The organism is Enterobacter sp. WCHEn045836, assembly GCF_003965585.1.
GTDB lineage: Bacteria > Pseudomonadota > Gammaproteobacteria > Enterobacterales > Enterobacteriaceae > Enterobacter > Enterobacter dissolvens.
This window is the reverse complement of record NZ_RXPT01000008.1, coordinates 1-226,052: the sequence shown is the minus strand read 5'-3', so window position 1 is coordinate 226,052 and position 226,052 is coordinate 1. Positions and strand designations below refer to the sequence as shown.

General features: G+C 54.8%; 239 protein-coding genes, 3 tRNA genes and 4 pseudogenes (1 of these 246 running past the window's edge). 98 read left to right on the top strand and 148 right to left on the bottom strand.

Translation table 11 applies throughout. The features are described 5' to 3' along the window. The 17 genes from EKN38_RS12980 to EKN38_RS12910 form a co-directional block, all read right to left on the bottom strand. Positions 1-761: the 5' portion of a ParB/Srx family N-terminal domain-containing protein gene (locus EKN38_RS12980; protein WP_126522165.1), read on the bottom strand. 25 nt of this gene lie to the left of the window's left edge; only the first 761 of its 786 coding nucleotides appear in the window; the start codon lies at positions 759-761; the stop codon falls past the left edge of the window. A 123-nt stretch (positions 762-884) separates the two neighbouring features. Further along, entirely contained in the window at positions 885-1,103 is a 219-nt protein-coding gene (locus EKN38_RS12975) for a hypothetical protein (protein WP_126522163.1), read from the bottom strand. Then, positions 1,090-1,278 carry a hypothetical protein gene (locus tag EKN38_RS26230; protein WP_126522161.1) on the bottom strand — a complete coding sequence of 63 codons (189 nt, stop codon included), beginning with the start codon at positions 1,276-1,278 and terminating at the stop codon, positions 1,090-1,092. Before EKN38_RS26230 ends, EKN38_RS12975 begins: the two co-directional genes overlap by 14 nt. Before the next feature lie 3 nt (positions 1,279-1,281). Continuing rightward, entirely contained in the window at positions 1,282-1,770 is a 489-nt protein-coding gene (locus tag EKN38_RS12965) for a TIGR02594 family protein (protein ID WP_126522222.1), read from the bottom strand. Further along, positions 1,757-2,101, bottom strand: coding sequence for a phage holin family protein (locus EKN38_RS12960; RefSeq protein WP_126522159.1), 345 nt, complete (start codon positions 2,099-2,101; stop codon positions 1,757-1,759). Before EKN38_RS12960 ends, EKN38_RS12965 begins: the two co-directional genes overlap by 14 nt. Before the next feature lie 867 nt (positions 2,102-2,968). Further along, positions 2,969-3,106 (bottom strand): hypothetical protein, encoded by a 138-nt coding sequence (locus EKN38_RS25785; protein WP_185812846.1) that lies wholly within the window; start codon positions 3,104-3,106, stop codon positions 2,969-2,971. Positions 3,107-3,390: 284 nt separating this feature from the next. Further along, the gene (locus EKN38_RS12955) at positions 3,391-3,597 is read right to left on the bottom strand and encodes a DUF2767 family protein (protein ID WP_126522157.1); all 207 of its coding nucleotides are present in this window, start codon (positions 3,595-3,597) and stop codon (positions 3,391-3,393) included. 67 nt (positions 3,598-3,664) lie between these two features. Continuing rightward, a complete protein-coding gene (locus EKN38_RS12950; RefSeq protein WP_185812845.1) occupies positions 3,665-3,961 on the bottom strand; it encodes a hypothetical protein in 297 nt (98 codons plus the stop codon). 115 nt (positions 3,962-4,076) lie between these two features. Beyond that, positions 4,077-4,625 (bottom strand): Rha family transcriptional regulator, encoded by a 549-nt coding sequence (locus tag EKN38_RS12945; RefSeq protein ID WP_126522155.1) that lies wholly within the window; start codon positions 4,623-4,625, stop codon positions 4,077-4,079. Positions 4,626-4,893: 268 nt separating this feature from the next. Beyond that, positions 4,894-5,580 (bottom strand): bacteriophage antitermination protein Q, encoded by a 687-nt coding sequence (locus EKN38_RS12940; RefSeq protein ID WP_126522153.1) that lies wholly within the window; start codon positions 5,578-5,580, stop codon positions 4,894-4,896. Then, complete coding sequence (locus tag EKN38_RS12935) at positions 5,577-5,876, bottom strand: DUF1364 domain-containing protein (RefSeq protein ID WP_126522151.1); 300 nt, start codon at positions 5,874-5,876, stop codon at positions 5,577-5,579. The genes EKN38_RS12940 and EKN38_RS12935 overlap by 4 nt, the downstream gene beginning before the upstream one ends. Next, positions 5,873-6,469 (bottom strand): DUF1367 family protein, encoded by a 597-nt coding sequence (locus EKN38_RS12930; RefSeq protein ID WP_126522149.1) that lies wholly within the window; start codon positions 6,467-6,469, stop codon positions 5,873-5,875. The genes EKN38_RS12935 and EKN38_RS12930 overlap by 4 nt, the downstream gene beginning before the upstream one ends. A 50-nt stretch (positions 6,470-6,519) precedes the next feature. After that, a complete protein-coding gene (locus EKN38_RS25780) occupies positions 6,520-6,693 on the bottom strand; it encodes a hypothetical protein (RefSeq protein WP_185812844.1) in 174 nt (57 codons plus the stop codon). An 878-nt stretch (positions 6,694-7,571) separates the two neighbouring features. Continuing rightward, complete coding sequence (locus EKN38_RS12925) at positions 7,572-8,297, bottom strand: ATP-binding protein (RefSeq protein ID WP_126522147.1); 726 nt, start codon at positions 8,295-8,297, stop codon at positions 7,572-7,574. A gap of 2 nt (positions 8,298-8,299) precedes the next feature. After that, a complete protein-coding gene (locus EKN38_RS12920; RefSeq protein WP_126522145.1) occupies positions 8,300-9,109 on the bottom strand; it encodes a helix-turn-helix domain-containing protein in 810 nt (269 codons plus the stop codon). A gap of 40 nt (positions 9,110-9,149) precedes the next feature. Further along, positions 9,150-9,593 (bottom strand): hypothetical protein, encoded by a 444-nt coding sequence (locus tag EKN38_RS12915; protein WP_126522143.1) that lies wholly within the window; start codon positions 9,591-9,593, stop codon positions 9,150-9,152. After that, entirely contained in the window at positions 9,571-9,852 is a 282-nt protein-coding gene (locus tag EKN38_RS12910) for a helix-turn-helix domain-containing protein (RefSeq protein ID WP_126522141.1), read from the bottom strand. The genes EKN38_RS12915 and EKN38_RS12910 overlap by 23 nt, the downstream gene beginning before the upstream one ends. 128 nt (positions 9,853-9,980) lie before the next feature. Here EKN38_RS12910 and EKN38_RS12905 point away from each other — a divergent pair, with 128 nt between their 5' ends. Beyond that, positions 9,981-10,406 carry a helix-turn-helix domain-containing protein gene (locus tag EKN38_RS12905; RefSeq protein WP_126522139.1) on the top strand — a complete coding sequence of 142 codons (426 nt, stop codon included), beginning with the start codon at positions 9,981-9,983 and terminating at the stop codon, positions 10,404-10,406. Between the two features lie 205 nt (positions 10,407-10,611). Next, positions 10,612-10,839 carry a hypothetical protein gene (locus tag EKN38_RS12900; protein ID WP_126522137.1) on the top strand — a complete coding sequence of 76 codons (228 nt, stop codon included), beginning with the start codon at positions 10,612-10,614 and terminating at the stop codon, positions 10,837-10,839. Here the strand turns inward: EKN38_RS12900 and EKN38_RS25775 are convergent. Beyond that, the gene (locus EKN38_RS25775; protein WP_185812843.1) at positions 10,836-10,982 is read right to left on the bottom strand and encodes a hypothetical protein; all 147 of its coding nucleotides are present in this window, start codon (positions 10,980-10,982) and stop codon (positions 10,836-10,838) included. The two genes, EKN38_RS12900 and EKN38_RS25775, sit on opposite strands and share 4 nt — an antisense overlap. 104 nt (positions 10,983-11,086) lie before the next feature. On the opposite strand from EKN38_RS25775, the gene EKN38_RS12895 reads away from it, so the two are divergent. From EKN38_RS12895 to EKN38_RS12815, 18 genes and pseudogenes are all read left to right on the top strand, one after another. Next, positions 11,087-11,233: a hypothetical protein gene (locus EKN38_RS12895; protein ID WP_126522135.1), complete on the top strand. Its 147-nt coding sequence runs from the start codon at positions 11,087-11,089 to the stop codon at positions 11,231-11,233. Next, positions 11,234-11,317 (top strand): annotated as a pseudogene (kil, locus tag EKN38_RS26165) (host cell division inhibitory peptide Kil); the annotation flags it as partial. Positions 11,318-11,357: 40 nt separating this feature from the next. After that, complete coding sequence (locus EKN38_RS12885) at positions 11,358-11,549, top strand: DUF1482 family protein (protein WP_126522131.1); 192 nt, start codon at positions 11,358-11,360, stop codon at positions 11,547-11,549. A gap of 186 nt (positions 11,550-11,735) precedes the next feature. Beyond that, positions 11,736-12,077, top strand: a complete 342-nt coding sequence (locus EKN38_RS12880; RefSeq protein WP_126522129.1) for a hypothetical protein — start codon at positions 11,736-11,738, stop codon at positions 12,075-12,077. A 79-nt stretch (positions 12,078-12,156) separates the two neighbouring features. Next, entirely contained in the window at positions 12,157-12,420 is a 264-nt protein-coding gene (locus EKN38_RS12875) for a hypothetical protein (RefSeq protein ID WP_126522127.1), read from the top strand. Further along, a complete protein-coding gene (locus tag EKN38_RS12870) occupies positions 12,413-14,833 on the top strand; it encodes a hypothetical protein (protein WP_126522126.1) in 2,421 nt (806 codons plus the stop codon). The genes EKN38_RS12875 and EKN38_RS12870 overlap by 8 nt, the downstream gene beginning before the upstream one ends. Then, positions 14,830-15,393: a siphovirus Gp157 family protein gene (locus EKN38_RS12865; protein WP_126522124.1), complete on the top strand. Its 564-nt coding sequence runs from the start codon at positions 14,830-14,832 to the stop codon at positions 15,391-15,393. The genes EKN38_RS12870 and EKN38_RS12865 overlap by 4 nt, the downstream gene beginning before the upstream one ends. Before the next feature lie 125 nt (positions 15,394-15,518). Further along, positions 15,519-15,920 carry a DUF977 family protein gene (locus tag EKN38_RS12860; RefSeq protein ID WP_185812842.1) on the top strand — a complete coding sequence of 134 codons (402 nt, stop codon included), beginning with the start codon at positions 15,519-15,521 and terminating at the stop codon, positions 15,918-15,920. After that, complete coding sequence (locus EKN38_RS12855) at positions 15,913-16,740, top strand: chromosome partitioning protein ParB (RefSeq protein ID WP_126522120.1); 828 nt, start codon at positions 15,913-15,915, stop codon at positions 16,738-16,740. Before EKN38_RS12860 ends, EKN38_RS12855 begins: the two co-directional genes overlap by 8 nt. Continuing rightward, positions 16,737-16,994 (top strand): hypothetical protein, encoded by a 258-nt coding sequence (locus tag EKN38_RS12850; RefSeq protein ID WP_126522118.1) that lies wholly within the window; start codon positions 16,737-16,739, stop codon positions 16,992-16,994. Before EKN38_RS12855 ends, EKN38_RS12850 begins: the two co-directional genes overlap by 4 nt. Further along, positions 16,984-17,805, top strand: a complete 822-nt coding sequence (locus tag EKN38_RS12845) for a hypothetical protein (RefSeq protein WP_126522116.1) — start codon at positions 16,984-16,986, stop codon at positions 17,803-17,805. Before EKN38_RS12850 ends, EKN38_RS12845 begins: the two co-directional genes overlap by 11 nt. Before the next feature lie 53 nt (positions 17,806-17,858). After that, positions 17,859-18,293 (top strand): hypothetical protein, encoded by a 435-nt coding sequence (locus EKN38_RS12840; protein WP_126522114.1) that lies wholly within the window; start codon positions 17,859-17,861, stop codon positions 18,291-18,293. Next, the gene (locus EKN38_RS12835) at positions 18,290-18,538 is read left to right on the top strand and encodes a hypothetical protein (protein WP_126522112.1); all 249 of its coding nucleotides are present in this window, start codon (positions 18,290-18,292) and stop codon (positions 18,536-18,538) included. The genes EKN38_RS12840 and EKN38_RS12835 overlap by 4 nt, the downstream gene beginning before the upstream one ends. Further along, a complete protein-coding gene (locus EKN38_RS12830; protein ID WP_185812841.1) occupies positions 18,535-19,161 on the top strand; it encodes a hypothetical protein in 627 nt (208 codons plus the stop codon). The genes EKN38_RS12835 and EKN38_RS12830 overlap by 4 nt, the downstream gene beginning before the upstream one ends. Before the next feature lie 113 nt (positions 19,162-19,274). Then, positions 19,275-19,478 (top strand): annotated as a pseudogene (locus tag EKN38_RS25990) (hypothetical protein); the annotation flags it as partial. A gap of 1 nt (position 19,479) precedes the next feature. Next, positions 19,480-19,656 (top strand): hypothetical protein, encoded by a 177-nt coding sequence (locus EKN38_RS25770; RefSeq protein ID WP_185812840.1) that lies wholly within the window; start codon positions 19,480-19,482, stop codon positions 19,654-19,656. Between the two features lie 63 nt (positions 19,657-19,719). Further along, positions 19,720-20,007 (top strand): excisionase, encoded by a 288-nt coding sequence (locus EKN38_RS12820; protein WP_126522108.1) that lies wholly within the window; start codon positions 19,720-19,722, stop codon positions 20,005-20,007. Next, entirely contained in the window at positions 19,961-21,028 is a 1,068-nt protein-coding gene (locus EKN38_RS12815) for a tyrosine-type recombinase/integrase (RefSeq protein ID WP_126522106.1), read from the top strand. Before EKN38_RS12820 ends, EKN38_RS12815 begins: the two co-directional genes overlap by 47 nt. Before the next feature lie 331 nt (positions 21,029-21,359). Here the strand turns inward: EKN38_RS12815 and EKN38_RS12810 are convergent, their stop codons facing one another. From EKN38_RS12810 to yobA, 3 genes are read right to left on the bottom strand one after another with little or no spacing between them, the layout of a single operon-like run. Further along, positions 21,360-21,698: a YebY family protein gene (locus EKN38_RS12810; RefSeq protein ID WP_014832387.1), complete on the bottom strand. Its 339-nt coding sequence runs from the start codon at positions 21,696-21,698 to the stop codon at positions 21,360-21,362. Positions 21,699-21,714: 16 nt separating this feature from the next. Further along, on the bottom strand, positions 21,715-22,584 hold the full coding sequence (gene copD / locus EKN38_RS12805) for a copper homeostasis membrane protein CopD (protein ID WP_014832388.1): 870 nt from the start codon (positions 22,582-22,584) through the stop codon (positions 21,715-21,717). Position 22,585: 1 nt separating this feature from the next. After that, positions 22,586-22,957: a CopC domain-containing protein YobA gene (yobA, locus tag EKN38_RS12800; protein ID WP_047360909.1), complete on the bottom strand. Its 372-nt coding sequence runs from the start codon at positions 22,955-22,957 to the stop codon at positions 22,586-22,588. Positions 22,958-23,094: 137 nt separating this feature from the next. Here yobA and EKN38_RS12795 point away from each other — a divergent pair, with 137 nt between their 5' ends. The 3 genes from EKN38_RS12795 to exoX all read left to right on the top strand — a co-directional run bounded on the left by EKN38_RS12795 (position 23,095) and on the right by exoX (position 24,771). Further along, the gene (locus EKN38_RS12795; RefSeq protein WP_013096102.1) at positions 23,095-23,325 is read left to right on the top strand and encodes a DNA polymerase III subunit theta; all 231 of its coding nucleotides are present in this window, start codon (positions 23,095-23,097) and stop codon (positions 23,323-23,325) included. Positions 23,326-23,434: 109 nt separating this feature from the next. Then, positions 23,435-24,085: a carbon-nitrogen hydrolase family protein gene (locus tag EKN38_RS12790; RefSeq protein ID WP_014832390.1), complete on the top strand. Its 651-nt coding sequence runs from the start codon at positions 23,435-23,437 to the stop codon at positions 24,083-24,085. A 23-nt stretch (positions 24,086-24,108) separates the two neighbouring features. Next, positions 24,109-24,771 carry an exodeoxyribonuclease X gene (gene exoX, locus EKN38_RS12785; RefSeq protein WP_013096100.1) on the top strand — a complete coding sequence of 221 codons (663 nt, stop codon included), beginning with the start codon at positions 24,109-24,111 and terminating at the stop codon, positions 24,769-24,771. On the opposite strand, the gene ptrB is transcribed toward exoX, so the two are convergent. After that, the gene (ptrB, locus tag EKN38_RS12780; protein WP_014832391.1) at positions 24,768-26,828 is read right to left on the bottom strand and encodes an oligopeptidase B; all 2,061 of its coding nucleotides are present in this window, start codon (positions 26,826-26,828) and stop codon (positions 24,768-24,770) included. The two genes, exoX and ptrB, sit on opposite strands and share 4 nt — an antisense overlap. A gap of 85 nt (positions 26,829-26,913) precedes the next feature. Then, the gene (locus EKN38_RS12775; protein WP_014832392.1) at positions 26,914-27,564 is read right to left on the bottom strand and encodes a tellurite resistance TerB family protein; all 651 of its coding nucleotides are present in this window, start codon (positions 27,562-27,564) and stop codon (positions 26,914-26,916) included. 170 nt (positions 27,565-27,734) lie between these two features. Between EKN38_RS12775 and purT the strand changes: the two genes are divergently transcribed. After that, the gene (purT, locus tag EKN38_RS12770) at positions 27,735-28,913 is read left to right on the top strand and encodes a formate-dependent phosphoribosylglycinamide formyltransferase (RefSeq protein ID WP_014832393.1); all 1,179 of its coding nucleotides are present in this window, start codon (positions 27,735-27,737) and stop codon (positions 28,911-28,913) included. A 41-nt stretch (positions 28,914-28,954) separates the two neighbouring features. On the opposite strand, the gene EKN38_RS12765 is transcribed toward purT, so the two are convergent. The 3 genes from EKN38_RS12765 to zwf all read right to left on the bottom strand — a co-directional run bounded on the left by EKN38_RS12765 (position 28,955) and on the right by zwf (position 33,157). Next, a complete protein-coding gene (locus tag EKN38_RS12765) occupies positions 28,955-29,596 on the bottom strand; it encodes a bifunctional 4-hydroxy-2-oxoglutarate aldolase/2-dehydro-3-deoxy-phosphogluconate aldolase (RefSeq protein ID WP_014832394.1) in 642 nt (213 codons plus the stop codon). A 39-nt stretch (positions 29,597-29,635) separates the two neighbouring features. Next, positions 29,636-31,447, bottom strand: coding sequence for a phosphogluconate dehydratase (edd, locus tag EKN38_RS12760; RefSeq protein ID WP_014832395.1), 1,812 nt, complete (start codon positions 31,445-31,447; stop codon positions 29,636-29,638). Between the two features lie 234 nt (positions 31,448-31,681). Next, entirely contained in the window at positions 31,682-33,157 is a 1,476-nt protein-coding gene (zwf, locus tag EKN38_RS12755; protein WP_014832396.1) for a glucose-6-phosphate dehydrogenase, read from the bottom strand. 357 nt (positions 33,158-33,514) lie between these two features. Here zwf and EKN38_RS12750 point away from each other — a divergent pair, with 357 nt between their 5' ends. Further along, positions 33,515-34,384: a MurR/RpiR family transcriptional regulator gene (locus EKN38_RS12750; RefSeq protein WP_014832397.1), complete on the top strand. Its 870-nt coding sequence runs from the start codon at positions 33,515-33,517 to the stop codon at positions 34,382-34,384. A 140-nt stretch (positions 34,385-34,524) separates the two neighbouring features. After that, positions 34,525-35,967: a pyruvate kinase gene (gene pyk, locus EKN38_RS12745; protein ID WP_013096092.1), complete on the top strand. Its 1,443-nt coding sequence runs from the start codon at positions 34,525-34,527 to the stop codon at positions 35,965-35,967. Between the two features lie 40 nt (positions 35,968-36,007). Here pyk and lpxM read toward each other — a convergent pair whose 3' ends face one another. The 3 genes from lpxM to znuA all read right to left on the bottom strand — a co-directional run bounded on the left by lpxM (position 36,008) and on the right by znuA (position 39,379). Continuing rightward, positions 36,008-36,979 carry a lauroyl-Kdo(2)-lipid IV(A) myristoyltransferase gene (gene lpxM, locus EKN38_RS12740; RefSeq protein WP_014832398.1) on the bottom strand — a complete coding sequence of 324 codons (972 nt, stop codon included), beginning with the start codon at positions 36,977-36,979 and terminating at the stop codon, positions 36,008-36,010. Positions 36,980-37,099: 120 nt separating this feature from the next. After that, a complete protein-coding gene (mepM, locus tag EKN38_RS12735; protein WP_014832399.1) occupies positions 37,100-38,419 on the bottom strand; it encodes a murein DD-endopeptidase MepM in 1,320 nt (439 codons plus the stop codon). A gap of 15 nt (positions 38,420-38,434) precedes the next feature. Beyond that, complete coding sequence (gene znuA / locus EKN38_RS12730; RefSeq protein WP_014832400.1) at positions 38,435-39,379, bottom strand: zinc ABC transporter substrate-binding protein ZnuA; 945 nt, start codon at positions 39,377-39,379, stop codon at positions 38,435-38,437. Positions 39,380-39,456: 77 nt separating this feature from the next. On the opposite strand from znuA, the gene znuC reads away from it, so the two are divergent. Together znuC and znuB are read left to right on the top strand one after the other, a co-directional pair. Then, positions 39,457-40,212: a zinc ABC transporter ATP-binding protein ZnuC gene (gene znuC / locus EKN38_RS12725; RefSeq protein ID WP_014832401.1), complete on the top strand. Its 756-nt coding sequence runs from the start codon at positions 39,457-39,459 to the stop codon at positions 40,210-40,212. Further along, complete coding sequence (gene znuB / locus EKN38_RS12720; RefSeq protein WP_014832402.1) at positions 40,209-40,994, top strand: zinc ABC transporter permease subunit ZnuB; 786 nt, start codon at positions 40,209-40,211, stop codon at positions 40,992-40,994. Before znuC ends, znuB begins: the two co-directional genes overlap by 4 nt. Positions 40,995-41,053: 59 nt before the next feature. Here znuB and ruvB read toward each other — a convergent pair whose 3' ends face one another. From ruvB to aspS, 6 genes are all read right to left on the bottom strand, one after another. Beyond that, on the bottom strand, positions 41,054-42,064 hold the full coding sequence (gene ruvB / locus EKN38_RS12715) for a Holliday junction branch migration DNA helicase RuvB (RefSeq protein WP_013096086.1): 1,011 nt from the start codon (positions 42,062-42,064) through the stop codon (positions 41,054-41,056). Between the two features lie 8 nt (positions 42,065-42,072). After that, the gene (gene ruvA, locus EKN38_RS12710) at positions 42,073-42,687 is read right to left on the bottom strand and encodes a Holliday junction branch migration protein RuvA (RefSeq protein WP_014832403.1); all 615 of its coding nucleotides are present in this window, start codon (positions 42,685-42,687) and stop codon (positions 42,073-42,075) included. An 81-nt stretch (positions 42,688-42,768) separates the two neighbouring features. Further along, positions 42,769-43,290: a crossover junction endodeoxyribonuclease RuvC gene (gene ruvC, locus EKN38_RS12705; protein WP_014832404.1), complete on the bottom strand. Its 522-nt coding sequence runs from the start codon at positions 43,288-43,290 to the stop codon at positions 42,769-42,771. Positions 43,291-43,324: 34 nt separating this feature from the next. Further along, positions 43,325-44,065 carry a YebC/PmpR family DNA-binding transcriptional regulator gene (locus EKN38_RS12700; RefSeq protein ID WP_008500447.1) on the bottom strand — a complete coding sequence of 247 codons (741 nt, stop codon included), beginning with the start codon at positions 44,063-44,065 and terminating at the stop codon, positions 43,325-43,327. 27 nt (positions 44,066-44,092) lie between these two features. Beyond that, a complete protein-coding gene (gene nudB, locus EKN38_RS12695; RefSeq protein WP_014832405.1) occupies positions 44,093-44,536 on the bottom strand; it encodes a dihydroneopterin triphosphate diphosphatase in 444 nt (147 codons plus the stop codon). A gap of 1 nt (position 44,537) precedes the next feature. Continuing rightward, positions 44,538-46,310, bottom strand: a complete 1,773-nt coding sequence (gene aspS, locus EKN38_RS12690; RefSeq protein ID WP_014832406.1) for an aspartate--tRNA ligase — start codon at positions 46,308-46,310, stop codon at positions 44,538-44,540. Positions 46,311-46,573: 263 nt separating this feature from the next. Between aspS and EKN38_RS12685 the strand changes: the two genes are divergently transcribed. Genes EKN38_RS12685 through cmoB form a run of 5 tightly spaced genes read left to right on the top strand, consistent with a single transcriptional unit; the run spans position 46,574 to position 50,153 of the window. Further along, positions 46,574-47,140: a hydrolase gene (locus EKN38_RS12685; protein ID WP_014832407.1), complete on the top strand. Its 567-nt coding sequence runs from the start codon at positions 46,574-46,576 to the stop codon at positions 47,138-47,140. Continuing rightward, positions 47,137-47,955 carry a DUF72 domain-containing protein gene (locus tag EKN38_RS12680; RefSeq protein WP_014832408.1) on the top strand — a complete coding sequence of 273 codons (819 nt, stop codon included), beginning with the start codon at positions 47,137-47,139 and terminating at the stop codon, positions 47,953-47,955. The genes EKN38_RS12685 and EKN38_RS12680 overlap by 4 nt, the downstream gene beginning before the upstream one ends. Positions 47,956-48,005: 50 nt before the next feature. Beyond that, the gene (locus EKN38_RS12675) at positions 48,006-48,401 is read left to right on the top strand and encodes an MAPEG family protein (protein ID WP_013096077.1); all 396 of its coding nucleotides are present in this window, start codon (positions 48,006-48,008) and stop codon (positions 48,399-48,401) included. A gap of 40 nt (positions 48,402-48,441) precedes the next feature. Beyond that, positions 48,442-49,185, top strand: a complete 744-nt coding sequence (cmoA, locus tag EKN38_RS12670; protein WP_013096076.1) for a carboxy-S-adenosyl-L-methionine synthase CmoA — start codon at positions 48,442-48,444, stop codon at positions 49,183-49,185. Then, a complete protein-coding gene (gene cmoB / locus EKN38_RS12665) occupies positions 49,182-50,153 on the top strand; it encodes a tRNA 5-methoxyuridine(34)/uridine 5-oxyacetic acid(34) synthase CmoB (protein WP_014832409.1) in 972 nt (323 codons plus the stop codon). The genes cmoA and cmoB overlap by 4 nt, the downstream gene beginning before the upstream one ends. A gap of 204 nt (positions 50,154-50,357) precedes the next feature. On the opposite strand, the gene cutC is transcribed toward cmoB, so the two are convergent. Then, the gene (gene cutC / locus EKN38_RS12660; protein WP_014832410.1) at positions 50,358-51,101 is read right to left on the bottom strand and encodes a copper homeostasis protein CutC; all 744 of its coding nucleotides are present in this window, start codon (positions 51,099-51,101) and stop codon (positions 50,358-50,360) included. A 78-nt stretch (positions 51,102-51,179) separates the two neighbouring features. Beyond that, the gene (locus EKN38_RS12655) at positions 51,180-51,740 is read right to left on the bottom strand and encodes a VOC family protein (RefSeq protein WP_014832411.1); all 561 of its coding nucleotides are present in this window, start codon (positions 51,738-51,740) and stop codon (positions 51,180-51,182) included. 239 nt (positions 51,741-51,979) lie between these two features. On the opposite strand from EKN38_RS12655, the gene argS reads away from it, so the two are divergent. After that, on the top strand, positions 51,980-53,713 hold the full coding sequence (gene argS, locus EKN38_RS12650) for an arginine--tRNA ligase (RefSeq protein ID WP_063412858.1): 1,734 nt from the start codon (positions 51,980-51,982) through the stop codon (positions 53,711-53,713). A gap of 39 nt (positions 53,714-53,752) precedes the next feature. On the opposite strand, the gene EKN38_RS12645 is transcribed toward argS, so the two are convergent. From EKN38_RS12645 to EKN38_RS12570, 16 genes are all read right to left on the bottom strand, one after another. Then, positions 53,753-54,892 carry a glycoside hydrolase family 105 protein gene (locus tag EKN38_RS12645; protein WP_050860163.1) on the bottom strand — a complete coding sequence of 380 codons (1,140 nt, stop codon included), beginning with the start codon at positions 54,890-54,892 and terminating at the stop codon, positions 53,753-53,755. A gap of 4 nt (positions 54,893-54,896) precedes the next feature. Continuing rightward, on the bottom strand, positions 54,897-56,480 hold the full coding sequence (locus EKN38_RS12640; RefSeq protein ID WP_014832414.1) for an MFS transporter: 1,584 nt from the start codon (positions 56,478-56,480) through the stop codon (positions 54,897-54,899). Between the two features lie 259 nt (positions 56,481-56,739). Then, a complete protein-coding gene (locus EKN38_RS12635) occupies positions 56,740-57,132 on the bottom strand; it encodes a flagellar protein FlhE (protein WP_014832416.1) in 393 nt (130 codons plus the stop codon). After that, positions 57,132-59,210 carry a flagellar biosynthesis protein FlhA gene (gene flhA, locus EKN38_RS12630; protein WP_014832417.1) on the bottom strand — a complete coding sequence of 693 codons (2,079 nt, stop codon included), beginning with the start codon at positions 59,208-59,210 and terminating at the stop codon, positions 57,132-57,134. The genes EKN38_RS12635 and flhA (EKN38_RS12630) overlap by 1 nt, the downstream gene beginning before the upstream one ends. Next, a complete protein-coding gene (gene flhB, locus EKN38_RS12625; protein ID WP_013096066.1) occupies positions 59,203-60,351 on the bottom strand; it encodes a flagellar biosynthesis protein FlhB in 1,149 nt (382 codons plus the stop codon). The genes flhA (EKN38_RS12630) and flhB (EKN38_RS12625) overlap by 8 nt, the downstream gene beginning before the upstream one ends. A 145-nt stretch (positions 60,352-60,496) precedes the next feature. Continuing rightward, positions 60,497-61,141: a protein phosphatase CheZ gene (cheZ, locus tag EKN38_RS12620; protein WP_013096065.1), complete on the bottom strand. Its 645-nt coding sequence runs from the start codon at positions 61,139-61,141 to the stop codon at positions 60,497-60,499. 10 nt (positions 61,142-61,151) lie between these two features. After that, positions 61,152-61,541 carry a chemotaxis response regulator CheY gene (cheY, locus tag EKN38_RS12615; protein ID WP_008500431.1) on the bottom strand — a complete coding sequence of 130 codons (390 nt, stop codon included), beginning with the start codon at positions 61,539-61,541 and terminating at the stop codon, positions 61,152-61,154. A 17-nt stretch (positions 61,542-61,558) separates the two neighbouring features. After that, complete coding sequence (locus tag EKN38_RS12610; RefSeq protein WP_014832418.1) at positions 61,559-62,608, bottom strand: chemotaxis response regulator protein-glutamate methylesterase; 1,050 nt, start codon at positions 62,606-62,608, stop codon at positions 61,559-61,561. After that, positions 62,605-63,471, bottom strand: a complete 867-nt coding sequence (cheR, locus tag EKN38_RS12605; RefSeq protein ID WP_014170664.1) for a protein-glutamate O-methyltransferase CheR — start codon at positions 63,469-63,471, stop codon at positions 62,605-62,607. Before cheR ends, EKN38_RS12610 begins: the two co-directional genes overlap by 4 nt. A gap of 19 nt (positions 63,472-63,490) precedes the next feature. Next, positions 63,491-65,092: a methyl-accepting chemotaxis protein IV gene (tap, locus tag EKN38_RS12600; protein WP_014832419.1), complete on the bottom strand. Its 1,602-nt coding sequence runs from the start codon at positions 65,090-65,092 to the stop codon at positions 63,491-63,493. 44 nt (positions 65,093-65,136) lie between these two features. Beyond that, positions 65,137-66,804, bottom strand: coding sequence for a methyl-accepting chemotaxis protein II (gene tar, locus EKN38_RS12595; protein WP_014832420.1), 1,668 nt, complete (start codon positions 66,802-66,804; stop codon positions 65,137-65,139). Between the two features lie 85 nt (positions 66,805-66,889). Then, entirely contained in the window at positions 66,890-67,852 is a 963-nt protein-coding gene (locus tag EKN38_RS12590; RefSeq protein ID WP_014832421.1) for a spore coat protein U domain-containing protein, read from the bottom strand. Then, a complete protein-coding gene (locus tag EKN38_RS12585; RefSeq protein ID WP_126522105.1) occupies positions 67,849-70,233 on the bottom strand; it encodes a fimbria/pilus outer membrane usher protein in 2,385 nt (794 codons plus the stop codon). The genes EKN38_RS12590 and EKN38_RS12585 overlap by 4 nt, the downstream gene beginning before the upstream one ends. Continuing rightward, positions 70,209-70,970 (bottom strand): molecular chaperone, encoded by a 762-nt coding sequence (locus tag EKN38_RS12580; RefSeq protein WP_014832423.1) that lies wholly within the window; start codon positions 70,968-70,970, stop codon positions 70,209-70,211. Before EKN38_RS12580 ends, EKN38_RS12585 begins: the two co-directional genes overlap by 25 nt. Positions 70,971-70,986: 16 nt before the next feature. After that, on the bottom strand, positions 70,987-71,535 hold the full coding sequence (locus EKN38_RS12575) for a spore coat U domain-containing protein (RefSeq protein ID WP_043951661.1): 549 nt from the start codon (positions 71,533-71,535) through the stop codon (positions 70,987-70,989). A 12-nt stretch (positions 71,536-71,547) separates the two neighbouring features. Continuing rightward, positions 71,548-72,120, bottom strand: a complete 573-nt coding sequence (locus tag EKN38_RS12570) for a spore coat protein U domain-containing protein (protein ID WP_014832425.1) — start codon at positions 72,118-72,120, stop codon at positions 71,548-71,550. 429 nt (positions 72,121-72,549) lie between these two features. Between EKN38_RS12570 and EKN38_RS12565 the strand changes: the two genes are divergently transcribed. Continuing rightward, positions 72,550-73,809 (top strand): dicarboxylate/amino acid:cation symporter, encoded by a 1,260-nt coding sequence (locus tag EKN38_RS12565; protein WP_014832426.1) that lies wholly within the window; start codon positions 72,550-72,552, stop codon positions 73,807-73,809. 104 nt (positions 73,810-73,913) lie between these two features. On the opposite strand, the gene cheW is transcribed toward EKN38_RS12565, so the two are convergent. The 6 genes from cheW to flhD (EKN38_RS12535) all read right to left on the bottom strand — a co-directional run bounded on the left by cheW (position 73,914) and on the right by flhD (EKN38_RS12535) (position 79,346). Next, positions 73,914-74,417: a chemotaxis protein CheW gene (gene cheW / locus EKN38_RS12560; protein WP_013096054.1), complete on the bottom strand. Its 504-nt coding sequence runs from the start codon at positions 74,415-74,417 to the stop codon at positions 73,914-73,916. A 19-nt stretch (positions 74,418-74,436) separates the two neighbouring features. Next, positions 74,437-76,473, bottom strand: coding sequence for a chemotaxis protein CheA (cheA, locus tag EKN38_RS12555; RefSeq protein WP_014832427.1), 2,037 nt, complete (start codon positions 76,471-76,473; stop codon positions 74,437-74,439). 4 nt (positions 76,474-76,477) lie between these two features. Beyond that, complete coding sequence (gene motB, locus EKN38_RS12550; protein WP_014832428.1) at positions 76,478-77,407, bottom strand: flagellar motor protein MotB; 930 nt, start codon at positions 77,405-77,407, stop codon at positions 76,478-76,480. Then, complete coding sequence (gene motA, locus EKN38_RS12545) at positions 77,404-78,291, bottom strand: flagellar motor stator protein MotA (RefSeq protein WP_008500417.1); 888 nt, start codon at positions 78,289-78,291, stop codon at positions 77,404-77,406. Before motA (EKN38_RS12545) ends, motB (EKN38_RS12550) begins: the two co-directional genes overlap by 4 nt. A 123-nt stretch (positions 78,292-78,414) precedes the next feature. Further along, positions 78,415-78,993: a flagellar transcriptional regulator FlhC gene (flhC, locus tag EKN38_RS12540; protein WP_013096051.1), complete on the bottom strand. Its 579-nt coding sequence runs from the start codon at positions 78,991-78,993 to the stop codon at positions 78,415-78,417. Between the two features lie 2 nt (positions 78,994-78,995). Then, a complete protein-coding gene (gene flhD, locus EKN38_RS12535) occupies positions 78,996-79,346 on the bottom strand; it encodes a flagellar transcriptional regulator FlhD (RefSeq protein WP_013096050.1) in 351 nt (116 codons plus the stop codon). Positions 79,347-80,141: 795 nt separating this feature from the next. Between flhD (EKN38_RS12535) and uspC the strand changes: the two genes are divergently transcribed. Next, on the top strand, positions 80,142-80,570 hold the full coding sequence (gene uspC, locus EKN38_RS12530; protein WP_014832429.1) for a universal stress protein UspC: 429 nt from the start codon (positions 80,142-80,144) through the stop codon (positions 80,568-80,570). Positions 80,571-80,585: 15 nt separating this feature from the next. On the opposite strand, the gene otsA is transcribed toward uspC, so the two are convergent. The 5 genes from otsA to araF all read right to left on the bottom strand — a co-directional run bounded on the left by otsA (position 80,586) and on the right by araF (position 86,535). Beyond that, complete coding sequence (otsA, locus tag EKN38_RS12525; protein WP_014832430.1) at positions 80,586-82,010, bottom strand: alpha,alpha-trehalose-phosphate synthase; 1,425 nt, start codon at positions 82,008-82,010, stop codon at positions 80,586-80,588. After that, positions 81,985-82,788 carry a trehalose-phosphatase gene (gene otsB / locus EKN38_RS12520; RefSeq protein WP_014832431.1) on the bottom strand — a complete coding sequence of 268 codons (804 nt, stop codon included), beginning with the start codon at positions 82,786-82,788 and terminating at the stop codon, positions 81,985-81,987. The genes otsA and otsB overlap by 26 nt, the downstream gene beginning before the upstream one ends. 176 nt (positions 82,789-82,964) lie before the next feature. Continuing rightward, entirely contained in the window at positions 82,965-83,945 is a 981-nt protein-coding gene (gene araH, locus EKN38_RS12515; protein ID WP_014832432.1) for an arabinose ABC transporter permease AraH, read from the bottom strand. Positions 83,946-83,959: 14 nt separating this feature from the next. Continuing rightward, positions 83,960-85,474, bottom strand: coding sequence for an L-arabinose ABC transporter ATP-binding protein AraG (gene araG, locus EKN38_RS12510; protein WP_013096045.1), 1,515 nt, complete (start codon positions 85,472-85,474; stop codon positions 83,960-83,962). Positions 85,475-85,545: 71 nt separating this feature from the next. Then, positions 85,546-86,535: an arabinose ABC transporter substrate-binding protein AraF gene (gene araF / locus EKN38_RS12505; protein ID WP_014832433.1), complete on the bottom strand. Its 990-nt coding sequence runs from the start codon at positions 86,533-86,535 to the stop codon at positions 85,546-85,548. An 800-nt stretch (positions 86,536-87,335) separates the two neighbouring features. Between araF and EKN38_RS12500 the strand changes: the two genes are divergently transcribed. Together EKN38_RS12500 and EKN38_RS12495 are read left to right on the top strand one after the other, a co-directional pair. Beyond that, entirely contained in the window at positions 87,336-87,839 is a 504-nt protein-coding gene (locus EKN38_RS12500; protein ID WP_014832434.1) for a non-heme ferritin-like protein, read from the top strand. Between the two features lie 156 nt (positions 87,840-87,995). After that, positions 87,996-89,339, top strand: a complete 1,344-nt coding sequence (locus tag EKN38_RS12495; RefSeq protein WP_014832435.1) for an anaerobic C4-dicarboxylate transporter — start codon at positions 87,996-87,998, stop codon at positions 89,337-89,339. A 48-nt stretch (positions 89,340-89,387) separates the two neighbouring features. Here EKN38_RS12495 and EKN38_RS12490 read toward each other — a convergent pair whose 3' ends face one another. The 3 genes from EKN38_RS12490 to EKN38_RS12480 form a co-directional block, all read right to left on the bottom strand. Next, positions 89,388-89,639 carry a DUF2766 family protein gene (locus tag EKN38_RS12490; protein ID WP_014832436.1) on the bottom strand — a complete coding sequence of 84 codons (252 nt, stop codon included), beginning with the start codon at positions 89,637-89,639 and terminating at the stop codon, positions 89,388-89,390. Positions 89,640-89,746: 107 nt separating this feature from the next. Beyond that, positions 89,747-89,830: a stress response protein AzuC gene (azuC, locus tag EKN38_RS12485; protein WP_014832437.1), complete on the bottom strand. Its 84-nt coding sequence runs from the start codon at positions 89,828-89,830 to the stop codon at positions 89,747-89,749. 123 nt (positions 89,831-89,953) lie between these two features. After that, entirely contained in the window at positions 89,954-90,592 is a 639-nt protein-coding gene (locus EKN38_RS12480) for an RpiB/LacA/LacB family sugar-phosphate isomerase (RefSeq protein WP_014832438.1), read from the bottom strand. Positions 90,593-90,847: 255 nt separating this feature from the next. Here EKN38_RS12480 and yecR point away from each other — a divergent pair, with 255 nt between their 5' ends. Together yecR and ftnA are read left to right on the top strand one after the other, a co-directional pair. Beyond that, entirely contained in the window at positions 90,848-91,186 is a 339-nt protein-coding gene (yecR, locus tag EKN38_RS12475) for a YecR family lipoprotein (RefSeq protein ID WP_014832439.1), read from the top strand. A 195-nt stretch (positions 91,187-91,381) separates the two neighbouring features. Continuing rightward, the gene (ftnA, locus tag EKN38_RS12470) at positions 91,382-91,879 is read left to right on the top strand and encodes a non-heme ferritin (RefSeq protein ID WP_014832440.1); all 498 of its coding nucleotides are present in this window, start codon (positions 91,382-91,384) and stop codon (positions 91,877-91,879) included. A gap of 36 nt (positions 91,880-91,915) precedes the next feature. On the opposite strand, the gene EKN38_RS12465 is transcribed toward ftnA, so the two are convergent. Beyond that, complete coding sequence (locus EKN38_RS12465) at positions 91,916-92,257, bottom strand: hypothetical protein (protein WP_014832441.1); 342 nt, start codon at positions 92,255-92,257, stop codon at positions 91,916-91,918. A gap of 248 nt (positions 92,258-92,505) precedes the next feature. On the opposite strand from EKN38_RS12465, the gene tyrP reads away from it, so the two are divergent. After that, positions 92,506-93,717, top strand: a complete 1,212-nt coding sequence (tyrP, locus tag EKN38_RS12460) for a tyrosine transporter TyrP (RefSeq protein ID WP_014832442.1) — start codon at positions 92,506-92,508, stop codon at positions 93,715-93,717. 33 nt (positions 93,718-93,750) lie between these two features. On the opposite strand, the gene EKN38_RS12455 is transcribed toward tyrP, so the two are convergent. Beyond that, a complete protein-coding gene (locus EKN38_RS12455) occupies positions 93,751-94,419 on the bottom strand; it encodes a YecA family protein (protein WP_014832443.1) in 669 nt (222 codons plus the stop codon). Positions 94,420-94,841: 422 nt separating this feature from the next. Between EKN38_RS12455 and EKN38_RS12450 the strand changes: the two genes are divergently transcribed. From EKN38_RS12450 to EKN38_RS12430, 5 genes are all read left to right on the top strand, one after another. Beyond that, positions 94,842-95,963, top strand: a complete 1,122-nt coding sequence (locus tag EKN38_RS12450) for a branched-chain amino acid ABC transporter substrate-binding protein (RefSeq protein ID WP_014832444.1) — start codon at positions 94,842-94,844, stop codon at positions 95,961-95,963. A 99-nt stretch (positions 95,964-96,062) separates the two neighbouring features. Next, the gene (locus EKN38_RS12445) at positions 96,063-96,977 is read left to right on the top strand and encodes an ABC transporter permease subunit (protein WP_014832445.1); all 915 of its coding nucleotides are present in this window, start codon (positions 96,063-96,065) and stop codon (positions 96,975-96,977) included. 11 nt (positions 96,978-96,988) lie between these two features. Next, positions 96,989-98,263, top strand: a complete 1,275-nt coding sequence (gene livM, locus EKN38_RS12440; protein WP_014832446.1) for a high-affinity branched-chain amino acid ABC transporter permease LivM — start codon at positions 96,989-96,991, stop codon at positions 98,261-98,263. Beyond that, the gene (locus EKN38_RS12435; RefSeq protein ID WP_014832447.1) at positions 98,260-99,135 is read left to right on the top strand and encodes an ATP-binding cassette domain-containing protein; all 876 of its coding nucleotides are present in this window, start codon (positions 98,260-98,262) and stop codon (positions 99,133-99,135) included. The genes livM and EKN38_RS12435 overlap by 4 nt, the downstream gene beginning before the upstream one ends. After that, entirely contained in the window at positions 99,132-99,848 is a 717-nt protein-coding gene (locus EKN38_RS12430) for an ABC transporter ATP-binding protein (protein WP_014832448.1), read from the top strand. Before EKN38_RS12435 ends, EKN38_RS12430 begins: the two co-directional genes overlap by 4 nt. Before the next feature lie 51 nt (positions 99,849-99,899). Here EKN38_RS12430 and EKN38_RS12425 read toward each other — a convergent pair whose 3' ends face one another. Beyond that, on the bottom strand, positions 99,900-100,364 hold the full coding sequence (locus EKN38_RS12425; protein WP_014832449.1) for a hypothetical protein: 465 nt from the start codon (positions 100,362-100,364) through the stop codon (positions 99,900-99,902). Beyond that, positions 100,342-100,644 (bottom strand): polymorphic toxin type 44 domain-containing protein, encoded by a 303-nt coding sequence (locus tag EKN38_RS12420; RefSeq protein WP_238540742.1) that lies wholly within the window; start codon positions 100,642-100,644, stop codon positions 100,342-100,344. Before EKN38_RS12420 ends, EKN38_RS12425 begins: the two co-directional genes overlap by 23 nt. Positions 100,645-100,937: 293 nt before the next feature. Between EKN38_RS12420 and EKN38_RS12415 the strand changes: the two genes are divergently transcribed. Continuing rightward, entirely contained in the window at positions 100,938-101,429 is a 492-nt protein-coding gene (locus tag EKN38_RS12415) for an Hcp family type VI secretion system effector (RefSeq protein WP_014832451.1), read from the top strand. Positions 101,430-101,567: 138 nt separating this feature from the next. Here EKN38_RS12415 and EKN38_RS12410 read toward each other — a convergent pair. The 6 genes from EKN38_RS12410 to uvrY form a co-directional block, all read right to left on the bottom strand. Further along, positions 101,568-101,654, bottom strand: a tRNA-Leu gene (locus EKN38_RS12410). 11 nt (positions 101,655-101,665) lie between these two features. Then, positions 101,666-101,739, bottom strand: a tRNA-Cys gene (locus EKN38_RS12405). 46 nt (positions 101,740-101,785) lie between these two features. Continuing rightward, positions 101,786-101,861: transfer RNA gene (locus EKN38_RS12400), tRNA-Gly, on the bottom strand. Between the two features lie 152 nt (positions 101,862-102,013). Further along, positions 102,014-102,562: a CDP-diacylglycerol--glycerol-3-phosphate 3-phosphatidyltransferase gene (gene pgsA / locus EKN38_RS12395; protein WP_014832452.1), complete on the bottom strand. Its 549-nt coding sequence runs from the start codon at positions 102,560-102,562 to the stop codon at positions 102,014-102,016. A gap of 56 nt (positions 102,563-102,618) precedes the next feature. Further along, positions 102,619-104,451 (bottom strand): excinuclease ABC subunit UvrC, encoded by a 1,833-nt coding sequence (gene uvrC, locus EKN38_RS12390; RefSeq protein ID WP_013096027.1) that lies wholly within the window; start codon positions 104,449-104,451, stop codon positions 102,619-102,621. After that, complete coding sequence (gene uvrY / locus EKN38_RS12385) at positions 104,448-105,104, bottom strand: UvrY/SirA/GacA family response regulator transcription factor (RefSeq protein WP_013096026.1); 657 nt, start codon at positions 105,102-105,104, stop codon at positions 104,448-104,450. The genes uvrC and uvrY overlap by 4 nt, the downstream gene beginning before the upstream one ends. A gap of 467 nt (positions 105,105-105,571) precedes the next feature. Between uvrY and EKN38_RS12380 the strand changes: the two genes are divergently transcribed. Continuing rightward, positions 105,572-105,796: a DUF2594 family protein gene (locus EKN38_RS12380; protein ID WP_014832453.1), complete on the top strand. Its 225-nt coding sequence runs from the start codon at positions 105,572-105,574 to the stop codon at positions 105,794-105,796. Between the two features lie 65 nt (positions 105,797-105,861). Here the strand turns inward: EKN38_RS12380 and sdiA are convergent, their stop codons facing one another. The 16 genes from sdiA to EKN38_RS12300 form a co-directional block, all read right to left on the bottom strand. Next, complete coding sequence (sdiA, locus tag EKN38_RS12375) at positions 105,862-106,584, bottom strand: transcriptional regulator SdiA (RefSeq protein ID WP_014832454.1); 723 nt, start codon at positions 106,582-106,584, stop codon at positions 105,862-105,864. Positions 106,585-106,805: 221 nt separating this feature from the next. Then, positions 106,806-107,558 carry an L-cystine ABC transporter ATP-binding protein TcyN gene (gene tcyN, locus EKN38_RS12370; RefSeq protein WP_014832455.1) on the bottom strand — a complete coding sequence of 251 codons (753 nt, stop codon included), beginning with the start codon at positions 107,556-107,558 and terminating at the stop codon, positions 106,806-106,808. Further along, complete coding sequence (tcyL, locus tag EKN38_RS12365; protein WP_013096022.1) at positions 107,555-108,223, bottom strand: cystine ABC transporter permease; 669 nt, start codon at positions 108,221-108,223, stop codon at positions 107,555-107,557. The genes tcyN and tcyL overlap by 4 nt, the downstream gene beginning before the upstream one ends. A 21-nt stretch (positions 108,224-108,244) precedes the next feature. Then, on the bottom strand, positions 108,245-109,231 hold the full coding sequence (gene dcyD, locus EKN38_RS12360) for a D-cysteine desulfhydrase (protein ID WP_014832456.1): 987 nt from the start codon (positions 109,229-109,231) through the stop codon (positions 108,245-108,247). Between the two features lie 107 nt (positions 109,232-109,338). After that, a complete protein-coding gene (gene tcyJ, locus EKN38_RS12355; RefSeq protein WP_014832457.1) occupies positions 109,339-110,139 on the bottom strand; it encodes a cystine ABC transporter substrate-binding protein in 801 nt (266 codons plus the stop codon). A gap of 86 nt (positions 110,140-110,225) precedes the next feature. After that, positions 110,226-110,777, bottom strand: a complete 552-nt coding sequence (fliZ, locus tag EKN38_RS12350) for a flagella biosynthesis regulatory protein FliZ (protein WP_014832458.1) — start codon at positions 110,775-110,777, stop codon at positions 110,226-110,228. Between the two features lie 54 nt (positions 110,778-110,831). After that, the gene (locus EKN38_RS12345) at positions 110,832-111,551 is read right to left on the bottom strand and encodes an RNA polymerase sigma factor FliA (protein WP_013096018.1); all 720 of its coding nucleotides are present in this window, start codon (positions 111,549-111,551) and stop codon (positions 110,832-110,834) included. A gap of 149 nt (positions 111,552-111,700) precedes the next feature. Next, positions 111,701-112,438, bottom strand: coding sequence for a class I SAM-dependent methyltransferase (locus EKN38_RS12340; RefSeq protein ID WP_046887999.1), 738 nt, complete (start codon positions 112,436-112,438; stop codon positions 111,701-111,703). Beyond that, positions 112,435-112,887, bottom strand: a complete 453-nt coding sequence (locus EKN38_RS12335; RefSeq protein WP_014832461.1) for a GNAT family N-acetyltransferase — start codon at positions 112,885-112,887, stop codon at positions 112,435-112,437. The genes EKN38_RS12340 and EKN38_RS12335 overlap by 4 nt, the downstream gene beginning before the upstream one ends. Continuing rightward, on the bottom strand, positions 112,884-113,849 hold the full coding sequence (locus EKN38_RS12330) for a hypothetical protein (protein ID WP_014832462.1): 966 nt from the start codon (positions 113,847-113,849) through the stop codon (positions 112,884-112,886). The genes EKN38_RS12335 and EKN38_RS12330 overlap by 4 nt, the downstream gene beginning before the upstream one ends. Beyond that, positions 113,843-114,805, bottom strand: a complete 963-nt coding sequence (locus tag EKN38_RS12325; RefSeq protein WP_014832463.1) for a glycosylase — start codon at positions 114,803-114,805, stop codon at positions 113,843-113,845. The genes EKN38_RS12330 and EKN38_RS12325 overlap by 7 nt, the downstream gene beginning before the upstream one ends. A gap of 1 nt (position 114,806) precedes the next feature. Next, positions 114,807-115,505: a WbqC family protein gene (locus EKN38_RS12320; RefSeq protein ID WP_014832464.1), complete on the bottom strand. Its 699-nt coding sequence runs from the start codon at positions 115,503-115,505 to the stop codon at positions 114,807-114,809. A 12-nt stretch (positions 115,506-115,517) separates the two neighbouring features. Further along, on the bottom strand, positions 115,518-116,672 hold the full coding sequence (locus EKN38_RS12315; protein ID WP_014832465.1) for a DegT/DnrJ/EryC1/StrS family aminotransferase: 1,155 nt from the start codon (positions 116,670-116,672) through the stop codon (positions 115,518-115,520). 3 nt (positions 116,673-116,675) lie between these two features. Then, positions 116,676-120,011, bottom strand: a complete 3,336-nt coding sequence (locus tag EKN38_RS12310) for a bifunctional class I SAM-dependent methyltransferase/glycosyltransferase (protein ID WP_014832466.1) — start codon at positions 120,009-120,011, stop codon at positions 116,676-116,678. Positions 120,012-120,038: 27 nt separating this feature from the next. After that, the gene (locus EKN38_RS12305) at positions 120,039-121,457 is read right to left on the bottom strand and encodes a hypothetical protein (protein ID WP_014832467.1); all 1,419 of its coding nucleotides are present in this window, start codon (positions 121,455-121,457) and stop codon (positions 120,039-120,041) included. A gap of 164 nt (positions 121,458-121,621) precedes the next feature. Further along, positions 121,622-122,458, bottom strand: coding sequence for a flagellin (locus EKN38_RS12300; RefSeq protein ID WP_014832468.1), 837 nt, complete (start codon positions 122,456-122,458; stop codon positions 121,622-121,624). Between the two features lie 380 nt (positions 122,459-122,838). On the opposite strand from EKN38_RS12300, the gene fliD (EKN38_RS12295) reads away from it, so the two are divergent. Genes fliD (EKN38_RS12295) through amyA form a run of 4 tightly spaced genes read left to right on the top strand, consistent with a single transcriptional unit; the run spans position 122,839 to position 126,630 of the window. Beyond that, positions 122,839-124,290 (top strand): flagellar filament capping protein FliD, encoded by a 1,452-nt coding sequence (gene fliD, locus EKN38_RS12295; protein ID WP_014832469.1) that lies wholly within the window; start codon positions 122,839-122,841, stop codon positions 124,288-124,290. A gap of 15 nt (positions 124,291-124,305) precedes the next feature. Beyond that, entirely contained in the window at positions 124,306-124,716 is a 411-nt protein-coding gene (fliS, locus tag EKN38_RS12290) for a flagellar export chaperone FliS (protein ID WP_014832470.1), read from the top strand. Continuing rightward, on the top strand, positions 124,716-125,090 hold the full coding sequence (gene fliT / locus EKN38_RS12285; protein ID WP_014832471.1) for a flagella biosynthesis regulatory protein FliT: 375 nt from the start codon (positions 124,716-124,718) through the stop codon (positions 125,088-125,090). Before fliS (EKN38_RS12290) ends, fliT (EKN38_RS12285) begins: the two co-directional genes overlap by 1 nt. Positions 125,091-125,142: 52 nt before the next feature. Beyond that, a complete protein-coding gene (gene amyA / locus EKN38_RS12280) occupies positions 125,143-126,630 on the top strand; it encodes an alpha-amylase (protein WP_126522103.1) in 1,488 nt (495 codons plus the stop codon). A 509-nt stretch (positions 126,631-127,139) separates the two neighbouring features. Here amyA and yedD read toward each other — a convergent pair. Both yedD and fliE (EKN38_RS12270) read right to left on the bottom strand, forming a co-directional pair. Further along, complete coding sequence (gene yedD / locus EKN38_RS12275) at positions 127,140-127,553, bottom strand: lipoprotein YedD (RefSeq protein ID WP_014832473.1); 414 nt, start codon at positions 127,551-127,553, stop codon at positions 127,140-127,142. 75 nt (positions 127,554-127,628) lie between these two features. Then, positions 127,629-127,943 carry a flagellar hook-basal body complex protein FliE gene (gene fliE / locus EKN38_RS12270; RefSeq protein ID WP_014832474.1) on the bottom strand — a complete coding sequence of 105 codons (315 nt, stop codon included), beginning with the start codon at positions 127,941-127,943 and terminating at the stop codon, positions 127,629-127,631. Between the two features lie 228 nt (positions 127,944-128,171). Here fliE (EKN38_RS12270) and fliF (EKN38_RS12265) point away from each other — a divergent pair, with 228 nt between their 5' ends. The 14 genes and pseudogenes from fliF (EKN38_RS12265) to rcsA all read left to right on the top strand — a co-directional run bounded on the left by fliF (EKN38_RS12265) (position 128,172) and on the right by rcsA (position 139,715). Continuing rightward, complete coding sequence (gene fliF, locus EKN38_RS12265; RefSeq protein WP_014832475.1) at positions 128,172-129,851, top strand: flagellar basal-body MS-ring/collar protein FliF; 1,680 nt, start codon at positions 128,172-128,174, stop codon at positions 129,849-129,851. After that, positions 129,844-130,842, top strand: coding sequence for a flagellar motor switch protein FliG (fliG, locus tag EKN38_RS12260; protein ID WP_014832476.1), 999 nt, complete (start codon positions 129,844-129,846; stop codon positions 130,840-130,842). Before fliF (EKN38_RS12265) ends, fliG (EKN38_RS12260) begins: the two co-directional genes overlap by 8 nt. Next, complete coding sequence (gene fliH, locus EKN38_RS12255) at positions 130,835-131,545, top strand: flagellar assembly protein FliH (protein WP_014832477.1); 711 nt, start codon at positions 130,835-130,837, stop codon at positions 131,543-131,545. The genes fliG (EKN38_RS12260) and fliH overlap by 8 nt, the downstream gene beginning before the upstream one ends. After that, positions 131,545-132,915 (top strand): flagellar protein export ATPase FliI, encoded by a 1,371-nt coding sequence (gene fliI, locus EKN38_RS12250; RefSeq protein WP_014832478.1) that lies wholly within the window; start codon positions 131,545-131,547, stop codon positions 132,913-132,915. The genes fliH and fliI (EKN38_RS12250) overlap by 1 nt, the downstream gene beginning before the upstream one ends. Before the next feature lie 21 nt (positions 132,916-132,936). Further along, positions 132,937-133,380, top strand: a complete 444-nt coding sequence (fliJ, locus tag EKN38_RS12245; RefSeq protein ID WP_013097733.1) for a flagellar export protein FliJ — start codon at positions 132,937-132,939, stop codon at positions 133,378-133,380. After that, entirely contained in the window at positions 133,377-134,612 is a 1,236-nt protein-coding gene (gene fliK, locus EKN38_RS12240; protein ID WP_014832479.1) for a flagellar hook length control protein FliK, read from the top strand. The genes fliJ (EKN38_RS12245) and fliK overlap by 4 nt, the downstream gene beginning before the upstream one ends. Before the next feature lie 106 nt (positions 134,613-134,718). After that, positions 134,719-135,189: a flagellar basal body-associated protein FliL gene (gene fliL / locus EKN38_RS12235; RefSeq protein WP_014832480.1), complete on the top strand. Its 471-nt coding sequence runs from the start codon at positions 134,719-134,721 to the stop codon at positions 135,187-135,189. A 4-nt stretch (positions 135,190-135,193) separates the two neighbouring features. Then, positions 135,194-136,198 (top strand): flagellar motor switch protein FliM, encoded by a 1,005-nt coding sequence (gene fliM / locus EKN38_RS12230; protein WP_126522101.1) that lies wholly within the window; start codon positions 135,194-135,196, stop codon positions 136,196-136,198. Then, positions 136,195-136,608: a flagellar motor switch protein FliN gene (gene fliN / locus EKN38_RS12225; RefSeq protein WP_008500318.1), complete on the top strand. Its 414-nt coding sequence runs from the start codon at positions 136,195-136,197 to the stop codon at positions 136,606-136,608. The genes fliM (EKN38_RS12230) and fliN (EKN38_RS12225) overlap by 4 nt, the downstream gene beginning before the upstream one ends. A gap of 2 nt (positions 136,609-136,610) precedes the next feature. Continuing rightward, positions 136,611-136,985: a flagellar biosynthetic protein FliO gene (gene fliO, locus EKN38_RS12220; protein WP_013097737.1), complete on the top strand. Its 375-nt coding sequence runs from the start codon at positions 136,611-136,613 to the stop codon at positions 136,983-136,985. Continuing rightward, complete coding sequence (gene fliP, locus EKN38_RS12215) at positions 136,985-137,722, top strand: flagellar type III secretion system pore protein FliP (protein ID WP_013097738.1); 738 nt, start codon at positions 136,985-136,987, stop codon at positions 137,720-137,722. Before fliO (EKN38_RS12220) ends, fliP (EKN38_RS12215) begins: the two co-directional genes overlap by 1 nt. A 10-nt stretch (positions 137,723-137,732) precedes the next feature. Further along, positions 137,733-138,002 carry a flagellar biosynthesis protein FliQ gene (fliQ, locus tag EKN38_RS12210; RefSeq protein ID WP_008500315.1) on the top strand — a complete coding sequence of 90 codons (270 nt, stop codon included), beginning with the start codon at positions 137,733-137,735 and terminating at the stop codon, positions 138,000-138,002. Positions 138,003-138,009: 7 nt separating this feature from the next. Then, positions 138,010-138,811 (top strand): annotated as a pseudogene (gene fliR, locus EKN38_RS12205) (flagellar biosynthetic protein FliR). 280 nt (positions 138,812-139,091) lie between these two features. After that, on the top strand, positions 139,092-139,715 hold the full coding sequence (gene rcsA / locus EKN38_RS12200) for a transcriptional regulator RcsA (protein ID WP_126522099.1): 624 nt from the start codon (positions 139,092-139,094) through the stop codon (positions 139,713-139,715). Between the two features lie 100 nt (positions 139,716-139,815). On the opposite strand, the gene dsrB is transcribed toward rcsA, so the two are convergent. Then, positions 139,816-140,004, bottom strand: coding sequence for a protein DsrB (gene dsrB, locus EKN38_RS12195; protein ID WP_013097741.1), 189 nt, complete (start codon positions 140,002-140,004; stop codon positions 139,816-139,818). 251 nt (positions 140,005-140,255) lie between these two features. Between dsrB and yodD the strand changes: the two genes are divergently transcribed. Continuing rightward, positions 140,256-140,483, top strand: a complete 228-nt coding sequence (yodD, locus tag EKN38_RS12190) for a YodD family peroxide/acid resistance protein (protein WP_013097742.1) — start codon at positions 140,256-140,258, stop codon at positions 140,481-140,483. A gap of 300 nt (positions 140,484-140,783) precedes the next feature. Then, entirely contained in the window at positions 140,784-141,584 is an 801-nt protein-coding gene (locus EKN38_RS12185) for a mannosyl-3-phosphoglycerate phosphatase-related protein (RefSeq protein WP_014832484.1), read from the top strand. Here the strand turns inward: EKN38_RS12185 and dgcQ are convergent. The 3 genes from dgcQ to EKN38_RS12170 form a co-directional block, all read right to left on the bottom strand. Further along, complete coding sequence (dgcQ, locus tag EKN38_RS12180) at positions 141,569-143,269, bottom strand: cellulose biosynthesis regulator diguanylate cyclase DgcQ (protein ID WP_050861360.1); 1,701 nt, start codon at positions 143,267-143,269, stop codon at positions 141,569-141,571. The genes EKN38_RS12185 and dgcQ overlap by 16 nt on opposite strands. 73 nt (positions 143,270-143,342) lie before the next feature. Continuing rightward, positions 143,343-143,525, bottom strand: a complete 183-nt coding sequence (locus EKN38_RS12175; protein ID WP_014832486.1) for a YodC family protein — start codon at positions 143,523-143,525, stop codon at positions 143,343-143,345. A 78-nt stretch (positions 143,526-143,603) separates the two neighbouring features. Continuing rightward, on the bottom strand, positions 143,604-144,521 hold the full coding sequence (locus EKN38_RS12170) for a DUF808 domain-containing protein (protein WP_185812839.1): 918 nt from the start codon (positions 144,519-144,521) through the stop codon (positions 143,604-143,606). Positions 144,522-144,693: 172 nt separating this feature from the next. Between EKN38_RS12170 and yedA the strand changes: the two genes are divergently transcribed. Continuing rightward, on the top strand, positions 144,694-145,608 hold the full coding sequence (yedA, locus tag EKN38_RS12165; RefSeq protein ID WP_014832488.1) for a drug/metabolite exporter YedA: 915 nt from the start codon (positions 144,694-144,696) through the stop codon (positions 145,606-145,608). Here the strand turns inward: yedA and EKN38_RS12160 are convergent. The 4 genes from EKN38_RS12160 to drpB all read right to left on the bottom strand — a co-directional run bounded on the left by EKN38_RS12160 (position 145,568) and on the right by drpB (position 148,551). Next, positions 145,568-146,071, bottom strand: coding sequence for a very short patch repair endonuclease (locus EKN38_RS12160; protein ID WP_014832489.1), 504 nt, complete (start codon positions 146,069-146,071; stop codon positions 145,568-145,570). The genes yedA and EKN38_RS12160 overlap by 41 nt on opposite strands. Beyond that, the gene (locus EKN38_RS12155) at positions 146,052-147,467 is read right to left on the bottom strand and encodes a DNA cytosine methyltransferase (protein WP_047360964.1); all 1,416 of its coding nucleotides are present in this window, start codon (positions 147,465-147,467) and stop codon (positions 146,052-146,054) included. The genes EKN38_RS12160 and EKN38_RS12155 overlap by 20 nt, the downstream gene beginning before the upstream one ends. 61 nt (positions 147,468-147,528) lie before the next feature. Then, positions 147,529-148,230 carry a phosphohydrolase gene (locus tag EKN38_RS12150; RefSeq protein WP_014832491.1) on the bottom strand — a complete coding sequence of 234 codons (702 nt, stop codon included), beginning with the start codon at positions 148,228-148,230 and terminating at the stop codon, positions 147,529-147,531. Positions 148,231-148,281: 51 nt separating this feature from the next. Continuing rightward, on the bottom strand, positions 148,282-148,551 hold the full coding sequence (drpB, locus tag EKN38_RS12145; RefSeq protein WP_014832492.1) for a cell division protein DrpB: 270 nt from the start codon (positions 148,549-148,551) through the stop codon (positions 148,282-148,284). A 432-nt stretch (positions 148,552-148,983) separates the two neighbouring features. On the opposite strand from drpB, the gene EKN38_RS12140 reads away from it, so the two are divergent. Beyond that, positions 148,984-150,060, top strand: a complete 1,077-nt coding sequence (locus EKN38_RS12140) for a porin (protein WP_014832493.1) — start codon at positions 148,984-148,986, stop codon at positions 150,058-150,060. A gap of 56 nt (positions 150,061-150,116) precedes the next feature. Here EKN38_RS12140 and EKN38_RS12135 read toward each other — a convergent pair whose 3' ends face one another. After that, on the bottom strand, positions 150,117-150,980 hold the full coding sequence (locus tag EKN38_RS12135; protein ID WP_014832494.1) for an N-acetylmuramic acid 6-phosphate etherase: 864 nt from the start codon (positions 150,978-150,980) through the stop codon (positions 150,117-150,119). Positions 150,981-151,143: 163 nt separating this feature from the next. On the opposite strand from EKN38_RS12135, the gene EKN38_RS12130 reads away from it, so the two are divergent. Together EKN38_RS12130 and dcuR are read left to right on the top strand one after the other, a co-directional pair. Further along, on the top strand, positions 151,144-152,760 hold the full coding sequence (locus tag EKN38_RS12130) for a sensor histidine kinase (protein ID WP_014832495.1): 1,617 nt from the start codon (positions 151,144-151,146) through the stop codon (positions 152,758-152,760). Next, on the top strand, positions 152,757-153,476 hold the full coding sequence (dcuR, locus tag EKN38_RS12125) for a two-component system response regulator DcuR (protein WP_126522095.1): 720 nt from the start codon (positions 152,757-152,759) through the stop codon (positions 153,474-153,476). The genes EKN38_RS12130 and dcuR overlap by 4 nt, the downstream gene beginning before the upstream one ends. Here the strand turns inward: dcuR and EKN38_RS12120 are convergent. Both EKN38_RS12120 and EKN38_RS12115 read right to left on the bottom strand, forming a co-directional pair. After that, positions 153,457-154,419: an FAD:protein FMN transferase gene (locus tag EKN38_RS12120; protein ID WP_014832497.1), complete on the bottom strand. Its 963-nt coding sequence runs from the start codon at positions 154,417-154,419 to the stop codon at positions 153,457-153,459. The two genes, dcuR and EKN38_RS12120, sit on opposite strands and share 20 nt — an antisense overlap. 94 nt (positions 154,420-154,513) lie before the next feature. Beyond that, a complete protein-coding gene (locus EKN38_RS12115) occupies positions 154,514-157,294 on the bottom strand; it encodes a flavocytochrome c (RefSeq protein WP_014832498.1) in 2,781 nt (926 codons plus the stop codon). A 609-nt stretch (positions 157,295-157,903) separates the two neighbouring features. Between EKN38_RS12115 and EKN38_RS12110 the strand changes: the two genes are divergently transcribed. Continuing rightward, on the top strand, positions 157,904-159,328 hold the full coding sequence (locus EKN38_RS12110) for a DASS family sodium-coupled anion symporter (protein ID WP_126522093.1): 1,425 nt from the start codon (positions 157,904-157,906) through the stop codon (positions 159,326-159,328). Between the two features lie 55 nt (positions 159,329-159,383). Continuing rightward, positions 159,384-161,033 carry a class I fumarate hydratase FumA gene (gene fumA / locus EKN38_RS12105; protein ID WP_126522092.1) on the top strand — a complete coding sequence of 550 codons (1,650 nt, stop codon included), beginning with the start codon at positions 159,384-159,386 and terminating at the stop codon, positions 161,031-161,033. On the opposite strand, the gene EKN38_RS12100 is transcribed toward fumA, so the two are convergent. Continuing rightward, positions 161,022-161,930 (bottom strand): LysR family transcriptional regulator, encoded by a 909-nt coding sequence (locus tag EKN38_RS12100; RefSeq protein ID WP_043951783.1) that lies wholly within the window; start codon positions 161,928-161,930, stop codon positions 161,022-161,024. The two genes, fumA and EKN38_RS12100, sit on opposite strands and share 12 nt — an antisense overlap. Before the next feature lie 88 nt (positions 161,931-162,018). Here EKN38_RS12100 and EKN38_RS12095 point away from each other — a divergent pair, with 88 nt between their 5' ends. From EKN38_RS12095 to EKN38_RS12085, 3 genes are all read left to right on the top strand, one after another. Continuing rightward, positions 162,019-163,317: a serine hydrolase domain-containing protein gene (locus EKN38_RS12095; protein WP_014832502.1), complete on the top strand. Its 1,299-nt coding sequence runs from the start codon at positions 162,019-162,021 to the stop codon at positions 163,315-163,317. A 339-nt stretch (positions 163,318-163,656) separates the two neighbouring features. Then, positions 163,657-164,955 carry an MFS transporter gene (locus EKN38_RS12090; protein ID WP_014832503.1) on the top strand — a complete coding sequence of 433 codons (1,299 nt, stop codon included), beginning with the start codon at positions 163,657-163,659 and terminating at the stop codon, positions 164,953-164,955. 1 nt (position 164,956) lies between these two features. Next, entirely contained in the window at positions 164,957-165,748 is a 792-nt protein-coding gene (locus tag EKN38_RS12085) for a substrate-binding domain-containing protein (RefSeq protein WP_014832504.1), read from the top strand. Here EKN38_RS12085 and EKN38_RS12080 read toward each other — a convergent pair. The 20 genes from EKN38_RS12080 to flgB form a co-directional block, all read right to left on the bottom strand. After that, complete coding sequence (locus EKN38_RS12080; protein ID WP_014832505.1) at positions 165,720-166,622, bottom strand: LysR family transcriptional regulator; 903 nt, start codon at positions 166,620-166,622, stop codon at positions 165,720-165,722. The genes EKN38_RS12085 and EKN38_RS12080 overlap by 29 nt on opposite strands. 101 nt (positions 166,623-166,723) lie before the next feature. Next, a complete protein-coding gene (locus EKN38_RS12075; protein ID WP_014832506.1) occupies positions 166,724-167,245 on the bottom strand; it encodes a chemotaxis protein CheW in 522 nt (173 codons plus the stop codon). Then, entirely contained in the window at positions 167,242-169,170 is a 1,929-nt protein-coding gene (gene cheA, locus EKN38_RS12070) for a chemotaxis protein CheA (RefSeq protein ID WP_014832507.1), read from the bottom strand. Before cheA (EKN38_RS12070) ends, EKN38_RS12075 begins: the two co-directional genes overlap by 4 nt. Further along, the gene (gene motB / locus EKN38_RS12065) at positions 169,157-170,062 is read right to left on the bottom strand and encodes a flagellar motor protein MotB (RefSeq protein WP_014832508.1); all 906 of its coding nucleotides are present in this window, start codon (positions 170,060-170,062) and stop codon (positions 169,157-169,159) included. Before motB (EKN38_RS12065) ends, cheA (EKN38_RS12070) begins: the two co-directional genes overlap by 14 nt. Beyond that, positions 170,059-170,955: a flagellar motor stator protein MotA gene (gene motA / locus EKN38_RS12060; RefSeq protein ID WP_014832509.1), complete on the bottom strand. Its 897-nt coding sequence runs from the start codon at positions 170,953-170,955 to the stop codon at positions 170,059-170,061. The genes motB (EKN38_RS12065) and motA (EKN38_RS12060) overlap by 4 nt, the downstream gene beginning before the upstream one ends. Positions 170,956-171,036: 81 nt before the next feature. Continuing rightward, positions 171,037-171,612 (bottom strand): flagellar transcriptional regulator FlhC, encoded by a 576-nt coding sequence (gene flhC, locus EKN38_RS12055; RefSeq protein WP_014832510.1) that lies wholly within the window; start codon positions 171,610-171,612, stop codon positions 171,037-171,039. Between the two features lie 2 nt (positions 171,613-171,614). Further along, a complete protein-coding gene (gene flhD / locus EKN38_RS12050; protein WP_013097770.1) occupies positions 171,615-171,965 on the bottom strand; it encodes a flagellar transcriptional regulator FlhD in 351 nt (116 codons plus the stop codon). 349 nt (positions 171,966-172,314) lie between these two features. Continuing rightward, entirely contained in the window at positions 172,315-173,040 is a 726-nt protein-coding gene (gene fliA, locus EKN38_RS12045; protein ID WP_014832511.1) for an RNA polymerase sigma factor FliA, read from the bottom strand. 158 nt (positions 173,041-173,198) lie between these two features. After that, positions 173,199-174,824 (bottom strand): methyl-accepting chemotaxis protein, encoded by a 1,626-nt coding sequence (locus EKN38_RS12040; protein WP_014832512.1) that lies wholly within the window; start codon positions 174,822-174,824, stop codon positions 173,199-173,201. A 51-nt stretch (positions 174,825-174,875) separates the two neighbouring features. Continuing rightward, a complete protein-coding gene (flgL, locus tag EKN38_RS12035) occupies positions 174,876-175,787 on the bottom strand; it encodes a flagellar hook-associated protein FlgL (protein WP_014832513.1) in 912 nt (303 codons plus the stop codon). Positions 175,788-175,797: 10 nt separating this feature from the next. Further along, positions 175,798-177,435 carry a flagellar hook-associated protein FlgK gene (flgK, locus tag EKN38_RS12030; protein WP_014832514.1) on the bottom strand — a complete coding sequence of 546 codons (1,638 nt, stop codon included), beginning with the start codon at positions 177,433-177,435 and terminating at the stop codon, positions 175,798-175,800. 93 nt (positions 177,436-177,528) lie between these two features. Next, a complete protein-coding gene (gene flgJ / locus EKN38_RS12025) occupies positions 177,529-178,455 on the bottom strand; it encodes a flagellar assembly peptidoglycan hydrolase FlgJ (RefSeq protein WP_014832515.1) in 927 nt (308 codons plus the stop codon). Next, a complete protein-coding gene (locus EKN38_RS12020) occupies positions 178,455-179,582 on the bottom strand; it encodes a flagellar basal body P-ring protein FlgI (protein WP_043951663.1) in 1,128 nt (375 codons plus the stop codon). Before EKN38_RS12020 ends, flgJ begins: the two co-directional genes overlap by 1 nt. A gap of 1 nt (position 179,583) precedes the next feature. Further along, complete coding sequence (locus tag EKN38_RS12015) at positions 179,584-180,270, bottom strand: flagellar basal body L-ring protein FlgH (RefSeq protein ID WP_014832517.1); 687 nt, start codon at positions 180,268-180,270, stop codon at positions 179,584-179,586. Between the two features lie 62 nt (positions 180,271-180,332). Further along, positions 180,333-181,115, bottom strand: a complete 783-nt coding sequence (gene flgG, locus EKN38_RS12010; RefSeq protein ID WP_014832518.1) for a flagellar basal-body rod protein FlgG — start codon at positions 181,113-181,115, stop codon at positions 180,333-180,335. Between the two features lie 19 nt (positions 181,116-181,134). Further along, positions 181,135-181,872: a flagellar basal body rod protein FlgF gene (locus EKN38_RS12005; protein WP_014832519.1), complete on the bottom strand. Its 738-nt coding sequence runs from the start codon at positions 181,870-181,872 to the stop codon at positions 181,135-181,137. A 9-nt stretch (positions 181,873-181,881) separates the two neighbouring features. Continuing rightward, entirely contained in the window at positions 181,882-183,069 is a 1,188-nt protein-coding gene (flgE, locus tag EKN38_RS12000; RefSeq protein WP_014832520.1) for a flagellar hook protein FlgE, read from the bottom strand. A 26-nt stretch (positions 183,070-183,095) separates the two neighbouring features. Continuing rightward, the gene (locus tag EKN38_RS11995) at positions 183,096-183,803 is read right to left on the bottom strand and encodes a flagellar hook assembly protein FlgD (protein WP_014832521.1); all 708 of its coding nucleotides are present in this window, start codon (positions 183,801-183,803) and stop codon (positions 183,096-183,098) included. Positions 183,804-183,811: 8 nt separating this feature from the next. After that, positions 183,812-184,216 carry a flagellar basal body rod protein FlgC gene (flgC, locus tag EKN38_RS11990; RefSeq protein ID WP_014832522.1) on the bottom strand — a complete coding sequence of 135 codons (405 nt, stop codon included), beginning with the start codon at positions 184,214-184,216 and terminating at the stop codon, positions 183,812-183,814. Between the two features lie 6 nt (positions 184,217-184,222). After that, entirely contained in the window at positions 184,223-184,633 is a 411-nt protein-coding gene (gene flgB, locus EKN38_RS11985; RefSeq protein ID WP_014832523.1) for a flagellar basal body rod protein FlgB, read from the bottom strand. Between the two features lie 248 nt (positions 184,634-184,881). Between flgB and flgA the strand changes: the two genes are divergently transcribed. The 3 genes from flgA to EKN38_RS11970 all read left to right on the top strand — a co-directional run bounded on the left by flgA (position 184,882) and on the right by EKN38_RS11970 (position 186,404). After that, positions 184,882-185,580: a flagellar basal body P-ring formation chaperone FlgA gene (flgA, locus tag EKN38_RS11980; RefSeq protein WP_014832524.1), complete on the top strand. Its 699-nt coding sequence runs from the start codon at positions 184,882-184,884 to the stop codon at positions 185,578-185,580. Between the two features lie 69 nt (positions 185,581-185,649). Beyond that, positions 185,650-185,943, top strand: coding sequence for a flagellar biosynthesis anti-sigma factor FlgM (flgM, locus tag EKN38_RS11975; protein WP_014832525.1), 294 nt, complete (start codon positions 185,650-185,652; stop codon positions 185,941-185,943). 17 nt (positions 185,944-185,960) lie between these two features. Next, positions 185,961-186,404, top strand: coding sequence for a flagella synthesis protein FlgN (locus EKN38_RS11970; protein ID WP_014832526.1), 444 nt, complete (start codon positions 185,961-185,963; stop codon positions 186,402-186,404). Positions 186,405-186,617: 213 nt separating this feature from the next. Here EKN38_RS11970 and fliT (EKN38_RS11965) read toward each other — a convergent pair whose 3' ends face one another. From fliT (EKN38_RS11965) to fliD (EKN38_RS11955), 3 genes are read right to left on the bottom strand one after another with little or no spacing between them, the layout of a single operon-like run. Next, entirely contained in the window at positions 186,618-186,938 is a 321-nt protein-coding gene (gene fliT, locus EKN38_RS11965; RefSeq protein ID WP_014832527.1) for a flagellar protein FliT, read from the bottom strand. Continuing rightward, complete coding sequence (fliS, locus tag EKN38_RS11960; protein WP_014832528.1) at positions 186,931-187,338, bottom strand: flagellar export chaperone FliS; 408 nt, start codon at positions 187,336-187,338, stop codon at positions 186,931-186,933. Before fliS (EKN38_RS11960) ends, fliT (EKN38_RS11965) begins: the two co-directional genes overlap by 8 nt. Before the next feature lie 45 nt (positions 187,339-187,383). Continuing rightward, complete coding sequence (gene fliD, locus EKN38_RS11955; protein WP_014832529.1) at positions 187,384-188,859, bottom strand: flagellar filament capping protein FliD; 1,476 nt, start codon at positions 188,857-188,859, stop codon at positions 187,384-187,386. Between the two features lie 300 nt (positions 188,860-189,159). Between fliD (EKN38_RS11955) and EKN38_RS11950 the strand changes: the two genes are divergently transcribed. Then, complete coding sequence (locus EKN38_RS11950) at positions 189,160-190,998, top strand: flagellin (protein WP_014832530.1); 1,839 nt, start codon at positions 189,160-189,162, stop codon at positions 190,996-190,998. 629 nt (positions 190,999-191,627) lie between these two features. On the opposite strand, the gene EKN38_RS11945 is transcribed toward EKN38_RS11950, so the two are convergent. Further along, a complete protein-coding gene (locus EKN38_RS11945) occupies positions 191,628-192,791 on the bottom strand; it encodes a methyl-accepting chemotaxis protein (RefSeq protein WP_014832531.1) in 1,164 nt (387 codons plus the stop codon). Between the two features lie 112 nt (positions 192,792-192,903). Next, complete coding sequence (locus EKN38_RS11940) at positions 192,904-193,395, bottom strand: DoxX family protein (protein ID WP_014832532.1); 492 nt, start codon at positions 193,393-193,395, stop codon at positions 192,904-192,906. 456 nt (positions 193,396-193,851) lie between these two features. Here EKN38_RS11940 and EKN38_RS11935 point away from each other — a divergent pair, with 456 nt between their 5' ends. Together EKN38_RS11935 and EKN38_RS11930 are read left to right on the top strand one after the other, a co-directional pair. After that, a complete protein-coding gene (locus EKN38_RS11935; RefSeq protein ID WP_043951665.1) occupies positions 193,852-194,664 on the top strand; it encodes a transcriptional regulator in 813 nt (270 codons plus the stop codon). After that, a complete protein-coding gene (locus tag EKN38_RS11930; protein ID WP_014832534.1) occupies positions 194,630-195,154 on the top strand; it encodes a hypothetical protein in 525 nt (174 codons plus the stop codon). The genes EKN38_RS11935 and EKN38_RS11930 overlap by 35 nt, the downstream gene beginning before the upstream one ends. Before the next feature lie 3 nt (positions 195,155-195,157). On the opposite strand, the gene fliR (EKN38_RS11925) is transcribed toward EKN38_RS11930, so the two are convergent. The 13 genes from fliR (EKN38_RS11925) to fliF (EKN38_RS11865) form a co-directional block, all read right to left on the bottom strand. After that, positions 195,158-195,937: a flagellar biosynthetic protein FliR gene (gene fliR / locus EKN38_RS11925; protein ID WP_014832535.1), complete on the bottom strand. Its 780-nt coding sequence runs from the start codon at positions 195,935-195,937 to the stop codon at positions 195,158-195,160. Continuing rightward, a complete protein-coding gene (fliQ, locus tag EKN38_RS11920) occupies positions 195,937-196,206 on the bottom strand; it encodes a flagellar biosynthesis protein FliQ (protein ID WP_014832536.1) in 270 nt (89 codons plus the stop codon). The genes fliR (EKN38_RS11925) and fliQ (EKN38_RS11920) overlap by 1 nt, the downstream gene beginning before the upstream one ends. A 9-nt stretch (positions 196,207-196,215) precedes the next feature. Continuing rightward, positions 196,216-196,914, bottom strand: coding sequence for a flagellar type III secretion system pore protein FliP (fliP, locus tag EKN38_RS11915; RefSeq protein WP_043951784.1), 699 nt, complete (start codon positions 196,912-196,914; stop codon positions 196,216-196,218). Positions 196,915-196,943: 29 nt separating this feature from the next. Further along, the gene (fliO, locus tag EKN38_RS11910) at positions 196,944-197,315 is read right to left on the bottom strand and encodes a flagellar biosynthetic protein FliO (RefSeq protein ID WP_014832538.1); all 372 of its coding nucleotides are present in this window, start codon (positions 197,313-197,315) and stop codon (positions 196,944-196,946) included. Beyond that, entirely contained in the window at positions 197,315-197,698 is a 384-nt protein-coding gene (gene fliN / locus EKN38_RS11905) for a flagellar motor switch protein FliN (RefSeq protein WP_014832539.1), read from the bottom strand. Before fliN (EKN38_RS11905) ends, fliO (EKN38_RS11910) begins: the two co-directional genes overlap by 1 nt. Before the next feature lie 7 nt (positions 197,699-197,705). Next, positions 197,706-198,698 carry a flagellar motor switch protein FliM gene (fliM, locus tag EKN38_RS11900; RefSeq protein WP_014832540.1) on the bottom strand — a complete coding sequence of 331 codons (993 nt, stop codon included), beginning with the start codon at positions 198,696-198,698 and terminating at the stop codon, positions 197,706-197,708. Between the two features lie 5 nt (positions 198,699-198,703). Then, positions 198,704-199,210: a flagellar basal body-associated FliL family protein gene (locus EKN38_RS11895; protein ID WP_014832541.1), complete on the bottom strand. Its 507-nt coding sequence runs from the start codon at positions 199,208-199,210 to the stop codon at positions 198,704-198,706. Between the two features lie 129 nt (positions 199,211-199,339). Next, a complete protein-coding gene (locus EKN38_RS11890) occupies positions 199,340-200,401 on the bottom strand; it encodes a flagellar hook-length control protein FliK (RefSeq protein ID WP_014832542.1) in 1,062 nt (353 codons plus the stop codon). Next, entirely contained in the window at positions 200,398-200,847 is a 450-nt protein-coding gene (gene fliJ / locus EKN38_RS11885) for a flagellar export protein FliJ (protein WP_014832543.1), read from the bottom strand. Before fliJ (EKN38_RS11885) ends, EKN38_RS11890 begins: the two co-directional genes overlap by 4 nt. A gap of 12 nt (positions 200,848-200,859) precedes the next feature. Beyond that, positions 200,860-202,224 carry a flagellar protein export ATPase FliI gene (gene fliI / locus EKN38_RS11880; RefSeq protein WP_014832544.1) on the bottom strand — a complete coding sequence of 455 codons (1,365 nt, stop codon included), beginning with the start codon at positions 202,222-202,224 and terminating at the stop codon, positions 200,860-200,862. Next, on the bottom strand, positions 202,221-202,925 hold the full coding sequence (locus tag EKN38_RS11875) for a flagellar assembly protein FliH (RefSeq protein WP_014832545.1): 705 nt from the start codon (positions 202,923-202,925) through the stop codon (positions 202,221-202,223). Before EKN38_RS11875 ends, fliI (EKN38_RS11880) begins: the two co-directional genes overlap by 4 nt. Further along, the gene (gene fliG, locus EKN38_RS11870) at positions 202,912-203,898 is read right to left on the bottom strand and encodes a flagellar motor switch protein FliG (RefSeq protein WP_014832546.1); all 987 of its coding nucleotides are present in this window, start codon (positions 203,896-203,898) and stop codon (positions 202,912-202,914) included. Before fliG (EKN38_RS11870) ends, EKN38_RS11875 begins: the two co-directional genes overlap by 14 nt. After that, a complete protein-coding gene (fliF, locus tag EKN38_RS11865) occupies positions 203,898-205,577 on the bottom strand; it encodes a flagellar basal-body MS-ring/collar protein FliF (protein WP_014832547.1) in 1,680 nt (559 codons plus the stop codon). Before fliF (EKN38_RS11865) ends, fliG (EKN38_RS11870) begins: the two co-directional genes overlap by 1 nt. 265 nt (positions 205,578-205,842) lie before the next feature. On the opposite strand from fliF (EKN38_RS11865), the gene fliE (EKN38_RS11860) reads away from it, so the two are divergent. Genes fliE (EKN38_RS11860) through EKN38_RS11825 form a run of 8 tightly spaced genes read left to right on the top strand, consistent with a single transcriptional unit; the run spans position 205,843 to position 212,794 of the window. Next, positions 205,843-206,166, top strand: coding sequence for a flagellar hook-basal body complex protein FliE (gene fliE, locus EKN38_RS11860; RefSeq protein ID WP_014832548.1), 324 nt, complete (start codon positions 205,843-205,845; stop codon positions 206,164-206,166). Between the two features lie 16 nt (positions 206,167-206,182). After that, positions 206,183-207,037 (top strand): CheR family methyltransferase, encoded by an 855-nt coding sequence (locus EKN38_RS11855; protein ID WP_014832549.1) that lies wholly within the window; start codon positions 206,183-206,185, stop codon positions 207,035-207,037. Beyond that, positions 207,034-208,110 carry a chemotaxis response regulator protein-glutamate methylesterase gene (locus EKN38_RS11850; RefSeq protein ID WP_014832550.1) on the top strand — a complete coding sequence of 359 codons (1,077 nt, stop codon included), beginning with the start codon at positions 207,034-207,036 and terminating at the stop codon, positions 208,108-208,110. The genes EKN38_RS11855 and EKN38_RS11850 overlap by 4 nt, the downstream gene beginning before the upstream one ends. Then, the gene (gene cheY, locus EKN38_RS11845) at positions 208,100-208,486 is read left to right on the top strand and encodes a chemotaxis response regulator CheY (protein ID WP_014832551.1); all 387 of its coding nucleotides are present in this window, start codon (positions 208,100-208,102) and stop codon (positions 208,484-208,486) included. The genes EKN38_RS11850 and cheY (EKN38_RS11845) overlap by 11 nt, the downstream gene beginning before the upstream one ends. 5 nt (positions 208,487-208,491) lie before the next feature. Next, positions 208,492-209,130 (top strand): protein phosphatase CheZ, encoded by a 639-nt coding sequence (cheZ, locus tag EKN38_RS11840; RefSeq protein WP_014832552.1) that lies wholly within the window; start codon positions 208,492-208,494, stop codon positions 209,128-209,130. An 18-nt stretch (positions 209,131-209,148) separates the two neighbouring features. Next, the gene (flhB, locus tag EKN38_RS11835) at positions 209,149-210,294 is read left to right on the top strand and encodes a flagellar biosynthesis protein FlhB (RefSeq protein ID WP_014832553.1); all 1,146 of its coding nucleotides are present in this window, start codon (positions 209,149-209,151) and stop codon (positions 210,292-210,294) included. After that, positions 210,294-212,390, top strand: coding sequence for a flagellar biosynthesis protein FlhA (flhA, locus tag EKN38_RS11830; RefSeq protein ID WP_014832554.1), 2,097 nt, complete (start codon positions 210,294-210,296; stop codon positions 212,388-212,390). Before flhB (EKN38_RS11835) ends, flhA (EKN38_RS11830) begins: the two co-directional genes overlap by 1 nt. Beyond that, entirely contained in the window at positions 212,387-212,794 is a 408-nt protein-coding gene (locus EKN38_RS11825; RefSeq protein WP_014832555.1) for a flagellar protein FlhE, read from the top strand. The genes flhA (EKN38_RS11830) and EKN38_RS11825 overlap by 4 nt, the downstream gene beginning before the upstream one ends. A 25-nt stretch (positions 212,795-212,819) precedes the next feature. Here EKN38_RS11825 and EKN38_RS11820 read toward each other — a convergent pair whose 3' ends face one another. Continuing rightward, the gene (locus tag EKN38_RS11820) at positions 212,820-213,476 is read right to left on the bottom strand and encodes a class I SAM-dependent methyltransferase (RefSeq protein WP_126522090.1); all 657 of its coding nucleotides are present in this window, start codon (positions 213,474-213,476) and stop codon (positions 212,820-212,822) included. A gap of 54 nt (positions 213,477-213,530) precedes the next feature. Continuing rightward, on the bottom strand, positions 213,531-214,736 hold the full coding sequence (gene traF / locus EKN38_RS11815; RefSeq protein ID WP_014832557.1) for a conjugal transfer protein TraF: 1,206 nt from the start codon (positions 214,734-214,736) through the stop codon (positions 213,531-213,533). A gap of 278 nt (positions 214,737-215,014) precedes the next feature. Between traF and EKN38_RS11810 the strand changes: the two genes are divergently transcribed. Beyond that, complete coding sequence (locus tag EKN38_RS11810) at positions 215,015-215,557, top strand: chorismate mutase (RefSeq protein ID WP_014832558.1); 543 nt, start codon at positions 215,015-215,017, stop codon at positions 215,555-215,557. Positions 215,558-215,785: 228 nt separating this feature from the next. After that, positions 215,786-216,583: pseudogene (gene mtfA / locus EKN38_RS11805) on the top strand (DgsA anti-repressor MtfA). Here mtfA and EKN38_RS11800 read toward each other — a convergent pair. Continuing rightward, the gene (locus tag EKN38_RS11800; protein WP_014832560.1) at positions 216,580-217,791 is read right to left on the bottom strand and encodes an MFS transporter; all 1,212 of its coding nucleotides are present in this window, start codon (positions 217,789-217,791) and stop codon (positions 216,580-216,582) included. The pseudogene mtfA and the gene EKN38_RS11800 overlap by 4 nt on opposite strands. 138 nt (positions 217,792-217,929) lie before the next feature. Here EKN38_RS11800 and EKN38_RS11795 point away from each other — a divergent pair, with 138 nt between their 5' ends. The 5 genes from EKN38_RS11795 to EKN38_RS11775 are packed head-to-tail and all read left to right on the top strand — an operon-like array spanning position 217,930 to position 225,896. Then, on the top strand, positions 217,930-219,672 hold the full coding sequence (locus EKN38_RS11795) for an IucA/IucC family protein (RefSeq protein ID WP_014832561.1): 1,743 nt from the start codon (positions 217,930-217,932) through the stop codon (positions 219,670-219,672). Next, positions 219,672-220,619: a GNAT family N-acetyltransferase gene (locus EKN38_RS11790; RefSeq protein ID WP_014832562.1), complete on the top strand. Its 948-nt coding sequence runs from the start codon at positions 219,672-219,674 to the stop codon at positions 220,617-220,619. The genes EKN38_RS11795 and EKN38_RS11790 overlap by 1 nt, the downstream gene beginning before the upstream one ends. Beyond that, positions 220,616-222,358, top strand: a complete 1,743-nt coding sequence (iucC, locus tag EKN38_RS11785) for an IucA/IucC family protein (RefSeq protein ID WP_014832563.1) — start codon at positions 220,616-220,618, stop codon at positions 222,356-222,358. Before EKN38_RS11790 ends, iucC begins: the two co-directional genes overlap by 4 nt. Next, entirely contained in the window at positions 222,355-223,680 is a 1,326-nt protein-coding gene (locus EKN38_RS11780; protein WP_126522088.1) for a lysine N(6)-hydroxylase/L-ornithine N(5)-oxygenase family protein, read from the top strand. The genes iucC and EKN38_RS11780 overlap by 4 nt, the downstream gene beginning before the upstream one ends. Positions 223,681-223,706: 26 nt before the next feature. Continuing rightward, the gene (locus EKN38_RS11775; protein ID WP_126522086.1) at positions 223,707-225,896 is read left to right on the top strand and encodes a TonB-dependent siderophore receptor; all 2,190 of its coding nucleotides are present in this window, start codon (positions 223,707-223,709) and stop codon (positions 225,894-225,896) included. The last annotated feature ends 156 nt before the right edge of the window (positions 225,897-226,052 follow it).

Genomic DNA, 226,052 nt, shown 5'->3' with positions numbered 1-226,052 from the left:
TACACGATATCGACCATTTTTTTAGTCAGGTGAACAAAACCGTTCGCTATTGCCTTCTCATAGTCGATGATCACCAACGCAGATTCTTCAAACAAAGCCTGAACCTCTGCGCCTGCACTGGCGTAGTAATCTGCTATTTTGTTGAAGTTAAAGACCGTGTGACGCTCCGCTGCGCTCAACAGGAATTTCTCCACATCAGCAGGTAAGCCAGCCTTTTTAATCCGTGACTGTAACTCCGTTGTTTTCTCCTCGTCGTACAGCTCCCCGACCTCAGGAACAATGTCTGACGGCTCGTAAACAGGTGAGTCAATTTTGGTGGTGTACGGGTCGTCATCGCCCCCTGGCGGCTCGATGACCACCAGCAGATCGTCAATCTCCTGTTGAGTGAAACCCGTCAGGGAAAGATTAAAATCCGCATCCAGCAAATCAGTTACTTCAAGCTTCAGCAGATCACTATCCCAGCCAGCGTTTAGCGGCAGTCTGTTATCGGCTAGCCGGTACGCACGTTTCTGCTCGTCCGTCAGGCCCGTCAGCTTTATCGTCGGCACCGAGACAATGCCGATGACCTCAGCGGCCAGAACGCGACCGTGACCAGCGATGATCTCGCCGTTCTCGTCAATCAATACGGGATTCGTCCAGCCAAATTCCTCTATGCTGGCAACCAGCTGCGCGACCTGCTCACCGCTATGGGTTCGGGCGTTTCGCGCATATGGCGTTAGTTCCTTTAACGGGCGATATATGATCTTCAGCTTATCGTTCATATAGCTCCGTTCTCATAAGATGAAAGCCGCTGGCGGTCGTGCGCAGTGTGCGCGGCAGGAAACCACCAGCAGCTTTTTAGGACAAACATTATCAAAGCCCCTCACGAGGAGCTTCTGTAATGCTTATTCCAGCTGAAGCACACCATGCTCCGGCGATTCGGAATAGGCAATCAGCCCTGTATATTCAGGAATGAATGAATCATCATCCGCGACAAATTCAGGGATAGTGGTATGGGTGATGCAGTACTTCGGCTGACCATCTTCTCGGGCAAATCTTGCCAGTTCCTGAATTTGTTCAGCGGTCAGCATCAGCCCAGTTAAACCGTTTTTATTTTCGGTCATCACAATGTTCCTTAATTTTATGAATGATGTCGCAGACTTCAGCAGCAACACCGAGCCAGTCACGCGCCTTTTCAAGCGTGACGCACCCCACCAGTAAAAAAGGCACCAGTATTGCTACCAGTGCCCACTCAGAACCCCATCGCGGCCGTTTGTGTGTCCATTGCTCCCGTCGCATTATTCAGGCCTCGTTCGTGGACATGTCGGCATTACCTGACGGCAACGGAATATTTGGCTTTTGATATCCCTCAGGCCAGCGATACCCCGTCACACGGTCAGTGCTGAATGCCCTGATATTCACCGCATCACTCTGGTTTCCACCAAGCACCAGCAAATTACCGGAATCGGTTTTCCCAACGACAAAGCCAACATGCCCGCCACCGGAACGGGAAAAAACGACGACACAGCCATAAATCGGCTTATCGAGCTTTTCACCCCATTCAAGGTAAGAGCGAGCGCCCTCAAAACGTGTGGACCTTATTCCGGTACGCTCCAGCATGGAACCCGCGAAAGCGGCACACCACGGGGTTTCATCGTCTTTGATGCCGCTGCGTCGGATATCACGCCACATCTGCAGAATTTCAGGCGCATGCTCTGGACCAGGAATTTCGCGGAGACCTATAAATTTCCGGGCCTCTGCAATCCAGGGAAGTTCTTCATTCTTTTCCATCATTGATACCTTTTTTGGAGGCAAAGAGAGTGACAGCGGCGTTAATCAGGGAGCGGCAACGGTCAACACCCGCACCACCCACAGCCGTGCCAATAACAAATGACCAGTCCGTGTCTGCAACACCCAGCTGGTCAAACAGGCTCACTACTGCCAGGGCCACGAAGGCGCAAATAAGCCCGGCATTTAACGAACGTTTCCAGCCCTCTCCGTCCCACAGCGACATAAGTAACGCGATGAAGAAAGCAGAGATAGCCCCCTGAATAACCAGCCTGTTCTCGTGGATAAAATGAAGTACGACGCCCCAGCCGCCAGGCGGGGTAAAATTTTGCATAGTGTTTTCCCCCGAATGACGGGCATAAAAAAACCGCCATAAAAAGGCGGTTTGGTAGTCCTGAAAAATACAGGATATGTAAATTACATTCGGCTGAGCACTGACGGAGGTCCAGTAGGGAAGGATTCAGGATATTAATATTCCGCCAGTGCTCATGCGAATGCGCTTTCCGGTCACTCCGGGCTATCCCTTCATCGCAGACCGGAAAGCTTAAATTCGGAAAAAAAGAAACCCCGCCCAAGGGAGGGGCCCGCAATGGAATGGTGTATTACTATCGTTATGTCTAGAAGATAACAGCGAGAGCTCGCTTTCCCTCGCTGGTAACAGGCATTCTATGGATTTGAAGCCTGTTGTAAATAAAACCCAACGATTTTTAAGATTATTAAACAGATTATATTCGACTGGATACTACCCGTTCTCTAAGCATGCCCCTTGAGGAACACTACGGGCAGCATCCATGCGAATACACTCTCTGGGCATTCTGGGGTATGAAGCTAAGAGGATGGGTCAGTGTTTAAGATTACCATCATAAAAAAGAAGCCCTGGAAAACAGGGCAGATAAACAGGTATCTGGAAAAAATATATACAATAAAGCAAACATCAGCACCTTCATACAGGCAGGACGGATTGTAACCAACTGCGTTACCAGATGAAGCAAAAGCAGCTATTTTTCAGAACATTAACGCAGAACCATTGTGCCGAGTCGGCGTTGGGAACATAAAAGATTACATTCGGCTGAGTGCTGGCGGGGCGTTTATCTGAAAGAAAAAAGCCCAAGCAGTTAAAGTTTGGGCTTCGCATCAGCGGTACTCTGTGAATCAAAAAGTAATGTCTACATATCAAAACTGTCTGCAGAACTTATAATTCTTAAGGGTGAACCCCTGGATCACCAACGTTGATGCATTGCCCATCAGGGAAACAAACAATACTGTCCCGTGCAATGCTCATGTTAGAGAAGACACTCGCAGAGAAAACAACACCAACAATAAAAATAATTTTCTTCATAACTCTTCCTCTTATTTCCAAGAACGCCACATTATAATTTAGCCTACTCGTAAAATATTAGAGCCCCCCTTCTCCCTTTTACAGGCGTGTCTGTATTGGCCTGGGAGAGAGGTGCGTAGATAGTACTAAACTAATGTCATTTCAAAATACAGCCGAAGAGAATATTTTTCAGAATAATAACTCAGAATTATTATGCCGCGCTGATTCAGGGCGCATAACAGGAGAGCACACTACCCACCAAACCACCCCTGGTTAAACGGAAGGGGTAATGTGCTTTCCTGAGATTAAAAGCGAGTCAGAACGTTGATAGCGGCCTGCATCGCTTTTCGCATTTGTTCTGTGTGTTCGGGGTTCTTCGACAACAGCGCCGTTTCCAGAACGTTGGCGATGTTGTGTTTCTTGGTCTCTATATCAGTATCGCAGAGATTCATAACCGCATCACCAACCAGGCGGCACATTTCATCGTATAGCGCATCAGCTTCTTTGGACATTCCTTTTCCCTCCATGATTGTTTGCTTTCGCAATAATGCAGCACCAATGGAGGGAAATGCAAAAGGTTTACTGTGACAATGAAATACCAGCAGCATTCTTTTCCGAAATAAAATGCTCGCGAAGTGGTTCCCAGTCAGGAAGCAACGCCCAAAAGATATAGAAATCATGGGGGGTGAATTCCTCACCCATGAACGGGTATATGCCGATGTGATAAACACCTTCTTCATCACGGTAAACCCGAATTGATGCTTCATGCCAGCCATCACAGGGATTGAACACCAGAACGTCTTGCCCTTCCATTTCTTCAGTTGGCGTTTCGCTGGCTGGCCTGAAAATAAGTTGCTCAATGATCGATGTAGTCACATAACCTCCAGATACGAAAAAACCCGCTCAGTGGCGGGTTTATGTAACTTTGGCAAGATATCAAAATAGGTGTTAATTGTGGTCCGTTTTCACAACTTTTGCAAGTGGAACCGTTTCACAATGTCATCAATTTTCCGACTAATTCTTCTCGTGGCATGATTAACCACCCTTTCATTTTCAGTACGGCCATTACTTCTTCAGGGGTTGTCATTTTTTCAGGGTGGAAGCTACGGACAAATGCAACATTACCATCCCTAATACACAAGTGGAGATCGATATTAAGCATATCAACCGCTGGGGTGACCTCCCCGCTTTGCTGCTTCCTCAACTCAACCTCCATTGTGTTAAATTTCGCAATGTACGCCTCTTTGAGTCTGGCGGCCTTTTTACCTGTAAATCCCATAACCAGAAACATGAATCCGTCTTTGGTTACTTCGTATCCTTCAGCATCTTTTTCCATGAAGCCTGCCTGAACTTTTATTGCGACGGTCGAAAAGTTGGCTGTCGCGAATTCTGGCGAGCAATCAAGGGATCTTATCTTTTCTAAAACGTGCTTATGCTGTTTGTCGAAGTAATCGGCGATAGCCTGAGAAGTGGTAACTAAGCGGGAATTTCTGAAAAAGACTTTTGGGGATTCAGTGGAAATGGTTATTGCTGTATTCATGGGATATTCCTTGTGCGCTGGGATTATCACCACTCTGAGACCAATCAGGGGTGGTGAGCTGACGGAGTTGGTCTACCGGTCACAAAGGAAACCCGGCGCGGATTGCTCCGCCACCGCCAGCCCACCATAATGCGAAGGTGTGGCTATGCACGCGACAATAAAAAAGACGCTGAGGCGTCTGTTGTCGCCTTTGTGTTATCCGGGAGACCAATCCCGACGCCAGATTTTGCTGGCGTGCGGCAAATATAGCCCCAGATATCATTTTTTGTCAAATCACAGCCTCTTCACGGGCGGCGCTGAAATTAACGACGACAGCGTATATCGAGTACTCATCAAGTAACTGAAACGCGTGTTTCAGTCCTTCCCAATGCGGTGCATAAGTCTTCGACCATGCTTGCTGGGTAGCGCCAACCAAGCGACCTAGCGCAGACCCAGCATACTCTTTGTAAGTGTCATTGCTGTTTTTTGCTGCCGCATCCTGGGCCGCCAGCCATACAAGGGATATGATCCTTTTTTTAACTCTGGCCTGTAGCTTTATCCCTTTCAGGGATTTGCTGTACTTCTCCCATACGTACTGACAAATCGCGGTCTGGTGTTTAAAGTCCAGATCAAATCCATAACAATATCGAACCCATGACTGAGGGCCATCATCGAGTTTTAGAACTGCTCTACGCCATGCACACGAAGAAAACGCTTTGTCTCTTATCGGAGGCATCGGGCGGCGTCGACTTCGCGTCTCCAGGACGTAGAGAGCGCTATTTTCAGCTTTAACACAACGAACACCGCCGCGCCCGTTATCGAGTTCAACCACATGAAGCTGTTTTCTCGGATTCAGGTCTTTATCCGCTGGCGGATGTTCCGCGAATGCCTCCAGTTGACCTTTGGTGCCGCCTGAGTCATCGACCAGCGCAGCGCGTAGTTGAATGCGTACATATTCCAGTTGCTGCGCGTTCATCGTAACCCCTCATCTCGCCAGATTTTTTGTGTGCGAAGAATCCCTTCAGCGTGCATAAGCCGAAGTTCTTCGTAGCTGTATTCTTTGGTTTTTACGCGACCGTCGATTACGTCATGACAGGCATTGCAGGAAATGGCGCCCTGTTCGTCGTCAGGCTTACAGCCAGTACCGCACGTTCCCGCCAGCCGGTAATGAGCAAGGCACGAGGTTTCAGGGTTATGGTTGCAAATGCCAGGGATACGGATTGTGCATTCACGCCCACGGGCTGCTTTGCGAAGGTCTGGTTTTCTCTTCACGCCGCGAACTCCAGCATCTGCATGGCTACGTTGTCGGCTTCCTGATAGTTGCGGAATTTTCTAAAAAGAATGGTGTTCCACAGGACGTTAAAAACTGCCTTGTAGACCTGGAAAAACTCGGCCTCTTTCATGTTGGCGAAAGATATAGATTTTGCTTCGCGGCGGCGGGTGCCATCAGGAAGGATGAATTCGTCGTAGAAACCAGCCTCAACAACGGCCCATTTTCTGAAGGCCTCGAACGATTTGGTGATTGCCGCCTCTTTCGTTCGCCACTGCCCGTGGGTTTCGTTGTAGACCTTCTCTGTTTCTAATAGCAGGTCGTCATTGCCGGCCATCGAGATCAGGTAACGAACGTACCCGTGTAAATACTCTTTTTCCGCTGGGGTGATCGCCCCGCCTGTGGGCGTCCAGTATTCGAATCCAAGATTCAGGAGCGCGAAGAAACGCTTATGGAAGAGGTAGTTTCGGGCTTGCTTAACGTCGCAGTTAAGCCACACGCCGATTTTGATACGTTGCAAAAAATCGCTGGCCTCGGGCGTTGCCGTGGTCAGGGTGGTGGGTGAAGATTTAAAGAGTTGTATTATCTGTGCCATCGTTCTCTCCGGTGGCACAGTGATTGAAAGGGTGTTCAGCCCTCGGAGAATTATATGTTGCTACGCTTTCGGGATGCAAGGTAAGTCGTGACAAACTCCCTTAAATCACCACTTGGGTAAGCGGTCAGAAACGTCTCAAGTATACCGCTCGTTGAGCCATATACTTCATCGCTCCTGCCCATCAACGTATGTTGTATATTGCCGTTTTCATCGAGATACATCATGACTCTTCCTCCACTCCGGAGATACCTGTTTACTGTCTCAGCATCAATCATGCGAAAACCCTACTTCAAACTGAAGATATCCTGTGTTCCTTGTGCGCGTTCGATGATCTAAGACAGCAAAGCGGCAGGTTCCCACCACATGATATATGCGTCATTCCTTCGACTTTGTACGCGACCGGAAATCACTGTATATAAAAACAGTACCACTTATTGAGGATAGGTCAAGATCCTTAAGTTACTGAATGGTTAAAGTTGATGAAAATCAATGCGATAATAAGTTTTAAAAGCTCACTTCAAAACTTTTTTTCAGAATATTAAACATTGAGAATATGGACAGTAAAAGAATGATCTGGTGCAGAGCACGTTAAAGGCGCGAAGGTGGTGCCTCCGCGCCTTAGCTACGTTTCAACAGTTACCAGAACTGATTGATCAACTGCACTACGGCAGCAATGATTTCGATGACCAATTTAATGATGGTCAGGATCTCAATCATCCGCTTTCCCTTTCGAAAGGAAAGTAGCCTATCTGATTAGCCCTAACTTTCCTCCGAACCAGATAACGCCTGCGAAGGTTCACACTACTTTCAGGGCCAGGGCTTTGACGGCACCACCCGTTTCAACGAAGAAAATCCAGTAATTTCCCTTAAGTGAACCAACCCCTTTATCCTATCGGACTGATTTAGCGAAAGAAAGAAAAAAAACCACAAAACAAGCCTATGACCAGGTTTGTGTTTTGCATTCAATTCTGGACTAATTTGCAATCAATTCTGGACTGTGTAAAATTAGTAACGCGAAGGTTCACACTACAGGTATGGATTTTGGATACCAGCCACTAACCTTACCTTCAAAAACCCCAGTCACCAGCTGGGGTTTTTTGTTTCACCGTCTTTGTGCCGCACGATAACTACCCCAATCAAAATTCACCCACAATCCCCCGCCCATCTTAAGGCGATCCAGTGCTCTCTCTCCTATCGCCTGAGTTAACTCTGACTCCTTCAGATTTGTCAGCACTCCAAGCGGTTTTAACATTGCCGTCCTACGATCAATGACCTGATGCAAAATGACCTTTTCGTATTGTGAATACATCTGAACGCCAACTTCATCGAGGATCAGCAGATCGACGCGTGATATCTGCTCCATCAATTCAGCCTCAGATTTCCCACCACTGAAGCCCGCTTTGAACTCGGTCATTAGGTCAGCCACGGTAATAATCAGCACACTTTTTTGTTGAGCCAGGAGAGCATTTCCTATCGCTGCAGCAAGATGGTTTTTACCCGTCCCAGGGTTGCCACTGAAAACGAAACAAGCGCAGCCGGATCCGAAATTGTTCAGCCAGGACTTAGCATAAGACAACGCTTTGCGCTGGCCATCATCCTCTACCGAATAATTTTTGAACGTGCAGTTGTGATAACGCTCGCGGATACCCGAGCGCCCGAATGTCTTTTCTAACCTAGTACGGCTGTTCTCCTGGTTAAGCTTTTCTGAGTGCTTACGCGCCTCCTCCTGTTGCCATGCCATAAGCTCCTCAGCGCTGGAGAATTTGGGCTTTACTCCGGCAGGAACTATTTTTTGAAGCCGCTTTAACACATCAGCCATATCGCGCATGTTCACCCCGTAAAGCCGTCAGGAATCTTGCTGTCTGGTTTGGAAACGGTGGTAATGTCTGGACGGCCAGAGTGAGCCAGGTTGAAACTATTCGGGGCGTATAAACCCTGGTATTCCCTCGCGATGCTGTGACCAATGACCACCTCAGGAGTTATGCCCTGACTCCGGTATTTCTCCAGCTCCCTGATCGAGCCTTTAGCGCCCTGAGGCGTTTTTATCGGTTTCCGCAGTGCCTTGCGATACTCCACCCACTCAACCCACAGCGAGTTAGAGAGCCAATCAGGTAGTTCAACCGTGAGAGGATCGAATTTAGTTTTCGCCGAATTTCCCCTGGGGGGATTAAGGGGGGTTTTAGGTTCTTTGACTGGTTCTAATAACTGACTGATTCTGGGTGCATCTCCTGCACCCTCCCCCCCTGCACCATTTGCACCAGGGGGTGCAGTTCCTTCACCCTCCCTCCCTGCACCATTTGCACCATAGGGTGCAGCTCCTTCACCCTGCTTTTGAGCGTGATTCTGATAGGGTGCAGGATTTTCACCCTCATTGTTAAAGGTAAGGTGATAGATGTTGGACCTGTTAACGCCGCTTGAATCTCTACGCTCTTCTACACGAACAAATCCATCCTTAACGAGTTGCCGGATATGTGTCTGAACTGAGCGAGAAGATATCTCGCATTCATACGCTATCGTTGCCACTGCCGGCCAACATTCTCCCGAGTCACTGGCATTATCTGCCAGCTTAATCAGCACCAGCTTACGCAGAGGATTTCCCACCCTCGCTTTCATGGCCTGAACCATCAAGGACATACTCATACTGCTACTCCTGCGAAATCGGTACGGGTGATCCCGCCACTCATGACACCAACAATTCAGCTATCGGGATCAGCGCCTGAAGCTCGTCAATAAGCCGATTAAGCTTCGAAGTTGCTGAAGGGCATCTGACCGCAACGGCCGACATTGCCGAACCAAACGACTCCATCACTTTCGCTTTAGCCAGTTCAGGAGAGTCCGGTTCTTCAAGTTCTATTCGCTGGCGTGCTGGCATAGCTCGCAAAGCGACGTCTGACAGCTCGGAGGCCATCTTGACGTAACGAGGCCCACCCAATCCGAAGATACGCTTAACGCGCTGTTTGGCGTTGCGTATGCCTTGTTCATCGGTTGCAGGAGGAATAAGTTTCCCGCCCCCCCTGCGCTGGTATTCGTCAGCGAAGCAAACGCCTACAGTCTTCCAGCCAGCTTCATGAGCCCAAGACTCAACGCCAGCGGCTAATTGCTCAATCGTTGGGGTGATTTTCATGGTTCAGTTGCTCGCCATTCAAAATGGTAAATTGAATTTCAGGCGGTAAGCCGTCAGTCGGGTTTGGGTAGTCTTCTGGACATAGCTCGTGAGGAGTTACTTGCCAATTAGTAATTTCAGCCCACTTACGCGCAATACGACCCCGCACAGGTTGAATACCCGCCACGGCACGGCTTACCCTTGCTTGAGACACACCAGCCAAGACAGCGAAGTCTGCTTGGCGCATATTTGATTTTTTTAAAAACTCATTCAGTTTCATACATAGCCCTTAGAACAAAGTCATATGAATATACTTTTGAAGCATATTTAGATCAAGCTCTGGAAGATTGGATAGATATAACTTGAAGGCATAAAATTGAGAAAATGGAACTACAGAAAGCACCTTAAATGAATAGAAATCAGAAGCTTAAAGATGTTTGGAAGAGAAAAAAAACATCGCTGCGCCTTACGCAAGAGAAGGCTGCGGAAGTTCTTGGCTATGAACACCAAGCGACAGTAAGCCAGATCCTTAACGGAAAACTGGCGTTAAGCTTTGAAAATACAATTAAAATGGCAGAACTTTTACAGGTTGCTCCTGAGGAGATAAGTTCGGAGCATCTCGACATGATTCAGTACATCAGGAACACCGGCACGCCTGATTTCAACTCAGAAAACAGCGCCTGGGTGAAGGTTGAAGCTGATGAAAAAGAACTCCTCAATCTTTATAAGCGACTTCCATCTGACGAAAAAGAGCTTACAGTCAAAGACTTAAGACATGTCACTGCCAAGTATGATAAATTATTTGAAGAATTAAGCGCTCTCAGAAAAAAATAAACCTCCTCCATTGAAACCGGGTTATCCCGGTTTTTTTTCGTCTAAATTTCAGCAAGTTACAAATTTATGCTTCAAAAGCATTGTTTTTGCCTTGACCGTTTTTATGCTTCAGAAGTATATTCTAGCCATTCCACTGACGTATGCACAGTGATTGAAAAAACGTTCAGCCAGCCTGGCTAAAGGGCAAAACAAACGGAGAATGGGAATGAATCGTGAAGAACTAAACGCAGCAAGAACGGCGCGCATGAAGAAGGCCGAAGAAGAAAACGTCTGGACTCTGTTCCATACCAATGAATGCGCGGAAATCACCATTTGTGAAGCAGTCCACTATATGACAGCAAATTTCAAAGAAGCTTCGATTGATGATCCTGTAGTGAAGGAGCGCACAGCCGAAGTACTGCGCGCAGCCTTAGTTATGGTTGAAAGCTTTTAACGCTGCGGTTCTTTAGGCTTTACCGCACTCTCCTTCTCTGACGAATCATCAGCTTTACGATCTTCAGTGTTTTCAGGAGTGGCTGGTTTCTTGCCTGGATTGTAGAAGTTGGAATTTCCGAAATTTTTGTTTTTTCCGAACATGATATTTCCTCTTAGGTTGTTGGAATCAAAGAGGATACCACTGCCGCCTGAGGTGGAGATGTTCCCAGGCACACTTTAAGATTTATATATTCACTGGTGAATGTATGACAGATAAAGAGATGGTTGATTTATTCGTGACCCGAACGGGTGAAACCAGGGAGATAGCGAAAAAATATCTCGAAGACAATTACTGGAGTTTCTCAACTGCCCTCACCTTCTACCGGGCAGATAAGAACGAAGGGAAAAATTAGATGGATTTAAAACTTTTACTCGCAGCACGAAACAAATTCGTTATTGCAACCTTCATCGGTGATGAAAAAATGTTTGAACAGGCAAAGCAGCAGCACGCCATAGCTACAGGGATAAAGGTAAAAAATGACAACTCTTTATGCACTCGTACTGACCGTATTTCTCACGAGCGGAGAGGTTCAGGAACAAGTAGTTGATATTTACGACTCTCAAGCTGAATGCCTGGATGCATCTAAGGAGCAACGTATTGCAGGTGAATGTTATCCGGTGGAAGCTATTATTCCTGTGAACCAACACGAAATACCAGCGGGGTATTAATGGACTGGCAAACAACAAAGGTTATTCTCAAGGCTTTTGCGTCACTTGCGGTCATCTTTTATTTAATAGTGGTATTTGTCTTCAGAATTTTCGCTGAAGATAAAGACGAAGATATTTAGTTAAGCAAAAACGTTTTATATGCCTGAAACATGGCAGGGAAATCCACACACTTTTTTGGAGTCAAATATGAACCACGAATTTACCGTTGCATTTAATACTGAGCTTTTAATCACAACCGATGGTTGCAAGGTTCTGTCTTTAACCTGTGGCGAAGAGCAATTAGGGTACATCGCTTTCAATACCCTTGAGGGCGAATCTGGCAAGCGTACATACATCACCCCTTTCACAAGTGAAGGTGAGATGAAAGAAGCCTGCTGTGCTGGTTGTGCGGCAAAGGCTCTCTTTCACCATCGTACCGGCTTCAGGCTCAAATACATATCTATCGCTGAGACTGCGCCGTCTTCATTGCGCGGACTTCTTCCTCTTCTGCTGCTTGAGGATATCGCCAGAAGAGCCAAAGCACACTGATTTATTCAGCCCCGTTCGGCGGGGCATTTATCAGAGTGACCATTTGTAAGTGGTCAGTCTGATAAAAAGAGGAATGCAGATGGATATTACTCTGGCGTTTAAGAAATTAGAACTCGTGAGCGGCGAGGAAGCAGTGATCAGCATTGCCCCGAGTGCAATGAAAAAGATGGTCATGGATTTAGTGGCGAATGGTTATCTATCTACTGAGGATTTAATCATTTTCGCTATCGGGCAGGTGAAATTATGTGACCGAAAAAACCTTGACCATGTGTTATCTGACAACGTTTTGAAGAAATTAACCGAAGCTTTTGAATCCGTTAAAAATGGAGAAAATAATGACTGACCAGAAAATTTTCATTGCGGGATATTACCCCGATGAAGAATCAGAAAAAGCGGGTATTAAGCGAGTCGCTACCACTTTCGATGCAAAAGATATTGAGCGAGCCAAAGCTAAGGCAAATTTTATCTTCCTTGAAGAGTACGAACACGCTCAGGATGCTGCTTATAAAATTCTGGTATGCGAAGATTTTCCTGCAATCGTTTCACGCCCTGCCCGTGGTGCCTGGGATACGACATTTCTGTATGAAAATGACTGGCCTGAAGATTTAGGTTATCCGGTTCCGTGCAAGCCTGAAAAGGTCGATTTCGAAAAACTGTCAAAAGAATTACAGATAGCAGCGTTGATCAAATATGGCTCTACAACGTTAACGAAACGCGACCTACCTGGTGCGCTGGAGATTACCCAGGACGTTGACAGCTTTGAAGGCCATATGTATACCGCCATTATTAAAACACCTTCTGTCGCTAACATGTTCCATGAGCGTATTGAAAACGCGATCGGGTGGTTAGGAGCTAAGTGCGATCACTCTGCTAAATGGCCTGAGATCCAGAAAGAGCTGGCTGCATGGGAAAACCGCCAGAACGCTGAACGCAAACAAACTGGTTCATCAAAGTCCGTTGTCGATATCGCCCGCGAGAAAGCCGCGGCTGAAAAAATCCGTCAGCTAAATCCGGCTCCTGTTCATCTTCAGGATGAAGAATCTTTGAAGCGAAATATTGCCCTTGGCCTGGTTGCTAAGGCGATGGATTTCGACATCCTCAACCCTCCGGCGAGCATCGTTAATCGTGCCCGCGACATCATCAAGCTGAAAGAGAAACCATTCCCTGCATGGTTTGCGGCAATGAGCGCGACGATTGGCATTTACGAATACTCCCCCGTCCAGATTATCTACAGCGTGAAAATTTCGCCTGAAGATATCGACAAAACTGCCGGATCTATTCAGGCACACATTAACCGCACCTTTACCGAAACCGACCACGCCAACCCGTCCGCTGAAATGCTGGCCATCGCCTGTGGCACATCAAAAACTGACGAGGGGAATATCCATGAGACCGAACAGAAGAACACGAGCACAACTGGTGCACTGGACACTTCAGCGGCAACGTCTGGCGCAGTGGAACCGGAACTCAATGGCGATGACTCTGCAACGCGGACGGTGGAAAATGCGCCAGCCGTAGAGCGTACCGGACCGTTTTACTTCCTGTTTGCTGACGGTGAAAAAGTTGGACGCGCTAACAAGTTGCCTGGTCTGGAAAAAGCGCTGGCTGATGGTGGCAAGGAAATCAGCCAGGAAGAATATTCAGCGCGTAAGAACGGCACATACGAAGCCCCTGCCGCCCCTGTTGATAACTCAAGCACTGGTAATGAGCCTGAAGTTACCAATCATGGCGCGGGTCGCTTTTCCATTGATGGTTTGCTGGCAGAAAAGCCGAAAGAAAACGTGACGAAAGGTGAAAATAGTCATGTTGAACAGAAATCAGAGAATGATAACACTGGCGCAGAAAGCGTACAGGCGGCTATCAATGCCCGCGCAGAAATTTCCGAAGCTGAATACAAAGGTTATACGGATAATTCAGTCAAAGAAAATATGTCCATCTGGATGCGGGTACATAAAACAGATCCAAGTAGAACCAAAACCAAAATTCAGTATGGCAAAGATAAGTTGCCAGATGGTTCTAAACAAATTCTGCGGGTTACTACAAGTATTAACCCAACCTATCAGACGGAACGTGCGACAAGATTATTCGGACCATTTGGTATTGGCTGGGGCGTAAATATTGAAATGGAAAGGTTTGATAATGGCATGCCATTTACTGAACCGACCTACGATGCAAATGGCCGTTTTACAGGTAAAAAAGTTATTAGAGATAATGATGGGACTATTATCTTTACGCTTAACCATACAATGCTGATTTCGCTTTGGTACATCCACAATGGTGTAAAGGGTGTAATTAGTAGTTACGGTCACACAAAGTATTTATATCAAACGCAGAACGGTATTACTTGCGATGATGAATATGCTAAAAAAAGTTTAACGGACGCCACAACTAAAGCACTTTCACAACTTGGTTTTAGTGCTGATGTTTATGGGGGATTGTTCGAAGATAGCGAATATAGCGAACAAAACAAACTTGAACACGACCTGATTAATGCGACAAATAGAGCTGATGAAGTGGTTCGTATACGCGAAGAACTTGATCAACGTTTCAAAGCAAATGTTGAAACGATGAAATCAGCCAAAACTCCTAATGAGGTTTCAAAGATTGCCAGCAGCCTCACCCGTAAAATTGGAGAGCACTTAAAGGCCGCAAATGCAACGGGTGATCATGATTACGTCAAATACCTTGACGGACGACTGAACCGCCTTGAATCAATTAAAGTTGAATGTCTTAAAGCTCTGGAGGAAAAAGCATGAGTAACCGCACCATTGATTTAGCTAACGAAATTTCGAAAGTATTAGCACTAGGCGAAAGTGGTGAAATCGACGAACAGACCATTAAAGATACGCTGGAAGGTATTGAGGGTATGTTGGAAGATAAGTTTGATGCTGCCATGGCGGTGATTCGTGACTTTGAAGCCAATAAGAAAAAATGCAAAGAAGAAGCTGCACGTTTAAATGAGCGCTCCAAACATTGGGATCGCCAGGCTGGGCAGATCAAAACATACCTTCTGGATTGTTTAAAGCTCGCAGGTCGCGATTCATTGAAAACGACCTTGAACACCTTCACTGCACGAAAAGGCGGAATATCATTAACCATTGTTAACGAAGATGATATTCCAGATGAGTATTTAATTTCATCCAAATCTTTAGTGGTAAACGAGTTCGATAAAGAACGAATTAAAAAAATTCTAACTGAGAACTTAAAGGCAGTTGAAGATTTGCGCCAGAAAGGACTGGAGCCAACACCAGAACAACTCAACATGATTCCTGGTGCAAAGGTCGAGCGTGGGGAAACGACTCTAAGCGTTCGTTAACAGTATGGGCCGCTAGTGCGGCCTGTTTATCCAGCTCATTTTATCCGACAGTTTTAAATGAGCCACTATTCAGCTGAATGATTTACAGAATGGTAATAATTACTCACGCGGAGCAGGAGCAAAAAATGGCATGTAAACTCAAGCACGATCTGCCTGCAAAAATCGTGGCAATGGTTCATAACAATGGGAGAATAACTCAGGCTGAAGTGGCTCAATATGCAGGCATTACAGCGCGAACAGCCCGCAGATATTTGAACATGGCTATAGCAGCGGGTAACCTCTATCGCTCCCCCAAACATGGAACTTTCCTTAGCAGACAAAATTATGAGGAATGGTTAATCGTCCAGGGCAAAAAACGTCAGGATGCATTAGAAAAGAGCGAGCAGCCGAAATTCATGATGCCTTATAACCCTGAAAAAAATATCAGATGCCGTGAATGTTATCAGAGTCCTGCCATGCAACGTGTATTGATGTTTTTTAACCATTCACGAATGGCAGCAATTAAGACGGAAAAAAACAATGGCTAATTCATTTCGACAAATGACACGCGGCGGCGTTATCTCCCGCACTGATAATGGCATGTTCATCCATCTGGATGATATTCACGTCAAACCAGGCTTTAACAAGCGCCTCGATGATGAACGTACACGCCAGGCTGATGACGACCTTTTCCAGTTCCTTATGAATGGCGGCAGCGTTCCACCGCTTGAAGTGATTTCCCGTGATGAAGGCGGCGTGTGGATTGTTGAGGGCCACCGCCGACACCGTTGCTATGAGCGCTGCCGTAAAGCAGGAAAGCCGGCAAACAAAATCCACATCGTCCAGTTCGTTGGTGATGACAAAGAACGCCTTGCGCGAATCCTGACCTCCAACAACCAGTTAAGCCTTTCAGAGCTGGAACAGGCCGCGGTGGTAAAAGAGCTGGCATCGGCATTCAATCAGTCGGTCGCAGAAATAGCCGCGCTGGTGAACAAGTCAGAACCGACCGTTCGAAACCTGCTTACCCTGGCTGGCGCGAACCATGACGTGAAGCAGAAAGTTCAGGCTGGTGAAGTAACGGCTGGTGCAGCTATTGAGCGTGTAAAAGAGTTCGGTGAAAAAGCGGGCGAAGTGCTTGAGCAGGATAAAGCCGTAGCCGCTGCCGCTGGAAAGAAGAAAGTCACACGCAGCGTAATAGCCCCAGAAATCAGCGTGAAGAAAGCCCGCCGTCTGGTTGAGCTGATCACCCTTGCCGGAATCAACGAGAGCGGCGTTATTACCCTTTCTGGTGAGCTTTTAAATGAGGTCGTGGAAATCATCAACGAACAGCGTGATATCGAAGCACAGCGCAGCAGGGTCGCAGGATGAATAAAGCAGAGAAAGAACGCTTAGTTAATTATCGCCGCTGGCTCTATAAGGCAGAACTGAACGAGACAAAGCTGACAGCCTACAACTGCCCTCAATGCCTTGAGAAGTTACGAACAACTGAAGCGCCTGAAGGTGAATTCTGGGACACGTTTTCCAACTGCCCTTTTTGTGGTTCGTTACTTTTTAAGGTCACTAATGGTGGTTCAGTCAAAGTTGAGCTAATCACAACAATAGGAAGCCAAAATGAAAAATAAACACATATTGACCAGGAAGGCCTTTTCGCTTTTGCTATTAATGGCCGCGCATTCTGACTATGCCAACAGTACCATTTTCGATTACACAGAATGGAGCTCAACGCCTGCTATTTTCGTTACAGCAAAAGATCCGACAGATGATATGAAAAGCCTGAACGACTCATACAATTGCGATACAAATAATTGTAAATATGGCCTTTCGGCCTATGTCATTATGAAAAATGGTGAACGCATAGAAGGAAGCGGCGGATTCACGTTTAATGAGTCATGGGGTGCTACTGGCAGGGAACAAATAATCGCTTATCTGCAGAGATATTATTACTCGAATATAGATCAGGTAAACCTTCCCAGAGGTATCAATATAAAAGATATCAAGGAGACCTGTTTTACCGCTTCGATTGTTAGCCGGAACCAGCCTACCGCGATCTTCGCTGATACCTGTATCAGCGGTGGCGGCAAGCCGCCCCCTATACCGGGTCAGCCGTTCTGTGATGTGCAGAATAATCTCGTGCTTGAGCATGGAACACTGACAACCGATGAGATAAACGGTCACCGGGTGGAGAAGCAAATCGCCTATCAGTGTAACGAAGACATAACGGGAGAACTGCTTATCAAAACACCTGACATCAAAATGGGAGGTGCTAACGGTGATATCAGGAGCAATGTATTAATTAACGGGAAAAGTTCTCTCCAGGCAAATATGTTAACCGGAAGTAATGTTTTTTCTGTCAGCTCAACATTAGCCATGACAGGTAAACCAGATGCAGGGGAATATTTTGGAAGTACAGTATTGGTCTGGACACCGAATTAGAACCGTGATTAATACATAAATTTTAACATCACAAAAATGAAAGGAGTGTTCTCATGGCAACAAATAAAAAAACAAAAATAAGCGTACTAATGCAGTGCATTGAATGGTGCGCACAGAACGGTGGTGAGCTGATTATTAATTCTGATGAGGCGAAAGCAATTCTGGAGGAGCGGAACACCATCGAGGCAAGATACGCGTCGCTGGCTGCGGAGAATGTGGAGCTGAATAACTTTATTGCGACTAGTTGTTATGTTCAGGCTGGTGAAGAATTGGCATGGCACCCAGCCATTGACCATTTACCAGAGACTCCAGCAACTAACCAATTAAGCATAAAAGAGTCTCAGTTTTTAACTGACGTGCTTACTGCTGCGGGGCTTTTGTCATTCGGGAAACAAGATAAAGGATTGGCCCGAAGAATTACTGATTTCTGTGTAGCAAAGATAGGCGATTCTAATCCCGCCCAACTTCGCCAGGAGTCCGCCCTATGAGCAATACAGCAAAACTTCAACTCGGATTTTCTCCGCTAACAAAGACCATCATGCTGGCAAAGATGCGTGATTTGGAAGGTGGCGGACGCCTGCGCGTAGGTAACGATAAAGGCCGTGACGTGACCAATGAGGCCGTGCAGCTAGTCTGGCAACTTGTAATGGCTGAGGGTGGCGAAATTGGCTGGGAGCTTGATGACGGTACACGCATGGTGTTGAAGGCTGAAAAAATGGAGTCAGCCTTATGAGCGACATCGACAAACAAGCATCAAAACTATCGGCGGCAGATTTTATAACCGCCATTGCGGAAGCAACTGAATTGCGTCCGCGCGACGGGCGTGATGGCGTAGCCCGCTGTGTGTATGAGCAGATATTCAAACCACTGCAAGATGAACTCGCAACCAACGAAGCCCGATGCGCGGCGCTGGCTGCGGAGAATACGGGGCTGAAGGCGGCGATTAACGCAACTATCGGATGGCAGCAATCAACCGATCCGGAGAATGTCGAAAGCGTTCGAATGCTAGTCGACGTTAAAACCCCGGTCACCGACGCTTTACTGGCTGAAGTGCGGGTGCAGGGTGTGGAATCGCTCTCCGATGCAGTTCAGTCAGTGATTTCAGAGCGTCAACGCCAGCAATCTGTTGAGGGCTGGGCGTCTGAGCATGACGACCAGTACAGCAAATCGCAGTTACTGTGGGCATCCTCATGCTACTTGCTGAATACCATCCAGCCCTTTAACCGCATTCCATTGGACTGGCCGTGGGCACCAGAATGGTGGAAGCCGACAAATCCACGCCGCGACCTGGTGAAAGCGGGCGCACTTATTCTGGCTGAAATTGAACGCATAGACCGCCAAGAGGCCGCCCAATGAGCAACATCGACAAACGCGCTAAGTCCGTTATTCGGGAATTGATAGAAGACGCACGAAGCAGGCGCTTTGGGAAGTTGATTATCACGGCTGACGAAATGGAAGCGCTGCTGGATGAGCTGGAAGCCAAAGACAAGCAGAGCGCAGACCTGTTTGTTGAAAATGTGCGGTTAAAAGCCGGTATTGCTGGGTTGGTTTCTCTAGGACTCAGACATAGAGATATTGAAGTAATGAGGCTTGCTGGGGATGCACAACATTCCACACCCTGCACTGATAGCATCATAGAAAAAATTGCCGCTGGCACCGCTAATGGAGAGTGATATGGCTGAGCGATTGAAGATTAACCTCATCATCATCTTTATAGCCTTAACGGCTATTCGGATGGTTAAACAAACCAATGTCGGAGCATCTTTCTTTGATGGTGAAACAATATCAGCAATGAACTATGTCCCGATACAGGCTAAGCAAGCGCTCGAACTAGCCAAAACATACAAGTGATTTTCGTAATTCAGTTTTGATAGCCGACCAGCGTTAACTTGCTGGTCGGTCATGGGGTAGCACATGCTTTTGACACTCAAAGAGTGGGCGAGCGATGTCTATCAAGATCCGCCGCCTATTGGAACTTTGCAACGCTGGGCGAGGAACGGGAATATTTACCCACCTCCGGAAAAACACGGGCGCGAATATAAAGTTCAACATGATGCTTTTTATATCAAGCCAAATAAAGCGTGTATCAAAATCCAACATCAAAACCCAAATGGCCGAACTGGTAAAAAAAGCAGCTTACTGGAGAGGATTGAACATGAGCAGGAAATACAATCGCGATCTACCGCGAAATCTAACTTATAGGGAAAAATATAAAAAGTATTATTGGCGCAATCCTGTTAGTGGAAAAGAATTTCCTCTCGATGGACTATCAAAAAGCCAGGCGATAGCTCAGGCTATCGAAGCTAATAATTATATTACCAATAACTTTACGCCAAGTGGTTTACTGCAACGAATCACGGACGAGAAACAGTTAACTATGAGTGATTGGCTTGAGCGATATAGCGTCATACTGCAGCGCAGAGAACTGGCGGCCAATACCTATAAAGTGCGTGCGGGGCAGATTGCCACCATCAATGAAAAGATGGGTGAGCTGATACTGAACAAGATAAACACTCGCCATATAGCTGACTTTCTCGATACATGGATCGCAGAAGGAAAAAAGACCATGGCCGCAACTATGCGCTCTGTGCTGATCGATATTTTTCGGGAGGCGATTGCCGAAGGCGCATTGACGCTAAATCCTGTTGAACCTACGAGAACGCCAAAGATCGTTGTCTTCCGTCAACGTCTAAGCCTGGAAATGTACACACCGATCAGAGCCGCAGCTGATACTTTATCGCCCTGGTTACCACTCGCGATGGATCTTGCGTTGGTAACCGCGCAGCGCCGCGAGGATATAGCGAACATGCGGTTCACTGATATTTATGATGACCGTCTACACGTAACCCAGATAAAAACGGGGGCAATGATTGCCATACCGTTATCCCTGTCACTGAACGGAATACGTCTGAGCGCAATCATTGATCGTTGTCGTTTGCTGAGTACAACCGATTTTCTGATAAGTGCCGGCAAGCGTAAAAACAGTCCTGACGGAGCTATTCATCTGGACAGTTTGACGAAAGGTTTTGTGAAGGCGAGGAAATTGTCGGGGCTGGAGTTTTCGGAACATCCCCCCTCTTTCCATGAGATCAGAAGCTTGTCTGGTCGCACGTATGAAGCGAGTCGGGGAAAGGATTTTGTCCAGAAACTATTCGGTCATACATCCAAAAAAATGACTGAAAAATACTTGGATGTGAGGGAGAAAGTGTTTACATTGTTGTAACAGGCACAAAAGACCGGATATGTGATTTCGTGCATTTTTCGTGTATTTTCGTGTCGCGCCTTGTAACCCCCTGATTTATAAGGCATATAAAAAGAGACCGAATACGATTCCTGTATTCGGTCCAGGGAAATGGCTCTTGGGAGAGAGCCGTGCGCTAAAAGTTGGCATTAATGCAGGCTAAGTCGCCTTGCCTTATAAGAATAGATGACGACGCCAGGTTTTCCAGTCCACAGTAAAAGCGGTCGGAAAAAAAGCGTCAAAACATCAATAAAAATGAAAAACCGCAGTGCTTTCGCAAGCAGCTGCGGTTTTTTTTACTGGGAACCGGAAACTAGCAGAGCTTGTCGGCGCGTTCGATAAACGGAGCAAGGCTCATCTTCTGCCCGGGGCTGGACGGATCGTCAATCTGGATAACGCTGATGGGCTGCCCGCTGCTCTTACCGCTGGCGACCTGCTGCTCGGCCACGTCGTTTAACGGGTACTGTACCAGCGTGCTTGGGTTGATGGCATACAGCGCATGACCCGGACGACAGGTCAGCATCACCTCTTCGCGATTGAACGCCCATTTATCCTTACCCACTTCAAAACGGCTGACGGTGATAACCTGTGGTGCCGCCAGAGCGCTCCCCGTACAGGCCATCAATAAGAGAGAGAGTACTGTCTTTTTCATATGCTATTTAACCTTGTCAAAAGGGTTCCCAGGTCGCGAACAGGCTGACCGTTGCCAGCACCAACGCTCCCAGCACCACCTCTGCCTGTGTCATCCTGATAAAAATCTGTTGCTCGCGCCCGATGTGGGCACTAAACCGTGGCACCAGAAAATACCGATTCACCAGCGCAATTACCACCATCAATGCCACCAACGCACATTTGAACAACAAAAGTTGTACGTACCCCGTCTGCCAGGGCACCGTGATGCCCAGAATAAAGAGCCCATTGATCGCGCCGGTAAGCACTACCCCCGCTACGGCATAATGCCCCACGCGAGAGAAGCGCATCATGGTATAGATTGCCGCAGTCTGCCAGCGTCCTTTCGCCAGATGCATGCAAAACAGCAACGGCAGGAGGCCGCCAACCCAGGTGGCGGCACACAGCAGATGCAGTGCGTGATTAATGCGCTGCATCGCCCCCACGGCGCCGTCGTTCATCGCCGCATGCCCCACGCCTGCCAGCAGGACAAATTGCCCCATTGCGAGCAGCAATAATCGCGATCCTTTTTGTGGCGCAAGCCACGCGGCACAGGCGGTGATTACGGCCAGGATAATTTGCCACAGCCAGACGCCACCAAACTGCGTTGCCAGCACGCTCTGCCAGACGTCCGGATTAAACACATCCCCCCAGCCGTTGCCCATTAGCCCCGCCTGGATCATGAACATCAGGAACGCCGACAACAGACTGACCAGAGACGCAATCTGCTGCTGCGCCTGAAAACGCCGGGTCATCAGACGGTGCAGGGAAGAAGGGGCAAACCAGACGCTATAGAGCGCATTACCAAAAATCAGCATCAGCGCGCCGAAATGGATAAAGCGCAACCCCACGTAGATGAAGGCCAGCATGTTATTTCACGCTGAAGTGATAGCTGCCTTTGGTTTTGTGGCCATCAACCGAGACCACATGCCAGTCAACCTGGTACGTGCCGGTCACCAGCGTCTGCGCCAGCGGAACATTGAGCTGGGCCTTATTCTGCGCGTCACGCTGAATATGGCCGGTTTTAACCACGTTTCCTTGTGCATCCTTCACCACCACACCGCTGAATGCCGGTTCAATGCCTTCGGAAAATGTCAGGGTAAGCGTCTGAGGGGCTACCACCTGACTATCGGCTGCCGGGATTTGCTGTTGAAGGTGCGCGTGCGCCAGCGCCGGGGTCGCGGTGACGGAAGAGAAGAGAAAAGCCAGCGCGCATACCGCGCGGGAAGCGGATAAACCCATCGCAATCATTCCTTTTTGTTATGTCTGTATGATAAAGAATAACGCTGTATAATAATCGAGTCGAGGATCATCCCACCTCCGCTTGTCATCCTCGCGCAATCGCGGTAACGTTGCCGCCGCATAAAAAGGAGAAGGTAATGAAGATCAATCTGGCTGCCCTTCCTCAGGACGAGATGGATAAAGTGAATGTCGATCTCGCTGCCGCAGGTGTCGCGTTTAAAGAGCGTTACAACATGCCAATCGTGGCAGAAGTGGTGGAACGCGAACAACCCGCCCATCTGCGCGACTGGTTTCGCGAACGCTTGATTGCCCACCGACTCGCGTCGGTTAATCTCTCTCGTTTACCGTACGAACCAAAAGTGAAATAAGCTTAACGACTCGTTACACTTCCTTACGCGGAATATGCCAGGATAAGAAAACCCTGATTAAATTAGGTGTACTCTTAAATCCTGCGACTCTGTGTATAAGGAAGTCACGATGTCACAATGGAATATTGCCGCCGCCCAGTATGCCGGGCAGCATCACAGTGTAGATGACCACGTAGCACACCATCTCCGTTTCATTGCAGAAGCGGTACAACAGCAGTGCGATCTCCTGGTCTTTCCTGAACTCTCATTAACAGGACCGGGAACGATGGACTTACCTCCCCCACCCAATGACGGACAGCTTGCCCCCTTGCTGACCGCCGCATCGCTTTACCGGATTACCATCATTGCCGGTCTGCCCCTGGATCTGAATGGTCAGCGCGTAAAAGGCCTCGCCCTGTTTTCACCGTCCCGGCATGGCATCCTGCGCTACCCTCAGGGGAGCGGTGCCAGCCTGGTTCCGGGTGATAAACAGCTGACGATTATTGATACACATGCCGATTCCCCCAATCTGGATCCGCAGGCGACGCTGTTTACCAGCTGTCAGTCGGTGGGGGATAACCGCTGGCGTCAGTCCATCAGCACGTTACAGCGCTTCGCACATAAGTATGCCATTGCGGTGTTAATGGCGAACGCCCGTGGGGGTAGCGCGTTGTGGGATGAAAAAGGCCAGCTGATCGTCCGTGCGGATAAGGGCGAGCTATTATTGACCGGATCTCTGGGCCGACAGGGTTGGCAAGGCGATATCATTCCTTTAGGCTAAGCGTTTTAGCTCAGGAGCGTTCAATGCTGCGCGTCATCGATACCGAAACTTGCGATCTTCAGGGCGGAATAGTGGAGGTGGCGTCTGTTGACGTCATTGACGGAAAAATCGTCAACCCAATGAGCCATCTGGTGCGTCCCGACCGCCCGATTAGCCCGCAGGCGATGGCCATTCATCGCATTACCGAATCGATGGTGGCGGATAAACCCTGGATTGAAGAGGTCATTCCGCACTATTACGGTAGCCCGTGGTATGTCGCGCACAACGCCAGCTTTGACCGCCGGGTACTGCCCGAGATGCCCGGCGAATGGATTTGCACCATGAAGCTGGCGCGTCGTCTGTGGCCGGGGATCAAATACAGCAATATGGCGCTGTATAAGTCCCGTAAGCTCAGTGTCAGAACGCCCGAGGGGCTGCACCATCACCGCGCCCTGTACGACTGCTATATTACCGCGGCGTTACTCATCGATATTATGAATACCTCTGGCTGGACGCCGGATGATATGGCGACCATCACCGGTCGACCCGCGTTGCTTACAACTTTCACCTTTGGCAAATACCGCGGCAAGGCGGTGTCCGATATTGCCGATAAAGATCCGGGCTATCTGCGCTGGTTGTATAACAACCTCGACAAAATGAGCCCGGAGCTGCGCTTAACGCTCAAGCACTATCTGGGTGAAGCTTAATTCCCGGCGCGGCCTGGTAGCGTTTCCTGCGCCAGGCCAATCAAAAAGGCATACTCCAGCGCGACCCCTTCATACGATTTAAATCGCCCCGATTTCCCGCCGTGTCCGGAATCCATGTCAGTACAGAGAAGCAACAGGTTGTTATCGGTTTTCAGCTCACGCAGTTTTGCCACCCATTTCGCGGGCTCCCAGTATTGCACCTGCGAATCGTGCAGGCCGGTAGTCACCAGCATGTGCGGATAGGCTTTAGCTTCCACATTATCGTACGGACTGTACTCTTTCATGTAGCGGTAATAGATCTCGTCCTGTGGATTCCCCCACTCTTCAAACTCACCGGTGGTCAGCGGAATGGACTCGTCCAGCATCGTGGTGACCACGTCGACAAACGGAACCTGTGCGACAATTCCCTTAAAGCGATCGGGACGCTGATTGATGACGGCTCCCATCAACATGCCACCCGCACTGCCGCCCATGCCAAAGCAGAGCTGCGGATCGCCATAGCCCTGCTCTATTAGCGCATCGCAGACGTCGAGGTAGTCATTGAAGGTGTTTTTCTTTTTCAGGAATTTCCCGTCTTCATACCAGTGTTGCCCCAGTTCACCGCCGCCGCGCACATGGGCGATAGCGAAAACAAAGCCGCGATCGAGCAGGCTCAATCGGCTACTGCTGAAATCGGCATCCATGCTTGAGCCGTAGGATCCATACCCGTAGACCAGGATCGGGTTTTTCCCTTTCTGGAAATGCGCCTTGTGATAGACGAGTGAGACGGGCACCTCAACACCATCCCGGGCAGTGACCCACAGGTGTTCGCTTCGGTAGTTATCAGAATCAAACCCCTTAACCTCAGACTGCTTAAGGACCTGACGTTGTCCGGTGTCCATATCCAGTTCAAACAGCGTATCCGGCGTGGTCATTGACGAGTAGCCATAGCGCAGCCGGGACGATTCCGGCTCGGGATTAAACCCAATCCACGTGACATAGGCCGGATCGTCGAACGCGATCCCGATGACTTCCCGCGTTTTGCGGTTAATTTGCCGCAGGCTGGTCAGCCCCCGCTGGCGCTCTTCTACCACCAGCCAGTCGGTGAAGAGAGTAAACCCTTCGAGCATTACCTGATCCCGTGCAGGAATGAGCACTTCCCACTTCCGTTCATCACGCACTTTGGTTTTATAAAGGCCAAAGTTTTTGCCCTCACGGTTAGAGCGCAGGTAAAAGCTGTGCTGGAAGTGATCCAGGCTGTACTCATGATCTTTACGACGGGGCAGAAAACAGAGCGGCTGTGCATCAGGCAGTTCGGCATCCAGGAGCAGAACTTCAGAAGTGGTCGCGCTGGCGAGGAAGATGATCACATAGTGGCGTGACGACGTTTTATGCAGACTGACATAGAACGTTTCATCTTTCTCTTCGTAGACCAGCTCGTCATCATCCGCACTGGTGCCGACGGTATGACGCCATACCTGATAAGGCAGCAGCGTGGAGGCATGTTTCTTCACGTAGTAGACGGTTTCGGAATCATTCGCCCAGACAAAATCCGGCGAAACGTTCGCAATCATCTCCGGGTACCAGTTCCCGGTTTCCAGATTGCGAAAACGAAGGCCGTATTGACGACGGGAGAGGTAATCTTCCGCCAGCGCCATAATGGCGTTGTCGGGTGAAACCGACATGCCCCCCAGCGTATAAAACTCGCTGTGGGCAGCACGCTGGTTGGCATCCAGCAAAATATCCCATTCATCCCACTCGGCGCTTAACACCGACTGACGCTGATAGATGGGATATTCATTACCTGGCTCGTAGATATGGCGATAACGATAGCCGTTTTTGGTCCAGGGTGCGGAGACATCGCGCTGGGGAATGCGCTGCACCATTTCATTCAGCAACTGATCCTGCAGCGCCTGCTGGCTGGCCATGACCTTGCGGCCATAGTCATTTTCCGCGTGCAAATAGTCGAGCACCTCTGGCCGGGAACGCGAATCGTCCCGCAGCCAGTAATAGTTATCTATACGCGTATCGCCATGCGTGGTGATCGCATAAGGAGTACGTCGGGCTTTTGGTGGCATGTCATGTTTCTTTTGAGTTTTACACCCTATAAGGTTGGCAAAACACGCGCATGATGCAAGCGAAACATGACCGCGACGGTGACAGTTAACCCGCTAACGCCTGTTTTTGCTCCCTGATATCCTTCTCAATGCCCTCGCGCACGTCCTGAGGGATCTTCAACGCGTCGCCGAGGGCGTTGAGGTAGCTGCGCTCCATAAAGTGGTCAATATCAATGGCGGCACAGCTTAAGAAATAGAGTTCAAGCGCCTCCTCCTCATTCTTTACGCTTTGCGCAAGGCGCTGCGGATCCAGCGGCTGTTCGATGGCCTGAGACACCAGCGCTCTGCCCTGCTCTTCCACACCGGCCTCCCGCAGCTGCTGCTCAATCGCCGACCGTTCTTTCTCGTCGATATGCCCGTCACTTTTCGCCGCAAAAACCAGTGCAAGGATCAGCCGTTCAGTGCGCAGGTCCAACGGTGACGTGTGTTGACCATAATCGGGTTCATCGCTATGTGCGGTTCGTACTCTGTCCTTGTATTTGTTCCACAGAACAGTGCCCGCGATGGCTCCGCCACCGGCCAGTAACGCGCCGGTGCCATATTTTGCCAGCAATTTGCGCGAGGATTTATTCGCCACCAGCAGGCCCGCCAGCCCGCCGAGCGCCCCGGGGACCAGCAGTTTGCTCAGCCCCTGATCGCCGGATGGCGAAGTTTTCTGCCCTAACAGTGATTGCAATTGATTTAACCAGCCTGACATGGTGTCCCTCACTTAACGGTGTACATATTCCACAGCCTAAGCGAGCAGGCGTCAGGAAATGTCTGGAGGGACTAAAGAAGCGCAAATTTCTTGCCTGTGCACTGGCCCCGATCAAGACAGACGCAAACGTTTTCGTTTATACTGCGCGCAACTTTTTCAGGGGGATTGTTATGACTCGTTTAGGAACCGCGCTGCGACCTGCGGCGACGCGTGTGATGCTATTGGGATCGGGTGAACTGGGCAAAGAGGTCGCCATTGAGTGCCAGCGTTTAGGCGTGGAAGTCGTTGCGGTAGACCGCTACGCGGATGCACCCGCCATGCACGTCGCCCACCGTTCTTATGTGATTAACATGCTGGATGGCGCTGCCCTGCGCGAGCTGATTACGCGTGAGAAACCGGATTTTGTCGTACCGGAAATTGAAGCCATCGCCACCGACACGCTAATTACCCTTGAGCAGGAGGGCCAGCGTGTCGTGCCCAGCGCGAAGGCCGCAAAGCTGACCATGAACCGCGAAGGCATTCGTCGCCTGGCGGCGGAAGAGCTGGGATTGCCCACCTCACCCTATCGTTTTGCTGGCGATAAAGCCGAGTTCCTGCAATCCGTCGACGAGATCGGTTTCCCGTGCATCATTAAACCCGTCATGAGCTCCTCCGGTAAAGGTCAAAGCTTTATCCGTAACAGCGGCACGCTGGACAAGGCCTGGGATTATGCCCAACAGGGTGGCCGTGCCGGGGCCGGTCGCGTGATTGTTGAAGGCGTGGTGAAGTTTGATTTTGAAATTACCCTCCTGACCGTCAGCGCCGTTGATGGCGTCCATTTCTGCGATCCGATTGGGCACCGTCAGGAGGATGGCGATTACCGTGAATCCTGGCAGCCGCAGCAGATGAGCGCCCTGGCCCTGGCGCGCGCGCAGGAGATCGCCCGTAAAACGGTGCTGGCGCTGGGCGGTTACGGCCTGTTCGGCGTGGAGCTGTTTGTCTGCGGTGATGAGGTGATTTTCAGCGAAGTCTCTCCTCGCCCGCACGATACCGGAATGGTGACCCTGATTTCCCAGGATCTCTCCGAGTTCGCCCTTCACGTGCGCGCGTTCCTCGGCCTGCCGGTTGGCGGTATCCGCCAGTACGGCCCGGCCGCCTCAGCGGTGATCCTCCCGCAACTGACCAGCCAGAACGTCACCTTTGATAACGTTGAAGGCGCGGTGGGAGCGGGTCTGCAGGTACGTCTGTTCGGGAAACCGGACATTGACGGTACGCGTCGTCTTGGCGTGGCATTAGCCACCGGCGATAACGTGGATGATGCCGTGGCAAGCGCGAAAGCCGCCGCTGCCGCGATTCGCGTTAATGGATAAAAAAACGGGCCAGATGGCCCGTTTTTCATGATGGGAGATTCTTACTGCTTCGCGCCTTCAACCGCTTCGCGAGCCAGTCTGGTGATGCGATCCCAGTCGCCCGCTTCCAGCGCATCCGCCGGCACCAGCCAGGAGCCGCCGATGCACAGCACGCTTTTCAGCGCCAGGTAATCACGGTAGTTGGCCGGAGAGATGCCGCCCGTCGGGCAGAAGCGCACCTGAGAGAAGGGACCCGCAATCGCCTGCAGCGCTTTGGTGCCGCCGTTGGCTTCAGCCGGGAAGAATTTGAACTCTTTCAGGCCGTAGTCCATGCCCAGCATCAGTTCAGAGACAGTGCTGATGCCCGGGATCAGCGGGATGGTGCCCTCGGTTGCCGCTTTCAGTAGCGAATCGGTCAGACCCGGGCTGATGGCAAACTGCGCGCCCGCTTCAGTCACTTCAGCCAGCTGTTTTGCGTTCGTAACGGTACCCGCACCAATGATGGCATCCGGCACGTCTTTAGCGATGGCGCGAATCGCGTCCATCGCGCAGGCGGTACGCAGGGTCACTTCCAGAACGCGAACGCCACCCGCAACCAGCGCTTTCGCCATCGGTACCGCGTGCTCCAGTTTGTTCACCACGATAACCGGCACAACGGGGCCAGTGGTCAGGATTGCTTCTGCACTTGTTTTCCAGTTTTTCATCAGAGTTTTCTCTCGCCAGATCGATAAAATCAAGTCGTCTTAAAACGTAATACAGGTTGCGCCCTGCTCCGCCCCGGAGAGTTTCTCACGCAGCGCGCCAAACATTTCGCGTCCGGTTCCCACGCGCGATGCGCTCAGGTCGGGAATATGGGGCTGACGGGCCGCCAGCTCGGCTTCGTCCACCAGCAGGGTTAACTCACCTGACTGGCCATTGACGCGGATGATGTCGCCGTCACGCACCTTAGCCAGCAAACCACCGTCATACGCTTCAGGCGTTACGTGGATGGCTGAAGGCACTTTACCTGAGGCGCCCGAGAGGCGTCCATCGGTGACCAGTGCAATTTTGAAGCGGCGGTCCAATAATACACCAAGTGGTGGCATAAGTTTATGTAATTCTGGCATCCCGTTCGCTTTGGGTCCCTGATGACGTACGACCACCACGCAATCCTTGTCGAGAAGGCCCGCATCAAAGGCAGGTAAAACATCATGCTGGCTCTCAAAGACCACTGCCGGGGCTTCAATCACCTGGTTCTCTTCCGGTACGGCAGAGGTTTTCATCACCGCGCGTCCCAGGTTGCCGCTCAGCACTTTGGTGCCGCCGTGGCGTGAGAACGGTTGTTCGAAGGTAGCAATAACCTGCGGATCGAGAGAGGCGCTCGCCCCGTCACGCCAGTCCAGCTCACCGTTGTTCAGCCATGGCTCCAGGGTATAACGCTGCAGACCAAAGCCCGCCACGGTGTTCACATCTTCATGCAGCAGACCGCCCTTCAGCAGCTCACGCATCAACACCGGTACGCCACCGGCGGCCTGGAAGTGGTTAATGTCTGCCGGACCATTCGGATACAGGCGCGCCATCAGCGGCACCACGGAAGAGATGTCGGAGAAATCATCCCAGTTAATCAGGATACCCGCCGCACGGGCCATCGCCACCAGGTGCATGGTGTGGTTGGTTGAGCCACCCGTTGCCAGCAGGGCCACGATGCCATTGACGATCACTTTCTCATCGACCATTTTACCCAGCGGCATCCACTCATTGCCGTTCCCGGTCAGACGCGTCACCTGACGAGCGGCGGCTTCGGTCAGGGCCTTGCGCAGCGGGGCATCGGGTTGAATGAAGGAGGAGCCCGGAAGCTGCATCCCCATAAATTCCACCACCATCTGGTTGGTGTTGGCCGTGCCATAGAAGGTACAGGTGCCAGGCGCATGGTAAGAGGCAGCTTCCGCTTCCAGCAGCGCCTGACGGTCTGCTTTACCTTCGGCATAGAGCTGACGGATACGCACTTTTTCTTTGTTTGGCAAACCGCTGGCCATCGGACCTGACGGCACAAAAATCGCCGGAAGATGACCAAACGACAGCGCCGCCATGGCGAGCCCCGGGACAATCTTGTCGCACACGCCAAGGTACAGTGCGCCATCGAACATGTTATGCGACAGGCCTACCGCTGCAGACATGGCGATCACTTCGCGACTCAACAGCGACAGTTCCATCCCATCCTGGCCCTGGGTCACACCGTCACACATGGCCGGCACGCCTCCTGCCACCTGGCCCACCGCATTCACGCTGTGCAGCGCTTTACGGATGATGTCCGGGTACACTTCGTACGGCTGATGCGCGGAGAGCATGTCGTTATAGGAGGTAATGATAGCGATATTGTTACGCAGCATGCTTTTCAGCGATGCTTTATCGGCAGGCTGGCAGGCGGCGAAACCGTGTGCCAGGTTACCGCAGGCCAGTTGCGAGCGGTGGACGGTGTCACTCTTTGCTTGTTCAATGCGGGCGAGGTAGGCAGAACGCGTCTCTTTCGAGCGCTCGATAATGCGTTGTGTTACGCGTAACAATGTCGGATTCATAAAAGCTCCTCTAATTTATCTGTCCGGGCTCGGGAGTTTACAAAGTCGCTGGCAGTTGTTAACAACGCTGAAACGCTTGCTGTCCGGAGCTCAGGGGCAAAATCGCTTCCGGCAGTGTAATAAAAAAAGCCCCGCGGGTGAATCCACGCGGGGCTTAAAAGTATAAAAATTGTGCCACTAGCTGTGTTAGATCATGTTACCGGTAAAATAACACCTTCGGGCTAGAGGATTATCTTACTCAAACTCGTTCCAGGAGCGGCCATCACGGGTGATCATCGCCACGGAGGCGACAGGTCCCCAGGTGCCCGCCTGATACGGTTTTGGCGGATCCTGATCGGCAGCCCAGGCTTCGGTGATGGAGTCGACCCATTTCCACGCCTCTTCCACTTCGTCGCGACGTACAAACAGCGCCTGGATACCGCGCATGGTTTCCAGCAGCAGGCGCTCGTAAGCATCCGCCAGGTGCGTTTGATTGAAGGTCTCGGAGTAGCTCAGATCCAGTTTGGTGGTCTGCAGGTTGTGCTTGTGATCCAGCCCCGGTACTTTGTTCAGGATCTGGATATCCACACCTTCATCCGGCTGCAGACGGATAGTCAGTTTGTTCTGAGGCAGCTCCTGCCAGGACTCTTTAAACAGATTCAGCTCAGGGTTTTTGAAGTAGACGACGACTTCAGAGCATTTGGCTGGCAAACGCTTACCGGTGCGGAGGTAGAAAGGCACACCCGCCCAACGCCAGTCATCGATATCCACGCGGATCGCCACAAACGTCTCGGTGTTGCTGGACTTGTTCGCGCCCTCTTCTTCGAGATAGCCAGGGACTTTTTTGCCCTGCGCAAACCCGGAGGTGTACTGGCCACGCACCGTCTTCTCACGCACGTTAGAACGGTCGATACGGCGCAGTGATTTCAGGACTTTCACTTTCGCGTCGCGGATGCTGTCTGCGGTCAGGTCTGATGGCGGAGACATAGCGATCATGCAGAGTACCTGCAGCAGGTGGTTCTGGATCATGTCACGCATTTGGCCGGCCTGGTCAAAGTAACCCCAGCGACCTTCGATACCCACCTCTTCGGCCACGGTGATTTCCACGTGGTCGATGGTACGGTTGTCCCAGTTGTTAACAAACAGGGAGTTGGCAAAACGCAACGCCAGCAGGTTCAGTACCGTCTCTTTGCCCAGATAGTGGTCGATGCGGTAGACCTGGCACTCTTCGAAGTATTCGCCCACCTGGTCGTTGATTTCGCGGGAGGTAGACAGCGAGGTACCCAGCGGTTTTTCCATTACCACACGCGCCGGTTTGGCGTTCAGATTCGCTTCGCCCAGACCTTTACAGATGGCGCCAAAGGTGCTTGGTGGCATGGCGAAATAGTTAATGGTGACCCGGTTTTTCTGATCCAGCATCTCACCCAGACGGGTAAACGCGCTCACGTCGTTCACATCCAGATTGCAGAAATCGAGACGTCCGCTCAGGGTATCCCACAAACTTTCATCAATTTTCTCTTTCATGAACGTTTCGAGCGCTTCACGCACGACTTTGGTATATGCGTCCTTGTCCCAGTCGGCGCGCCCTACACCCAGGATACGGGTATCCGGATGAAGTTGGCCCGCTTTCTCCAGTTGATACAGGGAAGGCAGCAATTTTCGGCGTGCAAGATCGCCTTTCGCGCCGAAAATGACCAGGTCACATGCCTGGGCTGTTTGCGTTACCGCCATGTCATTCTCCTCAGTTGGATCACCTGGTGCTTCTGCCAGGTATCGTTGTAATTTTATTACAATGCACTGTACTGCTTTTACGTCATTCCCGAAACCACTAGCGCTTAACGTCGCGTGCGATACGGCGTTTTTTCACCTTTCCCGCGCCTGTGGCAGGGTACTCACGCAAAAAGCGTCGATTCTTTGTACTAAACGGGCCCGGCAAAATCCGACACCGATCAAGTAATGAAAAAAAACAACAACATTTCTTGTCGGCTGTTACCCTATAAAGAAGCCGCAGGGGTAATATCGGCTAAATCGAATCCTGATTTCATCAATCAATGAAATCGTTTCCACCCCATGAGCGCCTTGTTAACAATGAACATGCTGGAAAAAATCCAGTTTCAACTGGAACACCTTAGCAAATCCGAGCGAAAAGTGGCTGAAGTTATTCTCGCCTCGCCTGCTCAGGCGATTCATTCAAGCATCGCCGCTCTGGCGCAGGATGCAGGCGTCAGCGAACCGACGGTGAATCGGTTCTGCCGCAGCCTGGAAACGCGCGGCTTCCCTGATTTTAAACTGCATCTGGCGCAAAGTCTGGCAAATGGTACGCCCTATGTTAATCGCAATGTGGATGAAGACGACAGCGTTGATGCATACACGGCGAAAATATTTGAATCGGCGATGGCCACCCTTGACCACGTCCGTCAGTCGCTGGATATGAGTTCGGTCAATCGGGCGGTCGATTTACTGACGCAGGCCAAGCGGATTGCGTTCTTCGGCCTCGGCTCATCGGCGGCCGTGGCGCATGACGCCATGAATAAATTCTTCCGCTTCAACGTCCCGGTCATCTATTCCGATGACATCGTGTTGCAACGCATGAGCTGTATGAATTGTAGCGAGGATGACGTGGTGGTCCTGATTTCACATACCGGTCGCACCAAAAGCCAGGTTGAACTCGCGCAGCTGGCGCGTGAAAACGATGCCATGGTCATCGCCCTCACGACCGCAGGCACGCCGCTGGCAAGAGAAGCCACACTTGCCATCACCCTGGACGTCCCGGAAGACACGGATATGTATATGCCGATGGTCTCCCGCCTGGCGCAGTTGACGGTCATTGACGTGCTGGCGACCGGATTTACCTTACGCCGGGGCGCAAAATTCCGAGATAACTTGAAGCGTGTCAAGGAAGCGCTCAAGGAATCGCGTTTTGATAAAGAATTGCTTATAAAGAGCGATGTTCCCTGATAGTAGATAACGAAGACGTAACAAATAATTACGATGTAACGATTTACGGCATTCGGTCCCCTCGCGGTTGCCTTGCAGCAGATGAAGGCCGATTCAATCTTCACGCAACACCAAAGTTGTTTCAGTCAACGGAGTATTACATGTCCAGAAGGCTTCGCAGAACCAAGATCGTCACCACCTTAGGCCCGGCCACCGATCGCGATAATAACCTTGAAAAGATTATCGCCGCGGGTGCCAACGTGGTGCGTATGAACTTCTCTCACGGCACGCCAGAAGACCATAAATTACGTGCCGACAAAGTACGTGAGATCGCGGCTAAACTGGGCCGCCATGTTGCCATCCTCGGTGACCTGCAGGGTCCAAAAATTCGTGTTTCGACCTTCAAAGAAGGCAAAGTATTCCTCAATATCGGCGATAAATTCCTGCTGGATGCCAACCTGGGTAAAGGTGAAGGCGATAAAGAGAAAGTGGGTATCGACTATAAAGGTCTGCCGGCTGACGTTGTGCCTGGCGATATCCTGCTGCTCGACGACGGTCGTGTTCAGCTGAAAGTGCTGGAAGTTCAGGGGATGAAAGTGTTCACCGAAGTCACCGTCGGCGGCCCACTCTCCAACAACAAAGGCATCAACAAGCTCGGCGGAGGCCTCTCTGCCGAAGCGCTGACGGATAAAGATAAAGCGGATATCGTTACCGCGGCGCTGATCGGCGTGGACTACCTGGCCGTCTCCTTCCCGCGCTGCGGCGAAGACCTGAACTATGCGCGCCGTCTGGCACGTGACGCAGGCTGTGACGCGAAAATCGTGGCAAAAGTTGAACGCGCGGAAGCCGTTTGCGATCAGGATGCGATGGATGATGTGATTCTGGCGTCTGACGTGGTCATGGTTGCCCGTGGCGATCTGGGTGTGGAAATTGGCGACCCGGAACTGGTCGGCATCCAGAAAGCGCTGATCCGTCGCGCGCGTCAGCTGAACCGCGCGGTGATCACCGCAACCCAGATGATGGAATCCATGATCACCAACCCAATGCCGACCCGTGCAGAGGTAATGGACGTGGCTAACGCCGTGCTGGACGGAACTGATGCGGTCATGCTTTCCGCTGAAACCGCAGCCGGCCAGTACCCGGCGGAGACCGTGGCAGCGATGGCGCGTGTCTGTCTGGGCGCAGAGAAGATCCCAAGCATCAACGTCTCTAAACACCGTCTGGACGTGCAGTTCGACAATGTGGAAGAAGCGATTGCCATGTCCGCGATGTATGCGGCCAACCACCTGAAGGGCGTCACGGCGATCATCACCATGACCGAATCGGGCCGTACCGCGCTGATGACTTCACGCATCAGCTCCGGTCTGCCGATCTTCGCGATGTCCCGTCACGAACGCACGCTAAACCTGACGGCGCTGTATCGCGGTGTGACCCCGGTTTACTTCGACAGCACCAATGACGGTGTGGCTGCGGCGCACGATGCCGTCAATCTGCTGCGCGACAAAGGCTACCTGGTATCCGGCGATATCGTCATCGTGACGCAGGGTGATGTGATGAGCACCATTGGCTCAACCAACACCACCCGCGTTTTAACCGTCGAATAATCTGCTTCAGTTTCCCTCTCCCCTCCGGGGAGAGGGACTTTTATTTCCTGGGATAGAGTTCTTTGCGCTGATACGGCTCTTTCTCGCCGGGTTTACGCGTTTTGAGCAGCTTCAGGATCCATGTGTATTGCTCCAGATGGGGTCCCACCAGCACCTCTACCTCTTCATTCATGCGGCGCGCAATGGTGTGATCGTCCGCAGTCAGTAAGTCGTCCATCGGCGGGCGAACCTCAATGCTCAGACGGTGCGTGTTGCCATCGTACACCGGGAACAGCGGAATTACCCGGGCGCGGCAGACTTTCATCAGACGGCCAATCGCCGGAAGCGTCGCTTTGTAGGTCGAGAAGAAATCGACAAACTCACTGTGTTCAGGACCGTGATCCTGATCCGGCAGATAGTAGCCCCAGTACCCCTGGCGCACGGACTGAATAAACGGCTTGATACCATCGTTGCGGGCGTGCAGGCGTCCACCAAAACGACGACGCACGGTGTTCCAGACAAAATCAAATACCTTATTTCCCTGGTTATGGAACATGGCCGCCATCTTCTGGCCCTGAGATGCCATCAGCATAGCCGGTATATCCACCCCCCAGCCGTGCGGAACGAGGAAAATCACTTTCTCGTCGTTACGGCGCATCTCATCGATGATCTCCAGCCCTTTCCAGTCAACGCGCTTAAGGACGTTCTCCGGCCCTTTCAGCGCCAGCTCAGCCATCATCGCCATGGCCTGTGGCGCGGTGGTATACATTTCGTCAATGATGGCTTCGCGCTCGGCATCGCTCTTTTCCGGGAAGCAATAGTAGAGGTTAATTTGCGCGCGGCGACGGGCACTTTTACCCATTCGCCCTGCCAGACGGCCAATTTTCCCCAGAACGGGATCGCGCACAGAGGCAGGTAACATGGCAATGCCAGCAAACGCGTAAACGCCCAGCCAGGCGCCCCAGTTACGCGGGTGGCGAAAGGATTTTTCAAACTCAGGAATGAACTCAATATTGTTTTTTTTGGTTTCCATGCTGGTTCCAGGGTCTGGTGACGCAAAATATAATGACGATAGTGTAGCGAGGCAGCGGCCCACGCACAAAAGAAAAAGCCGGCGCTTACTGACGCCGGCTTTTAAACAAAACAGAAGGTTTTAGTCGAAACGCAGCTGCGGTATAACCTCTTTCACCTGCGCCAGGTAATCGGTACGATCTTTACCCGTCAGCCCTTCGGTACGCGGCAGTTTCGCCGTCAGCGGGTTCACCGCCTGCTGGTTGATCCACACTTCATAATGCAGGTGCGGCCCCGTAGAACGCCCGGTATTCCCGGAGAGGGCAATACGGTCGCCACGTTTCACTTTCTGACCGGGTTTCACCAGCAGCTTACGCAGGTGCATATAGCGGGTGGTATAAGTGCGACCATGACGGACCGCGACATAGTACCCGGCAGCACCACTGCGTTTGGCGACAACCACTTCACCATCCCCTACTGCCAGCACCGGTGTGCCCTGCGGCATGGCGAAGTCAACGCCACGATGCGGCGCAACGCGCCCGGTAACCGGGTTCAGACGACGCGGGTTGAAGTTGGATGAAATGCGGAACTGCTTCGCCGTCGGGAAGCGCAGGAAGCCCTTCGCAAGCCCGGTACCGCTGCGGTCATAGAATTTGCCGTCTTCAGCACGAATGGCGTAGTAATCTTTGCCATCAGAGCGCAGACGCACACCCACCAGCTGGCTCTGCTCACGCTTGCCATCCAGCATCTCGCGGGACATCAGTACGGAGAACTCATCGCCTTTTTTCAGCTTACGGAAATCCATCTGCCACTGCATGGCTTTGATAACCGAGCTGATTTCAGCGCTGGTCAGGCCCGCATCGCGCGCGCTGGAGACAAAGCTTGCGCCTACGGTCCCTTTCATCACGCTGTTAACCCAGTCGCCCTTCTGCAATTCGCTGGTCATCTTGAAACCGTTTGCAGTGCGGTCGTAGGTGCGCGTTTCGCGACGGGACATTTCCCAGGTCAAACGCTGCAGATCGCCATCCGGCGTTAACGTCCAGGAGAGCTGTTGGCCGATTTTCAGGTTACGCAGGTCTTTATCCGCGGCGGCCAGCTGGCTGATATTCCCCATGTCGATGCCGTACTGGTTAAGAACGCTGCTCAGCGTATCACCCGTGGAGACCACATATTCATGGATCCCCGCCTCATTCTCGGTTTTATCGTCCAGCTCATCCTGCGGAATGGCTTCATCTTCCTGAGCCGCCTGGTCGATAGGCTCACTGGCCTCCGGCAGCAGAGAACGGATTTCGTTCTTCTCAAGCTCGATGGTTTTGATGATCGGGGCAGAACTCGGGTGGTAAACATAGGGCCGCCAGACGGCGACCGCTAAGGTGAGAACTGTAAGCGACCCCAGCATAACGCGATGGGGTCGGGGCAGATTGTTAAATGCCAGGGCGACAGAGCGGGCTATCTGTTGCACGTATTCACTTCCTCGTTAATCTCCTTTCAGGCAGCTCGCATACTGGTTCGCCAGTTGAGTGAGGAACTGTGAATAGCTCGCTTTACTCAACTGGATGTTCGTTCCTAGCGGGTCAAGGGTTCCCATGCGCACGGATGTCCCCCTGGCCACGGCTTCTACGACCGCTGGCCTGAACTGTGGCTCAGCAAAAACGCAGGACGCTTTTTGCTCAACCAACTGTGTTCTGATCTCATGTAAACGCTGCGCACCAGGCTGAATTTCAGGGTTGACGGTAAAATGCCCACGCGGGGTCAGGCCGTAGTGTTTTTCGTAATAGCCATAGGCGTCATGAAAAACGAAGTACCCTTTTCCTTTCAGCGGTGCCAGCTCGTTACCCACCTGCTTATCGGTTGCGGCTAATTGTGCCTCAAAATCTTTCAGGTTGGCGTCTAGTTTGGCTCGACTTTGCGGCATAAGTTCCACTAATTTGTCATGGATTGCAACCGCCGACAGCCGCGCTATCTCTGGGGAGAGCCAAAGATGCATATTGTACTCGCCGTGATGGTGATCCCCGTCACCTTTTTCATCATGAGCATGATGACCTTCGTGTTCGTCACCGTCGTCGTCACTCCCCTTCATGAGTAACGGTTTCACACCGGTGAGTTCGGCAATGGTGACCTGTTTAGCCTCAGGAAGCTGTTTCGCAGACTTCTGCATGAAGGCTTCCATTTCTGGCCCAATCCAGACAACTAAGTCTGCGTTTTGTAAGCGTTTTACATCAGACGGACGCAAGGAATAATCATGCTCTGAAGCCCCATCAGGCAGCAGAACCTGGGTCTCGGTCACTCCATCAGTAATGGCCGAAGCAATGAATCCCAGCGGTTTAAGCGAAGCGACAACGGCCGCGTTGACATCTTGTGCTGTTGTACCCCAAAGGGCGGCGGATAATGCTGCGAAAAGAAGCGTATTTTTATGTAACATAATGCGACTAATCATCGTAATGAATGCGTGGAATGTGATATTATAACATTCGTTGACTTCTGCAAGCTTAAATTGACATGACAACTTTGGTTTCTCTTGAAAATGTTTCGGTCTCATTCGGGCAGCGCCGCGTCCTTTCTGACGTGTCGCTGGATCTGAAGCCCGGTAAAATTCTGACGCTGCTCGGTCCGAACGGCGCAGGTAAATCCACCCTTGTGCGCGTGGTGCTGGGTCTGGTAGCCCCTGATGAAGGTGTCATCAAGCGTGAAGAAAAATTGCGTATCGGCTACGTCCCGCAAAAATTACACCTCGATGCCACGCTGCCGCTGACCGTCAGCCGCTTCCTGCGTCTGCGCCCCGGAACGCGTAAAGCCGATATTCTCCCGGCGCTGAAACGTGTCCAGGCAGGCCACCTTGTCGACGCCCCGCTGCAAAAACTGTCCGGTGGGGAAACCCAGCGCGTGTTACTTGCCCGCGCGCTGCTGAGTAGCCCCCAACTGCTGGTACTGGATGAGCCAACGCAGGGTGTGGACGTCAATGGTCAGGTCGCGCTTTACGATTTGATTGACCAACTGCGCCATGAACTGAACTGCGCGGTGCTGATGGTCTCCCACGACCTGCATCTGGTGATGGCGAAAACCGACGAAGTGCTCTGTCTGAACCATCATATCTGCTGTTCCGGCACGCCTGAAGTGGTGTCGATGCACCCTGAATTTATCTCCATGTTTGGCCCTCGCGGTGCTGAGCAACTGGGGATTTATCGCCATCATCATAATCACCGCCATGATTTACAGGGACGAATTGTCCTGCGCCGGGGAAATGGACACTCATGATTGAACTGTTACTGCCCGGCTGGCTGGCCGGGATTATGCTCGCCTGCGCTGCGGGTCCGCTGGGTTCGTTTGTGGTATGGCGCAGAATGTCCTATTTCGGCGATACCCTGGCGCATGCTTCACTGCTGGGCGTGGCATTTGGGTTGCTGCTGGACGTCAATCCGTTCTATGCGGTGATTGTCGTTACGCTGCTCCTCGCCGCCGGTCTGGTCTGGCTGGAAAAACGCCCTCACCTCGCCATTGATACCCTGCTTGGCATTATGGCGCACAGCGCCCTGTCGCTGGGTCTGGTGGTAGTGAGCCTGATGTCCAATATCCGCGTTGACCTGATGGCCTACCTGTTTGGCGACCTGCTGGCCGTGACGCCGGACGATCTGATCGCTATCGCCATCGGCGTGCTCGTGGTGCTGGGAATTCTGCTCTGGCAGTGGCGTAATTTGCTCGCAATGACCGTCAGCCCGGATCTGGCGTTTGTTGACGGGGTGAAATTGCAGCGCGTGAAGCTGCTGCTGATGCTGGTGACGGCATTAACCATCGGTGTGGCGATGAAATTCGTCGGTGCGCTGATTATTACATCGTTGCTGATTATTCCTGCGGCCACCGCGCGTCGTTTTGCCCGTACGCCGGAGCAGATGGCAGGCGTGGCGGTGATTATCGGGATGATTGCGGTCACGGGCGGATTAACCTTCTCGGCGTTCTATGACACGCCTGCGGGGCCGTCAGTGGTGCTGTGTGCCGCGGTGCTGTTTATTTTCAGTATGATGAAGAAGACCGCAAGTTGACATCGAGGGCGCTGATGCCCTCACCCTAACCCTCTCCCACAGGGAGAGGGAATTAAGCATTACGGCATTGCCGGTGGCGTGATACCGAAATGATTCCACGCCCGCACCGTGGCCATACGTCCACGCGGGGTACGTTGCAGGAAGCCCTGCTGGATCAGATACGGTTCGAGTACATCTTCAATGGTCTCGCGCTCTTCCCCGATTGCCGCCGCCAGGTTATCCAGCCCGACCGGCCCGCCAAAGAATTTGTCCAGCACCGCCAGCAGCAGCTTGCGGTCCATGTAGTCAAAACCCTCAGCATCGACATTCAGCATATCCAGCGCCTGAGCAGCAATTTCGGCAGAAATGGAACCATCGTGCTTCACTTCTGCAAAGTCACGGACGCGGCGCAGCAGGCGGTTAGCGATACGCGGTGTCCCGCGCGAGCGCTTCGCCACTTCAAACGCCCCCTCTTCACTCATATCCAGCCCCATATAGCGGGCACTGCGGCCGACGATATGCTGGAGATCGGCGACCTGATAAAACTCAAGACGCTGAACAATCCCAAAGCGGTCGCGCAGTGGAGAGGTTAACGACCCGGCACGGGTGGTGGCGCCAATCAGGGTAAACGGTGGCAGATCGATTTTGATTGAACGCGCGGCCGGACCTTCACCGATCATGATATCCAGCTGGTAGTCTTCCATTGCCGGATAGAGTACCTCTTCCACCACCGGAGACAGGCGATGGATCTCATCGATAAACAGCACATCGTGAGGTTCAAGGTTGGTCAGCATCGCCGCCAGATCGCCTGCTTTTTCCAGTACCGGGCCAGACGTGGTACGCAGATTCACGCCCATTTCATTGGCAACGATATTCGCCAGCGTGGTTTTCCCCAAACCCGGAGGACCAAAAATCAGCAGGTGATCGAGCGCATCACCGCGCAGCTTTGCCGCCTGGATGAAGATCTCCATCTGGGAACGCACCTGCGGCTGGCCAATATACTCATCAAGCAACTTCGGGCGGATCGCGCGATCCACCACGTCGTCTGCCTGAATAGTGCCTGCCGATACCAGGCGATCTGCTTCAATCATCCTTTACCTCACAATGCAGCGCGCAGCGCTTCACGAATCAGGGTTTCACTGCTGGCATCCGGTTTGGCAATTTTACTCACCATTCGGCTGGCCTCCTGAGGTTTATAGCCCAGCGCTACCAGCGCGGCAACCGCTTCCTGCTCGGCATCATCATCTGACGCAGGCGCGCCCGGAGACGTCAGAACCAGATCGGCCGCCGGGGTGAACAGATCGCCATGCAGACCTTTAAAGCGGTCTTTCATCTCAACAATCAGGCGCTCTGCGGTTTTCTTACCAATGCCCGGAAGCTTAATCAGCGCGGCAGGATCTTCGCGCTCAACGGCATTCACGAACTGCTGGGCGGACATACCGGAGAGAATGGCCAGCGCCAGCTTCGGCCCGACGCCGTTGGTTTTAATCAGCTCGCGGAACAGGGTGCGTTCCTGTTTGTTGTTGAAGCCGTAGAGCAGCTGAGCATCTTCACGCACCACAAACTGGGTAAAGACAATCGCCTCTTTACCCGCGTCCGGCAGCTCGTAGAAGCAGGTCATCGGCATATGGACTTCATAGCCCACGCCACCCACTTCCAGCAGCACTAACGGGGGTTGTTTTTCAATGATGATGCCTCTGAGTCTGCCTATCACGTGACGCTCCTGCGTTCTGGAAATTTATTGATTTGCGACATAATAAAAAAAGGCTGGATAAACATCCAGCCTGATTTCTCATTATCGTAACCTGCCTCGCGCCAGATTAAGTCGCGACTCGCTCATTTGCATCGCATTCTGGCTGACATGACAGTGGGTGATCGCAATCGCCAGCGCATCGGCGGCATCGGCCTGCGGATTCGCCGGAAGTTTCAGCAGCGTGCGCACCATGTGCTGCACCTGGCTTTTCTCCGCGCTACCAATCCCCACCACCGTCTGCTTGACCTGTCTTGCCGCGTATTCAAATACCGGAAGATCCTGGTTCACGGCAGCAACAATTGCCACGCCCCGCGCCTGACCGAGCTTTAACGCCGAATCGGCATTTTTCGCCATAAAGACCTGCTCGATGGCGAAATAGTCAGGCTGAAACTGGGTGATAATCTCCGTCACGCCCGCATAAATGAGCTTCAGTCGCGACGGCAAATCGTCAACTTTGGTGCGAATACAGCCACTGCCAAGGTAGGTTAACTGGCGTCCAACCTGACGGATAACGCCGTAACCGGTGACGCGTGAGCCGGGGTCAATCCCAAGGATAATCGACATCACGCGTCTCCCGTAAACGGTTTACACGCTCTCATCAGAGAGTCGCTGCAACCTCATCAGAGATCTCACCGTTGTGATACACTTCCTGCACGTCGTCGCAGTCTTCAAGCATGTCGATCAGACGCAGCAGTTTTGGTGCCGTTTCAGCATCCATATCCGCTTTGGTGGACGGGATCATGGAGACTTCAGCGTTGTCGGCTTTCAGGCCCGCCGCTTCCAGCGCATCACGTACTGCGCCCATCTCTTCCCACGCGGTGTAGACATCGATAGCACCATCGTCGAAAGTGACTACGTCTTCCGCACCCGCTTCCAGCGCCGCTTCCATGATGGCATCTTCGTCGCCTTTCTCGAAGGAGATGACGCCTTTTTTGCTGAACAGGTACGCAACGGAACCGTCAGTCCCCAGGTTGCCCCCGGTTTTGGTGAACGCATGGCGCACTTCTGCAACCGTACGGTTACGGTTGTCGGACAGGCATTCAACCATTACCGCGGTACCGCCAGGGCCGTAACCTTCATAAATGATGGTTTCCATGTTCGCGTCTTCGTCACCGCCCACGCCACGTGCGATAGCACGGTTCAGGGTGTCACGCGTCATGTTGTTGGACAGCGCTTTATCTACCGCCGCACGCAGACGTGGGTTAGACGCCGGATCGCCGCCACCCAGACGCGCCGCTGTCACCAGCTCGCGAATGATTTTGGTAAAGATCTTACCGCGCTTGGCATCCTGTGCCGCTTTGCGGTGTTTGGTGTTGGCCCACTTACTATGACCTGCCATAAAAAGTTCTCCAAAAATCGCGCCTTTTCAGGCTGCGTTAATTACAAATTCTTCAATCGCCTGCCGGTTGCTCCACGACTTGGTCAGTGCGGCGGCATCCGCCGCATCCACCCAGCGGTAGGTCAGATGTTCGGTGAACACGATCTCCCGTTCGTGGGGAAGCGCGAGACAGAACCACGATTCCGTGTTGCGCTCGATCCCCGGCGCATAGCGATGACGTAAATGGCTAAAAATTTCAAACTCCACCGTGCGCTGACAGTCCTTCAGGGTCAGTTGCTCACAAGCAACGTCAATGGTGACCTCTTCCTTTACTTCACGCGCGGCGGCCTGCGGCGCAGTTTCCCCCTCTTCCAGACTGCCGGTAACCGACTGCCAGAATTCAGGGTCGTCGCGCCGCTGCAACATCAGCACCCGCTTCGTATCTTCTGCATAAATCACTACCAGAACAGAAACGGGTCGCTTATATGCCATATCAGTTTTTCTCTTCCTTTTTCACCACGTCGATACCCAGCTCAGCCAGCGCGGCCGGGTTAGCGAAGCTTGGCGCTTCAGTCATCAGACACGCCGCTGCGGTGGTTTTCGGGAAGGCGATAACGTCACGGATATTGTCGGTACCGGTCAGCAGCATGGTCAGACGGTCGAGACCGAATGCCAGGCCTGCGTGAGGCGGCGTACCGTACTTCAGCGCATCCAGCAGGAAGCCGAACTTCTCGCGCTGCTCCTGCTCGTTAATGCCCAGAATGCCGAACACCGTCTGCTGCATGTCACCGCTGTGAATACGCACGGAACCGCCGCCCACTTCGTAGCCGTTGATAACCATATCGTAGGCGTTCGCGACCGCCTCTTCCGGTGCCGCTTTCAGCTCTGCCGCCGTCATGTCTTTTGGCGAGGTGAACGGGTGGTGCATGGCCGTCAGACCACCTTCACCGTCGTCTTCAAACATCGGGAAGTCGATAACCCACAACGGCGCCCATTTGCTCTCGTCGGTCAGGTTCAGATCTTTGCCCAGTTTCAGACGCAGCGCACCCATGGCATCGGCAACAATTTTCTTGTTGTCAGCGCCGAAGAAGATCATGTCGCCATCCTGCGCGCCGGTGCGCTCAAGGATCGCTTCGACGATTTCCGCATTCAGGAACTTCGCTACCGGGCTGGTGATACCTTCCAGACCTTTCGCCCGCTCGGTAACTTTAATATAGGCCAGACCTTTCGCGCCGTAGATCTTGATGAAGTTGCCGTAGTCGTCAATCTGCTTACGGCTAAGCGCGGCACCGCCCGGAACACGCAGGGCTGCTACGCGGCCTTTCGGATCGTTAGCCGGGCCGGCAAACACTGCAAACTCAACGGATTTCACCAGGTCAGCAACGTCCACCAGCTCCATTGGGTTACGCAGGTCTGGTTTGTCGGAGCCGTAACGACGCTCGGCTTCGGCGAAGGTCATGATGGGGAAGTCGCCCAGCTCCACGCCCTTCACGTCATTCCACAGGCTGCGCACCAGCGCTTCCATCACTTCACGCACCTGCTCAGCGGTCATGAAGGAGGTTTCCACATCGATCTGGGTAAATTCTGGCTGACGGTCAGCGCGCAGGTCTTCGTCACGGAAACATTTAACGATCTGATAGTAGCGATCGAAGCCGGACATCATCAGCAGCTGTTTGAACAGCTGTGGAGACTGCGGCAGCGCGTAGAATTTGCCTTTATGAACGCGGGATGGCACCAGGTAATCGCGTGCGCCTTCCGGCGTGGCTTTGGTCAGCATCGGGGTTTCGATATCGAGGAAACCGTGGTCATCCATAAAGCGACGCACCAGGCTGGTGATTTTCGCACGGGTTTTCAGGCGCTGTGCCATTTCCGGGCGACGCAGATCCAGGTAGCGGTATTTCAGACGCGCTTCTTCAGTGTTGACGTGGTTGGAGTCCAGCGGCAGCGCTTCAGCACGGTTGATGATCGTCAGATCGGAGGCCAGCACCTCAATGGCACCGGTCGCCATATCTGCGTTGACGTTTTTCTCGTCACGCGCACGTACGGTGCCGGTGACCTGAATGCAGAACTCATTACGCAGCTCAGAAGCCAGCTTCAACGCGTCCGCGCGATCCGGATCGAAGAACACCTGAACGATACCTTCGCGGTCGCGCATATCGATAAAGATAAGGCTACCAAGATCACGACGACGGTTGACCCAACCACACAGGGTCACCTGCTGTCCGACGTGGGACTGACGCAGCTGCCCGCAATATTCTGTACGCATGAGATATCCCTTAATTAGCCGCAGGCTAAATGTCGCCTGGTATCAGGCTACTATGTCGCAGCTTTCTGTATGTCACAACTGGATGAAAAAAGGCGGCTATTATACTGGAAATTCCGCCGGACGATAAGAGCGAAGCACGGCCAGACGCACGTTTGCTGTGCTCTTATTGCGCATTCTCACAAAAATTAACAAAATTATCCGACCGATAACAGGCCATAACGTCGTAAGGTGTAACGGAAGCGATTCATTTAACTGGAGTTACCATGCTGACACTTGATGCCCGCAAAACCGCGCTGGTGGTGATTGATTTACAGGAAGGGATCCTTCCCTTTGCCGGTGGCCCGCACACCGCTGATGAAGTCGTCAGCCGTGCCGCCCGTCTGGCAGAAAAATGCCGCGCCAGTGGCGCACCGGTGATCATGGTGCGCGTGGGGTGGTCGGCCGATTTTGCCGAAGCGTTAAAACAGCCGGTTGACGCCCAGGCACCCGCGCACGCCCTGCCGGACAACTGGTGGACGTATCCGGTCTCGCTCGGCAAACGCGACAACGATATCGAAGTGACCAAACGCCAGTGGGGCGCCTTCTACGGCACCGACCTGGAGCTGCAGCTGCGCCGCCGCAGTATCGACACCATTATCCTGTGCGGGATCTCCACCAACATCGGCGTGGAATCCACCGCCCGTAATGCCTGGGAGTTGGGCTTTAACCTGGTGATTGTCGAAGACGCATGCAGCGCGGCTTCCGCAGAACAGCACCAGGGCAGCATGACCCACATTTTCCCGCGTATCGGTCGCGTGCGCAGCACGGATGAGATTTTAAGCGCGTTATGATGTACGTGGGCCTGCCCCAATGGTCGCACCCGAAGTGGGTGCGCCTTGGCATAACCAGCCTTGAAGAGTACGCCCGGCACTTTAACTGCGTGGAGGGCAACACCACGCTGTATGCCCTTCCCCGGGCAGAGATTGTCGAGCGCTGGCGCGAGCAGACCACGGATGATTTCCGCTTCTGCTTTAAATTTCCGGCCACCATCTCCCATACCGCCGCGTTGCGAAATTGCGGTGATTTAACCGAAGAGTTCTTTGGCCGGATGTCGCCGCTGGCAAATCGTATCGGTCAGTACTGGCTGCAGCTTCCCGCCACCTTTGGTCCGCGCGATCTGCCCGCGCTCTGGCAATTTCTTGATGGCCTGTCCCGGGACTTTACCTACGGCGTTGAAGTGAGACATCCTGAATTTTTTGCCAAAGGTGAGGTGGAGAAAGCACTCAACCGGGGTTTGCATGAGCGCTCAGTCAACCGCGTCATCCTTGACAGTCGTCCTGTTCACAGCGCCATTGCGCATAACGAAGCCATTATTGATGCCCAGCGCAAGAAGCCCAAAGTGCCGGTCCACGCCATCGTAACCGCGCAGAATCCGATGGTCCGGTTTATCGGCAGCGACAATATGCAGCAAAATCAGGAGATGTTCGCCGTCTGGCTGCAAACGTTAGCGAAATGGGAACACTCCACCACGCCGTATCTCTTCTTACATACGCCGGATATCGCCCAGGCCCCCGAACTGGTCGATACACTCTGGCAGGCCTTGCAAACCGCGGTTCCGTCGATAGGCAGCGCGCCGTCCATCCCACAACAATCTTCTCTTTTCTGAGATCACGCCATATCATAGAGACGCCATCTGCCAAAACACAGGGAGTTTGTATGGTCAGCGCGTTGTATGCGGTGCTAGGTGCATTACTGCTGATTAAATTTTCATTTGATGTTGTGCGACTCAGAATGCAGTACCGCGTCTCTTACGGCGACGGCGGGTTTTCCGAACTGCAAAGCGCTATCCGTATCCACGGCAACGCGGTCGAGTACATTCCGGTGGCACTCATTTTACTGCTGTTTATGGAGATGAATGGCGCCGAAACCTGGATGGTGCATATCTGCGGCCTGCTGCTGATTGCGGGTCGGTTAATGCATTATTACGGCTTTCACCACCGCTTATTCCGCTGGCGTCGTTCCGGCATGAGCGCGACATGGTGCTCGCTTTTGCTGATGGTGCTGGCTAACCTTTGGTATATGCCGTGGGAGTTGGTTTTCTCCTTCCGTTAGCGCACAATACGCCACTTTATTTTTCCCGGATTTTTACGTTATGTCAGATCGCGACACGCTTTTTTCCGCGCCTATCGCCAGCCTGGGCGACTGGACCTTTGATGAACGGGTAGCCGAAGTCTTCCCGGATATGATCCAGCGCTCTGTTCCCGGTTATTCCAATATTATCTCTATGATCGGCATGCTGGCTGAACGCTTCGTTCAACCCGGCACGCAGGTGTATGACCTGGGCTGCTCGCTCGGCGCGGCAACGCTGTCGGTACGTCGTAACGTTCATCACGAAGGCTGTAAGATTATCGCCGTCGACAACTCCCCGGCGATGGTTGAACGCTGCCGTCGCCATATTGATGCCTGGAAAGCGGCAACCCCGGTCGAGGTGGTTGAAGGCGATATTCGTGATATCGAAATCCACAACGCCTCGATGGTCGTACTGAATTTTACCCTGCAGTTTCTGGTGCCTGATGACCGCCAGCGGCTGCTGGACAAAATTTATCAGGGCCTTAACCCCGGTGGTGCGCTGGTGTTGTCCGAGAAATTCAGCTTTGAGGACGCGACCGTCGGCGAGTTGCTGTTCAACATGCACCACGATTTCAAACGTGCAAACGGCTACAGCGAACTGGAGATTAGCCAGAAACGCAGCATGCTGGAAAACGTGATGCTGACAGACTCCGTGGAAACCCATAAAGCCCGCCTGCGCCAGGCAGGCTTCGAGCACAGCGAACTGTGGTTCCAGTGCTTTAACTTTGGCTCCCTGGTGGCGCTGAAAGCTGAGGATGCCGCATGATTGAGTTTGGTAACTTCTATCAGCTGATTGCAAAAAATCATCTCTCACACTGGCTGGAGACCCTGCCTGCACAAATTGCCGCCTGGCAGCGCGATCAACAGCATGGGCTGTTAAAGCAGTGGTCAAATGCGGTGGAGTTTCTGCCGGAGCTGACACCTCATCGTCTGGATCTGTTGCACAGCGTCACAGCAGAAAGCGCAGAGCCGCTTCCCGCCGGGCAGATTAATCGCATCGAAACGTTGATGCGTAACCTGATGCCATGGCGCAAAGGTCCCTTTTCGCTCTACGGGGTGAATATTAATACCGAATGGCGCTCAGACTGGAAATGGGATCGCGTTCTGCCGCATCTCTCCGACCTGACCGGCCGTACCATTCTGGACGTCGGCTGCGGTAGCGGTTACCACATGTGGCGCATGATTGGCGCGGGTGCGCATTTAGCCGTGGGCATCGATCCGATGCAGCTGTTCCTGTGCCAGTTCGAAGCCGTGCGTAAGCTGCTGGGTAACGACCAGCGTGCGCACCTGCTGCCGCTGGGCATTGAGCAACTGCCAGCCCTGAAAGCGTTTGATACCGTCTTCTCCATGGGCGTGCTGTACCACCGCCGCTCCCCGCTGGAGCATCTGTGGCAGCTGAAAGATCAGCTGGTCAGCGGCGGCGAGCTGGTGCTGGAAACGCTGGTGGTGGAAGGCGATGAAAACACCGTGCTGGTGCCGGGTGACCGCTACGCGCAAATGCGTAACGTCTACTTCATCCCTTCCGCGCTGGCGCTGAAGAACTGGCTGGAGAAGTGTGGGTTTGTGGATGTGCGTATCGCCGACGTCTGCGTAACCTCCATCGAGGAGCAACGCCGTACAGACTGGATGGTGACCGAGTCGCTGGAGCAGTTCCTCGACCCAACCGACCACAGCAAAACCATCGAAGGCTATCCGGCACCGATGCGTGCGGTATTGATTGCCACCAAGCCGTGACCTTTTAGCCGGGTGGCGGCTGCGCCTTACCCGGCCTTCTCATCGCAGGTTTTCTCCAAAATATTTCAAGTTGCAGCAAGGCGGCAACGCAGCTGCGGCTTGAAATATGAAGGAGAAAAAAAGGCCCCTGTGTAATTGGCAGGGGCCTGGTACAAGCAAGCATCATATTGGGCGACATGATGCGCGGTAAAAATCGGTACGTTGCTACACGTGATGACGTTCAATCAGCGATTTCATTTCCGCAACCGACTCTCCCTCTACACCGTAGCGTGAGTACTCATCCGCTTCAGCATCCGTCGACATAGACAACCCTGTGTTGCGATAACGCATGGGCGACGGTATCCATTTCCCGGCAGAGCTATGAAGCTCTTCCACCCCGGCGTTTAAAAACAGTTCCAGATTGCTGGCACGAACTCCCGCGCCCGCCATTATTATTGGAACACCGGAATGTGCTTTTAGTTCCGTAATTAATTGCAGTCCTTTTTCAGCAGACGACTGCTGGCCCGATGTTAAAATGCGCGCTACGCCAAGTTCTGCAAGCGTATCAAACGCTTGCAACGGGTTTTTACACATATCAAAGGCCCGGTGAAAAGTCACTGCCATCCCCTTTGCGGCATCCATCACCTGGCGCATACGCGGTACATCGACGTTGCCTTCTTCATCAAGCAGCCCCGTCACCAGCCCCGGGAATCCCAGATCGCGAACAAGGGCGATATCTTCAAGCATGGCACTGAACTCGCCCGCCGTGTAACAAAAATCACCGCCACGAGGACGAATAATGGGGTGTACCGGAACGGTGACAGCCTGACGGGCAGACTTCAACACGCCGTACGAGGGCGTTAACCCCCCTTCTTTCGGTGCCGCGCACAGTTCAATGCGGTCAGCTCCCCGCTGTTGCGCCGTCACGGCACACTCCACGCTGTAACAACAAATCTCCAGCAGCGCCATCAACACCTCCTTAAATTCCGCTTAATGTACCATCATGACACGCTGTCCCCGGCCGGTCTTCGCGTGTTGTCACACCGCTTACCCTTCACTGGCAACGATCTGTTCAATCGTCCAGGGGTGAAACTTCACCGTCACCTGCCCGTCAGTCATCGCCAGCGTCGGGTTTGGTAAACGCTCGCGCTCGCCTTTCGGTGAACTCGTTTTCACAAAGATGCCCGGCTTGCTCAGCCCCTCATCAGACAGCAGCGCCAGCGCGCGGGCATTCAGCGTTTCGGGCTCGCCAGGCAGCACAATTTCGATATGCTCCCAGCCTTCATGCGGGTAACGCTTCTCTCCCGGCCACGGCAACTCAACGACGGTGAATTGCCAGTGCGCTACGCAGACCGGCTCATGCAGTTTAAACAGGCAGATAGGACGGCCGTTGATGATGTTCTCAGAGAGCAGTTCCCCGCACTGTTCAAACCCGCGACGCCAGCGCTCGGCGGTGGCGTTCTGATGACAGCGCAAGGAGATGTGATCGGCCTCAAGCGGCGCAATGTCCAGACCAAGACGGGTGGCAAGTTCTGTGAACGCCTGGGTGAAGCGTGGTAAATCTGCGGAAATATCATGCAGTTCGTCAATGGATTGCCAGTTCGCCATAAGTCAGTCTCTTATTGTGTCGCAAAGCCGCTAATTTACTCTGTTGCCCCCTTTTGACCAACCGTGGAATAACGGTTTTTGTGACTGCATGATTATGCACGCCTTCTTAGCCTGGATTCTGCGCGATCTTCGCCCCCCGCAATGCTGACGCCAGAAGGCATTTGCAGTATACTCCCGCCCTAAATTCTTTAACTGGCGCGGGCGGTGGTAAGCCCGCATCAAAAACGTAAGGTATCCAGGTGAATATTCAGGCTCTTCTCTCAGAAAAAGTCAGTCAGGCACTGATTGCCGCAGGCGCGCCTGCGGATTGCGAACCGCAGGTTCGTCAGTCAGCGAAAGTACAGTTTGGCGACTATCAGGCTAATGGCGTGATGGCAGTGGCTAAAAAACTGGGCATGCCACCGCGACAACTGGCTGAGCAGGTGCTGACTCATCTGGATCTCACCGGTATTGCCAGCAAAACCGAAATCGCTGGCCCAGGCTTTATCAACATCTTCCTTGATCCTGCCTTCCTGGCAAGCCACGTTGACGCCGCGCTGAAATCTGACCGTCTGGGTGTAACCCAACCAGAAGCGCAGACCGTGGTGATTGACTACTCCGCGCCAAACGTTGCAAAAGAGATGCACGTTGGCCACCTGCGTTCCACCATCATCGGTGACGCGGCAGTGCGCACCCTTGAGTTCCTCGGTCACAAGGTGATCCGGGCGAACCACGTGGGCGACTGGGGCACCCAGTTCGGTATGTTGATTGCTTACCTGGAAAAACAGCAGCAGGAAAACGCGGGTGAGATGGCGCTGGCGGACCTGGAAGGGTTCTACCGTGAAGCCAAAAAACATTACGACGAAGATGAAGCCTTCGCCGAGCGCGCGCGCAGCTATGTGGTAAAACTGCAGGGCGGCGATCAGTACTTCCTTGAGATGTGGCGCAAGCTGGTTGACATCACCATGTCCCAGAACCAAATCACCTACAACCGTCTGAACGTGACCCTGACCCGCGATGACGTAATGGGTGAAAGCCTCTATAACCCAATGCTGCCGGGCATTGTGGCTGACCTGAAGGCCAAACAGCTGGCGGTTGAGAGCGAAGGTGCAACGGTGGTATTCCTTGATGAGTACAAAAACAAGGAAGGCGAACCGATGGGCGTAATCATCCAGAAAAAGGATGGCGGCTACCTCTACACCACCACCGATATCGCCTGCGCGAAGTACCGTTACGAAACGCTGCATGCTGACCGCGTGCTGTACTACATCGACTCCCGTCAGCACCAGCACCTGATGCAGGCGTGGACTATCGTGCGTAAAGCCGGTTATGTTCCCGATTGCGTACCGCTGGAACACCACATGTTCGGCATGATGCTGGGTAAAGACGGCAAGCCGTTCAAAACCCGTGCGGGCGGTACGGTGAAGCTGTCCGACCTGCTGGATGAAGCGCTGGAACGCGCCCGTCGCCTGGTGGCGGAGAAGAACCCGGATATGCCAGCCGATGAGCTGGAAAAACTGGCGAACGCGGTAGGTATCGGTGCGGTGAAATACGCGGATCTCTCCAAGAACCGTACCACCGACTATATCTTCGACTGGGACAACATGCTGGCGTTTGAAGGTAACACCGCGCCGTACATGCAGTATGCCTACACCCGCGTGCTCTCCGTGTTCCGTAAAGCGAATATCGATGAAAGCGTGCTGGCGAATGCAACAGTGACCATTACCGAAGATCGCGAAGCCCAGCTGGCAGCGCGTCTGCTGCAGTTTGAAGAGACACTGTCTGTGGTCGCGCGCGACGGTACCCCGCACGTGATGTGTGCTTACCTCTACGATCTGGCCGGTCTGTTCTCCGGCTTCTACGAGCACTGCCCTATTCTGTCGGCGGAAAATGAATCGGTCCGCAACAGCCGCCTGAAGCTGGCACAGCTGACGGCGAAGACCCTGAAGCTGGGTCTGGATACCCTGGGTATCGAAACCGTAGAACGTATGTAATACAAAAAACCCGGCCAACATCGCCGGGTTTTTTTATGATCAGAAGTACTTCCGCAAATACTCCGTCAAGCAGAGGATCGCCATTGCCTGACCGTACGGCATCGACGTCAGCGGGATCTGACGGTAAAACGCCAGATCGCTTCCCATCCCGGTTCCGAACGACGTTTGTAGCAGCTCCCCTTCCGGCGAGATATTTTTCACTATTCCTCGAATGGCTTTCTCCGCGACATCAGCATACTCCACCGCCACATAGCGCTTACGCACGGCTTTGAGAATACCGTAGGCAAAGCCTGCCGTGGCCGACGCCTCCAGGTAGGAGTCCGGATCGTCGAGCAGCGTATGCCACAGACCACTGTCGTCCTGACATGTCGCCAGCGCAGCGATCTGCGCATTGAGCACCTGCGTCAGATAGCGGCGCACGGCGTTGTTTTCCGGCAGCTCGACCAGTTCGAGGAAGTCCGGGATCACGATGGTGAGCCAGCTGTTGCCACGCGCCCAGCGGGCATGGGCAAAGTTATGGTTGCCGTCATAGTTCCAGCCGTGGAACCACAGCCCGGTCTCCCGGTCCATCAGGTTCTGCACGTGCAGCAGGAACTGGTACACTGCCTCCTCAACGTATTCCGGTTTGTTCAGCAGCTTGCCAATTTTGGCCAGCGGCAGCACCGTCATCATCAGCGTATCATCCCACATCTGCTGCGCGTTCTCTTCCGCCAGGGTAATGTGCTGCATGCCGCCGTGTTCGGTACGGGGCATCTCGTGCATCGCCCATTCCGCCCAGCTCTCCAGCCACGGCAGCCAGGCCGGGTTTTTGGTCTCTTCATAGCGGTACGCCAGCGTCAGGAACGGCGACATGGTATTGACGTTTTTGGTGGTTGCCCCTTCCGCAAAACGGTCGGCAAACCAGGCGTCAATAATATCACGCATCCCTTCATCGCCGGTCTGGCAGTAGTACTGCCAGATACCGTACAGACCGACGCCATGCGTCCACTCCCACCCTGACCAGCCTTTGGTATCTATGACGCGCCCGTCGTCCAGCCGCAGCAAAAATTCACCCGTTTTGTCGTGGATATTGACCAGGTTATGCGTCACCTTCTGAATCAGCGATTTCAGCTCGTCCCTGGCGATAAAACGCTCTGGCTGACGCAGTAAGGGGCTATGTTTGACAGGCCAAACTTTCATCATCTTAACCTCTGTTGTATGTCGAATTCAGTACCGCACGTCCCTTCAGCGAAGGCGCCACCGGCTTATGGCGATTGAGATAACCAATGTTGTTATTGCCCCACAGGGATTCGAACGGCATACCGGCCAGCATTTCCACGGTGGCGCGGGCGTGCGGGGTGGCCGCTTCAGGCATCGCATGGCCGGACGCGCGCATTTTCGCGGTCTCTTCGCGCAGCGTGCTGTGGGTTTGCAGATTGAGCCTGAAACGCAGGGAGACCAGGAAGCCGCAGAACAGCACCAGAAGGGTTCCCACGCTTAAAATCAGCAGAATGGTGTGGCTTACCTCGGCAGGCTGGGTTTTCTGACCGCTGACAAACCCGGACATCTGCATCACGATCCCGACCAGCATTACCGCACCGGCCTGAGACGCTTTTCGGGTCAGTGTCATGATGCCGGCAAAGATGCCCTCGCGACGCTGGCCGGTGATCACTTCGTCCACGTCAGCAATGTAGGTATAGGTGTTCCACGGCACATAGTTGATACCGCCGCGACCGAGACCGGCAACCGCTGAGATAAGCAACAGCAGCGCGTAAACGTCGCTCAGTCCGGCGTAATACAGCACGGCGTAAGAGAGAGAGGCCAGGCCAAACAGCACCACCACCATGCGGTAAGACGGGGCAGGTCCAAAGCGAATGCACAGCGGGATCATCCCAATCACGGCGAGGAACTGGAAGATGGCCATCGTGCCCAGCAGGTTTGACGCCATTGAGGCCTCCTGCATCAACACAAACACCACGTAATAGGTAAACACGGCGTTGAAGACATCCTGGGCGATATATCCCCCAAGGTACATGCCCAGGTGCTGACGGAAAATCTTGATGCGCAGCGTCGAGCTTAACTCCACAAACAGGCGGTTCAGGCTCTGGCCGAGGGTCAGTTTTTTCTTCTCTTCTTCCGCGCGCAGGGCCGCTTCGGACCACTCCTCGCGCGGGCGCTCCCAGGTGAAGAACCAGACAAAGGTCAGCATCAGCGCGCACAGCACCGAGAAGACCAGGCTTGCGTAGAAGAAAGAAATCGCGTTGTCTTTCCCAAAGTGGGTCAGCAGGATCCCCGGCAGGAACGAAGCCAGGATCGCGGACATCTGCGCCATCGAAATACGCGCACCGGAGAATTTGGTTTTCTGTTTAAAGTCATCGGTCATTTCCGGTACCAGCGTTTCATACGGCACCAGAATCATGGTATAGACGATATCGAAGACCAGATAGGTCAGCAGGTAGTACCAGAAACTCATCTCCCCAACCCACATCAGGGAGTAGCTGAAGACGCAGGGAATACCGAGCAGAATAAAGAACTTGCGGCGGCCAAAGCGTTTGCCCAGCCAGGTCGTGCCAAAGTTATCGGTCAAAAAGCCCATTAACGGGCTGACCACCGCATCCAGCACCCTTGCCGCCGCAAAAATAAAGGTTGCTTCAATCGGGGTGAGTCCACAGAAGGTTGTATAAAAATACAAAAGCCAGGCCGCCGTCAGCGCGGTGGTTCCCGCGCCGAGGAAATCCCCTGCCCCGTATGCAAGATAGTTTGCGAGTCCAATTTTTCGTGTTTTCATTGCCGTCAACCCTAATCAGTTTTAGGAGCCCCCTGTAAGCAAACCTCATCCGGGAGTTTTTACACGGCTACAGTAGAATTAACGCCCTGTGGAAACCTTTCTGTTTCTGCCATCACACCGCAGGGGTTGGCAAAAACGCAAAGAGTGTCATTACGCGCGTCACTGATTTATAAAACAGTGTTTCTTTTACTTCAAAAGGCGAGGTCATTTTTGCGAGCCCGCTATCATTATCCTTGATAACGGGCGTTGAGGCGGGCAACTAGCGGTAGTTAACGATAACGGAATTACTCTGCACCTTGAGCGCCGGGATCAAGCGTCCGCCGCCTGGCACCTCCCAGATAAAGCGTAAAGGCTCTACAGCAGGTACGCCGTTGAACGCCTGGGTAGTGCCATTCTCTCCGTCGATTTCCGTGCAGCGGCTCTGGGAGCACAGACGCACCTGCAGCCCGGCGGGCGTCGGGCCAATCAGCGTGTAGTTCCACACCACCAGGCTCATCTGACCGGACACCGGTTCAGAGGGTGCCAGCGGGCGCGACGACATCGCCACGCCACGGTTGCTGAGGGTCACGCCAATGCTGCTGGCCTGCCAGGTACCTTCACCGGCGGCCTGCGCCACCAGCGGGAAGAGTAAGAGCATTAACCACTTACGCATTATTTACCTCCAATCGTCGCCGTCATACGAATATGGCGATTATCAGACAGCTCCAGATTCGACAGCACAACCAGCTGGTTCAGGCTACGACGCAGGAAGCGTGACAGCAGCGGACGTAGCGCATGGTTAACCAGCAGCACCGGTGGCGCCCCCAGCATCTCCTGGCGCGCCAGCGCCTCCTGAGTTTGCGCCAGCAGACGGTCCGCAAGACCTGGCTCCAGCCCGCCACCGCCCTGCAGGGCCTGCAGCAGCAGGCGTTCCAGCGGTGTATCAAGGCCAATCACCTGCACTTCACCGGTGCCCGGGAACCACTGCTGCGTGATTGCGCGGCCCAGCGCCACACGCACCACCGCCGTCAGCTCGTGCGGATCGCTTTGCAGCGGCGCATGCTCGGCGAGGGTTTCCAGAATGGTGCGCATATCGCGGATCGGCACTTTTTCATCAAGCAGGTTTTGCAGCACCTTATGCAGCGTGGTCAACGTCAGCACACCCGGCACCAGATCTTCCGTCAGCTTCGGCATCTCCTGGCTCACGCGGTCAAGCAACTGCTGAGCTTCCTGGCGGCCAAACAGCTCTGCTGAGAACTGCCCAATCAGGTGGTTAAGATGGGTGGCCACCACGGTACTGGCTTCCACCACGGTATACCCCTGAATTTGCGCCTGCTCTTTCAGCGCGCTTTCAATCCAGATAGCGGCCAGACCAAACGCGGGATCGATAGTCTGTTCACCCGGCAGCGTACCGGCGGCTGTGCCCGGGTTAATCGCCAGCCAGCGGCCTGGATACGCATCACCGCTGCCAATCTCTACCCCTTTCATCAGAATACGGTAGCGTGCTGGCGGAAGATCCATGTTGTCGCGGATATGCACAACCGGCGGCAGGAAGCCCATATCCTGAGCGAATTTTTTACGGATACTGCGAATGCGGCCAAGCAGCTCGCCATCCTGCTGGAAATCGACCATCGGGATCAGACGGTAACCCACCTCCATCCCCAGCGAATCTTCCAGCTGAACGTCGTTCCACGTGGCTTCCACGGCCTGCGTGTTCTCCGGCATTTTAACCGGCACAGGTTCTGCCGCCGGTTTCATTTCGCGGCCACGCATCCACCAGGCCAGGCCCAGCAGCGCCGCCGTGAACAGCAGGAACACCAGGTTCGGCATGCCCGGCACCAGGCCGAGCAGACCCAGCACCGCAGCCGCCAGCAGCATGACGCGCGGGTTGCTGAACAGCTGCCCGACCATCTGCTCACCAACGTCCTGATCGGTACTGACGCGGGTGACGATCACGCCCGCGGCGGTCGAAATCACCAGCGCCGGGATCTGGGCCACCAGACCGTCACCGATGGTCAGCAGCGTATAGCTTTCCGCCGCGTGTCCCATGTCCATGCCATGCTGCAGAACACCCACCAGCAGGCCGCCCACCACGTTAATCACCATGATGAGAATGCCCGCGATGGCATCACCACGCACAAACTTACTCGCACCGTCCATCGAGCCGTAGAAGTCCGCTTCCTGGGTCACTTCCGCACGGCGTTTTTTCGCTTCATCTTCCGCGATGAGTCCGGCGTTGAGGTCGGCGTCGATCGCCATCTGCTTACCCGGCATCCCGTCCAGCACAAAGCGCGCACCCACTTCCGCGATACGCCCCGCACCTTTAGTGATAACCATAAAGTTGATGATAACGAGGATGACGAACACCACGATGCCGATGGCAAAGTTACCGCCCACGAGGAAGTGGCCGAACGCTTCGACCACTTTACCGGCCGCTGCCGCACCGGTATGCCCTTCCATCAGGATGATACGCGTGGACGCCACGTTCAACGCCAGTCGCAGCAAGGTGGTAAACAGCAGGATGGTCGGGAACGCCGCGAACTCAAGGGTACGCTGGGTGAACATCGCCACCAGCAGCACCATAATGGACAACGCAATGTTGAAAGTGAAAAGCAGATCGAGGATGAATGCCGGCAGCGGCAATACCATCATCGACAGGATTAGCAGGATGAGGATCGGCCCGGCAAGGATCTGCCATTGGGTCGATTTCAGGTTGCCGGGCAGGCGCAACATTGCCACCAGATTAGCCATCAGTGTCCTTCTCGTTCATAAAATCCAGCGCAGCAGGCACCGGAAGGTTCTCAGGTTTCACAGGTCGTTGACCGCCGGCCAGACGCCAGCGTTTCAACTGCCATACCCAGGCCAGTACTTCCGCCACGGCGGCGTAGAGTTGTCCTGGGATCTGTTGTCCAATTTCAGCGTGGCGGTACAACGCTCGCGCCAGCGGCGGTGCTTCCAGTATTGGCACCCGGTTTTCCGTGCCAATCTCGCGGATGCGCAGGGCGATTAAGCCCGCCCCCTTCGCCACCACTTTCGGCGCGCTCATTTTGTTCTCGTCATACTGCAGCGCAACGGAATAGTGGGTCGGGTTGGTGACGATAACGTCGGCTTTCGGCACATCTTCCATCATCCGTCGACGGGCGGCGGCGCGCTGCATCTGGCGGATACGCCCTTTCACGTGCGGGTCACCCTCCATCTGCTTATATTCGTCGCGGATATCCTGGCGCGACATGCGCAGTTTTTTGAAGTGGCTATACAGCTGGAAGATAACGTCGAATCCCACCATCGGGATGATGCTGAGGACCACCAGCAGCGCACAGAGTCCAACCAGATTCAGCGCATTGCTCATCGCGGTAAGAGGAGATTCGCTGATAAGCCGCATCATTTCCGGCCAGTTATGCCAGAGGTAAAATCCCGCAGCACTGCCCATCAGCGCCGCTTTGAGAATGGCTTTAAGCAGTTCAGCCCCGGTCTGGGCGGAGAACATTTTCGCGATGCCCGACAGCGGGTTCAGTTTGGAAAATTTCGGTTGCAGCGATTTGGTGCTGAAGACCAGGCCGCCGAGCATCACCGGCGAGATCAGCGCAACCAGCACAACCCCGGTAATGAGGGGCAGCAGCGCGACCATGGCCCCTTTAATAAGCTGAATAATCTGGCTGAGGATAAGGTTTGGGTCGTTGACCATACTGTGGTCGAAACGTAAGCCGGCAGAGAGCATCCCCGCCAGTTTTCGGGCGAGCGACTCCCCACCCCACCAGATGATGCACACACCCACAATAAGGATCAGCAGGGATGTCAGCTCTCGGGATCGGGGGATCTGCCCTTCCTCACGCGCTTTTTCAAGTCGGTGGGGTGTGGGGGCTTCTGTTTTGTCGTCGTTCTCTTCTGCCACAGTGCATGCCCGGCCTGTTAAGTCACGGGTATCATGCCAGCGCAGCGGAAATCCAATGGCGGGAAAAGCCCGTTTATTCGGGCTCTTTTCGTTGATTCTGCGTTAACCGCCTCAGGTGCATGAGCCCCTGAGGCGGAAAGGCGTATCAGAAGCCGAGGCTGTCCAGCAGGTCGTCTACCTGATCCTGGCTTGCCACCACGCCCGCTTTGGTGGCGTCGAGCTGTGGGCCATTGAGCAGGCTTTCGTTCTCGCGTTTCGGACGTGCAGCCGGTTCCGGGATGTTCTCGAGCAGCACCATCAGCAGCTGACGTTCAATCTCCTGAATGACATCCATCATGCGCTTGATAACCTGACCGGTCAGGTCCTGGAAATCCTGCGCCATCATGATGTCCAGCAGCTGAGCGTTGGTAAAACTGGTGTGGCCCGGTACATCGCCCAGGAACTGACGGGTATCCGTCACCAGCTCGCGGGCATCCGCCAGCTCGATAGGGTTCTCAAACCACTCATCCCAGCGTTTGGTGAGCGCCTTCGCGCCCTTTTCCATCGCATCCTGGTGCGGTTGTGACGCTTCAACGCTGTTCAGCGCACGTTCAGCCGCTTGCGCGGTCATCTGCACAACATAGTCCAGACGGTCACGCGCGTCAGGAATTGCTTCCGCCGCTTCTGCGATAGCCTGGTCCAGCCCCAGTTCACGCAGGCTGTCACGCAGCATGCGTGTCAGGCTGCCGATGCGGGCAATGATATCGCTGGGCGAATGTTCTTCAACGGGTTTCATAGCAGGTTGCATCATAACCAACACCTCACATGCCGAGTTTCTCGAAGATCTTACCGAGCTTCTCTTCCAGGGTCGCCGCGGTGAAAGGTTTCACCACATAGCCGCTTGCGCCCGCCTGTGCCGCGGCAATGATGTTCTCTTTTTTCGCTTCTGCGGTCACCATCAGCACCGGCATTGAAGCCATGCCCGCGTCCGCGCGGATGGTTTTCAGCAGTTCCAGACCATCCATGTTCGGCATGTTCCAGTCAGAGATAACAAAACCAAACCCGCCCGCCTGCAGTTTGTTCAGCGCATCCACGCCGTCTTCTGCTTCTTCAACGTTGTTGAAGCCCAACTCTTTCAGCAGGTTGCGCACGATGCGACGCATGGTGGAAAAGTCATCCACAACCAAAAACTTAAGCTCTTTATCCGCCATAAAATAATACTCCTGAGTCAAATACGTATTGCCTGTCCGGCACTGATTTTCGCCAGCATCTGCTGGCTTACCTGGCTAAGATCGACCACTTCGCTCACGCCACCCATATTGATGGCCTCGCGCGGCATGCCGAACACCACACAACTTGCTTCATTCTGCGCAATCGTCCAGGCGCCAGCCTGGTGCATTGCAAGCATTCCGGCGGCGCCATCGTTGCCCATCCCCGTCAGGATCACCCCAACGGCGTTGCGCCCCGCATGTTTCGCCACCGAATGAAACAGCACATCCACCGACGGACGGTGCCGGTTAACCGGCGGCCCGTCATGAATTTTGATTTGATAGTTAGCGCCGCTGCGCGCCAGCTCCATATGCTTATCGCCCGGTGCGATATAGGCATGCCCCGGGAGTACACGCTCGCCATCTTCCGCCTCTTTCACGCTGATCTGACACAGCTTGTTCAGACGCTCCGCGAACGAGCGGGTAAAACCTGGCGGCATATGCTGAGTGATCAGAATACCCGGACTGGAAAGCGGCAATGGCTGGAGTACATGGCGAATTGCCTCTGTTCCTCCGGTTGATGCGCCAATCACCAGCAGTTTTTCCGAGCTGAGTAACGGCCCCGCCTTCAACGTTGCCGGGACAGCCGTTGGCGTGTGAGCGGCGAGTTTGGCGCGCGACGCGGTGCGGATCTTCTCGGCGATCATTTCGCTGTAGGCCAGCATGCCTTCACGAATGCCAAGCTGGGGTTTGGTGACGAAATCCACCGCCCCCAGCTCCAGCGCACGCAGGGTGATTTCCGAACCTTTCCCGGTCAGGGATGAAACCATCACCACCGGCATCGGACGCAAACGCATCAACTTCTCAAGGAAATCTATGCCATCCATGCGCGGCATCTCGACATCCAGCGTCAGCACGTCGGGGTTATATTTTTTAATTAAATCCCGCGCTACCAGCGGATCCGGCGCGGTAGCGACCATCTCCATGTCGCTGTGGCTATTGATGATTTCAGTCATGATCTGGCGCATCAGCGCCGAATCATCGACAGACAATACCCTGATTTTACTCATGCTTTTTCCTTACTCAGCGCATATACCGTTTGCCCACGCAGGCTAAACTCACGCACGAGGTTGCTGAAGTTTTCCGAGTGCCCGGCAAACAGTAAACCGTCAGGCTTGAGCAACGGAACAAACCGACGCAGAATGTCCTGTTGCGTCGTTTTATCAAAATAGATCATGACGTTACGGCAAAAAATGGCGTCGAACGGCCCCGGCACGTTGTACTGCTTATCCAGCAGGTTAACCGGCGCGAATTCAACACAGTTCGCCAGCTCCTGACGCACGCGCACCAGCCCTTCATGCGGGCCGGTACCGCGCATGAAGTAACGCTGTAACTGCTGAGGCGACAGCGTCTTCAGTTCATCCTGGCGATACACGCCGTTACGCGCCTTCTCCAGCACTTCGGTATCAATATCGCTGGCGTACACTTTCCAGCGTCCCGGCGCCATTCCCAGGGTATCGGCAAGGGTGATCGCCAGCGAGTACGGCTCTTCACCGGTCGAGGCCGCCGCACTCCAGACGCGATACTCCCCACTGCGGCGACGGGCGTGCTCTGCCAGCACCGGGAAGTGATGAGCTTCACGGAAAAAGGCCGTCAGGTTGGTGGTTAACGAGTTGATAAAAGCCTGCCACTCGGCGCTGTTCTGGTTCGCTTCGAGCATGCTCAGGTAGCGACCAAAATCATCCAGCCCCAGCGTACGCAAGCGCCGTACCAGACGGTTGTAGACCATGTCTCGCTTATGGTCAGCAAGCACGATCCCTGCACGCTGGTAAATTAACTGACATATCCGACGAAAATGCGCGTCGGACAGCGCGAGGCGCTGTGTCATCTGCAACAATAATGACGTTTGCCCTGGGGGCATTGGTGATGTCATAGCGCCTTCTTAATTACATTCAGGATACAACTGGCACGGCCTGCGACCGCCCGACTTCTGTTACTGCTTCAACATGCTCTTTGACATTAAATACCGCGACCAGCCCGGTCAGATGATCGGCCTGACTGGCCAGCTGATCGGTTGCCGCTGCCGCTTCCTCCACTAACGAGGCGTTCTGCTGCGTAACCTGATCCATCTGGCTTACCGCCTGGGCCACCTGCTCAATCCCGCGACGCTGCTCATCAGACGCCGAGGCAATTTCCCCCATGATGTCGTTCACCCGCGTCACGGAGGTGACAATCTCGTGCATGGTTTTCGCCGCCGTATCCACCAGGGCGGAGCCTTGCTGAACGCGGGAGACGGACTCTTCAATCAACCCCTTGATCTCTTTCGCCGCGTTGGCGCTGCGGCTCGCCAGGTTACGGACTTCACCCGCCACCACCGCAAACCCACGCCCCTGCTCACCGGCACGCGCCGCTTCCACAGCCGCGTTCAGCGCCAGAATGTTGGTCTGGAAGGCGATACCGTCAATCACGCTGATGATGTCGCCAATTTTCTGCGAACTGGCGGCAATGTCCTGCATGGTGCTGGCCACATGAGACGCCTGGTCGCCCCCCTTCTTCGCCGTCATTGCCGCCTGTTTCGACAGGTCAGACGCCTGACGGGCGTTATCAGCGTTCTGGCTTACCGTCGCGGTCAGCTGTTCCATGCTGGCCGCCGTCTGTGCCAGCGAAGCCGCCTGCTGCTCAGTGCGGGAAGAGAGATCGTTATTGCCTGCCGCAATCTCTGAGATCCCGGTGTGCATGGCATAGCTGCCCTGACGCACATCGGAGACCGTTTCCCGCAGCGATCCCTGCATGGCCTTCAGGCTGGCAAAGATCGCCGAAATTTCGTTTTTGCCAAACACCGCCACCGGACGCGCCAGATCCCCCTTCGCAATGCTGTCGAAGTGGCTGCTGATAATGGCCAGCGGCTGAACAATCATCCTGCGCGACCAGAGCAGCGCGGCACCGGTCAGCAGCGCCGCCAGAATCACCACCACAGTAAAAATCACCCCGGACATGTGGTAGCTCGTACGGCTGCTCTCCCCTGCGCGCTGCACAAACTGGTTAATGTCCTGCTGCCAGGCGTTAAAGCTGTCATCAAACGCCGCCTGTGAGGCCTGCACCGGCGCGGTCATAAAGTCCGAGAGCTGGTTGTTCTCAAGCCAGGTCGCCTGGTGATCCAGATCGCTGTGCCACTGTTCAAAGTTCTTTTTCATGGCAGCTTTCAGCGCTTTCCCTTTTTCGCTGACATCGTCATGTGCAATGAACGTTTTGAACTGCGCGTCGGCCTGCTTAAGGCTGTTGCGCGCCGTCGCCATCAGCGCCTTGATATCATCCGGCGGATAACTCAGCGCGGTTAAGGTTCCTGCCTTGTTCAGCGCAGTGCTTGCCTGCAACAGCACGGCACGCGTTTGTGCCAGTGCGGAGCGCTGCTGATTACTCGCCTCAACTTCCTGCAAATTCTGATAACCATCGCGAAACGCCCAAAAAGACAACCCGTTACTGCCAACCTGCAACACACCGCATAGGATCAGAATCAAAAACAGTGTGGTCGAGATACGAATACGATTTAACATCCACGCTCCCATCAAGCGGCAAGCAGCCGCGGTTTAAATGTCAGTCAAAATGTTTCCCAGTTTTCATCTTGTCCGGTCGTCGCAGTGCGGGTACGCGTGGCCGCCGACTCAGCGGCTGGCGCACGATACGTGGCTTGCGGGGTGACCGTATTTCCAGCGAGTGAAGCGAGACGAAACGCCGAGACGGCCATCTTCAGACGGCTCGCCTGGTCTTCCAGCGCAGCGGCCGCCGCAGCGGACTCCTGCACCAGGGCGGCGTTTTGTTGTGTCACGCGATCCATTTCCGATACCGCCAGGGCAACCTGGTCAATACCACGACTCTGCTCATCAGAGGCAGAGGCGATTTCACCCATGATGTCCGTTACGCGGGTAACGGCATTCACGATGTCATTCATGGTCTCCCCTGCGCTTTCCACCAGCACGGAGCCGGTATCCACACGGGAAACGGAGTCTTCAATCAGGGCCTTAATCTCTTTCGCCGCGTTAGCGCTGCGGCTGGCGAGGTTACGCACTTCGCCGGCCACCACCGCAAACCCACGCCCCTGCTCACCCGCACGCGCGGCCTCAACGGCGGCGTTCAGCGCCAGGATGTTGGTCTGGAAGGCAATGCCGTCGATCACGCTGATGATGTCAGCGATTTTCTTCGAGCTGTCGGCAATTTCATGCATGGTTTTCACCACCCCATCCACCACCCGACCGCCGCGCTGCGCCGTCTCGGACGCGCTCTCTGCCAGCTGAGAAGCCTGACGCGCGTTATCCGCGTTCTGCTTCACGGTGGCGGTGAGTTGTTCCATGCTGGCCGCGGTCTCTTCCAGCGCGGAGGCCTGTTGTTCGGTACGGGAAGAGAGATCGTTATTGCCCATCGCAATTTCGCTGGTGCCGGTGTAGATGGCATCCGTGCCGCTACGCACGTTGGCAACGGTATCGATAAGCGAACGCTGCATGTGGTCTACGCTGTTGGCCAGTTCGGTGATTTCGTTACGCCCGGAGACGGTGAGCGTTTTGGTCAGATCGCCGCCGGCAATCTCGCGGATGTGGGCAATGACGCGGCCCAGTGGGTTCAGCAGGCTATGGCGAATGCCGTACCAAACCGCGATCAGCACGATCACCAGCGCCAGTGCCATCACCGCCATCTGCCATTTGGCAAAGCGGTAGTCATTCTGGCTTTCCGTAAAGGCCGAGTGGTAGAGATCTGCGCTGGCTTTGGCGTATTCACCCAGCGCCGCGCCGAGCCCGTTTTGCATCCCCTGGGTCGGCTGGGCGAAATAGGCGTCCATGTTGCCGCTTTCCAGGAACTGGATAAGCTCCGTCAGACCGGCATAGTAGGCGTTGTATTTTTCATCGATATTCTGGCTCACCTGCTCCATGGCAGGCTGCGGGGTGATCTTCTTGAAGGTATCGTAATGCTTTGCGGCATCCGCAAGGGTTGCGCGGGCATTTTTCAGCAGATCGGTTTTCGCACTGCTCTGCTGATTGTTGGGATCCATCATCATGCGCGCGGAGGAGCGGCTCAGGTTGATACGCGTTTGCAGCATCAGATCCCACGTTGAGGTGAGTTCACTCTGCTGCAGGCGCAGGTCGTTTGAGGCGGCGAAACTGTCCTGATTCTGCTTTAACGACGAGAAAAAAAGCCCACCGGAGATAAGCTGAAGTAGTGCGAAAATGACCAGCACCATCATGAGCATTGTGACAACGCGGATACGGTTCAACATACAACACCTTCTCATAGATTTATTAACGGTGTTATCGGCACAGGCCACAGGAACTTTACATTTGCGAAAGGGAAAAGCGCGGGCCTTAAAACGCCACGTCTACGATCAGCGTGTCGGTGTAGGTTCCGGCGGGGGGTGTGGCTTGTGTGGTCAGGACTTTGGCGGTGTAATTGTAGGTACGCAGTAAACCGTCGGTACTGATCTGCGACGACGTCGCGCTGGTCCAGCGCTCGGTGCCGCTGCTGCCCCAGCGGTTGGTGGTGGCTTCTTTATAGATGTCGTAACTCATGTAATTACTGCCGCTCACCATGCGACGAACGTTGTTCAGCGCGTTGGCACCATTGTTAATCCCTATGGTATAGGTACTGCCTTTGGTGCAGGTGACGGCAATCGCCTGCGAGACGGTGGGAAAACTTTGTACCAGCGGCGCGCTGTTGAAATTCACGTCCGGCGTGGTCATGGTGCTGCAATCGTTAGTGACGGTCATGTTGAGAAGGATCGTGGTGGTGGCCGTGCCGGTTTGCGGCGTCAGGCAAAGTCCGGCAGCGCCAACGGCACAAACGTTGTAATTAATGCTGAATGTCAGCAGCACCTGATACGGCCCGGCCGAGACGTTCTGCCCCGGCACCGTGCGGAAATAGAGCGGAATGTTGTAGCGCTTCGACCCCAGCAGCCCGAGCAGCGTGTTCCCGCTCCAGGTATAGGCATTACCGATCTGCACTTCGCTGCTACCGCCACAGCCGGAGGCCGCGCACAGGCGCGTGGGTATGACATCGGTAATAGCCGCATTGTCCGTGCGCTTCAGGGTGGCGCGGCTGTTGGCGAAGATCGATGCCGAGGTGTAAGTCAGCGTCACCGAGTCGTTGGTAAGCAGGTTGAGGACCGTATCGCAGGCAACCACCAGCGTGCCGGTGGTTTCCACTTCCCCGGTTCCGCTCAGCGCGAACGAGGTCACGCTGCCAAACGACGCATTCACCGTACTGACGGTGCAGGCCGCGCCGCTGGCACCGGAGAAGAGCAGCAGAATCACCAGCAGAAAACGCGTCACCGTACCTCCCGACATACCAGCGGCCCGTAGGTTTGCAGCCTGTGTTCCGGGTTCGCGCCAACGGTCAGCGTCGCCTGGCACCGTTTCCCCGTCGGGGTGATCACCTCCAGCGAATTGACGTCGCTGAGATTTTCCAGCCACGCAATCCCGTCATATCCCACCACCGCGTTGCTGCGCGAGGCGCGTCTGACCTGGCTGCCCACCGGAATAGCCTGCCCCTGCGCATCCTGCAGTATGACGCTGGCCACCCGCTCCTGCTCCATCGGGAAGTCCACCAGATAGCCACTGTGGCGGCGCATCGCGATCCGGCGCTCGGTCTCTTTCAGACGCGTATCGGCAGGCAGATTCAGGGTGTCAATGCGGTAACTGGCCGGGTAATAGGCTGATACACCGCTCACCAGCAGGTAGCCGTTGCGATTCGTTTTACCGACCGGCTGGTTCTCGTAGCTGACGGGCACATCCGGGTGACCATCGGTGCTGATCACCACAAAGGCGTCGTTGATTTTATTCGCCGCGAACAGTTCCCCGTCCATCAGCACAATGGAGCCCAGCGCCTCGCTCCACCAGGTCATCATGTCCTTTTCCCCGTAGGCCCCACCCTGCAGTTCGATATTGTTATTACGCCAGCCCAACGTTCCCTGCTGATAATTATTCGCCCGTGACTGATGTGCCCATGCCATGTTCCAGCTAAAACCGCCATCGGAAGGCATGGAGTGGTTGTAGTTGATACGCTGCGTGCTGCCTGCCTCCGGCGTGTTTTCGAAGGTGACGGCGGCGCTGTCCCGTTCCCCAAAGGGGACCTGTAACGAGAGTGCAACCGTCCAGTCCCCCCGCTGCTGATCACGGCTTGCGGCAAGATAGAGACTGCTCGCGCCCCACAGGTTGCGGCTCCAGGAGAGGTTAAGCAGTTCCGTTTTCTGGCTGTCAAAACTCTCCACGCCGATCCAGGCGGCCCCAATGTTGCCGTACTGCCCAAGATTAAAGGTCAGGGAATATTGATCGGTATTGCGGCTGAAGCTGGCGATTGGCCTGTCGTTTTCGTCATACACCGTCGGCTGGTCATAGAGGGCCAGGTTGCCAAAGCCGCGATCGCGTCGTGTATGTTGGGTCGCCAGGCTAAATTCGCTGGTGCTGTACTGATAGCCCCAGGCGATCTGCCCGCCCTCATCACCGCGCATGCGGCTTTGGGTATACGCGGTATTCACAACGCCAAAGCGTCCCAGCTTCACCACCGTCCCCGCCCCGCCCAGCGCCAGCGTCTCTGCACCCTCTGCGTGTCCCTCCAGGGTCAGCCAGTCCGTTACCCCGTAGCGATACGAACCACTGCCCGCCGCCGGACCGTAGTCGAAGTTATCAATCCCGTAATTACGCCGCAGGCTACCCAGCGTGACCGCCCCATCGCTCAGCCCTTGTTTGAGGAGTTCGCTGGTGACATAAAAGGGCAGCGTGGTGCTCACCTGACGTCCCAGCGCATCGGTGGTGATCAGTACCGCATCGCCGGCCCCGTTGATATAGGGCAGATTCGTTAAGGTGAAGGGGCCCGGCTGAAGCTGCGTGGAGCCAGACCGATAGCCATTAATAAAGAGATCGACCGAGGTGGGAACTGCTGCTTCTCCGGAGAATTCCGGCAGTGGCCAGGTCACCAGATCCGGGCGCAGGGAGAAATCGCGCCCGTAGCTGATCCCGCCCATGCGCACGCTGGTGCTCCAGCTCAGGGCATCGCTGATCACATCCCCGGCTGTCCAGGTGGTGGCGTCGTCTTCGTTAGTGATCAGCAGGGTGGTGTCATAGCGAACGTAACCCGCCTGCTGGCCATTATCGCCCGCGAAATTTTTCCGCACATAACCGGTTGAAGAGAGCGAACCGCCCTCATTGAAGTAGCGGAACTCATGCCAGAGTGAGGCCTGACCGCCAACATGTTCCGTGTGGTTGGTATACAGATCGTAATTCAGCAGCGCCCCACGTCCAAAGTGAGGTTTACTTTGCGCGGTTTGCCCGCCAAAGGAGGTCACCCGGGAGGCTACCCAGTCGCGAGGAACGGTCAGCAGCAGACGCTGTCCGGCGCTGTCATACGCCACACGAACCTGTGAAAGTGACGCGAGATCCACCTCGCCTGTCGGGACATGCTCCGGCGGCAGCCCGGCGCGCAACAGGTCGGCACTGGAGATGAAGTAAGCCCCTTTGCGCTGCGTCACGGGCACCACCAGACCGGTATCGTAGTGGTTCAGCACGAGGGCAAGCTGAAAAACCGCCTCATCGTTCACCGCCCGGGCCTCGGGAGGCGGCGGTAAACTGTCATCGCCGGGTTCAGCCCAGGTGCTGGTCGTGACGCAAAGCAGGATCATCATCGCCGGTTTCAGTTGACGGGCGTCGACTGCCATTGCTCATCCCTGGCATTAATCTGCGCGCGCATCTGGTCTGGCTGCCGAATGCCGGCCGGAATGGCCCAGCTGCGGGTACTGCCCGCCAGCACGTAGCCCAGCAATCCCTCGGCAACAGGACGTTTCTGCCCGTCCTGTACCAGCGAAACCTGGCTGAGTCTGACATGGACATCGCCCCGGTTGTTCACCTCCAGGTGAGGCTGTCCGCCCTCATGCGTTACCCGCCAGCTCAACGTGCGGGTATCCACCAGCGCATGGTGTGCCCCCTCTTTGCGTGTCGGGATCCCCTGCCCATAGACAAAAAGGGGAATGGAATAACGCATCTGCAGTTTGAGGCCGATAGCCGGTTCGGCTTTGTTATCCGGCTGAGGGATTTCATCGACAATAATGCGGTAGGCCTGTTCGACCCCCACCGGAACCGTCCCCTGTTTGATAAGACGAATAAGCTGTTTGCTGCCCGCTGCGATGGTGACGATGGGCGGGCTGGCGACCACATCCTGCTGGGTGCTGTAACGTTCGAACCCGCCCTCCTGCTTCCAGCGCACAATGCGTACCTGCATGGTGGTTGGGCTGTTCCCTTGATTCTGGATCCACAGCTCCGTGGCTTTGGCGTCTGCCGCCAGCCAGGGATCGATAGGCCATAACAGAATGGTGGCGGCCGCCTGTACGTGGCCTGCCGTCACGGCCATCACCCCCAGCAGACTTCCCAGACACATGCGCCTGAAATATGCCGTCATCGTCTCTCTCCCTTTATCACCATGACAAGGTCACGGTAAGCTGATCAGAATAGGTTCCCGCCGGGCTGAACCCGGTCAATAGCGCCACGCCAAACAACGGCAGCGCGATGTTGTTGCTGTTGGTATAGGTCACCGGAATCGCCTGGTTGACCCCTATTTCGCTGTTCGCCGCAAGTGAACTGCTGCTGTAAAGCCGGTATCCCACCACGTCGTTCCCGCCGTTGCGCGTCATTCGCCGCACGGAGGCGTAATTCTGCCCGCCGTTAATGCTCATACTCAGCGCCACGCCTGGCGTACAGGCGATCGAGAGTGCCCCGTTTGGTACGAAGCTGGTGCTCACCGGGGCACTCTCCACGCCGGTATGGGTACCGAAGTTCAGCGTGCCTAGTACGCCTCCGCTGCCGGTACTCACCGCGCAGCCTGGAACAATGGTTGCGCTGACCTTAAAGGACTGTGACGTGACAGCCTCAACCATGGGCGCCAGCCCCAGCCCAACGAGCAGGATGAAAAAAGGGCGCACGAGTCCTTCTGCGCGTTGGCGCAGACGCAAACAAGCGGTTTTCATGGCTGAATGGGTTTAGTAGGTTACGCTGACATTTATGGTGTCGGTGTAGGTTCCCGGTACCACCGTCACGCTGTTCCCCCCGCCGGTGATACGCCCGTAGAGGGTGTAACTGTCCACCCCGCCTGCCGTGGACGCGATCGGCAACGCCGCGTTATTCGCCACAACGTTATTAAACCCGCTGTCGCTGTACAGGCTGTAAGCCACACCCTGCGCCGTGTTGGTGGTGTTGATCAGATAGCGCGCGGGTGTCCCCGTCGTGCCAACGACGGTGCCCGGCGCAGTGGAATTGGTATTTCCGGTTATCGCCACCGTGTAGCTGGCGGTCGTACATTGAATCGTGAAGGTATTTCCCCCGCTGGCGCCGGTCAACTGCGTCGTCAGGGTGGAAAAGGTGGCAGGATGGGTCCCGAAATCCAGTGTCCCGAAGTTAATGCCGTTTTGGGTGGGTGATCCATTAATCAGACACCCGTTTGTCAATGTCAGTGTCGCGCCGATGGTGCCACTACTGGTGACCGCCAGCGCCTGCTGGGCGGTAGTCGCGGTTAACAGGATGACAGCGCAGGTCAAAAGGCGTTTTCTTTTCATTTACCACCCTCCAGAAGACGTCTCCGTTCACGTACAACAATTTAGTTTTAACGTTCAAGATGTTAGCCCCGCTAAATGCGCCTCCGAGGGGGTTATTGAGAATTTAGTTTATGGTTATCGCTTCGACCACCCACGTCCATTGACGTCATCCCTTTGTCTGATTGACGCATTAAGCATCTAAAAAACAGGGGCTTAGAGATTTTAAAAATGAATTTCTCAGCTTTCGCTTGAGGATATATCCATTAAAGTGTGATAAGCGTCACAATATATCGTCGGCGCATTAGCAACAAAATTAATAAAACTTAAAAAGGAGTTGTATCTACCCCCGCTTTACTTCAATTTATGTGCCGAATAATTTCCCGCGCTGTAATAAAAAATCCATATACATCGGCGCGGGCTACACCTAAAGCGCATAGAGGGTCTTTTTTCGTGGCAAGTGCAAACAAACTTACACTCTTCATCGTGATATTCATGCTGGCGGGTATTCTTTCAGGGGCGGCCATTCATGAATATGCATCAGCGGATGCCATCAAAGCGTGGTCGGATAACATTACGCTTCTCACCGATATTTTCCTGCGACTGATCAAAATGGTGATTGCGCCATTAGTCTTCAGTACGCTGACGGTCGGGATTATGAAAATGGGCGAAACCTCCACCATTGGCCGCGTAGGCGGTAAAGCGATGGTATGGTTTATCAGCTCATCGGTGCTGTCTATCCTGGTGGGGCTGTTTATTGTCACCCTGGAGCATCCTGGTAGCGGTCTGAACCTGACGATCCCCACAGAAGCGGTGGAGACGGGTCTGGCCGTCGGCGGCATGACGCTCAAAGCCTTCCTCTCTCATACCATTCCGACCAGTATCGCCGGGGCGATGGCGGACAATGAAATTCTGCAGATCGTCGTGTTCTCCATGTTCTTTGGCATTGGCGGCGCGTCGCTGGGCCAGAAATTCAACGCCCCGCTGGTCGCGGCGCTGGATGTGGTGTCCCATATCATGCTGAAGGTCACGGGCTACGTGATGTATGTTGCCCCACTGGCGATTTTCGCCGCCATCTCATCGGTGATTGCCACCCAGGGTCTCGGCATTCTGCTGAACTATGCGTCCTTTATTGGCGGCTACTATGTGGCTATCCTCCTCACCTGCATGGTGTTGCTGGCGGTGGGTTATATGGTGCTGAAAAAAGAGGTGTTCCGCCTGCTCAGCATGCTGAAAGATCCGGTGCTGGTCGCGTTTACCACCAGCAGCTCCGAGGCGGCTTATCCGAAGACCCTTGAGCAACTGGAACGTTTTGGCTGCTCACGCAGCATCGCCTCTTTCGTCCTGCCAATTGGGTATTCCTTTAACCTGGTGGGCTCGATGGTGTACTGCTCTTTTGCCTCAATGTTTATCGCTCAGGCGTACAACATTCATCTGAGCTTCTCGGAAGTCACCGTCCTGATGCTGACGCTGATGCTGGCGTCAAAAGGCATTGCGGGCGTACCGCGCTCTTCGCTGGTGGTACTGGCGGCGACGATCCCAAGCTTCAATATTCCGGTAGCGGGTATTCTGCTGCTGATGGGAATCGACCACTTCCTGGATATGGGGCGTTCTGCCATTAACGTGCTGGGTAACGGGATTGCAACCGCGATGCTGTCGCAGAATGAAGGAGCGCGGGAAGCCGAAGCGGAGCTGGTAGAGCAGGAAGTGTAAGAGTACAAACGGGGTGTGGCCTGATGCCCTCATCCCAACCCTCTCCCACAGGGAGAGGGAGCAAACAAAAAAAACGGCAACCTGGATTGCCGTTTTGCATTTACCTACGCTACATGGTTCGCCGCGATATCCAGCAACGCCATCTCTTCGCTGTTCAACAGCTTCTCGATGTTCACCAGAATCAACATACGCTCACCCAGCGCACCCAGCCCCGTCAGGTACTCGGTAGACAGCGTGACCGCAAACTCCGGCGCCGGACGAATTTGGTCAGACGTCAGTGAGAGCACGTCAGACACGCCATCTACCACGATACCGACCACGCGCTGCCCCAGATTGAGGACAATCACCACGGTGTTATCGTTGTACTCCACATCGCCCTGGCTGAACTTCACGCGCAGGTCAACGATAGGCACAATCACCCCACGCAGGTTGGTGACGCCTTTAATAAACGCTGGCGTGTTCGCGATGCGGGTAACCTGATCGTAACCACGAATTTCCTGCACTTTCAGGATATCGATGCCGTACTCCTCATCGCCTAAAGTGAATACCAGGAACTCCTGTCCTGATGGCTCGCCCGCCAGTTTCGTTACATTACTCATACCGGTCATGTTCTTACCCTTTACTTAATCAGGCGGCTGTGTACGCCACACGTTGTTCACGATTTAATCCCTGAAGCGCCGACACGTCGACGATCAGCGCCACGCTACCATCACCCAGAATGGTGGCGGCAGAAATACCCGGCACTTTGCGGTAGTTGCTTTCGAGGTTCTTCACCACCACCTGGTGCTGACCGATCAGCTGGTCAACCAGCAGTGCGTAGCGGCGACCCGCACTTTGCAGGATCACCACGATACCCTGCGTGGCCTCTGTTTTCGCGCCATCCACTTCGAAGACTTTCCACAATTCCACCAGCGGCAGGTATTCGCCACGCACTTCGAGCACACGCTCGCCACCCGCCAGCGGATGCAGATCTTCTTCACGTGGCTGCAGTGATTCCATCACCGCATTCAGCGGCAGAATGAAGACTTCGTCCGCCACTTTGACCGACATGCCGTCGAGGATCGCCAGCGTCAGCGGCAGCAGAATACGAATGGTGGTGCCAGAGCCCTGTTTAGACTGGATCTCAACGTGGCCGCCCATCTCCTGGATGTTACGCTTCACCACGTCCATCCCCACGCCGCGTCCGGAGACGTCGGTCACCTGCTCAGCGGTAGAGAACCCTGGGGCGAAGATCAGCATGCCCACTTCTTCATCGGTCATGTTTTCGCTGACCGCCATGCCCTGCGAAATCGCCTTCGCCAGGATGCGCTCACGATTAAGGCCCGCACCGTCATCGGTCACTTCGATACAAATGTTCCCGCCCTGGTGCTCTGCGGAGAGGATCAGGTTACCCACCGGGGATTTGCCGGCTGCAATGCGGTTTTCCGGCAGTTCGATACCGTGGTCGAGGCTGTTACGCACCAGGTGCGTTAACGGGTCGATAATGCGTTCAATCAGGCTTTTATCAAGCTCGGTGGAGCTGCCCATCAGCGTCAGTTCAATCTGCTTATTGAGCTTACCGGCCAGGTCGCGCACCAGACGCGGGAAGCGGCTGAAGACATATTCCATCGGCATCATACGGATGGACATCACCGATTCCTGCAGATCGCGGGCGTTACGCTGTAACTGGCCCATACTGGTAATCAGATCGCCGTGCGTGACCGGGTCCAGTTCGTTAGAACGCTGGGCCAGCATTGACTGGGTGATCACCAGTTCGCCGACCAGGTTGATCAGCTGGTCAACCTTCTCAACGGCAACGCGGATACTGGTCGATTCGCTGGAGCGCGCCGCCGGTTTTTCACCGCGGCCCGGGGCGGCGGCCTCTTTCGGTACGGCTTTCAACGCCGGGGCAGCAGGGGCGACCGCAGGTGCAGCAGCCTGAGCCACAACAGCAACCTCCTCCACTGTAGCCGGGGCTTCAACGGCAACCGCTTCCGTTTCAAAGGCAATTTGATCGGCTTCGATAACAAAGCACAGCACCGCCACGATGTCATCCTGGCTGATACCGTCTTCAAGCGTCGCGGCAAGGCTGTCTTTGCCTTTCACCACGTTGCTCAGTGTCGCCAGGTTACCCAGCTCCTCTTCCAGCAGGTTGACCTCATTCTCTTTCAGGCGCGACAGCACAACGCGCAATTTTTCCGCTTTAGCAGCGGCAGGCGCTGACGCCTCAGCGGCAACCGCATCGACCACGCTCAGTTTGGCGGCAGGGACAACGGCTGCGGCGAGCTCACCTTTTGCTTCCAGCGCAAGCTGGCGCAGCGCATTGCAGATGTATTCAAAGCTGGCGGCATCAGGCTCTGCCGAACTTTTATAGGCGTCGAGCTGTTCCTGCATAATATCTTTGGTTTCCAAAAACAGGTTGATAATGTCGGTATTGAGCTGCATCTCACCGCGTCGTGCTTCATCAAGCAGGTTTTCCATTAAATGGGTGGTTTCCTGCAAAATGGTAAATCCAAACGTTCCGGCTCCGCCTTTAATGGAGTGCGCGGCGCGGAAGATGGCATTGAGCTGCTCGGAGTCTGGCGCTTCAGGCACCAAATCCAGCAAATGTTGCTCCATATCGGCCAACAATTCGTCGGCTTCATCAAAGAATGTCTGGTAAAAATCGCTAATATCCATGCTCACGCTATCACCTCGGATTGGCTGGTGGCGATGTTGGAACGGCAGCCGAAGGAACGGCCCCAGGCTGTTTTAAATCGTCCAGTGACTCATTCTGACTTTCGGCGTTTTCATGCAGGATGGCCTGCTCCGCCTGCTGGTTCAGCACTAAAAGACTGATACGACGGTTGATGGCGTCATCCGGCCCGCGGTCGGAGACACGCATGGTTGCTGCCATGCCGACCACGCGCAGTACCTTGCCATCATCAAGCCCACCCGCCACCAGCTCGCGACGCGAGGCGTTGGCACGATCGGCAGAAAGCTCCCAGTTGCTGTATCCCTTTTCGCCCGTGGCATACGGGAAGTCATCCGTATGGCCTGACAGGCTGACGCGGTTTGGAATACCGTTCAGCACTGGCGCAATGGCGCGCAAAATGTCGCGCATATAAGGCTCAACCTCCGCGCTGCCGGTCTTGAACATCGGGCGATTCTGGCTATCAATAATCTGGATACGCAGCCCTTCCTGTACCAGATCGATCTTCAGGTGCGGTCTCAGCGCACGCAGTTTCGGGTCCGCTTCAATCAGCTGGTCGAGATCGCCACGCAGTTTCTTCAGACGCGCCTGCTCCATCTTTCTCTTCAGCTCGTCGATGTTCGGCTCTTTTTTCACTTCACCCTGCTGCTGGGTGTAATCATCGCCGCCACCGGGGATCGGGCTGTCGCTGTTAGAGATACGCGGCCCACCGGAGACCGCAGTCGCCAGTGGCGTACGGAAATACTCCGCAATCTGGATCAACTCTTTCGGGCTGGAGATGGAGATCAGCCACATCACCAGAAAGAAGGCCATCATTGCGGTCATAAAATCGGCGTAGGCAATTTTCCAGGAGCCATGCGCACCGTGCCCATGCCCCTTATGCTTGCGCTTTTTTACGATGACGATCGGATGGGACTGGTTTTTCATGCGTCCTCAGTTGTCGTCTGTTGGTTTGGGTTTTTCACCGCACGCACGTGTTCTTCAAGCTCGATAAACGACGGACGCTCGCTGGAGTAAAGCGTTTTACGACCAAACTCAACCGCGATCGGTGGCGCATAACCGTTGAGGTTAGAGAGCAGCGTGATCTTCACGCACTGCATCATTTTGGTGGTTTCCGCGCTCTTCTGGCGCAGAACGCTGGCCAGTGGCGAGATAAAACCATACGCCAGCAAAATACCGAGGAAGGTCCCCACCATCGCGTGGGCAATCAGCGCCCCCAGCTCTGCCGCCGGACGATCTGCCGAGGCCAGCGCGTGGACAACCCCCATGACCGCCGCCACGATACCGAAGGCCGGCAGGGAGTCCCCCACCAGCGCCAGGCTGTTGGCCGGTACTTCGGATTCGCTCTCGTGGGTTTCGATCTCTTCGTCCATCAGCGCTTCAATTTCGAAGGTATTCATGTTGCCGCTGATGATCAGGCGCAGATAATCGACAATGAAATCCAGCATCATGGCATCCGCAAGAATGCGCGGATAGCTGGCAAAAATTTCGCTCTCTTTCGGGTTTTCGATATCCCGCTCCAGCGAGAACATCCCCTGCTGACGCGACTTCGCCATCAGGCGATAGAGCAGTGCCAGCAGATCCATATACATGCTTTTGGTGTATTTCGAGCGACGGAACAGCAATGGAATAGCTTTCAGCGTCCCCTTGATCGATTTCCCGTTGTTGCCAACGATAAAAGCCCCTACCCCTGCGCCGCCGATGATAATAAGTTCAGCCGGTTGATAGAGTGCTCCAAGGTGCCCGCCGGTCATCATGTAACCGCCGAAAACTGTACCGAGAACTACCAGGTAACCTAATAAGATAAGCACGACATCATCCTTCCGCTAGTGACTATGGCAAGGACGTTCAGCTCGCAGCGTTTACCGAATTCAGGGTAAAAAAAAGCAGCGGTAATGGCTTACCGCTGCTGGAATCTTGCCCACACGTTCGGGTTAAACAGCTTGTTCGATCTGTTCATCCAGCAGTTGTGGAATAATATCGGCAGCATCCCGGGAAAGTTTACGTCTTTTTACTGCGCGGGATGGAGGCTGACATAAACTACAGGCGAAGCTGCCTGCAGGCTGATGAGCATGGGTAATAAAATTGCCATCGCAGCAGTTGCAGCGCGACAATTCAAGCATTCCGCTCTCAACAAAACGCACCAGCGTCCATGCGCGGGTCAGCGCCAGCAGGGGACCTTCTTCCTGCTGTGGGCATTGTTCAAGGTAAAGTTTATACGCTTTGATCACGGCATCAACGCCGCTACACAAACCGGTTTTGAGAAGGTACTGCCAGGCATTACAGAACATGGAGGCGTGAATGTTCTGCTCCCAGGTCATAAACCAGTCCGTTGAAAACGGCAACATTCCTTTCGGTGGAGGACTACCGCGTAACTCTTTGTACAGTTTGATGAGACGACCACGGCTCAACTGAGTCTCGCTTTCCAGCATTTGTAAACGAGCACCCAGTGTAATCAGCTCCATGGCCAACTGTATGTCACGCGCTTCCTGAACAATGCTTTTCTCGCTCATTTCTACGCTCTTTTCTTACGGGCTGCGTCATCAGGCTGGCTGATTTCGTTGAGCAAGCGGGTGGAGAGGAGAATACCGGTATGGATCTGTTGCAGATCGTCCACACGAGATTCCTGTGTCAGCCGCGTGATGGTCTGCGGATTATCGAAGCGGAACTGGCAAACCAGTTGATTCGTTTCAGCCAGTTTAACCATTTGAGGCAGGGTTAATCCGCCCAGCATGGTCGCCATCTCTTCGTTAATACCCAGACGAAACATCGCGGACGCTTTGTCCTGACTAATCAAACGCTGCGCGAGCAGTAAATATGACAAGTTGATGTCATAGATATGTTTTAGCAACTCGGATGTATGCATTTTTCCCATCCCGAATAACCAACTATTGTTTTTATGCGGAAAGACCGCACCCCGTGATGTCGCCGGGAAATCACCCGGTATTTAAAAAAAAAGGCTAAATGCATAGTTGAATTTAGGTTTGTATTCAGCAAAACGTGCAACAACGAAACGCAGCAGCGTTTCTTACAGGTTTTATCATTTCTTACAAATAACTAAGATTTTTCCTAATTCGACGCAAACTCTACTCGTCAGTTTTGACACATACAATGCAGCCTACCTCAAATTTAAAAAAAATGTGATCCACGTCACATAATTTAAGTGAATATCATCCATAAATCCATCAGTATGACTTGTAATTTGTTCATTATTTGAACAATCGAGACCATTTTATATTCTTAATGGACGAATACTCATGCAGAAGTCTGAACCGAGGGGCCATTGCGATTGCTTTTATGCTCATTAACGACTACCGCAACAATTCACATACTGTACATCTCAGGAGCACATTTTCATTACCTATGAAAAACATACAGTTATGCCTGAGGGGTTATAAAATTGTTTCAATGCGTGATCATTCGAATTGTGTTTATAACTCGTTAAAACGATTTAACAGCACGCGAGTGAATTTGTGTGATTTACGTTAAGTTGTTAATTTTTTTCATTTGGACGCGGTTTCCAGTTATTCTTCTTATAAGAATAATTAATGAATAATTATGAGAAGCTTCACACTATTGTCGTATTCACCTCTTGCAGAAGTGGTGATTTCGCGGTAATGCTGACGTAGACACGGTTTTTCAGACAGCTAAGGAGTGCGTGATGAGTTACGCCCATCTTCTTGTTTCTGTTGCAGTTTCACCGGAAAGTCATCAACTCGTTGCCCGGGCGGTTTCCATCGCCCGCCCGCACAATGCACGCATCAGCCTGATCACCCTTGCGGCCGAACCCGAGATGTATAATCAACTGGCCGCGCCGATGCTAGAGGATATTCGTGGGGTTTTGCAGGAAGAAACGCAGCAATTTCTGCGGGAACTGGTTGAGAAAGCGCACTATCCTGTTTATCAGACCGTCATTGCGACAGGTGAATTAAATGAGCATATTCTCAGCATGTGTCGAAAAGAGAATATTGATTTAGTGATCTGCGGAAATCATAACAAGAGCTTTTTTTCACGCGCGGCCTGTGCGGCGAAATCGATTGTCGCCTCAAGCCAGGTTGACGTGTTGTTAGTGCCTCTTGGGGGTCGTTAAACCCCCAGAGGAATATCACGCGAGTTTAGGGAATGTCGCGATCTTTTTTTGTAGAACGCCTTCGTGACTTTGCGGCTCGATATTACGCAAATCGCGAATAAAACGTGCCTGCCAGTGATTAATATCGTTCTTGCGAATCGTCTCCATCATTTCCGCATGACGGGAAATACGTTCCGTCAGCGGCATCGTCAGGGCACGGTTGAGCGCGTTCGCCACATCATCCCGGTCATAAGGGTTAACGATAAGCGCTGAGGTGAGCTCATTGGCGGCGCCCGCAAACTGAGAAAGCACCAGCACCCCCGGATCGGCCGGATCCTGTGCCGCCACATACTCCTTTGCCACCAGGTTCATCCCGTCGCGCAGCGGCGTAACGAGGCCGACGTCGGCATAGCGGAACACCTTCATCAGGATCTTACGGTCAAAATGTTGGTTCAGATAAAACAGCGGCGTCCAGCCCAGCTGGCCATAGCGGCCATTGATCCGCCCCGCTTCCGTCTCCAGTTGATGACGGATATCCTGGTAGGCCTGCACTTCCCCACGCGAGGTTGGCGCGATCTGTGTATAGCGGATTTTACCGTGGTGCTGCGGGTATTTATCCAGCAGTGTTTCATACGCCAGGAAGCGCTCCGGCAGCCCTTTGGAGTAGTCGAGACGCTCCACCGAGAAGATATTCTTCACGTGTTTTAGCTCGTTTTTAAGCTGCGCCAGCTTCGGTGGCAACGGACCAGACGCCTGCTCAGCAATCTCATCCGGCTCTATCCCAATCGGATAGACTTCGGTGTGGAACGTTTTACCCCACGCCGTATGCGTTTTCCCCCCTTTCGTCATCAGACGCGTTTTGCCTGATACCGAATCCAGGAATGCAATGCGATCATTCTCAGTCTGGAAGCCCAAAAGATCATAGTCGCACAGCGCTTCCAGCAGCTCTTCGTGCGGTGGCAGCGCGGTAAAAATTTCCGGCGTCGGGAACGGAATATGGAGGAAGAAGCCGATACGGTTGTTAACTCCCCTTTTACGCAACTCACGGGCGAAGGGAAGCAGATGATAATCGTGGATCCATAAAATATCGTCTTCCTCGATTAAAGGCAGCAGTTTATCCGCCAGCAGCGCATTGACGCGGCTGTAGCCTTCAAACGATTCTCGCTGGAATTTTACCAGGTCAAGACGGTAATGGAACGCAGGCCAGAGCACCGCATTCGAGAACTCGGAGTAGTACTCGTCATAATCTTTCTCTTTCAACGCGAATGACGCCCACGTGATGTTGCCGCGCGTCACTTTTTTGAGTGGTTTTTCCTCCTCACTGATGTCTCCACTCCAGCCAAACCACAGCCCCCCAGCGGCTTTTAAGGCACCTAATACCCCCACCGCCAGGCCACCTGCACTGGCTTTTTTATCGTCAGGCGGTGCGATACGGTTAGAGACGACGACTAAGCGACCCATAATGGTTTCCCCCCTTGTTTTGCGCTATTTGTTGTTGTTGCTGGTTAGCGATGTCAGATATCCACTGCCAGACGCTGGCCACATTTGCCAGACGCCATTCGGCTTCAGTGTCACCAGGCCCAACCTTCACGGAGATCCCTCCAGCCTGATTCACTACGCGAAACCCGGCCTCATCGGTCAGGTCATCCCCCAGAAAAACGGGCGTCCGGCCCTTGAAAGGCGGCGTTGCCATAAACGCAGCAATCGCAGCGCCTTTATTGATCCCCTTCGGTTTTAGCTCCACGACGCATTTACCCGGCTGCAGCGCCAGCTCAGGATGCGCATGCGCGACCCTGTCGGCGAGCGCAAGCACAGCCTCTTCATGCTGGGGTGCCTGACGGTAGTGCAAGGCAAAGGCCATACCTTTGGCTTCCAGCTCTGTGCCAGGCAGCTCCGCCAGCGCAGCAGAAAGCTGTGCCTGCAGTTTGTTAATTAATGCGTCGGGGAGTGTAACGATGTGCGTATGATCATGGATGTCGCGGCGCTCCGCTCCGTGTACACCGGCCAGCGGAAAGTGGTAAGGACTGGCGAGCAGATCCAGCTCGGCCATTGAGCGCCCTGATATCAATGCCAGTGCTCCCTCATTCAGTTGCGAGAGCTGATGCAAATCCTGTAATACCGCCTCCGGGATAACCACCTGGTCGGGGTGCGGTTTTATCCCGGCGAGCGTGCCGTCGAGATCAAAAAAGAAAGCATAGTGTCCGGGCAGTACAGGCGGTGCGGTTAACATGTCAGCCACCCTGGTCCTCCTTACGGTTTACGAGAGGTAAACGCCTTTACCTCTTTCATAGCCATGTAAGTATAGACAGTGTGACGTCGCTCGCCATTTGACAACCGCCCCGCCAGCAGAACTGGCGAGGCGATTCAGATGTCAACTAAGGTTATTAGTTGAGCAATTTAAAGGCAGGAAAAACGTTATACGGTACGCTTCGCTTTTTGCTTGTAACGGTCGAAAATCACGGCTGCGAGCAGGATCAGGCCACGAACCACATACTGCGAGAATGGCGAAATATTCAGCAGGTTCATGGCGTTCTCCACGGTCCCCAAAATCAGGATACCGGCCACCACATATGAGATTTTTCCGATGCCACCTTTCAGGGAAACACCCCCTAAAACGCAGGCTGAGATGACGATCAGCTCGTACCCGATGGAGGTCATAGGCTGACCGCTGGTCATGCGTGACGCCAGAATAATCCCCGCCGCCGCCGAGACCAGACCGGAAAGCACAAAGATAATGATCTTGGTACGCACCACCGGGACACCCGCCAGCCGCGCCGCTTCCTCATTACCGCCAATCGCCAGCGTATTACGGCCAAACGTGGTGCGATTAAGCAGGAAGCCGAACAGGATCAGGCAGGCCACCGTCAGCCAGATTGGCGCAGGTAATCCCAGCCAGTTCGCATAGCCCAGGGTGAAGAAGCGCTCGTCTTCAATCCCCACCGCTTTACCGTCGGAGATGATATAGGCCAGACCGCGCACTATTTGCATCGTTGCAAGCGTGGTGATCAGGGCGTTAATCTTCAGGCGGGCAATCACAAACCCATTGACCAGACCGCTGATGACGCCCAGCAGCAGACCCGCCAGCACGCCAATCCACAGGCTTTCGGTCATGTTGATCACTACGGCGGTGGTGACACCAGCACAGGCAATCACAGAGGCCACTGACAGGTCAAAATCGCCCGAGGCCAGACAGAAGAGCATCCCGCAGGCCACCATGCCGGACATGGAGATAGCCAGCCCCAGCCCTTTCATATTAATGAAGGTGGCAAAGTTGGGCACAAAGATTGCGCAGGCAACAAAGAGTGCGGCAAAGACCACCAGCATGCCGTACTGATCCCAGATGCGGCCAAAACTGAAAGCCGACTTCGGCGCTCCGGATGTAGTAACAGAGGACATCATTAACTCCTTACTCAGGCGACAGCCTGGCTAACTTTCGGCATGGCGAGGCTCAACGCCTGTTGTTCATTCGCCTGTTCATGAAGCAATTCACCGGCGATTTCCCCTTCACGCATCACAACAATGCGATCGGCGACGCCGAGTACCTCAGGCAGATCGCTGGAGGCGAACAGCACCGCCACACCGCGTTTTGCCAGCTCATAAATCACGTTATAAATTTCGTGTTTCGCCCCCACATCGATGCCGCGCGTTGGCTCATCCAGCAAAATGACCTTCATATCCTCCGACAGCCAGCGGCCTAAAATCGCCTTCTGCTGGTTACCGCCGGAGAGATTCATGATCAGCTGTTCCGGGCCCGGCGTTTTGATGTTCAGCGAACGGATATGGTGGTCGGCGTTGCTCTCCTCCCAGCCGTCGTTGATCAGGCAACCGGCGCGAATAAACTTCCGCCGGGCGGAAATATTGATGTTGTCGCGAACCGAGTGCACCGGAATAATGCCTTCGGCTTTGCGGTCTTCCGGGCAGAGCATCATGCCGGCCTGAATGGCATGCGCAGGCTTCTGGATATCGACCCGCTGCCCGTCAATGGAAACCTGACCTTCGGTGATGCGTGTACCGCCAAACAGGCCTTTCATTAACTCGCTGCGTCCCGCCCCCACCAGGCCAAACAGCCCGACGATTTCACCGCTGCGCACCGAGAGCGAGATCGGCGTCCGCACGCCCGGTGCTTTAACGTTCTCCAGCTTCAGGCGCTCAGGACCGTATTCGCGAGGCTGCCAGTGATAGATATCCCCCAGCTCGCGGCCGACCATCGCCTGGACGAGCTGGTCGTGGTTGACCTGCTCCATGTCGGTAAACGTGCGCACGTAGCGACCATCTTTAAACACGGTGATGGCATCGCTTAAGGCAAAAATCTCTTCCATACGGTGCGAAACATACAAAATAATGCGGCCTTCTTTACGCAGCTCGCGGATCACCCGGAACAAATTCTCGATTTCACGTGCGGACAGCGAACTGGTCGGTTCGTCAAAGGCAATGATTTTGGCGTTACGCGCCAGCGCCTTGGCAATTTCAACCATCTGCCACTGGCCGATGGAGAGATATTTCAGTGGCGTCTGGGGATCGACGTCCAGGCCAAGGTGCTTCAACTGCAGCCCCGCTTCATAATTAAGTAGCGAACGATTCACCACGCCGCTTTTGTGCGGAAGCTGGCCTAAATAGATGTTTTCCGCCACCGTCATCTCAGGGATCAGGTGCAGCTCCTGATAGATGATGGCCACCCCGGCGTTGAGCGCGGCGGTGGTATCAGCAAATGCCACCTCTTCGCCACGAATGGCCAGCGTGCCGGTGGTTGGCGTGTAGTTGCCGCTGAGGATTTTCAACAGCGTGGATTTTCCGGCGCCGTTTTCGCCCATCAGGGCGTGCACCTGACCGGCATAGCAGTCGAAGCTGATATCGGTCAGCGCGTTGACACCGGGAAAAGTTTTCCCGATACCGCGAAAAGAGAGATACGGATCAGACTGTCGCATAACGTCTCCGTGATTCCTGTAGTGTGTACGTCTGGCCCCTCGTGGTTCGCGAGGGGCACAATCACCGCGAATTACTTACCGCCCAGTCCTTTTTTCGCCAGCTCCTCTTTGAAGTTGTCGCGGGTGATCAACACCACGTCGGTCACTTCAGTAAATTTCGGCGGTTCAACCCCTTTGGTGACCCAGTTGTACAGCATTTCGCTGGATTTATAGCCGTGTACGTCCGGGCTTGGCAGCAGAGAGCCGTAGAACCCGGTCGCCTGCGCTTTAGAGAGTTCACTCACCGCGTCGACGCCGTTGATGCCGATGCCGATCACATCAGGCGCTTTAAAGCCCTGACCTTCCGTGGCGCGCACGCCGCCCAGCACAGTGTTATCGTTCATGCCAACCACCAGCCAGTGTTTGACCTCCGGATGCTGAACCAGCATGGAGTTGGCAGCGTCGAAGGCCCCCGGGATATCGTTGGATTTGGTTGGGACTTTATAAATCTGTTTTTCCGGGAAGCCGGCCGCTTTCAGCGCGTCCATGGAACCGGTGGTGCGACGGCGGGCGGTATCCAGTTCGTCGGCGGTAATGGCCATCACGGCGGTCTCTTTCACATCCCAGCCGCGTTTTTGCATCTCTTTATAGAGTTCCTGGCCCTGACGTTCGCCAATTTTGGTTGCCGCCATCATGACCAACGGCACGCTGTCCATCGGTTTGCCCTTGGCATTGACGAACTGATCGTCAACCGCAATGACTTTCATGTCGTAGCCGCGCGCTTTGGCTGCAATCGCTGAGCCCAGTTTTGGATCCGGTGTACAGATAACGAAACCTTTTGCACCACTGGCCGCCAGGCTATCGATGGCGTTCAGCGTTTTTTCACCGTCAGGCACGGCGATTTTAATGACTTCAAAACCTAAATCTTTCCCGGCTTTATCGGCGAATTTCCATTCGGTCTGGAACCAGGGTTCTTCCGGCTGTTTTACCAAAAAACCGAGTTTTAAATTCTCAGCGATAGCGGATTGTGACATAACGGCAGCCAGACCGATGGCCGCCAGCGCTTTAGTAAATTTGTGCATGGTAAACTCCAGCATTAGCGTTCTTTTCTGTAGGGAATATTTGCGTACTTCTTATTTAATCGGACTTAAAACAAGGCATTAGCGCTTACCTCGTCATAAGCGTTAGTGCTGGTGATAGTTTTAGCGGGAAATTAATCATCCATAAGAGAGCGCCATCACACCGCAGAATTACAGTAATTGCGTACATAAATTCAGCGAAAAATGACATAAAAATGGCTGGAATTGTCGGACAAATGAAACAGAGATAAGCAGAATTATCCATAAGATCAGCTAAGAAATCCCTGATAACCAGACACGCGGGTTGCGGCCGCGATGGTGGCAGGAAGATCTCCTCATCCAAATGTGTTTTGAACCCGCGTTGCGGGAAAAATGGCATCAGGCGCTATTGAATAAAAATTGATTTAGCGCAATTTAATCAATGCATCATATAGTTGAAAGAGTTAATCCCGAATTATCCATTTCACCGAGTATTATTTCGACTCACTATTTCCGCCCGGCAAATATCAATAGACAAATACAAATAAAGCATAAATATCAACAAGTTATTTAAATTGTGATTTATAACAACATATTGTTATTTTTGTACTATATTAAATTTTGTAATGTATGGTAAAAGCAAGCCAATTAAGAGTTTTCTTAATCCTCTCGCAGGGGTATGCTTATTTAAATCGAACACAGGAAGTGAATATTCGGTCGACTTTTGTCGCTGCAGAAATGTTTTTCTGCCACTTACTCGTCTTAACCTGCCCGTTCAGGTTTTGTTACGGACATCACACCCAACAGTCTATAAGGATATTGGTATGACTACCCAAACGATGATGCAAAAACTCAATGCGCAGATGAACCTGGAGTTCTATGCGTCGAATCTGCACCTCCATTTGAGCGAGTGGTGTTCTGAAAACCGTCTCAACGGTACCGCCACTTTTTTTCGTACCCAGGCGCAGAGTAACGTCACCCATATGATGCGCGTCTTTGACTTTATGAAAGGCGCAGGGGCAAACCCTATCGTCAAAGCCCCTGATGCGATTAATGGTCACTACTCCTCGCTGGAGGAGTTATTCCAGAAAACGCTTGAAGAGTATGAGCAACGCTGTGTCACGCTGAATAAACTGGCTGATGAAGCCAGGGCACAGCATGACAGTACTACCCTGCAGTTCTTGCGCGATATGGACAAAGAGCAGCAGCAGGACGGCATACTGCTCAATGCGCTGGCGGATGAGCTCCGCAATGCACAGCTGGCCGGTTTATGCCCGGAACAGACCGACCGCCACCTGCTTGATCTGGTGACCGTACAGCACCACTAAGCATTTTCGCCTGCTCCCGTTCGGGAGTGGGCCTCTTTTCTCACAGCCAACCTTCTGCTTTTCCTGAGATTTAACAAATCAGATCTCGCTCTCATTGATTATCCATACAAAATGTAATGATTTATTTAATTACATAATTAATGACGAGGGAGCATCATGATCACCATTGAGTTTATTGTCATCCTCCTGTGCCTGCTGACAGGCACCCGTTTTGGCGGGATGGGACTCGGGTTAATAAGCGGTATCGGCCTTTTTATTTTGACGTTTATCTTTGGTCTGCAGCCCGGTAAACCCCCGGTTGATGTGATGCTGACCATCCTCGCCGTGATCGGTTGTGCGGCTACCCTGCAGACGGCAGGCGGCCTGAATGTGATGATGCAATTTGCCGAGCGCCTGCTGCGCAAACATCCTCAGCACATCACCCTCCTCGCCCCCTTTACCACCTGGATGCTGACCTTTCTGTGTGGTACCGGGCATGTGGTATACACCATGTTCCCGATTATTGCCGATATTGCCCTAAAAAAAGGGATCCGCCCGGAACGCCCGATGGCCGTCGCATCGGTGGCATCGCAAATGGCGATTACCGCGTCTCCGGTCTCCGTTGCCGTGGTGTCGCTGATATCGATCCTGGGTGCCCAGCACGGCATCGGTCACGCGTGGGGGATCCTCGAAATTCTCGCCGTGTCGGTTCCCGCCTCGCTGTTTGGTGTGGCGATTGCCGCCCTGTGGAGTTTGCGCCGCGGGAAAGATTTAGCCGATGACGTGGAATTTCAGGAAAAGCTGAAGGATCCGAAACAGCGTGAGTTTATCTACGGCGGAACCGAGACGTTAATGAATCGACGTTTTCCGAAACAGGCCTACTGGTCCACGTGGATTTTCTTCGCCGGGATCGCGGTGGTTGTCCTGCTTGGCGCATTGCCTGAACTGCGCCCGGCGTTTGAGGTGAAAGGCAAACTGACGGCGCTGTCGATGAACCTTGTCATCCAGATGATGATGCTCATTGCGGGTGCGGTGATGCTGGTCGCCTGTAAGGTCAATGCGGCAACCATTTCTAACGGCGCGGTATTCAAAGCCGGGATGGTGGCGATTTTCTCAGTGTTCGGGGTGGCATGGATGAGTGATACCTTTTTCCAGGCGCATCTCGACGAGCTCAAGCTGGCGCTGGAAGGGGTCGTGAAAAGCCATCCGTGGACCTATGCCATCGTGCTTTTCCTGGTCTCTAAACTGGTGAACAGCCAGGCGGCAGCGCTGACGGCCGTTGCCCCGATGGGCCTGATGCTGGGTATCGATCCGAAAATGCTGATCGCTTTCTTCCCGGCGTCGTATGGCTACTTTGTGCTACCCACCTACCCAAGCGATTTGGCCTGCATCGGTTTTGACCGTTCAGGGACAACCCGTATCGGCAAATTTATCATCAACCACAGCTTTATCCTGCCGGGGTTAATCGGGGTGAGCTGTGCATGCGCGGCAAGTTATTTGCTGGTGCAAACTTTCTTTTAAACGCTTTCCGGGCGACAGACGCTGTCGCCCTTCTCACATTGCTTAACGTTAGTGAGACTCGCCCTGCGGCGTGAATCGCAGTTCAATCAGCGCGATAGCTTTCTGGATCGCCCGAAGCGTGACCGGATCTGCCGCCGCGGGATGGCTGGTAAAATCGATGTTTTTCAGCTGGGTGGACATCTTCTCGCGTACTTCGACCGGCGCAATAACATCTAGTACATCAAGGATTTGTTTGATGACCAGCTGGCATGCGACGACATCAGACACCAGCTCCTGATCGGCGCTCAGGTTTTGAGACATGGGGTTTCTCCTTATTTAAAGGCCGCCATAGTAACAAAACACGCCCCCTTTCATCTCCCTTCTGGCGATCGCAGGCATAAAAAAACCTGCCGAAGCAGGTTTTTTTATCAGAACATTGCGCCTGGCGGCACGTCTTTAAATGTGTTGCAGTAGTTAGCCCACATGCTTTTCAGGATTTTGCGCAGTTTCATTGTGATGCTCCATTAACTTGTTATACAACTTTATCGTCAATGTGCCTATAATATGACCACCATCACAAAAATCAATATTTTTGTGACTCACATCACAATTTTCTCTGCATACAGCCACGCATTTTAGCCGACAATCTCGCGCACAAAAGCCTCGATCTCTTTGTCCTGACAATTTTCAAAGAAGCACTGCTGGAAGCGCTGGCCGGATACGGCAGTTTTCACCAGCTCAGGATCGATAGCCCGTAACGTGTCCAGATAGTTCTCTTTCACCACAGCCGCTTTCACCTGATTCAGGATCCCCGCGTTACGGACCTGAGGCTCCTTACGCTCTGGTGGGTAACCTTCTCCCTTGCGCCCGGTGAACGCTTTTTCGAAAATAAAGCGTACGTTCAGCTCAGCGCCCCAGCCAAAGCCTTTGGCAAACGGCAGTGAAAGCGCGTTACCGTTGTTGATCTGAGCGAAGAGAAACGCATCCGCAGGATCGATGCAGTAGCCGCAGATCACGCCCGGGTGGATGTTCAGCGACATCAGCGCCCCCTGGCCCGTTCCACACCCAGTCACCACAAAATCAACGGCCTTCGCGTTCAGCAAAATGCTCGCCATAATGCCCAGATGGATATAGGTCAGATGATGGTCGTTCTCGTCGCTCATCCCAACGTTAAACACCGGGAACCCTTTTTCGTCGGCGACCGTTTTTAACTCTTTCAGTATCAATGGATTTTTAGCGGCCTGGCTGTTTTCCATCATCAGTGCGATTTTCATTGTCTCTCTCCTGAATGCGTTACGGGAGTGCCCGCTATGGATACGTTGTCATCATCACCCTACTATCTGACAAACGCACTTTCAAATTAAATGAAAGATTGTTTTAAAAAAATGAAGTAGGACTCACAATTTTCACCCTGACAATGGCTTAACCCGCCCGTTGCAAAGAGAAAGGGTAGATTATCTGGCTATTCCAGCCATTGCACCGGACAGCGACAGGTACGATAACGTATTTCCATCTACTTAGAGCGAACCATGAAAAGAGTCTACGTTGTCGGTACGATCCTGCTGCTCGCGGGATGTAGCATCAACCGCCAGGCACAGGTGAGTAGCCTGGATGCGCCGAACGGGATAGTCCGCCTCGACTATGGTCAGGCCGCGCTGCAAAACGCCTGGTCTGATGAATATGTTAATAACGGCACCGCAACTAAAGCGTGTCAGGGCATGGGATATGCCACCGCGTCTGCCTATGGTCAGCCCATTAAAACCTGCACCCTGATTAGCGGCTCACTGTGTCTGAACGAGAGCGTCACTATCCAGTACAAATGCATGGGTTATGCTGTTAAACCGGCCTCTAATAACCCGTGGTATTAATCTGCGCTGCCAGTCCTGGCTGGCAGCCAGTAAATAAAATAATTCTCATTTATAAATATAAAAAATTGCCAATGCGTTTTATTCCCATTCGTATTTTTAAATAAGCAGATATTTATTTTACTTTTTGCATATAATTAAATAACAAATTATAGTGTCGCTCATTGTGAACCAGAAATAATAAACCGGAGCGTCACCATGCTGAAAACTGAAATGATCGACAAGCTCAATGCTCAGATGAATCTTGAGCTTTTTTCATCCCTGCTCTACCAGCAGATGAGCGCCTGGTGCAGCTATCACAGCTTTGAAGGTGCCGCCGCGTTCCTGCGTCGTCACGCGCAGGAAGAGATGACCCACATGCAGCGTCTCTTTGATTATCTGACAGATACCGGCAGCCTGCCGCGCATTGATAACGTGGCATCGCCGTTTGCGGAGTATGGCTCGCTTGATGAACTGTTCCGTGCCACTTACGAGCACGAGCAGCTGATCACCCAGAAAATTAACGAACTGGTGCATGCGGCAATGACCAGCCAGGATTATCCAACCTTTAATTTCCTGCAGTGGTATGTCGCTGAACAACACGAAGAAGAGAAGCTGTTTAAATCTGTGCTGGATAAATTGTCGCTGGTCGGTAAAACCGGTGAAGGTCTTTACTTTATTGATAAAGAACTCTCAACGCTGGATACCCAGAATTAATATCGATAGGGCGCTGACTTTCAGCGCCCTATTTTTTTACATGCAGCCAGCACAGCTCGTACAGCGCCAGTCATGCGGATTTATGGCCTGGAAAAAGTATCGATAGTTGGCCGTCTCAAGGGGAATACCCGCATCAAAGAAAACATCCGTCAGCCAGTCCACGTTTTCGATAATCCACTCATCTTCTTTTAACCCCTGTGCGAAGGTCTCATCCTCCGGATCGATTATCGAATAAATAGCCCAGGTTCCCATATCTTTCTCGCGTCTGGATTCCGGCAGTACCAGCGCCGTATTCTGCCAGCTGATGATCCAGTGGCCGTGGCATAACAAATTACCGCCCCGGCTCCAGGCCGCCGTAAATGGATTCTCTCCCGCCATCAGAACCTCACTTTATTTTATATTTTGCAATTTCTGTTTAAATTACGCCTGATTTTCGCGCAATCCTATTGTCCTTATGAAGTAGGCCCTCGTATCAGAAGGATCAGTGACTTACCGGGCAGCTTATGCCCGCCAAAAGTGTAAATTTTATATTACACAGCTTGTAACGGTGATTTGACGAAATACGGCTTTTCCCTTACTCTGCGCCGCAGATTTTGTCGCGATCGTGAAGCGTTGTAGAGGAAAGCGTGAAAAACAGAACCCTGGGAAGTATTTTTATCGTCGCCGGAACGACGATTGGCGCAGGAATGCTGGCGATGCCGCTGGCCGCCGCGGGCGTCGGATTTGGTATGACCTTGTTGCTGCTGGGCACACTCTGGGCATTAATGTGTTACACCGCGCTGTTGCTGCTTGAGGTGTATCAGCACGTGCCTGCCGATACCGGGCTGGGTTCGCTTGCGGCACGCTATCTGGGCCGTTACGGCCAGTGGATTACCGGCTTTAGCATGATGTTCCTGATGTATGCCCTCACTGCCGCCTATATTAGCGGTGCCGGGGAATTGATCGCCTCAAGCGTGAACGACGGGTTCGGTTCGGGTATCACCCCGGCGACGGGGGCCATCTTCTTTACGCTCATCGGCGGCGGCGTGGTCTGTGTGGGCACCTCGCTGGTCGATCTGTTTAACCGTTTCTTGTTCAGCGCCAAAATTCTCTTTCTGATCGTAATGCTGGTTCTGCTGGCACCGCATGTTCACAAAGTCAACCTGCTGACACTGCCGCTGGAAAAAGGGCTGGCGCTTTCCGCGATCCCGGTCATTTTTACCTCATTTGGCTTCCATGGCAGTGTGCCAAGCATTGTCAGCTATATGAACGGCGATATTCGCAAGCTTCGCCGCGTGTTTGTCATCGGTAGCGCCATCCCGCTGATCGCCTACATTTTCTGGCAACTGGTAACGCTGGGCAGTATCGATTCTTCCACTTTTATTGGCTTGATGGCGGAACACGCCGGTCTGAACGGTTTTCTGCTGGCGCTGCGTGAAGTGGTCACGTCGCCACACGTGGAACTGGCGGTACACCTGTTTGCCGATCTGGCGCTGGCCACGTCATTCCTGGGCGTGGCGCTCGGTCTGTTTGATTATCTGGCGGATCTGTTCCAGCGTCGCAATTCCGTCTCCGGTCGCTTACAGACGGGGGCGATCACCTTTCTGCCTCCGCTGGCCTTTGCCCTGTTCTATCCGCGCGGGTTTGTCATGGCGCTGGGGTATGCGGGGGTGGCGCTATCCGTCCTTGCCCTGTTGCTCCCTTCTCTGCTGGCGTGGAAAAGCCGTCAACAGCATCCCCGGCAAGGGTACCGGGTGGCGGGCGGAAAACCGCTGCTGTGCATTGTGTTTGCCTGCGGGGTGGTCATTATTCTGGTGCAATTCTTAATTGCGGCGGGAATGCTGCCGGAAGTGGGGTAAAAAAAAGGGGGCTATCAACAGCCCCTTTTTTTATCAGTGCAGGCAACAGCTCTTAAACTTCTTCCCGCTGCCGCACGGACACGGATCGTTACGCCCGACCTTTGTGCCGTTCACAATCGGTTTCTGCGCTTCCGGCTGCTGAGGGTTAGCTGACCAGTAGTCGTACAAACGCAGCGCCGCTGGCTGAATACGCTCGATGCTGGCGATGTACTCCTCTTCGCTCAGGGCATCCAGTTTCTCGCTGTGCTCTTCTGAGCCGTGAAGCGCAATGGCATCCAGATCCGCTTTCAGCTCTTCAGGCAGTGCAGACCAGTCGGTCAGCGACACGCCGCGCATATAGCCATAGCACCACTCTTCCACAACGGTGTAGCTCTGGCCGTCCACGTCGTTATAACCAAACATTGGCTCAAACTGTTCCGGGAATTCGCTCAGGCGCTCAGCAATGTCGTTCATATGCTTAAAGCAGAGATCGATAAAACGGTTCATTTCACGATCGTTTTTCCAGCGCGGGATATATTTCTCGCCGCCCCATACCGCCACCAGCCAGGTGTCTGGCTCGACAACCACGGGGCCGGAAAGCACTGCCGTAAGCATGCCGTCCAGTTCGGACACGTCAATCACGGACGCATCGTCATGACCGTAAGACATTAACGTCTCTTCCAGCCACTCCATTTCGCTTTCATTTAATGGGCCTTCAGTCATTGCTGACACTCCTGATCAAAAAGGAAAGGATCCTAACACATATCGTACGCCTTTCCCGGCGGAAGTTACGCGAATTATTGCTGCAAAAACGTGCAAATCGTGACCCTTGCACAACTTATGGGCTTTATTGTTAATGAGATGTGATCTCCGCTGTAATTTCAGTGCGTCCCGCAAGGCTGCGTACAACGGCGCTCTATACTCAACATGTCGCAACGCCGTCAACAGGTTAACCATTCTGGCAACGATTTTGCTTAATCTTCAGCACGCGACACTGCGCATGGAAACCTCGCCGTATTAAGCAGGATGCTGACCGTATCTTGTTCGTAACATCATTTTTCTCGCTCGTGTTTTTGATTGGCTGCGCCGTCGGGCGTTCGGGTTTACACCGTGGTGCAAAAACCTCTTTGCTAAGGAACACAATAATGTCGCTGAAATTAATCAGAACTCCTCTTTCTCTTGTGTTGGCCGGTTGTCTGGTGACGGCATTTTCCGCCCGGGCAGATATTGTCATTGGCGTGGCCGGGCCATTCACAGGCCCCAATGCCACCTACGGCGATCAGTACTGGCATGGCGCAACACAAGCTGCAGAGGACATTAACGCCGCTGGCGGGATCAACGGTGAAAAAATTAAGCTGGTTCAGGGAGATGATGCCTGCGAGCCCAAGCAGGCCGTTGCCGTCGCCAACCGTTTAGTCGACCAGGATAAAGTCAACGCGGTAGTCGGCCATTTCTGCTCCTCGTCCACCATGCCCGCCTCCGAGGTATACAGCGACGCGGGGATCATCGCCATCACACCTGGCTCCACCAACCCGCTGATTACCGAACGCGGCATGAGCGATATGTTCCGCATGTGCGGCCGCGATGACCAGCAGGGCCAGGTCGCCAGCGATTTCATTATCGACAAGCTGAAAGCCAAACGGGTAGTGATCATTCATGATAAAGACACCTACGGCCAGGGCCTGGCGGACGCCACCAAAGCCGCACTGGCAAAACGCGGCGTGCAGGATGTGATGTACGAAGGGTTATCCCGCGGGGAAAAAGACTTTAACGCCCTGGTCACCAAAATTGGGGCGCAAAAACCGGACGTGGTGTTCTTCGGGGGCTGCCACCCTGAAGCCGGTCCGCTGGTTCGTCAGATGCGCGAACAGGGGGTGCAGGCAAAATTCTTCTCCGGCGACTGTATTGTCAATGAAGAGATGGTGACCGCGGCGGGTGGCCCTCAATATACCAACGGCATTTATATGACCTTCGGTAAAGATCCGCGCCTGATCCCGGACGGTAAAGCGGTCATTGAGAAATTCCGTGCGGGTAAATTCGAACCGGAAGGTTACACCCTCTACTCCTATGCCTCCGTGCAGGCTATCGCCGCGGCATTCAAGGCTACGGGCGGCAAGGATTCAGCCAAAGCCAGCGAATGGCTGAAGGCGAATTCGGTCGATACGGTGATGGGTAAAAAAGCCTGGGACAGCAAAGGCGATCTGAAAGTCTCTGACTACGTGGTGTATCAGTGGGACGACAAAGGTAAGTATAAGGAAGTGCCGTAACGGGACGGAGTCACGCTCAACGTCGGCAGGGCCGCCTGCCGACGCAAACAACACATCTGGCTGCGCGGGTTGCGCGGCCGTTATAAAGAGCGCGCTAAGATGAGTACATTCTTCCTGCAACAGTTAATTAATGGCTTAACGCTGGGCTCCGTCTACGGACTGATCGCCATCGGGTATACGATGGTGTACGGCATCATCGGGATGATTAACTTCGCCCATGGCGAAGTGTATATGATCTCTGCCTATCTCTGCGCGATTGGCCTGGCGCTGCTCTCCTTCTTCGGCCTGCAGTCATTCCCACTGCTGATCCTCGGCACGCTGGTATTCACCATGGTGGTCACCGGGGTGTATGGCTGGACCATCGAACGCATTGCCTATAAACCGCTACGCAACTCCACCCGTCTGGCGCCGCTGATCTCCGCCATCGGCATGTCACTTATCCTGCAAAACTACGCGCAACTGAGCCAGGGGCCGCGTCAGCAAGGGGTTCCCACCATGCTGGATGGCGTGATTCGTCTGCATCTGGGAGAGGGGTTCGTGCAGATCACCTACACCAAAGTATTCATTCTGCTCGCCTCCTTTGCCGGGATGCTGTTACTCACCTGGATAATCAGCCATACCCGGCTGGGACGAATGTGCCGCGCGGTACAACAGGATCGAAAAATGGCCTCCATTCTGGGGATAAATACCGACAGGATTATTTCACTGGTATTTGTCATCGGCGCGGCAATGGCCGGTCTGGCGGGGGTGCTCATTACCATGAATTACGGCACTTTTGATTTCTACGTCGGGTTTGTCATTGGTATCAAGGCCTTCACGGCCGCGGTGCTCGGGGGGATCGGCTCTTTGCCCGGCGCGATGCTCGGCGGGCTGATTCTGGGGGTGGCGGAAGCCCAGTTCTCCGGCATGGTGAACTCGGACTACAAAGATGTGTTCTCGTTTGGGCTGCTGGTCATGATCCTGATTTTTCGTCCTCAGGGGCTGCTCGGCCGCCCTGTTGTGGCCAAAGTGTGAAGGAGAAAACGATGACATCACACGGTTTCTCCCTCAAGCGCTGCCTGCTGGACGCGATGTTTTCCGGGCTGATCGCATTGATTATTTTTGGCCCGATTGCAGGCGTGGTGCTGGACGGGTATAGCTTTAACTTTGCCGGACAGCGACTGGCCTGGATGGTCGGCACAGTGATGGTTGGGCGTTTTCTGCTGAGCGCTTTTTTAAGTACCGCTGCGGGGGCCCGTTTTCAGGCACGGTTCGAGGCCGACAGCGCGGGGGTATATGTTCGCCCGCCGGAATACAAAAGCCGCCTGCGCTGGGTTATTCCTCTGGCGATCGCCCTTGCGATCTGCTTCCCCTTTGTCGCCACCAAATACCTGTTGACGGTTGCTATCCTCGGGCTGATTTACGTCCTGCTCGGCCTCGGGCTGAATATTGTCGTGGGTCTGGCCGGACTGCTGGATCTGGGGTATGTCGCCTTCTACGCCATCGGCGCTTACGGACTGGCGTTGGGGTATCAATATCTGGGACTCGGATTCTGGAGCATGCTGCCGCTGGCGGCAATCATGGCCGCTGCCGCCGGTGCCCTGCTCGGCTTCCCGGTGCTGCGCATGCATGGCGACTACCTGGCGATTGTGACGCTCGGGTTCGGGGAAATTATCCGTCTGGTGCTGAACAACTGGCTAACCTTTACCGGCGGGCCTAATGGCGTGTCAGCCCCGCCGCCCACGTTTTTCGGTCTGGAGTTTGGTCGACGCGCCAAAGAAGGTGGCGTGCCATTTCATGAGTTTTTCCATCTGACGTACAACCCGAATATGAAGTTTATCTTTATTTACGCGGTGCTGTTTCTGGTGGTGCTGCTGGTGCTTTATATCAAGCATCGCCTGACGCGAATGCCGATTGGCCGGGCATGGGAAGCCCTGCGGGAAGATGAAATCGCCTGCCGCTCCATGGGCCTCAACCATGTGCTGGTTAAACTTTCGGCCTTTACGCTGGGCGCGTCAACGGCCGGGATTGCGGGCGTGTTCTTTGCCACCTATCAGGGTTTTGTGAATCCAACCTCATTCACCTTTTTTGAATCTGCGCTGATCCTCGCCATCGTGGTGCTGGGCGGCATGGGCTCAACGCTTGGTGTCGTGCTGGCAGCCTTTGTGCTCACCGTGACACCCGAACTGTTGCGCAGCTTTGCTGAGTATCGCGTCCTGCTGTTTGGCATGCTGATGGTGGTGATGATGATCTGGCGTCCGCGCGGGTTGATCCGCATTAACCGCAGCGGCTTTGCCGTGCGTAAGGGCGTGGCGCCATGAACGGAACGATTTTAAGCGTAGAGCACCTGATGATGCATTTTGGTGGGATCAGGGCGCTTAATGACGTCAATCTCGACGTGCAGCGCGGCTCGATTACCGCCCTTATCGGCCCAAACGGCGCTGGCAAAACCACCGTCTTTAACTGCCTCACCGGCTTCTATAAAGCGTCCGGCGGGAGCATCCAGTTTACTGCACGCAACAAAACGACCAACGTCATTCAGGTGCTCGGGCAAAAATTCCAGCCGGGTGACTGGATAAATCCAGCACAGTTGGGGCAGCGCCTTTTCTATAAGATGTTTGGCGGGACGCATCTGGTTAACCGCGCCGGGCTGGCACGTACTTTCCAGAACATCCGCCTGTTCCGTGAGATGTCGGTCGTTGAAAACCTGCTGGTCGCACAGCATATGCGCGTTAACCGTAATTTGCTCGCCGGAATTCTCAATACTCCCGCTTACCGACGGGCAGAGAGCGACGCCCTGGACAGGGCCTTCTACTGGCTTGAGGTGGTGGATCTTGTGGATTGTGCCAATCGCCTGGCGGGCGAGATATCCTACGGCCAGCAGCGGCGTCTGGAAATCGCGCGAGCCATGTGCACCGGACCAGAAATGATTTGTCTGGATGAACCCGCCGCCGGGCTCAACCCGGTTGAAACGCACAAGCTGAGCAACATTATCCGCTTTCTGCGCGACCACCACGGCATCACGGTACTGTTGATTGAACACGATATGGGGATGGTGATGGAGATTTCGGACGACATTATTGTGCTCGACCATGGAGACGTCATCGCCAGAGGGAAACCCGAGCAGATCCAGCATGATGAAAAAGTGATTGCCGCATATCTGGGCACCGATGAAAGCGAGGTCAATCTATGAGCACTCCGATGCTGGCCTTCCGCGAAGTGGACGTATTCTACGGCGTGATCCAGGCGCTGAAACAGGTAACTCTTGAAGTAAACAAAGGGGAAACCGTGGCGCTGATTGGTGCTAACGGCGCGGGTAAATCGACATTACTGATGTCTATCTTCGGCCAGCCGCGTATTCGCAGCGGGCAGATCGTGTTTTGCGGAGAGGACATCAGTCATAAATCGACCCACTATGTCGCCTCCGAAGGCATTGCCCAGGCGCCGGAAGGACGACGCATTTTTCCCGATATGACCGTGGAAGAGAACCTGCTGATGGGGACCATCCCCATTGGCAGTCAGTTTGCGACAGAAGATATGCAAACGATGTTTGACCTCTTCCCTCGCCTCAAAGAGCGGCGTAAACAGCGCGCGATGACCATGTCCGGCGGGGAACAGCAGATGCTGGCCATCGCCCGGGCGCTGATGAGCCGCCCTAAACTCCTGTTACTGGATGAACCCAGCCTCGGCCTGGCCCCGATTGTGGTGAAACAGATCTTCCAGACGCTGCGCGAACTGGCCCGCAACGGGATGACCATTTTTCTGGTGGAGCAGAATGCGCACCACGCGCTGAAGCTTTCTGACCGCGGCTACGTCATGGTTAACGGGCAGATCCGCCTGAGCGGCAGCGGTGAGGAATTGCTGGGAAATCAGGAGGTGAGGAAGGCGTATTTGGGCGGGGTGTGATGTCAAAAACAGGTCATTAACTTCTTGAACAGCAGATCGCGCCAACATTATTTATTTGTTGAATTTCCCTTTATCCCAGCCTTCACCGCGAGCAGTTAAATCGACCGATGGCGCGACCGCTATCCCCTCAGCATCATAAAAAAATGCGGAGGTCGTAAAGTCGTATACGGTGCCGTGAACGGTGAAAGAGATGTTATTTCCGATTCCATCAACTTTTGCACGTGGCGTGTTCGCTGTAAGCGTGGGGGCGATGTGCTGCTTTTCGAGACCCTCCAGGGGATCGCCGTCATACTTGCTCGCCAAAAAATAGCGGTATACGTCCCCTGTTGTCGTGTCCGGTTCTGCGTATTCAGTGATATATAGCCACGTCCTTGGTGTGAGTTGACGAACCTCGTAAAGCTTGTCTCGCACAGTTAAGTGCTGAATATGCTGTAAATAGCAGTACATCGCGATCATAACGGCCATAATCACAGTGGCGGTCCAATGCAGCACTCTAAAAGTGGTGCTGTTTAGCATAGTCAATTCCCTGTTTTATCCAGAACTGATCAATCGGGTCATCGCCGAACGGTGGGTCTTGCATGAAATTTCCCCATTCTTCTCTTGATGTGCCCGCTTTCCACTGCGCCGCACCAGCGGCCATATGTAAAATTTCTGCCGGAATGCAAGCAGCATAACCCACTGCCCCGAAATGAAAGTTACCAAAATCAGCCCACAGCCGATTTTTTTGTTTGTAATCCCACGGCCCACCGTTTCTGACTCGATGATAAAACCAGATATACGTTAGCGGAGCGGCCATGTCCTGCACTTCGCACCGTGCTCTCGCGAGTCTGATGTGTTCCCGTAAAATCTCCAGCCCACGGGGTGGGTAAATTGGTATACATGCCATCCTTGATCTCTGTAGCCATGTAAAGCAGGCAACATAAAAGTAATTGAGATTGCGTATATTGCCCAAGATCAATTTAATATTTTTATTATTAATATCAATAAGTAACCTAATTTCATTTCAATCGCCAATGGCACAATGTGTATTACACGCTATCCAGTTTAAGCCGTTAATAGCCGTTTAATCATCAAAAAGGAGTTTTTGAAATGGCTATTCCTGCTTACTTATGGCTTAAGGATGACGGTGGTGCGGATATCAAAGGATCTGTTGATATTTTAGATCGTGAAGGGAGTATTGAAGTGCTTTCATTTAGTCACGGCTTATTGGTTCCGACCGATAACGGGACGGGCAAAATAACCGGTACGCGCCTCCATGCGCCTCTCGTAATCGAAAAAGAGTTTGATAGCTCGAGTCCGTACCTCTACAAAGCGGTAGCAACAGGCCAGACGCTAAAAAGCGCAGAGATAAAATGGTATAAAATCAACGATGCAGGACAAGAAGTTGAATACTTCAATATGTTGCTTGAAAACGTCCGGGTAGTCAGTATTAACCCCGTTATGCATAACTGCAAAGAGCCAGCATTACAGATACACAATCACAACGAAGGTATACAGCTCCGCTATGAGCGTATCACCTGGAAGTACTGCGACGGGAATGTCCAATACTCGGACGCATGGAACGAGCGCGTTACAGTCTAATGCAGGGCAGTTAATCCGCCTTATTTTTTGCAACCACTCTTGCATTAAGACCAGGAAAAGCAAATTTCAGACACAAAAAAACCACCTTTCGGTGGTTTCACGACACTGCTTATTGCTTTGATTATTCTTTGTTTCCCATGGTAGCCGGAGTGGGACTTGAACCCACACAGCGCGAACGCCGAGGGATTTTAAATCCCTTGTGTCTACCGATTCCACCATCCGGCCAGGGAAGAAAGTGGAGGCGCGTTCCGGAGTCGAACCGGACTAGACGGATTTGCAATCCGCTACATAACCGCTTTGCTAACGCGCCGTAAAACTTTTTAAACTGACACCCGCGATTGCGCATGTCTTTAATCTGGAGCGGGAAACGAGACTCGAACTCGCGACCCCGACCTTGGCAAGGTCGTGCTCTACCAACTGAGCTATTCCCGCATGTCATCAAGTTAACTGCTAACCACTTGATTTCATTATCGTCCGGCTAACTGTGCCGCCGTTCGATGCGTTGCATTCTACTGATATGACGTGATGAGTCAACGTTATTTTTTGCATCCCCGGATCGTTTGCTGAAAATTACGGCGAAACGATCACTGTTCAAGCAAATCTCCGCGTGCCGCGTTCAAATACTGCAGCATTGACCACAGTGTCAGCACCGCGGCAACCCACAGCAGGCCGATTCCCGCCCACTCTACCCAGGCGTTCGGACGCCACAGCATCCAGACCAGCGCCGCCATCTGCGCGGTGGTTTTCACTTTCCCGATCCAGGATACCGCCACGCTGCTGCGTTTACCCAGCTCAGCCATCCATTCACGCAGTGCAGAGATGATGATCTCACGTCCGATCATGGTGGCGGCTGGCAGAGTCACCCACCAGGTGTGGTAATGTTCAGCCACCAGCACCATGGCAATAGCCACCATCACTTTATCGGCCACCGGATCGAGGAAAGCACCAAAACGGGTGCTTTGGTTCCAGCGGCGCGCCAGATAGCCATCAAACCAGTCGGTGACCGCGGCAACCAGGAAAATCAGCGCACAGGCGAACGGTGCCCAGAGAACCGGCAAATAAAACGCGAGTACAAAGAACGGGATAAGCACGACGCGAAAGAGAGTGAGCAACGTAGGGATGTTATATTGCATAATGACGGTAACTATTTGTTGTCAGTAAAATTTAGCTCTATGTTGCTACAGAGCCCTCAATGTTTCAACGAGTAGTAGATCTTTTCTGCCAGCCCTTGCGAAATACCCGGCACTTTTGCAATTTCTTCCATGCTGGCGTTGAGTAGTCCTTGCAATCCGCCCATATACTTCAGCAGCATCTGGCGACGTTTTGGCCCAACGCCTTCAATGGTCTCCAGGGTACTGGTATTTTTCACCTTCGCCCGTTTTTTGCGGTGGCCGCTGATGGCGTGATCGTGTGACTCATCGCGAATATGTTGAATAACATGCAGCGCCGGGGAATCTGGCGGCAGGCTAAAGCCCTCACCTTCCGGCTCGAAGAACAGCGTCTCCAGCCCGGCTTTACGATCGGCCCCTTTTGCCACCCCTAACAGTAAGGGATGGTTTTTATCCCAGCTGACATCAAGGGATTCAAAGACCGCCTTCGCCTGGCCAAGCTGCCCTTTCCCACCGTCAATCAGGATCACATCCGGGATCTTGCTCTCTTCAATGGCTTTACCATAGCGACGGCGCAGCACCTGATTCATTGCCGCATAGTCATCCCCCGGGGTGATGCCGGTGATGTTGTAGCGACGATACTCAGCACGCAGCGGACCGTTCGCATCGAACACCACACAGGAAGCAACGGTCTGCTCCCCCATGGTATGGCTGATGTCGAAACACTCCATGCGTTTCACTTCCGGCAACTTCAGGAGCGTCGCCAGCGCCGTTAAACGCTGGCTGACCGTCGACTGCTGGGAAAGTTTTGTGCTCAGCGCTGTCGCGGCATTGGTACGCGCCAGCTTCAGATAACGCGCACGGTCGCCGCGCGGTTTGGTCTGGACATTCACCCGGCGTCCCGCCAGTTCGGATAAGGAATCCGCCAGCAGGGTTTTATCGGCAAGATTAAAATCAAGCAGGATCTCCGAGGGCAGCGTGCGCATCTGGCTCCCCTGCAGATAAAACTGGCCGACAAAGGTTTCAACCACTTCACCCAGCTCCGTACCGCCTGGCACTTTCGGGAAATAGCTGCGGCTGCCGAGCACTTTTCCCTGACGGATAAACAGCACATGCACGCAGGCCAGACCGGCATCAAAGGCAACACCAATCACGTCGAGATCGTCACCGGTGTTCGAAACAAACTGTTTCTCCGTCACCCGGCGCACCGCCTGGATTTGGTCGCGTATCCGCGCAGCCTCTTCAAATTCCAGTGCGGCGCTGGCCTTCTCCATACGGGCAATCAGCTGGGTCAGCACCTGATCGTCTTTACCGGCTAAAAACAGGCGCACGTACTCAACCTGCTGCGCATACTCCTCTTCACTCACCAGCCCGGCGACGCAGGGCCCCAGGCAGCGGCCAATCTGGTACTGCAGGCACGGGCGCGAGCGGTTACGGTAGACACTGTTTTCGCACTGACGAACAGGAAAGATTTTTTGCAGCAGCGCCAGCGTCTCACGCACGGCATAGCCGTTAGGAAACGGCCCGAAGTATTCACCCTTCGCATGTTTCGCACCACGGTGCATCGCGAGCCGGGGATGGGTATCGCCGCTCAGAAAAATAAACGGGTAGGATTTATCATCCCGCAACAGCACGTTATAGCGCGGCTGATAGAGCTTAATATAGTTGTGCTCGAGCAGGAGTGCTTCAGTCTCCGTATGGGTGACGGTGACATCAATATTCTGGATGAGCGCGACCAGCGCTTCAGTCTTACGGGAGGCAAGGTTGCTGCGAAAATAGCTGGAGAGGCGTTTCTTGAGATCTTTCGCCTTCCCCACGTAGATAACCGTACCGCCAGCGTCATACATGCGATAAACGCCAGGCTGGCTGGTCACGGTTTTCAGAAATGCTTTTGAATCAAATACATCACTCACTGACTTAATAACGTCTCCGCATTACACAGACCATGACGGATGGCAAGATGAGTCAGTTCAACATCACCGTGGATGTTCAGTTTACTGAACATCCGATAACGATAGCTGTTCACCGTTTTCGGGCTGAGATTCAGTTGCTCCGAAATCTCATTCACCTTCTGGCCTTTGGTGATCATCAGCATAATCTGCAATTCACGCTCAGACAAACTGGCAAACGGAGATTCGGTTTTCTCCGGCTCAATCTGGCTCAGCGCCATTTGTTGCGCAATGTCGGAAGCAATATAACGTTGGCCGGCAAAGACGGAGCGAATCGCGTTCACCACTTCCTGCGGCGCGGCACCTTTACTGAGGTAACCCGCCGCGCCCGCCTGCATCACCTTCGCAGGAAGCGGGTTTTCGGTATGCACGGTCAGCATGATGACTTTAGTGTCAACAAAGGTACGCGCGATTTTGCGTGTTGCTTCAAGTCCACCGATACCGGGCATGTTCATATCCATCAACACCACATCGGCTGAATTGGTGCGGCACCATTTTACCGCATCTTCGCCGCAGCAGGCTTCACCGGCAACTTTAATACCTTTTATATCTTCAAGAATGCGTCGTATCCCTGCGCGCACCAGTTCGTGGTCATCAACAAGAAGGACGTTGATCAAAGGGAATGTCTCCAGAATAGGGATAACGCTACTGAGTGATAATGAGGTTTATATTACCGTTTTTCCTCACAAGATTAAAACGTTAAAAAACCGGCTATTCGATTTCGCTCTCGTTTTTGGAAATTAGCCTGTACAGCCGCTGGAAACAAAGCCCGCTCAGCAAGCGCTTGTACGGCTTTTTTTAAGCATCTGTATTCAAAAAGTTACAAAAAGCGGCCCCCCCTCACGGGTAAAAAAACAGTTCTCAAATTTTTGTAACAATAATTAACGACAAGCGAACCGTCCATAAACAATTAATAATGTTCGACCGATGAGCAGTTTACTGGCAGGCGGTGTTTATGCAAATAAACAACCTGCGTAAAAGTATGAAAAACAACCGCTGCATTTTTTGGATCAGCTTGTGGTATACTCCGCCGCCTTGACTTGCATCATCGCGCGCGAGCGCTGTTTTATAACGAGGAAAATAAATGAGCACACCTGAATTTGCAACTGCGGAGAATAACCAGGAACTGGCCCAGGAAGTCAACTGTCTGAAAGCGCTGCTGACGCTGATGTTACAGGCAATGGGCCAGGCTGACGCCGGACGTGTGATCATTAAAATGGAAAAGCAAATCGCGCAGATGGAAGACCAGGCTGAGTCAGCGGTATTTGCCAATACCGTTAAGCAAATCAAACAAGCTTACCGCCAGTAAAACAAACGGCTGGATGCATTGCATTCAGCCGTTATCTCGTCTGGCACGCAGAACGTTCTATCCGCTCAGATTAACCCTGTCGCCGCCGCATAACATGCAATCTGCGTCTTGTTTGGCGCATTGAATTTCTTCTGCATATTCTTCTGATGGAAGTTAACGGTATTCTCCGAGATAGAGAGAATGATCGCTATTTCCGCCGACGTCTTCCCTTCCGCGGTCCATTTCAGAATTTCACGCTCACGTTTGCTGAATTTCATTTCAGGTGGCATCACCATCTCATCTTCGAAACGCAACAGGGTGGTTAACGCCATTTGCAGCAGCATTTGCAACCGCAACTCTATTTCTTCGCTCCCTATTCCACCCTCCAGTATGCTAGTACGAGAAACGGAGAGGAAACCGAGCGCGTGATTTGGCAGCATCAGACACTGGGTTATTCCCTTACGCAAGCCGTGGTCACGTGCGCCATTCCATAATGCCTGGGCATCCGCGAATAATTCATCCGTCCAGGGTAAATGGCCCTGAATGAAATTCTCCGGTTTCAGTACCGGATCAATGGCGAAATAATTCTCTGACTGATAATGCGCCATCCACCGTTGTGGATACGTAGCGTGAACAGATATCTTTGGCCGCGTAAATGGCACAGGATGGCGCACACAGAGTGCGTAATAATCAAATTCGAGCGCCTGAGTTTGTCGCTGTAGTTCCTGATATACCTCACTGACACAGGACAGCGCCTGAAACCGGAGGAAGCATTCCCGTCGCCAGGTGAAAAAGTCTGAATCCTTCATACTTACTAAATGAAGCCTCTGAAATGATATTCATTATTAAGGTGAATATAACCTAACACATAAAACTTATTTCTAACCACAAAATATCGGCAATAACACAATTAACTTTAGTTTTGATAAGGTTTATCTGAACTAAGCGGAATAAAAAAACATGAGAGACGACGCCGCGAGAGAATAATTTGCTCCAGAGGACAAATCTGGAGCAAATGCGCGCAAAAATGCTACTGCATAAGGAATTTTTCAAGGAATTGACGGGTTCGCGGCTGCTGAGGGTTGGCAAATAAACTTTCTGCCGGTCCCTGCTCCACAATCCGCCCCTGATCCATAAAAATGGCCCGGTCTGCCACGTCGCGGGCAAAGCTCATTTCATGGGTCACAATCACCATGGTGCGTTTTTCCTGTGCCAGCTGACGAATGGTGTTCAGTACCTCGCCCACCAGTTCAGGATCGAGCGCCGAGGTGGGCTCGTCAAAGAGGATAACATCCGGGCGCATCGCCAGCGCGCGGGCTATCGCCACACGCTGCTGTTGTCCCCCCGACAAACGACGCGGATAGCTGGTCTCTTTCCCGGCGAGCCCGACTTTTGCAAGCAACTCACGTGCGCGCGCCGTGGCCTCCTCTTTCGGTTCACCTTTGACGATCACCGGTCCTTCAATAATATTCTCCAGCACCGTCCGGTGCGGGAACAGATTGAAGTTCTGGAAAACAAACCCTACGTGCTGGCGCAACTGGCGGATCAGACCTTTTTGCTGGCTGATGGATTTACCGGTATCAATGGTGATCTCCCCGACCCGGATAGTGCCGCCCTCCGGCTGTTCAAGCAGGTTAATGCTGCGCAGCAGCGTGGTTTTCCCTGAGCCGCTCGGGCCGATAATCGCCACCACTTCACCCTTTTCAACCTCCAGATCGATTCCGTGGAGCACCGTTTGCCCGTGGAATTTCTTCACCAGGTTTTTAACGTCGATAGCACTCATTTTGGATCACGCTCCTGGCGGTTAAGCTGGTTTTCAAAGTAGTTTTGCAGGGCAGACAACACCGTCGCCATCACCCAGTAGATCAGCGAGGCCGCGAGGTACATGGTAAACACTTCAAGCGTGCGCGAGGTGATAAGCTGCGCCTGACGGAACAGCTCCGGCACCTGAATCGTCGCCGCCAGCGAGGTGTCTTTCACCAGGCTGATAAAGCTGTTGCTGAGTGGCGGCAGCGCCACCCGCGCCGCCTGCGGCAGAATGGCCCGGCGCAAAGTCTGCCACGGTGTCATACCGATACTGGCCGCGGCTTCCCACTGCCCTTTATCAATCGACGAAATAGCCGCGCGCAGGGTTTCCGAGGTATACGCTGCCGTATTGAGCGACAGGCCAATCATTGCAGCCGGGATCGGGTCCAGCTCAATCCCGAACTGCGGTAAGCCGTAGTAGATCATAAAGAGCTGCGCGATAAGCGGGGTACCGCGAAACACCGAGATATAAAAGCGAGCCAGCCAGCGCACCGGCCAGACGGGAGACATACGCATTAACGCCAGCACAAACCCGAGTACCAGGCCGAAGAACATGCCACCAATACTGAGCTGTAATGTAAACACCGCGCCTTTCAGCAGGAACGGCAGCGAATCGATAACCAGTTGAATACTTTCTTGCATTATTATTTTTCGACCTGATTTTTAGACATGAGGATGATAGGCAAACAGCGCGGGCGCCCCGCCGGTGTGCACAAATAAAATCGGCCCTTCATCCTTAAAGCGTTTCTGCGCAATGCCATCAATAAGCCCGGCCATCGCTTTGCCCGTATAGACCGGATCAAGCAATATCCCCTCGAGGCGCGCCAGCAGTTTAACCGCTTCCATCCCCTCTTCGTTCGGCGTGCCGTAACCCGGCGCAAAATAGTCGTCCCAGAGCAGAATATCGGCCTTTGCCTTCAGCTCCAGCTGCCCGGCCACCGCCTGCTGCAAGCTCACCACTTTGGGTTTCTGATCTGCAACGCTGCGCGATACCGTTACACCAATCAGCTCCACCTCCGGCAGCAGTTGCTCCAGACCGACGGCCAGCCCCGCGTGCGTCCCCGCACTGCCGGAAGCAACCACCACTGAGGAGAGACTTACCGCCCCCTCACACTGCTGAGCAATTTCCAGCGCGCTTTCCACATACCCCAGCGCACCCAGCGCATTCGACCCGCCCACTGGAATGACATAGGGACGGAAACCCTGTGCTTCCAGACGTGTGGCCAGCTCATCGAGTTGTGCGGTCGGGTCGGTTAACGCGTCGACCATTTCAACCTGGACATTAAACAGATCCAACAGCAGACGGTTTCCGTTGGTCAGGTAGTTTTCTGCCCGCGTACCGATTGGGTTTTCCAGCAATGCCACACAGTGCAGCCCGAGTTTTGCCGCCACCGCCGCCGTCTGACGAACGTGGTTGGACTGAATCGCGCCTGCGGTGATGAGGGTATCAGCCCCTTCGCGCAGTGCGTCAGCCGCCAGAAACTCCAGTTTGCGCAGCTTATTGCCCCCCATTGCCATGGGCGTCACGTCATCGCGTTTAATAAAAATATCGCGCCCTAAATAGTCAGAAAATCGCGGCAGATACTCCAGCGGCGTCGGCGCGCCGATAAATTCCAGGCGGGGAAAACGCGTTAAATTCTGTAGTGACATGGGTTCTCCGGTAACTCAGACAAAATGTGATATTTTTCATTATGCACGCAGACGCGTAAGAAATAAAAAAGGCGCTTTTAAAAGCGCCTTTTTTTAACGTCACAGACTTATTTGGTGACGTCTGCCCCAAACCACTTCTCAGAAAGGGCTTTCAGGCTGCCGTCTTTTTGCATATCAGCAATCGCGGCGTCGATCGCCTTGACCAGGTCTTCGTTACCTTTACGGATAGCAATACCGGACTCCTGACGAGAGAACGCATCACCGGCGACTGCCAGGGTGTTGTTGGTTTTCTTCACCAGATCCAGCGCCGCCAGACGGTCAACCAGGATGGCATCGATACGGCCAACGCGGAGATCCTGGTATTTTGTCGGGTCATCATCATAAGTGCGGATATCCACACCCTGAACGTTCTGGCGCAGCCACTCTTCGTAGTTGGTGCCCAGACCGACACCGACTTTCTTACCTTTCAGGTCCGCGGCAGTTTTGATTGAGCCTTCGTTACCTTTCTTCACCAGCGCCTGGATACCGGACACGGTGTACGGCGTGGAGAAGTCGTACTTCTTCTTACGCTCGTCAGAAATGGTCACCTGGTTAATCACCACATCAATACGTTTGGAGTCCAGCGACGCCAGCATACCGTCCCATTTGGTCGGTTTCAGGGACGCTTTCACGCCAAGGTGTTTCGCCAGTTCTTCCGCAAATTCCACTTCGAAACCGGTCAATTTACCGTCATCGCCCTGGAAGCTGAACGGAGGATAGGTTCCTTCCAGCCCGACCAGCAGCGTACCGCGCTCTTTCACTTTATTAAGCAGGTTCTCTGCGGCGAACGTTTTCACGCTCATGCCTGCGACCAGCGCAACGGCCATGACGCCCATCAGTGCCTGACGACCCAGAAGTGCTAATTTCATAAGTACCCCGATATAGTGGAATTTTTGAGTAGTGTAGAGAAATCGCCTGCAAGGTCAAAGGCGACTGCGCTACATCTTATTCTTTTTTAATATATATCAGAAGTTGTCCCGGCGTGGGCTTTCTGCTTTACCGCACCGGGCATTTGTACCTTATATTGTGCGTACTTGCGCAGCGCAATACGGTAGTTGTTGGTGCTGGTTGCAGGCAGCCACGGCTCCAGGTTTTCATCCAGATAACCGGTCTTGAGCAGATCGCGAGAAATATTGTTCACGGTCAGATGCTGCCCCAGGCGACGCAGGCGAACCACGTATTCGCGCACGGTACCGTGGCTCATCTCCGTTTGTTCAAACAGGAACTGTTTGAACCCGATAATATCGAAGAAGTCGCTTTGCTCTTTGCAGTGGAGATCGCCACAGAAACGGCAAAGCGCCACCCACTCTTTCTGCTCTTCGCGCCACGCGGCTTCGTCCATCAACGTGTCGAGACGAGAAATCGCAATTTTATTGACGATTTCGCCACGACGAACCAGCGTGATACGATCGAGTAACTTGTTACAGTGGGCGCAATGCGTCTGGCTGTGTTTAAAGTCTTTCAGGTAGCGGCTTAAAGGCCGTCTTTTAGATTGCTGCACCGTCATGATAACTCCTGGTTGTCAATACGTTGTGCGGCATTTTTCAGGTGAATCAATCACCTATAACTTACCCAGTTTGGTTCGTAAGCGTTTAATGGCCTGGCTGTGCAGCTGGCTCACCCGCGACTCCCCCACTTCCAGAACAGCACCAATCTCTTTGAGATTGAGCTCTTCCTGATAATAGAGGGTCAACACCAGTTGTTCGCGCTCCGGTAAAGCTTCAATGGCTTCCATGACGCGCTGGCGTAAATTACCTTCCATTAAATGGTGTAACGGGTTTTCTTGCTGGTGCTCATCCGTCACCAGCTCGATGCTATCGCCATGCTCTTCGCGCCACTCGTCATAAGAGAAGAGTTGGCTATTATTGGTATCGAGCAACATCTGACGATACTCTTCAACAGGAATTCCAAGCCGTTCCGCCACTTCCGTTTCCGTCGCGTTGCGTCCCAGTTCCTGTTCCAGCTGCCCCATCGCATGCGCCACTTCGCGTGCGTTGCGGCGAACACTGCGCGGCACCCAGTCCCGGCTGCGCAGCTCGTCCAGCATCGCGCCACGAATACGCTGAACTGCGTAAGTGGTAAATGCCGTTCCTTGCAGAGCGTCGTATCGGTCAACTGCATTCAATAACCCGATACCGCCCGCCTGTAGCAGATCGTCCAGTTCCACACTCGCCGGCAAACGCACCTGGAGGCGCAATGCTTCGTGACGCACCAGCGGGACATAACGCTGCCACAGCGAGTGTTTATCCATTACACCTTCAGCGGTATAGAGTGAATTCACGATAAACAGCCCTGCGTTAGTTGAGTTATCGGCATGATTATCCGATTCTGCAGGGCGTTCAATTGGGTGAATAGTGGGTAAAATAAGGGGTTATTTGGGGGGTTACCGATGCATGTCGGGATAACATGCATCCTGCAGTAAGAATAACGTCAGCCTTTTTTACACAGCAAGAATATGCTGGAACATAAATCAGGGTATTGATGGCCTAACTCGTAGCAGCCCTCAAGATATTCCTTCGAAATGATATCTGTCTGTAAAAGTTTGTCCCACTGGAAATTAGCGAGCGCCTTGAAAAAAATACCCGTGCGATACACAACGTTGAGTCCCGCAAGACGGGCATCTCTCTCAAGCGTATCCAGAGAATAAGTACAACGATGGCCATGCTGATACTCAGCCTCCGTCACCGCACTATTATGCGAAATTAATCCCATTTTAACGGCAATCTGTCGGGACGCGGCATGCGCATTAGGACAGACCAGAAAAAAGTGTCCATCATCCGTTAGCCATTCATCATTAATGCGTTTTAAGAGGTTAACGGGATCGTCAATATGCTCCAGCACATGGGTGAGAACAATATTGTCATAACGCGCAGGAAGCTGAACATCCTCAAAGCGGGAATGGACAAACGAGACGTTTTTTCCCAGGCGCTCACGGGCGATGGTCATCGCCTCTTCGGAAGCTTCCACGCAGGTGATGGCGTTGAATTTTTCAGCCAGGCGTGCGGTAAAATCACCTTTAAAACTACCCAGCTCAAGTAAATTACCTGGCTTAAAGAACGGTGTGAACGCACGGATCATAAAAGGGTGCATCACATCAAAATCAAAGTTATAGGCATACTGATGATCGGCAGTGTCTTTGATTTCCAGATTGTAATCACGAAGGGTCATGTTGTTATCTCACTCTGCAAAGTCATGGTTATCTTTGAAGCGTTTGATCGTCCGAAGATAAATCCATGCTTTAGATATAAACGTTGCGCCGACACGTTATTCTTATCGACTTCAAGATTAATTTCAGTCACACCCAGGGACTGTAAATGTTCAATGCTTTGAATTAATAGCTGACTACCCACACCGCAATGCTGAGCGTCAGGCAAAACGGAAACATTCGTAATAAATCCCTGCTGACGCTGGGCATCGTAATAGGCTGCAACCAGTCCGGTGAGCGTGGTGTTATGCCAGGCTTCGGTTCGCCATGCCCGCTCCGCTATTTTTTTGGCATAGTCCTGCAACGCGATTATTTCGGTAATAGACGCGACAAATAGCGGGTCACACTGATTAAAGTGTTCGACGATCTCCTCCGGTGAGGCGCGGTTCTGGCAAAACGTCCAGCAATTCATAACACCAGTTCCGCCAGGCCAAACCCTGCTTTGCCAAACGCATTACCGTTATAAAGCAAATAGACTTTTTCATCGCAGCGGAAAAGATGGGGATAGCACTGCATTTCGCTGTCCCAGTCATCCACGGACGCGAGCGACGCCATCTGGCTATCATCACGATGCCAGTGGTGTAAATCATCAGACCAGGCATAGCCCAGACGATAACCGCGCCCCTGCCCTGTGCGGAAATCGAAACACTCCCGGAAGCAAAAGACCATATGATACCGGCCATTGATTTCAATCACCGTCGGCAGCGCCTGACATTCGTCTTCCCCCAGCACCGAAGGAATGATTTGCTGGCTGTCACGCTGCCAGTGGATGCCATCGTCTGATTCCGCATGGGCAATTTTATAGATGCGATCCGGCACCGAATCCGGCGTGCGCTTTTTCCAGCCCGTGCCAAAGATGTACCACATATGGAAACGTTCACGGGTATGGATAACAAAGGCATCACCCACTAAGTGCGGCTCGTGCAATGAGGGGCCCATCACCGGCCCGGTACCGATGCGGGTGAAGTGTTCGCCATTGTCCGTACTTACCGCAAGACCAATGGCCGTATCAACCGAGACCGAAACGCGACGGTTCCACCCGGTTGTCCAGGCCATGATTTTGCCGTCGTGACGCAGAACGTTGCAGGGGAAAATACCGTGCTCGTCGAATGTGCCCAGTTCAGCAGGAGCAAGCACCGGCTCGGGACTGATGCGCAGCACCTCCCGCAGCGATTTATCCATATCCACATAGCAGACGCGGCTGATGAACTTTGCTGAGAGCTCCTCGCGCTCGCGGGTGGAGAAGTAGATGCGGACAAAGTCATCAAATACCAGCGCTTGCGGAGACTGGGCAAACCCCACCCCATTTGCCAGAGGAGGAAACTGTGACGGCGAATAGATAAGCCCGTGCTTACGCCAGTTCAGGGTTAGCATAATTTGCCCTCAAGTTGTGCCAGTCCAAAGCCATAGCGCCCCACCTGATCCCCCAGATAAGCCATATAAACAGTGCCATCCAGTTCGAATACGTGTGGGTAGCTGATCATCTCGGCATCCCATCCGGAAGCAGACACATCAATGCCGGCTTTGCTGTCATCCCGATGCCACGTGATCATATCCAGACTCCACGCGTAGCCGATCCGGTAACCGTTCTGTTTCCCGCGATAATGGGCGCTGTAGCGGTAGCAAAAAAACATATGGTATTTGCCGTTGGCGTAAAAGACATCCGGACTGGCCTGCGCCTCGTCCTCTTCGATACGGCTGGGGATCAGATCTTTATTCAGTTTTGTCCAGTTGATGCCATCGTCAGACGTCGCCATGCGGATCTTGTAGACCGGCTCTGCACGGCCATCCACCTGCTTCCATTTGCGACCCGCGATATAAAAAAGCTGCCACTGGTTATTGAACCTGCGAATTTTTGGCCCACTCATCACAAACGGCTCATCCTGAGAGTAACCGATTGCCGGCCCCGGGCCCGCTTTAACGAAGGTCTCCCCCTGGTCATGGCTTACTGCCATGCCAATCGCCACGTTGAACGGCACCGATTCGCAACGGGTCCAGCCCGCATACCAGGCTTTTACCACATCGTTATCGCGCATCACGGAGACGGGATAGGTTCCAAATTCGTCGAACTCTCCGTATCCCCCCAACGGGAGGATCGGTTCGCGGGCGACGCGCAACACGTGGAAGAGATCGTCACGTGCCAAATCCACCCAGGCGGAGTAGCTGACATATTTTCCCTGCTCATCGGCAGGTGGGCGGCAGGAGAAATAGACACGCACGAAATCATCAAAGATCAGCGTCGCCGGAGCCTGCGCAAACTCTTTAAGCCAGGGGCGATGAGTCACCTCCTGCGGGGTAAAGACCTTACCCAATTTTTTCCATGTAAACATATTAAATTAACTCATAACCATACTGGAGGCGACGAACCACCTCATCGCGAGGGTTAAACATCATGACGTCAATAATCGACAGCCAGGGAATAAACGCCGCGTCAGAATGCGGGTAGTGCCACGGCTGCGGCTGGATAAATTGCAGCGCAAGCCCACGATCGACAAAATCCTGCCGGGAATAGAGCGCCATGCCCCCCGGGGGATTAATATACGTACGGGCGTTCATCACCTGACAAATATCGATGACGCGATCCTGAGACTTTAATGCGTGATTCGCCGGTAACGCAGACGAGACAATCAGCTCGCAGGAGAAGCCGAAATAATCCCGTAGCCTGGTCAGGCCCTGCCACAGATAATTAAACAAGTTATCGTCCGGGTTCTGAATAATCTCCTCAACCACCGGCATTACCGCAGAAAATGACGGTGCGTGGCGATACGCGCCGACAATCTGATTGCACAGCTTGTTGCGGTCAAACGCTGCCGAAAGCTGCCGCTCCCTGATATCCAGAAAGTCCGAGTCCTTTTTTAGCGGCAGTGAGATTAACGACTCCGTACCGCGAACCTGGATACGGTTACGGTTAATCCACCCTTTTTTCGTGTACTTGATGTTGTCATACACCACGAAAGCATCAACGGCCGCCATAAGCTGAAAATAGCCGCAGTACGGGAAAAAATAGGGTTGCATAATCGCCAGCTTCATCGATTTCCTTTCCTATCCATTGACCACCAGCGCAGGCTCTGCCGCGCGAGCGGCATCGACAAACAAGCCCTGAATAATCTCTATAATGCGACGCTGATCGGCCACCGGCAGTCCGGGATAGATCGGCAGGCAAAGCACCGCATGAGAAATTTCATCGGCAACCGGGAGATGTTGTGCATTCGCCGTCGGGAAGTGGCGATACATCGGGAAGGCGCTGATAAGCGGGTAGAAATAACGCCGGGCATAGATATTATGCTTGCGTAATTCCGCATAAATCGCATCCCGGCTGACCGCCGAATCTGCGCGAATAAGTACCGGGAAATAGGAGTAATTCCATTCAATATTGCTGGCCGGTTTAATGTACTCCAGCGCCGGAAGCGCGGCATCGAGCAGCTCAACGTAACGCTGATAAATCACCGCGCGCTCCTGCAGTGCACTGTCGATATACTTTAACTGCAGCAGCCCCATGGCCGCCTGTACTTCATTCATCTTGGCGTTAATACCCGGCGCCATAACGATGGTTTCATCAGCAAAACCAAAGTTTTTCAGATAATCGATCCGCTGTTTGGTTTTGGCGTCGTGGCAAATAATGGCGCCCCCTTCGAAGGTGTTAAAAACCTTGGTGGCGTGGAAGCTCAGTACGGAGAGATCGCCATAATTGAGAATGCTGGCGTTATCCTGTTTGACGCCGAAACAGTGGGCCGCATCGTAAATCACTTTCAGCCCATAGGTATCGGCAATCTTCTGGATGCGTTCCATATCGCACGGAATACCGTAGCAGTGGACCGGCATGATGGCCGTCGTTTTAGGCGTAATCAGTTCTTCAATGCGGTCCGGATCGATATTAAAGGTGACAGGGTCAATATCGGCAAACACCGGCGTCAAATCATTCCACAGCAGGCTGTGAGAGGTGGCGACAAAGGAGTACGGCGTGGTGATCACTTCGCCGGTAATACGTAATGTCTGGAGCGCCGTCAGCAGTGCGAGCGTGCCGTTGGAGAACAGGCAGACATGCTTTACGCCAAGATAGGCCGCCAGCGCCTCTTCCAGTTGCTGATGGAATTGCCCGCTGTTGGTCAAAATTTTACTTTCCCACAAGGTCTCCAGGTAAGGGATGAACTCCTCAAGTGGCGGAAGAAGTGGACTGGTAACGTAGACATTTTTCATAAGTTAATCCTCAGTACCTGTTACCCGGAAACTGTGAGGTGCTTCATCAGCACACCATTTTCGCCAGGCCTCACGAAGGGCCTGCTGGAAAGGAATCGCCACATTGCTCTGCCCCTGAGGCGGGATCGTGCTCCGCATGTTCTGGCGCAGGGCATCGAGGGTTTCCAGTTGGGTTTGCCAGCGCACGGCTTTGTCGAAATAGTCCTGCTGACTGTCTGCAACAAATTCATCCAGCCCGTAGATATGCATAATCTCCAGCCCCTGGCGTGCGGGATACGTTGCCCCAGCCAGAGTCAGCGTTGGGACGCCCATCCAGATGCCATGGCTGGTGGTGGTGCCGCCGTTGTACGGGAAGGAGTCAAGCAGCATGTCCACTTCATGATGCATATGGAGATAGGCCTCCATTCCCGTGGTTTTACGGAAGATCAGCTGTTCATCCGGCACGCCCAGTGCATTCAGCTTTTTGCGGTAGCGCGCGATCATCGCGTCATCATCCATAAAACCAATCAGCAGCCGTGACGTGGCGTTATGCTGCAGAATGCGCGCCCACAGCGCGAACACCCGATCGTTCAATTTTTTAGGACGGTTAAAGCTACCGTAGGTAAACCAGCCGTTCTTCAGGGCTGGCAGCGCATTAACGGCAGGGCTGGACGCATCCGGCTCGAAGAAGTTATCGAGTGGGATCGCAATCAGCTTCTCCGTGAACTGCGCGTCTATCGCCGCATTTCTGACAAACCCGGTACTGATGATGCGGTAATCCATCTGCGTCATCCCGGTCGTGCCCGGGTAGCCCAGCCAGGTGATTTGCACCGGCGCAGGCTTAAAGGCGAACGCAGGAAGTCGCGTCCCGGTGGTATGGCCCGAGAGGTCAAACAGAATATCGATCCCGTCACTGTGGATCTGTTTTGCCAGCTCAACGTTATTGAGATCGGTAACGGATAACCACTTCGTCGAGGTGCTACGGAAGTGCTCCGTGACGGCGTCATCTTTATCGAGCGTGCTATAGCCGTAGAGGGAAAACTGTTTCCGGTCCATGCCATCCCAGAATGGCCGCAGGAAGCGGCTGACGGGATGGTTGCGGAAATCGCCGGAGACAAAGCCGACGCGCAGCGGCCGTTCAGGATCCTTGCTGCCCTGCCACGGCAGCGCCAGGCCGAATTTTTTCGCCCAAGCGCTTACCAGCTCGCCATAGGCAAGATGGCGCTCAAAGAGCACCTCCGGCGAGATGGAAAAATCGTGGGTCAGAACAAACAGCAGGCTGGTGAAGCAGTCAAAATCGCCCGGCGCAAACTCAAGCGATTTTTCGAGGAAATAGCGTGCTTCCGTTAGTTTCTGATTATCACTCAGAATGATGCCCATCATTGCGAGATGCAGCGGGTTCGTGGCGTTATAGCGCAAAGACTCCCTGGCACAGCGTTCAGCCATGGCCATGTTGCGGCGCGAGTGATAGACCACCGCCAGCGTATTCCAGAATGACGCGTTGTTTTTATTCAATCGCAGCAGCGCCTGGAGAATACGGGCTGAATAATGCAACTCACCTTTTTTCTGCAGCACGGTGGCCAGGTCGAACCAGATATCCTGTCCAGCAGAGTAGCGGCTCATCAGTTGACTGAGTGCCGATAAGGCCTCATCCCAGTCGCCCATCAGCAGGCTGGCGCGGGAATAGCAGCGAAGCATATGCAGATTATGGGGATCGTTTTCAATCTGTCCCCGGATGTAATCGCGCGCATCTTTTGCCAGCCCCGCGGCAATCAGGGCGTTTACGTTTTTGTAAATGAGATCGATGGCGGGATCCTGTTCATCCTTCTCCCCTGCCATTATCTGCCCGTCAGCAAGTAAACCGCCCTGCTGCGATCCGACATTAAGCAGCAACAGCGTATCGATGCTGCGTTTGAGATAGTCGACATCGCCCGGGCGTAAATAATGCTGCTGTGCTCTGCGCCATGCTTCAGGGGAGCCTTTCAACAGGCCTTTCGCTTTTAGCGCAGAAAAAAGCGCGCTGCTTCTGGCCTGATTGACATCCATGCCTGCCACCGCAAATTCTCGCTCTTCCTGACTGAGGGTGACGCGCGCGCCCCACAGATTAAGCGTGACGTCAGCGTCATCGCCGGCCTGAAGGGGGGCAATGAAGGCCAACTCACGTTCCGGTTGAACATTGTATGGCCCCGCTGAACCGGCCCAGTACAGCCCCGGAATTTGATTGAGAAACAGATCTTTCAGTGACTCAAGCACCTGCTGAGCGACATCCTCCTCCTTTTCAGGAAGACGGGTGTTGAACACCAGTTGTTCAAACGACAGGCTCAGCGGCCATGCGCCGCCAAGCAGATCGAGAATCTGCAGGGTCGTGGTATTTAGCGTTGAGAAAAACTTCCCTTCCGCGTTGGTATGCGCATTAACGACTTCACCCCGATCGTTGCGGTAACGTCTGAAATCACCGGCCCAGTGCAGCGCGTTTAAGCGGGTAAAATCCAGCGCCGCCGCGTCAAGGGCATCATCACGGGAAAGCAGACTGACGCGCTCGCGACGGTTGACGGCAAAATCGAGATATTGCTGCGCGGCAATCGACGCCTGGCCGGATGAGACCAGAGCGTGCAGCTGATGGATTTGCTCGCTAAAGCTCTCACCCGTTTCGTACTGCGGCAGCGCATCTCCCACGTAGCGTAACCCGCAGGATGAAAGGCTATCGTTGAAGTGAATGAACTGTGCACAGGTATGCGTGGCGCCTGCCAGGATCTCAATAAGGGTGGCGTCGTCAACGCGCTCCATCGCGAGCACATGTTGTTTAATCTCGCCTTCCGGCTGGGTCAGTGCCAGATAGCTGAGCATACCGCGAGCAAATGCCACCTTCTCTTCTGACCGGCCCGCAAGACGTGCGTGGAAGGCCAGCGCATCCTGGACATACTGCGCCGCGGACTCAGGCGGACTAAAGGTCTGGTGGATGGCAATCATGCCGTGCGCCGACAGATGGCGGCGACACCACTGCAACAGCGCGTCACGCTCTGGCATACCTGCAGGAATAAAGTCCCCGCGAATAAGAATGTAATCGAATTCTCCCGGCGACACGTTCAGCACATCGTGAAGACCTGCCGCAACCAGTTCGATATTGGCGATACCCAGACGCTGCGCCTGCCTCTGCCCCGCTGAAACAGCCTCTTCGTTACTCTCAATCCCTATCCCGACACAATCAGGCCAGGCCAGCGCAGCGGATAACAACACATCCCCCTGCCCGCAGCCTAAATCCAGGACGCGCGCGCGCTCAGGCGCCCCGGCAGGAAACTGATACAGAGCAGCGGCCGCCTGCAGGCCCGATAGCGTGAATCGATTATCTGGATACAACATACAGAGAAAGTTCCATGAGTTCAGTGGTTAGGCAAAATAGGTTTGTTGCATCGCAGCTTTGTAGTTCTGATACGCTTCGCCGCCTGATTTTTGCGTGGTCACTGTCCAGCTGAACGTGTCGTCGGTGTAGCGAATGTCGATCAGTTTCTCCAGCGGCTCGCGATGAATGGCCATCTGTTCAACCGCCGGTAGTGCATCCAGAGAAACCGAGAGTGCGACCTGATCAAGGAACCACTCCGCATTACCGCGGCGTAAATTCCAGTCAATAAAGGTGGCGACAAGCGAAAGGTATTTCCGCGAAAGCGCGCCCGGGACCGTATAGACAAAGCCCGCGGGAACCTGCTCCCACGGCGGCGCGCCGTTGCTGTAAGAGAGGACGATCTCGCTCTTCGGAAGATGTGGCGCAATATCTGACCAGTTCTTACGCACCAGACAGTCCGCATCAAGCACCATGATCGGGGACGTGAATACGCTCAGCGCATAGCTGAGGAAAACAAAACGTCTTGAGGCGTACCAGACGTTGATACCAAAAACAGGCGTAATGGTTTCGGCCGTCGCGGATATCACCATGCCCGGAAAACGCTGGTGCAGCGAATTAACGTGCGCCTTTGTCTCATCATCCGGGTTATAAAGATGCAGGTGAACGTTAAGCCGATCGCCATTGGTGTGGTAGACAGACCCTAACAGCGTGAGGGCATGATCGAAGTAATAGCGTTTGTCGCACGCCACCAGAACCGTGGTTTTTCCGTTTTCTTCGGCAGGAAGAAGCCACGCGTAGTGCGAAAAATCAGGCTCATAGTCAGGCATTTTCAGGGCGGAAAAATCGATGAACGATTCAGGACAGCCACCCAGCTTATGAATCCCCGTGACGATCATCAGCATCGTTAACGCGTCTTCACCAATATGTTCAGGATTGGCGGTCAGCTGCTGGATAAGCGTCTGCATCTGATTAAAATCATCTTCCATCAGACACACTAACAACAATATTTTCATCACGGTTGGGGATGGGTTCACCACCGCGTAGTAATTAGAAATCAGGAAGAGTGCGGCTTCAATTTCGTTAATACGGAAGAAGACCTGAATACCCGCCACCAGAAGATTAATGCTGTCGTCGTGCTGAAGCGCCTCTACCACCCAGCCGGTAATGGTGTCGCTCATCTCTTTTGAAAATGGCGTGGGCTTACCCTGATTTTTAAAATCAAACGCGGCGTTTGCGGCAGCAATCGCGCACAGCATGCGCTTAACGGCGAGCTCTTTGTCTGCATCCAGATCGGTCATGGCTTCCATGATCTGGGGTTCGAGCGTGGCAATATCGGAATTTTTATAATGCAGGATTTCGGTAACGATATGCGCAGGCAATGCATCCGTTTCCGGCAGGAAAATTAACCGTGAAAATTCGTCGCGGTAAAACTGATGCAGCGATCGTGTACGCTCGAACTTGTTCATCCCGATTCTCTTAGTAAGATTGCGATTCTTACCCATCGTACAAGGGAATATTCGGGATAATGGAAGGAACACCCCCGGGAATAATGGCTTATTTCGGAGATTGTCTGACGGGCAAAAAAAAAGGTTGCTGTTTCCAGCAACCTTTTGTGAAACAGGCGCGGCGATTAACGCAGCAGAGACAGCATTGCCTGTGGAACCTGGTTTGCCTGAGACAGTACAGAAGTACCAGCCTGCTGCAGGATCTGCGCGCGAGACATGTTGGAAACTTCAGTAGCGTAGTCAGCGTCCTGGATACGGGACTGAGCAGCAGACAGGTTGTTGATAGAGTTGTTCAGGTTGTTGATGGTAGATTCGAAACGGTTCTGAATCGCACCCATGTTAGAACGCGCGGTATCGATTTTCGCGATTGCAGCGTCAGCAGCAGAGATAACAGCCTGTGCAGAGGCGTTATCGGAGATTGCAGTGCTCAGGCCAGCGCTCAGGGTACCAGAGGTGGCGTTGATCAGCGCGTTGCTGTCGATGGAGATGGTGTCGTTAGAAGAAGTACCTGCACCAACCTGAATTTTCAGCGCGGTAGATACGGAACCGTCCAGCAGTTTCTTACCGTTGAAGTTAGCTGCGCCCGCGATACGGTCGATTTCAGCCAGACGCTGGGTGATTTCAGTGTTGATGGAAGTCAGGTCAGAAGAACCGTTAGTGTCGGTAGCAGCCTGAACAGACAGCTCACGAATACGCTGTAAGTTGGTGTTGATTTCGTTCAGGTTACCTTCAGCAGTCTGAACCAGGGAGATACCGTCGTTGGCGTTACGCGCCGCCTGGGTCATACCTTTAACCTGGGAGGTCATGCGGTTAGCAATCGCCTGGCCAGCAGCGTCATCTTTCGCGCTGTTGATACGCAGACCAGAGGACAGACGCTCGATAGCAGTGCCCAGAGAAGACTGAGATTTGTTCAGGTTGTTCTGAGTGGTCAGGGACAACAGGTTAGTATTGATAACTGCCATAATTTAATTCCTTCAAAAATGGTTTCTAGGGTCGGTGCCTTAACACTCACGGCGTCTCTCACCGTCATGAAAGTTATCGACGGGTCTGAATAAGACTTTAGAAATTTCGTCAAAAAATTATTAACCCAATGATTTTAATAAATTTATAGTTATTAAACTCTACCCAGAACGGCATCAGAAACCCTATTTTTGAGGAAATGTTTTCGCATTTTATTGTTCACGCGTTTTTCTTTTATATATGCCTCTCACGCGCCAATAGTGCTATATGGCCGTAAGGTTGAGCGCTATTCAGTCGATAATTTTTTTACCTGAAACGTAAACTATCTGCATAAGTCGCCGATAACTACCTGAAACTACCATTGGCTAAAGGAAATAAAAAAATGGCGAGTAGCTCAATCACTCTCTCTTCAGGCGCGACAATTACGAGTCTGGGCGTAGGTTCGGGTCTGGATCTGGCAACACTGTATAACAATCTCGAAACGGCTGAAAAAACCAAGCTGAACACCATCACCAATCAGCAGACCTCCTATAATGCCCAGCTGAGCGCGTTCAGTAAGTTGCAAAGTGCAATGACGTCACTGAATACCGCCACTGCAGCCCTGGGCAAAACGGATACCTGGAACGCGGCGTCTATTGGCTCGACCAACACCGCCTTCAGCGCCACGACCACGGCCGGTGCAGCGGTAGGTTCCTATAGCGTGCAGGTTAAATCGCTGGCGAAAGCCCAGGTATTAACCTCCGCCGTCCAGACCAGTGCCACCGCACAGCTGGGGGCGACCACCGGCACGACGCGCACCATCACCATCAGCCAGCCAGGCACCACCAAACCGCTGACGGTTGATCTTGCTGACGGCGACACCAGCCTGAACGGCATTGCCAGCGCGATTAACAAGGCTAACGGCAACGTCACGGCGACGGTAGTGAAGTCGAAGGACAACGAGTACACGCTGATGCTGTCCTCTAAAACCACCGGCACGGCCAATGACATGACGGTGACAGTGACCGGTGACGACACGTTAAAAGGCATTATCAGCTACGATTCAGCGACGAATACCGGCGCGATGAAGCAACAAACCGCGTCTCAGAACGCCGTGGTCACCATCAACGACATCGACATTGAACGTTCTACAAACACGATTAATGACGCGCTGCCGGGCGTGACCCTCACGCTGAAGGCAGAAAGCACCAAGAGCGAAAATTTAGATGTCACCCGCTCTACCGATGCCACCAAAAAAGCCGTGACGGATTGGGTCACCGCCTACAACTCCCTGCAGTCGACCATCGCCAGCATCACCAAATATGTGAAGGTGGAAGCCGGTGCCGATCAGTCTGCCAGCAACGGTGCACTGCTGGGTGACAACACCGTGCGTTCTGTGCAGTCACAGCTGCGCGATATGTTGACCGTCGTCCAGTCTGGCTCTTACGCGATCATGGCCCAGCTCGGTATTACCCAGGATCCTACCGTGGGTGCTGACGGCTCAATGGGTAACCTGAAAATCGACGATGCAAAACTGACAAAAGCACTGACCGACAGCCCGGAAGCGGTACAGGCCTACTTTGTTGGCGATGGCAAAACAACCGGTCTGGCCACGCAGATGGGCGCAACCCTGACCACCATGCTGAGTACGACCACCGGTAAAGAAGGGATCATCAAAAGCGCCACTGACGGTATCAACAGCACGTTGAAAACCCTGGATAAGCGCTACGACGCAATGGAAGCGAGCATCGAAGCCACGATGGCCCGTTATAAATCCCAGTTCAACAGTCTTGATACCATGATGAGTAAACTGAATAACACGGCCACCTACCTGAAACAGCAATTTAGTTCTTAGTCGTAAGGAACGTATATGTATGCACAAAATGGCGCCCGAGCTTATCAGCAGGTCGGGCTGGAAAGCGCGGTGCTAAGTGCCAGTCCGCATCAACTTGTCGTAATGCTGTTTGACGGGGCACTGAGTGCCCTTGTCCGCGCCCGGCTTTTCCTGGACGAAGGTAAAATCACCGAAAAGGGTGAAGCCTTATCGAAGGCAATCAATATTATCGATAATGGTTTAAAAGCCGGTCTGAATATGGACATCGACAGTGAATTACCGGGCAACCTTGCCGCGCTGTACGAGTACATGGTCAGACGTTTGTTGCATGCCAATCTGCGTAACGACGTGGAGGCGATTGTAGAGGTCGAAGCGCTGCTCAATAACATTGCGGATGCGTGGAAACAAATTGGTCCCAATGGTCCTTCTTCTCAGGATATCTATTGATGAATAATCCAGCGTCCGCTCTTGATAACTGGCAGGCCCTCTATAACCTCAGCCTTACCATGCTAAAACATGCTCGTTCCGGTCTCTGGGACGAGCTCATTACGCTGGAGATTTCTTATGTTCAGCTGGTAGAGAACATCTCCAAAAACCCTATATCCGAGGCACATCCATCGCAGATTGAGCAGGCACGTTTTTTACTCGAGAAGGTTCTGCAAAACGAGACCGAGTTAAAAATGTTGCTTGCCGCACGCATGGACGAACTGCGCAGCCTCATTGATCAAACCGGTAAACAGCAATCCATCACATCAACCTATGGAAAGCTGTCAGGGAATATTCTTTATCCAGAAAGTTTGACCCGCGACACACAATTATGATTTCTTCATCCATACTCCAGAAGTCAGCCAAACGGCTTCTGGAGCACGGACGATGAAAAACCCCACCCTGTTACAATGTTTTCACTGGTATTACCCTGCAGGCGGTGAATTGTGGCGAGAGGTCGCGGCATTAGCCCCCAATCTTAACGAAATCGGCATCAATATGATCTGGCTGCCCCCGGCCTATAAAGGCGCATCCGGCGGGTATTCGGTCGGGTATGATTCATACGACCTGTTCGATCTCGGCGAGTTTGACCAGAAAGGGAGCGTGGCCACCAAATACGGTGATAAAGCCCAACTGCTGGAAGCCATTGATGCGCTCAAGAGCAATGACATCGCGGTGCTGCTGGATGTGGTGGTCAACCACAAAATGGGCGCCGATGAGAAAGAGCAGGTTCGCGTTCAGCGCGTGAACGAACAGGACCGCACGCAAATCGATGATGAGATCATCGAGTGCGAAGCCTGGACCCGCTACACCTTCCCTGTCCGCGCCGGCCAGTATTCGCAGTTTGTCTGGGATTACAAATGCTTCAGCGGCATCGACCACATCGAAAACCCCAATGAGGATGGCATCTTCAAAATCGTCAATGATTACACCGGCGAAGGCTGGAACGATCAGGTTGATGATGAAATGGGTAATTTCGACTATCTGATGGGCGAAAATATCGATTTTCGTAACCATGCCGTGACGGAGGAGATCAAGTACTGGGCGCGCTGGGTCATGGAACAAACCGGCTGCGACGGATTCCGCCTGGATGCGGTCAAACACATCCCCGCCTGGTTCTATAAGGAGTGGATTGAACACGTCCAGGAAGTGGCGACGCAGCCGCTGTTTATCGTCGCGGAATACTGGTCGCACGAGGTGGATAAACTGCAGGCCTATATTAATCAGGTCGAGGGTAAAACAATGCTGTTTGATGCCCCCCTGCAGATGAAATTCCACGAGGCCTCGCGCCAGGGACGGGACTACGACATGAGCCAGATTTTCACCGGCACGCTGGTGGAGGCCGATCCGTTCCACGCGGTGACGCTGGTTGCCAACCATGATACCCAGCCGTTGCAGGCGCTTGAAGCGCCGGTGGAAGCCTGGTTTAAACCGCTGGCCTACGCCCTGATCCTGCTGCGGGAAAATGGCGTGCCGAGCGTGTTTTATCCCGACCTCTTCGGCGCCAGCTATGACGATACCGGGGGAGACGGTGAAACCTACCACATTGATATGCCGGTGATTGAGCAGCTTCATGAGCTGATCCTCGCCCGTCAGCGCTTTGCCCACGGCGTGCAGACGCTGTTTTTTGACCACCCTAACTGTATCGCGTTCAGCCGCAGTGGCACCGATGAGGATCCCGGCTGTGTGGTGGTGATGTCCAATGGGGATGATGGCGAGAAGGTGATCTGCCTTGGGGAAAACTACGGCAACAAAACCTGGCGTGATTTTCTTGGCAATCGTGAAGAAACGGTCACCACCGCGGCGGATGGCGAAGGGACTTTTACCTGCAAAGGTGGAAGCGTGAGTGTGTGGGTGATTGAGGATGCGTTGTAGTATTTGACGAGTGCGGCCTGATGCCCTCACCCCGGCCCTCTCCCACAGGGCTGAGGGTTCCCCAGTAATTTTTTTACCAAAAGCGACGAATGTTGTTTCAGGAAAATAAATGACTTACAGCAACGCCCTGGTCCGGCTGTAAATCGCTGAGGCGTTTCCTGCAGGCCGGGGCGAGGCGCATGGATGCGCCGAGAGGGCGGGTTTACAGGGATGTTACATCCGCCCGTCCCCGATAAGCCGGAAGGAATAAGCCGAGGGCACCGCGAAGCGGCGATTTACCGCCGGGAGCCCGGGTCGCCAGGGTGGTGGCGACTGAGCCACCCTGGCACGTTCACAGGTTATGTCGTAACAGAGTAGCAAGGAACATAAAGTGAACGGAATGACCTCCACAGCCGTATGTTCCCCCTCACCCCAGCCCTCTCCCCTAAGAGGAGAGGGGGCCGTCCGTGCGTGCTTTTTCTGTGGGGAACCCTCAGCCCACAGGAAGAGGGTGCAAACACCAAAAACGGCTACGGTAGCTTACTTTCCAGCGGATTTTTGCTCAGGTAATCGGCACACTCCACCGTTGGGCGATCGACCTTCTGCAGCTCCATGCCATCATACTCCAGCACCGAGCCATCGCGCTCCAGCGGGTAGATATCCAGCTTGCTGGTCACGTTGTAATAGCTGTCTGAACGCAGCATGATTTTTCCCGGCACGGCAATCACGCGCTGCCATTGACGGCAGTCCAGCGTATCGCCCTCCTCCGTCACCACCAGCGTGGCAATCGCCTCCGGGCTGACCATTTTGCTCTGCGGCCCCTTTGACTGCCAGTATCCCGCCAGATGCGCCGGAACGGGATGCTTAATCACATCCTGATAATTATCCACCTGTACGCACCCGGTGAGTGCCAGCAGCGCGCCAGCAATTGCTATTTTTTTCATCATCTTTCCTGCATTCGAAGAAAAAAATATTGTGGCATTAAAGCGCTGAGGCTGCCAGCGAAGATCGTCCAGGTCTTAGACCTGCATCCCCATGACTTCCTGATACGCAGACACCAGCTTATTACGCACCTGGATCCCCATCTGCAGAGAGACCGAGGCTTTTTGCAAATCGGTCATCACATCGTTCAGCGCCACACCCGGTTCACCAAGGGTAAACTTCTCAGCCTGGGTACGCGCGGCGGTCTGGGTGTCGCTGATACGGTCAAGCGCGGCATGCAACTGCCCGGCAAAACTGATGGTCGGCTGTTGATCTGCCACATTCTGATTACGGGCCGTCATTGCCGTTGCCTGCAACTGACTGATAACCCCTTCAATGCCCTGTATAGCCATGACTCTCCCCTGGATGGTTTTTTACGCGGTCAAGACTAACAGCTTGTCAATAAGATAATGGCGGTAAATAGCGATAAAAAACCAGGTTATTTGACCCATAGAAAATCACGAATCATCAAATAATGGCTGGGCCATCAATATGGAACTTTTGTCGTGTTTGCCGACCCGGGAGTCAGTTTTGTTTCTCTACACGAATAACGTAAACCACCAGGATTTAAGAGGTGCGCAATGACTGCAACAGCATCGACAGCGCCACAAAATAAATCACTCGAGTGGATGAACCGCCTTCGCGCGAATCCTAAAATCCCGTTGATCGTGGCAGGCGCTGCCGCAATTGCGATCCTTGTAGCGATGGTCTTGTGGGCGAAAAGCCCTGATTACCGCACGCTTTACAGTAATCTTTCCGATCAGGATGGCGGTGCCATCGTCACCCAGCTTACCCAGATGAACATCCCTTATCGCTTTGCCGATAACGGGGGGGCGCTTGAGGTTCCGGCGGATAAGGTCCATGAACTCCGTCTGCGCCTGGCGCAGCAGGGTCTGCCGAAAGGCGGCGCGGTGGGTTTTGAACTGCTGGATCAGGAAAAATTCGGTATCAGCCAGTTCAGCGAGCAGGTGAACTACCAGCGTGCGCTGGAAGGTGAACTGGCCCGTACTATTGAAACATTAGGCCCGGTGAAGAGCGCCCGCGTGCATCTGGCCATGCCTAAGCCGTCGCTGTTTGTGCGCGAACAGAAATCCCCGTCTGCCTCCGTCACCGTCAACCTTGAGCCAGGCCGTGCGCTGGACGAAGGGCAGATCAGCGCGGTCACCCATTTAGTCTCCAGCGCCGTCGCCGGTTTACCGCCGGGTAATGTGACGCTTGTGGATCAGAGTGGTCATCTGCTAACCCAAAGCAATACCGCCGGTCGCGATCTGAATGACGCGCAGCTGAAATACGCCGCCGATGTGGAAGCGCGTCTCCAGCGCCGTATCGAAGCGATCCTCGGCCCGGTCGTGGGTAACAGCAACGTGCATGCGCAGGTCACCGCGCAGATCGACTTCTCTAATAAAGAACAGACCGAAGAGCAGTACAGCCCGAACGGCGATCCGGCTCAGGCGGTGATGCGTTCACGTCAGGTTAACGAAAACGAACAGGTTGGCGGTGCATACCCAGGCGGCGTGCCGGGCGCACTCTCTAACCAGCCTGCCCCGGCTAACGCGGCGCCTATTTCTACGCCACCAGCCAACCAGCAGAACGGTCAGCAAAATCAGCAGACCACAACCTCGACGGCCAGCAATGCCGGTCCACGTACCAGCAGCCGTAACGAAACCACGAACTACGAAGTTGATCGGACTATCCGCCACACGAAACTGAACGTGGGTGATATTCAGCGTCTGTCGGTGGCCGTGGTGGTGAACTACAAAACGCTGCCCAATGGCAAACCGCTGCCGCTGACAGCTGAGCAGATGAAGCAGATCGAAGACCTGACCCGTGAAGCCATGGGTTACTCCGAGAAGCGTGGCGATAGCCTCAACGTGGTGAATTCACCGTTCAACGCGGTGGATGAGACCGGCGGTGAGCTGCCGTTCTGGCAACAGCAGGCGTTTATCGATCAGCTGATGTCCGCAGGTCGCTGGCTGCTGGTGCTGATTGTCGCCTGGCTGCTGTGGCGTAAGGGCGTCCGTCCTCAGCTGCAGCGTCGTGCAGAAGCCGAGAAAGCGGCTCGCGAACAGATGAACGCGCGTCAGGAAGTGGAAGAAGCGGTTGAAGTTCGCCTCAGTAAAGACGAACAGATGCAGCAGCGTCGTGCTAACCAGCGCATGGGCGCTGAGGTCATGAGCCAGCGCATTCGCGAAATGTCAGATAACGATCCGCGCGTCGTGGCGCTGGTCATCCGCCAGTGGATGGGTAACGAACATGAGTAATACGCTTACGGGCACCGATAAAAGCGTCATCCTGCTGATGACCATTGGCGAAGATCGTGCGGCAGAGGTGTTTAAACACCTCTCCCAGCGAGAAGTACAAATTCTGAGTGCGGCCATGGCCAACGTGCGTCAGATCTCCAACAAACAGCTGACCGAAGTGTTGTCGGAGTTTGAGCAGGAAGCCGAACAGTTTGCAGCGCTCAACGTCAACGCCAACGACTACCTGCGCTCCGTGCTGGTCAAGGCGCTGGGCGAAGAGCGTGCCGCCAGCCTGCTGGAAGATATTCTCGAAACGCGCGATACCGCCAGCGGGATCGAAACGCTCAACTTTATGGAGCCGCAGAGTGCCGCCGACCTTATTCGCGACGAGCACCCGCAGATTATCGCCACCATTCTTGTCCACCTCAAACGGGGTCAGGCGGCCGATATTCTGGCCCTGTTCGAAGAGCGCCTGCGTCACGATGTGATGCTGCGTATCGCCACCTTCGGCGGTGTCCAGCCAGCGGCGCTGGCAGAGCTGACCGAAGTGCTGAACAACCTGCTCGACGGTCAGAACCTCAAGCGCAGCAAAATGGGCGGCGTGAGAACGGCGGCGGAAATCATCAACCTGATGAAAACCCAGCAGGAAGAGGCGGTTATTTCGGCGGTTCGCGAGTTCGACGGCGAACTGGCGCAGAAAATTATCGACGAGATGTTCCTGTTCGAAAACCTGGTCGAAGTGGACGATCGCAGCATCCAGCGCCTGCTCCAGGAAGTGGACTCCGAGTCGCTGCTTATCGCCCTCAAGGGTGCCGAACAGCCGCTGCGCGAGAAGTTCCTGCGCAACATGTCGCAGCGTGCGGCAGATATCCTGCGCGACGACCTTGCCAACCGTGGCCCGGTGCGTCTGTCTCAGGTGGAAAACGAACAGAAAGCGATCCTGCTCATCGTTCGTCGTCTGGCAGAAACCGGCGAGATGGTAATTGGCAGCGGAGACGACACCTATGTCTAATGAGCTGCCGTGGAAGCGCTGGACGCCTGACGATCTGGCCCCTGCCCTCTCTGAATTCACCCCGGCTGTCGTAGCGTCGCCCGAGGAGGGCGACACCGACGTCGAGGTGCCTGAACTGAGCGAAGAAGAACAGCGCACGCAGATGCTGGCGCAGTTACAAATGCAGGCGCATGAGCAGGGTTTTAATGCAGGTCTGAACGAAGGCCGACAGAAAGGCCATGACCAGGGTTATCAGGAAGGTCTGGCGAAAGGGTTAGAACAGGGTATTGAGCAGGCGCGCCAGCAACAGGCGCCTCTCCATGCCCGTATGCAGCAGCTGGTCAGCGAGTTCCAGCACACCCTGGATGCGCTGGACAGCGTGATTGCTTCCCGGTTGATGCAGATGGCGCTGGAAGCAGCCCGTCAGGTGATTGGCCAGACCCCGGCGGTTGATAATTCGGCGCTGATCAAACAAATTCAGGGCCTGTTGCAGCAAGAGCCGTTGTTCAGCGGGAAACCGCAGCTGCGGGTTCACCCGGACGATCTTCAGCGCGTGGAAGAGAGCCTGGGTGCCACTCTGAGCCTGCACGGCTGGCGTCTGCGCGGTGACCCGTCGCTACATCACGGTGGATGCAAAGTCTCCGCCGATGAAGGCGATCTGGATGCCAGCGTCGCCACCCGCTGGCAGGAACTGTGCCGCCTGGCGGCACCGGGAGTCGTCTGATGACCGCACGCCTCACTCGCTGGCTCAACACGCTCGATAACTTTGAAACGAAGATGGCGCAACTGCCATCTGTTCGTCGTTATGGGCGCCTGACCCGTGCCACCGGTCTGGTGCTGGAAGCCACCGGCCTGCAGCTGCCTCTGGGGGCCACCTGCGTAATCGAGCGCCAGGATGGGCAGGAAACGCGGGAAGTGGAAAGCGAAGTGGTGGGCTTTAACGGCCAGCGTCTTTTCCTGATGCCGCTTGAAGAGGTGGAAGGCATTCTGCCCGGCGCGCGCGTCTATGCGAAAAACATCATCGGCGATGGTCTGCAAAGCGGTAAGCAGCTCCCGCTCGGCCCCGCCCTGCTGGGCCGCGTGCTGGACGGCAGCGGTAAACCGCTCGACGGCCTGCCCGCTCCAGACACCACCGAAACCGGCGCGCTGATCACCCAACCATTTAACCCCCTGCAACGTACCCCGATCGAACATGTTCTTGATACCGGCGTGCGCCCGATCAACGCCCTGCTGACCGTCGGTCGCGGCCAGCGTATGGGGCTGTTCGCCGGCTCAGGGGTCGGTAAATCGGTCCTGCTCGGCATGATGGCCCGTTACACCCAGGCCGATGTGATCGTCGTGGGGCTGATCGGTGAACGTGGTCGTGAAGTTAAAGACTTCATTGAAAACATTCTGGGTGCGGAAGGCCGCGCCCGCTCGGTGGTCATCGCCGCCCCGGCGGATGTCTCGCCGTTGCTGCGTATGCAGGGGGCAGCCTATGCCACCCGTATCGCCGAAGATTTCCGTGACCGTGGTCAGCACGTGCTGCTGATCATGGACTCCCTGACCCGTTACGCGATGGCGCAGCGTGAAATCGCTCTCGCCATCGGTGAGCCACCGGCCACCAAAGGCTATCCGCCGTCGGTCTTTGCCAAACTCCCGGCGCTGGTTGAACGCGCAGGAAACGGCATCAGCGGCGGTGGCTCCATCACCGCGTTTTATACGGTGCTGACCGAAGGCGACGACCAGCAGGACCCGATTGCCGACTCCGCGCGTGCGATCCTCGACGGTCATATTGTGTTATCCCGCCGGCTGGCGGAAGCCGGACACTATCCGGCGATTGATATTGAAGCATCCATCAGCCGCGCAATGACGGCGCTGATAACCGAGAAGCACTACGCCCGCGTGCGTAACTTCAAACAACTGCTCTCCAGCTTCCAGCGCAACCGCGATCTGGTGAGCGTGGGGGCGTATGCCAAAGGCAGCGATCCCATGCTCGACAAAGCGATTACCCTGTGGCCGCAGCTGGAGGCATTTTTGCAACAAGGCATTTTTGAACGCGCCGACTGGGAAGATTCAATTCAGGCTCTGGAGCTGATTTTCCCGCAGGTGTAACACAGGTGGAGGGCGAAGGTCATGGCGCAAAACAGCGCGTTATCAACGCTGAAAGATCTGGCTGAAAAAGAAGTTGATGATGCCGCATTGCAGCTTGGCGCAATGCGACGCGGGTGCCAGCAGGCTGAAGAACAGTTGAAGATGTTAATCGACTATCAGCATGAGTATCGCACCAACCTCAATACTGACATGACACAGGGCATTGGAAGCCAGCGCTGGATTAACTATCAGCAGTTTATTCAGACGCTGGAGAAGGCGATTGAACAGCATCGCCAGCAGCTTCAGCAATGGACCCAAAAAGTCGACACCGCGCTGAATTTCTGGCGCGAGAAGAAGCAGCGACTGCAGGCCTGGCAGACCTTACAGGACCGGCAGATTGCTGCGGCGACGCTGGCGGAAAACCGCCAGGATCAGAAAAAAATGGATGAGTTTGCCCAGCGCGCATCAATGAGGAAACCGGAATGATCACACTGCAACAACTGCTGATGACCGACAGCGACCTGTCAGGCGGCATGCAAACGGGGAAAGGCACCGACGGTGCGCAAGACTTTCTTTCTCTGCTGGCGGGCGCCTTAACGGACGCCAGCGGTCAGGGCAAAGATGCGCCGCTGACATTGGCCGACCTGAAGGCGGCGGGCAGCAAGCTGTCAAAGGCCGCGAAGGACGCCGGGGAAGAGTCTACCCTGCAGGCGAAAATTGCCGATCTGCTTGCGCGTCAATCCACGCTGACGGGCGATGAAACAGCGCAGACGACGCCGCTACAGACGCTGGTCTCCGGGCTGATGCCTGCGTCAAAGGGCGATGCCCTGAAGACGTTGACCACGGCAAATAGCGGGGATGACAGCAAAACCGAGCTGAGCGAAGAAGAGCTGGCGGGCTTAAGTGCGCTGATGGCCATGTTGCCACACCAGCAAACGCCAACGGCAGTGACCGCACCGGCGACCGGCAGTGAGGGGATCACGGCGAAATCTGCCCTGACCTCCGCAACGCTTTCGCAAAATGGTGCACACGCGTTGAGCAGCGCACTGACGGGCCAGGAAAAAGCACAGCCCGCTTCCGCGTATCAGGCTCAGGCGGCAAACGTCGATCCTTCGCTGCCAGCCAGCGCACCGGCCACGCCAGCCCTCGCCGTCGCGGCCGAGAAACAGGATCTCGCCAGCGTGTCGTCATCCTCAACGCCGACCGCCACCCTGGCCCCGATCGTTACCAGCCATGCGTCCGCGCAGCCTGCCGCAACCGTTGCCACTGCTCCGGTGCTGAGTCAGCCGCTCGGTACCCACGAATGGCAACAGAACCTGAGCCAGCACATCACGCTGTTTGCGAAGCAAGGACAGCAAACCGCAGAGTTGCGCCTGAACCCGGAAGATCTGGGCCAGGTGCACATTTCGCTGAAGCTGGATAATGACCAGGCGCAGCTGCAGATGGTGTCTGCGCACAGCCACGTGCGTGCCGCACTGGAAGCCGCCCTGCCGGTACTGCGTACGTCACTGGCGGAGAACGGCATTCAGCTTACGCAGAGTAGCGTCAGCAGCGAGAGCTTTGCCGGGCAGCAGCAGTCTTCGTCCCAGCAGCAACAGCAGGCGTCGCGTTCCGGCCAACATGGCGGATTTACTGAAGAGAGCGAGGAGTTACTGCCGACCCCGGCAGCCCTGCAATCCGCTGCGAGCGGCAACCGCGCCGTAGACATCTTCGCCTAAACGCCAGAGGTAGCGTGATTATCCCCGTCTTTTCCACGCTTTGACGTCAGCCGGACACGGGATAATCACCATATTAAGCTGTACCGAAACAGGAAGCTCGTATCAGATGACTGACTCCGCGATCACCAAAAAAAGTAAGCGTTCCATCTGGATCCCGCTGCTGGTGTTAATCACGCTCGCCGCCTGCGCTACCGCGGGCTATAGTTACTGGCGCATGCAGCAGAAACCTTCTACTGCTGCGGCCAAAGCCGAACTGCCACCTCCGCCGGCACCGGTGTTCTTCCCGCTGGATACCTTCACCGTCAACCTCGGTGATGCGGATCGTGTGCTGTATGTCGGCATCACGCTGCGCCTGAAAGACGAAGCCACCCGTTCCCGACTGAACGATTACCTTCCGGAAGTGCGCAGCCGTCTTCTGCTGCTGTTCTCTCGTCAGGACGCTTCAACGCTTGCCACCGATGAAGGTAAGCAAAAGCTGGTCGACGCTATTAAGCAAACGCTGGCAACCCCGCTGGTGAACGGCCAACCTAAGCAGGAAGTCACTGACGTTCTGTATACAGCCTTTATTCTGCGGTAACGACATGGGCGACAGTATTCTTTCTCAGGCAGAAATCGATGCGCTGCTCAACGGCGACAGCGATAAGAGTGATGATCCACAACCGGGTATTGGCGGCGATAACGATATTCGTCCCTATGACCCGAATACCCAGCGTCGCGTGGTACGTGAACGTCTGCAGGCGCTGGAGATCATTAACGAACGTTTTGCACGTCAGTTCCGTATGGGGCTGTTTAACCTGCTGCGTCGTAGCCCGGATATCACCGTGGGTGCGATCCGCATTCAGCCGTATCATGAGTTTGCCCGCAACCTGCCGGTGCCAACCAACCTTAACCTGATTCATCTGAAACCGCTGCGCGGCACAGGGCTGGTGGTATTTTCCCCAAGCCTGGTGTTCATTGCGGTGGATAACCTGTTCGGCGGCGACGGGCGTTTCCCGACTAAAGTGGAAGGTCGTGAATTCACCCACACCGAACAGCGCGTCATTAACCGCATGCTGAAACTGGCGCTGGAGTCTTACAGCGACGCGTGGAAGGCGATTAACCCGCTGGAAGTGGAGTACGTACGTTCTGAGATGCAGGTGAAATTTACCAATATCACCACCTCTCCGAACGATATTGTCGTCAACACCCCGTTCCACGTGGAGATCGGTAACCTGACCGGCGAGTTTAATATTTGCCTGCCGTTCAGCATGATCGAACCGCTGCGCGAGCTGCTGGTCAACCCGCAGCTGGAGAACTCACGCCATGAAGATCAGAACTGGCGTGAAAACCTGGTGCGCCAGGTTCAGCACTCTCAGCTTGAGCTGGTGGCGAGCTTCGCCGATATCCCGCTGCGGTTATCCCAGATCCTGAAATTACAACCCGGCGACGTTTTGCCGATAGAAAAACCCGACCGCATTATTGCCCATGTGGATGGTGTCCCCGTGCTGACAAGTCAGTACGGCACAATTAACGGCCAGTATGCGTTACGCGTTGAGCACTTGATCAACCCGATTTTGAATTCGCTGAATGAGGAACAGCCCAAATGAGTGACATGAACAATCCGTCCGATGAAAACAGCGGAGCACTGGACGATCTGTGGGCTGACGCGTTAAACGAGCAAAAAGCGACCCCGGCCAAAAGTGCAGCGGATGCCGTCTTCCAGCAGTTAGGCGGCGGCGATGTCAGCGGTACGCTGCAGGATATCGACCTGATTATGGATATCCCGGTTAAATTGACCGTTGAACTGGGTCGCACCCGCATGACCATTAAAGAGCTGCTGCGTCTGACGCAGGGTTCCGTCGTGGCCCTCGACGGTCTGGCCGGTGAGCCGCTGGATATCCTGATCAACGGGTATCTGATTGCTCAGGGTGAAGTGGTGGTCGTGGCCGATAAATACGGTGTGCGTATCACCGACATCATTACCCCGTCTGAGCGCATGCGTCGTCTGAGCCGTTAAGAATGAAAACCCAGGCAACAGTATCACAACCTTCTGCCGTTCCCGGCTCACCGCTGCTCCAGGTGAGCGGCGCGTTGCTCGGTATTATTGCCTTTATTCTTATCGCCGCCTGGCTGGCGAAGCGTTTTGGCCTGGCGGGTAAAACCGCCGGGACGCGCGGTCTGAAGGTCAGCGCCAGTACAACACTGGGGCCGCGCGAGCGCGTGGTCATCGTAGATGTTGAGGACGCGCGGCTGGTGCTGGGCGTCACCGCGTCTAACGTCAATGTTTTACATAAACTGCCGCCCGCCCCTGCTATCAGTGACGAGCGCGCAGAAGCCCCTGCGGATTTCCAGTCCGTCATGAAGAGTTTGCTTAAGCGTTCCGGGAGATCCTGATGCGCCGTTTGTTATCCCTGACGCTCGCGGGCGTTGGCCTGTTTGCTCCTGCGGTTTATGCGCAACTGCCCGGTCTGGTTTCAACCCCTCTGGCGGGCGGCGGACAAAGCTGGTCGCTCCCGGTTCAGACGCTGGTGTTCATCACCTCGCTGACCTTTATTCCGGCGATCCTGCTGATGATGACCAGCTTTACCCGCATCATCATTGTCTTTGGCCTGCTGCGAAATGCGCTGGGTACCCCTTCCGCCCCGCCGAACCAGGTGCTGCTGGGCCTGGCCCTGTTTTTGACCTTTTTTATCATGTCGCCGGTCATCGATAAGATTTATACCGACGCCTACCAGCCGTTCAGTGAAGATAAAATCTCCATGCAGGAGGCGCTGGAGAAAGGCGCACAGCCGCTGCGTGAATTCATGCTGCGCCAGACGCGCGAAGCGGATCTGGCTCTCTTTGCCCGCCTTTCCAACACCGGGGAATTGCAGGGTCCGGAGGCCGTTCCTATGCGCATACTGCTGCCTGCGTATGTCACCAGCGAGCTGAAAACCGCCTTCCAGATTGGCTTTACCATCTTTATCCCGTTCCTGATTATCGACCTGGTGATCGCCAGCGTGCTGATGGCGCTCGGTATGATGATGGTACCGCCGGCCACCATTGCCCTGCCCTTTAAGATCATGCTCTTTGTGCTGGTCGATGGCTGGCAGCTGCTGGTCAGTTCGCTGGCGCAGAGTTTCTACAGTTGAGGAGCGCGCAATGACGCCAGAATCGGTCATGATGATGGGCACGGAAGCGATGAAAATCGCGATTGCCGTTGCCGCGCCGCTGCTGCTTGTTGCCCTGGTGACCGGTCTGATTATCAGTATCCTGCAGGCCGCCACGCAGATTAACGAAATGACGCTCTCGTTCATCCCGAAAATCATCGCCGTGTTCGTGGCAATCATTGTTGCCGGGCCGTGGATGCTGAATCTGCTGCTGGACTACATGCGCAACCTGTTTACCAATCTGCCGTACATCATCGGCTGACGCGACGATGCTCCATTTTACCAGCGACCAGTGGGTTCAGTGGCTTGGGGTCTATTTTTGGCCCATGCTGCGCATTCTGGCGCTGATCACCACCGCCCCGATTCTGAGCGAAAAAGCGATTCCCAAGCGGGTCAAGGTGGGGCTGGGCATCATTATCACCATCATCGTTGCGCCTTCCCTGCCGCCGGTGAATATTCCAATCTTCTCAGCCAATGCGGTGTGGGTGGCGTTGCAACAGGTGATGATTGGCGTCGCGGTTGGCTTTACCATGCAGTTGGCCTTCGCCGCCGTGCGTACCGCCGGGGAACTGATCGGCCTGCAGATGGGGTTATCGTTCGCCACGTTTGTCGACCCCGGTAGCCACCTCAACATGCCGGTGCTGGCGCGCATTATCGATATGCTGGCGATGCTGCTTTTCCTGTCGTTCAACGGCCATCTGTGGCTTATCTCCCTGCTGGTGGATACCTTCCACACGCTGCCGATTGGCGAAAATCCGGTAAACAGCAACGCGTTTCTGGCGCTGACCCGTGCCGCCGGGCTGGTGTTCCTTAACGGGCTGATGCTGGCGCTGCCGATCATCACCCTGCTCCTGACCGTTAACCTGGCGTTGGGGTTACTCAACCGTATGGCACCGCAGCTGTCGGTGTTCGTCATTGGTTTTCCGCTGACGCTGACGGTCGGAATTTTATTAATGTCATTGCTGATGCCCCTTATCGCTCCGTTCTGTGAACATTTATTCGGCGAGATATTCAACCTGTTAGCGGATATTGTCAGCGAGCTACCGCGTAAATAATAGCCCCCACAGTTGATATTGTCTTTCTGAGGATATTCCTAAAATAAAACATGAAAAACATCTTCCAGGATATATCTGACGCGGTTTAATTGTTTCTAACCACCTCACAATACTTAATATTTACTTTACTGTTAAGATGATTCCTGGCAAATTATACGTAACTTTACGGGATAGTGAGTCCGCCTGAAAGTCTTTGTCATGCTCACAGGTTTATTAATTTTTTCCATCCCGTATGGCTGTTTATGAGCTCTCAGGCAGATGGTGAATTATCGTTACGCATTGAGTGAGGGTATGCCATGTCAACGATCATTATGGATTTATGTAGCTACACCCGGCTAGGGTTAACCGGGTACCTGGCAAGCAGAGGGGTAAGAAAGAGAGACATCAACGACGCACACACCGTTGAGGAGCTCGCAGCCGCTTGTGATGAACTCAAACCAGGCGTGGTGTTTATTAATGAGGACTGTTTCATACACGATCCAGCCAACAGTCAGCACATTAAGCAAATCATTAATCAGCATCCTAAGACCCTGTTTATTGTCTTTATGGCGATCGCAAATATCCATTTCGATGAGTATTTGTTGGTTCGTAAAAATTTATTGATCAGTTCTAAATCGATAAAACCAGAGTCGCTGGATGACATCCTGGGGGATTATTTGAATAAGGAAGTTAAGAATGTAGGCGCGGTTAACTTACCCACCCTATCATTAAGCAGAACTGAATCAAGTATGCTGCGAATGTGGATGGCAGGGCAAGGAACTATTCAAATCTCAGACCAGATGAATATTAAAGCTAAAACCGTTTCGTCACATAAAGGAAATATTAAAAGGAAATTTAAAACCCATAATAAGCAAGTGATCTACCACGTTGTTCGCCTGACCGATAATGTGACGAACGGGATTTTCGTCAATATGCGTTAGTTGCATGAGACCTTGAGTACCCTACACGATCTCTGGCCTGGCCAGAGATTTTTGCTTTTACGGGCGCTGTCGGGCACGCAAGCGGCCACCCGACGCCTTGTTACTCTGCTTTTTCCACAAAGATGCCATCCGGATGTCCCAGTTCATTAAAGAACCAGATGCCGAGCGGGTAGTCTTCCAGTGATACCAGGTACATTGTGCCTTCACTAAACTCTTCAATTGCCAGCACCACCCCCGGGCGGCGTGGCCCACCATCCGTTTTGACAGTGACCCGATCGTTGACCTTCATACGTTCCTCCTGTGGTTTTGAGCCAGTGTAGAACAAAACGTAAAAACACACATCGCCACCGGACGCGAATGGCGTTTTTATACACTAAATCATTCAAGTTGCATCAAGGCGGCAAGTCTGAGAATCCCCAGGAGCTTACTCAAGTAAGTGACTGGGGTGAGCAGACGCAGCCAACGCAGAAGCAGCTTGAAGGATGACGTGTATGTACAGTCTATACTTACCGTTGGACACGGTTGAATGAGGACCCCGTAATGAAGACCGACAAAGAGTACAGCGACACCATCAAACGCGAGGTCGAGGTGGATGTCGATGCCCTGCTGGCCGCCATCAATGAGATCAGTGAGTCAGAAGTTCGTCGTACGGATGATAATTCTGACCGGGTCATTGTTAACGGCAGGGATTATCACACCTACCGTGAACTGGCCGAGGCCTTCGAGCTTGATATCCATGACTTTAGCGTGTCTGAAGCGAATCGTTAGGGCGAAAAAAATCCCGGTCATGGGGATGGCCGGGATGAAACTTGCTTATGCAAGAAGCACTTGAAAATTCGTTACACCAGGAAATCTGATGTATTCAACACACTATCCCCAACGATTTTCGCTGACAAGCATATATTCTCATGGCGAATATACTGTTTTTTAAACCTGAATTTTTGTTATGAGCAGCGAGGTGCGCTGAATGCGGGTGTGGCGGGATCGGTTTCGACTTCGTCCCTTCCGGGAATCCTAATTTTTTAGGAATATTCTTAGAAAATGACTTATCTGCGATAAGGAGCCGTTATGCCTTCACTGCAGGAGACCCTGCTGGTTTTTTCCGACCTTGATGGCTCATTGCTGGATATTCATACCTACGCGTGGCAACCGGCGATGCCCTGGCTGGATAAACTGGTGGATTTTCAGGTACCGCTCATCCTGTGCAGCAGCAAAACCGCGGCGGAGATGCTGGATCTCCAGCAAGAGCTGGGGCTGGAAGGTTTACCTTTCATTGCCGAGAACGGCGCGGTTATCCAGCCCGATGTGCGATGGGAAAAGACTCAGCGCCAGATCAGGGGAATGACCCACCGTGACATTCGCCCGTTCATCGAACAAATCCGCCTGCAGGCAGGGTATAAATTCACTACTTTTGACGATGTGGATGACCGGGTTATCAGCGAGTGGACGGGGCTGAGCCGCTATCGTTCGACGCTTGCGCGTAAACATGAAGCCTCGGTCACGCTCATCTGGCGCGACACCGATGAGAAAATGGCGCAGTTTGAAGAGGAGCTGGCGCAGCGCGGTCTGAAATGCCTGCAGGGTGCCCGCTTCTGGCACATTCTGGACGCCCGCTGCGGTAAGGACGTGGCGGTGAACTGGCTGATTGCACAGTATCGCGAACAGGAAGGCATGATGCCCACAACGCTTGGGCTTGGCGATGGCCCGAATGATGCGCCCCTGCTCGACAGCGTCGACTTCGCGGTGGTGATCAAAGGCATAAACCGCCAGGGCATCACGCTGCGCGACGATAACCCTGCCCGGGTGTATCACACGCAGCAAGCAGGACCGGCGGGCTGGCAAGAAGGGCTGGATCACTTCCTGTCCTGATCGTCCCACACCACCTGGTTGCGGCCGCGCTGTTTGGCCAGATACAGCCGGGCATCCGCAATCGACTGCAGTTGTTCGAAGTCGTAATTCCCCTTCTCCTGCGCGCAGCTGACCCCCATCGACGCGCTGATACGCAACGTCGTGCTCTTTTTCACCAGGATCTCTTTGCTGTCGATGCGTGAGCGAATGCGTTCCGCCACCGCTCTCGCCTCCGCCAGCCCGATACCCGGCAGGACCACGCAAAACTCTTCCCCGCCCACGCGCCCGGCAACGTCGTTCTTACGCAGGGCGCTGGCAATCAGCCCCGCCGCATGGGACAGCACCTTATCTCCGGCCTGATGGCCGAAACGGTCGTTGATGTTTTTAAAATGATCAAGATCGAGCTGGATAACCGATAACGGCAGCGACTGTGCCTGACATTGCTTCGCCAGCACTTTTGCCCGCTCAAACAGCGCCCCACGGTTATTCAGACGGGTGAGCGGATCGTGCCAGGCCTGCCACTGCAATGAGTGCTGGAGCGTGTACATGTTGCTGACCATCCGACGAATCACCAGCCAGGAGATCAGCAGCATGGCGGTGAAGAGCGCCCACAGGAGCGCCAGCACGATACTGATGCTGCCGAAGTCGCCTTTTACGCCTTCATGCAGGGTATGGACCCGCAGGATAACCCCGTCAAAATGATCGAGCCGCTCCCAGCTGACAAAACGGCTGCCAAGCCGGATCCCGCCGCCGGTATCGCTCTCAATGGCATGGGCAATCTGCGCCGTTTCACGCTCATCAAAATGGTTGGCCTCGCTCGTGGATGCTTCAGAAGAGGCGATCATATTGAGCCGGGTATCGTACAGCTGATACTCCCCTTCCGCGTGGTCATCCGTCGCATCGGCCAGCAGACGTTTCATGGTATTGAGAGAAAAATCCATCGCCACCACGCCGTACCAGTAATGGTCAAAATAGATGGGTACGCTGGCGGTGATCATGCGTTCGTTGCCGGTCCAGGTTGACGGCGTGGAGATAAACCACAGCACCGCGCGCGCACGGTTGTTACGTTCCGTTTGCTGCGTAAACCAGGGCTGGGTCACCAGATGGTAATAGCGCGGGATGATATCGGCGCTCTGTGCAGGCGTATCCGTGGAGAGGTAAAACCCGGCCCGGGAGACATAGACTACCCGCTCTTCGCTTCGCATGACCGGTGAGGCCAGCCTGAGCAAATACCCCACTTCAAGCGCAGCAGACACTTCATTATCGAGAAGTTCATTGTCGCGATTGAGGAGCGTGGTTTTTTCAACAAAAGCATCCGAAACGCCGTTGATGGGCAGCGTGCGTTTTGTATCCACGGCAAGCTGCCAGAAAGGACGAGACCGGTCTGCATTGAAGCGTGTCACCGCAGCACGCAGGACATCAAACGCCAGCGGTGTCTGGAGCGCATCGCGCATGCTCTGGCGGAAAAACAGCAGCTTATCCACGCTGAACTGGAGCTGTCTGTCCAGCGACGTGGCCACCGTCTCCAGATGGTTGCGCTGGCTTGAGATATAGGCATCTTCCAGCACCACCACTTCTCGCCAGGTAAGGAGAGTCGAAAAAACCAGTACCACCAGAAAACAGAGATTAACAATCGCACCCGGATTGCTACGCTTATGCAGCCATTGCAGAAAAGACCGTCTTACAACAAAGGTATCACGCTGCACACATACTCCCTGATCGCTTCCTTACACCTGATACTTGATATAAAAACGCCCGGCAAGGCCGGGCGTTAAGTGATTAAGCCTTATCACGCTGTTGCCGCCCGTCACCTGGCTGAAGCTCATCTTCACGAAACGCTTCCCGCTTGATGCTGTAACCGTCATGCCACCGACATTCCACCATTCCGCTGGAATACCCGGTGACAATCATACGTGGGCCGCCCTTCTTAGGCTTAACTTCATCACTGACCAAAAAGACCATACCTGCCTCCTGTATCAGGGTGAAACTGTTTCAATTTAGACGAGGAATGGCCTTTTTGCATCCTGGCACAGGTAACAATTAGTGCGCCGTTCCGCGCATTTTTTCAACCAGCTTCACGGCGGCTACCACAATAGCCCCCACAATGAAGCCCAGCACCAGATTAAGCAGCGTGGGCAGAATAGCCGCCACCACGGCACCCTGCTCTGCCGCAAAATGTTCTATCGCATGGTGCAGCGGCACAATACCGTGTACCACAATCCCACCGCCGACAAGGAACATCGCCAGCGTCCCCACGACAGACAGACTCTTCATCAACCATGGCGCAAGCACCAGCAGGCTTTTACCGATACCTTTAGCTATCGCGCTCGATTTCGCCTCCAGCCAGAAGCCGATATCATCCAGTTTGACGATAAGCCCTACCAGACCGTAAACCCCTACCGTCACCAGAATGGCGATCCCGGAGAGGATCAGCACCTGATTCAGCAGCGGCGAGTCAGACACGATCCCCAGGGTAATGGCCACGATCTCCGCCGACAGAATAAAGTCGGTACGAATGGCGCCCTTGATTTTATCGCGTTCGAAGGTTTTTGGATCCTGTGCAGCCAGCGCTTCCAGACGCTGCTGACGCACTTCTGGCGTGTCATTCTTCTTACTCGCCGCGAAGGAGTGCAGCACTTTCTCTACCCCTTCGAAGCATAAAAATGCGCCACCAATCATCAGCAACGGCGTAATCGCCCAGGGAATAAAGGCGCTGATCAACAGCGCCAGCGGTACCAGAATCACCTTGTTGAGGAATGAGCCTTTCGCCACGCCCCATACCACCGGTAACTCGCGGTTAGCCCGTACGCCACTCACCTGCTGGGCATTCAGCGATAAATCATCCCCCAGAACCCCTGCTGTTTTCTTCGCCGCCAGTTTTCCCATTACGGAAATGTCGTCCAGCAACGTGGCAATATCATCCAGCAATGTTAATAAGCTACTTCCCGCCAAAATCACTATCCTTCTTTTTTTGCTAATTAAGTGAATAGTATGGAACAAAACCGAACACCCGGAAACAGGTACATCACGTCAACAAAAATTTCACAGCAACTACACAATTAAAGGGCTCGCCAGCCTGGTAGTTTTGGCGTTTACTATGAGCGAACTTTTTATTTCGTCGTGAGGGACTATGCGTTTTCGGCAACTACTACCGCTCATCGGAGCGCTCTTTTCGCTGTATATCATCTGGGGATCAACTTACTTTGTCATTCGCATCGGGGTGGAAAGCTGGCCCCCGCTGATGATGGCGGGGGTTCGTTTTCTCTCGGCAGGCATCCTGCTGATGGCCTTCCTGCTGTTACGCGGGCATAAGCTCCCTCCGCTGCGCCCGCTGCTTAATGCCGCCCTGATTGGCCTGCTGCTGCTGGCCGTCGGCAACGGCTTTGTCACCGTCGCAGAGCACCAGAACGTGCCCTCCGGGATCGCCGCAGTGGTGGTTGCCACCGTCCCACTGTTTACGCTCTGCTTTAGTCGTCTTTTCGGCATCCGCACCCGCAAGCTGGAATGGCTGGGGATTGGGATTGGACTTGCCGGGATCATTCTGCTCAACAGCGGCGGCAACCTGAGCGGTAACCCGTGGGGCGCCGTGATTATTCTCATCGGCTCCATCAGCTGGGCGTTTGGCTCGGTGTACGGGTCACGTATTGAGCTGCCGTCCGGCATGATGGCGGGTGCCATTGAGATGCTTGCCGCAGGCATTGTGCTGCTGATTGCCTCCACGCTGACGGGGGAAACACTGACGGCCATGCCGGATCTGTCCGGCTTCCTGGCCGTGGGTTACCTGGCGCTGTTTGGCTCCATCATCGCGATTAATGCGTACATGTTCCTGATCCGCAACGTCTCTCCGGCGGTCGCCACCAGCTATGCCTACGTTAACCCGGTCGTGGCGGTACTGCTTGGCACGGGTCTGGGCGGTGAAGTGCTTTCGCCGGTTGAATGGCTGGCGTTGGGCGTGATTGTGTTTGCCGTGGTGCTGGTGACGCTGGGCAAATACCTGCTGCCCGCTAAGCCTGAGGGGGTGCCGTGTCAGGTGGAGAAACCGTAAACGGATGAATGCCCTGAGTGTCGATCTGCGCGGTCTGACCGCCGCCGCAGATCCACTCTTCCAGCCGGTCGCTCAGATCCCGATCGTTCAGTTTCAGTCTGCCGCGTAGCGCACATTCCCACACCACCAGCACCCGCCATCCCTGTTCGACCAGCGTGGTGATATCGCGCTGGTCACGCAGGACGTTCTTGCCAATCTTCTCCAGCCAGAAATCGGTGCGCGTGGCCGGGACTTTGAACAGGTAACAATTGTGCCGGTGCCAGAAGCAGCCGTGGGTAAAGATAATGCACCCATAGGCGTCGATAACGAAATCAGGACGCCCGGCAAGTGAGGCATCCTGCACCCGAAAGTCAAAACCCGCTTCGGTCAGTAACGCGGCCAGGCGTTTCTCAATCGCCGTATCACGCGTGCCGATGGCACGCATGTTTTTACTGCGCGTCGCCTTATTGTGCACATCCGTCATTGACGGCCTCACTCTGGCGCAGGGCAACCGCCTGTTGAATGCGTGAAGCCAACAGTTTTGCCACTGCCGCAAAGGCGGGAACCACCACGGAGTTGCCAAACTGTCGGTACGCCTGGGTATCAGAGACCGGAATGCGGAAGCTGTAACCCTGCGGCGTCTCAAACCCCATTAACCGCGCGCATTCGCGTGGGGTTAAGCGACGTGGACGATGGCGCTGGTTTTCAGGGTTGTCGAAATCTTTCTCACCTAACGCCTTATCCCAGCCCCGGTCGATCAGGATCTCTGCACCGTCTTTGTAATAGCGCGCGGACAGGGTGCGGGTCACACAGTGCGGATCGTTCGGGTTGACCATGCCAAAACCAAAACCGTTGCCTTTTGCCTGATGTTTTTTGGCATAGCGATAAAGGTACTTCCAGAGCACTGGCGTCAGGATAAATTTCGCGTCCACCGCGGGCTCAAGAAGATCGGCCACGGACGGACGGCGCGCCGGATACAACGACGGAATATCGCGCAGGGTAAAATCGCCTTTCAGATTGAGATCGCGGCGGAACCCGACCAGCACAATACGTTCCCGGTGCTGGGGCAGGAAGTGTTTACCATCAATGATTTTCGGATCATCGGCGCCCGTGTCCTCTGAATCCGCCACGTCGTAGCCCAGCTCATCCAGCGTCTGCATGATAATGCGGAAGGTTTTGCCGCCGTCATGACTCTTTAAATTCTTGACGTTTTCCAGCACAAAAATGGCCGGACGGCGGGCATTAATAATGCGGACCACATCAAAAAACAGCGTTCCCTGGGTATCGCAGGCAAAACCGTGCGCGCGTCCGAGGGCATTTTTCTTCGATACGCCAGCGAGGGAAAATGGCTGACACGGAAAGCCCGCCAGCAGCACGTCATGTGCCGGGATGTTCTGGCGAATATGTTCTGCGGCCTCTTCATCGCTCACGCCGCTTTTGTGACTCAGCGTGACATCGCGGATATCGGCGTTGAACCGATGCGCATCGGGGTCACAATACCAGTTGGCTTTATAGGTGCGGACCGCATGTTTGTTCCACTCGCTGGTAAACACGCACTGACCGCCGATGGCTTCAAACCCGTGTCGAATCCCTCCGATACCGGCAAACAGATCGATAAAGCGGAAGGCATAATGGGGATGCGCGGCGGAAGGACGCGGAAGCAACGTTTGCAGATAACGAAACTCGCCGTCGCTCAGGCGATGCCCTGCCCGCTCGCTGGTGATAAGTCTCTTAATGATTGCCGGACTCCAGTGGCCCTCACCGTGCGCCACCAGCTGGTTTGCCAGGGTTTTAGCATCGTAGATATCCAGCAACTGGCGCAGCAGCGCCTGCACCGAAGCCGTTGATTTCACAGCCTGCTCTGGCGCGGGCTCACTCACAGATCGATTTTCCTGCATTCTTTTAACCGGACAATAAAGACTGGAAACAGATTACCACAGTTCATTCGTGCAAACTGCGACGGAAGCGGCTCAGTACCTGGCTATCCAGCCCCAGGCAGTCACCCTGTAGTTCGGCACTCAGTTTTGCCATAAACTGGATGAGAAAATCGGCGTTGTGGCGTGCCAGCTCGCGCCCCATCTCTGTTTGCATTGTATCAGGCAAGCGCAGCAGCTTGGTCTGAAAATGGTCGAGAGCAAACGCCCGGTCATCAAGGGTTCGCGCGTCGGCAAAGGGATCAACTGCGTCAAAAAGCGGCACGCCCAGCGCCCCCGAAACGGCAAACACGCGCGCGAGGCCAATCGCCCCTAACGCTTCCAGCCGGTCAGCGTCCTGCACAATTTTGGCTTCCAGACTCTGCGGCGTAATGCCGGCGCTGAAGCTGTGCGCCTCAATGGCATGTGCCACGGCGGCATAATGCGCTGCGGGGAAGTCCGGGAAATCACGATGCAGAATGTCACGCGTTTTACGCGCCGCCAGCTGCGATGACTGGCTGCGCTCAGGATGGTTTTTCGGCAGGCTGACAATATCGTGGAAATAGCATGCGGCCAGGATCACCAGTGGCTCCACCGCCTGGTTGGCCATGATTTTTTGTGCCGTCATCCAGACACGACGAAAGTGCGAAATATCATGCGCGGTGTCGTCGGTTGTGTGGTTTTCCCCGAGCCAGCGCTCAAATCGATGCTGCCACTGCGTAAGTTCCATCATCACGTCCTGTCGTCAAAATGGCTACGATAGCAACTTTCCCCGCCGCTATCACGGGTTGTCCTGACGGGGACGGGTGTACCACGCAATCGCGCCCAGGATCAGGCCGACCGTGCCCAGCACCAGAAACCCCAGCAATGCCCCAAGCCATTTGCCGCTGGTTGACCCCAAATCCCCTTCCACTGCCGTATTCGGCAGCGACGGTATCTTACTGATAACCCAAACGTACCGCGCCATCGCCCAGACAAAGTAACCGCAAAAAGCGTAGAACACCCACAGGGCCAGTTTGCCTCCCAGGCTGCGTTCGATTTTTCGTTCCATCTTTGACTCCACGGTCACCGCAGTACCGTTTGCACATGCTTACACTGATTTTGTGATAATTGTCACATTTTGGCATTAAACCCTGTGCTGTGTGAAGGTTTCTGACGCGCAGTTTGCGTTAAGTTGATCTTGTGCAAGTTTGCAGAAGAGGATACCTGGCGAGCGTTTAGTACGCAGAAATATAATTAAGGTTAATAATAGAATTTATAAAATAACCACGGAAAATACTTAATAATAATTAACCAATATATATTTCAAATTATAATTCACGAGAAAAATAAAGCGACACTTAGAAATATTTGGTAATATTTTTACCTATTTAATTACATTTATTATTGAACTTAAACCCCCTCTCCTGGAATAGTATCGACGCTGTAATTGCGGAGCGTGATTACATATATTCATATAAATTATCTCTAAAGGGAATATATAATGAAAAGAAAAGTACTGGCTATTCTTGTACCCGCATTATTAATGGCTGGCGTAGCAAATGCCGCTGAGATTTACAATAAAGGCGGTAATAAAGTCGATTTCTACGGAAAGATGGTTGGCGAACGCATCTGGTCCAACACTGATGAAAGCAACAGTGAAAATGAAGATACGTCATATGCCCGTTTTGGCGTAAAAGGCGAAACGCAAATTAATAGCCAACTGACCGGTTATGGCCAGTTTGAATACAATATTGATGCAAGCCAGCCTGAAGGTAAACAGGATGAGAGCACGCGTCTGGCTTTCTCTGGTCTGAAATATGCGGATTACGGTTCATTCGATTATGGCCGAAACTATGGCGTAGCTTATGACGGTGCAGCTTACACCGATATGCTGGTTGAATGGGGTGGTGATTCCTGGGCTGCCACGGACAACTTTATGACTCAGCGTACCAATGGCGTTGCGACCTACCGTAACACCGATTTCTTCGGTATGGTTGAAGGTCTTAACTTTGCTGTTCAGTATCAGGGTAAAAATGACGACCGTGATCTTTTCAAAGCAAACGGCGATGGTTACAGCATGTCTGTAAATTATAACCTTGATGGCTTTGGTTTCGTGGGTGTCTACGGTAAATCCGATCGTACCGATGAACAAACAGCTGATCATTATGGCGACAATGCTGAAGTATGGGCACTGTCTGCAAAATATGATGCAAATAGCGTTTACGCCGCTGTAATGTATGGCGAAACGCGTAATATGACTAAAGCAGGTTCTAACCGCGGCTTTGCTAATAAAACCCAGAACGTTGAAGCTGTAGTTCAATATCAATTTGATTTTGGCCTGCGTCCATCCCTTGGCTATGTTTATTCTCAAGCCAAAGACTTCGGTGCGCGAGATGGTTACGAAGGTGTCAACGCCGATCGTGTAAATTACATCGAACTTGGCACCTGGTACTACTTCAATAAAAACATGAACGTTTATACTGCCTATAAATTTAACCTGCTGGACGAAGAAGACGGTGCCATCACTGGCAACGCAACTGACGATCAGTTCGCGATGGGTATTGTTTACCAGTTCTAATCCCCCAAAACACCAAAGGCCGCTATCGCGGCCTTTTTTTATTCCTGCGCTCTCTATTACGGCGCTTCCTGCAACGCCACCCGAATAAACCCGTTATTCTGCGCAAGCAACTCATGCGCTTTCCAGGCATCCAGCCCAGTCAGCACCATCAGCACCGCCGTTTTGCAGTTATGGTTACAGCTCGCCAGCGCGGCTTTCGCCACCGCGCGGGTGCATCCCCCCGCTTCCATCACAATCGCGATTTGCCGTTCGGTCCACTGGGTGCTGCTCGCCTCCAGATCCACGCGCAGGTTGCTGTAAACCCGCCCGGTGCGGACGGCCAGCCCGGTGGTCACCATAGAGAGGATCATCTTTTGCGCGATTGCCGCTTTGGTATTCAGATAGCCGGCAACCACATCCGGTCCCAGCTCTGGCGCAATCACCATACTCGCCAGCTGCGCCGCTTCGCTTTGCGCATTATCGGTAATCACCGCCACCGGTGAACCGAGCGACCACGCATGCCGCATGGCCCCCCACACCCACGGCGTTTTTCCGCTTACGGTGACCGCCAGCATCATATCGTGCTCGCCAAAGTTAATCGCCTGCAGGTCGGCAACGCCGCGCTCGTAGCTTGCGGCGTCGTCGCCCGCCGTGATGGCAATCACCGGGGTTTTACCCGGGGCATACTCATCCGCCGCCTGTTTTGCCACACAGCCGGACGGCCCCGCGCCAACCATAACCAGACGCCCCCCGTGGCTCAGGGTCGCGGCGGCGTTATCCACCACACGGGCAATAATGGGTAAAAAAGGGGTGATTGCAGCGGAGATAAGTGCATCATCCTGGTGAATGACTTTCAGCATGTCCAGCGTGGACAATCTATCGATATTCATCGTGCTGGCGTGCCGTCTTTCCTTGACCGAACCGGTAAGCATAATGCTCATAAACAGCCTCCTTATTATGAGTACCCACACACTATAAAGTGTTTTATATGGATGACATGCGAGGAGGGTCACGAAAAGCGGACCAAATGCATGCTTTTACATAGCTTTAAGAAAAGCACGTCATCGGCGATAATTACCCTTTCTTCTTCATCGCGGAGTGTTGATGAGCGATTTGCAGCCTTTCCCCCAGACGCGCAAGCGCCCCATGAAACTGAACACGCTGGTCACGTTGATGGTGTGCGCGATCATCGGTTCAGTGCTCCTGGTGGTCTTTGCGCTCTATTCGGTGCAGATCACCCGGGCAACACGCGATGATGTCAAAGACACCGCACTCGGCATTGCCCGCACCCTCGCCGACAGCCCCGAGATACAGCGCGGCCTGTTGCAGGCACCGCAGGAGAATATTATTCAGCCTATCGCCCAGGCGGTGACGAAACGAAACGATCTGCTGTTCACCGTGGTGACCGATATGCGCGGGATCCGCTATTCTCACCCGAACGAGGCGCTGCTGGGGCTGCATTTTATCGGCGACGATCTGAACCCGGCGCTGGAAGGTAAGGAGAACGTCTCTGTTAACCGGGGTGCACTCGCGGAAGCCCTTCGCGTATTTACGCCCGTGTATGACAGCCAGCACGAGCAGATCGGCGTGGTGGTGGTCGGCATTTCGCTTAAAAAAGTGGAAGACCAGATTGCCCGCGGGCGACTGAACGCCGTCTGGACCATTTTGTTCAGTATCTTTATGAGCTCTATGGCGATCTGGGGGCTGGTTCGCGTTCTGAAACGCATCCTGTTCGGGCTGGAGCCGTACGAAATTTCCGCCCTGTTCGAACAGCGTCAGGCGATGCTGCAGTCGCTGCGTGAAGGGGTATTAGCGGTCGATATTCATGGCCGCGTGACGATGATTAACCACACCGCCAGAGAGATACTGCTCCTGCCCTCCGGCAAGCAGACCGAAAACGCCAGTGCGCCCCTGCTGGCCAGCCTGCGCGAGGTGTCGAAGACGGGCATCGCACGCCAGGATCAGGAGATCAGCTGCAACGGGCGGCTGCTGCTGTGCAACATGGTGCCGGTGAAAAGCCAGGAGCGGGTGATCGGGGCTATCACCACCTTCCGCGACAAAACCGAAATCAGCCAGCTGATGCAGCGTATCGACGGCATGGTGAATTACGTCGACGCCCTGCGCGCCCACACGCACGAGTTTATGAACAAACTGCACGTGATCCTGGGCCTGCTGCATATCAAGCGCTACGACAAGCTGGAAGAGTACATTCTGCAGACGGCACATAATTATCAGACGGACATCGGCGCTATCCAGAGCAAGGTGAAATCCCCGGTGATTGCCGGGTTCCTGCTGGGTAAAATCAACCGGGCGAAAGAAGCGGGGATCACCCTCACCCTGGCGGATGAGTGCCAGATACCGGATACCGCCAACGAAGAGCAGGTCGCGGTGCTGGTCACCGTACTCGGTAACTTAATTGAAAACGCACTGGACGCGATGGAAGGCCAGCCGGAAGGCGAAATCAGCCTGCTGCTGCACTATCAGAATGGCTGGCTCAGCTGTGAAGTCAGCGATGACGGCCCGGGAATTGCTCCCGCGCAGCTGGAGACTATTTTTACTAAAGGCTTCTCAACAAAAGGTGAAAACCGGGGCGTTGGGCTGTTCCTTGCCCGCCAGCAAATTCAGAACCTGGGCGGTGACATCACCGTCGAATCTGAACCTGGCGTATTTACCCAATTTTTTGTTCACATCCCCTGGGATAGCGAGAGGAATATCGCGTGATAAATGTATTAATTGTCGATGATGACGCCATGGTAGCCGACCTCAACCGTCTGTACGTCAACCGTGTTGATGGCTTTAGCTGCTGCGGCGTCGCCTCCACGCTGAACCAGGCCGAGGCCATTATTAACAACCCTGCCCAGCCGGTCGATCTGGTGCTGCTGGATGTCTACATGCAGCAGGATAACGGGCTGGATCTGCTGCCGGTGATCCGCGCCTCTGGTCGCCCAATCGATGTCATCATGATCTCTTCGGCCGCCGACGCCGCAACCATCCAGACCTCTATCCATTACGGCGTGGTGGATTATCTGATTAAACCGTTCCAGTTCCCGCGCTTTGAAGAGGCCCTGAACGGCTGGAAGGCAAAGCACAACCTGATGGGGTCGCACCAGTATTATGAGCAGGCAGATGTCGACAGGCTGATCCACGGCGGGGCGCCGGAGCTGGCAGACAGCAAAAAGCTACCAAAGGGGTTAACGCCGCAGACGCTGCGCACCATCTGCCAGTGGATTGACGCCCACCCGGAGACCGAGTTTTCCACCGATGACCTCGCCAGTGCAGTCAATATCTCGCGCGTCTCCTGCCGCAAGTATCTGATCTGGCTGGCGCAAATCCATATCCTGTTCACCAGCATTCATTACGGTGCCACCGGGCGTCCGGTGTATCGTTACCGTCTCCAGCCCGAGCAGACAGCCCTGCTTAAACAGTACTGTCAGTAACGCGATAGCTGTTATCCAGCAAGGTAAAGCGGAAGTGGTGCGCTGAAGAGAGCACCACTTCTTTTGTTTTGGTCACGAAGATCGCTTCAATATCAGGGCGCGAGCGCAGCACCGCGCAGCCCTTCTCCACGCCCATACCGTACATCAGCGTGGTCCAGATATCCCCGTCGATAGAATCGTTTGAAATGATGGTCACGCTGTCCAGTTCGTTATCCAGAGGATACCCGGTGCGCGGGTCCAGGATATGGTGATAGCGTTTGCCGTTTTGTTCAAAGTAGCGCTCATAGGTTCCCGACGTCACCACGGAGCGATTCTCTACCGTCATTGCGCCGATCAGCGCATCACCGGCAAACGGCTTTTTCAGCCCCACGCTCCAGCCCCCTTCCGGCGAGCCCAGCGTCTGGATATTGCCGCCGAGGTTGATCAGCCCGAGTTCAGCGCCCTCTTTACGCAGGTAATCCCGCACCCTGTCGGCGATATAGCCTTTGGCGATGGCCCCTAGATCAATCTCCATCCCTTTTCGGGTTAAAAATACGCTACTGCTGGCCTCGTCCAGCACCACATCCTCAGGACGGGTAATCGCCAGCAACGCGGCGATGTCTTCGGCTGGCGGCACGCTGTCGCCGCGAAAGCCAATTTTCCAGCGTTTTACCAGCGGGCCGATGGCCAGGTTAAACGCGCTGTCTTTAAGCACGCTTGCCGCTTTCGCGCAGCGAATCAGTTCAAACACCGGACGGCTGACGGCAACCGGATGCTGACCGGCCGCATGGTTGATATCCATCACCTGCGAATGCGCACGGTTAACAGTAAGCAGGTCTTCGTACTGTTTGATCAGGCGAAATACGCGGGACGCGAGGGCTTCGTCATGGGAAAAGAGTTTGAGGAGGATGGGCGATCCCATCAGGACGGCGGAATAACTGTAAACGCGATGGTCATCAGGCATAGCATGAGTCCTCAGATGTAGCCCCGGCAAGCACCGCGCCGCCGGGGAAAATGCCGGATAACGCTGCGCGTCTCCGGCATACAACACAGGGGTCTTACTGCTTTTTCGAACGCATAGCCGCCTGATGTCCTGCAAGCGTACCAAAAATAATGATATCTGCCACCGCGTTACCGCCGATACGGTTACCGCCGTGGATCCCACCGACCACTTCACCGGCCGCAAACGCCCCAGGCAGCACGTTGTGGTTGCTGTCCAGCACGCAGGTTTCGGTGTTGATGGTCACGCCGCCCATGGTGTGGTGCACGCCCGGCGCAATCTGAATGGCGTAGAACGGCCCTTCGTTGATAGGCGCACGTAGCGCGGTGGTACGGCCAAAATCGTCATCGTGCTGTTTTTCAACGAAACCGTTGTAGCGTTCCAGGGTCGCCAGGAAAGCGTGGTAATCCATGCCCAGCGCTTCGGCCAGGGCTTTTGGCGAGCTGGCGCTGGTCACAAAGCCTTTGGCGATATACTCATCCGCGGCTTTGTTTTTGGCACGAACGTGCTCGTCAAAGACGATATACGCGTATTTCTCCGGCAGCGCGATGATTGACGCCGAGACTTTATCGCGGGTTTCCATCTCATTGAAGAAACGGTTCCCCTGCTGGTTGACCAGTATCGCCCCGCCCCCACGAATGGATTCAGAAATCAGGTACGAGGTTTTCTGCTCAACGGTTGGGTGGATCTGGATCTCACCCATGTCAACCGTACCGGCACCGATGCGTTCCAGCAGCGCGATACCGCCGCCTGTTGCCCCTTTGTGGTTGGTGGTGACAAAACCTTCCAGGTCAGGGCGGTATTTCACCACCATCTGGCTGTTGGCGCTGAAACCACCGGTGGCAACAATCACGCTTTTGGTGGTCACGGTGAGGGTTTCGTTCTCTTCTGTGGTCAGACGTACGCCAGTCACTTCGCCGTTTTCGAACAGGATGTCGCTGACGGACGTATCGAGCATCACCTCAATGTTGCGTTTGTTGACGTTACGCACAAGGCCGCTGATCAGATAGCCGCCTACCGCGGAACCGTCTTTTGGACGGTGCGTACGGTCAATGCTCATCCCACCAGTGGTGGTGATGTCATTCAGCATAATGCCGCGGGTTGCCAGCCATTCAATCGCCTGTGGCGCATTCTCCACGAAGCGACGCAGCAGTTCCGGGTTGTTCTTGTTACCGCCCCCTTTCAGGCTCTCCTGGTAGAACAGCTCTTTGCTGTCCTGGATCCCTTTCACCCGCTGGAAGCGCGTCTCGGCGGCATTCATCCCGGCAGAGGCTTTAATGGTGTTACCGCCGATGGTTGGCATCTTCTCAACGATCAGCACGCTCGCGCCTTCATCGTGGGCCTGAATGGCTGCGGCCAGACCGGCACCGCCGCTACCAACGACCACCACATCCACGCTGCGGGTCGCGTTCGGGTCAGCGCCCTCTTCTGCCGCCAGCGCTTTACTGGATTTGAGCATCGCTTTAGAGACGGCTTTTTTCACCGCTTCACTCTGGCTGGTTGCACCCGTGATGGCATCCACGTGCGGGGTGTTGGCATCCAGAATACGGGTACGGATCTCTTCAAAGCTGGTGACAAACTCAACGTCTTCGCTCGGGCCAGACGCCAGCGCAATATCGGCGATGCGATCGGTTTCCAGGCTGACGTTGATCACCAGCTCGTTAACATCGTCCTGCACCTTTTCAGTGAACATGCCCGGTTTGAATTTTGATTCGCCCATGCTCATGTCGCGGATCATCGCTTCCACCAGCGAGAAGCGCCACAGCGGTTCCGGAATGCTGAGTTCTTCGCGTTTGGTGCTGTCCATAAACAGCTCCAGGTTTTCACCTGCCGCGATCCGGTCAGTCCAGTCCGGGTAGGCGATGGTGGCGCGGCCTACGGCGATCAGGTCATAACCATGATCCAGCGCCTCATTGACGTCCGCGGCATTCACCACGCCGCCGACCCCCATCACCGGAACCTGTGCCAGCGTTTCTGAACGCATGGCGCAATATTTTTCGATGAGCGGGGTTGGGTCCTGCGTATCAACAATCGAAGGACGCAGGGTCGCCCCCACGGAGAAGTGCAGATAATCCACACCGCGCGCCGCCAGTTTTTCCAGCAGGTACATGGTGTCTTCAAAGCGGATGCCCGGGACTTCCAGCTCTTCAGGGGAGAAACGGTAGCCAATAATGAACGCGTCGTCCGCGTACTGACGCACCATTTTGTGCGTGATATCCAGCACCGCCAGCGGGAATTTAGCACGGTTATCGCGGCTGCCGCCCCACTCGTCGTCGCGCTGGTTTGAGTTCGGGGAGTAGAACTGCTGAATCAGGTAAGTGTTGGCCCCGTGAATTTCAACCCCGTCGAAACCGGCCTGGATGGCACGGCGAACGGCTTCACCAAACTTGCCGATCATGCCTTCCACTTCTTCGCCGGTCAGGGCAACCGGCGTAGCAGCCCCGTCGCGCGGCGCGGCAACGGCGCTTGGGCCAACCGGCGTGCGGCCACCGATCAGCTTCGGATCGACCATACGGCCGCCGTGGTAGATCTGCAGCAGGGCTTTCGAGCCTTTGGATTTAATGGCGTCCGCGATTTTCGCCAGTCCGGCGATTTTCTCGTCGTTGTCGATACCAATCGCGCCGGGGAACGCAAGGCCGAGGTCATCGATAAAGCAGCATTCAACGATAATGGTACCAATGCTGCCGGAACGGGCCCGATAGTACTCCACCAGCTCGCTGGTGACCGTGCCGTCGTAATAGCCGGTACAGGTGGTCATGGGGGCCATTAACAAACGGTTTTTCAGTTCAGTGCCATTCGGTAATGTGAAGGGGCTCAGAATACGTTCGTTAGTGCTCATAATTGAAACTCCAAACTTTAAAAATTAAGAATTCGGTATCGGATTGATTTTTTTATTTCGTCGTTATTTGCCGATGTCATGATATTAATATAATGATTTTTTTAGTTTCTAAAGTTATTACGTTAGTTAAAAAACTATTTAATCCCTGCGATAACACAAATAACACATTGGTGTTAGTGATTGTAATTCAACTATTCACAATAATTTAAACTTCGTTAAATTAATAATGGTAAAACCACTTCACCATAAGGAGGAGCAATCATTATAAATCAACAATATACAAAACATCAAAATACTGAATTGTTAAAAAATTGATAAATTCAATCCATAATATACGTAATACCCACATACGCCAGAGTGGTTATTAATAAAAGCACAAAAATAACGCTGCAATTCTCTTTTTTTGATCCCGATCAATAGTTATGGCATCCAAAAGCGCAATATAAAAACATCATCAATTTTTAATTTAGCGCAAACAAAAATGCGTTAAATCGCTATTACTGAAAATACAAAACAGCACCTTAAATAACTAAAAAAAGCAAAGAAACTTAAGAAAGCAATTTTGTTTTTCAGTGCGACCGAATTTTTGACAACTTAAGACGTGAAACTATGAATACAAAAACTGCTGTAACGCCCCCTGTGGCGAACCAGGCATCAAATGGGAAAGCAAAACGACTGCTGATGATGGCATTGCCCATCATCGTCGCCGTCCTGCTGCTGTTTGTTCCGGTACCGGAAGGACTGCCGCCTTATGCGTGGCACTACTTCGCTATCTTTGTCGGCGTGATCGTCGGCTTAATCTTTGAACCGCTGCCGGGTGCGGTGATCGGTTTGACCGGCGTGGTGGCGATTGCGCTGTGCAGTCAGTGGGTGCTGTTCAGCCCTGAACAGCTGGCCGACCCGAAATTCAAGCTGGCGGGTGCCTCTTTTAAATGGGCGGTCAGCGGGTTTGGTAACTCGACCGTGTGGCTGATCTTCGGTGCCTTCATGTTCGCCGCTGGCTATGACAAAACTCGCTTCGGCCGCCGTCTGGCGCTGATTCTGGTGAAATATCTCGGCCGTCGCAGCCTGACGCTCGGTTACGCCATCACCTTCGCGGACCTGCTGCTGGCACCGTTTACGCCGTCCAACACCGCACGTAGCGGCGGGACCATCTACCCGATTATCGCTAACCTGCCGCCGCTGTATGGTTCAAAACCAAACGACCCCAGCGCGCGTAAAATTGGTTCGTACCTGATGTGGGTGGCGATCACCGCGGCCTGTATCACCAGTTCGATGTTCCTCGCCTTCCTGCCGCTGGGCATCCTGCTGATTCTGACCATGCCGCTGCTGGCCTACTGGTTCTACCCGCCAGAAGTCAAAGTGAATAATGAAGTACCGCTGTGGGCAACCCGTGAGCTGGAAAAACTGGGCAAACTGTCCCGCAATGAAATTCTGCTGCTGGTGTTCGTGTGCTGTGCGCTGCTGATGTGGATCTTCGCCGCCGCGTGGATTGAACCGGCGATGGCAGCCCTGCTGATTGTGGGTCTGATGCTGTGGACAGGCGTGCTGGAGTGGAACGATATCACCGGCAATAAAGCCGCGTGGAACACCTTCGTCTGGTTCGCCACCCTGGTTGCGCTGGCGGATGGCCTCTCCTCTACCGGCTTTATCAGCTGGCTGGGTAAAGAAGGCGGCCTGTTAATGAGCGGGATCTCGCCGGGTGTTGCCACCATCGTACTGCTGCTGGCGTTCTATCTGCTGCACTACCTGTTTGCCAGCACCACCGCGCACACCACCGCGCTGCTGCCGGCGATGCTGACCATCGCCTCCACCATTCCGGGCATGAATATGGAAGTGTTCGTCCTGCTGATGGTGACCTCGCTGGGTGTGATGGGGATCATCACCCCGTACGGTACCGGCCCAAGCCCGATTTACTACGGTAGTGGCTACCTGCCAACCAAAGACTACTGGCGCCTGGGCACTATCTTCGGTGCCATCTTCCTGGCGGCCCTGCTGCTGATTGGTTATCCGTGGATGTCCATGATGTTCTGATTCCTGACCGCCGGACTTCTCCTCCGGCGGTTTTATTTTTGTGGAGCAATACGCTATGTCAAACAAACCGTTTTACTACCAGAACCCCTTCCCGCTTTCCCATGACGACACCGAATACTATCTGCTGACCAAAGAGCACGTCTCCGTTGCTGAGTTCGACGGTCAGGAAGTCCTGAAAGTCGAGCCAGAGGCGCTGACGCTGCTGGCGCAGCAGGCGTTCCACGATGCTGCGTTTATGCTGCGTCCTTCCCATCAGAAACAGGTCGCCGCCATTCTTAACGATCCGGAAGCGAGCCAGAACGATAAGTACGTTGCCCTGCAGTTCCTGCGTAACTCTGAAATCGCCGCTAAAGGCGTGCTGCCAACCTGCCAGGATACCGGTACAGCGATCATCATGGGTAAAAAAGGCCAGCGCGTCTGGACCGGCGGTGGCGATGAAGCAGCGCTGAGTCAGGGGGTGTACAACACTTACATCGAAGACAACCTGCGCTACTCCCAGAACGCTGCACTGGATATGTATAAAGAGGTGAACACCGGCACCAACCTGCCTGCGCAGATCGACCTCTACAGCGTCGACGGCGACGAGTACAAATTCCTCTGCATGGCGAAAGGCGGCGGTTCAGCCAACAAAACCTACCTCTATCAGGAAACCAAAGCGCTGATCACCCCGGCGAAGCTGAAAAACTATCTGGTGGAGAAAATGCGTACCCTGGGTACCGCGGCCTGTCCGCCTTACCATATTGCCTTCGTGATTGGCGGAACTTCCGCAGAAGCGACGCTGAAAACGGTGAAGCTGGCCTCCACCCGCTACTACGACGCCTTGCCCACCGAGGGGAACGAACACGGCCAGGCGTTCCGCGATGTTCAGCTCGAACAGGAACTGCTCCAGGAAGCACAGAACCTGGGCCTGGGTGCGCAATTTGGCGGTAAATACTTCGCTCACGATATCCGCGTGATCCGCCTGCCGCGCCACGGTGCCTCCTGCCCAATCGGCATGGGTGTCTCCTGTTCCGCCGACCGTAACATCAAGGCGAAAATCAACCGCGACGGGATCTGGATTGAAAAACTGGAACACAACCCAGGTCAGTACATTCCTGAATCGCTGCGCCAGCAGGGCGAACGCGACGTGGTCAGCATCAACCTCAACAAGCCGATGAACGAGATCCTTGCGCAGCTCTCCGCGCACCCGGTCTCTACCCGTCTGTCGCTGAACGGTACCATCATTGTGGCGCGTGATATCGCCCACGCGAAGCTGAAAGAGCTGCTCGATAACGGCGAGGAGCTGCCGCAGTACGTTAAAGATCATCCGATTTACTACGCGGGCCCGGCAAAAACCCCGGAAGGCTATGCCTCCGGCTCCCTCGGCCCAACTACTGCGGGCCGCATGGACTCGTATGTGGATTTACTGCAGTCCCACGGCGCGAGCATGATCATGCTGGCCAAAGGCAACCGCAGCCAGCAGGTGACGGATGCCTGCCACAAACACGGCGGTTTCTACCTGGGCAGCATCGGTGGCCCGGCGGCGGTGCTGGCGCAAAACAGCATCAAGAGCCTGGAGTGCGTGGCGTACCCGGAACTGGGAATGGAAGCCATCTGGAAAATCGAAGTGGAGAACTTCCCGGCGTTTATCCTGGTGGATGACAAAGGTAACGACTTCTTCCAGCAGATCCAGAACAAACAGTGCCAGGGGTGTTCACAGCGCTGAGTGTTTCCAGAGTGCCGGCAGCCGCGACAACATGTGATTGATCCGCTCACGCTTGTCGCTGCCCGGCTTCCAGATAGTGACCATCGTCTGACTAATCCCCTGGCTGCCCACTTCGGTGGGCAGCCTTTTTACGTTCTTCCACTGCGTCGCATGAAGATGGGTCGGCAAAAAGCCCCAGCCACAGCCCTGCTCCAGCAGGCCGCGCAGCATCTCAATTTCATTAGTAAAAAGGGTATGCCCGGCAATTTGCAGACGACGGGCAACCGGTTCATCTGACGCGGCATGCATAACCACCTGCGGAACCAGAGAGAGATCGAGCAGCGAAACCGGCGTGGCAACCTTCGCAAAAAGCGCGTCTGCGGCGTAAAAATCCATGTCGATGGCTCCCAGAGCCCGCCACTCCATCTCATTACCCACGCTGCGGTTGCGCGCCTGGCAGATACCTAAATCTGCCTCTCCGCTCGCCAGCAGGGCTTCCGCCTCGTCACGCGACGCGCTGGTCAGGCTCAGGCGTATTTTTTGTGCCGCCATCTCTGCAATCAGCGCCTGCAGAAAAGCCCGGGGAGTGAACGGATCATAAACAAGGGCAATGTCCTGCGTCGCGCTTTCCGGTACCGCTGTGGCAAAGGCCTCAAAGGCTTTCACCTGGCGCATCAGCAGGTGCGCCTGTCGCTGGAGCTGTTCCCCTTCAGGCGTTAAGCGCACGCTGCGTCCCTCGCGCAGGAACAGGGCATACCCCAGCCCGTCCTCAAGAAAATCGATCAGATCGCGCAGGGTCGTACGGTCTTTACCGAGCTTAATGGCCGCCTTCATCAGGCTGCCGTGCTCTGCCACCGCGGTAAACGCCTCCAGCTGGGCAAATGAATAGACTATCGCCACCTCTCCCTCCCGTCCCATTTTAGGGGGATTTTCCCCCATAACCCGTTTTTTATTATAGGTCGCGGCTTCTTAAACTGAAGCCCTTCCTGAACCAAACGAGATAAACATGAAAAACAAAACGTTAAACCGCACCCTGCTCGCCGCGCTGGTGGTCAGCAGTCTTTTATCCCCTGCCGTTATGGCTGCCTGTCACGGCACCGATCTCAACCCCTGCCCTGCGCCGTTTGACGCAACCCTTCCCGACACGCACAGCATGCTGACCTGGAGTCAGGCTGATCGCGTGGTGGGTTTTCGTAACGACTATCGCAACTACGCGGGCGATGTTTTCCGCCACGGAAAGGCCACGCCGCTGCTGGCAGCAGAGAAACCGCTTACCGACGCCCGCTATCAGGTCGATGGCAAGACCTATAACCTGCAGGACTACCTGAAACGCCAGAACGTCAGCGGCATGCTGGTGCTGAAGGACGGCAAAATTGCGTGGAAGTATCTGGGTGAAGGCAATACCGATTCCACGCTCTGGACATCCCGTTCGGTGGGGAAATCCGTGGTCTCTGCGCTGGTCGGGGTCGCCATTAAAGAGGGAAAAATCCACTCCCTCGACGACCTAATCACCCGTTACGAACCCGATTTAAAAGGCACGGCGTGGGACGGCGTGACGCTGAGACAGTTGATCACTCACACCTCTGGCGTGGCGTGGAACGAAGACTACACCAACCCACAGTCTGATTTCGCGCAGCTTACCGAATGCGAAGCGAAGCCGGGCACCTACGACTGCGTGCGTAAGCTGGTGAAGGGGTTACACCGGGAACACCCGGCCGGAGAGAACTGGTCTTATTCATCGGGCGGGGCGTGGCTACTGGGTGACGTGCTGGAGCGCGCCACCGGCATGACGCTGGCGGCGTACCTGGAGAAAAGCATCTGGCAACCGTACGGGATGGCGAGCGATGGCGTATGGCATGCCTACCGTAAAGGCCAGCACGATGTCGGGGCGCACGGCTTTAACGCCACGCTGGAAGACTGGGGCCGCTTCGGCGAGTTTATCCTGCATAACGGTACGCTCCCTTCGGGCAAACAGATCCTGCCTGACGGCTGGGTGAAGGCGTCGTCAGAGTGGACGCAGGCGAAAGGATCCGTGTCTGACGCGCATCCGAAAGGGTTGTACGGCTATCAGTGGTGGAATAACGAGGTGCCCGCCACGGCCACAGACGTCAAGCCCGCGCCAGAGGATTCCCTGACAGATTCACTCTGGGCGCTGGGGATTTTTGGCCAGATGATTATGGTGAATCAAAAGGAAAACCTGGTGATTGTCCAGTGGTCCACCTGGCCGCAGGCAGAGCCGTCATTCAGCGCCCAGCCGCTGGAAGCGTCGCTGATGTTTAGCGCAATTGCACAGGCGCTGCGCTGAATACAGTACTCTGCCAGTTTCGCCCGGCGGCGCTACGCTTGCACGGCCTACAAAATTCGTAGGTCGGGTAAGCGAAGCGCCACCCGACAAGAGCAGCAGCTATTCTGCCCTTCTGCGCGATATCACAAAATAGCGATATCAGCCACTTAGCATTAGATGGTGAATAAAAAATCAATGAATTGTTAAGTTATTGTTGGATAGGTAAATCCTGGTCAACGTCCTGTCATTGATGCGCAGCACGCATCAGTTCATGCGTGATTTGCGCTTATTAATTTCCGTTTAATGCGCCAGTTTTCAAAAACAGACGGACAACACGTCAATAATAAACTGGAGACGACCATGATTTCCTCAACCCCACCTGCAACCGTTCGCGCAAGAGCGGGCGCGATACTTCGCGTCACCTCGGGCAATTTCCTTGAGCAATTCGACTTCTTCCTGTTCGGGTTCTATGCCACCTACATCGCGCATACCTTCTTCCCGGCGAGCAGTGAGTTTGCGTCGCTGATGATGACCTTCGCCGTCTTCGGCGCAGGCTTCCTGATGCGCCCCATCGGCGCGATTGTCCTCGGAGCTTACATCGACAAGGTCGGTCGTCGTAAAGGGTTGATCACCACCCTGTCGATTATGGCGGCCGGCACCTTCCTGATTGTGCTGATCCCCTCTTATGAGAGCATCGGCCTGTGGGCACCGCTGCTGGTGCTGGCGGGACGCTTGCTGCAGGGCTTTTCCGCCGGGGCGGAGCTTGGCGGCGTGTCGGTCTATCTGGCTGAAATTGCCACGCCGGGCCGCAAAGGCTTCTTTACCAGCTGGCAATCCGGCAGTCAGCAGGTGGCAATCATGGTGGCCGCCGCAATGGGCTTTGCGCTGAACGCGATGCTGGAAGAGAGCGCCATTCGCGAATGGGGCTGGCGGATCCCGTTCCTGTTCGGCTGCCTGATTGTGCCGTTTATCTTCTTCCTGCGCCGCAAGCTGGAAGAGACCGAGGAGTTCCGCACCCGCCGTCACACGCTGGCGATGCGTCAGGTCTTTACCACCCTGCTGGCGAACTGGCCGGTTGTGGTCGCGGGCATGCTGATGGTGGCCATGACCACCACCGCGTTCTACCTGATCACCGTCTACGCGCCTACCTTCGGCAAAAAAGTGTTAATGCTCAGCGCCTCCGACAGCCTGCTGGTGACGCTGCTGGTGGCCATCTCTAACTTTATCTGGCTACCGGTGGGCGGTGCCCTGTCGGACCGCTTTGGCCGTAAACCGGTGCTGATTGCCATGACGCTGCTGGCGCTGGCGACCAGCTATCCGGCCCTGACGCTGCTGGCACAGGCGCCGAGCTTCTCCATGATGCTGAGCGTATTACTGTGGCTCTCCTTCCTCTATGGCCTTTATAACGGTGCGATGATCCCGGCCCTGACAGAGATCATGCCGGTGGACGTGCGCGTTGCCGGTTTCTCACTGGCGTATAGCCTTGCCACCGCGATCTTCGGCGGGTTTACGCCGGTCATTTCAACGGCCCTGATTGAGTACACCGGCGATAAAGCCTCGCCGGGTTACTGGATGAGCTTCGCGGCGGTCTGCGCACTGCTGGCAACGCTTTATCTCTATCGTCGCAGCGCGATGAATCTGCAGGTACAGAGAGGATAATATGCACACATTTGTACGTTCAGGACTGACCGGGCTGGTAATACTGGCGACCAGCGCAGGCGCGCTGGCCCAGGAGGTGACGGTCATGATTTCAGGCGGTTTTAAGGCCGCGCTGGAAAAACTCGCCCCCGGGTATGAAGCCCGGACGGGTGACCATATCGTGCTGATCCCGGGGCCGTCGATGGGACAGACGCCGCAGGCGATCCCCAACCGGCTGGCACGCGGTGAAAAAGCGGACGTGGTGATTATGGTGGGTGATGCGCTGACGCACCTGGCGAAGGACCGGATGGTCAAAGAAGGTTCGCGCGTTGAGCTGGCGGATTCCCCCATCGGCGTGGTGGTGAAAGCCGGCTCGCCGGTGCCGGATATCGCCACGGATAGCGCGCTAAAACAGACCCTGCTTAAGGCGAGCACCATCGCCTACTCCGACAGCGCCAGCGGCCGGTATGTGCAAACGGAGCTGTTCAAAAAGCTGGGGATTGAAGCGCAGGTAGAGGGGAAAGCGCACAAGGTGGAGCGGATCCCGGTCGCCTCTGAGGTGGCGAAAGGGAAATACGCCGTGGGGTTCCAGCAGGTCAGCGAGTTGTTACCCGTGCCCGGCGTAACCTTTGTCGGCAAACTGCCGGATAACCTGCAGTACATCACCCGTTTTGCCGGGGCGGTCACCGCCCACGCGGAGCACCCTTCCGGGGGGAAAGCCCTGCTGGATTATCTCGCTTCAGCAAACGCGCAGGAGACCATCACCGCCACCGGGATGATGCCCGTCACTCCGCGGCGCGATAACGCGCAGTAATGAGGGTTTCCAGCTCAGCGGCGATCCACGACTGAATACGCCCGCTGCGCCGGATCAGCCCGACAGTGCGTTTGACCTCGGGCTCGGTCAGCGGAATATGCGTCAGGAAGGAGTGCTCAGAGTGCGGCATTGACATGGCGGGGACGGCAGCAATGCCTATCCCCGCCTCGACCATTCCCAGCATCGTGGTGACGTGGCGCGTCTCGCAGATCCCCGGACGCTCCGGCTTAATGTGGCCGAGCATCTGATCGAGCAGATTCCGGTTCCCCGACGTAATGTCCAGGCTGATGTAATCCTGCTGATAAAAGGTCTGCCAGGTCAGACTCTTGCGTCCCGCCAGCGGGTGATCGCGACGACACGCGGCGACATACACATCCTCCACCAGCGGAATAAAGGTGAGATCCGGCTGAAGGCTTCTGGCAAAACAGATGCCAAAATCCGCCTGCCCGCTGGCTACCGCGTCAATGACGTTGCCCGCACTGCTGTCGATAAGCTTGATGCGCACGCGCGGATAGCGGCGATGAAACTGGCGGATCACCTCCGGCATAAAATGGCAGGCCGCCGACGGCACGGTGGCGACGGTAATCAGCCCGGTGCGCTCCTCGCTCACCTTGTCGATATCCGCCAGCATCGATTCCACGTTTTCCAGAAGCTGCCCGCAGCGGTCGGCAAAGGTTTGCCCGAAGAGCGTCAGCGTCACACGCCGGGTGGTTCTGTCGAACAGTTTCGCGCCGACGGCGGTTTCCAGCTTTTCAATACGGCGGCTTAAGGCGGACTGAGAGATACAGATAGATTCTGCGGCGATACGGAAGTTACCGTACTCCACCAGCGCTCTGAAGGCATAAAGATCGTTGAGGTCGAAATTGACGGGCATAGATTCTGGCAATCCTTAGCGCTTTCTGGAAACTCGGACATTCATAATAGCGACTTATGAATCAGCGGCAACCTCTGTCGCTGATGTGTGTCCGGAAAGCGCTACACTGCTCCGTGGGAGTCGCTGTGCGACGCCGCCACGGCATCCACCAGCGCCAGTTCCTCACGGCTCAGCAGCATCTCAATATTCACCAGAATAATCATTCGACTGTCGAGCACGCCCAGCCCAAGCAGGTAGCGGCCAGAGAGCACCGAGGCCACGTCCGGGGTCGGCTTGATGTTATCCACATCGATCGACAGCACGTCCGCCACGCCGTCAACCACGATACCCACCACGCGATCGTTCAGATTGAGCACGATGACCACCGTTTTATCGTCCTGTGACGGGTCGGGCAGATCGAAGCGCACGCGCAGATCGACAATTGGCACAATCACGCCGCGCAGGTTGGTCACGCCGGTAATAAAATTCGGCGCGTTCGGGATCCGCGTCAGGCGATCGCAGCCGCGGATCTCCTGCACTTTGAGAATATCAATGCCGTACTCTTCATCGCCCAGGCGGAATACCAGGTACTCCTGGGCGATGGCGTCGGTTGCGGCGGGTTTACTGGCGGTTGCTACAGTCATGCGTTTACCCCCTCCCTCTGGGGTTGTGGCGCGTTGAGCGTTGAAAGCTCAACCACATCAAGGATCAGCGCCACGCTGCCATCCCCGAGGATGGTGGCAGCGGAGACGCCAGGCACTTTGCGATAGTTATGTTCAAGGTTCTTCACCACCACCTGCTGCTGGCCGATAAGCTGATCGACCCACAGCGCATAGCGGCAGCCCGCGCTTTGCACGATAACCACAATGCCGTCGTCGGCAGGGGCTTCACCCGCCACCGAGAGACGCTGGCGCAGCAGCACCAGCGGCAGATATTCGCCGCGCACCTGCAGCAGGCGCTCTTCGCCGACAAAGCGGCACAACATGTCGTCGGTCGGTCGCAGCGACTCCATCACCGCGCCCAGCGGCAGAACGTAAATCTCGTCCCCCACCTTCACCAGCATGCCGTCGAGGATCGCCAGCGTCAGCGGCAGAATAATGCGGATGGTGGTCCCCGCCCCTGGCGTCGAGAGCACGTCCACGTGGCCGCCCATCGCCAGAATGTTGCGTCGCACCACGTCCATGCCGACGCCACGCCCGGAGACATCCGTCACGCTCTCGGCAGTAGAGAAACCGGCGGCGAAGATCAGCATCCACACGTCGTCATCACTCATGGTGTCGCTGATGGTCATCCCCTGAGAGCGGGCTTTGGCGAGGATCTTCTCCCGGTTCAGCCCCGCCCCATCGTCGCTGACCTCAATCACGATATTGCCGCCATGGTGTTCGGCAGAGAGCGTCAGATTCCCGGTTACCGGTTTACCTTTTGCGGCGCGCACCTCTTTCTCTTCAATACCGTGGTCAAGGCTGTTACGCACCAGGTGGGTCAGCGGGTCAATAATGCGCTCGATCAGGCTCTTATCCAGCTCGGCGGAACCGCCTTTCAGGGTCAGTTCGACCTCTTTATTCAGGCGGGAGCCCAGGTCATGCACCAGACGCGGGAAGCGGCTAAAGACGTAATCCATCGGCATCATACGGATGGACATCACCGACTCCTGCAGCTCGCGGGTGTTGCGCTCCATCTGCGCCACGCAGCCGGAGAGCAGGTCGTAACTGGCCGGATCGAGGGTTTTCGACAGCTGTGAAAGCATCGCCTGGGTGATGATAAGCTCCCCGACCTGGTTGATGATCTGGTCGACTTTACTCACCGCCACGCGAATGCTGCCCGACTCCTGGCTGGCCGGACGGGGCGCAGGCGGCGCTTTTTTGACAGCAGTCTCTGGCACCGCAGCTGGCGTCTGTACCGGCGGTGTGGCTTGTGCAGGGCGGACGTCGATCTGCTTGCTGTCGAGCACAAAGCAGAGCACGGCGGTGATGTCATCCGCCGAGGCGGTGGTCTGTAGCGTGACCGTCATGCTGTCTGACGTCGCCTCAACGTCTGTCACCTCGCCCATGTTGGTCAGCTCGTCGCGCAGCGTCGCCTGCTCGCGCGCCCCGACGTTACGCAGGGTCACCACCAGCGTGGTTTCCGTCTCCGGAGCCGTGCTGACTGGCGTTGGCGCGGGTTCCGCTGGCGTCGTTGGCTGCTGGCCTTCAAGGGCAATCTCCCTCAGGGCTTCACAGATATAGCGATAACGGGCTTCATCAGGCTCCTGCGAAGACTGATAGGCTTCCAGCTGCGCTTGCATAATGTCCTTACATTCCAGAAAAAGGTTGATGATTGAGCGACTGAGCGTTCTCTCCCCTGCCCGCGCCTGGTCAAGGAGGTTCTCCAGCAGGTGGGTCGTCTCCTGTAATGCGGTAAAGCCAAAGGTGGCCGCGCCGCCTTTCAGCGAGTGGGCGGCACGAAAGATGGCGTTCAGCTGCTCCTGATCCGGCGCCGCCACGTCAAGCTGCAGCAACTGCTGTTCCATTTCGGCCAGCAGCTCTTCCGCCTCGGTAAAGAAGATCTGCGAAAAATCATTCATGTCCATCGGTATAGCCCTGCACGTTTTGCAGATTGATATCGCTCAGCACGCTCTCAGCACGCTGAGCCTGCGTATCTTCCAGACGGATCTCCTGCTCTTTCGAGCGGCTGAGGACCAGAATGCTGATGCGGCGGTTCACCGCGCTTTCCGGCGGCGTGTTCTCCAGCGGCATCCGGCTGGCGGTGCCGATCACGCGTAAGAAGCGCTCATCGTTAAGGCCGCCCCGGACTAATACCCGGCGGGCGGCATTCGCGCGCCCGGCAGAGAGTTCCCAGTTGCTGTAGCCGCCGTCGCCACCGGCATACGGCAGCGAGTCGGTGTGCCCTGTCAGGCTCAGCGCGTTCGGCAGTTCCTGCAGCAGCGGCACCAGCGCCTGCAGAATGCCGTTCATGTAGGATTCCGGCAGTTCGCTGCCGACGCGGAACATCGGGCGGTCCTGCGAATCGGTGATCTGGATCAGCAGACCGTCGTTGGTGAGGTTGAGCAAGATGTTGGATTTAAAGTTATTCAACCGTGGATCGGTTTCGATCATCTTCTGCAGCTTCTCTTTGGCCTGCTTCAGGCTTTCGGCACGCTTAAGCTTATCAATGCGGCTGAGCTGCCCTTTAAACACCTCGCCCTCCTGCTTGATCACATCATCCCCGCCACCGGGGATGACGCTGTCGCTCAGGCTGGTTTTATTGCCGTTGGCCATGGCGGGTTTCAGTGGCATGCGGAAGTAATCGGCAATCAACTCCCTTTCCATATCCGTGGACTGCGACAGCAACCACATCACCAGAAAGAACGCCATCATTGCCGTCATAAAATCGGCATAGGCGATTTTCCAGGTACCGCCATGATGCGCATGTTTCTTCTTTTTTCGCTTCCGTGAAATGATGACAGGGGTGACATTCTTCATGCTGCGCGGTCCGCCGATTTGGTTTTCAGCGAGGCGTTAGATTTCACTTCGCGAACATGCTCTTCCAGCTCTTCGAACGACGGACGTTCGCTGGTAAAGATCGTTTTACGACCGAACTCCACGGCAATCTGCGGCGCATAGCCATTCAGGCTTGAGAGCAGCGTGACTTTAATACACTGGAGGACTTTAACCTGGTCAGAACTCTTCTGGCGCAGCAGCGTCGCCAGCGGTAAGACAAAGCCATAAGCAATCAGGATCCCGAGGAAGGTGCCCACCAGCGCGTGACCAATTAGCATCCCCAGCTCTGCCGCCGGGCGATCCGCCGACCCCAGCGCGTTTACCACCCCCATCACCGCCGCCACAATGCCGAACGCCGGAAACGCGTCGCCCACGGTGTTCAGGCTGTGAGCAGGCACTTCCAGCTCCTCTTCGCAGGTCTCGATCTCTTCGTCCATCAGGGCTTCGATCTCATGGGAGTTCATGCTGCCGCCAATCATCAGGCGGAAGTAGTCGAGGATAAAGTTGGCGAGCATTGGGTCGCTCATCAGGCGGGGATAGGCGCTGAAAATATCGCTGTTCTGCGGATCTTCGATGTCCTTTTCCAGCGACATCAGCCCATGAACGCGGCTCTGGGAGAGCAGCAGAAACATCAGGGCCATCAGATCCATATACACCGCTTTGTTGTAGCGCTTGCCAACAAAGATTTTGACCAGCGCCTTCCCCGTCGACTTCAGGGATTTAATATTGTTGCCGACAATAAACGCCCCGACCCCGGCGCCGCCGATAATCAGCAATTCCAGCGGCTGAAACAGCGCCATCAGGTTACCGCCGGACAGAAGAAAACCACCAAAAACGGTCAGTATGACAACAAGATAGCCAACAATAACTAACACACTCTCTCCTTTTACTTTCTTTGACCGATGCCGGTTTTTCCGGCATCAGGTAAACGCCATCTTGCGCACAGCCGTCCGGGGTTACGCCGTCATGATTTCCGGCGCGGCAAACGTGCCCAGAAGCCCGGTATTGCTCACCTGGGATTTTTTAAGCGCGCGCGACGGCGGACTGCACAAGCTGCAGGTAAATGGGTTTTTAATAAATTCGGTGGTGACGACAAACCCGCCGCCACAGACGCTGCAGGCTTTACGCGAAATAATGCCGCAGTCGATAAAACGTAATAATGTCCAGGCACGCGTCAGACCCAGCACCGGCTTCTCATCAGAACAGGTACTGCACTGCTCAAGATAAAGACGGTAGGTCTTCATCAGCATTTCAATGGAGCGCCCCTGTTCGGTCTTTTGCAAATACAGATAGATGTTGTAGAACATGGAAGAGTGAATATTCTGTTCCCACGACATAAACCAGTCTTCTGAAAACGGCAGCATGCCTTTTGGCGGAGGACAGCCGCGTAATTCTTTATATAAGCGAAGCAGACGACGGCGACTCAGCGACGTTTCCGACTCCAGCACCTGCATTCTCGCGCCCAGAGAAATTAATCCCATGGCGATATTTATTTCATCAATTTCCTGCAGCAGACTTTTTTCACCACACATAATTATGCCTCCTCCGCGGTAATGGCATCTTCTTCACTTAAGGCGTTAAGAAGATTGGTCGACAAAATAATGCCGGTGTGAATCTGCTGCAGCGCTTCAATACGCGAATCTTTGGTCAGATTTTCAATTACCACTTCATCATCAACGCGCAGACGACAAATAAGCTGATTAGTGGTGGCCAGTTTCATCAATTGTGGTAGCGAAAGTTCTTTCAGATTATCAATTGTCCCTTCAGACAATCCCAGGCGAAAACCCGCCGCAAATTTATCCTGACGAATAAGCTGCTGTGCCAGCAGAAGATAAGACAGATTAATATCATGAATATTTTGCAGGTACTCGTCGAAATTAGACACAGGCGAAAACTCCCAATGTTATTCAGCCAACAACTGGCATGTCAGTTAAGATAGATAACGTTTCCGAACTGATGCAGAGAGTCTTTTGGTATTGATATTCACTCAGGTAAGTCACTCTTCCTGAGTAAATGAGTCAATGCCAAAGGAGGCTGCATCTCAAAACTGGCAAAATCATAAACACTAAGCATTTTCCGAACAAGCGACAGAAATTTCTCTAAATCGATTAATTGACAGCAACCTATTGATTTAAAAAGTTAATAAAGCATTATTAAACATTGTTAAACCTTGATTTAAATGATTAACCCCGCTTAATGGCACCGTTAACAATATAAATGTTAAAACCGTGTAATTATCTGGATACCGATTCCATACGGCTTCTTAACCTTTTAACCGCCAGGCTGTGCAACTGACTCACGCGCGTTTCTGTAATCCCCAGCACCAGCCCGATCTCTTTCATATTCAAATCCTGAAGATAATACAGCTGCAACAAAACCTGTTCCCTTTCGGGTATGTACTGAATATGTTCAGTGAGACGCTCCATCAAATTTTGGCTGATGGTGTCATTCAGCGGATTAAGCCGTTCATTTTCATCATCACTTGTTTCCCAGCTGTCGGCATAATTTTCCTGCAACTCATCCACCGAATACATCTGGCTGGCATTATTGTCCGCCAGCATCTGCTGAAATTCCTGCAAGGAGACCCCCATGCGCTCGGCAATTTCAGCTTCGGTAGCCTCCCCTCCTTTTTCCTGTTCGATCTGCTGAATAATGGCGACAATTTCCCGCGTATGGGTTCTGACCCGACGCGGAACCCAGTCACTTTCTCGCAGTTCATCTAATAATGCCCATTTCACCCGCTGGGTGATCCACGCCGAAAGCGTTACTCCTTTTTTGGGATCGAAACTTTCGACTGCGCTTAAAAAACCGATAGAACCCGCCTGAATTAAATCATCCAGTTCTACGCTGGCAGGAAGTCGCTTATGCAAACGCAATGCTTCCTGCCGCACCAGATAATGATACTTAGACCAGACTACCGATTTATCTTCCAGCCCTTCGGCCGTATAAATACCATCCACGATTACATTCCACCCAATCATCTCTTCGAGAATTATCCGGTGAAATGGCGCATTCAAATAGGGCAATAAGACTTTAGAAAAATGCGCATACTGTTAATTCGCTTTTATTCACCCGCAATTTAACAAAACCGCGTAATTAATAGCGGTAATTAACAAGATTAAAAGGTTTCCCACTGGGCCAGGTCAGGTTCTTTTTGACGCTGCGGCTTATTCGCCTGCACGGTCACGTTCGTCACGGTGCTCTCGTGATTCAGCCGGAATTGCGCCACCAGTTTCTCCAGTGCATCGGACTGTGCTTCCAGTTCCCCCGCCGCCATCGCCGCTTCTTCCACCATCGCCGCATTCTGCTGGGTCACCAGATCCATTTCATTGACCGCCTGCGAAATCTGGTTGATACCCGCGCTCTGCTCGTCAGACGCGGAGGTGATTTCGCCCATGATCTGCGTCACCTGTGCAACAGAGGTCACAATTTCCTGCATCACCGTGCTGGCCTGTCCGACCTGACGTGAACCGGTATCAATATTACTCACGCTAGTGTTGATCAGTTGGTTGATCTCTTTGGCCGCATCGGCGCTGCGTTTTGCCAGGTTGCGCACTTCTTCTGCCACCACCGCAAAACCACGCCCCTGCTCACCTGCTCGCGCCGCTTCCACCGCCGCGTTCAGGGCCAGAATGTTCGTCTGGTTGGCAATGCTGTCGATCACACCGTTGATATCGGCAATCTGGCGCGAGCTGGTCGTTATTTGCGCCATGATCTGCTCAAGGCTCTGCATCACCTCTCCGCCGTTATGGGCATTGGCGCTGGCGCTTTCCGCCAGTTCACGCGCCGCATGGGCGTTATCGGCATTCTGACGCACGGTGGTTTTAATCTGCTCCATGCTGGCCGCCGTCTCCTGCAGCGCTGCCGCCTGCTCTTCGGTGCGGGAGGAGAGATCGTTGTTGCCGTGGGCAATTTCCTGGGCGTTGGTGTGAATACGCTGCACGCTGTCGCGGATCCCAAGAATAGTACTGGTCAGGGAGGTACGCATCGTCTCCAGCTCAGTCAACATATGGCCGATTTCATTCTTGCTGCCAGCCTCAATAGGCTGACTGAGATCGCCCGCGGCCACACGACGCAGCATCTCAACCGTGGTCTCCATACGACGCACCAGGGTATGGCGCAGCCAGTAACGCACGGCGAGCAGCAGCCCGACGGCCAGAATCAGCACAGCAATCCCGACACCCAACATAATCTGGTAGCCACGCTCGGAGGCATGAATATAGCTTTCACTCATGCGAGCGCTGGCATCCGTATACTGATCGACCTTATTACGCAGCGCGGTGCGCAGCTCCATATCGTTTTCCAGCGAGCCGGTATAGCCAGCCGGGTTTTGCAGGTAACCCAGCTTAACGTTGGCAACTTTATACACCTCGTTAAACGCCGCGTTCACTTCAGCCGCCAGACGGCTCTCTTCTTCGGTATTAAACGGCGAGGCCATAAACGCATCCATATTTTGGCGCGCAAGTTTCACCACATTCACCGTATGTCTGGCGACATTTTCAGAAACCGGATTACCCAACGCTGCCTGCAGCATCAGCCCGTTGGTATTGGCCATGACCGCACTGATGTTATAAGCCGCATCGCGCATCTGATCGTTATTATCTGAAGCCACCACAATGCGTTTAAAATTATTGTTATTGGAGACGGCGTCATAAACAGAATAGGCCGTTACGCCAAACAGCATCATCGCAAACAGGCCAATAATCAGGCTGATTGCGCTATAAATTTTGAGTTTCGTTAACATAGATTTTCACCGGCCGTATATGGCCGGTGCCTGTGGGAGTCAATTAAACGGTTAACTGGAGGACATAGTAAAGAGGTTCATCGACTGCATTTTTTTGTAGACGAACATCGACGCATTAAAGGCCAGCTCTGACATCTGCGATTCCGACACCAGCGTTACCAGCTTGCTGGTATCAGAACCGATGGCGTTCTGCACTTTCACAATGGTGTCGTTGATCAGCACCGCACCGGAGAGATCCAGCGCGTCAAGCTGCTGCAGGTTGGTCCCGATTTCGGCCTGGGCTTTACCCAGACGGTTAATACCCTCATCCACTGCCAGGCTTGCAGCGCTGAGAGCGGCTTCGAGGTTCTTGTCGTAATCAGCACCGTCAGGGTCAGCGGTCAGCGCGGCCACGGCATCATTCAGCACCATGAAAATGTCGCCGAAGACCTCCTTACCCAGATGGCTGACCTGCATTTCAGTTCCGTCAGCCACGGTTTGCCTGCGCGCTTCGTCTCCACCACGGTAATTACCCACTTCATCAAACGCGGGGGTATCGGTCTTAAAACCAGAGAAAATATAGTTTCCACTGGCGTCGCGGTTATTCGCTAAGTCGAGCAAATTGGCACGGATGCCTTTGATCTCCTCTCCCAACGCCTTACGATCCTCCGCTGAGTAGGTACCGCTTTTCGCCGCAATAATTTTTTCCTTCAGCGTCGTGGTTAATAAATTCCCCACCCCATTAAGAATATTATCCTGATGCTCCAGCGCACCGCGTGCCAGGGAGCGCACGCTGCTGTACATCTCCAGCTTTGCCAGCGCGTCCTGCTGCTTCACCGCGTCGGTTGCAGCAGCCGGATCGTCCGACGCTTTCAGCAGCATTTTGCCTGCCGACATGCGCAAATAAACATCATTGCTTTGGCTCATGCGCTTCGTCATGGCCTCCGCGCTATTTTTATACATATACAGCGTACTTAATCGCATCATCGGTTCCTTATCGGATAGACAGCAGGGCATCAAACATATCGGTAGCGGTTTTCAGCAGTTGCGCGTTGGCGTTGTAATACTGCTTAAACATATCCAGGTTGATGTACTCTTCGTCCATATTGACGCCAGAGAGGGCCTGCTTGGTGTCGTACTTGGTCTGGAAATCCGTTTCGGCGCTGGCAAGCTCAGATTTCACGCCGCGCGCATGGTCACCAATGGTTCCCACCAGGCTGGCATAGGCTTCAGTTAACGTGTTTTCACCAATCAGCTTTTCATCCTGAATTTTGCGCAGCGCATCGAGGTTCTTATTATCACTCGGACCGCCATCTTTATCCCCCGCTGTCGCAAACTCCTGTGCGCTGGCGATGTTGCGGGTTATCCCTTCCGCAGCACCTGCCATCGGGTTAAGGGTGAAGGTGTCGCCATTGGCAAACCCTCCCCCTGATACATCGATCTCAATTCCGTTAAAGCTAAGCGTACCCCCAACGACAGTAGCCGAGACATCACGTCCATCAGCGCCTTTGACGGTCCATCCACCCGCACCATCACTGATGAGGGTATAATTTTCCGATGTCACCTTTTTGTAATCGGTGACGGTTATCCCCTCAAGCTTGCCGGTCCCGGTGTTTTTCGCGTTGGCATAGGCTTTGATATCTGCCAGGGAGAAGAGATCCCCACCCGGTTTTCCGTCTGGCGTATAGCCCTGCGCATGCTGTTCGTTCATGCGGTTCGCCATTTTAAAGGCGATCTGATCCAGCTCCTGACGGGCAACGGTCAGGTCTTCGTTACGGAATTTAAACAACCCGCCCAGGCGACCTTTGGTGATGCTGCTTTCATCCAGCGGCGAGGCTTTACCGTTCGCATCCACGTAGGAGACGATGGTTTTATTGGGATCGCTATCCGAGGGCGAGGTTTGCAGCTTATACGCTCTGTCCCCGGAAACCAGCGGACGACCGTCAGACAGGAGCACGTCAACCCGACCCGAGGTTTTGTCTTCGGTCACCGTGATCCCAATGTGTTCGCTCATCTTTTCCAGCAGCGCATCGCGCTGGTCGAGCAGGTCGGCAGGCGGAGCGCCATTCCCCTGGGCACGTTCCAGCTGTTTGTTCAGCTCCGCCAGCTGCTGGGTGTAGCTGTTAATATCTTTGGTGCTCTGTTCGATCTGGGTGTTAGTGCTCTTTTCCAGCGCGGTCAGGCGCCTGGCGCTGGCGTTAAAACGATTCGCCAGCGTACCCAGGGAGGTGTAGACCGCGACTCGCCCCGGAGGATCAGACGGATCACTGCTCAGATTTGCCATGGCCGTAAACATATCGTTCATTGAGACCGAAACGTTATCGGACTCGTCGGCCAGCATATTATCGATGTCCGCCAGCTGTTCATTTCGCCCCGCGAGTGCGGCGAAGTGAGAAAGTGATCCGCGCAACTGATTGTTGGCAAACGCGTCGTACGCACGCTCGACACCACCGGCGCGTGCCCCGTAACCGAAAAAGCCCTGCCCGGTAGTCATGCCGCCCAGTTCGCCGATGATCAGGCTGCGGCGGCTGTAGGTGCCGGACAGGCCATTGGTCAGGTTATCGCCCGTCACGCGCAGTGCCGCCTGTGCAACGCTCAGGCCGCCTCTCGCCAGGTTAAATAAGTTATTCATAAGATCCGGATATTCCCTGTTTGCAGGCCCGGGTTCGCGTCCGGGCCAGAAAGTTCATGTCTCTGCTTATTTCATCGGTGATTAGAAAATTCTCTAAAAAATTTTATCGAGATCGTGTTTATAGGCATTCACACCCTGCTGAATATCGCCTTTCACCTTCTGAATAATGGTGATGAGCTTTTTGGCGTACGCCGGGTCGGTCGCATAGCCGCCCGCCTGCAGCGCCTTCGCCCCCTGCTCTGGCGAGCCGGACTGCACCACGCCGCGATAGCGCGGATTTTTTGTCAGCAGCTTCGCGTAGTCCGCCAGTGCATGCTCGTACGAGTCGTAGACGCGGAACGCGGCTTTCACCTTCTGCTTCACACCGTTGAGGTATTCGGTGGTGGTGATCTCGGTAGTTTTGCCGCGCCAGTCGCCGGTCGCTTTGATGCCGAACAGGTTGTGGCTCGGTCGGCCATCCGCCGCCGGGATTTCGCGCTTGCCCCAGCCGGACTCCAGCGCTGCCTGGGCGAGGATCAGGTGCGGATGCAGCCCGCTTTGCTGCGCGGCCGCCTGGGCCGGGCGCAGCAGACGGGCAATAAACGGATGCGCCCCTTCCGCCGGTTTAGCGAACGACACCGGCGCAGGCAGGCGAAGTGGCCCGGTGGCCGGCGCCGAAGCAAGATCCGGTCGTATAAAGTCGCGTCCCGGCGTGCTCACCGTTGCGGCAGGTGCCTCACGCTCGCCGCCCAGCTGGCGGACGATAAGATCGGCAAAGCCGAGCTGACCACTCCCGGCAATATTTTGCGCCACCTGCTGATCGTGCATGGCGGTGTACATCTCGGAAGACTGGCTGCTCAGCAGATCGTCCTTAAAGGTGGCATCGCGCATGCTCTTCATCATCATCTGCACGAAAATGCCCTCCATCTGCTTTGCCGCCGCTTTCAGCGCGCCGGGCGTTTGCCGCCCGGCCTCCCGTTTTAAGGTATCCAGCGAACGGACATCAAAGGCGGGCTGATCGAGCTTGTCGAAGGCGTTCATCAGTTCACCTCCAGCTTCGCCCGCAGACAGCCGGCGTTTTTCATTGCCTGTAAAACCGACATCAGCTCGTTTGGCGTGGCACCCAGGCTGTTCAGTGCACGGATCACCGCGTTCAGATCGGTACTGCTGCGCACGTGCTGCAGCGAACCGCCGCTGTCGCGCACCGAGATATCGGTCTGCGGTACCACCACCGTCTCCCCGCCGCCAAATGGCGTATCGGGCTGGCTGATAATGTTGTTCTGCATGACCTCTACCGTCAGCGAGCCGTGCGCCACCGCGCAGGAGTCGAGCGAGACGTGGCGGTTCATCACCACCGAGCCGGTACGCGAGTTCACAATCACCTTCGCGTCCTGCACGTTCACCCGTAGCGGAATGTCCTGAATGTCGGCCAGGAAACGCACGCGGGACGGACCGTCCGGCGGCGCGAACAGGCGCACGGTGCGGGCATCTTCCGGTATCGCCGCCCCGCCGCTGTAGCGCTGGTTAATGGCATCGCTGACCTGCTGCGCCAGCGAGAAGTCAGTCTCGTTGAGCTGCAGGCGCACAATGCTCTGGGTGGCGAAATCGTTCGGCACTTCCCGCTCCACGGTCGCTCCGCCGCTGATACGTCCGCCGTTAAGCTGGTTCACCTGCACACGGCTGCCGCCCGATTGCGCGCCCGCACCGGAGATCAGAATGTTGCCCTGGGCAATGGCGTAGATCTGGTTATCCGCCCCTTTCAGGGGGGTCATCAGCAGCGTACCGCCGCGCAGGCTTTTGGCGTTGCCCACCGAGGAGACCACAATGTCCAGCTTGTCGCCCGGACGGGCAAACGGCGGCAGCTCGGCGGTGACCATCACCGCCGCGATATTTTTCAGCTGCATATTGGTGCCCGCCGGAACGGTGATCCCCAGCTGCGAGAGCATGTTGTTCAGGCTCTGGCCGGTGAACGGCGCCTGCATGGTCTGGTCGCCGGTCCCGTCAAGACCGACAATCAGGCCATAGCCCATCAGGGAGTTGGAACGCACGCCCTGCACCGTCGCCAGATCGCGGATACGTTCCGCGTGTACCACTTTAGGTACCGCCAGCGTCATGCCGTAGAGCAGGATGCTGAGAAAAAACAGGATAGATTCTTTTTTCATGGTCATATCAGAAAGGAGAAAGGTTCAGGAACAGGCGTTGCAGCCAGCCCATGTTCTGCGCTTCGTTGATGTAGCCGTTGCCGACATACTCAATGCGAGCGTCCGCCACCTGGGTGGACGGCACGGTATTGCTGCCGCTGATGGTGCGCGGGTTCACCACCCCGGAGAAGCGGATGAATTCGGTGCCCTGGTTGATGGCGATCTGCTTCTCACCCACCACGCCGAGGTTGCCGTTGGGCAGCAGCTCTTTCACGGTCACAGTGATGGTGCCGGTAAAGGTGTTGCGCGCCGCCGCGCCGCCCTTGCCTGCGAAATCATTTTTGCCTTCGGCTTCAAAATCCGCTTTGCCATCGCCCAGCCAGCTGTTGAGTTTTGAGGGTACCGCAATCAGCCCCATACCGGCCGATCCATTACGGTTGGCACTGGCGGAGGAGCTTTTGCTGGCGCTCACGTTCTCCTGCAGCAGGATCGTCAGCGTGTCGCCCACGTTACGCGGGCGGCGGTCTTCAAACATCGGCTGATAGCCGTAGTTCATCCCCTGCCCGGCCTGAAACAGTGAGCCGCCGGTCGCTGCCGGTGCCATCGGTAATGGTGTTGCCGTTGTCGGACCTTCAACAAGGGGCTTTTGCATAATGTGCGCGCAGCCGCCGAGCAGCAGCGTGCTTGCCAGCAGCGCGGCCGCCGGAATGTGCATAGACAATATTTTCATTTCAGTGTCGATAACATGTCTGGCCGCGCGAGCGGCCAGAGAGAGGATTACAGCTGGGAAAGGCGCTGCAGCATCTGATCCGATGCCGACACCGCCTTACTGTTGATTTCGTAAGCGCGCTGCACCTGAATCATGGTCACCAGCTCTTCCGCCACGTTGACGTTGGAGATTTCCACGTAGCTCTGCTTCAGGGTGCCCGCACTCTCCATGCCCGGGTTCAGCTCGTTCGGCGCGCCGGAGGACTGGGTCTCTTTGTAGAGATTGCCACCGATGCTTTCGAGACCTGCATTGTTGACGAAGGTGGTCAGCGTCAGCTGGCCAATCTGCTGTTCTTCCGCCTGACCCGGCACCTTCACGCTGACAATACCGTCACTGCCGATATTCAGTTTGGTGGCATCCTGTGGGATCACGATCCCTGGCTGGATCGGGTAGCCTTCGGCATTCACCAGCTGGCCATCCGGGCTTTTCGAGAAGTGGCCGTCACGGGTGTAGGCGGTGCTGCCGTCCGGCATCTGCACCTGGAAGAAGCCTGCACCTTCGATGGCGACATCGTACTCATCCCCGGTTGGGTTCATGTTGCCCTGGGTGTGAATACGCTGGGTGGAAACCGGACGCACGCCGGTGCCCAGCTGCAGACCGCTTGGCAGAGTGTTCTGCTCAGTCGCCTGCGCGCCAGGCTGACGCATGTTCTGATAGAGCAGATCCTGAAACACGGCGCGCTGACGCTTAAAGCCGTTGGTGTTGACGTTCGCCAGGTTATTGGAGATGACGTCCATATTGAGCTGCTGTGCTTCCAGCCCGGTTTTTGCGATCCATAAAGAACGAATCATAGTGACTCCTTGCGCGGCCTTAGCTCACGCTTAATAGCTGGTTGGCCTTCTGGGCGTTTTCGTCGGCGGTGCGGATCACCTTCATATTCATGTCGAAGCCGCGGGAGTTGGCGATCATCTGCGTCATGGCCTGTACCGGGCTGACGTTGCTGCCTTCGATGGCCTCCGGGGTCAGGCGCAGGGTTTCGTCCTGCGCCAGCATCTCGCCGCCCGCGGTGCGGAACAGTCCGTCATCGCCGTGAACCATGCTGTTCATCTCCGCGTTGACCAGCTTGAGGCGACCCACCGGCACCAGCATCGTCGGGTCATCGCCCATGCCGAGCGCCGAGACGGTACCGTCGCTGCCGATGGTGACGTGCGACTGCGGCGGTACTTCCAGCGGCCCGCCGTCGCCCATCAGCGGACGGCCGTTGACGCTGAGCGCCCCATCCTGATCCACCTCGATAGCGCCGTTGCGGGTGTAGCCTTCGCTGCCGTCGTCCATCGCTACCGCCAGCCAGCCGTTCTGCGGCAATGCCACGTCGAGGCTGCGGCCGGTATGGGTAATCGGCCCCATGGTGGTGTCGTGAAACGGCGTTGACTCCGCCACCAATGCGCGGGTGCGCAGGCTTTCCCCTTCGATGGGTACGGAACGAAACGCCGCCAGCTGGGCGCGAAAGCCTGCGGTGGAGCTGTTTGCCAGATTGTTTGAGGTGACCGCCTGGCGGTTGAGCGCCGCATTGGCGGCACTCATGGCGGTATAGATAGCGCGATCCATCGTTCAGCCTTAACGCAGGTTAACCAGCGTCTGCAGCACTTCAGACTGGGTTTTGATGGTTTGTGAGTTGGACTGGTAGTTGCGCTGGTAGACGATCATGTTGACCATCTCGTCGCCCAGGTTCACGTTGGAAGATTCCAGCATGCCGCCTGTGATATCGCCAAAGCTGCCAGTACCGGAGGTACCGAGGAACGGCTGGCCGGACTGCGCGGTTTCCGCCCACAGGTTGTTCCCCTGCTGGGCCAGACCGCCCACGTTGGCAAAGTCCGCCAGCACCACCTGCGCCACGGTCTGACGTTTGCCATTGCTGTAGATAGCGATCACTTCGCCGGTGTCGCTCACTTCATAAGCGTTGAATTTACCTGGCGCCTGACCGTCGATCTCTCCCACCAGGACCTGCATATCCCCGGCATTTTGGGTGAGTCCCGTCAGATCCAGCTTAAGCTCCAGTGCTGCCGAGCCGTTATAGGGTTTGCCTTTGACGGTCATTTCCGCCGCACCCACGATATTGCCGCTGGTGTCAAAATTCAGATCAATGTTGACCATACCATCAGAAGAGGTGGAGTCCTCGGCATACGCTTTCCATTGTCCTTCTGCCGTATGGACAAAATAGACTTTAACCGCGTGCTTATTCCCCAGGCTATCGGTCGCCTGAATTTCGCTGGTGTAGTTGTAGGTTTTATCGTCATCCTTGTTGAAGGCGTCGGTGATGATCTTTTCATCTGACTTCAGGTTACCCTTCAGCGTTCCGTTCGCCGACGCCGCCGCAGGCATATCGTCTTTAGGAATTTGAATCGGTCCCACCTGGGCACCCGGGTTAATCACGCCGTTTGTCGCCTGGTAGCCGGTTAAAAACATGCCGTTTGTTTTGTTGATAATAAACCCGCTCTCATTCTCCTTAAACTGGCCGTTGCGCCCGTAGAACACACTGCCCGCCTCGTCGACCATGCGGAAAAAACCGTTGCCATTGATCATCATATCCAGCGCCGAACCGCCAGTCGCGGGTCCGCCCTGGCCAAAATTCTGGTCCACACCCGCAACCTGTACCCCCATCCCCGTCGCACCCGCGAAGATATCGGCAAATGACACGGAGCCTGCTTTAAACCCCACGGTCTGTGAGTTGGCAATGTTGTTGCCCACCACGTCCAGCGCTTTTGCTGCGGCACTCAGGCCGCTAAGACCTTGTGAAAAACCCATAATTAATTTCCAGAAAGTAAAAAAGATTATTTTTGAATGACGTAAACATCGCCCATCGAAATCGGATCGTGGTCCAGCAGGTGCAGAATCGGTCCGCTCGGACTCATGGTGACCCCCTTCACCTGCTCCTGAATCAGGCCGTAGACTTCCGGCTTATCGCCTTCTGCGTTACTGGCCGTAAAGGAGAGGGTATATTCGCGATCGCGCGGCGGCCCCGGCTCAGGCTTGAAGTTTTCCAGATCGTCGAGGTTGTAGGTGTTCATCCCCTGCTTGACGTTTTTCAGCTCGGCGGTGTAGGCATTCCCTTCGCTGTCCTCCAGCGTGACGGTCACCGTTTCGGCATCTCCCGACAGGGCGAACTGGAAATCGTCCGAACCGCCCGGCTGTTCCACCCCTTCCTGGGTGATGCCAATACCTGATTCGCCAAAGGAGACTTTCGCCTCCCCTTCGATCAGCACGCTGCGCCCTATCCAGGAGGAGGCGCTCATGCTGCCAAGCTGGACCATCATCGCCTGCACGCCGGCCACGGAGCTGTTGAGTTTCTCGACACCCGCCGCCATGTTGAACTGCGCCAGTTGTGAAGTGAGCTGGTTGTTGTCCATCGGGTTGGTGGGATCCTGGTTTTTCATCTGCGCCACCAGCAGCGTCATAAACTGGTTCGACAGATCCGCCGCGCTGTTGCCGGTACCGGTGTCACCTGCGCCGCTGTTGTTGTTAATCGAAGAGACCGCCATATTCGTCCTTACTGACCAAGCGTGAGTGTTTTCAGCATCAGGCTTTTGGCGGAGTTCATCACTTCCACGTTGGCCTGGTAGCTGCGTGAGGCTGAAATGGTGTTCACCATCTCGTTCATCACATTGACGTTGGGCATGCGTACATAGCCCTGTTCATCCGCCATCGGATTACCTGGCTCATACACCAGGCGATCCGGGGCGCTACTCTCCACCACGTCGCTGACCTGTACGCCGCCAATCTCCTGACCGACCTGGTTGTCGACCTGAAACACCACCTGACGGGCGCGGTACGGCTGACCGTCCGGCCCCGCCACGCTGTCGGCGTTGGCCATATTGCTGGCGCTGACGTTGAGGCGGCGGGATTGAGCCGCCATCGCCGAGCCTGAAATATCAAATACGCTAAAAAGCGACATCGTTTATTACCCCTGACTGAGCACAGTCATCATTTTCTTAATATCCGCGCCCAGGAACGTCAGTCCCGACTGATATTTCACGGCGTTATCCGCAAAATTGACGCGCTCACGATCCATATCCACGGTATTGCCGTCGGCACTCGGTTGGTCCGGTATGCGATAAAGCAGTTGACTGTCGTCAAACGGCATCGCTTTACCTTCAATATGCTTATTTGACGTTAAGGCCAGTGATACGGGTGATTTCGCCATGGTGTTATTTTCCATGGCGTTTTTTAACTGCTGAGTAAAATCAATATCTCGCGCCTGGTAGCCAGGGGTGTCGGCATTCGCAATATTTGAAGCCAATATATCCTGACGGCGCGACAGCAAACCTAACGCCTGCTGTTGAAAGCGAAAGGCGTCATCAAGTTTATTCATGACAACAGGACTCCTGTCTCGCGTTATTTAAACTGCGATAGTGTAGTCAGCACGGGTGAAATATCACACTGCGAAGACCCGACAGAAATAAGCCTATTTAGGGAAATAGAAATAATGAAGAGTGCGTTAAAACGTCGATGAATTTAAATGGCGACAAAAGTGTCATTATTTAAGGCAATAAAAGACCCGACTCTGCGTATATAATTTAGCCACCTTTTATAGAGTAAATTTTTTATTAAGGCAATAAGATGAAGCTCCGATTATTCAGCACGGCGGTAGCCGTCTTGCTCTGTTCTGCCTCCGCTGCAGCCAGCGTGCCCTCTGACCAGACGGCGAAGCAGCGCCTGATGCTTAAGCTGGACGCCCTGATCAAACAGCCCGAGAGCGGCAGCGAGATTGTGCGCACCGCGACCCTGCTCGCTACCCCAGCACAACTGGCCGCCGTGTGTGAGAACCCGGATCTGAGCCTGGTGGGGCGCGATAGTCGTCTGACCGGCAAACGCACGGTGCTGGCCCAGTGCGGCGCACGTCGGCACTTTTTGCCGGTGCGCATTAGCGCCCAGGGCACCTGGTGGATTGCCAGCCAGAGCCTGCCCGGTGGCGCGATTGTGCAGCGCAGCGACATTGAGCCCGTTACCGGCATTCTGGACAACCAGCCCGGCGGCTTAATCTTTAACGCCGACGCGATTATTGGTCAGCGCCTCACGCGCGCCATCGACGCCGGTAAACCGTTGTTAGAAAACCAGCTGCGCCAGCAGTGGCGGCTGCGTGCCGGGCAGACGGTGGACCTGGTCACCACCGGTTCCGGCTTTCGTATTCGCAGCCAGGGCAAGGCGCTGAATAACGCGTCGGTGGACGACGTATTGAAGGTAAAAACCTCGGGCGGACGCACCGTGAGCGGCAAAGTCGGTGCTGACGGACAGGTGATGATCATTTCTCAACAATAAATTTTAGGTTTTCTGTGAATCACCGATGAAAGAAGTATTGAGTATATAAATTGATTTGCGAGGACAACCATGAGCATCAACAGCAGCCAGACCACCGCGCCGATTGCGAAAATCGCCCCGACTCAGGATCTGCGCGCCCGTACGCAGCCTCAGGAACGTGACGCTGCCGCAACACGTTCAGACAAGCGCGACAATACGAACGTCACCCTGAGCGAATTAACCAAAAAGATCCAGACCGACGACAGCCGCGATGTGGATTACGCGCGCGTCAATGAACTTCGCGCCGCGCTGTCGACAGGTACTCTGCGCATTGAACCTGAGAAAATTGCTCAGGCGATGGTGCAGGACATGTTTCAGTTTTAATTGTTAGCAGGCCCCTTATGGACAAGCTTTATCCGATACTCACGCAGATGAAAACGTCTCTGGATGAACTGGAGGCGATCATGATTGAAGAGGTCAATCAACTCAACCGCACGCAGATCAACCCGGTGTCGCTGCAGGTGCTGGCCGACAACAAAAACCAGTTGCTGACGACGCTCCAGTATTACGACGATATGCGCCGCCAGCAGGAGCAAAGCTGCGGCACCGAAGCCCCCTACCCAGGGCTCGGCAAGCTGTTCGCCAGCTGGCAGCAGGTGCATGAAAAGGTGCGCAGCACCAAAGCGCTGAATCAGCAGGTGGAATCCCTGCTGCAAAGCCACATGAAGAAAAATCAGCACATCCAGAAGGCGATTGACCACGTTGGTCACGCCAACGCGCTGTATGGCCCTGCGGGGGAATCCAGCCAGCTGCCCTCAGGACGCAAATACAACATCAGCATCTGACTTTTCTTGTCTGCGTTGTCCTCTTTGCTCGCTTCGGCGGGCTTTTTTTTTGGCTCCTCACCCTAACCCTCTCCCCAGAGGGGCGAGAGGACTGTTGGGTGCGGTTTGTGATGACAGCGCAGGTCTGCTTTTTCCCCTCTCCCCTCTGGGGAGAGGGCCAGGGTGAGGGGTAGGCCAGGGAAGCACAGCACCACCCGGCAATCAGGAAGGAAATTAAACAGAGGTGTAGGCTTTTGCCATCGTACGGCTTTTACGCATGCCGGAAAGTTCGGTGCTGATGGCGTTGAGACGCCCCTGAATGGCGCGCGTCAGCAGGGCATCGTGCTCCAGCAGGGTCGCCAGTTGGGCACTGACCTGCGGCTTGTTGTGCGGCGCCAGCTGGGTTAAATCAATGTCGCACAGCGTCCTCATCCCCATGGTATAGGCCACGGACTCGTCAAGAAACACATCCCATTCGCCGGCATCGGCCTGCTGGCGCAACTTTTCGTTGCTAACCAGCAGCTGTTCAATCAGCTCAATCACATCGTTATCCATGCTTCACCTGCTTCTGCTGTGGGGCGATGGCCTGCCAGGTTTCCTGCATCCCCGTCATCAGGGTAATGAGGTGCGGAAGCTTCTCGCCGGACTTGTTGAGGTTGGCCTCCAGCAGCGTGCGCGAAATATACTCGTACAGGCTCTCCAGCTCCTCGGCGATTTCCCCCCCCTTCTCGTGGTCAAGGCCCGCACGCAGGCCGTTGTCGATAATATTGATGGCGCGGGAGATCATCTCCCCACGGCGGGCGATATTGCCGGACTGAAAGTAAATCTCTGCCCGCTTCATGGCGTTAATCGCCCCGTCATACAGCAGGACGATCAGCTGGTGCGGCGTGGCGCCGCTAATCTGGCTGTCGAGTGAGACAGCGGTGTAGGCACTGTTGCCTGTTTTGGTGTACATCGTCAAATCCTGCCGGGCAGCAGCCTGCCCGGTAATAAGTAAGTATTAAATTAATGAAGCCAGAGAACTCACCAGACTGTTTTCGATATTTTTCATATCGCTCATCGCTTTATCCAGGCGCATGTACTCCTTTTCGCGGCGCAGCATGGCTTCGTCGATACGCTTTTGCACCGCCGTGATCTGTTTGCCGATGCGTTTTTCCTGTTCGCGCAGGGACTCCAGCGTGGTTTCGATCGCGCCCTCTTTCTTCTCAATAGCGTCTTTATCGCCAAGATAGGTATTAAATATCCCATCCATACGGTCTTTAATCCCCTCATTGCCCCCTTTGCCGAGGAACAGCGCCTCCACCTCTTTGGGGTTGTCCTTCAGGGCGGCATCGAGCTTTTTGCTGTCAATGGTGAGGGTGCCGAGCGTGCCGCTACGATCCTCACCAGTTTCACCGTCGAAAGTGACGGTGATCCCGAGACGGCCAAGAGAAGTGATCACATCCCCGGCATCCCTGTACTCACCGCCTACGGTAGCCTTCAGCTGGCTGGTCAGACGGCGCAGGGTGCCGTCGCTGAACAGTGCGCCGTTGTTGGCGTCAGGCAGCGGGATTTCGCCCTCCGCGAGTTTGTCGCGATCGGGTGCCGTGTATTTGGTGGCGCTGGCGACGGTACTGAGGTAGCTGTTGTAGTTCTTCACGAACGCCTCGATCAGTGATTTCACCTTTGAGGTGTCTTCGGTAATGGTGAGGGATTCGGTTTTGAAGGGGTGTGGCGCTGATGGGTCGGCATCAGGGTCTTTCTCAGACACTTCTCGCAGTTCAAGAGTTACGCCGGTAATCAAATCTTTAATGGTATTAGTGCTGCGTTCGATCCGATCGCCGTTGAGCCAGACAACGGCATCTTCGGGTTTAGTGACGTCATTAGCCCCCTCAAGCGCCGTTTTGACAGCAGGATCCCCTGCGACCTTTATCGTCATCTCACCGTCGCTACCGGTTTTTTTCGAGGTCAGGACGAGCTTGTGTTCTCCGTCTTTCACCGTCACCACTTCAGCCGCAACGTCGCCCTTCTGCGCATTGATTTTTTTGGCAATATCATCGAGGGACGTTTCGTCTGGCTCGAGTTCCACCACCAGCGGTTTGTCACTGCCTTTCATCTCGATGGTGACGGTCGCGGCCCTGTCACCGATATCCTTCTCTCGTGAATCTTGCGTCACCCCCAGCTGATGCGCTTTTGCCAGCTTCTCCACGGCCATGGAGTAGCTGTTCGGGATAGTCCCTTTCCCCGCCGTGGCCTTAAAGGTTTTGTTATCGCTGACGCTGACGCCGTTAAAGCCCTCATCTTCCAGCTTGCCGAGCGTATCCTTCATCGTGCTGAGCGCGCTGGAAATAGACCCCCACGCGGAAATTTGCCCGTTATAGGTTTTCTGTTTTTGCAGATAGGGGTTCAGCTTGACTGAACTGGCCGCACGCTCCTTTGCCAGCAGTTCCTCAAAAGGCAGACCCGAGCCCATACCTAAAAAATTGGTTGATACCATAATGATGTTTCCTGTTGTAAAGGGATGACCTGTTACTTTTCTATCGGGGAATAAAGAAGGAAGTTTAATTTTTCATATATACGCGAACAACGCACAGACGTGCGGATAACAGAGATGTACGTTTATTGGTTAATTGTTTTTAGCCATTCGGGTAATTAGCGGCATTTCTGATGCCATTTTCAGTAATGACAAAAAAATCGAAAAAAATAATTTAGTCATTTTCATTCCCCCCGATGAATTCAGTATGCGACGCAATTAACGCATATCTCTCATTTCGTTATTACTTAGAAGGATATAACAATGGCACAGGTCATTAATACCAACGCACTGAGCCTGATGGCGCAGAACAACCTGAACAAATCTCAGAGCTCTCTGGGTACCGCTATTCAGCGTCTCTCTTCCGGTATGCGTATTAACAGCGCGAAGGACGATGCCGCGGGCCTGGCGATTTCTAACCGCTTCACCTCCTCCATCCGCGGTATGACGCAGGCGGCCCGTAACGCCAACGACGGTATCTCCCTGGCACAGACCACCGAAGGTGCGCTGGAAGAAGTAACCGAAAACATGCAGCGTATCCGCGAGCTGACCGTGCAGGCCAAAAATGGGACTAACTCAAAAAGCGACCTGGAATCCATCAGGAAAGAGATCGGCACCCGTCTGGAAGAGATTGGCCGCGTAGCGAAAAGCACCAACTTCAACGGCGTGAAAGTGTTTGAAAAAAAAGATATTACTATTCAGATCGGTGATAAAGACGAAGACACCATCAATATCTCGCTCAACAAACTGGATTTGGAAACCCTGGGTCTGGATAAATTCCTGGCTGATTTCGAGGATCTCGGTATTACCGTGAGCGGAGCAGGAATTACTGGTCGTGCGGGTTCGGTATTAGCAAGTCAGTTCGAGGATGCAGGTGATAAAGGGTCTAATGGGGATAAATTCGCTGCAGCAAAACTCAACCTCGCAGATACCGATCCGGAATACGAACTCACAACTGCGGATATTAACACTCTTAAGGCTGCAGCGAATGACGTTGGCACTGCGTCGGATGTATATACCTATGATGATGGCACCAATGTGCGTTTCTTCGTAAAAGGTGATAGCGGAGTACAGGAAATAAACGTCGAGTTCGAGGTTGATACTAGTGGTGCTAATCCTGTAACGAAAATTAAGGGAACCCCTCAACCAACTGCCGCCGCTCTTGATGATTTGGATGCCGACGTGCTGGTGAATGGTAAGAACACGCTTACAAATGCAACGCTGATGGCTAAGGATCTCACGGATAAAAACGGCGACCCCCTTACCCTTGATGACTCGCAACTCAATACGCTTTCTACCAGCTTGTTTGGTGGTGACGTCGCCACCTCGGGAATGAAGATTTTCTCTGTTACTGGCGGAACTGCACACACTTATTACGCGATTGACAATAACAATGAGGTGAAGTCCTTCACCCTGGAAGATAATGGTAGCGTTACGACTGCCTCAATCAAAGTTGCGCGTGCTGCAGAAGCTGAATACATCAAGGAAGTAGCAGCAGGTGCCAGCGGTGATCCACTGAGCTCAGCCACCCTGCTGGAAGAAGGCGGTTCCTTAACAGCAGAGGATGGTACTACTGTTTCACTGAATAAAGCGAAGCTGGATGAAATTTCTATTGCGGCTTTTGGTCCGGACATGGATGTTGAAGCATCGGGTATGCAGCTGTTCTCTGCCACTACCGATAGCGGGAAAACCAAGTACTTTGCCATTGGTACGGACTCAACCGGTAAGGAAGTGGTGAAGGAGTTGACGTTCGCTGATAACACTACCGCCCCTGTAGCCACGGATGCAAGTACTGATGACGCAGCCTTCATCAAGAAAGAAGCCGCAATGACTGGTCTGCTGTCCAACCTCGACGGCGCGCTGACCGAAGTCGCTGACTTCCGTGCCGCACTGGGTGCCGTTCAGAACCGTTTCAGCTCCATCATTGCTAACCTGAACACCAACATCATCAACACCACGGAAGCGAAATCCCGCATCATGGATGCCGACTTCTCTGTTGAAGTATCCGCCATGAGCCGTGCGAATATCCTGCAACAGGCAGGTGTCTCCGTACTGGCCCAGGCCAACCAGGTTCCGCAGAACGTGCTGTCCCTGCTGCGTTAATCTGGACATAACCACCTTACATTGTCATTACGCGCGTGCCTCACGCGCGGTTTGCCCTCCCTGGTGGAGGGCTTTTTTGTATTTGTACTCTGTGCGCATTGCCCGGCGGCGCTGCGCTTGCACGGGCCTACAAGGATCAACGCGAATGTAATCCTATCAACGCGATGTTCACCTCCTGCGCCAGGGTATTTCTCAGTATTGCCTGTGACAGCGCCTGCGCATAGTGAACCGGTATAAGCGTGTCCTGCCAGCAGTCCCCGGCATGCACGACGGCGCGGCGTCACGAGCAATGCGTTGCTGGAGAAATCGTCGCGAGAGAAAGAAGAAAGTGCGGACAGAATCGTCATATGAAAGCCTTCGGAGAGATGAGAAATGAATCACAAGGAGCAAACCTGCAGGTCGCTTCGGTACCGCCTTGTATTTTCAGGTTCTCACGCCCGGCTGCGGATATTGCCGCAACGCGGGCACTTTACGTTGGGATAGAAACGAATAACAGGATAAATCACGTATTACAGAGGGTGACTTGTGGGATTGCGAGGCGGCTTCCAGATTTGTGCCGGGTGTCGGCTACGCCTTACCCGGCCGATAAAATCCCCGAAAGTGGGCCGGGTAAGCGCAGCGCCACCCGGCTAGCTGCCTGTGCGCTGAAGTAAAGTATTCGCGACCGTATAAACCTCTTCAATCAGCACGCTGTTATTCTGCGTGACCGAGGGCGCCCCGCTTTGCGCCTGCATCATCGCGTCGTCAATCAGCGCCCGGAGTTCTTTTGAAGAGCGGGCGCAACGGCTCGCCAGATTGCGTGACTCGACGGCAAAAATGCCCTCTTCGTTGTGCAGCGAGTAGCTATAGGCACGGCTCGCCAGCTGCACCAGCGCGCCGCTACTGTCGGCGATCTGCAGCGCGGCATCATGCAGGGCGTTCATCGCCTGAACCACGCCGGTGGTGCTTTCACTCAGCATGGCGAGGAGATTACCGTTCGCTTCAGGCACCCGCAGCAGGCGCTCATTTTCCTCAGCAATCGCGCTGGCTGCCCGCGCAATCATGCTTACCTGCTCGCCAATCTCCTGCATCAGCGGCGGCAACGGCGCACCCTGCTCGGTTTTCAGCTGTGACGGCAGCTCTTCGTTGAGTCGGGAAAGGTGGAGGTTCAGACTGCGCAGCAGCGTCAAGGTGGAGACCAGCAGCAAGGCCGCCAGCGGCCACGGTTTATGCAGGAGTATGCCCGGGCGTTCGCCCATCCGACGAGTGGGAACATCAATGGCCACAACCCACGGTGTCTCAGCGATGGGCGTCACCACCAGCGTATGTTCGCCGCTGGCGCTGCGAAAACGGGTATGGCGCATCCCTTCACCCGACTGGGCCAACAGCGAACGCAGCGGTACCGCCATCGGCAGGCTGGCATCGTTGAGAGATTGTACCGTCGGCGCACCGGCGGCATCACCAATGATGCGCCCGGTGTTATCCACCATCCAGGCGCGGCCGCCAAGGCGCTCGCCGATCTCTTTGACCAGTGAATTGAAGAACTGACGGCTGGAGCCCGTCTCTTCGCCGGGATCGGTATCGCCCGGCGCACTTTTATCCAGCGCAAAGCTTTTCAGGGTGACCACACTTTCGGTCACTGAGCGCTGCTGCGCTTCAACCCTGTCGAGCTGTTCACGTAACTGGGTTGCCAGAGCATCAACCTGCGTACGCAGACGCTGCCCCTCGGTACGAATAAACCAGGGCATGACCCCAGCCTGCACCAGAATCACCAGGGTAATAAAAATAACGACTAAAATAACGATAAAAACCATGACAACAGCCCTGTTCTTTTAACGGCAGCACAACGCTACCTCTACAGGGCTATTTTATTATGCAGACGTCAGTAAATATGCTCTTCAAACCGTTGATAACCGCACACTTGTGTTACTCGTCCACAAAAACAATTTTGCGCACATTAACCCAGCGTTTCACCAGCCAGCCGTCAAGACTACACAGCGTGCCGCCCCAGGTCAGGGGAAGCAGACAGAGCACGATATACAGCGTCTCGGGCAGATAAAAGAGCCAGCTCAACCAGGCAATCAAATTAAGCCCGTGCGGAATGGTATAAATACCAATAGTTGCCAACGCCACGGTGCTGATCATCATCAGTACCAGCGCGCTAACGCGGCTGAATAACCCGAGCGTCAACAGCAGCCCCATGCTGCATTCCAGAAAAGAGACGATGACCGCCATTACGTCCGGGAAAGGGATCCCCGCGTCGTGCAGGGTATCCACCATCAGCAGCTGGTTTTCCGTTACGAATAATTTATTAAACCCGGCGGTAAAGAAAAATATTCCGACGACCAGACGACAGATAAATACGGGAAACATGGCGGGCAGATCGGACGTTTGCATAAAACGCTTAACAGATACCATCGGTCATCCTTGTAAAGAAAATAAAATACTGTGTAATAAATTCAATATCCTGTCTTTACTCAGTATAAATTTGCTGACCTCATTCGCAACCGCCCCGGCCCCATTCCCAACACAATTAATAAATATATACAGATTAAAAATTATTAATTTGAAATAATAACAGCGTCTCATTATCAACGCTACGGATGCCCCACCTCCGCCATCACAACTGCAAGTGATTGGTTTTAATATAATTAAAGTAAAACACTCCTAAGCATTACTTTTTACAGGGTTAATAAGAGCCCGATTAATAACCTTAATCCTGTTAAGGCTGTTATTACGTAGTGGTTGCAAAAATATGACGTAAGACATAAAAAGCATGTCGCTCTGGCCTTCGGCTAGCAATACCGTGCATTCATTACTATTAATTACACTAGCCAGAAGCGATGTCCATTACACCAGAAGAATCAAATAACTATGCTAAACCCTATCGCGATTGGAACGTCACTAACGCTGGATGTACAGACCCGAGAACTTACCCGGACGGATACGCAAGAGACCGTTACCCTTCCCCAGAGCGCGTGCCTGTGTCTCGCCGCACTGGCCGAGGCGCAGGGTGAGGTGCTTTCCCAGGAACAACTCATGGAGATCGGCTGGCGTAGCGCCGGGGTAGAAGTCACGGACAACAGCGTACGGGTGATGATCACCAAACTGCGCCGCGCGTTTACTCAACTGAACCTGCAGGAAGCCATCACGCTCATCGCCGTGACGCGCAGCGGCTATCGCCTGCTGGTGCGGGAGGCGAGCAGCGAACTGCCACAAGCGGAACCCCTGCCCCTGGAGGATGAACCGATACAGGCCGAAACACCAGAAGCACCACCGGCTGTTACGCACCTCCCAGCCCGCGCCCGCAATGCGCTCAGGCAAAAGATCGGTGTCACCCTGGCGGGCGTACTCGTTGGGCTGGCGATTGCGCTGCTCCTGCGCGGGATCGTCGATTTTAGCCCGCAGCCGGTTCACTTTGTGCGCTGGAATGGCCCTGGCGTGCCGCCCGGCACGCAGGTGATGGTTCAGCAGGATAAACAGTCGCAACAAGCGCTGATTGAATCCACGCTGCAAACCTATACCCGTCACGTGCTGGACCGCCGTCCCAACGAAAAACCGGCCGCCGTGCTGTACGTCACCACCGGCTCTGAAAAAATGAGCCAGTTCCAGGGGCTTATTGCCTGCCAACAACCCTTTAAGGATTCAGGGAATGACTGCGAATCGTTCTATTTTCGCCTTTATTAAATCCCCGCTCACCCTGCTGTTTGTGGGCGGGATGGTCGCCGGGCTGGGCGGTATGGCGCTGTACGGGTTTAAAACCACCGCGTACGCCTCGCAGTGTATTGCCCCCACCTCCTACTACGTGATAGAGGACGACAACAACGCGACGCTGGCACGGGGTATCTACCGCTCCTATCGCGACGGTCTGTTCAGCGGGCATACCACCTATATCGGCACTATCAGCCACTTCAGGGACGGCAAGCGCGACGGACTGCCCAAAGCGGTGAACCGTGAAGTGCGTTACGACGTAGACGTGTCGGGCAAACGGATCCATCTGACCGTCACCAGCCAGCACCGCAAGCTCGGTGGCCAGACCGCGGATAAAGACGTGACCGACTATATCTTCCCGCAGATTAAACCAGGTGAAGTGGCCACCAGCACCGTGTATCTGCTGGACGATAAAGTGCTGGCCTCCGGCACGGAAACCGTCGCCCGTATCGCCTGCATGAACTGACGGTTACACCAGCGCCTGAATCAGGCCGGCAAGGGTATCAAACCCGGCGGCCATCAGGCGCTCAAAGAACGGGGCCAGCGTTTCGGCAATCAGGAACAGCGCCAGCATGCCGAAGGTGAGCGTCAGCGGGAAACCAATCACGAAGATGGAGAGCTGTGGCGTCAGGCGGTTTAACAGCCCGAGGATAAAGTTGATGCACAACAGAAGGGCGATAATCGGCAGTCCCAGCATCAACCCCTGGCTGAAGATGAGCCCCGCGTGGGTGACCAGGTACATAAACCCGCCCGCATGCAGCAGTGTGGCGTCAACCGGCAGCGTCTGGAAGGTCTCCGCCAGCAGCGCCAGCAGCCAGAGATGGCCGTTAAAGGCGAGGAACAGCAGCGTCACCAGCAGGTTGAGAAAGCGCGAGATCACCGGGCTGTTGCCGGCCCCGGGGTCAAAGAAGGTGGCAAACGACAGCCCCATTTGCATCCCGATGATCTCACCGGCCATGCGCACAGCGGCAAACAGCAGTTGCAGCGTCAGCCCCATCGCCGCGCCGATAATCACCTGTTTGGCCAGCACCCAGACCCCTTCCCAGGAGTAAAGCCCCACCTGCGCATCGGGCAGCATGCCGCCGATCAGGATCGCCGTCAGCAGCGCCAGGCACGCACGCAGCCGGGCGTTGATCGCCTTCTCGCCAAAGACAGGGGCAACGTGCAGCAGCGCGGCAATGCGCACCATAATGAAAAAGTAGTGGCTGACCAGCCCGTAGAGCTGGTCGAGAGGAAGTCCGAAGGCCATCAGCCGATCACGTAGGGAATGCTGGCGAACACCGCGCGGGTGTATTCGATAAAGATTTTCATCATCCACGGGCCAAGCGCCACCGCGACGCCGACAATCATCAGGATTTTTGGGATGAAGGTCATGGTCATTTCGTTGACCTGGGTGGCGGCCTGCAAAATGCTGATGATAAGACCGGTGACCAGCGCGGCCACCAGCAGCGGGCCTGATACCATCAGTCCCACCTTGATCGCCTGCATGCCAATCACCATTACGCTTTCCGGGGTCATGGGTCTCTCCTAACTGTAAAAGCTCTGGGCCAGCGAACCCACCAGCAGCTGCCAGCCGTCGACCAGCACAAACAGCATCAGCTTGAACGGCAGCGCAATGGTGGTCGGCGGGACCATCATCATCCCCAGCGCCATCAGGATACTGGCGACCACCAGGTCGATAATCAGGAACGGAATAAAGATGGTGAAGCCAATCTGGAAGGCGGTTTTCAGCTCGCTGGTGATAAACGCCGGCACCAGAATGCTGAGCGGCACTTCTTCCGGCGAGGCGATATCCGGCGTCTTCGCGATACGGGCGAACATCGCCAGATCGCTTTCGCGTGTCTGGTCGAGCATGAACGCACGCAGCGGTTTCACCCCTTCGGTGAGCGCCACCTCCATGGTGATTTTATTTTCCTGCAGCGGCTGCCAGGCTTTTTCGTAGATCTGGCTGAACACCGGCGACATCACAAAGAAGGTCAAAAACAGCGACAGCCCCACCAGCACCTGGTTGGGTGGCGCGGTGGGTGTGCCGAGCGCGTTACGCATTAACCCCAGCACAATGATGATGCGGGTAAACCCGGTCATCATCAGCAGTACGGCAGGGATAAAGGTAAAGCCGCTCAGCAGCAGCAGGGTTTGTACCGGCAGCGTCCAGCCCCCTTCCCCGGCAGGCTGGCCGAGGGTGATGTCAGCGTTGGCCGCCAGCGCACCGGCGGCAGGCAGCATCAGGGCGATCGCCAGCAGCAGACGAAGGCTCACTGCTCACCTCCCGGACGGTATTTCTGGCGCAGCTTTTCCAGCATCAGCGGAAAGGTCGCCGCCGGCGCGGTGGTCTGCGGGGCGTTTTCCGGGCGCGGCTGGGTGGCGAGGCAGGTAATCTGCGAGGCGGTAACGCCCAGCACCAGACGCTGTTCGCCCACGTCAACCAGCACCAGGCGCTCGCGCGGCCCCAGCGACTGGGTCGCCACCAGGGTCATGTTGCCCTGGGCGTCGTTCAGCTGACGCGCCAGCCCGCTGCGGCGGGCGGCCCAGGCCATCACCACCATCAGCAGGATAATCAACGCCAGCGCGCCGCTGACCGTCATCAGCACCGAGCCGGTGGCAGGAAGGGAGTCAGTGGCGTTCATCAGCGGCTCAGACGGTGCATACGCTCAGACGGGGTGATGATATCCGTAATACGGATGCCGAACTTATCGGAGACCACCACCACTTCACCCTGCGCAATCAGGTAACCATTGATCAGAATATCCAGCGGTTCCCCCGCCAGCCCGTCCAGCGATACCACCGAGCCCTGGCTTAAACGCAGCAGCTCCTTGATGGTCATTTTGGTGCGTCCCAGCTCCACGGTCATTTTTACCGGAATATCCAGGATCAGGTTCATCTCGTCAGAAAATTGCGGTGCAGCCATGGTGTCGGTAATTCCCGCCGCGTGCTGTTCGGTCATGGCCTCACCCCAAAGATTATCGATGGACTGATCGTCAGAACCCGATGAGGTGTTCATATCGCTCATGGGGAAATTACTCCTTGTTTAATGAAAGTAATGAAGGCTGAATCATCTGCTCGACCTTCAGGGCATATTGATTGTTAACAGCGCCGTAGCGGGCCGTGAAGACCGGTACGCCACCGACGCTGGCCTCGATAAACTCCTGCTTATCAAGCGCGATGATGTCGCCTTTTTTCATCTGCATGACGCTGGAAAGCCGGGTGCCGATATCGGCGAACCGTGCCGTGAGCTCCAGCTCGGTTTCCCGCATCTGGCTGGCCAGCAGGCCGCGCCAGTGGGAGTCCTCATGGCGTGAGTTGTCCATCGGCGGGTTACTCAGCAACTCGCGCAGCGGCTCGATGGTGCTGAAGGGAATACAGATATTAAACTCCCCGCGATGCGAGCCGATCTCCACCGAAAACGGCGTGGTGACCACCACGTCATTCGGCGATGAGGTGATATTGGTGAACTTCACCTGGATTTCAGAGCGGATGTACTCCGTTTTGATTTTATAGATCGAACTCCAGGCAAATTCGTACGCCTCGCGCGCCATCGACAGCATGCGGTGGATCACGCGCTGTTCAGTGGGCGTAAACTCACGGCCGTCGGCCTTGGTCGGGAAACGACCGTCGCCGCCAAACAGGTTATCCACGGCCATAAACACCAGCCCCGGCGAGAACGCCATCAGCGAGGTGCCGCGCAGCGGGTTAAGGTGCAGCAGGTTCAGGTTTGTCGGCACCGGCAGGTTGCGGGCAAACTCATGATACGGCTGGATCTTAATGTTCCCTGCCGTAATATCCGGGCTACGGCGCAGCAGGTTAAACAGCCCCATACGGAACTGACGGGCAAAGCGTTCGTTAATAATTTCCAGCGAGTGCAGACGCTCGCGAATAACCCGGCGCTGGGTGTGCGGATCGTAAGGTTTGACCCCCGCGTCTGCGCCGTTTTTATGATGTTCGCTGTTGCTCTCCGCATCGGCGTTTAGCAACCGGTCGATCTCATCCTGAGATAAAAAGCTGTCAGCCATAATAATTACCGCAGAATAAATTCGTTAATAAGCACGTCAGTGACGCGAATGGACTGGTTAAATGCCAGCGGTTTATCGAGCTCACTCTGAATATTGGTAATCAGGCGACGCTTTCCTTCATCCGTCGATAAATCTTCATAGGTCTGGTGAGTAAGCAACATAAATAAGCGGCTGCGATATTCCGGCAAATATTTTTCCAGCACCGCCAGTGATTTCTGTTCTGCCACGCGAATGGACAAGCCCAGATACAATACCCGATCCGATTCGTTCGCCGTGGGTTTCAGGCTCACGGTAAAGGTATTCATCGAGGCGTACAGCGGCTCAACCTGGACCGGCGCCGGTGTTGCCTGCACTTCCCCTTGTGCAACCTCTGCTGCCGGTTTCGCAAATTTCATTTCCCAGAACAGGTAGCCGGAAAAACCGCACGCCGCAACGGCAGTCAAAAACATGAACGTCATCAGAAGCGAGCGAGACCCTCCGCCGCTGGCGACCTTTTTATTTTTATTACTCATTGAACGTACACCTGATAAATAAGAGAGGGCAGCGTACTACCCTCGGGTCAATATGGCGGACATTGTAGTCCATATCATCATCCTGATAATCAGGTGATAAAATTTCATTCCTGAAGCTAATTCGCCACTTCAGGCAAAGGTATTTATTCCGTATATATTTCCGGGGGTGGTGGTTAATAAGGTCGGCACGATCTCCTCTTCCATCAACGGCTCTTCCCCTTCCTGCGCGCCGTGCTCGTCACCCGATGCGTTCTGGCCCTGCTCACCGGCGGCAAACTGCTGCCCTTCCGCGCTCACGTTTGCCTGGCCGAGCTGAATACCCGATTCCGCCATCGCGGCACGCAGCTGCGGCATGGCCTGCTCCATGACGTGACGAATATGCGCATGTTCGCTGACGATATGGATCTGCGCCTGATCCTGCTGCATACGCAGGGAGATCTGCAGCGACCCCAGCTCTTCCGGGTGCAGGCGGATCTCCGCGCTGTGCAGCCCGTTACGGCTAAAGATAGCGATATGCTGGCTGACTGACTGCTTCCACTCCGGCGTTTCCGGCGGATGGTTGACGGTGACAACCTGCTGCGGTGCATGCGCCACACTGGTGCGTACGGCGGCCGGCAGCGCCACGGCGCTCACCGATGAGCTCGCAGGCACGTCTGCCGTGATTATCGCCTCACTGCTCACCGCTGCGGGCTGCGCCGTCAGCGGTGCGGCATTTGCCGCTGGCGTGTTCCCGGCGGCGGCCATCAGGGGAGACACCGTTTTGCCTTCTCGCGCCGGGGTTTGGCCGCTCACTACGCCCTCTGCAAATTCAACCGGCTCTGCTCCGGTGACGCTGCGGGTCACCAGCTGTTGCAGCTGCCACTGCGGGCTCTCTTCACCCTCACCGTCGGTGAGTGAAACCCCTTTCAGGGCCTCTGCCAGCCCCGGCGGCGCGGCGAGCAGCATACCGTCGGCATCCGTTACCGGTGCGTCGTCGGTAAGCTGTTGCGGCAGTAAATCCGCGGACAACCCCGCCAGCGCGGCTTCCGGCATGGCTGCCAGCGCCTGGGGGTCAAGCCCCGGGAAAAGCTGCGCCAGTTCCGCCAGCTTGTCATCCAGCGCCAGGCTGAAGCCTTCGTCTGCGAGCAATCCGGCCTTCGGTTTGCCCTGTGCTGCGCCACCCAGTAACAGGGCGGCAATATCAATGTTCATAGCCTTTCTCTCTTTTGTCCGGCACGCTGAGCAAATTCATCCATCAGCTTTTGTTCATGTCGGCTCTGAACCAGGGCCTGCGCCGTCGCCCGGCGCTCAATCAGGGTTTCAAACGCGTTCAGGCGCTGCTTGTTTTGCACCCAATTCTGCTTCACCTCGTCTACCGCCTTTTCGCAGGCGTTAACGTGGCCTTCCTGCTGCTTCACCACCTGTTTCAGCGACAAAATAAACGACTGGTGATTCACCAGATCCGCCACCGACATACCGCCGCCCATCATTCCCTGACGCAGGGACTGCTGGTACTCCTGCTCATAGTGCTGCAGCTGTTCGTGCTGGGTCATCGCCTGCTGGAGCTGCTGCTGCGCCCCACCCAGCGCGCGGGTGGTCTCGGTCAGCGTCTCCTGCGCCATATCGCGCAGCAGCGTCATGGGGTTTTTCACGTTCATCGCGCCTCCGGATTAGTCCCTGATGTCCGGGAAGAGCCCGGACAGGGCGCGAACGGCGTCGTCATAGCCGCTGCGCTCGTGGATCGCCTGATGGAGGAACGCCTCCAGTGACGGATATTTGTCGATAGCCTGATCCAGCATCGCGTCGCTGCCTTTGACGTACGCCCCCACGCTGACCAGATCGCGGTTGCGCTGATACGCGGAAAGCAGCTGTTTAAAACGCTGCACCTTGCGGTACTGGGCATGCGGGATAAGCTCGGTCATGGCACGGCTGATCGAGGCTTCAATATCGATCGCCGGATAGTGCCCCGCCTCAGCAAGACGACGCGACAGCACGATATGGCCGTCGAGGATCGCCCGCGCGGAGTCGGCAATCGGATCCTGCTGATCGTCCCCTTCGGTGAGCACCGTATAAAACGCGGTGATCGAGCCGCCCCCTTTCACGCCGTTACCGGTACGTTCAACCAGCGCGGGCAGACGGGCGAAGACCGACGGTGGATAGCCTTTGGTCGCGGGCGGTTCGCCAATCGCCAGGGCCACTTCACGCTGCGCCATGGCGTAACGCGTCAGGGAGTCCATGATCAGCAGCACGTTGAGGCCGCGTTCGCGAAAATCTTCCGCGATGCGCGTCGCGTAAACGGCCCCCTGCATGCGCAAAATCGGCGAAACGTCAGCCGGAGCGGCAACCACTACCGCACGCGCCAGCCCCTGCTCGCCGAGGATATTCTCGATAAAATCTTTCACTTCGCGGCCACGCTCGCCAATCAGCCCCACCACGATGACGTCAGCGGTAGTGAAACGGGCCATCATGCCGAGCAGCACGCTTTTGCCGACGCCGGAACCGGCGAACAGGCCCATACGCTGCCCGCGTCCCACCGTCAGCAGGCCGTTGATGGCGCGCACGCCGACGTCGAGCACGTTTTTAATCGGATCGCGGTGCAGCGGATTAAGCGTTGGGGTAAACAGCCCCGCCGCCGGTTTCCCCGGCGCGGGGCGGCCATCCAGCGGACGGCCCTGGGCATCCAGCACGCGGCCCAGCAGATGCGGCCCCACGGGCAGTTGCTTACCCGCGTGGTTGTCACTTTGCAGGGCGTAGATACGCGCCCCCGGCAGAATGCCGTCGACATGCTCCAGCGGCATCAGGAACAGCGTCTGGCCGTTAAAGCCCACCACTTCACTCTCTACCGGGATAATGCCCTGCTCCGTCTGGCGCTCAACGATGCACAGGGCACCGATCGGCAGCTTCAGTCCCACGGCCTCCATCACCAGCCCGGTGGCGCGCGTCAGCTTGCCGTACTGGCGAAAATCGGGCACCTGGGTGAGTTTCTCCTCCACCCGGTCGAGGGCCGATAGCCATGTTTTTAACTGCTGGCTCATTGCGAGAGCTCCTCGCGCGCCAGCTGACAGAGCGCCTGCCAGCGGGTTTCCATGCTGGCATCCACCTCCACATCCGGGGAGACCACCCGGCAGCCTCCGGCGGCCAGGCTCGCGTCGCGGTGCAATTCCCAGCCCATCGCGGTGAGTGTTTCACCCAGCGCCTGCTGCACCGCGGTAAACGCATCCGGGCTGACATACAGCTGGATGGTGCCGTGCAGCAGCGCGTCCTGCTGCATCAGGCTGCGGATCTGGGTCACCAAAGCATGGTTATCTGCCACACGAGACGAACCGTAGAGTTGCTGCACCGCCATCAGGGACAGCTGCACCAGACGCGCGGGGACCAGCCCTTCGAGGTTTTCCAGTGCCAGCTTAAAGTTGCTGACCCAGGTTTCCGCCTCGCGCAGCAGCGCCTGCTGCTCCACACGCGCCTGCTCGACGCCCTGGGCAAACCCGGCGTCGCGGCCCTCTTTCAACCCGGCCTCATAGCCCTGTTTGCGGCCCTCTTCCTGGCCCTGTTGCTGCCCCTGGGCAAAGCCCTGCTGTTCCGCCTGCTTGCGCAGACGCGCCAGTTCGGCTTTCAGCTGCGCCTCAGACTGGGTGTTATCCAGCGTGGGCAGCGGGGTGTCCTGAGGTTCACCCAGCAGGTTTTCAGGCTGCCAGGCGCGCCACCCGGTAGCGTTATGTTCATCAAATGTAGGCATCGTCGCTGCCTCCAATCAGGATCTCGCCGGACTCGGCCAGGCGACGCACCACGTTGAGGATAGTTTTCTGTTCGGCTTCCACCTGCGACAAACGCACCGGGCCACGGGAGGCCAGATCGTCGGTCATCAGCTCGGCCTGACGGCGCGACATGTTGCGGAAGAACTTCATGCGCAGCGGCTCGTCGGCCCCTTTCAGCGCGATGATCAGCGTATCGCTCTCGATCTCCTGCAGCAGGCGCTGGATGCTGCGGTCTTCCACATCCACCAGATTTTCGAACAGGAACATCTCGTCGATGATCTTCTGCGCCAGCTCGCCGTCGAACTCGCGTACCGCCTCGATGGCCGCCTCTTCCTGCTGAGATTTCATCAGATTGAGGATCTCGGCCGCCGGACGGACGCCGCCCATTTTGCTGCGCTTGAGGTTCTGACCGTGCAGCAGGTTGTTGAGCACTTCCGTCAGCTCCTGCAGCGCGGCAGGCTGTACCCCGCCGAAGGTGGCAATACGCAGCATGATGTCGTTACGCTCACGATCGTCGAATTTACCCAGCACGTCCGCCGCCTGGTTACGCTTAAGGTGGACCAGGATGGTGGCGATGATCTGCGGATGCTCTTCGCGGATAAGGTCGAACACCGCCTGCGGATCCATAAAGTTGAGCGTTTCGATGCCGTTGGTGCCCTGGTGGGTATCCAGCAGATCTTCCAGCAGCGAGGAAGCGCGCTCTTCGCCCAGCGCCTTGACCAGCACGCTGCGCAGATAATCGTTGGTGTTGAGGCTCAGCGCCGCATATTCGCTGGAGTCTTTCTTAAACTCCTCCAGCACCATGGCCATCTGGTCGTGGGTGAAGCCCGCCATGTTGACCATCGAGCCACTGATCTGCTTCACCTCGTGGGCGTTGAGGTGCTTGAACACCTCCGCCGCCAGGACATCTCCCAGCGTCAGCATGACGATGGCGCTTTTTTCTGAGGCATTCATTATTTCGGCTCCTTACTCATCCACTGGCGGATCACGAGGGCAATAACGCGCGGCTCCTGCTCTGCCAGCTCACGCAGCTGTTGACCATTGAGTTCCGTATCCACCCGCTGCTGGGCACGGTCGCGGTTGCTTTTCTCCGCTGCACGTTTTTTCGCGGCAATCTCTTCCTCCCGCGCCTCTTTTTCCATCTCCAGACGGCGCAGGGTGGTCTCCTGGTGGCGAACCCAGGCAGGCTGTACCAGCTTGCGCCACATGACCCAGGCGATAATGGCGATGACCAGATAGCGGGCGATAGCCATCAGCAACGCGTAGAAGCGATCCTGCTCCCAGAACGGCGGAACCGGCTCTTCCACCACGCCGTTAAAGGCGGAGTTGAGGATGTTGACGCTGTCGCCACGGCTGGCGTTATAGCCAATCGCCTCTTTGACCAACGCGTTAATGCGGGTCAGTTCGGCCTCGCTAATCGGCCCAGCCTTACCCTCTTCGCCCTGCGGCAGATGGTTTATCACCACCGCCACGGACAAACGCTGAATGCGCCCCACGCTGGATTTGGTGTGCGTAAGGGTGCGATCCACCTCAAAGTTGGTGGTCTCGTCACTGCGGTTGTTGTACGGCTGCGGCGTCTCACGGCTGGCGTTGTTGCCGGTAGTTTTCTCTTTTTTATCATCCACTGGCGTGTTCAGCGGCTGGGTGATGGGCGCGGTCGCCGGCGCGGGAGGCGTGTTGCTCAGCGCGCCCGGTACGCCGCTGGCACCACGGCGATTCCCCTGCTCGGCCAGGCTGGCCTGACGACTGCGGATCGCCATTTTTTCAGGGTCGCTGTTCGGCTGATACTGCTCCTGCGTCTGCTCCTGCTCGGTGAAATCAATCTGCGCGGTCACCTGGGCGCGGATGTTTTCATCCCCCACCAGCGGGGCGAGAATGCGCTGGATGCGCTGCTGGTAGTCACTCTCGATTTCATTGGTGTATTTCAGGTGCGCGGTCTGCAGGCCGCGCAGGCCGCTTTGGGTCAGCAGGTTGCCGCGCTGATCGACAATGGTCACGCTCTCTGCGGCCAGCCCGGTCACCGCGCTGGAGATAAGATGGGTGATCGCCACCACCTGGCTGTCGTCCAGGGTGCGGCCCTGCAGCAGGTTAACGGTGACGGACGCGGTCGGCTTTTTCTGTTCGCGGACAAACATCGACGGTTTTGGCGTGGCCAGGTGCACGCGCGCACTCTGGATCGGGCCGAGATTTTCAATGGTGCGCGCCAGCTCGCCTTCCAGGGCGCGCTGGTAGTTCACCTGCTCGGTGAACTGGCTGACGCCAAATTTCTCCTGATCGAGCAGTTCAAAGCCCACGCCGCCGCCTTTCGGCAGCCCCTGCTGGGCCAGCTTCATGCGCACCTCATGCACCTGCGATGCCGGGACCATGATCACGCCACCCGGCGTGTCGATGCGGTAAGGGACATTGAGCTGCGACAGCTGCGCCACGATGGCGCCGCCTTCTTCATCACTGATATTACTGAACAGCACCCGGTAATCCGGCTCCTTTGCCCAGAACATTAACGCGATGATGACGGAAAGCGCCGCAGCGCCGCAAATCACCAGCAAAAGCTTCGGGCTGCCGCGAAGTGAGGACAGCATCGATTTAATTCGCTCTGCCGGATTGTTGGTTAACTCATTTAGTGTGGCACTCATGCCGTATTCCTGTATGAAATAGCACGCATCCGCGATGCGCGTCAGCTCACGAAATTCGCGAGAGTGATGTCGACGATTTCAAAAATATAAGAATTTTTCAGGCGGGCATTATCGTCTGAAAGGCATTTTTTTTAAGGATAAATAAGCTCAAAGTTCTGTCGGCTTATTGGATTTTCTGAGGTTTTTAAACGCGTGTTAAGCTGTCGACGTTTAAAAGATGTGCAACAAACCGCCGTTTTTATCTTAATTACCAGGAATAAAAAGAATGTCAGCGACATTAATGCGTGGCGTACTCGATCAAATTCAAACCCAGGCGCAGCAGGTCAGCGGCCCGTCTCACCGGCTGCACACCTCGCGCGACGAGGCCCCTGCCTTTTCTGACGTTTTATTTAACAGCATTAACGAAATAAATAAAACCCAGGTTGAGGCAAAGAGCAAAACACAGCAATGGATGTCTGGAAGTAGCGATATTGCCCTGAATGACGTAATGCTGGCGATGCAGAAATCGTCTATTTCATTCAGCTTTGGTATGCAGGCACGAAATAAGATGATTAGCGCCTATCAGGAAATAATGAATACGCCGGTTTAAGGTCTGATCCCCTTCTATGAGTGAAATTAACAGCACGCCTGCACGCTTATCCCTGAATACGCTTTCACTGACTGACAGCGAATTACAGCGTGTCGGGAAATTAATCTATAAGCGCGCCGGCATTGTCGTCAACGCGCAAAAGCGAGAGATGATTTTTAATCGTCTCTCCCGTCGCGTGCGCACGCTGGGGCTGGCCTCGTTCAGCGAGTATATCGCCCTGCTTGAGTCGCACTCTGAGCACCCGGAATGGCAGAACTTTATCAACGCGCTGACCACCAACCTGACCTCCTTTTTCCGCGAGGCGTATCACTTCCCGATCCTCGCGGAACATGCGCGCCAGCGCGCGAATGGCTATCGCGTCTGGTGTACCGCCGCCTCAACGGGGGAAGAGCCCTGCTCTATCGCCATGACGCTCAACGAGCAGCTGGGTGCGTCGGTGGCCGGGCCGCGTATCTGGGCGTCGGATATCGACACCGAGGTGCTGGCTAAGGCCGAAGCGGGCGTTTACCGGCTGAGCGATCTGGACGCGCTGACGCTGGCGCAAAAGCGTCACTATTTTCTGCGCGGGGCGGGCAACAACAGCGAGTGGGTGAAAGCCCGGCGGGAACTGCTGTCGGCCATTCACTACCAGCAGCTGAATTTACTCGATGAAAAGTGGTCCGTTCCCGGGCCGTTCGACGCCATTTTCTGCCGTAACGTGATGATTTATTTCGACGCACCGACGCAGCAGCGTCTGTTGCAGCGCTTTGCGCGTCTGCTTAAGCCGGGTGGCCTGCTGTTTGTCGGCCATTCGGAACATTTTAACCACACACATATTCCGCTGCGCCTGCGGGGGCAGTCGGTGTATGAACTGACGGAGGCCACACGGTGAAGGCGATTCGTGTGCTGGCGGTCGATGATTCCGCCCTGATGCGCAACATGCTCAGCGCGGTGGTCAATCAGCAGCCGGATATGGAAATGGTCGGCACGGCGCCGGACGCGTTTATTGCGCGCGAGCTGATTAAACAGCTTAACCCGGACGTGCTGACGCTGGATATCGACATGCCGCGAATGGACGGGCTGGAGTTTCTCTCCCGCCTGATGCGCCTGCGCCCGATGCCGGTGATTATGGTCTCCTCCCTGACCACCCGGGGGTCGAAAGCCACTATGACCGCGCTGGAGCACGGTGCGGTGGATTTTTTGCCCAAGCCGGAGCACCGCGGCGCCGAGAACATCGACAGCTGGAGCCAGCTGGTGGTGGAGAAGATCCGCGTCGCGGCTCGCGCGAGGCTGGCACAGCATAACCCCGACGTCAGACCGATCCTCGCCGGTATTCCCGTGCGCCAGCAAAGCATCATCGCCATCGGCGCGTCTACGGGCGGCACGGAGGCGCTGCGCCGGGTGCTGATGCCGCTGCCGGTCAGCACACCGGGGATTGTGATCGCCCAGCACATGCCTGCCGGTTTCACCTACTCCTTCGCCCAGCGGCTTGACTCGCTGTGCCAGATTGCCGTGCGGGAAGCGCAGGATGGCGAACCGGTGCGACCCGGTACCGCCCTGATTGCCCCGGGCGATCGCCATATGGAGATCCTCTGCCAGGACAATGGCTACCGGGTCAGGCTCAGCGATGCCCCGCCGGTGAACCGCCATCGCCCGTCGGTGGATGTGCTGTTTGACTCCGTGGCGCGTCAGGCCAGCAAACACGCCACCGCCGCCCTGCTGACCGGCATGGGCGCGGACGGCGCGCGCGGTCTGCTGCACCTGCGCCAGACCGGCGCCTTTACCCTCGCGCAGAGCGAAGCCACCTGCGTGGTGTTCGGCATGCCGCGTGAGGCGATTGCGCTGGGCGCGGCGAAAAAGGTCGTCGATCTCGACGATATCAGCCAGTGCTTACTGGACAGTTTTCATAAACATAAATTATCCAAAACCGACTCACGTTCAGGAGATCTCCCCCATGTCGGATAAAAATTTGCGTTTTCTGGTGGTAGACGACTTCGCCACCATGCGACGCATCGTACGAAACCTGCTGCAGGATCTGGGCTACAAGCACATTGATGAGGCCGAAGACGGCCAGGACGCGCTCAACAAGCTGCGCACCAGCGACTTCGATTTCGTCGTCAGCGACTGGAATATGCCCAATATCGACGGTCTGGAGCTGCTGAAAACCATCCGCAGCGATGCGGCGATGTCAAAACTGCCGGTCCTGATGGTAACCGCAGAAGCGAAGAAAGAGAACATCATCGCGGCCGCTCAGGCGGGGGCTAATGGTTACATCGTTAAGCCGTTTACCGCTGCCACGCTGGAAGAAAAGCTCGGCAAAATCTTTGAAAAACTCGGGTAACCCTTATGAACTCCCCGTTAAACATGCAGGCGGATAACGCCACAGAGATTTTCGTTCGCATTGGACAGCTGACCCGTCTGCTGCGCGACAGCATGGCCAACCTCGGTCTGGAGCAGGCGATTATGGAAGTCGCGGACGCCTTTCCGAACACCCGTGACCGCCTGAACTACGTGGTCGGCAAGACCTCTCAGGCCGCCGATCGCGCGCTAACCAGCGTGGAAGTGGCGCGCCCCCTGCAGGAAGGGCTAAGCGATAACGCCACCGCGCTGAGCGCCCGCTGGGACGCCTGGTTTGAAAACCCGCAGCCGCTGGAGGATGCCCGCGAGCTGGTCAAAGCCACCCGCGCCTTCCTGCACGACGTGCCGGAGAAGACCCAGCAGACCAACCGCCAGCTAACCGAAATCATGATGGCGCAGGATTTCCAGGATCTTACCGGTCAGGTGCTGCAAAGCCTGATGCACGTGATTGAGACCGTCGAGAAAGAACTTATCAGCGTGCTGGTGGAAAACATGAGCGAACGCGACGCCAGCGCCGCCACCGGTGATGCGCATCTGAAGAACGGTCCGCAGATCGATACCCGCGCCGAAGGCATTGTGGCGTCTCAGGAGCAGGTGGACGATCTGCTGGAGTCACTCGGCTTCTAATCCCGCCGGGCGAATGTCATGTCAGAACAAAACGACAGCGAAAAAACAGAAGACCCCACACCCCACCGAAAGCAAAAAGCGCGCGAAGAGGGACAGGTTCCCCGCTCGCGCGAGCTGACGAGCGTCCTGATGCTGCTGGCAGGCTGGGGGCTACTGCTGGTTGCGGGCGGCTGGCTGGCGAAACAGCTGCAGCATCTGCTGCATAACGGCTTAACGTTTGACCGGCTGTTAGTCAGCGACCCGCAGCAGATGCTGCATCACGCCGGAGCGCTGCTGGGTATCGCCTTTCTGGCCCTGCTGCCGTTTGTGGGCGGGCTGTTTTTGACTGCCGTCGCCACGCCGTCGCTGATTGGCGGCCTGAATATGAGCGCCAAAGCCCTCAAATTTAACGTCAAAAAGCTCAATCCGATCAGCGGCATCAAACGCCTGTTTTCCGGGCAGATGGTATCGGAGATGGTGAAGAGCATTCTGAAGGTGATGCTGGCGGGCATCGGCGGCGGGCTGTTTTTGTGGTTCAACAAAGGGAAATTTATCAGCCTGATGTATGAACCGCTGCGCCTGGCACTGGGGGATATCAGCGCCCTGCTGATGGGCTGCATGCTGGTCATTATTTTATCGCTGATCCCGATGGTGGCGTTCGACGTGGTTTACCAGCTCTGGAGCAACTTCAAGAAGCTGCGCATGAGCCTGAAGGAAATCAAAGACGAATTCAAAAATCAGGAAGGCGACCCGCTGATTAAAAGCAAGGTTCGCCAGTTGCAGCGTCAGATGGCGCAGCAGCGAATGATGACCGACGTCCCCACCGCTGACGTGGTGGTGAATAACCCGACCCACTATTCGGTCGCCCTGAAGTACCAGGAAGGTGCCATGGGCGCGCCGATGGTGGTTGCCAGCGGTAGCGGGCTGATTGCCCTGCGCATCCGTGAACTGGCCGAAGAGAACCGGGTCCCTATGCTTGAGGCGCCGCCGCTGGCGCGCGCCCTGTATCGCCATTGTGACCCCGGCACACCGGTTCCCGCCGAGCTGTATAGCGCGGTGGCGGAGGTGCTGGCCTGGGTTTATGGCCTTAAGCGCTGGCGTAAGGGCTATGGCTTACGTCCGCTGACACCTAAAGATCTTCCCGTTCCGGCGGGGATGGATTTTGCACAAGAGAGTAGAGAGTGATGGCCAATATCGCCACCAAATTACGATTACCCAACATGAAGGAGACCCAGTGGCAGGTGCTGGCCGGGCCGGTACTGATCATGACCATCCTCGCGATGATGATCCTGCCGCTGCCGACCTTTGTGCTGGACCTGCTGTTTACCTTCAATATCGTGCTGTCGATCATGATCCTGCTGGTCGCCATGTTTACCCAGAATACGCTGGAGTTTTCGGCGTTCCCGACGGTGCTGCTGTTCTCCACCCTGCTTCGTCTGGCGCTGAACGTCGCCTCAACGCGCGTGATCCTGATGAACGGCCATACCGGCTCGGAAGCGGCGGGCCAGGTGGTAGAAGCCTTCGGCCACTTCCTGGTGGGCGGTAATTTCGCCATTGGTATCATCGTGTTCATCATTCTGATCATCATTAACTTTATGGTGATCACCAAGGGTGCGGGACGAATTGCGGAAGTGGGCGCGCGTTTTTCTCTCGACGGGATGCCGGGCAAGCAGATGGCGATTGACGCCGATCTCAATGCCGGACTGATCGGCGAAGAAGAAGCCAAGCGCCGCCGTAAAGAGGTGACGCAGGAGGCCGACTTCTACGGTTCGATGGACGGTGCGAGTAAGTTTGTGCGTGGCGATGCCATCGCCGGGCTGCTGATTATGGCGATCAACATTATTGGTGGTCTGGTGATTGGCGTGATGCAGCACGACATGTCCGTGGGCGTGGCCGGTGAGACCTATACCCTGCTGACCATCGGTGATGGTCTGGTGGCGCAGATCCCGGGTCTGGTGATCTCCACTGCGGCCGGTGTGGTCGTGACCCGCGTGGCGAACGATCAGGATGTGGGCGAGCAGATGGTGGGCCAGCTGTTTACCTCTCCGCGCGTGATTGTGCTGGCGGCGGGCGTGATTGGTCTGCTGGGGCTGATCCCCGGCATGCCGAACTTCGTCTTCCTGCTGTTTACCGCCACGCTGCTGGGCGTCGCCTGGTGGCTGCGCGGGCGCGAAGGTGAAGCGAAAAAAACGGGTGGAGCGCAGGCTGACGCCTCCGACGCGACGGAAGCCGAGATGGCGCAGGTACACGAAGCCACCTGGTCTGATGTACAGATGGAAGATACCCTGGGTCTGGAAGTGGGTTATCGCCTGATCCCGATGGTGGATCACGAGCAGCAGGGCCAGCTGTTGACCCGCGTGCGCGGCATCCGCAAGAAGTTTGCCCAGCAGATGGGCTTCCTCCCGCCTGCCGTGCATATTCGTGACAACCTGGACCTGGCACCGACGCACTATCGCATCCTGCTTAAAGGGGTCACCCTTGGTTCAGGGGAAGTGCAGCCGGATCGCTGGATGGCAATCAACCCCGGCTGCGCCGAGGGCGAAGTTCCCGGCACGCCGTGTACCGAGCCGACCTTTGGCCTGCCAGCCCTGTGGATCGATGAAGTCCACCGCGAACTGGCGCAGACGCTGGGCTACACGGTGGTGGATCCGAGTTCGGTGGTGGCAACGCACCTCAACCATCTGATCACCACCCATACCGAGGAGCTGTTTGGTCGTCAGGAAGCGCAGCAGCTGCTCGACCAGATCACCAAACATTCACCGAAACTGGTGGAAGATTTAATCCCGGCGGTCATCAGCCTGACCACGCTGCACAAGGTGCTGCAGAATCTGCTGGCCGAGCGCGTGCCGATCCGTGATATGCGCACCATCATCGATACGCTGGCGGAGTTTGCCACCGCCCAGAGCGATGCCGATGAGCTGACCACCCGCGTGCGGGCGCGTCTCTCCCGGGCGATCACCCAGCAGTGGTTCCCGGGCGAGGACGATATTCAGCTGATTGGGCTGGATCTCTCCCTGGAGCAGCTGTTGATCCAGGCGACCCAGAGCGGCAGCGCGATTGAGCCGGGGATAGCTGAAAACCTGATGAAGCAGACCGAACAGGCGCTGCAGCACCAGGAAGGCCTGGGCGCGCCGCCGGTGCTGCTGGTGAACCCGGCCCTGCGTCTGATGCTGTCGCGCTACCTGCGCCGCATCTTCCCGCAGCTGGCGGTCCTTTCCAGCCAGGAGATCAACACCCAGCGCAACGTGCGGATGACGTATCTGATTGGGGGTAAAGGATGAGGAGAGCAGGACTTGCGCTGCTGCTGGTTTCACCGCTGGCGATGGCGGCGGACGGTTCATGGAGCGCCAGCAGCTTCGGCGGTACGATGACCCGGGGACAGGTGGTACTGAAAAGCAAACCGGTGCAAAGCCCCTCTCCCCTGCCCGCAGGCGCCGTCGCTTCTCGCGTACACTGGAAGATTCAGACGAATGGCCTGACCCCAGCCGGGTTTCGCATTCGCCTGTGCAGTGCCACCCGCTGCCTGACGCTGCCCGGCTTTGCCGGGGAGCTGCCCCTGCCTGCCGGGATGCCGGCAGGCGGGCCGTTTCGTTTTGAGTATTATTCCGTGGCGGGAGGTCGCCTCGACACACCGCTGACCGTGCTGAAAAATCAGGTCACGGTGAGTTATCGCAACCGGGGTTAAGCGTATCGTCGGTGATGCGCCTGACTCATTTTTTGCGTTCAGCTTTAAAGAGTGCAACCTTCCCTTCAACGGTGATCTCCACATCATGAAAATAACGGGAGAGGAGAGAGGCTAACGCCTCTGCACTGTCGGTTCGGTTAGAAAAGATGCCTTTTTTATTATAAATGTCCATCAGTTTTCGCCCGAACATATTGTGACCCGCATCGTCACCCAGAATAGTCGCGCCAAATAAACGCCCTTCTTTTGTTAATGCTGCACTGGCATGGGCAATCACCTCAGCTTTATCGTGCATTTCGCCGGGCAGGCAATGGAGCAGATAAAACATCGACACGGAGTCAAATTGCTCTCGCAAATGCGGTGGATAAGGATTGAATACGTCATGCAATATGGACTCCTTTACTTTTCCTCTGCCCACACGTGCATTCGCCGCCTCCAGACTTGAAATATTCAAATCCATAAGCGAGATAGTGCAGAAATCTGGCGTAAACGTCAGATAATATCCGGTGCCGACTCCCACATCGAGGTGGTTATTTTTCATGTTATTTCTGAAATGAGGAATCAGATGTCGCTCGGTAGCGCATTTCCAGGCATAGCGATTGGAAACGCGAAGTACCCACCAGTCATAGAGTTTCAGGGAAAGTGGGTTATAGGCTTTTATTCCGTCACGTGTTTTTGTACTCATAAGCTCTCCTGCGCGAGCGGTGCAGTAAAAAGGCCACATTATGTGGCCTTTTATTTAGAAGAAGAAAGTAAATTGCGCGACACCGCCTATCGTGCGGTCACGACCGGCAATAGCGGTTAAGTCAAACTGCATGGCGTCACCGGCTGAAAGCCCCACCCCGCCCGTGACGACGCGGCGGTCGTTACCACGCATATCAAGGCGATAACCCGCCCGCAACTGGATCCACTCTGCCGTGCGCCATTCAGCACCAAACGCCGCGTACTGATTTTTGTCGACATACTGGAAATGGCTAACCGGCGTCAGATCTATATCGGCACCTAACGTCACTGGCCCCGTTTGCCATGCGGTACCGGCGGTAACCTGCGGACGAATAACAAAAGCAGGCTGATAGCCGTTCACCTCACGGGTTTTCACGCGGTTTTCAAACAGGTTTTGCGCCGACAGCGCCACCATCCAGCCCGGTGTCGGTGAGGCAAAGAAACCGGCGTCGATATTGGCACTCATGGTTTGATGTTGCCAGTTACCATCGCGCAGATCGGAGGAGTCATAGTTGTTAATGGCGACGTTGTAATTCCACGTTTCGATACGCTGGATCTTCGGCGTGATCCCCACGCCCATCGACATATCGCCCACGGTAAACGGATGTGCAATCGACACGCCGTATTCCGTCACCAGTGCGGCCATGCCTTCGGCGCGAGAGGTTAATTTATCCAGATCGTCTTTCACGGGAATAATTGACCCGTTGGCAACCCCTTCCAAATAGTCCAGATCGCTCTGGCTCACTAACGCGCGCGCATTGCCTTTGCCCCAGGTGTTTATGGATAACGCAATGGGAAGTGAATCATCAGGCACAGCAAGCACCATCGCCAGCCCGACATTTGCGTAGGCATTTTCCCCGGAGAGGCCAGACACAATATCGCCCAGCTTGCCTGCGGCTTCAGCTTCTGCACCGGTGCCCAGGGCGCTTTCCAGCGTATCCCAGGCTGATTTGACGTCATCAAAACCATCAATCAGGTTTGCCGAATCGCTGACCTGCACACCGATGGAGGGGGCAATCAGGCTGATAGTGTCCTGTGAGCGCGAGGTTGCAAGTAGTGCCGGGTTCACTAACGGTGCCGCACCAAAATGTGCTGACGCCACGCCGGTGCCACCCATTGCAGTGCTGCGCGCATCAAAGCCGTTATAAGACGCCGAAGCAAAAGGGGTTGCAACGCTAAAACCTGCCAGTAACAGGCTGCGCAAAATAATATTTTTTTTCATTTTATTCCCAGAGTAATATTGAGCGGTGTGTCAGGGTGCTCATTGCGTGTGATATAAATTGCTCTTTATCATGCTAGCAAAAAGTTCATTCTGTTTATTTGGCGATAACCTCAAAGACATTTCCGCTATTGATGACTTTATTCATCAGGATTTTTTATTTCCCGCCCCATCCCCTGAAATGCTTACAATTATGTTCGTTTATTAACGTTATAAACGATTGCCTGTAATAAACAGACTGCGATAATTGTTCCTCAACTTATCTTTGCGGGAGAATAACCGTGCGCTATTTCGCCGTTGTGGTTTCATCAATTTTAATGTGTGGTTCATCGCTGGCCACCTCCGTGAACGCCGCAACCCTTCCTGAGCTGGCAGAGGCATTAAACACGCGATTCGAGGTGATGAAGGATGTGGCAGGTTATAAGGCGGCGAACCACCTTCCCATTGAGGATCTCCCTCGGGAAAAAAATGTTCTCCTGAAAGCACAGGACGCTGCCCGTGACGTCATGCTGGATCCGCAGAGTATTGATGCGTTTATCCAGACACAGATGGCTGTCAGTAAAAATATCCAGTATCGCTATCTTGATCGCTGGCGTTTGCAGCCTGAAAAAGCCTGGCAACCCCGTCCCCTGACAGAAGTGAGAGCACAAATTCTTGAACTGGATAGCACCATTCTGAACCTGATTAGCCGTCAAATCCTGACCGGTGGCGGATTTGGTGAAGAGCAGGACCGCACGCTGTCCGGGTTGCTGAGCGATAAGCAGATTTCAGCGCTGGAGAAAGCGCAGCTGATTGACGCGCTCGGGAAGATTAAGCGTCGATAGCTGTCCTGGGGCTCCGTTCGGTCATGTTTTCTGCCAGGGATGTTCTCAATGGGATTCTTGTCACTGAAAGGAAACGGGATAAGTGTTTGAATAATGGCAGAGAGGCTGGCCTCTTCTGCCATTCCGACATCTCTACGTTTTGTAGTTGCCTTCATGCCGGGTTCTTTGGCATGTTAACCTAACCTGACCTTTCCATTTTGTTCACGTGACGAGTTTGCGAGCACAGCGATGATTAAGTGGCCCTGGAAATCAAATGACGCTGGTCAACATGTGGCGCTGCCGTGGGATGACGCGCTGGCGATCCCCGTGCTGGCCAACCTCCAGCCGGATGAACAGTCAAAGCTGATTCAACTGGCGGATCGCTTTTTGCAGCAAAAGCGGCTGGTTCCGCTGCAGGGGTTTGAGCTGGATGCACTTAAAAGCGCGCGTATCGCCCTGCTTTTCTGCCTGCCGGTGCTCGAACTGGGTATCGAGTGGCTGGATGGTTTCCACGAAGTGCTGATCTACCCCGCGCCGTTTATCGTTGATGACGAGTGGGAAGATGATATTGGTCTGGTGCATAACCAGCGCGTGGTGCAGTCCGGGCAAAGCTGGCAGCAAGGACCCATTATCCTCAACTGGCTGGATATTCAGGACTCATTCGATGCCTCTGGCTTTAACCTGATTGTTCACGAAGTGGCGCATAAGCTTGATACCCGCAACGGCGATCGCGCCAGCGGTGTTCCGCTGATCCCGCTGCGTGAAGTCGCGGGATGGGAGCATGACCTGCATGCGGCGATGGAAAACATCCAGGATGAGATTGACCTTGTCGGGGAAAGCGCGGCCAGCATTGATGCCTATGCGGCAACCGATCCGGCCGAGTGATTTGCGGTGCTGTCAGAGTATTTCTTCAGCGCCCCGGAGCTGTTCGCCCCGCGTTTCCCGGCCCTGTGGCAACGTTTTTGTCATTTTTATCAGCAGGATCCCTTGCAGCGTTTGCGGCAAAGTGAGGAGTCCGGCAGCCACGCCTCCCGCCAGGTCCACTAAGGCCTTCCGACAGGGGGACGCTCAACCGACCGTACCCCGAAGCTCAGGGCTAAAAACAGCAGCGCCATCGCCCAGGCGGCCACGATTAAAAACGTTTCACCGAACATGCGCGTCACCAGCGGCACCAGCAACGCGCTGAGGCCGTAGCCCAGGGTATGGCTGGTGGCGATCACCCCCGCCCCTTTGCCTGTCGTTAACCTGTCGTTCAGCAGGAGCTGATATCCGGGCGTTGCCATCGCCGCCCCCAGCGAGGTGATGACGATCCCCACATAGAACAGCGCCACATCCGCGAGACACATCACCCCAAGCCCGACCACCATCAACACCGCGGCCAGGCAAAGTAACGTCATCGGGAGAAAGTGCTGCGGACGCACCACCAGAAACTGGGCAGCGAGCGTTGCCAGCGCGGCCAGGCTCAGCAGCAGCGCAACGTGATGGCTTATTTGCGCCGCATTGCCGTCCAGCAACGGGCTGAGATGGGGTGACAGACCAAGCTGCATCAGGCTCACCAGCGCGGCAAGCAGCAGCGCCAGCATGAGATACGGCACCATTGATACCTGCAGCCGCGTCGCCTGCTGCGCCACTGGCGGTAAAGGCGGATCGGCCACTTCACGCAACACCATCAGCAGGGCAATCAAGGGCGCTATCGCCATCAGCCACAGCGGTGCCACCGGATTAACGCTGAGCATCAGTGCAGCCAGCGGCGGCCCCAGCAGACGCCCGCAGCTGAGGCCCGAGCTTATCGTCGCCAGCGCGGCCATTCTTTTCTCCAGACCCGCACGCTGAATGGCCCATGTCTGGGCTGCCGGCACCAGACCCGAGACCGTCAGGCCGTACAGGGTGCGCGAGAGGATAAGCCCTGCCAGCCCCCAGGCGGCATTGAGCATCCCGTTCGCCATTGCCCAGACCACCAGCGCCATGACGAAGAAACTTGCCAGATAGCCGCTCAGCGAGGCCAGCATCACGCTTTTACAGCCGTGCCGCTCGCTCTGGCGTCCCCACCAGGGCGAAGCCGGTAAAAAGAGCATTGAACCGAACATCAACAGCCCCGCCCAAACGGAGAGCGATAGCCCGGTCATCGTGACCAGTTGCGGCAGCATGACCAGCAAACCGTTTTGCCCGATCCCCAGTAAACCGGCACACAACGCCAGGGGCCAGTTCGCTTTCGGGGTGAGATTGTCGGTCAGGGTGTCGGAAATTGAGCGCATAGAATTGTGAACATAGTGTCAATAAATGTGTGGAAATCATGAAGTTTATACAAACAAATATTGCAAAAATAGTTGCGACTGTAAACAGAATGAATATCATAACGAGAATTATTATCAGTCATGGAATGAGGTACATCTATGCGTACTCTGCCCCGCTCTGCCGGTACAGACGTTGCGGCCCAGTGTTTTTTAAACGCCCTGTTGCGCGAAACGAAGGACTGGCGCTATCTCCCCGCTACCGCTGCGGATGAGCTATCGCAGATCCATATCCCGCTCTCGCAAACCCAGGCCATCCGGGTTTCAGTACACTATTTCTCCCCAACCCAGCATCATCAGTACCGCTTCCCGGCAACGCTCATCCAGACCGACAGCGACCGTAGTGACGCCGTCACTTTCCCTCAACTGGTTGATTTAATTCTTGAAAAAACCTCTGTAAAAGGCTCGCTGGATGCCGATACGCTGGCGCGCTTTAAGCAGCGCGCCCTCGAAAGCCATGCCCATACCTGGCAGGCGATCGACTTGCGTCACAACTGGGCAAACCTGCGCGACACACCGCTGACGTTCGCCGAGGCGGAACAGGCGCTGCTGGTCGGCCACGCATTCCATCCGGCCCCGAAGTCACACGAGCCGTTTAACGAAGCCGAAGCCCGCCGCTATTTGCCCGATTTTGCCTCCCGTTTCCCGCTGCGCTGGTTTGCTGTTGAGAGCGAACTGATCGCCGGCGAGAGCCTGAACGTCTCCCTGCGTGAACGTCTGCTGCGCTTCGCAGCCCAGAGCGCCCCTGAACTGCTCGGTCATTTCACCGACACCCGCTGGCTGCTGCCGATGCACCCGTGGCAGGCGGAGTACCTGCTCGGTCAGGTCTGGTGCCAGCGACTGGTGGCGAAGGGAGCGCTGCAGGATCTGGGCGAAGCGGGCGCGCAGTGGCTACCGACCAGCTCCTCCCGCTCGCTGTACAGCGAAACCAACAGCGACATGATTAAGTTTTCCCTGAGCGTGCGCCTGACCAACTCGGTGCGCACGCTGTCGGTGAAAGAGGTTAAGCGCGGGATGCGTCTGGCGCGTCTGGCGAAGACGGCGCGCTGGCAGGAGCTCCAGGCGCGCTACCCGACCATGCGCGTGATGCAGGAAGACGGCTGGGCCGGTCTGCGCGACGAAAGCGGCTCCATTCAGGAAGAGAGCCTGATGGCCCTGCGCGTGAACCTGCTGTTTGATACGCCGGATACGCAAACCAACGTGCTGGTGAGCCTGACGCAGGCCGCGCCGGACGGCGGTGACAGCCTGCTGGCGGCTGCGGTCCGCCGTCTGAGCCAGCGTCTGGCTCTCCCCCTCGCCCAGGCCGCGCGCTGCTGGCTGGACGCCTATTGCGACCGCGTTCTCCTTCCGCTGTTCAGCGCCGAAGCCGATTACGGTCTGGTTCTGCTGGCACATCAGCAAAACATCCTCGTGGAGATGCAGCAGGACTTCCCGGTCGGGCTTATCTACCGTGACTGCCAGGGCAGCGCCTGGACCGAAGGGGCCGACGCATGGCTGAAAGAGGCAGGTGAAAGCGAGGTGGAAAACCGCTTCGGCGAGAGCCAGCTGCTGCGCTACTTCCCGTATTACCTGCTGCTAAACTCCACCCTTGCCGTCACTGCCGCCCTCGCCGCCGCAGGTTTCGACAGCGAAGAGAGCCTGATGTCACGGGTGCGTGACGCGCTGACCAGCCTGCGCCAGACCGCGAAGCAGACCCGCTGTCTCGACTACGTGCTCGACAGCCCGACGTGGAACTGCAAAGGCAACTTTTTCTGCTACCTGCACGATCGCAACGAAAACACGATTGTCGATCCGGCAGTGATCTATTTCGACTTTAGCAACCCGTTTTACAAGGAGAAGGCGTGATGGCTAACGCGAATATCGTCCATTCCGGCTATGGCTTTCGTTGCACCGCAACGGACAGGTCCCTGCCGCTGACCTTAGGCCTCGACGGCAGCGCGGTGCTGGAGCGCCTGCGCGATATCCCGGACGGCTGGCTGGTCGAGGCGCTGGATCAGCTGTTTGTCGCCGCACCGGCGCTGACTGGCATCACGCTGCCGTGGGCAACCTGGCAGGATGAACCGCAGGCGCAGGCATTATTCGCATTTGCCAGCGGCGATTATCTGGCCCGTGAGACCTTCTGGCAGCTGCCGCTGTGGCTGCAGGGGGAGCGTCCGCAGGCCAGCGGTGGCATGCAGTTCGATGAGAGCCGTCAGCTTTACTTCCCGCTGCGCCCTCACCGTCCGCAAGGGGAAGTTTATCGCCGTTACGATGCACAAATTAAACGCACCCTGAGCTTCCGCGTGGCCGACGTGGCGCTGGACGGTGAGCGTTTTACCCAGTGGATGAACAACCCGCGCGTCAACGCGTTCTGGGAGATGGCCGGTCCTCAGGAAGAGCAGGAAAACTACCTGCGCCGTCAGCTCGACTCGACGTACTGCTACCCGGTTATCGGCTGCTTTGACGATCGGCCGTTCGGCTATTTTGAGCTCTACTGGGCCGCAGAAGACCGTATCGGACGCCACTATCGCTGGCAGCCGTTTGACCGTGGGCTGCATATGCTGGTCGGCGAAGAGAACTGGCGCGGCGCGCAGTATATCCGTAGCTGGCTGCGTGGTCTGAGCCATTATCTGTGGCTGGATGAACCGCGCACGACGCGCATTGTCGCCGAGCCGCGTTTCGACAACCAGCGCCTGTTCCGCCATCTGGATTCCGCCGGTTTCGACACCGTCAAAGAGTTCGACTTCCCGCATAAACGTTCGCGCCTCATCATGAGCGAGCGTCACCGCTTCTTCAGCGAGGTGGGACTGTGAACGCACTCTGGCAAAAAGTGAACCGCGAGATGGTGGCGAAGATCCTCGCCGAGCTGGAATACGAACGCACCCTGAGCGCCGAACCGCTGGCCGCTGATCGCTGGCAAATCGCCATGGGCAGCGAAACATGGCAGTTTCGCGCCACACGCGGCATCTGGGGCTGGTTACATATCGATCCCGCCAGTCTGACCACCACCAGCGGAGCCGCCGTGGAAGCGGAAAGCGCGTTTCTGCAGCTGGCGACGGTGCTGGAGATGAGCGACGCGCAAACGGCAGAGCATCTGGAAGATCTCTACGCCACGCTGCGGGGCGACATGCAGCTGCTGCAGGCGCGAGAGACGCTTGATGCCGACGCGCTTATTCATCTCGACCCGGACGAACTCCAGTGTCTGATGAGCGGCCATCCCAAGTTCATTTTTAACAAGGGACGCCGCGGCTGGGGGCTGGATGCGCTGCGCCAGTACGCGCCGGAATACCGTGGCCGTTTTCGCCTGCACTGGGTTGCCGTGCAGCGCGAGCATCTGGTCTGGAGCAGCGATGTCGATTGCGATATCAACACCCTGCTGGCCAGCACCATGGACAGTGCAGAGCGCGCGCGCTTTGACGCCCGCTGGCAGGCGCTTAAGCTTGACGACAGCTGGCTGCCGGTACCGCTGCACCCGTGGCAATGGCAGCAAAAAATTGCTGTCCATTTCCTGGCGCAGCTCGCGCGCGGTGAGATGGTGGAGCTGGGGGAATTTGGCGATGAGTATCTGGCCCAACAGTCCCTGCGCACGCTGACCAACGCCAGCCGTCGTGCGCCGTATGACATCAAGCTGCCGCTGACCATCTACAACACCTCCTGCTATCGCGGCATTCCGGGCAAGTACATTGCCGCCGGGCCGCTGGCGTCGCGTTGGTTACAGCAGCAGTTCGCCAGCGACGCCACCCTCACCCGCTCTGGCGCGCAGGTGCTTGGCGAACCCGCCGCCGGATATCTGGCGCATACCGGTTACGCCGCTTTACCGAAAGCGCCCTATCGCTATCAGGAGATGCTGGGTGTGATCTGGCGCGAAAACCCGTCCTGCTATCTGCAGGACGGCGAGCAGGCGGTACTGATGGCGGCGCTGATGGAGACCGACAACGCCGGACGCCCGCTGATTGACGCGTGGATTGCCCATTCCGGATTAACTGCCGAAGCCTGGCTGGAAAAACTGTTCGATGCCACGGTGATCCCGTTCTATCACCTGCTCTGCCGCTACGGCGTGGCGCTCATCGCCCACGGCCAGAACGTGACGCTGGTGATGAAAGACTACGTACCGCAGCGCATTCTGCTGAAGGATTTCCAGGGTGATATGCGGCTGGTGGATGAAGATTTCCCGCAGGCGGAAAGCCTGCCGCAACAGGTGAAAGCCGTTACGGCGCGTCTGAGCGCCGAGTACATCATTCACGACCTGCAAACCGGCAACTTCGTGACGGTGCTGCGTTTTATCTCGCGTCTCACGCAGCAAAGCGGCGTCAGCGAAACCCGCTTCTACCAGATCCTGGCGCAGGTTTTGCGCCGTTATATGGCCGCGCATCCGGATCTTGCAGAACGTTTCGCGAAATTCGACCTTTTTAAGCCGCAAATCATTCGCGTGATCCTCAACCCGGTAAAACTCACCTTCTCCGAACACGACGGTGGCAGCCGCATGCTGCCGAACTACGTCTGCGATCTCGATAACCCCCTTTTTCTGGTCTCCCAGGAGTCAGCGCAATGAAAACGTATGATTTCATCGGCATTGGTATTGGTCCGTTCAACCTCAGCATCGCAGCCCTTGCAGAGGGGCTGGACGGATTTAGCTCACTGTTCCTTGAACGCAAGCCGCATTTCTCCTGGCACCCTGGGATGATGGTCCCGGACTGCCACATGCAAACCAGCTTCCTGAAGGATCTGGTCAGCGCCGTGGAGCCGACCAACCGTCACAGCTTTCTCAACTACCTGGTGCAGCGTAAAAAGTTCTACCGTTTTCTGACCACCGAGCAGCGCACCGTCTCCCGCGAAGAGTTTGCTGATTACCTGAGCTGGGCGGCGGAAAACCTCACCAACCTCGCCTTCAGCCAGCAGGTGCAGCAGGTGAGTTTTGATGAGAAAAAGGGCCTGTTTGAAGTAGTAACCCAGCGCGATCGCTTCCTGGCGCGCCACGTCTGCGTGGGGATTGGCAAACAGATCAACCTCCCCGACTGCGTGACCGCGCAGGATGACAGTTGCTTCCACGCCAGCGAGATGATGCTGCGCACGCCAGATTTGGCGGGCAAACGGGTGACCGTCGTTGGCGGCGGCCAGAGCGGTGCCGATCTGTTTTTGAATATCTTCCGCGGGGAGTGGGGTCAGCCGCTGAGCCTGAACTGGGTGTCGCGCCGCAACAACTACAACGCCCTGGATGAGGCCGCGTTTGCCAACGAGTATTTCACGCCGGAGTACGTGGACAGCTTCTCCACGCTTGGTGAAGAGGCACGTCGTCAGATGCTGCACGAGCAGAAGATGACCTCTGACGGTATCACCACCGAGTCCCTGCTGGCGATTTGCCGCGCCATGTATCACCGCTTTGAAGTGCTGCGAGAAAAACCCTGGGCGCACCTGATGCCGTCCCGCTCGGTCACCGCCCTCACGCGACTGCCAAACGGGCAGCGCCTGATGCTACAGCATCACCTCGACGGCGGCCGCGAACAGCTGGAGAGCGACGTGGTGATCTTTGCCACCGGCTACCGCGCCGCCCAGCCTGCGTTTCTGGCCCCGCTCTCCCATCGTCTGCACCTGGATGCCGACGAAGCTTTTCACATTAACAACGATTTCACCCTTGAATGGGACGGCCCGCAGAGCAACCGCCTGTTTGCCGTGAATGCCGGGATGCACCGTCTCGGCATTGCCGAACCCCAGCTTAGCCTGATGGCCTGGCGCGCCGCGCGAATTCTCAATCGCGCGCACGACGACGAGCCGTTTGAGCTGGCCACCACCCCCGGCGTGATCCACTGGCGTAGCACCACCAGCGTGGATAACAGCCAGGTTTTTAAACCATTAGCACAGACCACCGAGTACTGACACACACAATAAGGATCAACATAACAATGAAACGTTCTCATCTTTGGGTTTTAAATCCGTGCTTGCTTGCCATGCTTTCGACCTCTGCGTTGGCAGAAGCACAAAAGGAAGAAAATATCGTTGTCTCCGCCAGCCGCGCACACCGCAGCGTGGCGGAGATGGCGCAGACTACCTGGGTTATTGAGCGTGCTGAAATTGAGCAGCAGGTTCAGGGCGGGAAAGAGATTAAAGACGTGCTGGCGCAGCTGATCCCGGGCATGGACGTCAGCAGCCAGGGGCGCACCAACTACGGTATGAACCTGCGCGGCCGTTCAATGATGGTGATGGTGGACGGTGTGCGTCTGAACTCCTCCCGTAGCGACAGCCGTCAGCTTGACTCTATCGATCCGTTCAACATCGACCGTATCGAAGTGATTTCCGGCGCCACCTCGCTGTACGGCGGCGGCAGTACCGGCGGCCTGGTGAACATCGTCACCAAAAAAGGTCAGCCGGAGACGGAAGTCGAATTCCAGACCGGGGCAAAAAGCGGGTTTAACAGCCACAACGACCACGATGAGAACGTGTCGGCGGCGGTCAGCGGCGGTAATGATAACGCGTCTGGTCGCCTGTCCGTTTCTTATCAGCGTTACGGCGGCTGGTATGACGGCAACGGCGACGAGGTGATTATCGATAACACCCAGACCGGCTTACAGTATTCGGACCGTATTGATGTGATGGGCACCGGCACCATCAACATTGACGATCACCAGCAGCTGCAGTTAACCACCCAATACTACAAGAGCGAATCCGATGGCAAGCATGGCCTGTACCTCGGGAAGAACTTCTCGGCAGTAACGGGTGATGCCACCGCGTATAACAAAAACAACCTGGACTCTGACCGTATTCCCGGAACCGAGCGCCATCTGATTAACCTGCAGTACTCTAATACCGATTTCTGGGGACAGGATCTGGTCGCGCAGATCTACTACCGTGACGAGAGTCTGACCTACTACCCGTTCCCGACCCTGAGCAAAGGGACGGTCACCAGCATCGGTGCCTCTCAGCAGAAAACCGATTTTTACGGCGGTAAGCTGACGCTGAACAGCAAGCCGGTGGATGATTTAACCCTGACCTGGGGCGTGGATGCCGACCATGAAACCTTCGATGCCAACCAGCAGTTCTTCGACCTGAGTAAAGCGGCGGCGAGCGGCGGCATGAAGCTGGACAATGCGTACAACGTTGGGCGTTATCCGGGTTACAGCATTACCAACCTCGCCCCGTTCCTGCAGGCGAGCTATGACATTGACGCCATCACCCTGAGCGGCGGCGTGCGTTACCAGTACACCGAAAACAAGGTGGATGACTTTGTTGGCTATGCTCAGCAGCAGGCTATCGCCACTGGCAAGGCTACCTCCGCAGACGCGGTACCGGGCGGGAAGACCAATTACAACAACTTCCTGTTTAACGCCGGGATCCTTGGTCGCCTGACCGAACAGCAGCAGCTGTGGTTTAACTTCTCCCAGGGCTTCGAAATCCCGGACCTGGCGAAGTACTACGGCTCCGGCACCTATCAGCTGGTTGACGGGCACTATCGCCTGCTGAACAGCGTGAACGTTAACGACTCGACGCTGGACGGCATTAAGGTTAACGCTTACGAGCTGGGCTGGCGTTACACCGGCGATAACCTGCGCACGCAGGTTGCGGCGTACTACTCGCTCTCGGATAAAACCATCACCATCAACAAAACCGATATGACCATCAACCTGGAAGATGACAAACGTCGTATCTACGGGGTGGAAGGTCAGGTGGACTATTTCTTCACCGACAGCGACTGGAGCACCGGCGCGAACTTTAACGCCATTAAGTCTGAAACCCGTGAAAACGGTAAATGGGAGAAGCTGACGGTAGACAGCGCCAGCCCGTCGAAAGCCAGCGCCTGGGTCAACTGGGCACCGGGCGACTGGACCCTGCGCGTGCAGAGTACCCAGACCTTTGACGTCTCTGATGCCGACGGTAAGAAGATCGATGGCTATAACACGGTCGACTTCCTGGGCAGCTACGCCCTGCCGGTGGGTAAAGTGAGCTTCAGCGTGGAAAACGTGCTGGACAAAGACTACACCACCGCCTGGGGACAGCGCGCACCAGGGCTGTATAGCCCAACGTATGGCGCTCCGGGTCTGTATACCTATAAAGGCCGTGGCCGTACGTTTGGTCTGAACTACTCCGTTCTGTTCTAAACAGCCGCGCCGCCTGCCTGCGGGCGGCGCATCCTGCTGTGTAATTTCACCGCAAATTTGCTATAAAATCAGCGATTTGCTGAAATTGTCGGCAAACGATCAAAAAGGGTGTTTTCACCCTTTGACAAGGCGTACCGAGGTCGCTACTATGCGCCT

Coding starts and splice junctions, on each gene's coding strand:
- EKN38_RS12930 (WP_126522149.1), bottom strand. CDS start 6,469: ATGGCACAGATAATACAACTCTTTAAATCTTCACCCACCACCCTGACC.
- fliD (WP_014832469.1), top strand. CDS start 122,839: ATGGCGAGTAGCTCAATCACTCTCTCTTCAGGCGCGACAATTACGAGT.
- livM (WP_014832446.1), top strand. CDS start 96,989: ATGACATCACACGGTTTCTCCCTCAAGCGCTGCCTGCTGGACGCGATG.
- EKN38_RS11945 (WP_014832531.1), bottom strand. CDS start 192,791: ATGGTTTTTATCGTTATTTTAGTCGTTATTTTTATTACCCTGGTGATT.
- fliG (WP_014832546.1), bottom strand. CDS start 203,898: ATGAATGCCTCAGAAAAAAGCGCCATCGTCATGCTGACGCTGGGAGAT.
- EKN38_RS12860 (WP_185812842.1), top strand. CDS start 15,519: ATGGCATGTAAACTCAAGCACGATCTGCCTGCAAAAATCGTGGCAATG.
- EKN38_RS12775 (WP_014832392.1), bottom strand. CDS start 27,564: ATGTCAGGCTGGTTAAATCAATTGCAATCACTGTTAGGGCAGAAAACT.
- EKN38_RS12005 (WP_014832519.1), bottom strand. CDS start 181,872: ATGGATCGCGCTATCTATACCGCCATGAGTGCCGCCAATGCGGCGCTC.
- flgG (WP_014832518.1), bottom strand. CDS start 181,115: ATGATTCGTTCTTTATGGATCGCAAAAACCGGGCTGGAAGCACAGCAG.
- EKN38_RS12875 (WP_126522127.1), top strand. CDS start 12,157: ATGGATATTACTCTGGCGTTTAAGAAATTAGAACTCGTGAGCGGCGAG.
- EKN38_RS12175 (WP_014832486.1), bottom strand. CDS start 143,525: ATGGTCTTTTTGGTCAGTGATGAAGTTAAGCCTAAGAAGGGCGGCCCA.
- fliJ (WP_013097733.1), top strand. CDS start 132,937: ATGGCGCAAAACAGCGCGTTATCAACGCTGAAAGATCTGGCTGAAAAA.
- EKN38_RS12855 (WP_126522120.1), top strand. CDS start 15,913: ATGGCTAATTCATTTCGACAAATGACACGCGGCGGCGTTATCTCCCGC.
- EKN38_RS12450 (WP_014832444.1), top strand. CDS start 94,842: ATGTCGCTGAAATTAATCAGAACTCCTCTTTCTCTTGTGTTGGCCGGT.
- fliP (WP_043951784.1), bottom strand. CDS start 196,914: ATGCTGCCTGCCGCCGGTGCGCTGGCGGCCAACGCTGACATCACCCTC.
- EKN38_RS12455 (WP_014832443.1), bottom strand. CDS start 94,419: ATGACTGAAGGCCCATTAAATGAAAGCGAAATGGAGTGGCTGGAAGAG.
- nudB (WP_014832405.1), bottom strand. CDS start 44,536: ATGGCATATAAGCGACCCGTTTCTGTTCTGGTAGTGATTTATGCAGAA.
- EKN38_RS12880 (WP_126522129.1), top strand. CDS start 11,736: ATGAACCACGAATTTACCGTTGCATTTAATACTGAGCTTTTAATCACA.
- lpxM (WP_014832398.1), bottom strand. CDS start 36,979: ATGGAAACCAAAAAAAACAATATTGAGTTCATTCCTGAGTTTGAAAAA.
- ftnA (WP_014832440.1), top strand. CDS start 91,382: ATGCTGAAAACTGAAATGATCGACAAGCTCAATGCTCAGATGAATCTT.
- EKN38_RS12380 (WP_014832453.1), top strand. CDS start 105,572: ATGAGCACACCTGAATTTGCAACTGCGGAGAATAACCAGGAACTGGCC.
- EKN38_RS12865 (WP_126522124.1), top strand. CDS start 14,830: ATGAGTAACCGCACCATTGATTTAGCTAACGAAATTTCGAAAGTATTA.
- EKN38_RS11790 (WP_014832562.1), top strand. CDS start 219,672: ATGGCTAACGCGAATATCGTCCATTCCGGCTATGGCTTTCGTTGCACC.
- copD (WP_014832388.1), bottom strand. CDS start 22,584: ATGCTGGCCTTCATCTACGTGGGGTTGCGCTTTATCCATTTCGGCGCG.
- fliP (WP_013097738.1), top strand. CDS start 136,985: ATGCGCCGTTTGTTATCCCTGACGCTCGCGGGCGTTGGCCTGTTTGCT.
- fliT (WP_014832527.1), bottom strand. CDS start 186,938: ATGGATAACGATGTGATTGAGCTGATTGAACAGCTGCTGGTTAGCAAC.
- EKN38_RS11930 (WP_014832534.1), top strand. CDS start 194,630: ATGACTGCGAATCGTTCTATTTTCGCCTTTATTAAATCCCCGCTCACC.
- EKN38_RS11970 (WP_014832526.1), top strand. CDS start 185,961: ATGGACAAGCTTTATCCGATACTCACGCAGATGAAAACGTCTCTGGAT.
- EKN38_RS12680 (WP_014832408.1), top strand. CDS start 47,137: ATGATGTACGTGGGCCTGCCCCAATGGTCGCACCCGAAGTGGGTGCGC.
- EKN38_RS12135 (WP_014832494.1), bottom strand. CDS start 150,980: ATGAGCATTATGCTTACCGGTTCGGTCAAGGAAAGACGGCACGCCAGC.
- fliQ (WP_008500315.1), top strand. CDS start 137,733: ATGACGCCAGAATCGGTCATGATGATGGGCACGGAAGCGATGAAAATC.
- fliO (WP_013097737.1), top strand. CDS start 136,611: ATGAAAACCCAGGCAACAGTATCACAACCTTCTGCCGTTCCCGGCTCA.
- cheA (WP_014832507.1), bottom strand. CDS start 169,170: ATGGACATGAATGATTTTTCGCAGATCTTCTTTACCGAGGCGGAAGAG.
- yobA (WP_047360909.1), bottom strand. CDS start 22,957: ATGGGTTTATCCGCTTCCCGCGCGGTATGCGCGCTGGCTTTTCTCTTC.
- EKN38_RS12675 (WP_013096077.1), top strand. CDS start 48,006: ATGGTCAGCGCGTTGTATGCGGTGCTAGGTGCATTACTGCTGATTAAA.
- EKN38_RS12645 (WP_050860163.1), bottom strand. CDS start 54,892: ATGAAAGTTTGGCCTGTCAAACATAGCCCCTTACTGCGTCAGCCAGAG.
- tcyN (WP_014832455.1), bottom strand. CDS start 107,558: ATGAGTGCTATCGACGTTAAAAACCTGGTGAAGAAATTCCACGGGCAA.
- EKN38_RS11855 (WP_014832549.1), top strand. CDS start 206,183: ATGAGTGAAATTAACAGCACGCCTGCACGCTTATCCCTGAATACGCTT.
- EKN38_RS12305 (WP_014832467.1), bottom strand. CDS start 121,457: ATGAACAAGTTCGAGCGTACACGATCGCTGCATCAGTTTTACCGCGAC.
- EKN38_RS12495 (WP_014832435.1), top strand. CDS start 87,996: ATGATCACCATTGAGTTTATTGTCATCCTCCTGTGCCTGCTGACAGGC.
- cmoB (WP_014832409.1), top strand. CDS start 49,182: ATGATTGAGTTTGGTAACTTCTATCAGCTGATTGCAAAAAATCATCTC.
- purT (WP_014832393.1), top strand. CDS start 27,735: ATGACTCGTTTAGGAACCGCGCTGCGACCTGCGGCGACGCGTGTGATG.
- EKN38_RS12095 (WP_014832502.1), top strand. CDS start 162,019: ATGAAAAACAAAACGTTAAACCGCACCCTGCTCGCCGCGCTGGTGGTC.
- flgC (WP_014832522.1), bottom strand. CDS start 184,216: ATGTCGCTTTTTAGCGTATTTGATATTTCAGGCTCGGCGATGGCGGCT.
- EKN38_RS12885 (WP_126522131.1), top strand. CDS start 11,358: ATGACAACTCTTTATGCACTCGTACTGACCGTATTTCTCACGAGCGGA.
- EKN38_RS25785 (WP_185812846.1), bottom strand. CDS start 3,106: ATGAAGAAAATTATTTTTATTGTTGGTGTTGTTTTCTCTGCGAGTGTC.
- EKN38_RS25780 (WP_185812844.1), bottom strand. CDS start 6,693: ATGATGTATCTCGATGAAAACGGCAATATACAACATACGTTGATGGGC.
- fliM (WP_126522101.1), top strand. CDS start 135,194: ATGGGCGACAGTATTCTTTCTCAGGCAGAAATCGATGCGCTGCTCAAC.
- flgL (WP_014832513.1), bottom strand. CDS start 175,787: ATGCGATTAAGTACGCTGTATATGTATAAAAATAGCGCGGAGGCCATG.
- EKN38_RS12120 (WP_014832497.1), bottom strand. CDS start 154,419: ATGCCTGATGACCATCGCGTTTACAGTTATTCCGCCGTCCTGATGGGA.
- EKN38_RS12490 (WP_014832436.1), bottom strand. CDS start 89,639: ATGTCTCAAAACCTGAGCGCCGATCAGGAGCTGGTGTCTGATGTCGTC.
- EKN38_RS12480 (WP_014832438.1), bottom strand. CDS start 90,592: ATGAAAATCGCACTGATGATGGAAAACAGCCAGGCCGCTAAAAATCCA.
- EKN38_RS12090 (WP_014832503.1), top strand. CDS start 163,657: ATGATTTCCTCAACCCCACCTGCAACCGTTCGCGCAAGAGCGGGCGCG.
- EKN38_RS12315 (WP_014832465.1), bottom strand. CDS start 116,672: ATGAAAAATGTCTACGTTACCAGTCCACTTCTTCCGCCACTTGAGGAG.
- EKN38_RS11890 (WP_014832542.1), bottom strand. CDS start 200,401: ATGAACATTGATATTGCCGCCCTGTTACTGGGTGGCGCAGCACAGGGC.
- EKN38_RS11950 (WP_014832530.1), top strand. CDS start 189,160: ATGGCACAGGTCATTAATACCAACGCACTGAGCCTGATGGCGCAGAAC.
- EKN38_RS12845 (WP_126522116.1), top strand. CDS start 16,984: ATGAAAAATAAACACATATTGACCAGGAAGGCCTTTTCGCTTTTGCTA.
- traF (WP_014832557.1), bottom strand. CDS start 214,736: ATGAAAAAAAATATTATTTTGCGCAGCCTGTTACTGGCAGGTTTTAGC.
- araH (WP_014832432.1), bottom strand. CDS start 83,945: ATGTCCTCTGTTACTACATCCGGAGCGCCGAAGTCGGCTTTCAGTTTT.
- fliZ (WP_014832458.1), bottom strand. CDS start 110,777: ATGACGGTGCAGCAATCTAAAAGACGGCCTTTAAGCCGCTACCTGAAA.
- tar (WP_014832420.1), bottom strand. CDS start 66,804: ATGTTGAACCGTATCCGCGTTGTCACAATGCTCATGATGGTGCTGGTC.
- EKN38_RS12975 (WP_126522163.1), bottom strand. CDS start 1,103: ATGACCGAAAATAAAAACGGTTTAACTGGGCTGATGCTGACCGCTGAA.
- fliS (WP_014832528.1), bottom strand. CDS start 187,338: ATGTACACCAAAACAGGCAACAGTGCCTACACCGCTGTCTCACTCGAC.
- cheZ (WP_014832552.1), top strand. CDS start 208,492: ATGAACTCCCCGTTAAACATGCAGGCGGATAACGCCACAGAGATTTTC.
- pyk (WP_013096092.1), top strand. CDS start 34,525: ATGTCCAGAAGGCTTCGCAGAACCAAGATCGTCACCACCTTAGGCCCG.
- EKN38_RS12815 (WP_126522106.1), top strand. CDS start 19,961: ATGAGCAGGAAATACAATCGCGATCTACCGCGAAATCTAACTTATAGG.
- flgM (WP_014832525.1), top strand. CDS start 185,650: ATGAGCATCAACAGCAGCCAGACCACCGCGCCGATTGCGAAAATCGCC.
- EKN38_RS11795 (WP_014832561.1), top strand. CDS start 217,930: ATGCGTACTCTGCCCCGCTCTGCCGGTACAGACGTTGCGGCCCAGTGT.
- cheW (WP_013096054.1), bottom strand. CDS start 74,417: ATGACCGGTATGAGTAATGTAACGAAACTGGCGGGCGAGCCATCAGGA.
- EKN38_RS12655 (WP_014832411.1), bottom strand. CDS start 51,740: ATGGCGAACTGGCAATCCATTGACGAACTGCATGATATTTCCGCAGAT.
- EKN38_RS12750 (WP_014832397.1), top strand. CDS start 33,515: ATGAACATGCTGGAAAAAATCCAGTTTCAACTGGAACACCTTAGCAAA.
- EKN38_RS12080 (WP_014832505.1), bottom strand. CDS start 166,622: ATGCCCGTCAATTTCGACCTCAACGATCTTTATGCCTTCAGAGCGCTG.
- fliE (WP_014832474.1), bottom strand. CDS start 127,943: ATGGCTATACAGGGCATTGAAGGGGTTATCAGTCAGTTGCAGGCAACG.
- EKN38_RS12900 (WP_126522137.1), top strand. CDS start 10,612: ATGAATCGTGAAGAACTAAACGCAGCAAGAACGGCGCGCATGAAGAAG.
- fliH (WP_014832477.1), top strand. CDS start 130,835: ATGTCTAATGAGCTGCCGTGGAAGCGCTGGACGCCTGACGATCTGGCC.
- flgE (WP_014832520.1), bottom strand. CDS start 183,069: ATGGGTTTTTCACAAGGTCTTAGCGGCCTGAGTGCCGCAGCAAAAGCG.
- EKN38_RS12945 (WP_126522155.1), bottom strand. CDS start 4,625: ATGAATACAGCAATAACCATTTCCACTGAATCCCCAAAAGTCTTTTTC.
- EKN38_RS12920 (WP_126522145.1), bottom strand. CDS start 9,109: ATGAGTATGTCCTTGATGGTTCAGGCCATGAAAGCGAGGGTGGGAAAT.
- EKN38_RS12310 (WP_014832466.1), bottom strand. CDS start 120,011: ATGTTGTATCCAGATAATCGATTCACGCTATCGGGCCTGCAGGCGGCC.
- cheR (WP_014170664.1), bottom strand. CDS start 63,471: ATGACATCACCAATGCCCCCAGGGCAAACGTCATTATTGTTGCAGATG.
- zwf (WP_014832396.1), bottom strand. CDS start 33,157: ATGGCGGTAACGCAAACAGCCCAGGCATGTGACCTGGTCATTTTCGGC.
- flhB (WP_014832553.1), top strand. CDS start 209,149: ATGTCAGAACAAAACGACAGCGAAAAAACAGAAGACCCCACACCCCAC.
- cmoA (WP_013096076.1), top strand. CDS start 48,442: ATGTCAGATCGCGACACGCTTTTTTCCGCGCCTATCGCCAGCCTGGGC.
- EKN38_RS12335 (WP_014832461.1), bottom strand. CDS start 112,887: ATGAATTGCTGGACGTTTTGCCAGAACCGCGCCTCACCGGAGGAGATC.
- uspC (WP_014832429.1), top strand. CDS start 80,142: ATGAGTTACGCCCATCTTCTTGTTTCTGTTGCAGTTTCACCGGAAAGT.
- cheY (WP_014832551.1), top strand. CDS start 208,100: ATGTCGGATAAAAATTTGCGTTTTCTGGTGGTAGACGACTTCGCCACC.
- flhC (WP_014832510.1), bottom strand. CDS start 171,612: ATGTGTGGTGAAAAAAGTCTGCTGCAGGAAATTGATGAAATAAATATC.
- EKN38_RS12960 (WP_126522159.1), bottom strand. CDS start 2,101: ATGCAAAATTTTACCCCGCCTGGCGGCTGGGGCGTCGTACTTCATTTT.
- cheZ (WP_013096065.1), bottom strand. CDS start 61,141: ATGATGCAACCTGCTATGAAACCCGTTGAAGAACATTCGCCCAGCGAT.
- yedD (WP_014832473.1), bottom strand. CDS start 127,553: ATGAAAAAAATAGCAATTGCTGGCGCGCTGCTGGCACTCACCGGGTGC.
- EKN38_RS11775 (WP_126522086.1), top strand. CDS start 223,707: ATGAAACGTTCTCATCTTTGGGTTTTAAATCCGTGCTTGCTTGCCATG.
- flgK (WP_014832514.1), bottom strand. CDS start 177,435: ATGAATAACTTATTTAACCTGGCGAGAGGCGGCCTGAGCGTTGCACAG.
- EKN38_RS11825 (WP_014832555.1), top strand. CDS start 212,387: ATGAGGAGAGCAGGACTTGCGCTGCTGCTGGTTTCACCGCTGGCGATG.
- EKN38_RS12085 (WP_014832504.1), top strand. CDS start 164,957: ATGCACACATTTGTACGTTCAGGACTGACCGGGCTGGTAATACTGGCG.
- EKN38_RS12925 (WP_126522147.1), bottom strand. CDS start 8,297: ATGCGCGATATGGCTGATGTGTTAAAGCGGCTTCAAAAAATAGTTCCT.
- flgJ (WP_014832515.1), bottom strand. CDS start 178,455: ATGAACGCCTTCGACAAGCTCGATCAGCCCGCCTTTGATGTCCGTTCG.
- EKN38_RS12160 (WP_014832489.1), bottom strand. CDS start 146,071: ATGACGGATGTGCACAATAAGGCGACGCGCAGTAAAAACATGCGTGCC.
- flgB (WP_014832523.1), bottom strand. CDS start 184,633: ATGAATAAACTTGATGACGCCTTTCGCTTTCAACAGCAGGCGTTAGGT.
- znuB (WP_014832402.1), top strand. CDS start 40,209: ATGATTGAACTGTTACTGCCCGGCTGGCTGGCCGGGATTATGCTCGCC.
- flhA (WP_014832417.1), bottom strand. CDS start 59,210: ATGGCTAATCTGGTGGCAATGTTGCGCCTGCCCGGCAACCTGAAATCG.
- EKN38_RS12415 (WP_014832451.1), top strand. CDS start 100,938: ATGGCTATTCCTGCTTACTTATGGCTTAAGGATGACGGTGGTGCGGAT.
- ruvB (WP_013096086.1), bottom strand. CDS start 42,064: ATGATTGAAGCAGATCGCCTGGTATCGGCAGGCACTATTCAGGCAGAC.
- EKN38_RS25770 (WP_185812840.1), top strand. CDS start 19,480: ATGGCTGAGCGATTGAAGATTAACCTCATCATCATCTTTATAGCCTTA.
- fumA (WP_126522092.1), top strand. CDS start 159,384: ATGTCAAACAAACCGTTTTACTACCAGAACCCCTTCCCGCTTTCCCAT.
- flhC (WP_013096051.1), bottom strand. CDS start 78,993: ATGAGCGAGAAAAGCATTGTTCAGGAAGCGCGTGACATACAGTTGGCC.
- sdiA (WP_014832454.1), bottom strand. CDS start 106,584: ATGAAGGATTCAGACTTTTTCACCTGGCGACGGGAATGCTTCCTCCGG.
- cutC (WP_014832410.1), bottom strand. CDS start 51,101: ATGGCGCTGCTGGAGATTTGTTGTTACAGCGTGGAGTGTGCCGTGACG.
- EKN38_RS12020 (WP_043951663.1), bottom strand. CDS start 179,582: ATGACCATGAAAAAAGAATCTATCCTGTTTTTTCTCAGCATCCTGCTC.
- EKN38_RS12840 (WP_126522114.1), top strand. CDS start 17,859: ATGGCAACAAATAAAAAAACAAAAATAAGCGTACTAATGCAGTGCATT.
- EKN38_RS12445 (WP_014832445.1), top strand. CDS start 96,063: ATGAGTACATTCTTCCTGCAACAGTTAATTAATGGCTTAACGCTGGGC.
- EKN38_RS12870 (WP_126522126.1), top strand. CDS start 12,413: ATGACTGACCAGAAAATTTTCATTGCGGGATATTACCCCGATGAAGAA.
- EKN38_RS12140 (WP_014832493.1), top strand. CDS start 148,984: ATGAAAAGAAAAGTACTGGCTATTCTTGTACCCGCATTATTAATGGCT.
- flhA (WP_014832554.1), top strand. CDS start 210,294: ATGGCCAATATCGCCACCAAATTACGATTACCCAACATGAAGGAGACC.
- fliK (WP_014832479.1), top strand. CDS start 133,377: ATGATCACACTGCAACAACTGCTGATGACCGACAGCGACCTGTCAGGC.
- rcsA (WP_126522099.1), top strand. CDS start 139,092: ATGTCAACGATCATTATGGATTTATGTAGCTACACCCGGCTAGGGTTA.
- EKN38_RS12640 (WP_014832414.1), bottom strand. CDS start 56,480: ATGAAAACACGAAAAATTGGACTCGCAAACTATCTTGCATACGGGGCA.
- EKN38_RS12810 (WP_014832387.1), bottom strand. CDS start 21,698: ATGAAAAAGACAGTACTCTCTCTCTTATTGATGGCCTGTACGGGGAGC.
- EKN38_RS11940 (WP_014832532.1), bottom strand. CDS start 193,395: ATGGTATCTGTTAAGCGTTTTATGCAAACGTCCGATCTGCCCGCCATG.
- EKN38_RS12040 (WP_014832512.1), bottom strand. CDS start 174,824: ATGTTAACGAAACTCAAAATTTATAGCGCAATCAGCCTGATTATTGGC.
- fliF (WP_014832547.1), bottom strand. CDS start 205,577: ATGAGTGCCACACTAAATGAGTTAACCAACAATCCGGCAGAGCGAATT.
- araF (WP_014832433.1), bottom strand. CDS start 86,535: ATGCACAAATTTACTAAAGCGCTGGCGGCCATCGGTCTGGCTGCCGTT.
- EKN38_RS12330 (WP_014832462.1), bottom strand. CDS start 113,849: ATGCTAACCCTGAACTGGCGTAAGCACGGGCTTATCTATTCGCCGTCA.
- fliQ (WP_014832536.1), bottom strand. CDS start 196,206: ATGACCCCGGAAAGCGTAATGGTGATTGGCATGCAGGCGATCAAGGTG.
- otsA (WP_014832430.1), bottom strand. CDS start 82,010: ATGGGTCGCTTAGTCGTCGTCTCTAACCGTATCGCACCGCCTGACGAT.
- EKN38_RS12850 (WP_126522118.1), top strand. CDS start 16,737: ATGAATAAAGCAGAGAAAGAACGCTTAGTTAATTATCGCCGCTGGCTC.
- EKN38_RS11995 (WP_014832521.1), bottom strand. CDS start 183,803: ATGGCGGTCTCTTCGATTAACAACAACAGCGGCGCAGGTGACACCGGT.
- EKN38_RS12465 (WP_014832441.1), bottom strand. CDS start 92,257: ATGGCGGGAGAGAATCCATTTACGGCGGCCTGGAGCCGGGGCGGTAAT.
- EKN38_RS26230 (WP_126522161.1), bottom strand. CDS start 1,278: ATGCGACGGGAGCAATGGACACACAAACGGCCGCGATGGGGTTCTGAG.
- EKN38_RS12795 (WP_013096102.1), top strand. CDS start 23,095: ATGAAGATCAATCTGGCTGCCCTTCCTCAGGACGAGATGGATAAAGTG.
- EKN38_RS12340 (WP_046887999.1), bottom strand. CDS start 112,438: ATGACCCTTCGTGATTACAATCTGGAAATCAAAGACACTGCCGATCAT.
- dcyD (WP_014832456.1), bottom strand. CDS start 109,231: ATGTCACTACAGAATTTAACGCGTTTTCCCCGCCTGGAATTTATCGGC.
- yodD (WP_013097742.1), top strand. CDS start 140,256: ATGAAGACCGACAAAGAGTACAGCGACACCATCAAACGCGAGGTCGAG.
- EKN38_RS12955 (WP_126522157.1), bottom strand. CDS start 3,597: ATGTCCAAAGAAGCTGATGCGCTATACGATGAAATGTGCCGCCTGGTT.
- EKN38_RS12115 (WP_014832498.1), bottom strand. CDS start 157,294: ATGAGCACTAACGAACGTATTCTGAGCCCCTTCACATTACCGAATGGC.
- EKN38_RS12100 (WP_043951783.1), bottom strand. CDS start 161,930: ATGGGACGGGAGGGAGAGGTGGCGATAGTCTATTCATTTGCCCAGCTG.
- EKN38_RS12790 (WP_014832390.1), top strand. CDS start 23,435: ATGTCACAATGGAATATTGCCGCCGCCCAGTATGCCGGGCAGCATCAC.
- EKN38_RS12430 (WP_014832448.1), top strand. CDS start 99,132: ATGAGCACTCCGATGCTGGCCTTCCGCGAAGTGGACGTATTCTACGGC.
- yedA (WP_014832488.1), top strand. CDS start 144,694: ATGCGTTTTCGGCAACTACTACCGCTCATCGGAGCGCTCTTTTCGCTG.
- tcyJ (WP_014832457.1), bottom strand. CDS start 110,139: ATGAAATTAGCACTTCTGGGTCGTCAGGCACTGATGGGCGTCATGGCC.
- EKN38_RS12635 (WP_014832416.1), bottom strand. CDS start 57,132: ATGCGTAAGTGGTTAATGCTCTTACTCTTCCCGCTGGTGGCGCAGGCC.
- EKN38_RS11800 (WP_014832560.1), bottom strand. CDS start 217,791: ATGCGCTCAATTTCCGACACCCTGACCGACAATCTCACCCCGAAAGCG.
- yecR (WP_014832439.1), top strand. CDS start 90,848: ATGAAAAGAGTCTACGTTGTCGGTACGATCCTGCTGCTCGCGGGATGT.
- EKN38_RS12915 (WP_126522143.1), bottom strand. CDS start 9,593: ATGAAAATCACCCCAACGATTGAGCAATTAGCCGCTGGCGTTGAGTCT.
- EKN38_RS12965 (WP_126522222.1), bottom strand. CDS start 1,770: ATGGAAAAGAATGAAGAACTTCCCTGGATTGCAGAGGCCCGGAAATTT.
- EKN38_RS12610 (WP_014832418.1), bottom strand. CDS start 62,608: ATGAGTAAAATCAGGGTATTGTCTGTCGATGATTCGGCGCTGATGCGC.
- drpB (WP_014832492.1), bottom strand. CDS start 148,551: ATGGAACGAAAAATCGAACGCAGCCTGGGAGGCAAACTGGCCCTGTGG.
- fliF (WP_014832475.1), top strand. CDS start 128,172: ATGACTGCAACAGCATCGACAGCGCCACAAAATAAATCACTCGAGTGG.
- fliG (WP_014832476.1), top strand. CDS start 129,844: ATGAGTAATACGCTTACGGGCACCGATAAAAGCGTCATCCTGCTGATG.
- EKN38_RS12425 (WP_014832449.1), bottom strand. CDS start 100,364: ATGCTAAACAGCACCACTTTTAGAGTGCTGCATTGGACCGCCACTGTG.
- EKN38_RS12300 (WP_014832468.1), bottom strand. CDS start 122,458: ATGGCAGTTATCAATACTAACCTGTTGTCCCTGACCACTCAGAACAAC.
- fliI (WP_014832478.1), top strand. CDS start 131,545: ATGACCGCACGCCTCACTCGCTGGCTCAACACGCTCGATAACTTTGAA.
- EKN38_RS12830 (WP_185812841.1), top strand. CDS start 18,535: ATGAGCGACATCGACAAACAAGCATCAAAACTATCGGCGGCAGATTTT.
- fliO (WP_014832538.1), bottom strand. CDS start 197,315: ATGAACGCCACTGACTCCCTTCCTGCCACCGGCTCGGTGCTGATGACG.
- znuC (WP_014832401.1), top strand. CDS start 39,457: ATGACAACTTTGGTTTCTCTTGAAAATGTTTCGGTCTCATTCGGGCAG.
- EKN38_RS11875 (WP_014832545.1), bottom strand. CDS start 202,925: ATGCCTACATTTGATGAACATAACGCTACCGGGTGGCGCGCCTGGCAG.
- EKN38_RS12685 (WP_014832407.1), top strand. CDS start 46,574: ATGCTGACACTTGATGCCCGCAAAACCGCGCTGGTGGTGATTGATTTA.
- EKN38_RS12905 (WP_126522139.1), top strand. CDS start 9,981: ATGAATAGAAATCAGAAGCTTAAAGATGTTTGGAAGAGAAAAAAAACA.
- pgsA (WP_014832452.1), bottom strand. CDS start 102,562: ATGCAATATAACATCCCTACGTTGCTCACTCTCTTTCGCGTCGTGCTT.
- fliD (WP_014832529.1), bottom strand. CDS start 188,859: ATGGTATCAACCAATTTTTTAGGTATGGGCTCGGGTCTGCCTTTTGAG.
- EKN38_RS12820 (WP_126522108.1), top strand. CDS start 19,720: ATGCTTTTGACACTCAAAGAGTGGGCGAGCGATGTCTATCAAGATCCG.
- cheY (WP_008500431.1), bottom strand. CDS start 61,541: ATGGCGGATAAAGAGCTTAAGTTTTTGGTTGTGGATGACTTTTCCACC.
- EKN38_RS12765 (WP_014832394.1), bottom strand. CDS start 29,596: ATGAAAAACTGGAAAACAAGTGCAGAAGCAATCCTGACCACTGGCCCC.
- edd (WP_014832395.1), bottom strand. CDS start 31,447: ATGAATCCGACATTGTTACGCGTAACACAACGCATTATCGAGCGCTCG.
- fliL (WP_014832480.1), top strand. CDS start 134,719: ATGACTGACTCCGCGATCACCAAAAAAAGTAAGCGTTCCATCTGGATC.
- EKN38_RS12185 (WP_014832484.1), top strand. CDS start 140,784: ATGCCTTCACTGCAGGAGACCCTGCTGGTTTTTTCCGACCTTGATGGC.
- EKN38_RS12570 (WP_014832425.1), bottom strand. CDS start 72,120: ATGAAAAGAAAACGCCTTTTGACCTGCGCTGTCATCCTGTTAACCGCG.
- EKN38_RS12435 (WP_014832447.1), top strand. CDS start 98,260: ATGAACGGAACGATTTTAAGCGTAGAGCACCTGATGATGCATTTTGGT.
- EKN38_RS12420 (WP_238540742.1), bottom strand. CDS start 100,644: ATGGCCGCTCCGCTAACGTATATCTGGTTTTATCATCGAGTCAGAAAC.
- fliR (WP_014832535.1), bottom strand. CDS start 195,937: ATGGCCTTCGGACTTCCTCTCGACCAGCTCTACGGGCTGGTCAGCCAC.
- fliT (WP_014832471.1), top strand. CDS start 124,716: ATGAATAATCCAGCGTCCGCTCTTGATAACTGGCAGGCCCTCTATAAC.
- EKN38_RS25775 (WP_185812843.1), bottom strand. CDS start 10,982: ATGTTCGGAAAAAACAAAAATTTCGGAAATTCCAACTTCTACAATCCA.
- azuC (WP_014832437.1), bottom strand. CDS start 89,830: ATGAAACTGCGCAAAATCCTGAAAAGCATGTGGGCTAACTACTGCAAC.
- EKN38_RS11935 (WP_043951665.1), top strand. CDS start 193,852: ATGCTAAACCCTATCGCGATTGGAACGTCACTAACGCTGGATGTACAG.
- fliN (WP_008500318.1), top strand. CDS start 136,195: ATGAGTGACATGAACAATCCGTCCGATGAAAACAGCGGAGCACTGGAC.
- EKN38_RS12700 (WP_008500447.1), bottom strand. CDS start 44,065: ATGGCAGGTCATAGTAAGTGGGCCAACACCAAACACCGCAAAGCGGCA.
- ptrB (WP_014832391.1), bottom strand. CDS start 26,828: ATGCCACCAAAAGCCCGACGTACTCCTTATGCGATCACCACGCATGGC.
- EKN38_RS12895 (WP_126522135.1), top strand. CDS start 11,087: ATGACAGATAAAGAGATGGTTGATTTATTCGTGACCCGAACGGGTGAA.
- EKN38_RS12835 (WP_126522112.1), top strand. CDS start 18,290: ATGAGCAATACAGCAAAACTTCAACTCGGATTTTCTCCGCTAACAAAG.
- znuA (WP_014832400.1), bottom strand. CDS start 39,379: ATGTTACATAAAAATACGCTTCTTTTCGCAGCATTATCCGCCGCCCTT.
- motB (WP_014832508.1), bottom strand. CDS start 170,062: ATGAAGAATGTCACCCCTGTCATCATTTCACGGAAGCGAAAAAAGAAG.
- fliE (WP_014832548.1), top strand. CDS start 205,843: ATGTCAGCGACATTAATGCGTGGCGTACTCGATCAAATTCAAACCCAG.
- EKN38_RS12910 (WP_126522141.1), bottom strand. CDS start 9,852: ATGAAACTGAATGAGTTTTTAAAAAAATCAAATATGCGCCAAGCAGAC.
- EKN38_RS12585 (WP_126522105.1), bottom strand. CDS start 70,233: ATGGCAGTCGACGCCCGTCAACTGAAACCGGCGATGATGATCCTGCTT.
- tcyL (WP_013096022.1), bottom strand. CDS start 108,223: ATGCAAGAAAGTATTCAACTGGTTATCGATTCGCTGCCGTTCCTGCTG.
- EKN38_RS12150 (WP_014832491.1), bottom strand. CDS start 148,230: ATGGAACTTACGCAGTGGCAGCATCGATTTGAGCGCTGGCTCGGGGAA.
- flhD (WP_013096050.1), bottom strand. CDS start 79,346: ATGCATACATCCGAGTTGCTAAAACATATCTATGACATCAACTTGTCA.
- araG (WP_013096045.1), bottom strand. CDS start 85,474: ATGCGACAGTCTGATCCGTATCTCTCTTTTCGCGGTATCGGGAAAACT.
- EKN38_RS11780 (WP_126522088.1), top strand. CDS start 222,355: ATGAAAACGTATGATTTCATCGGCATTGGTATTGGTCCGTTCAACCTC.
- EKN38_RS12940 (WP_126522153.1), bottom strand. CDS start 5,580: ATGAACGCGCAGCAACTGGAATATGTACGCATTCAACTACGCGCTGCG.
- EKN38_RS11895 (WP_014832541.1), bottom strand. CDS start 199,210: ATGAGTAATAAAAATAAAAAGGTCGCCAGCGGCGGAGGGTCTCGCTCG.
- EKN38_RS12325 (WP_014832463.1), bottom strand. CDS start 114,805: ATGTTTACATGGAAAAAATTGGGTAAGGTCTTTACCCCGCAGGAGGTG.
- fliJ (WP_014832543.1), bottom strand. CDS start 200,847: ATGAACGTGAAAAACCCCATGACGCTGCTGCGCGATATGGCGCAGGAG.
- EKN38_RS12500 (WP_014832434.1), top strand. CDS start 87,336: ATGACTACCCAAACGATGATGCAAAAACTCAATGCGCAGATGAACCTG.
- motB (WP_014832428.1), bottom strand. CDS start 77,407: ATGAAAAACCAGTCCCATCCGATCGTCATCGTAAAAAAGCGCAAGCAT.
- EKN38_RS12110 (WP_126522093.1), top strand. CDS start 157,904: ATGAATACAAAAACTGCTGTAACGCCCCCTGTGGCGAACCAGGCATCA.
- EKN38_RS12575 (WP_043951661.1), bottom strand. CDS start 71,535: ATGAAAACCGCTTGTTTGCGTCTGCGCCAACGCGCAGAAGGACTCGTG.
- EKN38_RS12320 (WP_014832464.1), bottom strand. CDS start 115,505: ATGAAGCTGGCGATTATGCAACCCTATTTTTTCCCGTACTGCGGCTAT.
- EKN38_RS12015 (WP_014832517.1), bottom strand. CDS start 180,270: ATGCACATTCCGGCGGCCGCGCTGCTGGCAAGCACGCTGCTGCTCGGC.
- fliS (WP_014832470.1), top strand. CDS start 124,306: ATGTATGCACAAAATGGCGCCCGAGCTTATCAGCAGGTCGGGCTGGAA.
- EKN38_RS12075 (WP_014832506.1), bottom strand. CDS start 167,245: ATGACTGTAGCAACCGCCAGTAAACCCGCCGCAACCGACGCCATCGCC.
- EKN38_RS12130 (WP_014832495.1), top strand. CDS start 151,144: ATGAGCGATTTGCAGCCTTTCCCCCAGACGCGCAAGCGCCCCATGAAA.
- amyA (WP_126522103.1), top strand. CDS start 125,143: ATGAAAAACCCCACCCTGTTACAATGTTTTCACTGGTATTACCCTGCA.
- tap (WP_014832419.1), bottom strand. CDS start 65,092: ATGTTAAATCGTATTCGTATCTCGACCACACTGTTTTTGATTCTGATC.
- EKN38_RS11820 (WP_126522090.1), bottom strand. CDS start 213,476: ATGAGTACAAAAACACGTGACGGAATAAAAGCCTATAACCCACTTTCC.
- aspS (WP_014832406.1), bottom strand. CDS start 46,310: ATGCGTACAGAATATTGCGGGCAGCTGCGTCAGTCCCACGTCGGACAG.
- exoX (WP_013096100.1), top strand. CDS start 24,109: ATGCTGCGCGTCATCGATACCGAAACTTGCGATCTTCAGGGCGGAATA.
- flgA (WP_014832524.1), top strand. CDS start 184,882: ATGAAGCTCCGATTATTCAGCACGGCGGTAGCCGTCTTGCTCTGTTCT.
- fliI (WP_014832544.1), bottom strand. CDS start 202,224: ATGAGCCAGCAGTTAAAAACATGGCTATCGGCCCTCGACCGGGTGGAG.
- fliN (WP_014832539.1), bottom strand. CDS start 197,698: ATGAGCGATATGAACACCTCATCGGGTTCTGACGATCAGTCCATCGAT.
- fliM (WP_014832540.1), bottom strand. CDS start 198,698: ATGGCTGACAGCTTTTTATCTCAGGATGAGATCGACCGGTTGCTAAAC.
- ruvC (WP_014832404.1), bottom strand. CDS start 43,290: ATGTCGATTATCCTTGGGATTGACCCCGGCTCACGCGTCACCGGTTAC.
- EKN38_RS12580 (WP_014832423.1), bottom strand. CDS start 70,970: ATGACGGCATATTTCAGGCGCATGTGTCTGGGAAGTCTGCTGGGGGTG.
- dsrB (WP_013097741.1), bottom strand. CDS start 140,004: ATGAAGGTCAACGATCGGGTCACTGTCAAAACGGATGGTGGGCCACGC.